This is a genomic window from Sorangiineae bacterium MSr11367, assembly GCA_037157805.1.
Classification (GTDB): Bacteria; Myxococcota_A; Polyangia; order Polyangiales; family Polyangiaceae; genus Pendulispora; species Pendulispora rubella.
Genome location: CP089983.1, coordinates 4,092,634 through 4,323,319, shown reverse-complemented (window position 1 = coordinate 4,323,319; position 230,686 = coordinate 4,092,634). Strand labels below are relative to the sequence as shown.

Annotated in this window: 182 protein-coding genes, 3 tRNA genes and 2 pseudogenes (2 of these 187 running past the window's edge); 103 read left to right on the top strand and 84 right to left on the bottom strand. The window is 64.7% G+C overall.

What is annotated here, in order from left to right; all coding sequences use genetic code 11:
• On the bottom strand, window positions 1-474 hold the 5' portion of the coding sequence (locus tag LVJ94_17415; protein ID WXB08999.1) for a hypothetical protein. 264 nt of this gene lie to the left of the window's left edge; 474 of the gene's 738 nt are visible here — the first part of the coding sequence; it begins with the start codon at window positions 472-474; the stop codon falls past the left edge of the window.
• 59 nt (window positions 475-533) lie between these two features.
• On the opposite strand from LVJ94_17415, the gene LVJ94_17410 reads away from it, so the two are divergent.
• The 3 genes from LVJ94_17410 to LVJ94_17400 all read left to right on the top strand — a co-directional run bounded on the left by LVJ94_17410 (window position 534) and on the right by LVJ94_17400 (window position 6,337).
• On the top strand, window positions 534-3,233 hold the full coding sequence (locus LVJ94_17410; GenBank protein WXB08998.1) for an ATP-binding cassette domain-containing protein: 2,700 nt from the start codon (window positions 534-536) through the stop codon (window positions 3,231-3,233).
• Complete coding sequence (locus LVJ94_17405; protein WXB08997.1) at window positions 3,230-5,344, top strand: ABC transporter ATP-binding protein/permease; 2,115 nt, start codon at window positions 3,230-3,232, stop codon at window positions 5,342-5,344. Before LVJ94_17410 ends, LVJ94_17405 begins: the two co-directional genes overlap by 4 nt.
• A 240-nt stretch (window positions 5,345-5,584) precedes the next feature.
• A complete protein-coding gene (locus LVJ94_17400) occupies window positions 5,585-6,337 on the top strand; it encodes a hypothetical protein (GenBank protein ID WXB08996.1) in 753 nt (250 codons plus the stop codon).
• 244 nt (window positions 6,338-6,581) lie between these two features.
• Here the strand turns inward: LVJ94_17400 and LVJ94_17395 are convergent, their stop codons facing one another.
• From LVJ94_17395 to LVJ94_17380, 4 genes are all read right to left on the bottom strand, one after another.
• Complete coding sequence (locus LVJ94_17395; protein WXB08995.1) at window positions 6,582-6,962, bottom strand: hypothetical protein; 381 nt, start codon at window positions 6,960-6,962, stop codon at window positions 6,582-6,584.
• A gap of 11 nt (window positions 6,963-6,973) precedes the next feature.
• Entirely contained in the window at window positions 6,974-7,642 is a 669-nt protein-coding gene (locus LVJ94_17390) for an IS3 family transposase (protein ID WXB08994.1), read from the bottom strand.
• Complete coding sequence (locus LVJ94_17385) at window positions 7,639-7,938, bottom strand: transposase (GenBank protein WXB08993.1); 300 nt, start codon at window positions 7,936-7,938, stop codon at window positions 7,639-7,641. Before LVJ94_17385 ends, LVJ94_17390 begins: the two co-directional genes overlap by 4 nt.
• A gap of 1,504 nt (window positions 7,939-9,442) precedes the next feature.
• The gene (locus LVJ94_17380) at window positions 9,443-10,351 is read right to left on the bottom strand and encodes an AraC family transcriptional regulator (protein ID WXB08992.1); all 909 of its coding nucleotides are present in this window, start codon (window positions 10,349-10,351) and stop codon (window positions 9,443-9,445) included.
• Between the two features lie 256 nt (window positions 10,352-10,607).
• On the opposite strand from LVJ94_17380, the gene LVJ94_17375 reads away from it, so the two are divergent.
• From LVJ94_17375 to LVJ94_17365, 3 genes are all read left to right on the top strand, one after another.
• A complete protein-coding gene (locus LVJ94_17375; GenBank protein WXB08991.1) occupies window positions 10,608-12,026 on the top strand; it encodes a nuclear transport factor 2 family protein in 1,419 nt (472 codons plus the stop codon).
• An 829-nt stretch (window positions 12,027-12,855) separates the two neighbouring features.
• Window positions 12,856-13,326, top strand: coding sequence for a hypothetical protein (locus LVJ94_17370; protein WXB08990.1), 471 nt, complete (start codon window positions 12,856-12,858; stop codon window positions 13,324-13,326).
• Window positions 13,327-13,467: 141 nt separating this feature from the next.
• Window positions 13,468-14,580 carry a hypothetical protein gene (locus LVJ94_17365; GenBank protein ID WXB08989.1) on the top strand — a complete coding sequence of 371 codons (1,113 nt, stop codon included), beginning with the start codon at window positions 13,468-13,470 and terminating at the stop codon, window positions 14,578-14,580.
• 161 nt (window positions 14,581-14,741) lie between these two features.
• Here the strand turns inward: LVJ94_17365 and LVJ94_17360 are convergent, their stop codons facing one another.
• Together LVJ94_17360 and LVJ94_17355 are read right to left on the bottom strand one after the other, a co-directional pair.
• Window positions 14,742-15,074: a hypothetical protein gene (locus LVJ94_17360; GenBank protein WXB08988.1), complete on the bottom strand. Its 333-nt coding sequence runs from the start codon at window positions 15,072-15,074 to the stop codon at window positions 14,742-14,744.
• 534 nt (window positions 15,075-15,608) lie between these two features.
• Window positions 15,609-17,447, bottom strand: coding sequence for an alpha/beta fold hydrolase (locus tag LVJ94_17355; protein WXB08987.1), 1,839 nt, complete (start codon window positions 17,445-17,447; stop codon window positions 15,609-15,611).
• A gap of 662 nt (window positions 17,448-18,109) precedes the next feature.
• On the opposite strand from LVJ94_17355, the gene LVJ94_17350 reads away from it, so the two are divergent.
• The 7 genes from LVJ94_17350 to LVJ94_17320 all read left to right on the top strand — a co-directional run bounded on the left by LVJ94_17350 (window position 18,110) and on the right by LVJ94_17320 (window position 27,451).
• Window positions 18,110-18,892 (top strand): hypothetical protein, encoded by a 783-nt coding sequence (locus tag LVJ94_17350; protein WXB08986.1) that lies wholly within the window; start codon window positions 18,110-18,112, stop codon window positions 18,890-18,892.
• A 396-nt stretch (window positions 18,893-19,288) separates the two neighbouring features.
• Window positions 19,289-21,640 carry a chitobiase/beta-hexosaminidase C-terminal domain-containing protein gene (locus LVJ94_17345; GenBank protein ID WXB08985.1) on the top strand — a complete coding sequence of 784 codons (2,352 nt, stop codon included), beginning with the start codon at window positions 19,289-19,291 and terminating at the stop codon, window positions 21,638-21,640.
• Between the two features lie 513 nt (window positions 21,641-22,153).
• On the top strand, window positions 22,154-23,266 hold the full coding sequence (locus LVJ94_17340; GenBank protein ID WXB08984.1) for an AraC family transcriptional regulator: 1,113 nt from the start codon (window positions 22,154-22,156) through the stop codon (window positions 23,264-23,266).
• An 803-nt stretch (window positions 23,267-24,069) separates the two neighbouring features.
• Window positions 24,070-24,816: a hypothetical protein gene (locus tag LVJ94_17335; GenBank protein WXB10730.1), complete on the top strand. Its 747-nt coding sequence runs from the start codon at window positions 24,070-24,072 to the stop codon at window positions 24,814-24,816.
• 499 nt (window positions 24,817-25,315) lie between these two features.
• Window positions 25,316-25,669, top strand: coding sequence for an IS66 family insertion sequence element accessory protein TnpB (tnpB, locus tag LVJ94_17330; protein ID WXB08983.1), 354 nt, complete (start codon window positions 25,316-25,318; stop codon window positions 25,667-25,669).
• Window positions 25,670-25,757: 88 nt separating this feature from the next.
• The gene (locus LVJ94_17325) at window positions 25,758-26,297 is read left to right on the top strand and encodes a hypothetical protein (GenBank protein ID WXB08982.1); all 540 of its coding nucleotides are present in this window, start codon (window positions 25,758-25,760) and stop codon (window positions 26,295-26,297) included.
• A gap of 176 nt (window positions 26,298-26,473) precedes the next feature.
• Entirely contained in the window at window positions 26,474-27,451 is a 978-nt protein-coding gene (locus tag LVJ94_17320; protein WXB08981.1) for an IS66 family transposase, read from the top strand.
• 696 nt (window positions 27,452-28,147) lie between these two features.
• Here LVJ94_17320 and LVJ94_17315 read toward each other — a convergent pair.
• Together LVJ94_17315 and LVJ94_17310 are read right to left on the bottom strand one after the other, a co-directional pair.
• Window positions 28,148-28,498: a hypothetical protein gene (locus tag LVJ94_17315; protein WXB08980.1), complete on the bottom strand. Its 351-nt coding sequence runs from the start codon at window positions 28,496-28,498 to the stop codon at window positions 28,148-28,150.
• Window positions 28,499-29,651: 1,153 nt separating this feature from the next.
• Entirely contained in the window at window positions 29,652-30,533 is an 882-nt protein-coding gene (locus tag LVJ94_17310; protein ID WXB08979.1) for a LysR family transcriptional regulator, read from the bottom strand.
• Window positions 30,534-30,607: 74 nt separating this feature from the next.
• Here LVJ94_17310 and LVJ94_17305 point away from each other — a divergent pair, with 74 nt between their 5' ends.
• The gene (locus LVJ94_17305) at window positions 30,608-31,861 is read left to right on the top strand and encodes an MFS transporter (protein ID WXB08978.1); all 1,254 of its coding nucleotides are present in this window, start codon (window positions 30,608-30,610) and stop codon (window positions 31,859-31,861) included.
• Window positions 31,862-32,156: 295 nt separating this feature from the next.
• Here LVJ94_17305 and LVJ94_17300 read toward each other — a convergent pair whose 3' ends face one another.
• Complete coding sequence (locus tag LVJ94_17300; GenBank protein WXB10729.1) at window positions 32,157-32,390, bottom strand: helix-turn-helix transcriptional regulator; 234 nt, start codon at window positions 32,388-32,390, stop codon at window positions 32,157-32,159.
• Between the two features lie 192 nt (window positions 32,391-32,582).
• Window positions 32,583-33,090 (bottom strand): annotated as a pseudogene (locus tag LVJ94_17295) (cupin domain-containing protein).
• Between the two features lie 357 nt (window positions 33,091-33,447).
• On the opposite strand from LVJ94_17295, the gene LVJ94_17290 reads away from it, so the two are divergent.
• Window positions 33,448-34,035 (top strand): hypothetical protein, encoded by a 588-nt coding sequence (locus LVJ94_17290; protein WXB08977.1) that lies wholly within the window; start codon window positions 33,448-33,450, stop codon window positions 34,033-34,035.
• 1,070 nt (window positions 34,036-35,105) lie between these two features.
• Here LVJ94_17290 and LVJ94_17285 read toward each other — a convergent pair.
• Both LVJ94_17285 and LVJ94_17280 read right to left on the bottom strand, forming a co-directional pair.
• The gene (locus LVJ94_17285) at window positions 35,106-36,005 is read right to left on the bottom strand and encodes a LysR family transcriptional regulator (GenBank protein WXB08976.1); all 900 of its coding nucleotides are present in this window, start codon (window positions 36,003-36,005) and stop codon (window positions 35,106-35,108) included.
• A gap of 95 nt (window positions 36,006-36,100) precedes the next feature.
• Complete coding sequence (locus LVJ94_17280) at window positions 36,101-37,060, bottom strand: IS630 family transposase (protein ID WXB08975.1); 960 nt, start codon at window positions 37,058-37,060, stop codon at window positions 36,101-36,103.
• Here LVJ94_17280 and LVJ94_17275 point away from each other — a divergent pair.
• Window positions 37,041-37,451 (top strand): hypothetical protein, encoded by a 411-nt coding sequence (locus LVJ94_17275; protein WXB08974.1) that lies wholly within the window; start codon window positions 37,041-37,043, stop codon window positions 37,449-37,451. The two genes, LVJ94_17280 and LVJ94_17275, sit on opposite strands and share 20 nt — an antisense overlap.
• 204 nt (window positions 37,452-37,655) lie before the next feature.
• Here LVJ94_17275 and LVJ94_17270 read toward each other — a convergent pair whose 3' ends face one another.
• Window positions 37,656-37,850 carry a transposase domain-containing protein gene (locus tag LVJ94_17270; protein ID WXB08973.1) on the bottom strand — a complete coding sequence of 65 codons (195 nt, stop codon included), beginning with the start codon at window positions 37,848-37,850 and terminating at the stop codon, window positions 37,656-37,658.
• Window positions 37,847-38,488, bottom strand: a complete 642-nt coding sequence (locus LVJ94_17265; GenBank protein ID WXB08972.1) for an IS66 family transposase — start codon at window positions 38,486-38,488, stop codon at window positions 37,847-37,849. Before LVJ94_17265 ends, LVJ94_17270 begins: the two co-directional genes overlap by 4 nt.
• Before the next feature lie 1,869 nt (window positions 38,489-40,357).
• Here LVJ94_17265 and LVJ94_17260 point away from each other — a divergent pair.
• Window positions 40,358-40,915 (top strand): hypothetical protein, encoded by a 558-nt coding sequence (locus LVJ94_17260; GenBank protein ID WXB08971.1) that lies wholly within the window; start codon window positions 40,358-40,360, stop codon window positions 40,913-40,915.
• A 332-nt stretch (window positions 40,916-41,247) separates the two neighbouring features.
• Here the strand turns inward: LVJ94_17260 and LVJ94_17255 are convergent, their stop codons facing one another.
• Together LVJ94_17255 and LVJ94_17250 are read right to left on the bottom strand one after the other, a co-directional pair.
• Window positions 41,248-41,619: a DUF1428 domain-containing protein gene (locus LVJ94_17255; GenBank protein WXB08970.1), complete on the bottom strand. Its 372-nt coding sequence runs from the start codon at window positions 41,617-41,619 to the stop codon at window positions 41,248-41,250.
• A gap of 360 nt (window positions 41,620-41,979) precedes the next feature.
• Window positions 41,980-42,399 carry a hypothetical protein gene (locus LVJ94_17250; protein WXB08969.1) on the bottom strand — a complete coding sequence of 140 codons (420 nt, stop codon included), beginning with the start codon at window positions 42,397-42,399 and terminating at the stop codon, window positions 41,980-41,982.
• Window positions 42,400-42,691: 292 nt separating this feature from the next.
• On the opposite strand from LVJ94_17250, the gene LVJ94_17245 reads away from it, so the two are divergent.
• From LVJ94_17245 to LVJ94_17235, 3 genes are all read left to right on the top strand, one after another.
• The gene (locus tag LVJ94_17245; protein WXB08968.1) at window positions 42,692-43,405 is read left to right on the top strand and encodes a response regulator transcription factor; all 714 of its coding nucleotides are present in this window, start codon (window positions 42,692-42,694) and stop codon (window positions 43,403-43,405) included.
• A gap of 6 nt (window positions 43,406-43,411) precedes the next feature.
• Entirely contained in the window at window positions 43,412-44,386 is a 975-nt protein-coding gene (gene istA / locus LVJ94_17240) for an IS21 family transposase (GenBank protein ID WXB08967.1), read from the top strand.
• Window positions 44,387-44,673: 287 nt separating this feature from the next.
• Window positions 44,674-45,477, top strand: coding sequence for an ATP-binding protein (locus LVJ94_17235; protein ID WXB08966.1), 804 nt, complete (start codon window positions 44,674-44,676; stop codon window positions 45,475-45,477).
• Between the two features lie 226 nt (window positions 45,478-45,703).
• Here the strand turns inward: LVJ94_17235 and LVJ94_17230 are convergent, their stop codons facing one another.
• The gene (locus LVJ94_17230) at window positions 45,704-46,051 is read right to left on the bottom strand and encodes a hypothetical protein (GenBank protein ID WXB08965.1); all 348 of its coding nucleotides are present in this window, start codon (window positions 46,049-46,051) and stop codon (window positions 45,704-45,706) included.
• A gap of 550 nt (window positions 46,052-46,601) precedes the next feature.
• On the opposite strand from LVJ94_17230, the gene LVJ94_17225 reads away from it, so the two are divergent.
• The 3 genes from LVJ94_17225 (at window position 46,602) to LVJ94_17215 (ending at window position 49,066) form a co-directional block, all read left to right on the top strand.
• Window positions 46,602-46,850: a hypothetical protein gene (locus LVJ94_17225; GenBank protein ID WXB08964.1), complete on the top strand. Its 249-nt coding sequence runs from the start codon at window positions 46,602-46,604 to the stop codon at window positions 46,848-46,850.
• A gap of 356 nt (window positions 46,851-47,206) precedes the next feature.
• Window positions 47,207-47,950, top strand: a complete 744-nt coding sequence (locus LVJ94_17220) for a hypothetical protein (GenBank protein WXB08963.1) — start codon at window positions 47,207-47,209, stop codon at window positions 47,948-47,950.
• A 519-nt stretch (window positions 47,951-48,469) separates the two neighbouring features.
• Entirely contained in the window at window positions 48,470-49,066 is a 597-nt protein-coding gene (locus LVJ94_17215) for a hypothetical protein (GenBank protein ID WXB08962.1), read from the top strand.
• Between the two features lie 211 nt (window positions 49,067-49,277).
• On the opposite strand, the gene LVJ94_17210 is transcribed toward LVJ94_17215, so the two are convergent.
• Window positions 49,278-49,454, bottom strand: coding sequence for a hypothetical protein (locus LVJ94_17210; GenBank protein ID WXB08961.1), 177 nt, complete (start codon window positions 49,452-49,454; stop codon window positions 49,278-49,280).
• A gap of 1,818 nt (window positions 49,455-51,272) precedes the next feature.
• Here LVJ94_17210 and LVJ94_17205 point away from each other — a divergent pair.
• Entirely contained in the window at window positions 51,273-52,157 is an 885-nt protein-coding gene (locus LVJ94_17205) for a hypothetical protein (GenBank protein ID WXB08960.1), read from the top strand.
• Between the two features lie 73 nt (window positions 52,158-52,230).
• Here the strand turns inward: LVJ94_17205 and LVJ94_17200 are convergent, their stop codons facing one another.
• On the bottom strand, window positions 52,231-52,911 hold the full coding sequence (locus LVJ94_17200) for a hypothetical protein (GenBank protein WXB08959.1): 681 nt from the start codon (window positions 52,909-52,911) through the stop codon (window positions 52,231-52,233).
• Window positions 52,912-53,352: 441 nt separating this feature from the next.
• On the opposite strand from LVJ94_17200, the gene LVJ94_17195 reads away from it, so the two are divergent.
• The 5 genes from LVJ94_17195 (at window position 53,353) to LVJ94_17175 (ending at window position 58,425) form a co-directional block, all read left to right on the top strand.
• Complete coding sequence (locus tag LVJ94_17195) at window positions 53,353-53,877, top strand: hypothetical protein (protein WXB08958.1); 525 nt, start codon at window positions 53,353-53,355, stop codon at window positions 53,875-53,877.
• 36 nt (window positions 53,878-53,913) lie between these two features.
• The gene (locus LVJ94_17190) at window positions 53,914-54,726 is read left to right on the top strand and encodes a TetR/AcrR family transcriptional regulator (GenBank protein ID WXB08957.1); all 813 of its coding nucleotides are present in this window, start codon (window positions 53,914-53,916) and stop codon (window positions 54,724-54,726) included.
• A 199-nt stretch (window positions 54,727-54,925) separates the two neighbouring features.
• Entirely contained in the window at window positions 54,926-55,486 is a 561-nt protein-coding gene (locus tag LVJ94_17185; protein WXB08956.1) for a hypothetical protein, read from the top strand.
• Between the two features lie 63 nt (window positions 55,487-55,549).
• Entirely contained in the window at window positions 55,550-55,936 is a 387-nt protein-coding gene (locus LVJ94_17180) for a hypothetical protein (protein ID WXB08955.1), read from the top strand.
• Between the two features lie 1,061 nt (window positions 55,937-56,997).
• Window positions 56,998-58,425, top strand: a complete 1,428-nt coding sequence (locus tag LVJ94_17175) for a zinc-ribbon domain-containing protein (protein ID WXB08954.1) — start codon at window positions 56,998-57,000, stop codon at window positions 58,423-58,425.
• Window positions 58,426-58,522: 97 nt separating this feature from the next.
• Here the strand turns inward: LVJ94_17175 and LVJ94_17170 are convergent, their stop codons facing one another.
• From LVJ94_17170 to LVJ94_17150, 5 genes are all read right to left on the bottom strand, one after another.
• Window positions 58,523-58,921 (bottom strand): single-stranded DNA-binding protein, encoded by a 399-nt coding sequence (locus LVJ94_17170; GenBank protein ID WXB08953.1) that lies wholly within the window; start codon window positions 58,919-58,921, stop codon window positions 58,523-58,525.
• 701 nt (window positions 58,922-59,622) lie between these two features.
• Window positions 59,623-60,012: a hypothetical protein gene (locus tag LVJ94_17165; protein ID WXB08952.1), complete on the bottom strand. Its 390-nt coding sequence runs from the start codon at window positions 60,010-60,012 to the stop codon at window positions 59,623-59,625.
• Window positions 60,009-60,929, bottom strand: a complete 921-nt coding sequence (locus LVJ94_17160; protein WXB08951.1) for an ATP-binding protein — start codon at window positions 60,927-60,929, stop codon at window positions 60,009-60,011. Before LVJ94_17160 ends, LVJ94_17165 begins: the two co-directional genes overlap by 4 nt.
• A 112-nt stretch (window positions 60,930-61,041) precedes the next feature.
• Window positions 61,042-61,584, bottom strand: coding sequence for a hypothetical protein (locus LVJ94_17155; GenBank protein WXB08950.1), 543 nt, complete (start codon window positions 61,582-61,584; stop codon window positions 61,042-61,044).
• Entirely contained in the window at window positions 61,581-61,832 is a 252-nt protein-coding gene (locus tag LVJ94_17150) for a hypothetical protein (protein ID WXB08949.1), read from the bottom strand. The genes LVJ94_17155 and LVJ94_17150 overlap by 4 nt, the downstream gene beginning before the upstream one ends.
• A 1,360-nt stretch (window positions 61,833-63,192) precedes the next feature.
• Between LVJ94_17150 and LVJ94_17145 the strand changes: the two genes are divergently transcribed.
• The 4 genes from LVJ94_17145 (at window position 63,193) to LVJ94_17130 (ending at window position 65,001) form a co-directional block, all read left to right on the top strand.
• Window positions 63,193-63,837 carry a ParB N-terminal domain-containing protein gene (locus LVJ94_17145; protein ID WXB08948.1) on the top strand — a complete coding sequence of 215 codons (645 nt, stop codon included), beginning with the start codon at window positions 63,193-63,195 and terminating at the stop codon, window positions 63,835-63,837.
• Window positions 63,827-64,204: a hypothetical protein gene (locus LVJ94_17140; GenBank protein WXB08947.1), complete on the top strand. Its 378-nt coding sequence runs from the start codon at window positions 63,827-63,829 to the stop codon at window positions 64,202-64,204. The genes LVJ94_17145 and LVJ94_17140 overlap by 11 nt, the downstream gene beginning before the upstream one ends.
• On the top strand, window positions 64,204-64,428 hold the full coding sequence (locus LVJ94_17135) for a hypothetical protein (GenBank protein WXB08946.1): 225 nt from the start codon (window positions 64,204-64,206) through the stop codon (window positions 64,426-64,428). The genes LVJ94_17140 and LVJ94_17135 overlap by 1 nt, the downstream gene beginning before the upstream one ends.
• A 186-nt stretch (window positions 64,429-64,614) precedes the next feature.
• Entirely contained in the window at window positions 64,615-65,001 is a 387-nt protein-coding gene (locus LVJ94_17130) for a helix-turn-helix domain-containing protein (protein ID WXB08945.1), read from the top strand.
• Window positions 65,002-66,288: 1,287 nt separating this feature from the next.
• Here LVJ94_17130 and LVJ94_17125 read toward each other — a convergent pair.
• Both LVJ94_17125 and LVJ94_17120 read right to left on the bottom strand, forming a co-directional pair.
• Window positions 66,289-66,362: transfer RNA gene (locus tag LVJ94_17125), tRNA-Asp, on the bottom strand.
• A 153-nt stretch (window positions 66,363-66,515) separates the two neighbouring features.
• A tRNA-Val gene (locus tag LVJ94_17120) sits at window positions 66,516-66,587 on the bottom strand.
• 183 nt (window positions 66,588-66,770) lie between these two features.
• Here LVJ94_17120 and LVJ94_17115 point away from each other — a divergent pair.
• A complete protein-coding gene (locus LVJ94_17115) occupies window positions 66,771-67,811 on the top strand; it encodes a YCF48-related protein (GenBank protein WXB08944.1) in 1,041 nt (346 codons plus the stop codon).
• On the opposite strand, the gene LVJ94_17110 is transcribed toward LVJ94_17115, so the two are convergent.
• A complete protein-coding gene (locus LVJ94_17110; GenBank protein ID WXB08943.1) occupies window positions 67,790-69,883 on the bottom strand; it encodes a M28 family peptidase in 2,094 nt (697 codons plus the stop codon). The genes LVJ94_17115 and LVJ94_17110 overlap by 22 nt on opposite strands.
• 378 nt (window positions 69,884-70,261) lie before the next feature.
• On the opposite strand from LVJ94_17110, the gene LVJ94_17105 reads away from it, so the two are divergent.
• From LVJ94_17105 to LVJ94_17055, 11 genes are read left to right on the top strand one after another with little or no spacing between them, the layout of a single operon-like run.
• Window positions 70,262-76,585 carry an amino acid adenylation domain-containing protein gene (locus tag LVJ94_17105; protein ID WXB08942.1) on the top strand — a complete coding sequence of 2,108 codons (6,324 nt, stop codon included), beginning with the start codon at window positions 70,262-70,264 and terminating at the stop codon, window positions 76,583-76,585.
• 8 nt (window positions 76,586-76,593) lie between these two features.
• A complete protein-coding gene (locus tag LVJ94_17100) occupies window positions 76,594-87,921 on the top strand; it encodes an amino acid adenylation domain-containing protein (protein ID WXB08941.1) in 11,328 nt (3,775 codons plus the stop codon).
• A 15-nt stretch (window positions 87,922-87,936) separates the two neighbouring features.
• A complete protein-coding gene (locus tag LVJ94_17095; GenBank protein ID WXB08940.1) occupies window positions 87,937-88,992 on the top strand; it encodes a cysteine synthase family protein in 1,056 nt (351 codons plus the stop codon).
• Window positions 88,989-90,218, top strand: a complete 1,230-nt coding sequence (locus tag LVJ94_17090) for an ATP-grasp domain-containing protein (protein WXB08939.1) — start codon at window positions 88,989-88,991, stop codon at window positions 90,216-90,218. Before LVJ94_17095 ends, LVJ94_17090 begins: the two co-directional genes overlap by 4 nt.
• 1 nt (window position 90,219) lies before the next feature.
• A complete protein-coding gene (argH, locus tag LVJ94_17085; GenBank protein WXB08938.1) occupies window positions 90,220-91,680 on the top strand; it encodes an argininosuccinate lyase in 1,461 nt (486 codons plus the stop codon).
• Window positions 91,681-91,690: 10 nt separating this feature from the next.
• Window positions 91,691-92,590 carry a hypothetical protein gene (locus tag LVJ94_17080; protein ID WXB08937.1) on the top strand — a complete coding sequence of 300 codons (900 nt, stop codon included), beginning with the start codon at window positions 91,691-91,693 and terminating at the stop codon, window positions 92,588-92,590.
• Window positions 92,587-93,804: an argininosuccinate synthase gene (locus tag LVJ94_17075; GenBank protein ID WXB08936.1), complete on the top strand. Its 1,218-nt coding sequence runs from the start codon at window positions 92,587-92,589 to the stop codon at window positions 93,802-93,804. The genes LVJ94_17080 and LVJ94_17075 overlap by 4 nt, the downstream gene beginning before the upstream one ends.
• Window positions 93,801-95,225, top strand: coding sequence for an argininosuccinate lyase (gene argH / locus LVJ94_17070; GenBank protein WXB08935.1), 1,425 nt, complete (start codon window positions 93,801-93,803; stop codon window positions 95,223-95,225). Before LVJ94_17075 ends, argH (LVJ94_17070) begins: the two co-directional genes overlap by 4 nt.
• On the top strand, window positions 95,222-95,434 hold the full coding sequence (locus LVJ94_17065; GenBank protein ID WXB08934.1) for an MbtH family NRPS accessory protein: 213 nt from the start codon (window positions 95,222-95,224) through the stop codon (window positions 95,432-95,434). Before argH (LVJ94_17070) ends, LVJ94_17065 begins: the two co-directional genes overlap by 4 nt.
• Entirely contained in the window at window positions 95,431-96,651 is a 1,221-nt protein-coding gene (locus LVJ94_17060; protein WXB08933.1) for an MFS transporter, read from the top strand. Before LVJ94_17065 ends, LVJ94_17060 begins: the two co-directional genes overlap by 4 nt.
• 44 nt (window positions 96,652-96,695) lie before the next feature.
• A complete protein-coding gene (locus LVJ94_17055) occupies window positions 96,696-97,337 on the top strand; it encodes a hypothetical protein (GenBank protein ID WXB08932.1) in 642 nt (213 codons plus the stop codon).
• 2 nt (window positions 97,338-97,339) lie between these two features.
• On the opposite strand, the gene LVJ94_17050 is transcribed toward LVJ94_17055, so the two are convergent.
• Window positions 97,340-97,894, bottom strand: coding sequence for a TetR/AcrR family transcriptional regulator (locus LVJ94_17050; protein WXB08931.1), 555 nt, complete (start codon window positions 97,892-97,894; stop codon window positions 97,340-97,342).
• A gap of 110 nt (window positions 97,895-98,004) precedes the next feature.
• Between LVJ94_17050 and LVJ94_17045 the strand changes: the two genes are divergently transcribed.
• Window positions 98,005-98,808, top strand: coding sequence for an SDR family oxidoreductase (locus LVJ94_17045; protein ID WXB08930.1), 804 nt, complete (start codon window positions 98,005-98,007; stop codon window positions 98,806-98,808).
• Here LVJ94_17045 and LVJ94_17040 read toward each other — a convergent pair.
• Entirely contained in the window at window positions 98,793-98,984 is a 192-nt protein-coding gene (locus tag LVJ94_17040; GenBank protein WXB08929.1) for a hypothetical protein, read from the bottom strand. The genes LVJ94_17045 and LVJ94_17040 overlap by 16 nt on opposite strands.
• Between LVJ94_17040 and LVJ94_17035 the strand changes: the two genes are divergently transcribed.
• The 4 genes from LVJ94_17035 to LVJ94_17020 are packed head-to-tail and all read left to right on the top strand — an operon-like array spanning window position 98,983 to window position 112,624.
• Window positions 98,983-106,902 (top strand): amino acid adenylation domain-containing protein, encoded by a 7,920-nt coding sequence (locus LVJ94_17035; GenBank protein WXB08928.1) that lies wholly within the window; start codon window positions 98,983-98,985, stop codon window positions 106,900-106,902. The genes LVJ94_17040 and LVJ94_17035 overlap by 2 nt on opposite strands.
• Window positions 106,899-107,672: an alpha/beta fold hydrolase gene (locus LVJ94_17030; protein WXB08927.1), complete on the top strand. Its 774-nt coding sequence runs from the start codon at window positions 106,899-106,901 to the stop codon at window positions 107,670-107,672. Before LVJ94_17035 ends, LVJ94_17030 begins: the two co-directional genes overlap by 4 nt.
• Window positions 107,669-111,694 carry an amino acid adenylation domain-containing protein gene (locus LVJ94_17025; GenBank protein WXB08926.1) on the top strand — a complete coding sequence of 1,342 codons (4,026 nt, stop codon included), beginning with the start codon at window positions 107,669-107,671 and terminating at the stop codon, window positions 111,692-111,694. The genes LVJ94_17030 and LVJ94_17025 overlap by 4 nt, the downstream gene beginning before the upstream one ends.
• A 57-nt stretch (window positions 111,695-111,751) precedes the next feature.
• A complete protein-coding gene (locus LVJ94_17020; GenBank protein ID WXB08925.1) occupies window positions 111,752-112,624 on the top strand; it encodes a GNAT family N-acetyltransferase in 873 nt (290 codons plus the stop codon).
• Here the strand turns inward: LVJ94_17020 and LVJ94_17015 are convergent.
• From LVJ94_17015 to LVJ94_17000, 4 genes are all read right to left on the bottom strand, one after another.
• Window positions 112,605-113,114, bottom strand: coding sequence for a DUF3291 domain-containing protein (locus LVJ94_17015; GenBank protein WXB08924.1), 510 nt, complete (start codon window positions 113,112-113,114; stop codon window positions 112,605-112,607). The two genes, LVJ94_17020 and LVJ94_17015, sit on opposite strands and share 20 nt — an antisense overlap.
• A 31-nt stretch (window positions 113,115-113,145) precedes the next feature.
• Complete coding sequence (locus tag LVJ94_17010; protein WXB08923.1) at window positions 113,146-113,817, bottom strand: hypothetical protein; 672 nt, start codon at window positions 113,815-113,817, stop codon at window positions 113,146-113,148.
• Between the two features lie 75 nt (window positions 113,818-113,892).
• Entirely contained in the window at window positions 113,893-114,384 is a 492-nt protein-coding gene (locus LVJ94_17005; GenBank protein WXB08922.1) for a hypothetical protein, read from the bottom strand.
• A 17-nt stretch (window positions 114,385-114,401) separates the two neighbouring features.
• The gene (locus tag LVJ94_17000) at window positions 114,402-115,331 is read right to left on the bottom strand and encodes a LysR family transcriptional regulator (GenBank protein ID WXB08921.1); all 930 of its coding nucleotides are present in this window, start codon (window positions 115,329-115,331) and stop codon (window positions 114,402-114,404) included.
• 100 nt (window positions 115,332-115,431) lie between these two features.
• On the opposite strand from LVJ94_17000, the gene LVJ94_16995 reads away from it, so the two are divergent.
• The 4 genes from LVJ94_16995 (at window position 115,432) to LVJ94_16980 (ending at window position 118,712) form a co-directional block, all read left to right on the top strand.
• Complete coding sequence (locus tag LVJ94_16995) at window positions 115,432-115,902, top strand: hypothetical protein (protein WXB08920.1); 471 nt, start codon at window positions 115,432-115,434, stop codon at window positions 115,900-115,902.
• Window positions 115,903-116,056: 154 nt separating this feature from the next.
• Complete coding sequence (locus LVJ94_16990) at window positions 116,057-116,509, top strand: hypothetical protein (GenBank protein ID WXB08919.1); 453 nt, start codon at window positions 116,057-116,059, stop codon at window positions 116,507-116,509.
• 348 nt (window positions 116,510-116,857) lie between these two features.
• Window positions 116,858-117,709, top strand: a complete 852-nt coding sequence (locus tag LVJ94_16985; GenBank protein WXB08918.1) for a hypothetical protein — start codon at window positions 116,858-116,860, stop codon at window positions 117,707-117,709.
• Window positions 117,710-117,848: 139 nt separating this feature from the next.
• Window positions 117,849-118,712 (top strand): DUF4299 domain-containing protein, encoded by an 864-nt coding sequence (locus LVJ94_16980; GenBank protein ID WXB08917.1) that lies wholly within the window; start codon window positions 117,849-117,851, stop codon window positions 118,710-118,712.
• Window positions 118,713-118,761: 49 nt separating this feature from the next.
• Here the strand turns inward: LVJ94_16980 and LVJ94_16975 are convergent, their stop codons facing one another.
• The 4 genes from LVJ94_16975 to LVJ94_16960 all read right to left on the bottom strand — a co-directional run bounded on the left by LVJ94_16975 (window position 118,762) and on the right by LVJ94_16960 (window position 123,977).
• Entirely contained in the window at window positions 118,762-120,666 is a 1,905-nt protein-coding gene (locus LVJ94_16975) for a M20/M25/M40 family metallo-hydrolase (GenBank protein WXB08916.1), read from the bottom strand.
• Between the two features lie 147 nt (window positions 120,667-120,813).
• Window positions 120,814-122,040, bottom strand: coding sequence for a glycosyltransferase (locus tag LVJ94_16970; GenBank protein WXB08915.1), 1,227 nt, complete (start codon window positions 122,038-122,040; stop codon window positions 120,814-120,816).
• Between the two features lie 63 nt (window positions 122,041-122,103).
• The gene (locus tag LVJ94_16965; GenBank protein WXB08914.1) at window positions 122,104-122,460 is read right to left on the bottom strand and encodes a DUF2752 domain-containing protein; all 357 of its coding nucleotides are present in this window, start codon (window positions 122,458-122,460) and stop codon (window positions 122,104-122,106) included.
• 26 nt (window positions 122,461-122,486) lie between these two features.
• Window positions 122,487-123,977 (bottom strand): DUF4234 domain-containing protein, encoded by a 1,491-nt coding sequence (locus LVJ94_16960; protein WXB08913.1) that lies wholly within the window; start codon window positions 123,975-123,977, stop codon window positions 122,487-122,489.
• A 318-nt stretch (window positions 123,978-124,295) separates the two neighbouring features.
• Between LVJ94_16960 and nuoE the strand changes: the two genes are divergently transcribed.
• From nuoE to LVJ94_16920, 8 genes are read left to right on the top strand one after another with little or no spacing between them, the layout of a single operon-like run.
• Entirely contained in the window at window positions 124,296-124,787 is a 492-nt protein-coding gene (gene nuoE / locus LVJ94_16955; protein WXB08912.1) for an NADH-quinone oxidoreductase subunit NuoE, read from the top strand.
• 6 nt (window positions 124,788-124,793) lie between these two features.
• Entirely contained in the window at window positions 124,794-126,152 is a 1,359-nt protein-coding gene (gene nuoF, locus LVJ94_16950) for an NADH-quinone oxidoreductase subunit NuoF (GenBank protein ID WXB08911.1), read from the top strand.
• Complete coding sequence (locus tag LVJ94_16945; protein WXB08910.1) at window positions 126,149-126,730, top strand: NADH-quinone oxidoreductase subunit J; 582 nt, start codon at window positions 126,149-126,151, stop codon at window positions 126,728-126,730. Before nuoF ends, LVJ94_16945 begins: the two co-directional genes overlap by 4 nt.
• Entirely contained in the window at window positions 126,730-127,032 is a 303-nt protein-coding gene (gene nuoK, locus LVJ94_16940; GenBank protein ID WXB10728.1) for an NADH-quinone oxidoreductase subunit NuoK, read from the top strand. The genes LVJ94_16945 and nuoK overlap by 1 nt, the downstream gene beginning before the upstream one ends.
• 6 nt (window positions 127,033-127,038) lie before the next feature.
• A complete protein-coding gene (gene nuoL / locus LVJ94_16935; GenBank protein WXB08909.1) occupies window positions 127,039-129,618 on the top strand; it encodes an NADH-quinone oxidoreductase subunit L in 2,580 nt (859 codons plus the stop codon).
• Window positions 129,619-129,630: 12 nt separating this feature from the next.
• On the top strand, window positions 129,631-131,466 hold the full coding sequence (locus LVJ94_16930; protein ID WXB08908.1) for an NADH-quinone oxidoreductase subunit M: 1,836 nt from the start codon (window positions 129,631-129,633) through the stop codon (window positions 131,464-131,466).
• Window positions 131,467-131,496: 30 nt separating this feature from the next.
• Window positions 131,497-132,987 (top strand): NADH-quinone oxidoreductase subunit N, encoded by a 1,491-nt coding sequence (locus tag LVJ94_16925; protein ID WXB08907.1) that lies wholly within the window; start codon window positions 131,497-131,499, stop codon window positions 132,985-132,987.
• Window positions 132,987-133,970, top strand: a complete 984-nt coding sequence (locus tag LVJ94_16920; protein ID WXB08906.1) for a hypothetical protein — start codon at window positions 132,987-132,989, stop codon at window positions 133,968-133,970. Before LVJ94_16925 ends, LVJ94_16920 begins: the two co-directional genes overlap by 1 nt.
• 203 nt (window positions 133,971-134,173) lie before the next feature.
• Here LVJ94_16920 and LVJ94_16915 read toward each other — a convergent pair whose 3' ends face one another.
• From LVJ94_16915 to LVJ94_16905, 3 genes are read right to left on the bottom strand one after another with little or no spacing between them, the layout of a single operon-like run.
• Window positions 134,174-134,407 carry a type II toxin-antitoxin system prevent-host-death family antitoxin gene (locus LVJ94_16915; GenBank protein WXB08905.1) on the bottom strand — a complete coding sequence of 78 codons (234 nt, stop codon included), beginning with the start codon at window positions 134,405-134,407 and terminating at the stop codon, window positions 134,174-134,176.
• 49 nt (window positions 134,408-134,456) lie between these two features.
• Entirely contained in the window at window positions 134,457-136,136 is a 1,680-nt protein-coding gene (locus tag LVJ94_16910; GenBank protein ID WXB08904.1) for a tetratricopeptide repeat protein, read from the bottom strand.
• Window positions 136,133-138,850 (bottom strand): AAA family ATPase, encoded by a 2,718-nt coding sequence (locus tag LVJ94_16905; GenBank protein ID WXB08903.1) that lies wholly within the window; start codon window positions 138,848-138,850, stop codon window positions 136,133-136,135. The genes LVJ94_16910 and LVJ94_16905 overlap by 4 nt, the downstream gene beginning before the upstream one ends.
• A gap of 90 nt (window positions 138,851-138,940) precedes the next feature.
• Between LVJ94_16905 and LVJ94_16900 the strand changes: the two genes are divergently transcribed.
• The 5 genes from LVJ94_16900 (at window position 138,941) to LVJ94_16880 (ending at window position 145,839) form a co-directional block, all read left to right on the top strand.
• A complete protein-coding gene (locus LVJ94_16900) occupies window positions 138,941-140,995 on the top strand; it encodes an FHA domain-containing protein (GenBank protein WXB08902.1) in 2,055 nt (684 codons plus the stop codon).
• Window positions 140,996-141,005: 10 nt separating this feature from the next.
• Window positions 141,006-141,959, top strand: coding sequence for an acetyl-CoA carboxylase carboxyltransferase subunit alpha (locus tag LVJ94_16895; GenBank protein WXB08901.1), 954 nt, complete (start codon window positions 141,006-141,008; stop codon window positions 141,957-141,959).
• A 163-nt stretch (window positions 141,960-142,122) separates the two neighbouring features.
• Entirely contained in the window at window positions 142,123-142,881 is a 759-nt protein-coding gene (locus LVJ94_16890; protein ID WXB08900.1) for a glucose 1-dehydrogenase, read from the top strand.
• 42 nt (window positions 142,882-142,923) lie between these two features.
• Window positions 142,924-144,477, top strand: a complete 1,554-nt coding sequence (locus tag LVJ94_16885) for a protein kinase (GenBank protein WXB08899.1) — start codon at window positions 142,924-142,926, stop codon at window positions 144,475-144,477.
• Between the two features lie 27 nt (window positions 144,478-144,504).
• Complete coding sequence (locus LVJ94_16880; protein WXB08898.1) at window positions 144,505-145,839, top strand: cation:proton antiporter; 1,335 nt, start codon at window positions 144,505-144,507, stop codon at window positions 145,837-145,839.
• Here LVJ94_16880 and LVJ94_16875 read toward each other — a convergent pair.
• Together LVJ94_16875 and LVJ94_16870 are read right to left on the bottom strand one after the other, a co-directional pair.
• The gene (locus tag LVJ94_16875; GenBank protein ID WXB10727.1) at window positions 145,802-147,355 is read right to left on the bottom strand and encodes an ABC transporter permease subunit; all 1,554 of its coding nucleotides are present in this window, start codon (window positions 147,353-147,355) and stop codon (window positions 145,802-145,804) included. The two genes, LVJ94_16880 and LVJ94_16875, sit on opposite strands and share 38 nt — an antisense overlap.
• Window positions 147,355-148,101 (bottom strand): ATP-binding cassette domain-containing protein, encoded by a 747-nt coding sequence (locus tag LVJ94_16870; protein WXB08897.1) that lies wholly within the window; start codon window positions 148,099-148,101, stop codon window positions 147,355-147,357. Before LVJ94_16870 ends, LVJ94_16875 begins: the two co-directional genes overlap by 1 nt.
• Window positions 148,102-148,232: 131 nt before the next feature.
• Here LVJ94_16870 and LVJ94_16865 point away from each other — a divergent pair, with 131 nt between their 5' ends.
• Window positions 148,233-149,381: a hypothetical protein gene (locus LVJ94_16865; GenBank protein WXB08896.1), complete on the top strand. Its 1,149-nt coding sequence runs from the start codon at window positions 148,233-148,235 to the stop codon at window positions 149,379-149,381.
• On the opposite strand, the gene LVJ94_16860 is transcribed toward LVJ94_16865, so the two are convergent.
• The 9 genes from LVJ94_16860 to aceB form a co-directional block, all read right to left on the bottom strand.
• The gene (locus LVJ94_16860; GenBank protein WXB08895.1) at window positions 149,378-150,736 is read right to left on the bottom strand and encodes a ferritin-like domain-containing protein; all 1,359 of its coding nucleotides are present in this window, start codon (window positions 150,734-150,736) and stop codon (window positions 149,378-149,380) included. The two genes, LVJ94_16865 and LVJ94_16860, sit on opposite strands and share 4 nt — an antisense overlap.
• Window positions 150,737-150,815: 79 nt before the next feature.
• Window positions 150,816-152,054: a ferritin-like domain-containing protein gene (locus LVJ94_16855; GenBank protein WXB08894.1), complete on the bottom strand. Its 1,239-nt coding sequence runs from the start codon at window positions 152,052-152,054 to the stop codon at window positions 150,816-150,818.
• A 233-nt stretch (window positions 152,055-152,287) separates the two neighbouring features.
• Window positions 152,288-153,067, bottom strand: coding sequence for an NUDIX hydrolase (locus LVJ94_16850; GenBank protein ID WXB08893.1), 780 nt, complete (start codon window positions 153,065-153,067; stop codon window positions 152,288-152,290).
• Window positions 153,068-153,183: 116 nt separating this feature from the next.
• Window positions 153,184-154,767 carry a caspase family protein gene (locus LVJ94_16845; GenBank protein ID WXB08892.1) on the bottom strand — a complete coding sequence of 528 codons (1,584 nt, stop codon included), beginning with the start codon at window positions 154,765-154,767 and terminating at the stop codon, window positions 153,184-153,186.
• Window positions 154,757-155,467, bottom strand: coding sequence for a hypothetical protein (locus LVJ94_16840; GenBank protein ID WXB08891.1), 711 nt, complete (start codon window positions 155,465-155,467; stop codon window positions 154,757-154,759). Before LVJ94_16840 ends, LVJ94_16845 begins: the two co-directional genes overlap by 11 nt.
• Window positions 155,464-155,976 carry an RNA polymerase sigma factor gene (locus LVJ94_16835; protein ID WXB08890.1) on the bottom strand — a complete coding sequence of 171 codons (513 nt, stop codon included), beginning with the start codon at window positions 155,974-155,976 and terminating at the stop codon, window positions 155,464-155,466. The genes LVJ94_16840 and LVJ94_16835 overlap by 4 nt, the downstream gene beginning before the upstream one ends.
• Before the next feature lie 33 nt (window positions 155,977-156,009).
• Window positions 156,010-156,939, bottom strand: a complete 930-nt coding sequence (locus tag LVJ94_16830; GenBank protein WXB08889.1) for a hypothetical protein — start codon at window positions 156,937-156,939, stop codon at window positions 156,010-156,012.
• Between the two features lie 144 nt (window positions 156,940-157,083).
• Window positions 157,084-158,379, bottom strand: a complete 1,296-nt coding sequence (aceA, locus tag LVJ94_16825; GenBank protein ID WXB08888.1) for an isocitrate lyase — start codon at window positions 158,377-158,379, stop codon at window positions 157,084-157,086.
• A 166-nt stretch (window positions 158,380-158,545) separates the two neighbouring features.
• The gene (gene aceB / locus LVJ94_16820) at window positions 158,546-160,129 is read right to left on the bottom strand and encodes a malate synthase A (GenBank protein ID WXB10726.1); all 1,584 of its coding nucleotides are present in this window, start codon (window positions 160,127-160,129) and stop codon (window positions 158,546-158,548) included.
• 196 nt (window positions 160,130-160,325) lie between these two features.
• Between aceB and LVJ94_16815 the strand changes: the two genes are divergently transcribed.
• Both LVJ94_16815 and LVJ94_16810 read left to right on the top strand, forming a co-directional pair.
• On the top strand, window positions 160,326-161,810 hold the full coding sequence (locus LVJ94_16815; GenBank protein WXB08887.1) for a short-chain fatty acyl-CoA regulator family protein: 1,485 nt from the start codon (window positions 160,326-160,328) through the stop codon (window positions 161,808-161,810).
• Between the two features lie 86 nt (window positions 161,811-161,896).
• Complete coding sequence (locus LVJ94_16810) at window positions 161,897-163,627, top strand: von Willebrand factor type A domain-containing protein (GenBank protein ID WXB08886.1); 1,731 nt, start codon at window positions 161,897-161,899, stop codon at window positions 163,625-163,627.
• A gap of 3 nt (window positions 163,628-163,630) precedes the next feature.
• On the opposite strand, the gene LVJ94_16805 is transcribed toward LVJ94_16810, so the two are convergent.
• The gene (locus tag LVJ94_16805) at window positions 163,631-164,008 is read right to left on the bottom strand and encodes an SgcJ/EcaC family oxidoreductase (protein ID WXB08885.1); all 378 of its coding nucleotides are present in this window, start codon (window positions 164,006-164,008) and stop codon (window positions 163,631-163,633) included.
• A 103-nt stretch (window positions 164,009-164,111) separates the two neighbouring features.
• Here LVJ94_16805 and LVJ94_16800 point away from each other — a divergent pair, with 103 nt between their 5' ends.
• Window positions 164,112-164,402, top strand: coding sequence for a helix-turn-helix transcriptional regulator (locus LVJ94_16800; protein ID WXB08884.1), 291 nt, complete (start codon window positions 164,112-164,114; stop codon window positions 164,400-164,402).
• Between the two features lie 16 nt (window positions 164,403-164,418).
• Here the strand turns inward: LVJ94_16800 and LVJ94_16795 are convergent, their stop codons facing one another.
• Window positions 164,419-165,588, bottom strand: coding sequence for a hypothetical protein (locus tag LVJ94_16795; protein ID WXB08883.1), 1,170 nt, complete (start codon window positions 165,586-165,588; stop codon window positions 164,419-164,421).
• Between the two features lie 237 nt (window positions 165,589-165,825).
• Here LVJ94_16795 and LVJ94_16790 point away from each other — a divergent pair.
• Window positions 165,826-165,897 (top strand) — tRNA-Thr (locus LVJ94_16790).
• Between the two features lie 180 nt (window positions 165,898-166,077).
• On the opposite strand, the gene LVJ94_16785 is transcribed toward LVJ94_16790, so the two are convergent.
• From LVJ94_16785 to LVJ94_16775, 3 genes are read right to left on the bottom strand one after another with little or no spacing between them, the layout of a single operon-like run.
• Entirely contained in the window at window positions 166,078-167,709 is a 1,632-nt protein-coding gene (locus tag LVJ94_16785) for a GMC family oxidoreductase N-terminal domain-containing protein (GenBank protein ID WXB08882.1), read from the bottom strand.
• Complete coding sequence (locus tag LVJ94_16780) at window positions 167,690-168,211, bottom strand: hypothetical protein (protein WXB08881.1); 522 nt, start codon at window positions 168,209-168,211, stop codon at window positions 167,690-167,692. Before LVJ94_16780 ends, LVJ94_16785 begins: the two co-directional genes overlap by 20 nt.
• Entirely contained in the window at window positions 168,208-169,092 is an 885-nt protein-coding gene (locus LVJ94_16775; protein ID WXB08880.1) for a GntR family transcriptional regulator, read from the bottom strand. The genes LVJ94_16780 and LVJ94_16775 overlap by 4 nt, the downstream gene beginning before the upstream one ends.
• Before the next feature lie 161 nt (window positions 169,093-169,253).
• On the opposite strand from LVJ94_16775, the gene LVJ94_16770 reads away from it, so the two are divergent.
• Both LVJ94_16770 and LVJ94_16765 read left to right on the top strand, forming a co-directional pair.
• Entirely contained in the window at window positions 169,254-170,300 is a 1,047-nt protein-coding gene (locus LVJ94_16770; protein ID WXB08879.1) for a beta-eliminating lyase-related protein, read from the top strand.
• Complete coding sequence (locus LVJ94_16765) at window positions 170,297-171,406, top strand: tetratricopeptide repeat protein (protein ID WXB08878.1); 1,110 nt, start codon at window positions 170,297-170,299, stop codon at window positions 171,404-171,406. Before LVJ94_16770 ends, LVJ94_16765 begins: the two co-directional genes overlap by 4 nt.
• 3 nt (window positions 171,407-171,409) lie before the next feature.
• Here LVJ94_16765 and LVJ94_16760 read toward each other — a convergent pair whose 3' ends face one another.
• Complete coding sequence (locus LVJ94_16760; GenBank protein ID WXB08877.1) at window positions 171,410-171,829, bottom strand: hypothetical protein; 420 nt, start codon at window positions 171,827-171,829, stop codon at window positions 171,410-171,412.
• A 91-nt stretch (window positions 171,830-171,920) separates the two neighbouring features.
• Between LVJ94_16760 and LVJ94_16755 the strand changes: the two genes are divergently transcribed.
• Window positions 171,921-172,634 (top strand): hypothetical protein, encoded by a 714-nt coding sequence (locus LVJ94_16755; protein WXB08876.1) that lies wholly within the window; start codon window positions 171,921-171,923, stop codon window positions 172,632-172,634.
• Between the two features lie 327 nt (window positions 172,635-172,961).
• Here LVJ94_16755 and LVJ94_16750 read toward each other — a convergent pair whose 3' ends face one another.
• Entirely contained in the window at window positions 172,962-173,702 is a 741-nt protein-coding gene (locus LVJ94_16750; protein WXB08875.1) for a hypothetical protein, read from the bottom strand.
• Here LVJ94_16750 and LVJ94_16745 point away from each other — a divergent pair.
• From LVJ94_16745 to LVJ94_16735, 3 genes are all read left to right on the top strand, one after another.
• Entirely contained in the window at window positions 173,680-174,432 is a 753-nt protein-coding gene (locus LVJ94_16745; GenBank protein ID WXB08874.1) for an FHA domain-containing protein, read from the top strand. The genes LVJ94_16750 and LVJ94_16745 overlap by 23 nt on opposite strands.
• Window positions 174,429-175,643, top strand: coding sequence for a Stp1/IreP family PP2C-type Ser/Thr phosphatase (locus LVJ94_16740; GenBank protein WXB08873.1), 1,215 nt, complete (start codon window positions 174,429-174,431; stop codon window positions 175,641-175,643). Before LVJ94_16745 ends, LVJ94_16740 begins: the two co-directional genes overlap by 4 nt.
• Before the next feature lie 84 nt (window positions 175,644-175,727).
• Window positions 175,728-175,994 (top strand): hypothetical protein, encoded by a 267-nt coding sequence (locus tag LVJ94_16735; GenBank protein WXB08872.1) that lies wholly within the window; start codon window positions 175,728-175,730, stop codon window positions 175,992-175,994.
• 16 nt (window positions 175,995-176,010) lie between these two features.
• Here LVJ94_16735 and LVJ94_16730 read toward each other — a convergent pair whose 3' ends face one another.
• Entirely contained in the window at window positions 176,011-177,576 is a 1,566-nt protein-coding gene (locus tag LVJ94_16730) for a protein kinase (GenBank protein WXB08871.1), read from the bottom strand.
• Window positions 177,577-177,619: 43 nt separating this feature from the next.
• Between LVJ94_16730 and LVJ94_16725 the strand changes: the two genes are divergently transcribed.
• From LVJ94_16725 to LVJ94_16690, 8 genes and pseudogenes are all read left to right on the top strand, one after another.
• Window positions 177,620-178,135 carry an ATP-dependent Clp protease adaptor ClpS gene (locus LVJ94_16725; GenBank protein ID WXB08870.1) on the top strand — a complete coding sequence of 172 codons (516 nt, stop codon included), beginning with the start codon at window positions 177,620-177,622 and terminating at the stop codon, window positions 178,133-178,135.
• 2 nt (window positions 178,136-178,137) lie between these two features.
• The gene (gene clpA / locus LVJ94_16720) at window positions 178,138-180,519 is read left to right on the top strand and encodes an ATP-dependent Clp protease ATP-binding subunit ClpA (GenBank protein WXB08869.1); all 2,382 of its coding nucleotides are present in this window, start codon (window positions 178,138-178,140) and stop codon (window positions 180,517-180,519) included.
• Window positions 180,520-180,564: 45 nt separating this feature from the next.
• A complete protein-coding gene (locus LVJ94_16715) occupies window positions 180,565-181,050 on the top strand; it encodes a universal stress protein (GenBank protein ID WXB08868.1) in 486 nt (161 codons plus the stop codon).
• A gap of 86 nt (window positions 181,051-181,136) precedes the next feature.
• Window positions 181,137-181,685, top strand: a complete 549-nt coding sequence (locus LVJ94_16710; protein ID WXB08867.1) for a universal stress protein — start codon at window positions 181,137-181,139, stop codon at window positions 181,683-181,685.
• Window positions 181,686-181,736: 51 nt separating this feature from the next.
• A pseudogene (locus LVJ94_16705) lies at window positions 181,737-181,940 on the top strand (radical SAM protein).
• A gap of 930 nt (window positions 181,941-182,870) precedes the next feature.
• Entirely contained in the window at window positions 182,871-183,764 is an 894-nt protein-coding gene (locus tag LVJ94_16700) for a radical SAM protein (GenBank protein ID WXB10725.1), read from the top strand.
• Between the two features lie 26 nt (window positions 183,765-183,790).
• A complete protein-coding gene (locus LVJ94_16695; GenBank protein WXB08866.1) occupies window positions 183,791-185,803 on the top strand; it encodes a M1 family metallopeptidase in 2,013 nt (670 codons plus the stop codon).
• A 5-nt stretch (window positions 185,804-185,808) separates the two neighbouring features.
• A complete protein-coding gene (locus LVJ94_16690; protein ID WXB08865.1) occupies window positions 185,809-186,825 on the top strand; it encodes a hypothetical protein in 1,017 nt (338 codons plus the stop codon).
• Here LVJ94_16690 and glgA read toward each other — a convergent pair.
• A complete protein-coding gene (gene glgA / locus LVJ94_16685) occupies window positions 186,731-188,191 on the bottom strand; it encodes a glycogen synthase GlgA (GenBank protein WXB08864.1) in 1,461 nt (486 codons plus the stop codon). The genes LVJ94_16690 and glgA overlap by 95 nt on opposite strands.
• 51 nt (window positions 188,192-188,242) lie before the next feature.
• Between glgA and LVJ94_16680 the strand changes: the two genes are divergently transcribed.
• Window positions 188,243-189,295 carry an RluA family pseudouridine synthase gene (locus tag LVJ94_16680; protein WXB08863.1) on the top strand — a complete coding sequence of 351 codons (1,053 nt, stop codon included), beginning with the start codon at window positions 188,243-188,245 and terminating at the stop codon, window positions 189,293-189,295.
• Between the two features lie 14 nt (window positions 189,296-189,309).
• On the opposite strand, the gene LVJ94_16675 is transcribed toward LVJ94_16680, so the two are convergent.
• From LVJ94_16675 to queG, 3 genes are all read right to left on the bottom strand, one after another.
• Complete coding sequence (locus tag LVJ94_16675; protein WXB08862.1) at window positions 189,310-191,481, bottom strand: S46 family peptidase; 2,172 nt, start codon at window positions 191,479-191,481, stop codon at window positions 189,310-189,312.
• A 34-nt stretch (window positions 191,482-191,515) separates the two neighbouring features.
• The gene (locus tag LVJ94_16670; protein ID WXB08861.1) at window positions 191,516-193,264 is read right to left on the bottom strand and encodes a hypothetical protein; all 1,749 of its coding nucleotides are present in this window, start codon (window positions 193,262-193,264) and stop codon (window positions 191,516-191,518) included.
• A gap of 116 nt (window positions 193,265-193,380) precedes the next feature.
• On the bottom strand, window positions 193,381-194,496 hold the full coding sequence (gene queG, locus LVJ94_16665) for a tRNA epoxyqueuosine(34) reductase QueG (protein WXB08860.1): 1,116 nt from the start codon (window positions 194,494-194,496) through the stop codon (window positions 193,381-193,383).
• A 14-nt stretch (window positions 194,497-194,510) separates the two neighbouring features.
• Between queG and LVJ94_16660 the strand changes: the two genes are divergently transcribed.
• Window positions 194,511-195,185, top strand: a complete 675-nt coding sequence (locus LVJ94_16660) for a methyltransferase (GenBank protein ID WXB08859.1) — start codon at window positions 194,511-194,513, stop codon at window positions 195,183-195,185.
• A 23-nt stretch (window positions 195,186-195,208) separates the two neighbouring features.
• Window positions 195,209-196,015 (top strand): isocitrate lyase/phosphoenolpyruvate mutase family protein, encoded by an 807-nt coding sequence (locus LVJ94_16655; protein ID WXB08858.1) that lies wholly within the window; start codon window positions 195,209-195,211, stop codon window positions 196,013-196,015.
• On the opposite strand, the gene LVJ94_16650 is transcribed toward LVJ94_16655, so the two are convergent.
• The 6 genes from LVJ94_16650 to LVJ94_16625 all read right to left on the bottom strand — a co-directional run bounded on the left by LVJ94_16650 (window position 196,012) and on the right by LVJ94_16625 (window position 199,108).
• Window positions 196,012-196,566 carry an RNA methyltransferase gene (locus LVJ94_16650; protein ID WXB08857.1) on the bottom strand — a complete coding sequence of 185 codons (555 nt, stop codon included), beginning with the start codon at window positions 196,564-196,566 and terminating at the stop codon, window positions 196,012-196,014. The two genes, LVJ94_16655 and LVJ94_16650, sit on opposite strands and share 4 nt — an antisense overlap.
• 3 nt (window positions 196,567-196,569) lie before the next feature.
• A complete protein-coding gene (gene trmD, locus LVJ94_16645) occupies window positions 196,570-197,301 on the bottom strand; it encodes a tRNA (guanosine(37)-N1)-methyltransferase TrmD (protein WXB08856.1) in 732 nt (243 codons plus the stop codon).
• Window position 197,302: 1 nt separating this feature from the next.
• Entirely contained in the window at window positions 197,303-197,842 is a 540-nt protein-coding gene (gene rimM, locus LVJ94_16640; GenBank protein ID WXB08855.1) for a ribosome maturation factor RimM, read from the bottom strand.
• A gap of 17 nt (window positions 197,843-197,859) precedes the next feature.
• On the bottom strand, window positions 197,860-198,096 hold the full coding sequence (locus LVJ94_16635; protein WXB08854.1) for a KH domain-containing protein: 237 nt from the start codon (window positions 198,094-198,096) through the stop codon (window positions 197,860-197,862).
• Window positions 198,097-198,193: 97 nt separating this feature from the next.
• Window positions 198,194-198,457: a 30S ribosomal protein S16 gene (gene rpsP / locus LVJ94_16630; GenBank protein WXB08853.1), complete on the bottom strand. Its 264-nt coding sequence runs from the start codon at window positions 198,455-198,457 to the stop codon at window positions 198,194-198,196.
• 204 nt (window positions 198,458-198,661) lie between these two features.
• Complete coding sequence (locus LVJ94_16625; GenBank protein ID WXB08852.1) at window positions 198,662-199,108, bottom strand: SCP2 sterol-binding domain-containing protein; 447 nt, start codon at window positions 199,106-199,108, stop codon at window positions 198,662-198,664.
• A 75-nt stretch (window positions 199,109-199,183) separates the two neighbouring features.
• Here LVJ94_16625 and LVJ94_16620 point away from each other — a divergent pair, with 75 nt between their 5' ends.
• The 7 genes from LVJ94_16620 (at window position 199,184) to LVJ94_16590 (ending at window position 205,296) form a co-directional block, all read left to right on the top strand.
• The gene (locus LVJ94_16620; protein WXB08851.1) at window positions 199,184-199,867 is read left to right on the top strand and encodes an RNA polymerase sigma factor; all 684 of its coding nucleotides are present in this window, start codon (window positions 199,184-199,186) and stop codon (window positions 199,865-199,867) included.
• The gene (locus LVJ94_16615) at window positions 199,864-200,349 is read left to right on the top strand and encodes a hypothetical protein (GenBank protein WXB08850.1); all 486 of its coding nucleotides are present in this window, start codon (window positions 199,864-199,866) and stop codon (window positions 200,347-200,349) included. Before LVJ94_16620 ends, LVJ94_16615 begins: the two co-directional genes overlap by 4 nt.
• Complete coding sequence (locus LVJ94_16610) at window positions 200,346-200,888, top strand: hypothetical protein (protein ID WXB08849.1); 543 nt, start codon at window positions 200,346-200,348, stop codon at window positions 200,886-200,888. Before LVJ94_16615 ends, LVJ94_16610 begins: the two co-directional genes overlap by 4 nt.
• Window positions 200,885-201,823 (top strand): lysophospholipid acyltransferase family protein, encoded by a 939-nt coding sequence (locus LVJ94_16605; GenBank protein ID WXB08848.1) that lies wholly within the window; start codon window positions 200,885-200,887, stop codon window positions 201,821-201,823. Before LVJ94_16610 ends, LVJ94_16605 begins: the two co-directional genes overlap by 4 nt.
• 30 nt (window positions 201,824-201,853) lie before the next feature.
• Window positions 201,854-202,456: a hypothetical protein gene (locus LVJ94_16600; GenBank protein ID WXB08847.1), complete on the top strand. Its 603-nt coding sequence runs from the start codon at window positions 201,854-201,856 to the stop codon at window positions 202,454-202,456.
• A 191-nt stretch (window positions 202,457-202,647) separates the two neighbouring features.
• Window positions 202,648-203,673, top strand: coding sequence for a hypothetical protein (locus LVJ94_16595; protein WXB08846.1), 1,026 nt, complete (start codon window positions 202,648-202,650; stop codon window positions 203,671-203,673).
• A gap of 150 nt (window positions 203,674-203,823) precedes the next feature.
• Window positions 203,824-205,296 (top strand): TolC family protein, encoded by a 1,473-nt coding sequence (locus LVJ94_16590; protein WXB08845.1) that lies wholly within the window; start codon window positions 203,824-203,826, stop codon window positions 205,294-205,296.
• Between the two features lie 10 nt (window positions 205,297-205,306).
• On the opposite strand, the gene LVJ94_16585 is transcribed toward LVJ94_16590, so the two are convergent.
• From LVJ94_16585 to mutY, 3 genes are read right to left on the bottom strand one after another with little or no spacing between them, the layout of a single operon-like run.
• Window positions 205,307-206,776, bottom strand: a complete 1,470-nt coding sequence (locus LVJ94_16585; GenBank protein WXB08844.1) for a TolC family protein — start codon at window positions 206,774-206,776, stop codon at window positions 205,307-205,309.
• 57 nt (window positions 206,777-206,833) lie between these two features.
• The gene (locus tag LVJ94_16580) at window positions 206,834-208,318 is read right to left on the bottom strand and encodes a sigma-54 dependent transcriptional regulator (protein ID WXB08843.1); all 1,485 of its coding nucleotides are present in this window, start codon (window positions 208,316-208,318) and stop codon (window positions 206,834-206,836) included.
• Window positions 208,315-209,499, bottom strand: coding sequence for an A/G-specific adenine glycosylase (mutY, locus tag LVJ94_16575; protein ID WXB08842.1), 1,185 nt, complete (start codon window positions 209,497-209,499; stop codon window positions 208,315-208,317). Before mutY ends, LVJ94_16580 begins: the two co-directional genes overlap by 4 nt.
• On the opposite strand from mutY, the gene LVJ94_16570 reads away from it, so the two are divergent.
• Complete coding sequence (locus LVJ94_16570; GenBank protein WXB08841.1) at window positions 209,482-209,697, top strand: hypothetical protein; 216 nt, start codon at window positions 209,482-209,484, stop codon at window positions 209,695-209,697. The genes mutY and LVJ94_16570 overlap by 18 nt on opposite strands.
• A 79-nt stretch (window positions 209,698-209,776) precedes the next feature.
• Here the strand turns inward: LVJ94_16570 and LVJ94_16565 are convergent, their stop codons facing one another.
• The 8 genes from LVJ94_16565 to LVJ94_16530 form a co-directional block, all read right to left on the bottom strand.
• Entirely contained in the window at window positions 209,777-211,795 is a 2,019-nt protein-coding gene (locus tag LVJ94_16565) for a hypothetical protein (GenBank protein ID WXB08840.1), read from the bottom strand.
• A 133-nt stretch (window positions 211,796-211,928) separates the two neighbouring features.
• A complete protein-coding gene (locus LVJ94_16560; protein ID WXB08839.1) occupies window positions 211,929-213,311 on the bottom strand; it encodes a 2-oxo acid dehydrogenase subunit E2 in 1,383 nt (460 codons plus the stop codon).
• A gap of 11 nt (window positions 213,312-213,322) precedes the next feature.
• Window positions 213,323-214,297 carry an alpha-ketoacid dehydrogenase subunit beta gene (locus LVJ94_16555; GenBank protein WXB08838.1) on the bottom strand — a complete coding sequence of 325 codons (975 nt, stop codon included), beginning with the start codon at window positions 214,295-214,297 and terminating at the stop codon, window positions 213,323-213,325.
• Window positions 214,298-214,306: 9 nt separating this feature from the next.
• A complete protein-coding gene (locus tag LVJ94_16550; GenBank protein ID WXB08837.1) occupies window positions 214,307-215,158 on the bottom strand; it encodes a hypothetical protein in 852 nt (283 codons plus the stop codon).
• Between the two features lie 42 nt (window positions 215,159-215,200).
• Entirely contained in the window at window positions 215,201-215,779 is a 579-nt protein-coding gene (locus LVJ94_16545) for a Uma2 family endonuclease (protein ID WXB08836.1), read from the bottom strand.
• A 27-nt stretch (window positions 215,780-215,806) separates the two neighbouring features.
• On the bottom strand, window positions 215,807-217,186 hold the full coding sequence (locus tag LVJ94_16540) for an NAD(P)(+) transhydrogenase (Re/Si-specific) subunit beta (protein ID WXB08835.1): 1,380 nt from the start codon (window positions 217,184-217,186) through the stop codon (window positions 215,807-215,809).
• On the bottom strand, window positions 217,183-217,494 hold the full coding sequence (locus LVJ94_16535) for an NAD(P) transhydrogenase subunit alpha (GenBank protein ID WXB08834.1): 312 nt from the start codon (window positions 217,492-217,494) through the stop codon (window positions 217,183-217,185). Before LVJ94_16535 ends, LVJ94_16540 begins: the two co-directional genes overlap by 4 nt.
• Window positions 217,494-218,636, bottom strand: coding sequence for a Re/Si-specific NAD(P)(+) transhydrogenase subunit alpha (locus tag LVJ94_16530; protein ID WXB08833.1), 1,143 nt, complete (start codon window positions 218,634-218,636; stop codon window positions 217,494-217,496). Before LVJ94_16530 ends, LVJ94_16535 begins: the two co-directional genes overlap by 1 nt.
• A gap of 65 nt (window positions 218,637-218,701) precedes the next feature.
• Between LVJ94_16530 and LVJ94_16525 the strand changes: the two genes are divergently transcribed.
• On the top strand, window positions 218,702-218,896 hold the full coding sequence (locus tag LVJ94_16525; protein WXB08832.1) for a hypothetical protein: 195 nt from the start codon (window positions 218,702-218,704) through the stop codon (window positions 218,894-218,896).
• Between the two features lie 135 nt (window positions 218,897-219,031).
• Here LVJ94_16525 and nadB read toward each other — a convergent pair whose 3' ends face one another.
• On the bottom strand, window positions 219,032-220,648 hold the full coding sequence (gene nadB / locus LVJ94_16520) for an L-aspartate oxidase (protein WXB08831.1): 1,617 nt from the start codon (window positions 220,646-220,648) through the stop codon (window positions 219,032-219,034).
• Between the two features lie 178 nt (window positions 220,649-220,826).
• Between nadB and LVJ94_16515 the strand changes: the two genes are divergently transcribed.
• From LVJ94_16515 to recR, 5 genes are all read left to right on the top strand, one after another.
• Window positions 220,827-221,651 carry an electron transfer flavoprotein subunit beta/FixA family protein gene (locus LVJ94_16515; protein WXB08830.1) on the top strand — a complete coding sequence of 275 codons (825 nt, stop codon included), beginning with the start codon at window positions 220,827-220,829 and terminating at the stop codon, window positions 221,649-221,651.
• A 17-nt stretch (window positions 221,652-221,668) separates the two neighbouring features.
• Window positions 221,669-222,622 carry an electron transfer flavoprotein subunit alpha/FixB family protein gene (locus LVJ94_16510; GenBank protein WXB08829.1) on the top strand — a complete coding sequence of 318 codons (954 nt, stop codon included), beginning with the start codon at window positions 221,669-221,671 and terminating at the stop codon, window positions 222,620-222,622.
• A gap of 61 nt (window positions 222,623-222,683) precedes the next feature.
• Window positions 222,684-224,693 carry a DNA polymerase III subunit gamma/tau gene (dnaX, locus tag LVJ94_16505; protein WXB08828.1) on the top strand — a complete coding sequence of 670 codons (2,010 nt, stop codon included), beginning with the start codon at window positions 222,684-222,686 and terminating at the stop codon, window positions 224,691-224,693.
• Window positions 224,694-224,735: 42 nt separating this feature from the next.
• A complete protein-coding gene (locus LVJ94_16500; protein ID WXB08827.1) occupies window positions 224,736-225,056 on the top strand; it encodes a YbaB/EbfC family nucleoid-associated protein in 321 nt (106 codons plus the stop codon).
• 11 nt (window positions 225,057-225,067) lie between these two features.
• Window positions 225,068-225,679, top strand: a complete 612-nt coding sequence (recR, locus tag LVJ94_16495) for a recombination mediator RecR (protein ID WXB08826.1) — start codon at window positions 225,068-225,070, stop codon at window positions 225,677-225,679.
• Here recR and LVJ94_16490 read toward each other — a convergent pair.
• Both LVJ94_16490 and LVJ94_16485 read right to left on the bottom strand, forming a co-directional pair.
• Entirely contained in the window at window positions 225,584-226,270 is a 687-nt protein-coding gene (locus LVJ94_16490) for a DUF374 domain-containing protein (GenBank protein WXB08825.1), read from the bottom strand. The genes recR and LVJ94_16490 overlap by 96 nt on opposite strands.
• Window positions 226,267-230,686, bottom strand: partial view of a tetratricopeptide repeat protein gene (locus LVJ94_16485; GenBank protein ID WXB08824.1) — the final stretch only. It continues 7,166 nt past the right edge of the window; 4,420 of the gene's 11,586 nt are visible here — the last part of the coding sequence; its start codon lies beyond the right edge, outside the window; the stop codon is at window positions 226,267-226,269. The genes LVJ94_16490 and LVJ94_16485 overlap by 4 nt, the downstream gene beginning before the upstream one ends.

Below are 230,686 nucleotides of genomic sequence, written 5' to 3'. Positions count from 1 at the left end.
CGAATCGAAACCGAGTTGGCCCAGGTTCGCGCGCAGATCGCGTCGCTCGAGCACGAAATCGAGCGTCGGCGCATTCGAGCGCCAGCAAGCGGGCGAATTGGAGAGGTCAGCAACGTGCGTCCCGGCGCTTTCGTAGACGAAGGCGACCATCTGGGAACCATCGTCGGGCGCGGCGATCTGCGAATGATTGCCGCTTTCGTACCGGAGGCCGCGTTCGGACGCATTCGTACCGGACAAATGGCACGCGTTCGATTCGATGGGTTTCCGTGGACGGAGTTCGGGGAGACACGGACATCCGTGGCCGAGGTCGCACGCGAAGTCCGCGATGGCCAAGTGCGCGTGGAGCTGACCATCGTGACTCCGAATGAACGTATCCCGCTCCAACACGGGTTGACGGGCAGCGTAGAGGTCGAGGTCGAGCGAAGTACACCGGCGAGACTCGTCCTTCGCGCCGTTGGAACCCTGCTTCATCATCGGAAGACCGAAGCGCCTTCGCGTCCCGTCGATGATCGCCGAGAGCCCATAACGCGACAATGAAACGCCGCTTCTTGGCACCCGAAATCATTCAGACCTCGGCGATGGATTGTGGGCCGGCAGCGCTGACGTCGTTGCTTGGAGGATTTGGCATATCCGCGAGCTATGGGCGGCTTCGCGAGGTGTGTCAGACCGACGTCGATGGCACGGCGATCGAATCGCTCGAAGACCTGGCGGTACGGCTCGGACTCGAAGCTGCGCAGGTTATGGTGCCAGTCGACTATCTCTTCGTTCGTGAGATAGACGTCTTTCCTGCGATCCTCGTCACGAGGGATCCCGTCGGCGCGTTGCATTTCGTGGTCGCTTGGCGACGCGTCGGTACTCGGATTCAGATCATGGATCCCGGACGTGGACGCGTTTGGGTGAGCGAAGCTACGTTGCGCACACTGACGTTCGTTCATCGAATACCCATTCCGGCCGAGACATGGCGCCGGTGGGTCGAATCCGAGGAACCGCAAGCAGCATTCAATGGCGAATTCGCCCGGCTTGGAGCGCCCACCGAGGGAGCGCGCCTTCTCGCCGTCGCACGAGCCGACTCGACGTGGCGCTCCTATGCCGTGCTGGATGCGGCGCTGCGGATGACGCGAAATCTCGTCGCAGAAGGGGTTATCGGACGGGGCGCGGCCGCAAGTGCGCTTCTCACGCATTTGTTCGAAGAGACAGTGCCAGACGTTCGCGATATCACGCAGCTCGACGATGAGCGACTGCTGATTCCTGCTCAGTACTGGTCGGCGGCGCCTACCGGAACCGCGCCAAATGGTGTGGAGCAAGTGATGCTAGCTGGAGCCGTCCTTGTGCGTGCGTTCGGTGTACGGGCGAGTTCTCGACCTCCCGTGCTGCAAGACGCACTCGAGGCGGCGCTCCGCGCGACTCCCGAGCAGCGGCCGCTGCGTCACATTGGAGGAATGTTGCGGCAGGATGGTGTACTTGCACCTGCTGTCGTCCTGGCGTGCATCGTTGCTTCTGCGATTGGTGGGGCAATCGAGGCACTGCTTCTTCGCTCGATGATCGATGTCGGGCGACATCTTGGAATCATCGAGCAGCGACTGGCCGGAATCGGAGCTCTGGCAGCGCTGTTCGGCATACTGTTGCTGTTCGACGTCGCGTTCGCCGGCGGTGTATCGCGTATCGGCCGTCGCCTCGAAGCGCGTTTGCGAGTGGCCTTTCTAAGTAAGATTCCGCGACTGCACGACCGCTACTTCCAAAGTCGGCCCGCGTCGGACATGGCGCATCGATGCCATACCATCCATCCGGTACAGGAGCTTCCGCTGCTCGGCGGGCGCGTCCTGCGCGCCGTGATGGATCTCCTCGTCATCGGAGCCGGACTGGTGTGGATCGATTCCCGGAATTGGCTGCTCGTCCTATTGGCAATCAGCGTCTCGACCTCCCTTCCGTGGCTTGCTTACCGACGTATTGCTGAGCGCGATCTCCGCGCTCGGTCATTCGATGGCGCCCTGGCGCGGTTCTATCTCGACGGACTACTCGGACTATCGGCGGTCCGAGCGCATGCTGCGGAACGCTCCGTTCGCCAGCAGCATGCTCGCGTGACGTCCGAATGGGCGCGCGCCGCCATCGACCGGATTCGGGCTTCGACCACGGTCGACGCTCTCCAGCTAGCCATCGGGTCGAGCCTCGCGGTCCTTCTCGTGTTCGCGTATCTGGCGCACACACCGGAACCTGCTGCCGTACTCCTCGTCCTGTATTGGACGCTGACCATTCCGGCGCTCGGGCAGGACTTGGCTCGCACGGTGCTCCTCTATCCATCGATGCGTAGTCGCCTACTTAGGTTGGTGGAACCGCTTGAGGCACTGGAGGACCGCGACGAAGCCAGCTCTATTCGGCGCCAAGTGCCCAGCGACGGGCCGGAGCCCCACGTCGCCATTTGCGATGTATCCGTACATGCCGGGGGCCACACGATCTTGCGAAACGTCGACGTCGTGATTCCCAGAGGCGCTCACGTTGCCATCATCGGGCCTTCGGGCTCCGGAAAATCGAGCCTCGTCGGACTCCTCCTCGGATGGCATCGGCCCGCGTCGGGCTCAGTGGTCGTGGATGGCTTGCCATTGCGTGGAACCCACCAAACGCGCGTTCGGAACGAACTTGCGTGGGTCGATCCCTCAGTGCACGTGTGGAATCGCACGCTTCTCGCGAACCTCGAATACGGTGCGACGGAGCACGGTCGCCGTGGGTTTGGTACCGTCCTCGAAGATGCCGATTTGCTTGGTCTACTGGAGCGCCTCCCAGAGGGACTCCAAACCTCGCTTGGTGAGGGCGGTGCACTCGTGGCTGGTGGGGAGGGGCAGCGCGTACGCCTCGGGCGCGCCATGATGCGCGTACCAAAACTCGTCATCTTGGACGAGGCCTTTCGCGGTCTGGACCGCGAGAGCCGTCACACGCTGATGAACCGCGCTCGCAGGCGATGGAAGGATGTCACTTTGCTGTGTGCAACCCACGACGTGACGGAGACCCGCGAGTTCGACCACGTGCTCGTTCTGGAGAACGGCCGCGTTCGAGAGCAAGGCGCACCCGAAGACCTCCTCACACGCGTCGATTCGCGTTATCGGACCATGATCGAGGCGGAGGAGAAGCTTCACCGGACACTCTGGAGAGATCACGCGTGGCGAAGGGTCACGATACGCGATGGCCAGCTCGCAGAAAGCGAGATCACGCCTCTGGAACGAAACGAGGCTCTCACGTGAGCCCGGCCATCGAATCGTTCGCATGGCCTCTCTCTCGCGTCGGCGAAGCCCTGGAGGCGATCGCTCGCGCCACCCGAGTACAGGTGGATGCCCCGCCGCCGCCCGCTCACGCCGACCTCGAGGATGCAGCTCGCACCCTCGGACTCGAGGTAGAATCGCTTCACGTTCGGTACGCAGACATCGATGCGATGCTGGGCAGCGTCGCCCCCGCCTTGTTGCGCATATCGATGACATCACGGTCCGCCGAACAGCGCGTCGTTGCGCTCCTCGATACGCGTGGCAAGAGTGCTCGGATCATCGCGTCTGATCACGCGGTCCGTACTGTTCCACTGGCAGCGATTCACGACGCCCTTTGTGTGGATGCGGAACGCGCGCACGGCGCCCGCATCGAGTCTCTCGTCGCACGCATTCCCCTGTCCTCGGAAGAGCGCCTCCGGGCACGCGCTGCACTCTTGCGAGAACGAGTGAGCACACTTTCGCTCGACGCGGGTTGGGCCCTCCGTGTCTCACCCGCAACGTCGTTCCTTCACCAGCTGCGGAGCGCGGGCATCATTCGTATGCTCGGAGCGATGAGCGCCGCACACGCGGCGAGCTTTGCCCTGTCGTTGATTGCGTGGTGGGTCATCGGACGCGGGGCGCTTTCAGGTCACCTGGACCGAGGGTGGCTCTACGCGTGGGTGCTCCTTCTCGTCACGTTCATCCCCATTCGAGTGCTCGCGACATGGTGGCAAGGCTTCGCTAGCGTTCTCATAGGGCTCCGATTGAAGCGACGCATGCTGCTTGGCGCGCTCAATATGTCCGCTGATGCCGTCCGAGGCCAAGGCACGGGTCAACTCCTCGGCAGGGTCATCGAAGTCGATGCCGTCGAGGAGCTCACCATGCGGGGTGGCTTCGCCAGCCTCGTCGCACTCGTGGAGCTGGCGCTTGCCATCCCTGTGCTCGCGCTGGGCCCCTCCGGCGTCGCATCGGTCGCCACCTTCCTCACGTGGCTCGCGTTCGCGGCATTTCTCGTGCGCCGATTTGCGCATCGCTGGCTCGCATGGTCCAGCTCCCGCATCGCGATGACGAACGACATGGTCGAGGGGATGCTCGGCCACCGTACACGCGTGGCCCAGGAAGACCCGAGCCACTGGCACGATGCCGAGGACAGCGCCCTCGCCACGTACGCCGAAAGTACGCGTCATCTCGACCGAACCAACATGTTGATCGTCGGGCTGCTCCCGCGTGGCTGGCTTCTCCTCGGCTTCGCGAGCATCGCCCCCTCCTTCGTTGCGGGTACCTCGTCCCCGGACAGGCTCGCCGTCGGGATCGCTGGAGTGCTCCTTGCCCGAAATTCACTTGTGCGCCTCACGACGGGCATCACGTCCCTAATTGGCGCCTTCGCGGCCTGGAAGCATGCTGCGCCTCTGTTTCATGCTGCAGGACGGGCCGAGCCCGCGGCTTCGTCACGGAGACCATCGACCAACGACAGCAGCCCCGACGCCGCCGTCGGGCAAGGCACCGCTCTTCTGGACGCACACCATCTCGCCTTCCGCTACCGGGACGAAGGGAATCTCGTTCTGCGTGACGCCTCATTTCGAGTGCGCTACCGGGATCGCATTCTCGTCGAAGGGCCTTCAGGTAGCGGTAAGTCGACGCTCGGGTCCGTTCTCGTCGGGCTGCGCGATGCCAACTCCGGCCTCGTCCTCCTGAATGGTCTCGACCGGAAGTCGGTAGGCACGCAGGCCTGGCGTCATGCTATTGCGATGGCACCACAGTTTCACGAGAACCACGTCCTGTCCGAAACCCTCGCCTTCAACCTGCTCATGGGTCGAAGCTGGCCACCGCGTAGGGACGATCTCCGCGAGGCGGAAACCATCTGCCGCGAGCTGGGGCTGGGGCCCCTCCTCGAAAGAATGCCGGGGGGCCTCATGCAGCGAGTCGGCGAGACGGGCTGGCAGCTTTCACATGGGGAGAGGAGTCGCGTATACATGGCGCGTGCCCTCCTTCAGGGCGCGGAGTTGGTGATCCTCGACGAGACCTTCGCGTCGCTCGATCCAGAGACGCAAGCGCAAGCCCTTCGATGTGCCATACAGCGCGCACCCACGCTAATGGTGATTGCGCATCCATAGGTATCGAGCGCGTTGAACGCGAGTTGATATCCATACTATGGGGAATATGCAATGCCTGCCAAAGTCGAAGAAAATGCTTCGTTCATGCCCGTCTTCGCGCGGAGGACGAGACCTTGACCGAAAGCGCGGCCTAGTTCTGGAAACCGCACCAGTGCCACAGGCCGGCCTGTGGTAACATCGTCGCGAGAGAACCATCGTATGCCTCCTGCTCACACAAAGGTCCCCAAGGCCATTGCTCGCATGAATGCGCCCCTGCGCGACCGATACGAGGTGCTCCAGCGCGCACTAACCGTCCGCACCGAGGAGGTTGCGTGGACCCGCTACCGGATCGGCCGACTCATCGCCGACGTCAAAGCCACGGAGGGGCTCTACGGCCAAGGTGCCATCACGGAGCTTGCTGCCGCACTGGGATTTAGTGAGCCCACGCTCTACCGCTTCGCCTTGGTCGCGGAGACCTGGAGCGAACGACAGCTCAAGGCGCTGCTTGCTCGCAAGACACCGCACGGCGAGCCCCTATCCTTCTCGCACTTGGTGCAGCTCGCCCAAGTGGCCGACGAGACACTTCGGCGCGAGATGCTCGCTTCTGCGATGAATCACGGCACATCGGTGCGTCAGCTTTCCAAGCAGATCGCGGAACACCAGCGAGGCGGGCCATTGCGCAGAGCGGCCGGTACCAGCGAAGCAATTTTGCGCGAAGTCGCTGCGACTACGGACGCCGTCCAACGTAAAATCGAGAGCAGCGAGCGCTTACTCTCGAGGCTCGAGAAAATATCGATCTCATCGAATGTCCCACTCGAACCGCTGATTGCAGAGACCATCGCGAAGCATCGCACGATTTTGGTGGCTTCCGCGCGTTTTCTCGAAAAGCTGGAACGGGCACGCAAGCAGCTCGCCACCGGAGGGCGCGCTCGCGCGCCAAAAAGCCCCTCGGTCGCCACCATGACTCGGACCGCAACGAGGACGCGTCGTGTCTCGGCGCGCGGTGCCGCGTGATCAAGTTCTCGAAGGCGTGCGTGCCCAGTTCCGCATCATCCGGCGCCCCCTGGGAATGAGCGTGGTGCGATAACCCGTCACGCGCTGTGGGATGATGGTAACACATTAACCGCACCGGCAAGAAAGCTGTGCACAAAATGGTGTTGCTTCGCGTATCCGTGGGCACCTCGGGCAAAGGAGCTATCGACTCCGGCCGCTGGTCAATTTGAAAATCGAATCCACGAAAATCGCGTTGGCAGTTCTCCTAGAACTCGATTTCCTTGTCGCCCTCGAGGACTTCCGCGATGCTCGCCAAATTAGCAAAGGGACTGGTCGCAACGATTTTCCCAAGACCATTCAAGCCGTTCAAAATGAGACTTTCGTCATTCGACGCCATCCCGCGGGCGATGATTTCGAAGTGCTTCTCGATGAACTCTCGACGCTCGTCGAAGATACGGTCGAAAACCTGACGATACAAATCCGCCCTTGCCCTAATCTGGCTTATCGCCGTCGCTCGCGCAGCCTCGATCTTTGCGAGCTCGACCCGTGACCGCACTTCCTCTTTCCTCGCGTCCATCAGCGCCGTCAGAAATCTCAGGGCATCTGCCGTCGGAACGAGGCCCTTCACGGCACCGAGCTTCTCCATCAAATTCTTGTTCATGAGCGCACCTGAGTAACTGCATCGCTGTCGACGAAGACCTTTTGATCGAGGATCGTTGCGAAAGCATCCGCAACTCGAAAGAGTCTTCGTACGGCGGTCATCTCCGACGCCGTGTAGGACCGGCAAACGTCCCGCCGATGAAGATGAAGCGCTTGCCAGACACGCTCGAACTCGACGTCGAACGCCTCATTTGCCCTCCTTGTCACGGCGATGTCGAGGATGGCCGCGAGGTAAAGCCAACCTTCGAGTGTCCAGACGTACGTCACGTCGGTCACCCACGCGGTGTTCGGAAGCTCGACGTCGAACCGTCGTTCGAGCAAATTCGGTGCGATGGGGTGCGGATGCGTCGAGTCCGTAGTCCGGCGGAACCGACGCTTTCGCCGGGCCGCAATTCCATGTTTGCGCATCAACCGCTCGACCCGTTTCTTGCCCACCCGAACACCTCGAGCACGAAGGTCGCGATGCACACGTGGGCTTCCATACGTGCCGCGACTGCGCTCGTGCGTGGCTGCAATTTCGGCCGCAACCTTCTCATCGCTCTTGCTGCTCTCGGACTTCGGCCGCGCCTTCCAGGCGTAGTAGCCGCTGCGCGAGACGCCAAGCACGAAGCAGAGGACTTGAATCGGCCAGAACGTCTTCTCCACGTCGATGAATGCGAACTTCACGTGTTCTCCTTCGCGAAGAATGCCGCCGGTTTTTTTAATATCTCGCACTCCATTTCAAGGCGTTTCACCTTCCGACGGAGCTCCGTGAGCTCTTCACGCTCTGGACTTGTCAGCTCGTTCGGCGGCGCACTGCTGGGTCCTTCCTCGTCCGCGCGCTTGATCCAGGCACGCAATGCGGTTTCCGTTAGATCCAGGTCCTTTGCAACCTGCGCGACGCTCCGATCACCGGTCTTACAAAGGCGAACGGCATCCGCCTTGAAGCTGGGGGTGAACACTCTCCGTTTCCGTTTCGCCATGGGACACTCCTCGGGTACTTCGAGTCATGAGGACTGTCCACAGAAACGGGGGAGGTCCAAAGCCCAGCCGGATGTGTCACACGACCTTTCGAGATGCAACGCACACCACCTAGGCGCTTTCTCAAAATATCGACTGGTCCCATTGTCCCGCGGCATCGTTCTACCTCATTCATGCCAGGCTGATACTCGGGCAGCTTCAGAACGGCGAGCTGACGCGTTCGCGCCGAATGGGCAGCTAGTGCTTTCGGATCAGTATCTTGAGGCCCCCATACGCGTCTGGGAATCTCATATTCGCAACGCGGAGGAGGTTACCGACCACTTTCTCGTGGCTATTGGTACTATTCTTGTCGAGGATGGCGTTGATTCGAATTGGACTGATCGCATGCGGGATGTCGCCGCTGGCCGGACTGGCATATCGGCCCCGTGACCGTGGGCCAATGGCCTTGCCAAGGCGGTCAGGGTTTCTTCGAATTCTTTTGCATTAATCCGAACGACGGCGCGACACCTCTGCGACTCTTTGTGAAGATGTCAACGTCGCGCCCGATATTCCCTCGGGGTCAAGCCCGTCCCGCGTACAAGAGCGCGAGTGCGACTTCCGAGTAACCGAGTCGTGCATGCCTTAACTCGTTGACTGGGGAGCTTCCGCATCGGAATCACGCAAGACACGCCAATCATGAAATTTCAAGTCTACCGTCAAAGTTTGTCCTTCTTCCTTGCACTTTCTGAAGCCACAACGGGTCTCATCGGATGTTTGTCGTCCGATGAATCCCAAGATGCAACCGGCGGACTGGGTGAGCCGGAAACACCGGACTATCGTAATCTAAAGAAGCTAGGCGACCCGTGCTCCTGCCACGGAGTCTGCACGGGGGGTTATACCGCGGAGGGGTATATAGAGTGCCAGTCAACTAACGGGCCTTGCGATCCATCCCTTGCCTGCGTGGGGATCTTCGCCAGGAGCGTCTGCGCCAAGGAGTGTGGCGGCGCGAGCGATTGCAGTGATGGCTTCGCTTGCAACGAACTAGTCTATGACAGCCGCCCGATGGGTAAGTTTTGTCTCCGGCGTTGACGGGGCGCAGCGCTCTTGCCGAGCAGCCACTGACGCTCCGCCCCATTCTCATGACGTGATGGTCGGTCGCCTCTGGTCTAATTTATAATTTAGAACTCTTGGGTGTCCTGCGAGGCATTCGCTACGACGGATTGAATCTCTTCGCGGGACGACCTTACCGCCTTTTTTTTAGAATTTCGAGCAGTTCGCATTTAGAGGACGACACCGGTCGTCATCGCGCCACAATAGGGTTACCGTTAAACCAAACCAAACTAAACTAATCGCTCGCCGACATCAGGCCGCCATATCGAGCATCCCGAGATGCTCGTTTCCTACTGTTACGGAGCCATTCCGAGCGTCACTTGGCTGCCGAACGAAGGAAAAGGTCCCATTATGCAAACGGATTTCTGCAAGGACGAAGCGGGTCGTCGGACGCATCGAGATATCGTTGCCGCAACTTTAGCGGTGGCGCGTTCGGGCGCGTTGCGTTTGGACGAGCTCACCCGGTGTGGCACCGAAGTGCAACCGGAACGTCCGCGTCAAATGCGCTTGATCGGCAAAGCCGAACCGAAGCGCCACTTCGAGGACTCGTGCGCCGGGGCACTCCAATGCCGTCCTCGCTTCGGAGAGGCGCCGCTCGAGAATGTACTGGTACGGCGATAATCCGAAAGATGCTTTGAACGCTCGGGAAAAATGCGCAGGACTGAGGTCCGCGGCGTTTGCGAGATCCATGACGGTAAGCGCGGAGCCGAGGTCGGACTCGATCTTTTCGCGGACGCGATGAAGCACTTGGGGAGCGAGGCGCGGCCCGGCGCGATGCTGCGGCACCGTGGCGAACGTTTCGACCAAGCGTGCGGCCAGGGCGGTGGCCAGCGCATCGGCGAACGTGGGCCCGTGCACACCGCCGTCATTCACCTCGGCGTCGAGGGCGCGTAGAACGTATTCGAGCTGCGGGTTGGAGACGCCATAACCACGCTGCCACTTAACGCCATCGTCTCCCACCAAGCGGGCCAAACGCTCCGGTCGAAGCGTCGCAACGATGAATCTGCACGGTTGCCGCACTTGATGGGTAAAGCTCTCTTCCGCAGGGCAGAACCACAACGAGCCGGGCGGCATGACGACCTCATGGAACGTTTCGTTGCGCTTCACGGATACGTGGAGCGCGCGAACGTCGGTATTCAGCGCGACATAATGGTCGCGCACGGCGACACCTTGGACGTTCCAGTCTCGATTTTCTCCCTTTTCGACCAGAAGACCGGGCCAACCGAGATCGGCGCTCGAGAGACTCATGCGCGCGTTCTTCAGCGCATCGACCGACTCTCCCGAGGAGCTGTCGACGAACCGAATGGCGCTGCGAAGACGCGGCATGATTCTCGACTTACTGCGCCGACTGCACCGCTTCAAGCGATCGATGCCCGAGATCGGCCACTTAGACCCGTAGCAGAAATCTTCAAACGATCACCGCAGCATCGTTCAAACCGAGCGGCGTCGAACATCGCAAACTCGTCACGACGTTATGCCGATACGGACCATGCCCACGAGATCCTTTCTACTCACCCTGGGAGCGCTCATGCTCTCGGCTTCGCTCGGTTGCGGCCCAACGCAACCATCACAGGCAGGAGATATGTCGAACGATCAACGCCACGCCGACCACCGTGAGATCACGCAAACCATCGAGACCATCGGACGCGGCGCCGACGCACGCCGCTGGGACGAGGTACGAAATGCCTTTGCCGCACGGGTGGTGTTCGACTACGGCACCCCGGAGCTCCTCCTCCCCGACCAGATCGTGGATAGGTGGCGGCCACTGCTTGGCGCCTTCGATAGCACGGAGCACGTCGTTTCGGACCCTGTCGTCGAGTGGGTCGACGCCGATTTGGCCCGTGTGAAATCCCATTTTCGGTCTACACATCGCTTGCTGCAAGCCGAAGGAGGTGACACGTGGGTGCTTACCGGCCGCTACGAGCATGAGCTCGTACGCACGGCTTCCGGGTGGAAGGTTTCACGCATGCGGATGGTCCCGGGAGAGTCGACGGGCAATGGACGACTCATCGATGGCGCACGCGCCCGGGCGAATCTACCGACACCGGCGCCGGCCAGTTTCCGAGTGGAACACATTCGGTTCGAAAGCCACGGTACGCAACTCGTTGGCGTGCTGCGCGTTCCGGTGCAGGCCACGCCCGCGTCGCGTCTGCCCGCCGTCGTGGTGACTGGCTCGTGGACTACCGTCAAAGAGCAAATGCCCGCGGCCTACGCGGAGCGTCTCGCCGCGGCAGGCTTTGCCGCATTCACCTTCGATTTCCGAGGCTTCGGCGAAAGTGTTCCCGCCACGGGCGACGCCAAGCCGAGCGATCTGCCCCGCTATTTCGAGTCACCGCTTCGAAAGGTCGAGGACATTCACGCGGCCGTGGATGCGCTATCCGCGAATCCGCTGGTCGATTTCCAGCGGATCGGCTTGCTCGCCGTCTGTGCGAGCACCGGTTATGCGGCATTGGAGTCGGCCGATGACGCGCGTGTGCGCTCGCTGGTCCTGGTAGCACCATGGCTCCACGATCCGGAGCTCGTTCGGGCCATCTATGGGGGTGAATCTGGGGTTCGCGAGCGCATGAATCTCGGGCTTGCCGCAGAGCGCGAATACGAGGATAGCCGGTCCATTTCGTACGTGGCGGCAGCGAGCGGCACGGATCCGTCGGCCGCGATGGGGGACTTCGAATATTATCTGAGCCCGGCGCGAGGGGGTATTCCGCAGTGGGGGAATCGATTTGCCCTCATGTCGTGGCCAGGTTGGCTCACCTTCGATCCGAGTCAGGCTGCGGCGGCACGCGTGCGAGCACCCACGCGATTCGTGCATAGTGAAACCGGAGCGGTCCCCGAAGGGGTGCGGCGCTTCACGCAACGCATGACGGCACCGCATGATGTGCAATGGCTGGACGGTCCAACGCAGTTCGACTTTTACGATGACCAACGAACCATCGACCGCGCGATCGTCCTCGCGCTCGAACACCTGGAGCGCACGCTGGTCCGAAGCGCGGCAGCAAAATGAGAATCGCCCCGCGTATCGCATTAAGCGCCGCTCGACGTACATGCCGGGGGCATCCCTTCAGCTCTCCCCGCCGGCAATAGGGGCATTCCAGTGCCGCCAGAGTGCAAGACGCGGATGCTGCAGTTAAAAGCGGCGCCAAGCGAGGAGACGCGCCCGGGCGGAGCGCGAATGGGAATCCGAGAGCGACCATCGCACCGGGCAGCGCCGCAAGGCGTACATCTCCTTTTGGAGGACGATGGGATTTCGCGCAGCAGTACATCGCGTAAGACACCGCCGCCGATGCCGCCGAGCTCGCGCGCGCACTCGATCGTGATCGAGTCGATTGCCCACCGGTCGCCGAGCGCGGCGGGACGTCCTCTCTAAGGCGGTCTGGTCGAGGCCGCGTCAGATCGGGGAGGTACGTACCTCGAACGAAACGAATGTATCGATGGTATCCATCCGCCCCGTCTTCATCCAGCACTGTCCGCTTGCGGATCGTCCTCTTGGTAGTTCAGCGCCAGCATGTAGCCCACGCCGCGCACCGAGAAGATGAGCGTCGGCCGATCTGGGTCATCTCCGACTTTGCCGCGCAGGCACGAAACACGTAAATCGATGGATCGAGGTAACCCGTCCCACTGTCGTCCGTCCGCACTCCAAGCCCCTCCACCGCGACGATCAGGCGGCGCTTCTCGGCGCGCTGACCGAGGCCCTATTGCCCGTGCTCCCTCTGTTCTCGGCACCCTTGCTTTTCGCGACTTGGCGACTGCGAACGGAGCAGCAATTTCCCGACACCTTTCCGACGTACGAGGGCAGCGATCGGGGGGTGATTGTCCGGGTCGGCTCGTCTCACGTGGCCGACTACCTCATTCTTCTCGAGCAAGGCGCGTGGGCCCGTCCGCGTCCGATCACCGTCCCCTCCGACGACGGCAGAATCCTAACGGCGGACATTGAACCGCTTGAACCCGCGGAGGTTATTCACCATGGGTGGCAGCTCGATTGCGTCGTCGATGCCGTCATCGAGGCTTTCACCATAAGCGATGTCGGGCGAGACGCTCCACCAAGAGCTGTTTGCGAAGCGCTCGAGGATGGACTGTGCGCCGACGCGCTGGCCATCTTGCTACGCGTCGCGAACCTTCCCGGGGTCAGCGCGCTACGTCGCCGCACGGAGGAACGCGAGCACCGCTTTCTCATGTCGCTGGGCTTCTCGAGTTCGGAGGTGCGAGAACGAGCGCGACCGGCGCCGTCCTTCCTCGACGTTTCGGAAGCCTTCGCAAATCTCGCCCCCGCGAATGATTTTGGCGTGTGTAGAGACGCCACATAACTGCTGCGTCATCAATGTGTGCTTGTGGCAAGCCAGACAAAGTAAGCTCTCCGATATGCCGTCTACAGGACGTTCTTCGCTGCGCCACCCGACGAGAAGCGCCCCGTCGTTTGCTTCGACGAGACATCGCGCCAGCGTGGGATGAGCTCTGCCGAGCTTATCGCGTGCTGGTCCAATGCGGACGAACGTCATCGTCGCGAAAGAACGGACCGTGTGCAGGGTTACCAGTGCGCCGCCGAGCTGAAGCGGCTCATCCTCCTGATTCCTCAAGCCAACCAGACGGCCGCCACGCTCGACCGTACAAACGGATACGCATCGGTACACGAAGTATCGGATCGAAGGGCGGGTCGGGGCCATAATAAGGAGATGGATCGTCGTGCCTTTATGCAGCTCGTTTCGTATATCACCATCCTTGGCTGCGGCGGCTCGAGCACAGACGAGCCCGACGATGGTGAGGCAACGGAGGGCAGCGTCCAAGCGCTTATCGAACAACGAATCGCCGAAAACATAGACGCCGACGCGTTTGTCTCCGTGCTCAACACCAACCCGAACATCTTGCGTCGCGCGCCGACAGTAGCCATGAGCTATCGAACTGCGCTTCGCGATTCTGCTGCGCTCGCGTACTTCAACGAGCGCCGCGTTCAAGCGCTGAAACGCTTACGCGTCGCAGACCTCGAGCCACGGCTCAAAATGTTTATGCTCGACCTCCAGCTCGAGAAGGTCGACCACTCTGTCGCGATGTGCATGGACCATTTCATAGGCGTGTACGAGCTCCTTCGCCAATGGGGTCACCCCGACGAGGTAGCTTTCGTCGGACTCTTTCACGCTATCTATGGCACGGAGTTCAACGTCATTGATCTGCTCGATTACAACGCTGCGGGCGACCGAGCGCGCGTGCAGCGCATGGTGGGGGAGAAGACCGACCGCTGGATCGTCCTATACAGCCTAATGACTGCGTGCCCATTCGCTCGCGGGACGCGCGACGCTGGAGCGCCGGTCAGGGAGGTTGAATTCTTCGAGCCTGCCCATGGGATCTCGAACGCCCTCTCGGAAGAAGACTTCTCAACGCTCGCCGAGCTCCAAGTAGCCAATGCCTACGAGCCTTACCTGGCCACGGGCAAAACCGGCGAACTGGGCATTGCCCGCAAATTGACATGGCTCCGCGAATACCTGTCGACAGGAGGCAGACGTGCCATCGATAATGTCCTGGCCGCCTTCCCTTCGGGCTCAGATGCCGAAATGGGCTGCCCATGATAAGACTGTCAAACGCTATCAATATCCAACTAACAAACAAGCGCGTCGAGGCCGATGAGGTGCGGTATTCGTAATGTCCCTCCCCAGCGAAATCCAAATAGTTCGATTCGCCGGCGATTATGCGGCAAAGGTGAGCTCCTCGCCGTAGATTGCCTCAAGATTCACGACCGCAGCGCGATGGGCTGAGATCGAAGCCGTTTTTCGCACGCCAAGATAGTGCGCACGGCGCCCTGTTTGCGTCGGAAGGGCTTCATCAGGTCGGTCTTGCGGGTGCTCCGCAGTACGCAGGCTATCATGATGTCCGCCACCGTGAAATCGGCGCGGGCAATCCATTCGACGTTTTCGAAGCGGCGCTCCGCATTACCGAGCCAGCGGCCGTCGAGCGTGCGCGCCTCCGCCTTGAGTTTGTGAGCGGACTTATCGCTGTCGAAGTTTTCGATGAAGTCGAGGCACACCAGGGGCGTCTCGACGATGCTGACCCGGCGAAACAACACTGGACGCCGCGGGCGACAAGCGTAGACGTCGCTTGGATCAGCTTGCCGGGCATTCGCGGCAAGTGGAGCACCACGGGGGGCCGACTCGGCCCCGCTGAAGGTTTTCTCGTCGATGACCGGCGCCTAGTGGAAGGGGCTGACCCGGCCGTTAGGAAAGATGCGCCCGAAGCCATAAAGCCTGATCTCGTCGTCCCCCCGATCGGCGGCTCGACCCACCGGAAAAAGCCGGATCGGTTCTAGCTTGCCGCAGATCTCTAAGGGCGAGATCTCTTTGCCGCAAACCTCGCAGTGGAAGCGGAAATTCATCAGTGATTCTCGTCCGTGCTAAACACTGCGGAGGTGGCAAGCGGACCAAGCCCCCCGGGTCACCAACGACGTAAGTGAAGGATCGATTGCCACCCGTGCAGGGTTCGCGATGGTGTGAAGAAAGCCCCCCTTTCTTTTTGCCCGCCGTGATCAGCTGGTGCTGGTACCGCGCAGCGGTTAGCGGACAAATGCGACGTGCTTACGCGTGAGCGCCGTCGGCCCGTTGGTTCAATCGTTGCCTCGGGGTTTAGACGAGAACGCGTTTCGGAAAAGGATGGGATCGAAGTACTCATGGTACTCGATTATCTCGTTGCCGCGGAATACGAAAAGGCCCGCATACGTATTGTCGTACCTGCCGCCGGCGCGAAGCTCGATTTCGCCCCGGAACGTGACGAAAAGGCGATGAGGGTCGACCATGTCGTGGATGACCAAATCGAGGAATCGCGCAGATACGAAGTTGGCCGGCATCCCGTTGTACTGATTGCGAATCGCCGTGCGACCTTCCAGCCTCCGCGGCAGAAGCTCCGTGGGAGCGTACGGCATGATCTGAACGCCATTCTCGGCAAAAAGACCGGCCGCGCCGGCAATGTCGAAGGCCTCGAGCCGCGCGAGGAATCGCTGGATCACGGCACGTTGCTCGCGCCGGGTATGCGCATCCTGTTCGGCCCCTGCCGCGCCGAGGGTTCGCTGCAAATGGTCGATTGCCAATTGCACGGAGCGATCAACGGTCAGAGGATCGTCGTAAAAGTCGAACTGTGAGGGGCCCGTGAGCCACTGAATGTCGTGCGGTGCGACCATGCGGCTGGCGAAGCGGCGCACGCCATCGGGGACCGCGCCCGCCTCGCTGTGCACGAAACGTGTCGGTGCACGGATGCGCGCCGCTGCGATCTGCGCCGCATCGAAGCCGAGCCAGCCCGGCCACGACATGACGGCGAATCGATTTCCCCATTGGGGAATGCCGGCGCGCCGCGCGCTCAGGTAATATTCGAAATTGCCCATGGCGGCCGACGTGTCGGTGGCGCTTGCGGCGGGAACGTACGCGGGCCGCTGGGTTTCGCGGTATTCGCGTTCGGCGGCGAGGCCGGCCTCCGTGCGCGTCTTCACGCCTTCTTCGCCGCCATAGATGGCGCGAACCAACTCCCCGTCGTGCAACCACGGAGCAATGAAGACCAAGGAGCGCACGCGCGCATCGTCCGCCGATTCGACGGCCGCATAGCCGGAGCTGGCGCAGACCGCCACCAGCCCGATGCGCTGGGCGTCGACCGCGTCGAGATTCGACAAGGCATCCACGGCGGCGCGAATGTCCTCGACCTTTCGCGACGGAGACTCAAAATGGGCGGGCACGTCTTCGGGGCGACGCGCTTCCGCGACCGGCACGCTTTCGCCGAAGCCGCGGAAATCGAAAGTGAGCGCGGCATAGCCAGCGGCGGCGAGACGCTCGGCGTACACGGCGGGCATTTGCTCTTTGACCGTCGTCCACGATCCGGTCACCAGCACCGCGGGCAGTTTCGTCGTGGCGTTTGCCGGAAGACGCAGCACGCCGACCAGACGCGTGCCATGGCTGTCGAACGTCAGGTGTTCCACGCGCACCTCGGCCGGCGCCGGTGGAGGCAAGCCCGCTTTCGTCCGGGCGTGCTCCAGCAACCGCGTATTGCCCGACGATTCGACGGGAATCATGCGCATGCGAGACACTTTCCAACCTCGTGCCGTCCGCACAAGTTCGTGGTCGTAGCGCCCGGTGAGTACCCAGGTATCGCCCCCCTCGGCCCCCCGCAATTGATGCGTGGCGCGAAACGTCGATTTCACGCGCGCCAGATCGGCGTCGACCCACGCGATGGACACGTTGGAAAGGGCATGCTCCGTCGCGTCGAACGCGCTCAGCAACGGCTTCCAGCGCGCCACGATGTCCTCGGGAAGCAGAAGGTCGGGACTTCCGTAATCGAGGACCACACGGGCGGCAAAGGCATTCTGCACCTCCTCCCATCGGCGTCGATCGACGTTGTGGGCGATGGATTCGATGGTCGCTGCGATGGCTCCCAGCTCTATACGATTTGGATTGTTCAACATATCTCCTGCCTCCCCTGAGGATCGTGAGGAATCACAACCACTGGAAAAAAAACCTGCCCTCAACGAAGAATCGCTCCGCGCGTCAGGAACGAACATTGTGTTCCGCATCGCTCAGGCGCTCTCGACCGAGGTGTACGCGCCACTTCCAATATTGCTTTAGCCCGTAAAGATCACGTCATGAGTTTCAATGAAAAGAACTGCAATCCGACGGCTCGTCCTGACGCCGCCTCTGGCGGCGAGCCAATGACCACCGTGGCAGACCAGCGCGGATCTATAGCTCGGCTTCGCTCCTCAACAAGGACATGGCGTGCCATTGAGCAGAGGACAACTCATGCCAAACTGAGCGGCTACATCTCTACGCGTCAGCCCCGACGCTCCGACATCTCTATCGATCGGATCGTGCGCGGCGAAGAGTGCTCGAGGTTCCGGCAAATGTTTACAAGGCACCAAATGACCCCTCGATATTGGCGTCTCTTGTCCTTGTAGCACAGCGCAGCCGTTATACATACGCGGTCGACCTTGCAGTGCGATCGCGTGGCGGGTCTGACACCTCGAGCTTGCCGATCGCGGTGTTCGATCTACCAGGTAAAGCCTTGCACATGGATCGTCGGACCAAACACAACATCCAATTTTTTGAACATCAATGATGTGGTAACTCCAAAATGGATATTAATTCGTCGCTGAGCGACTATAAAGCCAATGTCGTCGAGCACGTTTTAGCCGGCCGTGCGCGCGCCCGAATGCTCGAGGACCTGCGAGATGGCAAACCGTGGACCGCAGATCTCGAACGCGGCGAGCTACAACTCGGAAGCACGACGTTTCGCGTCGAGATTTTGGGTACCTTTTCCTTTAAGACGAAAACGTTTCTATGGGCCTGGGCCAATCCCGGGGCAATGGCGTGGAGCGCTTCTCTCGGATCAGCCAATGCCCTCCGAGCGTGGGGTAAACAGTTCGGGCAAGCCGTCTTCGCCGAGACGGAGATTCTGGCCGACCGGGTAAATCCCAATGAGCTCGCATACGTTTCGGCGGAACTCGTGGGCGGCTATCCGGTGTTTGTTGGCTCCTATGATGGGGGGGCCGCGTTCATGCTTCTCAAGGACCTTCGCCTGGAACTCGAGCAGTTGCCCTTGGCATACCTCCAAGGCATCATTCTCGACCTGCCGGCCTTCACACACGCCGACCCGAGAGAGTGCATCCGCTCTTTCTTGCGGCGACTTGGATTTGCGCTCGTTGAAACTTCATCGGCGATGAAAGTCACGCGTAGCGATGCGAATTTTGTCATTGAGTACGACGAGCAGGGGCGAATCGCGAAGATATCTGGGTCTATGGGCCAGGCGACCCCAAAGGACCGTCCACAGCCGCTCGCGCTCGGCACACTTCGTATGCTCGTGACAGGGCTACTTCAGAAATTTATTCGACAGGTGCAACACTGGGTCGGTAGATGAGGGGTTGGCGGCCCGGATATTCGAAGCGCCTCGCTTAGCATCAGAGCCACGACTATGCACGAGATACAGACTGATACAAATCGTTACCGTCGGTGACGGCGCTTCAGCTGGCAGGTGCTAGAAAGTCTGCGGGCTGTTCCGAACAAAGTACCATTCTTCGGTCGCAATTTATGGATAGCCTCGCGCGCAACTACGCGGCACCCGCGCACGAAAGTCGGATGAATCGCTCATCCACTGAGATCTCACTGCCTCTCGTTGAATACCCGGGTAGCGACGGATGGGGATCGGCGATGTGAAAGAAACAATGACGGTTACATGCTTGGTGCTGCATTTGACATGCAGAAGCAGTGGCACACGAATTGACGAACTTTCTAGTTAGAAAAAGAGTAGAAACAAATGAGTAGATTTTTGAAGTGGCGAGAATTGCTGTTCATCGTTCTGGCCTCGAGTGCGAGCGTCGCGACCACCGGATGCGGCGACGGATCGAATGAGAGCCGAGCGGATGTGGGACCGGATGCGAATTCTGCCCAACAGGCTATTGCTAGCCCAGAATTCCAGCCCGGCGGGGGGACGTTCGATGTACCGCTGAACGTTATTATCGTTACCTCGACGGCAGGGGCGGTTACTCATTACACATTGGACGGTACGCGGCCCGATGCCACTTCGCCCATTTACAGCTCGCCGCTCAATATCGCCAAAAGCGTAACGCTGAGGGCTATCGCGCGCAAAGCAGGTTCCCAGGATTCGGAGGTTCGAACGGCGACCTACGTGGTGAACACTCGACCCGGAATCGTCCAGCCAGTGCAGTTCGAGCCGAACTCCGGCGATTACTCGAACGACGTGCTCGTCACCCTTACCAGCGGTACTGCCGGCGCAACGTTTTGTTACACGCTCGATGGATCGGCGCCCGCTTGTTCGGACCAACCTCGCTGCTCGATGGGGCTTCGGAACGATGGCTCACCGATTCAAATCACCAAAACGAACACGCAGCTTCGCGCCGTCGCGTGCGCGGGGGGCATGCACGAATCTTCGGAGACACACGCCAAGTACACACTGACCGCAGATAAGCCCGCCTTCGATCCGCCGGCCTCGAACTATGACCCCGCGCACCCGGTCCCCGTGACGCTCACCACCACGACCAAGGGCGGCGTCATTCATTACACGACAGATGGGACAGCTCCCGGCTGTGAGAGTCCGCTGACCTTCAACGAGAGCGGGACGTTGCCCTCATTCACGAGAGACACGACCATCCGTGCGCTCACGTGCAAGGAGAACTATGCCACGGGGGAAGACGTATCGACGAAATACTCGGGCGAGGTCTGTATAGGTGACTTCAAGGTTACCCGTCGCGCCGAACTTGAAGCACTCACCCGCTGCAAGGAAATTTCCGGCGACCTGGACATTTCAGCCAGGGATGTCGTCGACCTGGCATCGTTAAGCCATCTCACTCGTGTGGGCGGTTCCTTGCGTGTGCACACCGACGCGGAAGTACTGCAGTCAATGCATGGCCTCGAGTCCCTCACACAAGTTGGACAGGACCTGCTTGTAATCGGTAATCCTGCTCTTACCAATGTCGATGGTCTGGCATCGCTGCGCGGTATCGCTGGATCTCTGAAGGTCAAGAACACCGACCTGGTCCAGTTTGACGGAATGCCCCGACTGAGCACGATTGGTTCAAGCGTTGTGTTTGAGGACAACCGAGCGCTGGAGAGCATCGCAGGGTTCGCCAGCCTGCGCGATTTGGGTCTCGGTTTCTATGTGCGGCGCAATCCAAAAACGAAGCGCTTCGTGGCTCCCCCCCACATCACTACGATTCGGGAACACCTCAGCATCGAAAGCATGCCAGAGCTCTCGGATATAAATCTAGAGAATCTCGAAAGGGTTGTGATGTATCTCTCGATGGACAACGTGCCGGCACTGACGTCCTTTCAGGGTTTTCGCAACCTGTCCCGCGTCGGTGGCCTGGGTCTTTCCGGCCATCTCGGCATGGCGAACATGAAGGGCTTCGAACAGTTGACGCGCATCGACGGTCCACTGGTGGTGTTGGGGACGACGGGCCTCGTCAATCTGACCGGTCTTGAAAACCTGATCACGGCAAGCGCACTCCGAGTGCATGAATCGACGCTCGAAAATTTTCACGGTCTCGACAAATTAGCGCTGCTCACCGGCGACGACCCGTATGGCGATACGTTAGAAATCATCGGAAATAAAGCGTTGACCGAGATCGATGGCTTTGGTGCGCTTACCCAAATGAACGGCGGAATCACTATTGCGTTCAACGACGTGCTAAAGAAGGTCAAAGGCCCCGCCGCAGTTGGACATGTCCAAGGGTCGCTTACCATCGAGAACAATCCCATCCTCGAATCCATCGATGGCTTTGGAGCGCTAACCACGGTTGACCTCGATGTCATAGTGACCGAAAAGTCTTTGCGTAGCCTGTCTGGGTTCCGTTCCTTGGAGGCAATCGGGGGCTCGCTGGACATCGAGAATTGCCCGGCGCTCCGAGATCTCAGCGGATTCGAGGCACTGAAGTCGATCGGCATGCATTTCATAATCATGAACAACGAAGCCCTCACACGCGTCAATGAGGTCTCGCGGCTGACGCAACTCGGTGGTAAATACTTCGTCTCGGACAATGCATCGCTGCCTATGTGCCAGCCCACCAAACTTGCCGAGCGACTTAGGTCCGGCGGCTACACGGGCGAGGTCCACATTCACGACAACGGTGGTACGGGCACTTGCAATTAACACTCGTGTCTCAAAAAAAGGCGTGCGCCCTGAAGCTTTGGTCGCGACGGCACATTGATCCTGGCGAATGGCTGGCCAATGAGGCTGGCGAAAACCCCTGGACATAGCTCCATGAGGGTGGCGATTGGCGGCACGATGCGCATGAGCAAAATTCGTAACGTACCCGCGCACTCCAATCGCTCCACCCGTGAGGTGGGTGACGTTTCGCTCGGCGCGCGCCGAATTGCTGCGTGAGGCTCACGCACTGGGCACTCGCCAGATTCTTCATGAACGTTCCTCCAGGGGGACGGGGGCACGAAGCGGCCCGATCGACATCGGGCCGTTTACCTTCTCGTTCACTGCGCTGTTTTATCGAGGCTAACCCCATGCTGCAAAAGGCCCTCGAGCGCCGCTTGGGGGTGCAGCGAATTCCCGCCGTCGGGGCCGCACGACTTTCATGTTTGCCGTCGCGTGCAATATCGGCGTGCTCAATATTCGTCCTGACGTTCGCAAAAAATAGAAGTGTATTTCGACATGGTGGCTGCACGCAAGAAGTGTACTACACCCGAGGGGGTTACTACGGCTTCATTCATTATTCCAAAGGTGCTCGCTCATGTGCGCGCCGTGGGCGGGGATTCAGAGCGGCTCGAACGAGCATTCTGTCTTCCGGTTGGCTTACATGCGAACGCGTTGCACACTGCCTCCTCCAGCGCGACTCGCAACTTCACCGAAGCAGCGGAAACCATCATTGATGATTCACTCCTGGGGTTGCATACAGCGATTCGTCAGAAACGTGGCAGCTTTGGCGTGCTGGACTTTGCTGTACGTAGCGTGCCGACTGTTAGAGACGCCATTCAGCGACTCGCGAAGTATCAACGACTGATAAGCAACCTTTCCCCTTTCGATGCGAAAGTGCGACGAGGCGAGTTGTTTGTGACCCATCGAATTAAGGGTGACCCGCTGGGCATCGGTAGGCACGGACATGAGTTCACGATGGCGGTGCTCTTAAAGATGGTCCGAGAGCTAACGGGGGAGGCAATCGTTCCCAAACGTGTCACCTTTGCACATTCGCGATCGTCCGGAACACTTGAACTGAAGAATTTTTTCGGGATCGATCGCGTCGAATTCGCTGGCGATGCGAACATGCTCATCTTTGCGGCCGAAGTATTGGACGCTCCCATCCTTACTGCTGATGCAGATCTTTTGGAATTTCTGGATAGCTTAACAGAAATTCACTTACAACCGGCCCCCGGCCGGTTAACGCCAATTCTCGACTGGCCAGACCAGGATCAGCGCGATTACAGTGCATTAGTGCGGCCTTACATAGTCGATACTTTGAAGCGTGGCAAAAATCCAAGCATAGAGCATGCGGCAGAATTCCACCGCACGAGTGTGCGAACGTTGCAGCGACGCCTCGAAATGTCAGGGACCATTTTTTACAGCATGGTCGACGATGTCCGGCGTGAGCTTTCCCTTCTTTACCTGGGCGACCCGCGCTTACGGGTCAGTGATGTCGCCCAGCGTCTTGGCTACGCTGAAGTTAGGTCATTCGCACGCGCATTTCGGCGCTGGACAGGTTATACACCGGCGCAGTATCGAAGAGCCAGGATCGCTGCTAAAGCCGTCGAATCGCTCGTGGAGCAATAGTAGTAGGCTGAACCTTTGCCCAAAAGGGTCGCGCGCTCTTGACGCTGGCATGAGCAGGTGACGCATACGATTGGACCGCGGACCGCATTATCCGTTCTAAAATCGCCGCACATGATTTTCAATGCGACGCTTTGCAGATGGAAATAGGCGGGCTCGCCTCGGGGTTTGGAAGTCGACAAACCTCAAACCGCGAGAAACCCGCATGACCCAGATACCGCGAATGAGCCGTCCGGAGCGACGGCAGTTGATCAGCTTGGATGATGAAGTGCGATCTGAGCACGGCGACGCGTTTGCACTCGGCGGCTTGCTCATACCAATTCACGGCGTCATCAAAAATCCGTTTTCACCCGGTCGCCCGGCTCGCACTGGAGCGAAACAGTTCGAAGGTGGCCGAGGAGCTCGACATCGCGCGGTCGACAGTCATACGAACCGCGGGCAGTTTTGCGAAAGAAGATGTTGCTGGACTTTTGACAAGCGACGCACACAACGGTGCAGCGGGGTAAGGGTGTGCCGAAGCTCCGGCAGGCATGTCATCCCCAGGTGCTCCGGAATTGATGGTCGCGCGCCTCCCTTGAGTAGGCGGGGAGTCAACCATCAATAGATACACAATGATACAAAATGAGAAGGGCGCCGAGTAGTGCGTTCAGTATGCTGACAACGGCTGTCGTTCCAGTCCATATTAGCAAGATTCATTCAAGCGGGCCGTGCAACCCAGGCTGAGGTCATGTCGAGCGATGCCCGCGCCGTCCCGTCCGATGACACACACAATTTCGATTCTTCCCTCCTTCGAAACCATGATGTCGATGTTACCGATTACTCCAACTATTCTCACACTAACGCCAAGGTACGTCATTTTCGCTCCCATTCCCAAGCACGACTTGCAGCGTAGCGCTCCCGGTATTGTTCGCTGCACGGCCACGTACGACACGACGAATCTTCTCCCCGTTTCAGGGGGACTCTTCGACGAGTCGATCTTCGGGGCCGTGGATTTCGCTGCCAATAGATACGATGATCCAAATGTCATCGTTCGTGGCGACCGGCTAACTCGATTCGGCAGGATTGTGCTCGCGGAGCCCACGGCTCATCCTCTCCTCGCTGGGGTGCTCCTCACGGACTTGCCCGTGCTGCCAGCAGGTTTACGTCCAGTGATCGTGCAAGACGGAGAACCGCGGATGACGGATCTCAATCGGTTATATATCGAGGTGCTTTGTCACAACAATCGAATCATACAGTACCGCAAACTCGCCATTCCGTCCGCACTTGAAGCGCTTTTGGCTGAGCAAGCGCATCTAACCAAGGCAATCTCAGCACTAATGAATAATGAAGCGCTCGAAGATCCAGTTCGCAACTCGTCAGGGGAGGTCCTTCAATCGTTAGTGGGGTCCCTTGGTTCAAGCCCTGCGGCAGTAGGCGCGTTGCTCGATGAACACGTTTCTCGCGGTGGGAATCTGCATGGACGTCTTCCCGTGCAAATTCATCGCATCGTAGCAACCCTTTGGGCTCTCGGTATCATCGTCATGCCTAAAGCACTTGATCGAGACGCGCTGTAAACGGTAAACGGATCTGTGGCCGCGTGGCCATTGCGCCTTTCAGGTGTCGCTACGATCCTGGTCGTCATTTGGAAGTTCCACTGCGGAGCGCCACGGGTCACGTTCATGCCCATTGCGTCCAGGAACTTAGCCAGGTACCCGCTGCGTGAAGCCCCGTTCTTCCGTGCGGCCATGGGAGCGCTCACCCTGGTGGTATGACCGAGACGGAGAAGAAGTGGCACGATCGGGTAGCCGCCTGGAGAGCCAGTGGTAAGAGCTGCGAGGAATTCGCGCAGGGACAGGGATATGCAGCGATAACGTTACAGCAATGGCGATTCCGACTCCGCAAGAAGGAGCGAGATGCAAAGACCGAAACGGTGGCATTGGCACGCGTGGTCCGTTCCGATGCCTCTGCCGCGCCAGCCATGGCGGTTGACTTAGGAGGTGTGCGCATCGAAATTCGACCGGGGTTTGATCGTACGCTGTTGCGCGAGCTCGTCGCGGCTCTGATGGAGGCACGATGATCCCGCACGGTATGCAGATCTTTTTGGCCGTGGCGCCCATCGATCTGCGTTGGGGATTCGATCGTTTGGCAGGCATCGCCAAGGATCGCGTGGGTTACGATCCTCGCGGCGGAGCGATGTTCATCTTCTTTGGCAAACGACGCACGACCCTGAAGGTGATTTTCTACGATGGGACGGGACTTTGCATTTTTATGAAAAGGCTTGACAAAGGGGGCTTTCGCGTTCCCGCACCTATCCAGCCGGATGCGGCGAGCATCGAGATGACGGACGCGGAGCTCGAGGCGTTGCTCGACGCGATCGACATCGATGCGTCGCCTCCGAGGCGCGAAAAGAAGCCCTCCTTGCATTGATACAAAGGTACGTCCGGCCCGCCGGGGTTGGAGGCAAGATGGGGTCGACAATCGCGATCGCCCCCACTACATAGATCTTGTGGTCGGCGTGACGGCGAGCAGCGAGGTAACCCAGGACGAGTCGCTTGCGGCGCGCGTTCGGGAGCTTGAAGCGAAGCTCGCCGGTGTGATGCGCGAGCGCGACGAAATCGACCGCGAAAGGGACAAGCTACGCAGCGCCTACCATGCCTTGGTGGCCGAGCTCGAGCGCCTCCGGCGCCGGATCTTCATCGCGAAGGCCGAGCGCGTCGATGCGCACCAACTGGAAATGGAGTTCGCGCACAAGCGAAAGGAGCTCCAAAAGCTCACGGAGCTTCTTTCGGGTGCGTCCGACATTCTCGCCCGGACGGACCAAGATGAGCTCACGCCACCGGCATCGGCGGGTGCTACCCCGAAATCGAAAGGCAGGGGAAGAGGCCGGCGAAACCTGTGCGAACTCGACATGGCCGAAGAGCGTTGCGAAGTGCATGACCCGGGACTCCAGGGCAATGCCGAGATCATTGGCCTCGACGAGAGTGTGCAAATCGGATATCGCAAGGGCACTTTCGTGCGATTCATCATTGCGCGCGAAATACAAGCGAATCGATGACGCTGGAAACGAGAGCGTTCCTGTCGTCGAGTCCCCGAAAACGCTCTTTCCCAAGAGCATGGCGGCGCCGACGTTGATGGCGCACGTGATTTGCGAAAGGGCGCTCAAGGCGGTGCCATTCTGCCGCCAAGAAGAGGCTTTTGGGCCGAGGGGGCTTTCCACTCGACCGAGGCACCATGTCACGCTGGAACGAAGACGTCGGCATGACGCTCGGGCCTATTGTGGAGGCTGCGCTGCGCGAGGCGATGAGCACGGCGTTTTGTCTGGCCACCGACGCGACGGGGATTGCCATCCAACCGGGTCGACGCAATGGCGGACCTAGAAGGCCTTGCGACAAGGGCCACTTCTTCGTCATCCTCGCCGACCGCGATCACGTCTTCTTCGAGTACCAGCGCAAGCACAACAGCGATGCCGTTGGCTCGATGTTCTACGGCTTTTCCGGGTACATCCAGGCCGATGCCCATTGCGTGTACGATGCACTTTTTCGCGGCGAATTCCGATCGAGTGACGACGACGAGCCACCGAAGGAGGTTGGGTGCGCTGCCCACGCCCGCCGCAAATTCCATGAGGCGGCGGCCGCGAAGGACCCGGTCGCGCGTGAAGCACTTTTTCGACTCCGCATGCTTTTCGAGAATGAAGAGGCGTGGCGCAGACTGCCACCGGAGAAGCGAAAGCTTCTCCGGCTCCAAAAGAGCAAACCTCTGCTGGACGACTTTTTCTCGTGGGGCGAGGAGCAATACGCGCTCGTTAAAGATCAGCGCGGCTTGTTGCGCACGGCGTTGGGCTACGCCCTTCGTCATCGGGAAGCTCTCTGCCGATTTCTCGAGGATGGTCGGCTGCGCATGGAGAACAACGCCAGTGAGCGCGCCCTCCGGACCATCGCGCTCGGAAGGGCCAATTGGCTCTTCTGCGGCAGCGACGACCATGCGCAAGCGATGGCGAACATCTTTTCCCTGCTCGCCTCCTGCAAACTGCATGGTCTCGACCCCGAGCAGTACCTCACGGACATGATCCGCGTCTTCGCCCACTGGCCCCGCGACCGCTACCTCGAACTCGCCCCCAAGTATTGGACCGCGACGCGCGGCCGCCTCAACGCCGACCAACTTGCTCGTCCCGTTGGCTTCCTCACTGTCCCGCCTCCTGCCGCGGAATAACAGCCGGCGAATCTCCCTCGCTTCCACCCGCTCAACTTCGCACACAGGCCCGAGCGCTGGAAGAACGGTGCTTCACGCAGCGGATACCGACGGAGCGCTCGACGTCACCTGGAGCGGCACCAATACTATGATGTGCTGATCAGCCCCACCCTCTGCCCCTGAGTCACGGCGCGCGGTCGGCGATAGTCCCAAACGGCCAAAAGTAGTTCGACGAGGATTGCGCTTTGAAGTGTCGGAGGTCGTGGCTATGGAGGAGCCGCATTCAGGGCGAGCGGGTCTCGCATCACGTGCTGCATGGAGATCAATTCGTTTGCGTGGCCATAGTTGCCTTGTCTTCACACCTCATCACCAATCGGCGCACCAATGCAATATTGTCACTTGCCATGACGGCACCTCCTTGGGCGTCAAGGACAGAGCGAAGAAGAGCTTCGAATCGAGAGTGTTGAGCCATCGACGTCAGCGACTCCGCGATTTGCGCGCGGGTGCACGGTCGTCGGTTTAACGTCATCGGACATGGGAATTTGCGGAACGAGCCGATTCACGACCCTTGGCGTAGTGCCCACGGATCGATGATGGCTTCGTCCCAGTGCTCGTCTGGAATCCCGACGACGGCCACCTCGGCGACGAGCCGTGCGCCGTTGCGATTACGCGCTCGACCTCGGCAACATAGACATTGAAGCCGCCGCTCTGTGGGACTCACGGAGGCATCACCCGTTGGGCAACTTTCCTCACGTACCTACTGGTCGGAATCAACGCGAAGGCCAGCGCGATGACGAAGCCCGTTACGGCGAACACGTTCACCGGCACGACGCGGAAGCGGACCCACTCGTGGCCGTAGTAGTACAACCACGAGGTGCCAGCCATCATGCCAAGTCCAAGGGCTCTCGTTCGCCAGGCCTCCCGCTGCGCTTTCCTTCGTTCGGCTCGAATGCCGGCCAAGAAGGACGCCACGATCGAGGGAACGGCAAAGAGGGCGATGGCAATGCGCGTCCAAGCTCGAGATTTGCGCACGTCGGGCTCGAAGTAGGCGAGATGGCCTTCTGTCACGTTCCACCCACGCACGACCGCCTTGCCGTGGAGATCGAACGGCGGGTCTAAAAAGATACCTTCCACGGCGGAGGAACTGGCGGGACATTCCTCAAGGTGCGCCATCGCGGCTACTTGGCCATTCCCGTCCACGAGCGCCACCGCGCGTCCAAAACGCCAGGTGAATGACTTGCTACAATCGGACGTTGCATTGGTGAGACGAGCGTAGACCTCGCCGTCTTTGGATGCCTTGACGGCTTCCGAGAGCGACATTTCGTACGGTGCACGTCGTTCGACCTGTTGAACGAGGCGGAACGCCGTCGCGGCCCACCACAAGAGTCCGACGATGGCGCAAGCACCAACTGGGCCCGAAAATCGGGGCCGAATCATGATCGTGAAAAGGTATCCCGAGAGCCTCATTTGGCGCCCTGCAGAGCGGCTGCACGTTGCCGGTTCTTGGAGAAGACTTGCAAATGCATATCGGAAGGAACCATGAGCGCAGAAATAGTCGCACAGATTTCGGCTCCGGCGATTTGTATTGAATGGCGCTGGCGTGTCGTCTCGACAGTTTCTCTGTCCTTGCCTTCGGTCACATTCCGATGCGCGCCGCAGAGGTCGCCGGAGCCCCGTCGCGCGCCCGACCAACGTACGAGGCATTCGACGATGGGCTGGAATGCGCTATTTCGAAAATACGGCCAGCACGGGCAACGCAGAATCATGGGATCATCGCCCTGGCGACGTCCTCGATCGATAGCGACTTGCCATACCGGCCTCCCCGACGACCAGAGCGAATTGACGACCTGGCTCGCCTCATCGATGCATTGTTGTCCACGCGCGCCCGTTCAACCGCACGCAGGGCCAAGAAGTAAGACCTCCTACCTATCCCGTCGAAAACTGCGTTCCCCCCTTGTCGTTGCTGTGACGGCGCGTTCGAACCACTCTTGGAAGACGTCCAAGTCATATCGTTGGTTGAGATTTCCACACGAAACGCGCCCCATCCAATGAAACGATTTGATAGAGTCCATCTCGCGTCGTGATAATTGAACGGATAGTCCTATGCAACACAGCTACTTCGTTGCCGTGGCGGAAGAACGCAGCTTCTCCCGGGGCGCTCGCCAACGCGAGTTCTCGCTCGAAAAGCACATCGGATAAGCGTCCGTAGGTCCGGGCGGCCCTAAGCGCGCGGCCGGCGCGGTAAGGCGTCGAGAAAGGCACGCACGGTAGGCCGCTTGTCGTCTGCACGCCAGACGGCCGATAGGCGCATGGCCGTGTCGAACCCGGTCAAGGGGCGGGTGACGATGCCGTCTGGCACCTGGCGGAGCACGTACGACGCGACCACGTAGAGTCCAACCCCCTCGACGACGAGATCGAGTCCGATTTGCGGCTGCGTCGTCGTATAGGCGATCCGCGGTTCAACGCCGGCGCGAACGAACTGTGCGATGAGCCAATCGTAGATGGGCGGATTGACCTGCCGATCCGAAAATACCAACGGCGCATCGCGTAACGCTTCGACGGGCACTGTATCGTGACGGCGAAGCGGGTGGCGTGCGGGCATGGCAACCAACCATTTCCCCTCCAGCAAAGGGCGCAGCGCAAGCGTAGGGTGTTCGACCGGCGACGTGGTCAAGCCGATGTCGAGCGTCCCTTCGACGAGCCCGGCGACGACTTCGCGCGAGTACAGATTGCGCGTCTCCACGATGACCTCTGGAACCGCTTCGCGTAAAGCGCGCAGTGTGGCGGCCAGGAAGGGGGGATTGACGTATTCGAGAAAGCCGATGCGCAAACGGGGGCGCACGGTCTGCCCCGCGCGCCGCGTGGCTTCCAGAGCATCGCACCACCGCGCCATCAGCGCTTCCCCGTGCTCTGCGAGAACGCGCCCGGAGTCGGTCAGCGCCACGCTCGGGGTGCGCCCGACCAAGCGCGTGCCGAGTTCGCGTTCCATCTGTCGAAGCTGCTGGCTTAGCGCCGGCTGCGTGATGCCGACGCGCCGTGCGGCGCGCCCGAAGTGCAGCTCGGCAGCAATTGCGAGAAACGAGCGCAAATGTCGAATTTCCATGCCAATAAGCACTGCTTATCACAAGCATGTGCGATTGATTGGACCATCGGACTTGGAAGCAGCACTTTGCGGACATGCAAGGTTCTCTCAGCGAAGACCTGGCCCTCAGCCAGGACGCAAAGCATTCCAACCGATCGTCGCGGCGCACGGTTCTCTTACTCGCCATCGCATGCGGCGTCGGCGCGGCGAATCTCTACTATGCGCAGCCGCTCGCGGCATCGATGGCACTCGAGTTCCACGTAGCACCGGCTCGCGTCGCAACGACGCTCTCTCTAACGCAACTCGGTTACGCCTTCGGTATGGTGTTCCTGGTGCCATTGGGCGACGGGCGTGAGCGTCGGCATCTCATCGTTCGGACTGCACTGGTCGCATCGCTCGCATTGATGTTCATCGCGGCCGCACCCACCATTCAATGGCTCACGGCCGCGAGCCTGCTCGTCGGCTTTGCGAGCTCGATCCCGCAAATGATGATTCCGTTCGCCGTCGGGTTGGTGCGTCCGCCGGAGCGGCCGGCTGCAGTGGCGGTGACGATGAGCGGGCTCCTGTCGGGCATCCTGCTGTCGCGCACCGTAAGCGGCATCGTTGGCGGATGGCTTGGATGGCGCGCGACATTCTGGGGTGCGGCCCTGGTCATGGCGGCGCTCACTGCAGTGCTGCGTTTCGCGCTCCCACGTCAGGAGCCGGAAGGGCGGCCACTTCCGTACGCCGCCTTGCTCCGTTCGATGGCGGACCTCGTGCGAACGGAGCCCGCCTTACGCACGCGCACAGCAATCGGCGCTCTAGGTTTTGCAGCATTCAGTACGTTCTGGTCTACCATCGCGTTTCACCTCGCGAGCCCCGGGCTCGGTTACGGAAGTGCGACCGCCGGACTACTCGGCGCGGTGGGGATCGTCGGCGTGATGGTGGCACCAGTGGTGGGGCGGTTCGCGTCGCGCTTGGGCCCCACACGAATCAATCGATTCGCCCTCGCCGTAGCCGTTACGGCCTTCGCCCTATTCTGCGCGGCCGCGCGATCGCTGGCAAGCATCGTCATCGGCGTGGTGTTACTCGACGCCGGCATTCAAGCGAGCCATCTCGCGAATCAAATGGTTATTTACGGGCTCCGACCCGAACAGCGAAACAGGCTGAATGCGGTCTACATGGTCGCGTACTTTGCGGGCGGCGCGCTCGGAACCGGAGTTGGCGGACTGGCCTGGTCGTTGGCCGGATGGAACGGCGTGTGCGCCGCTGGTGCGGGGTTCCTATTGATGTCCTTCCCGCTTCTGCGCGGGAACGGACATGAGACCCGCTCCAACGACGAGGCGCAACGGATCGTCGGAGGCGAATGACCAGTGAATCGTTACGGTCGTCGTGCTGAACGGCATCCATACCGGGGGAAGCGCAAGGTGAAGTCGTCCCAAGGCATCGGCCTGAAGACGCGCCGATTACTGCCGTTCGCACCGGTCACAGTCACGGTCCATGTCGAGGCAGCGGGATAGAACGCGGCATCACGACCGTGGCCGTGCCCGCACGGGCCGCCTTGGCATGGGCGATACCAAGGTTGCGCGGCCTGCACGCTCCGCGGATGGACCTCGTACGCTGGGTGTTGAAGGCGTGCGAAAGTGCTACGCCGTCGCCTCGGCCTCAACGCCGTGAACGCTCACGAAAAGCACCGGGGGCCATGCCTGCCCACGACCGAAAAGCGCGAGGGAAGGCTTCGTCGGACGCATAACCAACTGTACTGGCAATGGCCTTTATGCTTTCCTCCGTCGATTGGAGAAGTCGCGCCGCGCTTCGCATGCGCCACGCCGCCACATAAGCCAACGGCGTCTCGCCCACGACCTTGCGGAAGGTGCTCGCGAACGTCGAACGAGACATCGCCGCCTCGTCGGCCAGCAACTCGAGTGTCCACTGGCGCGCCGGATCTCGATGGACGTTCGCCATCGTCCTCGCGATGGTCGGGTGGCTGATCCCCCGAAGCCATCCGACGGATCGAACGTCGCCGCCGGCGCAGGCACGCACGGCCTGCAAAAAGAGAACCTCGGCGAGTCGAGTCAGAATGAGCGACGCACCGGGTTCCTGGTTGACGGCCTCGGATACGAGAGCTGAGAGCAGGTATCGGCTCGCTTGCGAGAGGTCTTCGTTTTTCAGGCCCACCATAGTGGGCAGCGCACTATCGAAAAGCGCACGAACCGAGGCGTCGAGCTCGAGACCCCCGCAGATTACCTTGGTGCGGGCTCCCCTGCCGTCATCAGGGGAGATGGGCGCCGGATCGGCAGCCTGCGCGCGAAAACCGCTCGAAGGACACGGAGCGCGTGTCCAACGAGTCTTTGAGCTCATGCGGGACACCCGCGCGAACGAGCGCGATGCTTCCCGCCGAGAGCGCGATACAACCACATGCTCCATTTTCGACGAGGATCGCGCTTCCTTCGAGGAGGACGTAACAACCGTAGACGCCGAGGCCTTCGGTGCTCACGCCCCACGGCGAGGTGAGCTCGGTCGCGCCGAAAATGCTCGCGCGGAGTCTCAGCGTTGAGAGGAGCGAGCTAAGCGGGTCCTCGGACGATGCATCAACCATTGCGGACCAATAGTAGCAGAACGTCTGCGAGCCTGGCATCGAGTGCAGGACTCCACGAGGTGGCGACGTTGCGAGAGGTTCAAGGAAAGGCATTTGTCTTCGTTGGCGGGACGAGCGGCATTGGCCGCGCACCTGCGCTGGAGATGGCGCGCGGCCAGGCCGATTTGCTGGTATTGGGGCGCAACTCTGCGCGAGGTGAGGCCACGGCGAAGCTGCTTCGAGAGGCCGGCGCGGGTGACGCGCAGTGGGCGCGCGCCGACCTCTCGTCAATCGCAGGCATCGACAACGCAGCCCGAAAAATCCTTCGGGTGGCGCAGCAGACTCCACGACCTGGTACACTCGGCGATGAACGTGAACGTGCGCGAACGGCGTCGCCGCACCACGGTGGACGGTTACGAGCATGCCTTCGGCCTTCAGTACCTTGCCCGACTCGGACTCAATCTAAAACTCGCCGACGCGGTCGCGTCCTCTGGGGATGGACGTATCCTTCATATCAGTGCCAAGCCACCCGCTGCGCTAGTCCCGAATCTCGATGATCTGCAGTTCGAGCGGCGTGGGTGGAGGCTCTTCGGTTCGCTCATGTCTTCGCAGGTGCTCGGATTCCTCCACGTCCAGGAAGCGGCCCGAAGGCGGCACGAGCGACCCATCCACATTGCCATCGCCTGCGTCGGCCCGACGATGACCGAAGCGATTCGCCGCGAGGCGTGGTGGGTCCGTGCTCTCTATACGGTCATTGCGACGACTCCGGAGCGCTCGGCGGCGAACGCCGTTCGGTTCCTGCTCGAGGACAATGTACGCCCCGCGAGCGGCGCGGCCTTCTTGAATCCGAGGCGCTACCAGCGGTCCCCGATTGCATACGACGCGGTCCTCGCCGCGAATGTATGGAATCTCACGGAGGACCTGCTCGGTATGGCAAAAGCGAAGAGCACTTCCGGGCTTCGGTAGGTACTCGATGCCTTGGGGAAAGCCGTTTCTTGGCGCACCAAAAGTCATTCGTCTACGGCATGTTACGCGGAGGACCTGTATGCAGAGCCATTCGTTCTTGCCCATTTCACTTGGTGCAAGTCTGTTGGCTGTTTGATTGGCGGCTCTGATACCCGCGAACGCGCGGACACGAACGCTACCACCGCGCTGGCCATCGATGAGGAAGGCGCTTCGCCCTCTGCGCGCAAACGCGGCGGGTTCTCGCGCAGATGACGCGGCCGAGAAACGCTCGTTGATCCACGGCGACGGATTCTCTGGCCAGGAGGCACGGATGGTTGGGTGGCCGGCGTACTGCGCCTGGGAATTCCGGCGACCACCTACGTCGGTGCGGGCGCGGGCGTCACGGACGTGTGCCTTCGCGACGGGTTGCGTAAATGGAATCCGATCATTCCGCCCGGCCCCGACACGGAACTTCCTGCGCCAATTGCACGTGCTGAGAGTTGGAGCAAGATCGTGGCAAGTAAAGGCGGAAAGCTGCTCGGCCGTGAGACTCGTGACAAGGGCTACCGCGGTCGAAGTTCCCCAAGTCTATCTCGGCATGCCTGGGGCTTCCTCCTCGGTACGTCAACCGCCCAAGTGGGCTGCATGGATTCGAAAGGGTCGAACTTGGAGCAGGCGAGATGCGCGCGGTGAGCATCGAACTCGACGAGAGAGCTTCTTTTCTATTGGGACGTCGAAAGGAGAGCTTGGGTCGTGGCACCTGGTCTCTACGAAGTGATGGGTGGGGGCTTCGTCGAACGGACGTGGCCCTTCGGACGCGTCTTTGGCGTGACAGTGCGCGGCTAGACACAACGTCGCTCGTCCATACGAACCGTGCTCACTGACGTGTTCGCTTCTTCGATATCCTTTCCGGGGGGCGCTCGCATGTTCAACCAGAGCGTCCACCACGGCCTGCGCTTGGGCGGAAAGACTCGGGTGGACCGGCGTCGCGAGCGACAGGGTCCACGTGATCGGTTTGGTCAAAGGGATTGTCCGAATGTCTCGATGCTTGGCCGCGCTAGCCGGAATGAGCGCAGAGGCCATGCCGTGGCTCACGAGTCCGATGGCGGTCGCGTAATCGGAAACTTCGAACGGCACACGTCGATGGACCCCGGCCATCTCAAAGGCGCGATCCGTCGATGCTCGTACCCCCAGCCGGGTGCGAAGTTCACGAAAATCTGTTCCGCGAGCTCGCGAAGCTCGACCCTCTTGCGAGAGGCGAGTGCGTGGTTCCGGTGACAGACGAAGAGCAGCGGCTCCGTGGTGAGAGCATGCAGAGTGATGGCTGCGGTAGACCCGTTTGCCTGGGGCGATGTTGAAACCAACGCCAAATCGATATCTCCAGACGCCACGGCGGCGAGATGTCCTTCCGTTCCGGTGGAGACCTGACGTAGGCAAATGACGATCTTCGGATGCGCCGCATGGACGCCCGCGAGAACCGCGGGAAGATCGAGAGGTCCCGAGGATTGCAGCGAACCGACGATGACGCTTCCCCCGAGTTCGCCGGATGCCGTCGCCACGGATTCACGTGCACGGCGGGCGGCACCAAGAGTTGCCTTTGCCTCCGGAAGAAGAGCGGCCCCAGCAGGGGTGAGGGCGACATCTCTGGTGCTACGGTCGAAAAGCTTTACCTCGAGTTCTTGCTCGAGTCGGCTCACGGCTGCGGATACCGCTGATTGAACCACGTGTTCGCGGCGCGCGCCGCGGGAGAAGCTGCGTTCTTCCGCCACGGCGATGAAGTAGGTGAGCTGTCGTAGATCCATGGTGATAATTATCGCGGATATAAATGGATTATATGAGATAGATTCATTGGAGGCGATAGGTTTGTCGTGCAAGTCCCAGTTCAACGATATGTCGCTCATAAGTGCTCCCACTTCCGTTTTGCCTGCGATGATCGAGTCAATGGCGGATACACCCAATGCGCGCCTTCGTATGGCGATGGTCGCGCTCACGCGCCATTCGCATACTATGATCCAAGAACTGAAGCTGACCGAGCGTGAATTCGAATGCGTCCTCGAATTCATCGTTGCCAAGGTCGCCATCCTTATCACCCTGCACATCTGCACTTCATGATCAGCAAACCCGGGTACAGAGTGCACATCGCGCAGTTCTTCACGGACGACGCTGCCAGATGCGCGCGTGACCCGACATTTGGCGTCACGCGCCGGCTGCCCGCTAAAATCAGGGAGCAGAATCCTCGAACAAGATCACGCTGCGATCCGGAGAGCAGCCTGAATACCAGTGGCATGTCGCCAGGCATAGTTGTTGACGTATTGTCGGGCATTGTGGAGGAGCTCCTCATGGTCTTGCAACGATGATTTCGGGTGACGTTGGCATGGAGGTCCTGCCATACGCGTTCGATTCGGTTGGCGTCGGGGCAATACGGCGGCAGGAAGTGCAGGACGATACGGCCGCCGAGCGCTTCGAGTGCGCGCTTCGTCTTGCGAGCGGAATGGATGCCGTAGTTGTCGACGATGAGGTGAATCCGGCGGACATGGCGTCCGTAGCTCCTGGCAAGGAGCCACAGGAGCACGCAGAAGAGGTCAGTATTCTTCCGTGCAGCGCCGGTGGTGTGCAGCTTGCCTGTTCGGACATCGAGCGCACCGGCGATGTAGAACTTCTCGTTCTTGCCGGGCGTCACGATACGACGTTGGTGACCGGGCAGCATCCAGTCGCGTCCGATCTTCGGATTGAGGTGAATGTCGACCTCGTCGGAATAGAGGACCGGTTCCTGGGCGCTGGCACGTCCCTCGAGCGCGCGAATCTGCTGCAAAACAGCCGCTCGCGCATCACGTGGCCATGGGCAGAGCACGACGGGCTTCGGCAACCCAAGCCGTGCGCCGAGTCGCGCGAGAGCGCGACCCATCGTGCAGACAGCCACCGTCGCCCAACCATCCCCGCGCATCTGCAGACACAACAGCTCGCGCGTCCAAGTGGGGCCGGCTCCAGCCAAAATCTTCCGGCGTGTGGCGAAGCAGCTCGGCGACGTGAGCGCGAAACGCGCCATCTACCTTTCGCCGATCGTTGTTCCGTCGCTTGTCGAACAGGCCTTCCACTCCTTCGTCGGCGAAGCGGTTCGCGGTCCGCACGACCGTCGACCGAACGACATCCAGCGCTTCGGCAACCGCCGGGCTTCGGTCACCTCGTCCGAGCCGCGCAACGATGTGAAATCGCAGCGCCGTCGCGGGATCCGCGCTCCCACGACCGGTTCGAATCAATTGTCTCCGCATGTTCCGGCTCATTCGAGGTATCTTGTCCACTCGCGGGTCCTTCCTTTTTGGGGGTGTGGCAATTCCCAAACGGGTTCAGGACCCTGCGTATTTTCATCTATTCTCGATTCTGATCGAGCTTCCCGCTCGGTGATTTTAGATGGTTTACGTGCCGAATTTTCTCGTTGAAGAACACAGGGGAGATCCTGTTTCTTCGTCATGAGCCCCCTGCGGCGATTACTCTGGACGTATCCGTTCGGCATACCGAGCCCGTCTAGGATTGCAAGCGCATGCCGGATCCCGTATCTGCGCGCGATCGTGTTCTCGGCTCACGCGCTCCTCGCGCGGGGTGCGCAGGCGGGGCCCGTTTCGTGACTCTACCGCGGCGACCGGTCAGGTCGCGTCGCTGGGCATGAGCGTGGTACGGACGGTGAAGCCACTTCCGAAGCGCTCCTTCCACCGATGTGGGAGCAGCTCGGCGACTCGGTCCTTCGGGTGCTCTTGAAGGCGAATCAGAATGTCCGCGAGGTAGACCTCCGGATTGATGTCGTGCCGTTCGCACGTTGCGATCAACGAAAAGAGCGTCATGTAGCGGCGACCGGCTTGCTCGTCGCCGAAGAAAAGTGATTTTTTTTCGAATTAGAGCGACGATTCGCAATACCGATTCGGACGCGTTGTTGTGAATGGGAATCTGGGCATCGTTGAGGAATGCCGTCAATCTGCCCCATTGATTTTTCATGTATCGAAGATGCCTCGCCCATTGGGCTCTTCGGCTCGAACAACGGCGCCATCTTTTCGCGCCATTCGCGCAGGCGTTCCATCGCCGACGCCGCTTTCGAATAACGCAACCTCAAATGCTCCTTCGTTCCCACGATATTCAATTTTTGGACTTCGCGCTCGACGAGGAACACCTCGAGTATGATATCCAATCTCTCGCGCGCTTCTGGCGCGCTCGGAAGAGCGTCGAAGAGATATCGCCGCGCGTGACTCATGCCCCCAGAGCGTTCACGCCCATCCCCGTCCGTCACGATATTGTAGCCCGTGTAGCCATCGATGGTGAGCGTGCCCCTGCTTCCCCCAAGTACCTTTTTCGGCGTGTCACCGCTGCGCGAGGAACTGAAAACGTAAACCGTGTGGAGCTTTGAAAGGAAGGTCCACACGAAGGATCGTTCGACACGGGTCTGCGTACGAAAACTCGTCTCGTCGCCTGCACGTGCGGATCGCATCGCACTTCACCGAGTGCGGCTTCCCAAAGAGGCTTGCAGACGTCCGCTGCAAGCAATACCAAATCATTCATCGTGCTTCGCGAAATTGGAATGCCACTCCGGCGCATCGATTTTTCGATTCGGTAAATCGGAATCGCTGCCGCGCACTTGTCGACGGCGAGCTTGGCCAGAAAAGCCGGCCCGTAGGTGCATCCTTCCTGGACACGTGTCGGTGCTGGGCCTTCGCACGTAGTGGAGTTTGCATGGACATCGGCCCACTTCCACGATGTGGATGCGCCGTTCGATGCGTCGAGATCGTGTCAACGGTATGGACGTTTGGCTTCCGCATCGTTGCGACCGCCCCTCTCGAAGCTCTGTTTTTTTCGTCGCGAAGATTCCAAGTCGCTGACTGAGGGCCGGCGCAGTGAACATCCCCACGGGAACGAAGACATGCGGCAATCCTGCGTGTCCAACTTGCGCATTTGCCGCGGCCGTTCTCGACGCATGCCGCAACGTCGTATTAAAAAGCGCACTCGTTTCCGGGTCGAGCGCTTCAGCGCCGTGCAAGTCTTTCGCGATTCCAAGTTCCTTCTGAAACTCTTCGAAGATGAATGTAAAAGCAGTTTCATGATGTCGAATCGAGCACTACTCGACAATATGTCTCGTCCGCTATGTCCTCGGTGAGATGCATTCGTTATTGCGCCTGTCGTCCATATAAAGAACAAAATTCGTTTGATTGAGGCGCACTCAATGAAACGCATTAACCTACAAAGATCTTTGAACGAATGTCACGCGCCTTCCGAAGCAGGACCCAAGGTGGCGAAATCTTACTTGCCCTTGTCCCGACCATGTGTAGCGCAGGCTCTTCATTGCACAAGCACGGGGCCGCCAGTTCGTAGGGGCATCTCGTGCCAGGATTTGGAAAGCCACTGCAGGCGCCATTCTATATGGGTGAAGAAATACTTCGCTGGTCTGCAGGAGACGCGCGGATTGCTAACGAGCGCTTTCGGCTACGACCGTTCGTCAGGAAGGTGCGCTCCGACGATTTCTCAACGACGGACGACTGCGTCTTGAGCGCAATGCGGGCGGAGCGGGCCCTCCAACCATTGCGACGGGGAGGTGCTCGGGGGTGTTTTTCAGGTCCGATGCTCACGCTCACGCCCGCGGCAACGTGTTCTCACTCGTGCCTTCCTACCCGTTGCACGGCCTCGATTCCGAGACGTGCCTGACGGAGATCATGCGCATCCTGCCGCACGGGCCGCGCAAGCGGTACGGTTGCTTGCGCCTTGCGCCTAAGTACTGGCTTCGCTGCCGCTCGCGAGTCTCGGACGAGGAGCCGCAGGCCCGGCGTTCCAGCTGTTCGAGGCACATGGCATAAACTGTCCTATATTCTTTGGCATCCCGTGTCCTTGTAGAGTGGACACGTTGAGCTATAGTTTGTCATCGAAGGTCCACGGCGCGCAGAGGCGCGACACGGAGGCTGTCGTAAACACGAACAAAATTACGTTCCGCGATGGGCAACGAATCGTGCGTTCGCCATAGTGCTACATGGCGTTTGCTTTTATAAACAGCCATCCGATTGGTATTCGGTGGCATCCTGGTGAAACGAACCGGTCGCGCGGGCGTTTGCTGGTCTGTTGCGGAGTTGATCACCGCGAGCCAAATTTTCTCTCAATGATGCTACTGATAGCGAAAGAACCCTACTGTCGAGTAGTGACATGCATTAACATAAACAAACGCTTCTCCTCGTCCATTGGAGGTGACCTCGAATGGAACCGTCGGGAAGGTCACTGATCTTAGTTTCGTAGATAGATGTCCAAGTAGGAATTTTATTTAAAGCTAGCTTGTATTCGGCACGCGTTTTTTTTGTTTTTTTTGGAGCGTACTCTCATGCATATATTCAAAAGCGTCTTGTTGATGGGTTCGATGGCTTTCGTGGGCATTTTTGGCTGTGCGAATGATCCTGCTGAGCAGCAAGCACGGGGCGAAGTCACATCGATCGATTCATCTCTGCAAGACGTTGTGGCCACATACTTCCGTTTCGACGTCCTCGGCGACAATCCGAGCGAATATGCACCACGTTCGTTCGTTGCAGCGCGCGAGTTTGCGAATGAGGATCAGTTTGGCCGTTGGCACATTGAAGCTTCAAGTCGAATGGAAGACGAGCAAGCAAATCAATATGCGACGATTTCCACCACGCGAACCATTGGGACCTTTCACTGCGATGCGAAGCATGTCGTGGCGGTCGCCGTTTGGTACGGATGGAACGGCGTGCGCCATATTTCGGCGACTAGAAATATGGATTGTGAAATCACGGTCACCGGCATCGACCCCGCTTCCGGTCTAGTCGAAGGAACTGCTCACGGCACTCTGCAATTCCAAGGGCAGTCGATGCCATTCTCGGTCGAATTTGCTGTTCACGACTTTTCCGTTCCACCCGCCGGGTAACCCGCAAACGCGCCCAGTTCGACACAAACATTTTTTACGAGCTCGAACAGAGCCCTAAAGGTGCCGTGGCGCAATGCGGGGCTGCCTCCTGCGCAGACGTGGACGAGTCGCACTGACCAAGTCTTCTTGGCTCGCGGCGCCCAGTACGCGGTGATTTCCCGCGTCGCGCCCGACGAGGGTACGAATCGCGGGGACGCCGGCCTGCCCGAGCGTCTCGACCACCCAAGTTGCGCTGTCCTCACCGAATAGGGAAACATCCAGTCCTGCTCGCAGTTCGGGCCGCAGACAAAACGTGGAAGGACTTGCGCATTTGAAGGGTGAGTTTGTTGTCGTCACTCATGGTGAACTCCCGGTTGAATGGATGCTCGACGCGCTTTCAATTCGACGATCGGGGCGAAACGCCCGAAGATTAACGGTTTGCCGTCGAATGGTATCGGTTTGTTCTCCGGAGATAGGCGCGGGTCCTGCATCACCCTGGCCATGCCGGTGTCGCGGGTAGTCTTATCGGGCCATTTGATCCACGAGAACACGACGGTCTCGTCCTCCTTGACCCGCACAGCGCGGCGTAAATCGGCGACCTTGCCGTCCGGCACGTCGTCGCCCCACTCGAGGAGTCGGGTGGCGCCGTATTCGAGGAATACCGAATCGCACTTCCGAGGCTGTTCAATGAACTTGACTTTATTGCCGGTGGGCACAGCAATCACAACCCCATCGATGTTACGACATTATGATCTCAGTTCGGTGGAAGGCATGCGGCGCTCCGAGGGCCAGGGCGCCGCGCCTTGGTTTTTGCTTTTGTGCTGGAAATTGGGCTCACCTGGTGATCGGCGCGTGCTGGCACAAAGCGCGAGAAGTGAGCCGCTGGTCCCGTGCTACAAGTGTCTCGGCCCCCAGAAGCCGCCTCAGCAAAGGCCGTGGGCACTAAGGCTCCTCACCTTGATGGAAGCCGTCACTTTCAACGTCCCGTGCGTGAACCGCCCGACATCGTGCTCGCGGGCCTGGCGCCCGCCCTGGCCGCTATTGTCCTCTGGGGCGCCAAGCCACGAACGAGTTAGGTCACGGCATTACAAGCACTTGGCGTGTACCGTGAAGTTGCGGCGCGCCCCTGCTGATTCTCTGACCTTTAGCGTGAAGTCTTTGTTGCCGCCCGCGATTGTCTGAATGAAGCCCTTGAGGTTGAGGCCCCCGCCCGCGATGGTGACGAGGTCGCTCGGTCCGTTCACAGTGAGCGTGGTTTGGCCCCGCTGGCCTTCGAGTGTCACAGCGCGACCATCGCGAGAGCACTCCGACAGGTGAAAGTTGTATCCTTTGTCGGCCACGGTTACGCGGGCCGAGCCGTTGTCGCCGAACTCTTCGACGGCTGAGTCGTCGTCGCCATCTGGTGCGATAGCTCCAGCTTCGTCTTCTTGTGCGTAGGCGATGGTGCCAAGGGCGCTCGAGAAAGAAAGAACGGAAAGCGCGATGATCGAAAATTTGAATTTCATGTAGATGCTATTTCCTATGTGTTCGGATTCGCTTTTGAATCTGCCTCGTCATCGATATAGCCGGCGGAGCTCAAAAACGCTCGTATCAACGTGTCTCCGTATGTATCCGGATTTGTATCGAAATCTGAAGTCTCGCAATATCCGCAATTTGTCCCTATTTGAGAAAATCTTCTGAGGCGTGTCCATCCGTCGCGCCCTCGTCCGACGCTCCCCAGACATGCGCTTTTCTCGTGAAATGATGATATTCGATCTTGAATCGGCTGGAATCTCTGGATCACGCCGAACGTCTGTCATGCTCGTCGACGACGATGAGAGCCCGGCTGCCCTCATTCGCTCGTACCTCGGCGAGCACGGATTCCATGTGGAGCTCGTGACACGAGGTGATCTCGCAGTCGACCGCATTCGGGAGGAAAACCCCGATGTGGTGCTCCTCGAACTCGGGCTGTCCGGCTGCGATGGCCTTTCCGTTTGTCGGGAGCTCCGATACGGCTACCGTGGCATCATCGTCATGATGACTGCACGAGTCACTGAGATCGACGAAGTGTTGGGCCTGGAAGTCGGTGCCGACGATTATGTGTCCAAACCGATTCGCCCGCGCGCGCTGGTCGCCCGCTTGCGTGCTCATCTGCGACGGACGGGCGGACGGAAGCCTCCGAGCAGCGAGCGCGAATGGATCGCGGTTGGCGACTTGTGCATCGACCCGGCGCGCCGATCGGTGATTTATCGCGGTGCGGTGATACCGGTGTCGTGCTCGGAATACGAACTGCTCGAGATTCTCGCAAAAAGGGCGGGGGAGGTCGTCCCGCGCGAAGACCTTTTGGGCGCCGTGCGAGGCATTCGCTACGATGGTTTGAATCGATCCATCGATTTGCGTATTTCGCGTCTGCGCCGCAAGTTGGGAGACGATCCGGATCGGCCGACGCTCATCGTCTCCGTGCGCGGTGTGGGCTACATGCTGGCGGCAAGCCACCGATCGGACGACGCGAAAGCGGGCGATGGTAGCTAAAATGGTATGACGGATACATATCGATACCAATTCGGGGCGGCACCGTGTCAACGCGGATATGGCGGCGCACAGGACCACTTTCGCAAGATGATGATGCGCTTCCGGCCTCGCGCGCCGGCCGAGGCGTATCTTCGTCTGCGCACGCTCCCCGGTGAAGAAGGCCAGGTCGATTGGGCTCATTTCGGCAAAGTGCAGGTAGGTGCCGCAACACGGCCGCTTTTCTGCTTCGTGATGGTGCTGTCGTGGTCGCGGCAAATCTTTCTCCGATTCTTCTTCAGCGCCCACATGGCGAGCTTCGTCCGCGGGCACGTGGAAGCTTTCAATTTTTACGGTGGTAATCCGAGAAAGTTACTTTACGATAATTTGAAAAGTGCCGTATTGGAGCGCGCGGGCGACACGATTCGCTTCCACCCGAGGCTCCTCGAGATGGCGGCGCACTATCGGTTTTTGCCACAACCCGTGGCCCCCGCCCGAGGCAACGAAAAAGGTCGCGTCGAGCGAGCCATTCGCTACGTCCGCGAAAACTTCTTCGCGGCCCGAAAGTACAAGGACATCGAGGACCTCAACCTCCAAGCACGCGATTGGATGCTGGGCATCGCCGCGGACAGACGCTGCCCGGGCGATCGCACCCGCACCGTGCGCGAGGCCTTCGCCGAAGAGAAGGCCTCGCTCATTCCGGTCGCCGAAAATCCTTTCCCCGCCGACGAGCTCATCTCCGTCGAAGTCGGGAAAACTCCGTACGTCCGCTTCGACCTTAACGACTATTCCGTGCCGCACACGCACGTCCGGCGACCGCGGATACCGTCCGCATCCTCGACGGCAACCACGTCCTGGCAACCCACGCTCGCTCTTACGATCGGGGCGCGCAGGTCGAGCGCGCCGATCACGTCGACGCCCTCGTGGCCGAGAAGCAGAAGGCCAAGAAGGGGCGCGTCGTCGATCATCTGCATCACGCCGTTCCTCACTCGCGCGCCCTGTTGACGATGGTGGCCGAGCGCGGGGGTAATCTCGGCAACACCGTCTACCATTTGGCTCGTCTGCTCGAACGGAACAATGCGGCAGATCTCGATTGGGCCATCGCGCAAGCCATCGAGCGGGAGGCGCCGTATCTCGGCACCCTCCGCGCCCTTTTTGGACGAGCGCCGCCAAGACCGAGGCGAGCCGCCGCCCATCGCGGTGCCGCTCCCGCACCATTTTCGCCATGCCCACCTCAACGTCAAACCGCATTCGCTCACCACCTACGACCAACTTGCCCAAGGACCCATCCGATGAAAAAACAGGACCGCACCAACCCGAATGATCCCCAGGAGCGTCTGCGCCGACTCGGCCTTCACGGGCTTCTCACTCGCTGGGCCGAGATTGCCAACGAACCTTGGCTGGAACGTTTGCTTGCCATCGAAGAGCAGGAACGCATGAAGCGCAGCCTGGAACGCCGTATTCGTACTGCGCGAATCGGCGCCTTCAAAAACATGGCCGACTTCGATTGGACGTGGCCGAAAACCATCGAGCGCGAGGCCGTCGAAGAGCTCTTTGGTTTCGGCTTCGCCGACGAAGGCGTCAACGCCATCTTGTTGGGTCCCAATGGCGTCGGCAAGACGATGATCCTTCGGAACCTCGCCCACCAGGCCGTGCTGCGCGGTCACACCGTTTGCTTCACCACGGCCAGCGACATGCTCGCCGACCTCGCCGACCTCGCCTCCCGCGACACGTCGCACGCGCTCAATCGTCGTTTGCGCCGCTACACCAAGCCGAAAATCTTGTGCGTGGACGAAGTGGGATATCTCTCGTACGACAATCGTTACACCGACCTTTTCTTCGAGGTCGTGTCCCGGCGCTACGATGGTCCGGTCTCCATCGTCCTCAGTACCAACAAGCCTTTCGGCGAGTGGTCCACCGTCTTTCTGCATGCCGCATGCGTCGTCACCCTCGTCGACCGCCTTCTTCATCGCGCGGAGGTCCTCTCCATCGAGGGAGACAGCTACCGGCTGAAGGAAGCCAAAGACCGCACTGCCACCGCACGTGCGCGACGCCCTCGAAAACGCGACACCTCGCCGGAGCACGCCCACCCCTGACGTGATCGGACCTCTTCCTTACCTTCCTTCACGCTTTTTCCTGCGCACGGATTCCGTCGCCGGATTTTCTGCACCCGAATTCCTTCACCCAAGTCCCATCACCCGGTTTTCTACGCACGAATTCACGCGAGATCCTTGGATCGCTAACAGGCGATAAGCTCTTCGGCGCGGCGGCGCGCAATCTCAGCCATCAACTCGAGATCTCCAAGTCGACCGCATTCACGGGTCAGTTCGGATATTTGCTTCTCGATGTCGGCAATCTTCTGGCTCGCTTCACATGCATCGTCGTCGCGACGACGGCTGCGGCAGGCACGGCAACGATGCCGCCGACGACCGCCATACCCGCGGTCATACCGAGCCCCCCAGCCGCAAGCGATCCCCCTCCAAACCACGCGAGCGTCGCGTTCATCGCCGCAGCGCCTGAGAGGGACGAGATCGCGGTCCCGGTCGATGCGCTTCCGAGCGTTGCCACCAACGACCACGCACCAAGTGCCGTCGAAGCGCCTGCGACGGTCCCTTTGGTGATGGCCATGGCTTTCTCGCCGTTACCCAACACGCGCTCGATATTGGTCACCGGAGCCTCGGGCAAGGGCTCCTCCGCCGGCGTCTCCGAGAACGACCGCTCGCGAATGCCGATGTTCCTCGAGATGTGGCGCATCTTCCCGAGCGCCTTGAGGCCCGCAAGTTTGACTCGAGTCAGGGACTCTAGCTCGTCCCTCGCGCGCACACGCTTCGCTTCCACGGTGCCGCGGAGGTTCGAGACTTCCGCGGCCTTCGTCTCATACCGAGCTGTAGCGGCCTCAATGCGGCCCGTTGCTCCAGCGGACACGATCTGCTCCCACCACTTTGCCATAGAATGCGAAGAGCCTAATCAACCCGCGAACGGTGCGCCAGGCGCCGTCGTCAATGTCTGAAACCTGTGGGCACTCGAAGCGATGGGCCTCGCCGTTTCGGGTGAGTCGCCCATCCCCAGCCATGTACCAACTGAGAGCGGTCTGCTCCTTTCAGCGCTATCGCTCGACCGCATCCGCAAAAAAGTTGTGCACAAAATACGCTGACCTGCTGAGAATCGGCGGCGGTCCACGGTTGGGCGACGATGCGCCAATCGTCCCCGGGTCATCCTGGTGAATCGCCAGCTCGCCATCGCCAATGCCTTCGAGAACCTGCTCCACACGCGGTGGCCGCGCTTTGGCCGATTCGCGCGCGCCGTGTATGACCGGTTCGGACTTCCGGTGAGCCGGCACATCCGAACGCGCTGGCTGGCCGACGCGATCTACCTCGTCATGAAGCCGGCAGAATGGGCCTTCTACGTCGCTTTGCTTCTTTTGGACTCCGACTCCCCGCCAGTGGCCTCACCCCCGAACAATTCCTAGCTTTTGAGTATGTGCGGCGCTGGCGGACCCGCTACCGAGCGCGGACCGGCAAGGTCCGAAAGAAGTAGGCGCGATGACGAAAAACTTCAGAGGCAAAGATCCGTTAGGCATCGTTCCGCGGACCCTGCAGTGAGTCCTCGCTCCGTATCCGTCACATCGCACCTGGAAACAAACAGTCAGCCCCACGCAGCGCCATCCACTCGTCGACCTGCGAAACTACGCCGACGAATACCGGAGGTCGCAGGTCGTCCACGAGGCCTCGGGCTTTTAGAAGGGGCAACGGAGGTTCGCCTTGCCTACCGCGGGCATGTCGACGAGCATTCCACGTTCGCAGCTCAGAGCATGGAGGTCTATTCATGGACGAATCAGTCGAATCCGGGCCCCTTGACAATCGCCCCCACGCCGCCGATCAAATAAACTCGCCCGCGCAGCAAGCCGACGCGGCACTGACTGTATTAGCCCTTAGACAGTTCAGAAAAATAATGTGTGCCCGCACGGGTCCTGTACTCCTCTATCGAGATGATGTGGAGCAGCTCCTGGCCATCATGCGCAGCGTATGCAAAGATGTTACCATTGAAACGGCGGAATTCGTGTTTGATACCGCGGATGCAATGGTTCGCATCGACGATGATCACATTGTTCCCTTAACGATTCGGGGCGGCAAGCCCACTGCGTTCATTGCAATCACGGAGCGTAGCGCCTACGTCGAGGTCGTGGACGAGGGCCACCCTGAGAGGTTCGTACTCGTCTCGCAGGTTCGTACAGTGTTCGGTCGGTGCCGTCGTCGGATGCCGAATAGCAGCACTTTTTGCATGGGAGGGATTCCAGTGTTTATTTATCTGGCGACCAAGTTCTCACCCCATATACCATCGAGCCATGCCACCATTGCCGCAATCTCCGCCGTCGCGACGCTATCGGGCATTTTGATCGTCCTAGCCACAGTCTCCCCACTTTCTGAAACTATGCTAAACATTGCGGCATCGCGTGTTTCCACTTCGGTGCGCGCCCAGGCACCTTCGGAGAAATGGAGAATTGCCATCGCAAGCGCCGTCATGACAGCGCTGATATCGGCAGTGGTCGGACGCATTATCGGTCGTTAGGTCAATGGGGAAGAAGATCAGATTCGCGACCGCAGTGACGCCCTTTCAGCAGTTCCACTTGAAGTGATTGCTGCTCCGTCGCGCGGCGGTTGCGTCCCACCCGAACAATGACAACGCGTTCGAGGAGCTCCCGCTCCTCCAGCCGCTCAAGCGCCAAGCCGTACCCAAGTCACAAGTCACCCGCCGCGCTTGCGAGCGTCGGCCAGTCCGAGATGGATCGTGCGCATGACCGCCGCGATGAAGACCACGGTCGGCTGGTACGGGTGGACGGCGATGTAGTGGTGGATCAGCGCCGACGCCCGCGAAGCGAGTTCCGTCGGCGCGGATCGCCGCGTGGCCCGACGGGTGCTCCGTCGTCCTCGGTCGGCCGACAGAGGTCGCAGTGATGCATTCCGCGGGTCGCGTGCGTGCGCGCGTGCTCCACGAGCAGGGCGAGGCGCGCGGGAAGTCTCGCGCGCCGGCCCTGGAGTTCCGACGTCGACCTTGACCACACGAGACCAGGCGCGGGAGGCTGAGCCAATGCGCACCCTATTCGCCATTTGTGCAATCACCATTTCAGCAAGCTGCGTGGATGAACGGTCAGAACCAGGAGATCAGGGAGGGATCGTGACCCCTCAGGAACCAACAACAACAAGCGCGACGGCCGGAGTAGGCAACAGTCACATCGTTTGGAGGGATCGTTTAGGAAATATCGTACCGGTTGTCGCGGCAGACTTTGGCGATATCGTCACCTTGCCAAAGTTCTATGTCGCCGATGCGAACGGGATCGTCTGGTACTTCGATCAGTTGCGGGGAGGCACTCCAGGGTGGGGCAAGGTAATGTCGCGTTACTACACGACACGAGATTGCTCAGGTGAGGTTTACGTAGGACCAATTCCTTCGCGCCTGGCAGTCTTCGTTGCTGGTGCGCCCGGCAATGGCAATCCTGTCTACTTCAAAGACGATGCAGCTCTTGTCGCAATCTCACCGCAATCTTATTACGCGGCCGGATCGTCCGTATGCATGGATCCCAACATGAATGTCAGCTATTTGCATAAGTTAGCTAACGCGATACCCGTACAGATACCGACGCGAGTATTGTATCAGCCTCCACTGCATCCAGAGGTAGCTTTCTAGCTCATTATTCTTTCTAGCACAGCGAGTATCAGCGGACGGCGCTCTCCTTCGCTGGCGCTTCCGTCGAATGGGCAATTGACCATGCCGACGTCGAAAAGGCCGCGTCGCCGTCCAACGCCGCGATACCGAACGCTCTAAGCCGCGCCCCCCTCGTCCGTCGTAAACCACCAATGATGCCTCGATGCGCGGCAGCGCCTTCGTCCAAACCACGTCAGGGGGTAGAGCGGAGCGTGTCGCGGAGCCGGGTGGCCTCGGTCCCGAGGTTCTGGAGTTCGATGGCGCGGGGGTCGGGTGGTGGTGGCGCGCCGAAGACCAGAAGGCTGGTGAGGCGGTCGAGTAAGATGGCGGCGCGTACGCGGTACGGCGAAGACGGGAGCTCGGTCCTCATCGCCAAGAGGAGGTGGGTGGCTTCGGCGGCCGAATCGCGTTGGCGGGGGTGTTCGGCGGCGGGGGAAGACAAGAACGGCCACGACTATGCCGGCAGCCCGCGAGAGCAATCGGAAATGCTTGGACCTCCCGTCGTTCGCCATTGCGATGCCCCGTCGAATTTTATCCTGATCGTAGTCGTCACCTTCGTTACGTCTCAGCCTGTCGATGATACCTCTCCGCATCTTCAGCGATCGCGGCGACCATGCGTTCGATGTGGTTCTAGTTCGCTTTTCGAGCCCGACAACGTTTCAAAGTCGGGGTGAAGGTGTCTTCCGCTTGACCATACGTGTATGGCGCCAGGTCTTCGTCGCGGTGCCTGTCAAAAAAGGCTTCCTTGGTGGGCCTTCACACCTTCGAAACACGAGGCCCATGTGCGGGCTCGTACGGGTCTTTCTGGACGTCTCGAGCATTCCGGCCAGCGTCTTCTGCTCCGGTCGCACGATGTCCAACGCGGCTGCCGTCCTGCTGGTCCCGTCGAGCCACGAACCGAAATGGCCGGGGCGACGATCAGGGGCGTGCGATCGTGGATCGCCGCGAGAGGACCGAGTGCGGGCAGCGAGAGAATCGTACAGCTCTCGGTTACTTCGCCGTCGGCGGCCGCAGAGCGCCGCGAGTGCAAGCACGTCACCGTTCGACGCCCTCGCCGCGAAGGGCGTCCGCTTCTTTGGATCCGTCGGCGAGACGTTGAGCCGAGGTGACGAGAGGCCGATTTGCACATCGAGCTTGTCCAGATGCGCGAAGGCCTCGCGTATCTTTTCCGGGCTGTAGTCGACTTCACTGCGTCCGCACACGTCGTCATTTTGGCATGCTGCTCACTCGGCGCAGGTGGCACGTTCCCTCGAGGAATGCTGGCCGCGTGCCACATTGCCGGGCCCGCGGCACGTGCATACGATCCCCATTGTGACGGAACATCTCGAATGCCCCCACCGCAGTGGGCGACCGCTGCATGAAGGAACGCGTGGATCGTCCACACTGCACGGGTGCGGGCCTGCGGTGGCGTGTGGGTCGGGAATGACCTTGCGAGAAGCATGTTCGAGCAGCTCGACGTCTCGTTTGAATCGTTCGCTGGAGAGCGGCGCCGACTCGTCCAGCTCGGATACGGAAGGAATGGCACCTTCGGGTTCCGCGTGCGAACGGCCCTGAGAGCAAACACGATATGTGCATATCGGCTACTCGTGGACGGATTGTGCGCCCGAGCTGCGTCGAAGTGACACCCGAAGATAACATTGAAACGGCCCGCGATCGTCATCGCGTCCCGCGGCGGCCGGCAACACTAATATGCGAATATTCGCCCTTCGTACTGCGACACATAGCTATCATTAAACCCGTAACCAATCACTCACCACCGTCGATTTCCTATTGCACGGTCTCGAAAAATGGATATGCGATTCGTATGTCAACCAACTTGAATACCGCCGTCCGTCAACTTGCCGACGTTTTCACCGTAGGGGTGCTGAAGGCACTGCGCTCCGTTACGCTCGGCCAGATTCTCACCTACCAAACGCCGCACGGGACGCCGGCGGGACGACCACGTAAGCTCGCGGGTCGTAGACCGGGTCGGCCGAAGAAATCGTCGTCAGGTTCGGACGATCGCTGAAATCCAACCGAGGGAGTCGGAGAGTCCAACCGATGCGATTTCGGCTCCCGACTTCCAACAAACGAGCGTAAGGCATTTGCTTGTAGATAGACGTGATTGCGCTGCGACACGTTGACCGAGGAGGGACGTGTCATGTTGAATTTTTGGAAAGCGATACATTCTCGATGGACTCTGCTTCGTGTGTTTGCTCCGTTCATCGCTGTGCTCGCCCCCGCCCTGCAGGCGGACGCACTCGAGATCAAGGACGGAGATTTCGCCATCGAGGTTAGCTCACGCGCGGGGACCGTGTGCCGCGCGTACCCGAGTACAACGTCGCAGCCGGAATGGATTTGCGGCGTAAATAATAGAAAGCTGAGAGAGGTCGCCGCCGACACGGCAGCCGCAAAGCTCGATCTCGTTGCCGTTGTGGTGGTCAATGAGCGAGACGGCAGTTACCTCTTGATCGTTCTTCACGACGGGCAACACGCAGGAGAGTTCGACCAGGTGACCGCTCGTGATTACGCGAACGCCGTTCGCGCCGCAGCACACGGATCGTTCACCGAGCCGACACGACTTGCTGCAGTCGATGTGCTCCAGCCCACCGAACGCCGCTGGAACGGAATCCAGGTCCTTGGCATGGAGCTTCCGCCTTCGGTTGGCGACGCGCCTCGTCCCGACTCGGCACCATCGCTCTACTTCGCAGCGGCTACGGCACGCGGGATCTATACATTGTCATTCGTCACGCTCCGTTCGTCCGTTGGCCACACGACCGGAATCCAAGATCTGGCCGATCGCACGCTCTCCACGCTGCGCGGTCCCCCAGCACCGCAGCCGACCGCTCAGAGTCTCGGGCATTGGCTCAACCATAGGAGACTTTACGTCGTCCTCGGACTCGTCGCCTTGCTCCTTCTCGTCGTCGTGCTCACGAAACGAAAGTCACTGCCCTCACGCACTCCCCCCAGTGCGCCGCCTGCGCCCCCTCCGAGATCGAACGGATCGAGAGAGAGTAGTCCTCCTGCGGAGGCCCAGGAAAAGAAGGTCAAAGGCGATATTCAATTGAACGGCAAGTCTCGTCTACGCTGGTGAGCGAATTGCGTGACCCAGTGGACGCAGGTACCGCTCCTTGGAGCGAGGACCCGCGGAAATCGTGAGGCCCCGTTTACCGGTCAGACGCCCGAAATCGCGCTCGATAGCCACCCCACGCGTATTCCAGTGGATCTTCGTCAATGCCGAATAGACGCTGCAGCGTGTGTCGCAAGGCCGATACTTGTCGCCTCGTTTTGTCGGTCGGCGGCCACGAGAGGCGGCCCCTATTTTCGCAGAGATCCATCAGCATCTCCCATTGCCGAACCGGCTCTCGATTTTTGCACGAGGCCATGCCCATGTCCTGATAACTCAGGCGCCGATGGACCGCGCCGACTCGGACGCTCACCGTATGTCCATCGATACGCTCGATATGAACCTCGGACCATCGTGTCCCGAGGGGAAGATTCACGATAGCGGCCCTCGAAAAGGTCACCGACTCGATCTCGGCCGAGCTCGGGGGCGGCGACGTTTCCCGGTCGTGGAGCGCGCCGGGCGTCGCCCGAAGCCTCGCCTGAATCGCCGTCAAGTTCTCCGCGAAGGCCACGGAAAAATCGTCCTCCCGAAGTGGCGCCGGTACGGACAGTGGCTCGTCCTCGTCCTGGTCGAAGATGGCATCGAGCGCGCCCGTCTCGGGAACCTCGATCCCGTGCTCCTCGACGCCGTTGGTATCCTCGCTCAGCGAACCGTCGATGACCACCTCGACGAATTCGACCGGCGGAGGATTCACCGTCTGGTGTGGCTGGACATTCGTCACGGAAGCAGTTTGTCGCAGTAACCTGTCCGCCAATTCCGGCGAGAGCCGGACATGCAACCAAATCCCGCTTCGCATTCGCGGTCGTGGATGCTCGCCCGCATCGTTCGTGCTCCCCTCCGGAGCACCGAGCCGTTGGCTGTCGCGCGCATCGTCCAGCTCGAATCTCGATCCCCTTTCCCCCCGGGGACCGCCGCTCACCGCACCCTCGTGCCGCGACGGGCGCTCGCCCGTGCGACATCGAGAATGCTCGAGCATACAGCCGACCCCGGGTACGACCGCGTGGTGGTGGCGGGAGGAACCAACGTGCTGCGCTTTGCTGCCATGCCGACACATGGTTCATGCAGCAAACTCATTGTCAATGAATGGCCAAATATTTTGGGAAGTTGCGTGAAAAGTGTAGGTTGTTCTTTGTCTAAGGCGACATACGTTTCCCACTATCCAATGGCGATCCCCGAACTTTCTGCCGAGCTCCGACTGGTCGCGTGGGCGGCATTGGTCGAGCTAAAGAAGACATGTGGGACCCAACAACGCCTTGCGGATGTGCTCGGTGTCTCCCCGTTCACCATTTCCAATGCATTGCGCAAGAAGTGGGCATCGCGCGATTTGTTGGACGCGATCCTGCGGCACCTCGGCGGTCTTTCGGAGGCTCAACTCGCCGAACGTTACGGCGCAGCGTTGACGACCTCCGAGGCCAGCGTCCCGAAAACGGCGATCGCGACCGAGCCGAGTCCTCTCACGATCGCGGTCTCCCGTATGACTTGGGACGCGCGATTGAGCGCGGATCAACGAGAAAATGTCGTGCGCTCGGTGGCCAAGTTGGTCGCCGGCTGGGGAACTGCGGACCCGAGCGTGCAAGTCTGGACCGATCTGCTCCGCTCGCACGAGCTCATCGCATTGTTCGGCGACGCCTCGGACCTCGCGCGTGGGCGGCAAGCGGCTCAAGACGAAGCATCTCGCCGCTCGTAGCGATGGATGTCCAAGTGGCATCCAACAAATAGAGGCATGCCGCGCAGCGAAGAACAGCGATCTCGGGAGCGAGAACGGATCCTCTCGGCGGCGCTCGGCATTTTTGCCGAGAGGCGCTTCGCGGGATCCACGACGGCGCTCATCGCCAAACGGGCGCGCGTCTCGGAGGCCACGCTCGCAAGCCACTTCGAATCGAAGGAAGCTCTCTTCGCCGCCGTGCTTGCACCGGCGGGGCTCGAAATGGTCACACCGAGCATCCTTCGACGATTCGCAGCAACGGCGAACCTGCCGTGGGACGACTCGGTGGCGCTTCTCCGCACCTTCTTCGCCCATCACGCCGCGTTCATCGGCAGGCATCCCAAGAACGTGGGCCCCATCCTCCGAGAGGCGCTCCTGCGACCGCAAACCTTTCTGCGTGCACTTGCCCGGCCGGAGGGCCTCTACCCGCGCTTCGTGGAGCTCGTCGACGATCTCCGACGACGTGGCGAACTGCGTCGCGATCTGCCGCCGATGACCGTGCTCTGTATGGTCCTATCGGTCGCCTGGGGGTACGGCTTTGCACGAGCCGTCCTACTGCCCGACGCCGAATGGGACGATGCGCGTCAAGCATGGCTCTTCTCGAGTGTCCTTGCCGAGGGCTTTCGGGGAAAAGGCGCCCCGCGCCGTGCATCTTCATCCCGAGGCGCCGCCACGAAGAGCACCACCGGGAGCAAGCGACGCGCGAGCGATCGGCCGGCGCGAGGGCGGCGAGATGCGCCAAGCCGCAAAAAGGTCCTTGCGGGCAAGGCGACGGCGGCGAAAAGCGCGTCAATCGATTCCGACCGCCGCCCTCCCCGTGCGCGTCCATGAAATTTCCGCGATCGAGCCTTACTGGAATGCGGATTTTCGAACGGCTTCACTCCTGAATATCGAAGTTCGTGCTCCGTGACACGGCCGATGCGTGTGAATTTTCACGTAGAGAGCATGTAGGTCGACGTCGACGTTCATCGACGGCAGAGATGATCGAGTCCGCTCGCAAAGACCTGCCGGCTCGGACGGAGGTCTGTCGATGGGTCTCGATCGATGCCGGGATGCGCTGTCTCCCGAATCACCCGATTCGTATATCGCAAGCCGAGTACGAGCCATTCGGCAAGGAGCCACCCGCTACGAGCCACCCATTTTCGCAACGATCCACCCGTCGGCGCGCGAATGCCTGCTCGAGGCCGCCCCGCCCACCAGCAAGGACGTTCGCCGAATCGTGTACCTCCTCGACCTCGTACCGCTTGCGGCCGTCAGGACCCCCATGTCGGGGGATCATTATCGCATGACGTCGGGCACAGCCGATGGGCTCGAGTTCCACCGTCTATTCACATTGATGGGCAAATATCGACTCGGTGTAATTGGCACGCTCAAAGTCGCGGGTAGTTCCACGGTGGTGCTCGTGTCGCCGCTCGATGCCGGCTTCGATCTCGCATTGGTGCATGCACCCGCGCGTGCCAAGAACCGGCGCTTTCCTTCGTTCCCGGAGCCTCGATTGATTCAGGTGCGCGTCGCCACCAACGTGTTGGAGCTTCTGTGCGGCCTCGATGCGGCGGGGGCCACGCAAGATCGAGCGCGCGGCTCGGGATAGCCCAGACGGCGTCTTTTCGAGCCAAACATTGCAACGAAGCTCTCGAATGAGTATCCAGTCGACATGCACCACGATTTGCGCGAAGCCATTCGCGATCTGGTCGACGACCTTGCGTCGAAGGTCATCGACGTTCTCCGGGCGGCCACGCCCTCGGAACTCCATGATGCTCGGACGAATTCGCGAAACACGAAGCCCGACGCTCGCATGCCGCGTTCCCGACACCGCCGGCGGAAACACTCGCCGAATACGGACGTGGTCGGTGCGGACACTCTGCTGGATCAAATGCTCGACGCCCTGCGGGCTAGCCCGCAGGGACTTCGGTCCGAAGACCTACGCGCTCGACTCCGCGCCGAGAAAGCCACGTTTCGCCTCGTCGCGCGAGAGGCCATCGCAGCCGACCTGATAGCGAAGACAGGTGCGAGACGGGCGACCATGTTGGCGCTGAAGTAACTCAACCAACTATGCGCGGCAGCGTTTCGATGACGCTAGCAACGTGGATAGCCATTATCCACGTTCCTTTCCTCGTTGGGTTGGCCTGGACGCGATGAGCGGCAGCCACGTGCCGGCCATGTCGACGTCATCGGAGCCGATGGGCAGTTCCCAGGGATGATGGTTGCGTTCCGACGACGGGCTCCCGCCTAAAATGCGTGAACTTCGCGGCAAACGGTCGCGTGTCGTGCTATGGGTGACAAGCGAAACGCATGAGGGTCATTGCCGACTACCCCCGGCTCCTTGCCGAATGGCATCGCGCACGCAATCTTCCCGACACGCCGGCAACCGTCGATTCCCACTCCTATCAGCCCATCTGGTGGAAATGCCCACACAATCGCAGGCACATCTACCAATCCAGCGCATGGGAGCGAGCATACGGAGGTGGCGGATGCCCGTTGTGTGGGGATCAGACTGCGGATCACGCAGCGCGGTTCGCCCAGCGATTCCCCGAACTTGCACACCTGTGGCACCCCACCAAGAATCGCGATCTCCGACTCCAGGATATCCTGGCCACATCCTCGTGCGCGGTGTGGTGGAAGTGCCCCCACGGTCCCGACCATGAATGGTCGACCACCGTCGACGATTGCACCCGACGGAAAAACGGTTGTCCCTTTTGTGCAGGCCAACGTCTCTCCGTCACCAACTCGATCGCACGGGCTGCTCCGGAGCTCGCACGACAATGGCACCCGACGAAGAACGGCGAGCTCACGCCGGACCGTGTAGCCGTTCACACCGGAACTTCCTATTGGTGGCAGTGCCCGGCGGCCACCGATCACGTTTGGTTGGCGCCGGTCAGCTATCGCGTACGTAAGAAAGTGGGATGTCCGATGTGCAGCTCGCACGCGACAGCCCGGTCCGAGAGCATCGCCGCGCTCGAACCCGAGTTTGCGCGCTATTGGCACCCTTCCAAGAATGGATCGCTAAAGCCGAGCGACGTGCTGACGACGTCATCACGCAAGGTATGGTGGAGGTGCCCGGCAGGGATCGATCACGAATGGTCCTGCAGCATCAAGGTGCGCATGCAGAGTGAACATCCCTGTCCATTTTGCAATGGCCGGAAACTCTCCGTCACCAATTGCCTCCAAGCGACGTACCCGAAAATAGCCGCGCAATGGCATCCCGCGAAGAATGCGCCCGTCACGGCGGCCGACATTTTACCCGGTGCAGCACGCAAATTCTGGTGGAGATGCACATTCGGCCACGAGTGGCGCGTCGGCGTCTACAACCGCACGGCCGTCGGGAGCGGCTGCCCCCAATGCTCCTTGTCGGCCCCCGGGAACGCGCGCCCAGCCGCTCCGAAGCGCTTCGAACCGCTCATCCGCGGTTACAACGACGGAGTGCCTCGGAATAACCCCAGCGCTCCGTCGAAGTTCGTTGCGGATTTCCCGCACCTCGTCGCCCAATGGGTCCGCGATCTCAATTTTCCCGACACCCCCGGGAGCGTCGGGGCGGGGTCGGATAAGAGGATCTGGTGGAAGTGCCCTGTCGGAAGTGATCATCTATGGCAGGCCACGCCTTGGAAGCGCGCGGCAGCGGAACAGGGTTGTCCGTATTGCTCCGGCAAGCGCGTTTCCTATACGAACTCTTTGGCCAAGAATTTTCCTGCCGTTGCCGAGCAATGGCACCCGACGAAGAATGGCGAGCTCACGCCGGACGACGTGGTGGCGACATCCTGTCGTACCGTCTGGTGGCGGTGCCCCCAGGCCCCGGACCACGTGTGGCAAACCAAGGTCGAGGATCGCACCCGCAAGAGCTACGGTTGTCCCTTTTGCTGGGGGCGTCGGCTCTGCGTGAGCAACTCGCTCGCCCGCGTCGCGCCCAAGATTGCCGCATGGTGGCATCCCACAAAAAACGGCCAGATCACGCCCAAAGGTGTCACCGCGCACTCGCAAACGAAGCGCTGGTGGAAGTGTCCCGAAGGAGTCGACCACGTGTGGCAGGCATCGGTCGCACAGCGAATCCGTCATCCGAAGTGCCCAATGTGCAAGATGATTCTTCCGTCGAAAACCACGACGCTCAAGGCGACGGCACCGACGTTTGCACGTTACTGGCACCCGACGAAAAACGCCCCGCTCAAACCGAGCGATGTTTCCGCGGCCAGCAGTAAGCGTGTTTGGTGGAAATGCCCCAAAGGCGCCGACCATGAATGGTGCTGCTCCGTAGCCGCGCGCATCAAGGCCAAGAACCATTGTCCATACTGCGCCGGGCGCAAGCTCTCGGTCACGAATTCGCTCGAGACTACCCATCCTCGCTTGGCGTCGGAATGGCACCCGAAGAAGAATGCACCGACCACACCACGGAATATCCTCCCGGGCACGGCCAGGAAATTCTGGTGGAAGTGTGCCTCGGACCACGAGTGGCCCGCGTCGCCCGCCAACCGAACCCTTCGCGGCAGCGGGTGCCCGGTCTGCGCACGCCGCACACATCCGCCGGCGCGACGGCTATGAAGCCAAATGCGCTCACCCGCCCGCCCCCGCGCACGGCCCAAAAGCTAGAGGCGCCGAGGGCGCAGCCTCTGTGCGGCTCGCCCTCCCGAGTCAGCTCTCACGGTGCGACCGTGTCCTCAACGATCTGCTCCACTTGATCATCGGCCGAGGGCCGACTCGAGCGAGGAGCACCGCGACGGCCAAGCGAGAGCTCGCGGACCACGACGCCCCAGTACTCCTTCACGCCGGCGTCACTGTCTTTCCGATCGAGCGTCAGCTCACCATCGAGAACGAAGACCGTCGTCCCTCTCGTAAGATGCTCCGCGAGTGCCCCAACGCGGTGCCCAAACATCGAGCATCGAACCCAGATGGTCTTCGTGCGCCGGACGCCCTCGGCGGTAATCCACCTCTTCGTGGTCGCGACCGGAAATGACAGCGCCGTGGAGCCGCGGGGCAAGGTGCGGATTTCCGCGTCCCGACCGAGCTTACCGGTGAAGATGCACTTGATTGCAGACATGGCCGTCCCCTTCTCCGCGCGAGGCGCGGCACTGTAACTTCGAGTCGTTACCCTCACGACCAATATCGGTAGGCACTGTGCCTGGGCGCGTGTCGAAACGCGTCAACGCGTCGATCATGTTGAGAACGCGCACCGCAGCCTCTTCGTCGAGCGATACCTCAAAGTGGACGCGTGCGTTCTCCTCTCGCCGACGCGGAACGACTTTGATCGCTTGAACACCTGCGGGACCCCCGTAAATGCGCACAGGGCTGTCGTTCGGCCGCCAGCGGGGATCGTCCTGAGGAGGTGGCTCGGCGCCGATGGTGCGCGCGACACGTTTCGCGACGACCCATGCTTCCACGGTCGCCGTATCACTCTCGCGAACCTCGTCGACGGCAAGGGGATAAAGTACGTCGTACTTGCCAAGCAGACGACGCTGGATGGCTCGTGCGAGCGCCGGTGCCGACCGACTCGTGCTGCACGTAAACTCGAGAATGGGCCACCGCAGAGCCGTGGAACCGTCTCGAAATCTTGGCCAGCGGGGACGGACCGTAACGCGGGTGCGTCTGCGGTTGCTAGCGACGATGATGCCAAGCCGAGCACCATCGCCGTCTCGGGTGAGCGAGGCCCAGTCGGGCATCGGCGTCCCGTCGTAGTCCCGTCCCTCCTCGGCACGCCAGCCGACGAGGTGCTCGCCGATCTGCTTGGCCAGCGCATACGCGTTAAGGATTGGCCGGCTTTGCATCGGGCACCTCCTTCGGGGTCCGGGCTTTCGTCGGGGCACGAGTGTCCTTCTTGGCCGGTAGGACCCTCTCGGACTCCAGGTCGAGCGCATACGCCACCTCGGCGCGGAGGTTCGATGCAATGCCGCTCCGGATTTTCGCCAAGTCGAGACGCGCGCACATTGGGTGCCATCGCAGGTCCACTCGGCATGGCGCATCCTCCGGATTCTCCCCGCGATCGAGCACGGCCGCCGCGAAGTCGTGAATCCCGACGCCTCGCGTGGCATCGATGGTCCCCTCCCGCACGCGATCGAGGATGACCTCGGAACCCGGGCATGCTTCGACGCGCTCGGCGCTGGAGGTGCCCGGGAGTCGGAGGTCGGCGTTCATGATGCAGCGACCTGCGGTTGCTGCGCGAGAGCCGCGTACCGATGGCTGTAAGCGGCATGAAACCGAGCGAGGAGGGCCTTGTCGCCTCCGAGAGCCGCCTTCGCTTCGCGCACGATGGCCATGATGTTCTCGGCCGTCGCTTGGCAAACCTGAGCGATGTATTGCTCGCAAAGTGCAAGGGCTGCAGGCTCGACTGCAGCCACCGGCCGCGGGTCATCCACCGCCGGCGGGACGCCAGCGGGAGACGCGCGCGCGAGGTCTTCGAGCCACCCGCGGATGATCTTGCCGGGCGCGACGCCATTCCTTACGAAGTGTTTTCCCGCGAGCGCGTGGCAGCGAGTCTTGCTGATCACCAGGCGATTGTTCTCGGGATGCATATCTCCGACGACGTCGAATTCGTATTCGAGACCATCGCGTTGCACCGGCTGCAACCCGATCTTTCGGACATTCGTCTTCTTCTTTCCGCCCTCGTAGTACTCCTCGACCACGTAGTCCATTTTCGAGCGCATGGTGACGACGAGGTGCAGCTTGCAGGCGACGAGTTTGTTCACCAACGCGTTGTGAAATGGTGTCACCTGCCTCCACGCGAAGAAGTTGTTCTGCGACTGACTTCGGGCACTCACCTGGTCCACCAGCTCGAGCGCGCCGCTGTTCCCCGCCCAGGCGTGACTCATCGAGTCCACAAGGAGCCCGCCGAACCGACCATCGTTCTCCGCGGCTTGGATGGCCGCGACGTACATCTCCGGGTGATGCACGGTGAGATTCACCCATTTGAAAGGAACACCGACCAGCCGCTTGTAAACGTAAGCGGATTCCCGTTCCGTATCGATGACGGCCACGAGTTGCCCGGGCTCGATGAGCTGCCCGAGGATTTCGAGCCCGGTGAAGGTTTTTCCGGATCCGGTCGGCCCAATCAAAGCAATTCGTGCTTTTCGTTCGACGCTCGGAGTGTCGGTAAAAATGAATTTAGAATTCGAGATATGCATGTGAGCTTCCTCCATGTCTTTGGCGATAGCCAGTCTCCGTTGATTACTCAGCCGCCTGGGATCGGCTGTCATCTTCTCCATTCAGAAGATTGAAATATTCGATGAGCGCCGACATGTACGCGGCGCGGGCGCGTGATGTAACGACGACGTCCCGGTCGTCACATGAGTTGTATTCGGCCCTCGCCTGCCTTACCCGCGCTTGCACGATGCCCAACACGGAATCCCTGCCTTGCGTTCGAGCGGGCGCGACGCGAGAGCGACCGATGCTGGAACACTCCGTAATGCGGATGCCACGGAACACTTTCACTTGGCCGTGCGGGCTCGCCGCCTCGACGAGCCGCCGCTTTCCCGCCGAATGCCATGAGACGAGCTCGTGGCCAAACGAGTCGATACCGAGTTCCTGGCAGACGACCAACGCTAGGAAATCGTTCGCCGTGTTGAAGTACGTCCTCATTCGCTCGAGCGCCCGGTCCCGTAGAGGCCCGTGCAGGCCTTTGGCAGACAGGGCGACCTGCGCGTCGTGCCAATCGCGCCGTGCGGTCATGGCTCTGCGAGCCGCCGCGAGGAGCTGCCGGCTAGCGTTCATGATTTCCTCAGCGCGTCGCGAAGAAGGTAAAGGGCGCGCGGAGCGTCGGGAGCGTACGTCCACACGTCGTATCGCGTTACCTGCGAATAGATAGCCCATGCCGCCACGACACGTCCGTTGGCGTGAGAACGGATGACGAGGCCGCGCTCTTCCTCCCGTGCCTCGTTGAAGGCACTGCCCAAAACGAGAATGTCGGCAAGCACATCGCCGATGGACTCAGGCACCTTCGCTTCGTCACGCGTTTGCATGGCACCTGACCGACATATTGGTGGCTTCCCCGAGTGCGGCGGCTTTGCGCCAGCGGCGATAGGGGGTGAGTCTTCGTCCGCGCGAGAGCCTCCGCAGCGGAGAGGGGATGGGTGAATCGCAATTGTGCATGACTGCGTCCCCAGCGAAGGAAACGTGCGCGTCTTCGTTCGACATGATGACTACCTCCGTCGAGACATCGAACATGCGCTTGCATACGCTCCGGCGCAAGGTCTAAAAGTATTTATAAATACACAAACGATTCCCGAAGGCGGTCGAATAAGAGAGCTTGCGAGACACCGTCTGCGTGTGAACGCGGCGACGGACCGCACGCAGACGGCCAAGGACCGGAATCATGAGCAGGAAGGCGGCTTGTTTTTTTGGGGGGGGGGAAGAAAAAAGAGTGTGGAGCCGCAGGCCGCGAGGATGAGCGGCGGCCTCCGGCCGCCGCTCATCCGTACGTTCATTCGCGTCTAACCGTTGCCTCCCTCGCAAAACACAGCGCGGCACGATGGCGACACCACCAACACTCCGCGCTCCGCGCGTGCGGCCCGCTACTTCGGAGCGGGCCCAGGCTTCTTTACGCGGCTCTGCCGACGTGTGCCGGCGGTGGGCATCGCCCCATCGGGCGCAGGCTGCCGAATCGCGTCGAGACGCGCCGCCCACCCGCCTAGGGGTACTCCCTCCTCATCCGTCGGATGCGGCGTTTGCAGCGCTTGAACGACCGTGGACAACGACCAACGTCGGGGATGCGCGGTTAGCGTTTCCGAGAGTCGTGGCGCGATCGCGAGGCGCATCAGAAATTGGTCCGCCGGCATATCGAGCGCCCTGAGCCGCGCGGGGCGAGGCAGTCCAAGGAGGGTAAACGCGTCCTCATCGGCCAATTCACAAATCTTGAGCGCGGTCGCGTAGCTCAATCCTTGCTCACCACGCCGAAATGCCAAGATGTTCGCATGCCCCAGCTGCGTTGCCTCGGCGAGACGGGACAATGAACCGCGTCCTTCGCACAGACGCTCGACGATCGGCCGAAGTATCGCAGCTTGCGCCTCCGAGAGATCACGCTTTCGAACTGTGGCCACACACCAGCCATATCACGGCAGGCTTCCACGTTCATGTGCGCATGAACACGGCTCGATCTCATGGTCCGCGCTTGACGACGCACGATGGTATGTATAAATACTTTTCATGGCTCATACACGCGCATCGGAGGCTGTCACCGCGTGGCTACGGGGCGGCTCGCCGAGGGAACCAAGAAATCAAACGATCCTCGCTCGCCGGTTGAGTCCTCGCGTCGGCCGGAACGTGCATCAATCGACCATCAGTAGCATCGCCGCTGGACGCCGGGCCCCGCGTATCGAACTGATGGGAGCTCTACACTCCGAGCTGGGGATCAAGCCCGAATGGTGGTGGGAGGCGACGACCAATACGGCCATGCCGACAGGCGGCAGCAACGATCGCTTCGCGATACCCGCGCATCCAGCAGCGAAGCTATTTCCCATGGCGACCGACGCCGAGCTTCACGAACTCGCCAGCGATATTCGGGCAAACGGTCTTCGTCAGCCGGTCGTCCTCATCAAGGAAGGAGGACAACTCGCGCTCCTCGACGGGCGCAATCGCATGCTTGCATGCGAACTCGCGGGTATCGCCCCGACCTATTTGATTTGGCAGGGGCTCGATCCGATCGCCTACGTCGTCTCCGCGAATCTCAAACGTCGACAGTTGACTCCGAATCAGCGCGCGAGCCTCGCGACCCAGATTGCCGAGCTCTATGAAGAAGCAGCGAAACGGCGAAGCGAGCCTCGCCCGGACCAAAACAACACGTCGCGCATACGAGGCCACGGCCAGATCACGCGCTTTGCCAAATCCAGCACGAATGAATTGCTCGTCGCCCCCGCGCCATCGACATCGCTCGTGCACTCGACCGCACGCGACAGCGTGAGCACTGAGCACACCGTCGCTTCGCACGGAGAGGACGCAATGCCGAGGGAGGTGTCCGATGGAACCTGAAAAGCGAACATGGCCGCCGTCATTCGGCGGCTCGCCCATCGGCAAGGATCGCGTCGTGGCCGCAGAAATCGGCGAACTCCTAGAACGAGAGCGTCTCTGCGAATCGGTCGCGGCGACCGATTCGATGATGCAAGCGCTCTATCCGAACGGGATCGCGCCCGAGCACATGGCCGACGCATTCGGGATTCTCCGGATACTCGACCAAATGGTCCGAATCGCTCAGCGAAAGAGCACGTCGGGCGAGTCCCCGTGGCGACTCGTCGCGAGCTACGCGATCCTCGCCGCCGTCCGGCACGAACCTGGGTTCGCGGTGTCGCTGGTCGACGAGTTGCAAGCCAGGCTCCGTTACAAGAGGGAGAAGGCGTGATGGCTCGTGCGAATTCGCTCGCGCCGGCGTTCGCTCCTCGTCGGACTGCCGTGGCCAGCTCCGAGCAAGACCTCACACGGGTTCTTTCCGAGTACGAGGAGACGGTCGCCGCCACCCAACGGATCTTGACCGAGATCCACGACGGGCTCCGACGATTGGCGGTCGCGATCACCCGGCGTGAGGACGCGCGCGCTGCACTCGAGCGATTGCAGGTGCGTCGATGAAGCCGAGCAATTTGGACGCCCTCGCGCGAGCCTGCCGTGACAACAAGATGTCGCTCTGCGCCATCCGACAGGTCTGCGCCGAGCTCCGCGAAAATGTACAGCGTGTGAGCCTTGCGCTCGCCCGACGGGATGAGGCCCTGGCCCGGCTTAAACTCGCCCTCGACCCGAAACAAGAGAGGTCCCGCCGTGAGCGACCAGCAACATGAGCAGGGCGACGGCCTCTCCGCGGATGCACTCGAGGTCCTTGGTCACGAGGAGATCGCTCGGGGGCATGCACGCCTCGCACAGGCGAAGCGCATTCGCGCCGATGAGTCGGCTGGTGTCAATGACACACTCATCGACAAAGATAATTGCAAAGCCCTCCGGCTCACACCGCGCTCTTTCGAGGATAACGCGCATAGGGGCGCGTTTCCTGCGTTCAAATCCGGCGGCCGGCTCGTGGCATACCGCGCGGATGTCGATCGGTGGATTCGCTCGCGAAAGGTGACGGTGCGGAGCGCCTTGCCGCTTGAGGACGACGTTGGCGAAGCTTACGAATCCACCATCGACCGCATGCGTGGCGGCGCCCGTTAGCCGTCGATTTTTTTTTGCGATAGGAACCAACGGAGGGAACGCCGATGCAAGAGAAACGAAGTGCACGCAATCGCACCGGCACGCTCGAACCGTGGAGAGACGCTCAAGGGCGCCTTCGATACCGCGCTCGAATTCGATTGGCCGACGGTTCACGTCCGCGGGTCCCCGTGCCGGAAGGCTACTCGAGAGCAAAGGCGCGCGACTTTGCCAGGGCAACGCAAGAAAGAGAAAATGCCCAGGGAAAGCTCCTCGCAGCAAAGCGGGCGCGCCTCGAACGCACATCATCGCAGACCGATGGCCAGGCAAGCGATCGCTGGTTCGACGCATGGGAGGCTGCCCGCAAGGCGAAAGGCCTTACCTCCACCCGCGACAACCGCGCGCATTTTCGGGAACACATTCGCCCCGTCCTAGGCGGCAAGCACGTGAAGGATTGGACGCCCGACGATCTGCGCGCGCTCGTGCGCTCCCTGGATGCAAAGATGCGCGAAGGCGCCATCGACTGGAAGTACGCCGCGAACATCTGGGGCACGGCCACGAAGATGTGCGCCGATGCTGTTCGTTCGAAGATCGAACCCCTTCGCGTTCGAAGCGATGACCCGTCCACCGACGTTGAGGGCCCCGACCGCGGTGCCCAGAAAGCGAAACAGTTCCTCTACCCGAGCGAGTTCCTACAATTTGTGACGTGCACGGACGTGCCCGTGAAGTGGCGTCGTGCTGTCACCTTGGCGATCTACCTCTATCCTCGCGACGGCGAGCTCCGTGTTCTCCGTTGGGAAACTGGAGACCTCGACTTGGAACACGACGCCATCCACATTCATCGGGCTTGGGATCGCCGTGCTCGCAAGGTGAAGTCGACCAAGACGGGTGTCTCGCGTCGTTTCAACCTCGAGCCAGAAATACGACCGCTGCTTCGAGCCATGCGCCAGGAGGCTGGCGGCAACGGCCCCGTGGTCGAAATGCCCAGTGAACGCGACATGGCTCGCGGCCTCCGTCGCTGGCTCCAAAAGTCAGGCATCGCCCGGCCCGAGCTCTACACGTCGACGGGCACCACCAAGGCGCTCACGTTCCATGATCTTCGCGCGACCGGCCTCACATGGATGGCCGTGCGCGGCGATGATCCGTTGAAGATCATGCACCGCGCCGGTCACACCAACTTCGGCACGACGAAGATTTATATTAGGACGGCTGAAGCCATCCGTGATGGCTTCGGCACTGTCTTTCCTGCTCTACCGACGTCGTTGGTCCAGCAAACCGGACCACCGACGTCGCAACTGCTTGATTGTACTGCGGGGCGGACGGGACTCGAACCCGCGGCCTCCGGCGTGACAGGCCGGCGTTATAACCGACTTAACTACCGCCCCAGATTGGCCTTTGCTGCAATAAGTTACTTTACTCTAGTTGGTCTGCTTTGCGTTGCTTGCTCCGTTTGGAGTTCGCGTCTTCTACATCAACCGGAGGAAACTTCGAAGAGTTTTTTCGGTTTTTTTTCCGTCCGTCCCTTGCTGCGTCTTCGGTGGGCGGGACAGGGCTTGAACCTGCGACATCCGGCTTGTAAGGCCAGCGCTCTACCGCTGAGCTACCCGCCCCGGCGGAAAGAGAGCGCTCATAAAGCAGCTTCAGAGCTCTTCGGTCAAGAAAGAAAATCGAGGGTACGGATCATTCGACACGTGGACGGCCACCTGGACGGGCAGTTGGTGCATGCGGATCCCAGGGGTGGGGGGAAATTGTCCCGTCTGGTAGCGTATTTTCCGAGTGCTAGCTTGGCCGGCATGAACAACAGCATCTCCCTTCGGTTGGCTGCTTCGTTGTCGTCGGTTGTCTTCGCCTCTGCCCTCGTGATCGCATGCGGAAGCAGCGATGACGGCCAAGGCAAGTCGAAGCTGCCCGTCGATGGCGATGGTGGAAAGAGCGACAGTGGTGGTGGCGACAAGCCGCCGCCGGGCTGGTCGTCGGTGGTCGGCGACGTCGGCACCTTCGTGCAGACGTTCGACGAAGAAAACTGGCAGGAGCGCTCGATCAGCGCCCGCAATCTGTACGGCGTCGGCTGCATGGGGAACTACATCGGGTGGGCCGTCGGCAGCGAGGGCGGCGTTTGGTACACCGTCGATGCCGGTAAGACCTGGATCGATCAGAGCTCGGGAACGACGTCCGCGCTGCGCACCGTGCGCTTCTTCGATACGAAGCACGGCGTCATCGCCGGCGACAATGGCGCGCTCTCCGTGACGGAAGACAGCGGCCAACATTGGCGCGTGGTGACGGATACGCCCAAGATCACGCTGCGTGGCGCCGCCGCCGCGAAGAGCGGTCTCTTCGTCGTGGCAGGCGATGGCGGCACGATCCTTCGCTCGCTCGACTCCGGCGCGACGTTCACCAAGAGCACCATCCCCGGCGCCGGTGACTTGCGTGGTGTCGCGGGCGACACCGATGGTGCGATCCTTCTCGCCGCGGACTCGACGGGACACATCTTCCTCAGCCGCGACAACGGCGCGACGTTCGCGCTCGAGCAGAACGTCGGAGTGCCGCTGAACCACATCACGGTCAGCAGCCACGGCGACTTCGCCATGGCCGTCGGCCCGGGCGGCAAGGCGTTCACGCGCAGCGCCGATGGCACCTGGCACGCGTCCAACACCGGAACGACGGCGGACCTGAATGCGTCCCTCATCGACTCGGGCGAGGGCTACCTCACCCGCCGCTACTGGTACGTGGCCGGTGCGAACGGGACCTTGCTCGGCAGCGAGGACCGGGGCGCAACCTGGACCAAGGTGCCGCTCAAGACCACGGCGACGCTCTACGGGTTGGAGGACCTGTAGACGACCTCGAGGACGGTCCCCATTTGGAACTCCGCCGTCCCTGGAGGCAGGGGCGGCGGGTCCGAGCAGGCGGGCTCGTCATGGCAGGCGAGAAGCTCCGCGACCACCGTGCGTGGCGCTTCTGGCCCGGTCACCGTGAAGGTCGCCGCCGAGCCACCGACCCAGGTGGCCCGCAGCGAGCCGGCTTCGGGCGACGGATCGACGGCGCGTCCGTCCATCTCGAGTGTGACGCCCCTCGGGAGCCAAAGGGAAAGCGCGAGGCGCGATGGACGCGCGCTGGCGGCGATGACGAGGCGGTCTTGCTCGACGCGGAGCACGGCGCCAGGTTCCGATGCAGCACCGACGGGCGTGCCGGTGTCCGTGTAGACGGCGAACTCCTGCCAGGGGAGCGGCGGCTCCAGGCGTGGTAGCTTCGTGGCACCGGGCGGAACGAAGGCCTCCGAGAGGGCACCGAGCATCCATGTGGCGTGGTGCGAGCGCGCGATGCGCCACACGCCGGCCGGATCGGACGCGGTGATGCGGGGCGTTCGCCAGGCGACCAGCGTGGCCACGACCAACGCGGCGGCGGGAAAAAGGGCTGCACGCGGGGTAGGCCGCCACGGTGGAAGCGACGCCACGGTCGCGAGGGCCGCGAGCATGGCGAGGGCGCACAAGCCTTCCCTTCCGAGCCCATCGTAGATGGCCAGGGCGGGTTCGCAGAGAACCAACGCCGCAACGAAACCGCCGAGCGCGGGAGCCTGCGCGGGCCCCACGAGCATGGCCACGCCGGCAACGAGCGACGGCACGATGAGGAGGAAGCTCGCGCCCGGAAGCACGAGGTGGAGCACGATGCCGAGGGCAGCGAGCATGGTCCACGTGCCGGCCCACGCATCGTTCGACGGCGTCGGCGTGGAGGCGAGAACGCCCACGAGCACGCCCAGCGAAAGTGCGGCGCATTGGAACGCGAGGGGCGCGGCGGCCCATGGCGTGGGGTGCAACAGCATCAGGGGCCACGCCGCGAGGCCCGCAAGCGGAATCGCCCCGCATGCGAGGGCCGCGTGCACGAAGGCGCGACGCGAAGGGCGGAGCCGCACCGACGCGGCGGCGCACGCGAGAAAGGCGGCCACCGCGAGGAACGCGTTGAAGCCCTCCCCCCAACGCGCAACGGCGAGGCCGAGTACATCGAAGTAGACCAGGCGGCCGTCCGGCCCCGAGGGCGGCGGGGTCGACAACAAATCGAAAATTTGTTCGCCGAGCTGCTGCACGGAGCGCGTGTCCATGTGATCGACGCGATCCGCGGTCGTGTGGTACCGCAGCGGGTGCCCGATGAATGCGAAGTTGAGCCCCGGCGCGCCATCGCGATCGAGCACGGTGAAGTCCGTGTCGTTGGGCAGCCGTTCGGCGATGGCCTGCAACAGCGAGCTCGTGTTCGGGTGCCGGCTCGCCTGCGCATACCAATGAACGGCGCGGGCCGAGTCGGGATTGCTCTGAAAGAGGAACACCGGGCCGCCCGTACCGCGCGCATCGGCGTTGAGTAGGAAGTCGAAACGGGGGACGAGCTTCTCTCGTTCTTGCCCTTGCGCGAACAACGCCGCCCCCAAAAGCCCCGCCTCTTCTCCGTCGGTGAAGAGAAACCAGGGGCGCGCGGTGACCTGCGCTCCGGCGGCGATCGCGCGTGCGAGCTCGAGCAAGGTCGCGACGCCCGCACCGTCGTCGGACGCACCGGGCCCCGCCGGCACCGAATCATAATGCGCGGCCAAGAGAATGCGCGGCTGTCGATCGTCGCCGCGCACCAAGATGTTGCGCGGCCTCCCGCAGGTGGCGTCGGCCCCACACGCCGTGCCCTCCACCACTTCCGGCGCGTAGCCACTCTCTCGAAGCTCCGCGACGATGCGCCCGGCCACCGAGGCGTTCGCATCGCTGCCCATGGGATGCGGTCGCTCGCCCGGTCCCAGGATACGTCGCAATGTGCCCACCGCCCGATCTGCGGAGAAGCTTCGCGGCGGCGCGGAGTCCGGAAGGCTTGCCGGCAACCGCAATTGCAAGGCGACATATCCCACTACGAAAAGAAGCAAGACCGCGATACGCATCATGGATCCAAATAGGCACCTTACACCATCGATTCGTCCTGGCACGACGACACGGCGGCATTTCGAAATTCGTCGAGAGCGTCATCGATGGATCGAGGCGCACATTCAGACATAAGTATCCGACCCGTCTCGACAATTCGCCGCGTGGACGCTCCCGGCCATGGCCAACGGACGCTCTCGGCCGATTCCATCGATACGGCGCAAAATCCCCTCGAAATGCGCGCTCGCGCGCTCTGGCATCGCCAATGCAGTTGCAGGAGAAGCAGGCGAAAGCAGCATCGCGCAGCGTCAAACCGTCCGGTCTAGACATCGGGCTTACTTTGAATTGCATCGCTCATTGGAAATCAATGAGGTCATGCAATCGATATCCATGGTGATGAAATGACAGATCATCGCTCGCAAGGCATGACGGACGGACAAAGGGCCCTGTGGTTTCTCGACAAGCTCGCCCCCGAGCGCCGCGCATCGACGGTGGCCCGCGCGTTTCGATTCCACGGTGAGGTCGATGAACGGGCCCTGGAACGGGCGCTGGACGAACTGCCGGCGAGGCACCCTTCCCTTCGAAGTGCCTTTCCCCTCGAGGGCGATGGCCCGGTGCGGCGCGTGTTGCCCGCCATGGGGCCGTGGCTTCGGCGCATCTCGGGCGAAGGGCTCAGCGACGAGCAGCTGCGTGCACTGCTCTCCGAGGAGGCATCGCGTCCGTTCGATCTGGAGCGAGGACCTGTGGCGCGCGCGGTGCTGGTCACGCAAGGTTCGCGCGGCGCCGTGCTGCTCTTTGCGGTGCACCATATCGTGACCGATCTGGGTTCCTTGCTCATTCTGGCGGACGATCTTGCGCAGCTTTACGGACAGATGCGCGATGGGGCGTTGCCACCGTCCGTGCCCGAAGAGGATCGGTGGCCCGCCTACGTGGAGGGCGAAGAGGCCTACCTCGAGGGCCCCGCGGGAAAGGCCGCCGCGGCGTATTGGAAAGAGCGGCTCTCCGGCGAGCTTCCGCCGCTGGATCTGCCCGCGGATCGCCCGCGCCCCGCCGCGCCGTCGTTCCGCGGAAAGCGGGCGACCTTCGCCCTTTCCGCGCAATCGAGTGCCGCCCTGGCCTCGTTTGCGCGCAAGCAGGGTGTCACGCCCTACGTCGCGCTGCTGACGGCGTTCTACGCGCTTCTCTTCCGCTACACCGGGCGATCGGATCTCGTGGTGGGCACCCCCACCGTGGGACGCGAGCGCTTCGCATTGCGGCGTACCACCGGGTATTTCGTGAATCCCATTGCGGTTCGTGCATCGGTCGAGGAACGCGATGGCTTTTTGCAGCTGCTGGAAACGGTGCGCCAGTCGGTCAAGGACGGTCTCAAGCACCGCCGCATCCCCTTTCCGCGCGTCGCCTCCAGCATTCGTGCGAACCGCGATCTGCCGCATGCCCCCGTGTTCCAATTGCTCTTTCAATGGTTGGCCGCCCCTGGAGACGATGCGCTGGGCCTGAACGCACTGGCCATCGACCAACCCGGATATGTTTGCAACCTGGGGGCCCTGCGGGTCGAGGCATTTCTGTTGGACCGACTGTCCATCGAATTCGATCTTGCGATTTCGCTGGCCGAGACGCCCGGCGGTATCGGCGCCGCCATCGAGTACAGCTTGGATCGGTTCGATCCGGAAACGATCCAAAGGCTCTGGGCGCACTACGAGCGCCTGCTCGCGTCGGCCTTGCTGGAGCCCGAGCGCCCCATCGCGTCCCTTCGCATGATCGACGAGCGCGAGCGACGAACGCTGCTCGACTGGGGTACCACCGAGTTCGTGACGCCCGCGGCGTCGGCGGCATGCCTGCACCAACTCGTCGAGGAGCAGGCGGGGCGGACGCCGGAAGCCGTGGCCTTGCGCGTCCAGGACCGCGAGCTCTCCTACCGCGTTCTCAACGCGAGGGCCAATCAGCTCGCCCGAAGGCTCCGCGCGCGGGGCGTGGGGCCGGAAACGCGCGTGGGCATTCGGATGGCGCGCTCGGAGGCCTTGGTCGTGGCCTTGCTCGCCGTGCTCAAAGCCGGCGGCGCGTACGTGCCGCTGGATCCGAGCTACCCGGAGGCGCGGGTCCGCGCCATGTTGGAGGACTCGGGGGCCAAGCTGGTGCTCACGGACGCCGACGTCCATCGAGATGCGATTGACCATGAGTCGCAAGAGAATCTGCCTTGCGAGACGAGCGCGGACTCGCTCGCGTACCTGATCTTCACCTCCGGTTCGACGGGCAGGCCCAAAGGGGTCGCCATCGAACATCGCAGCGCGGTGGCGCGCATGGCCTGGGCACGCACGCGCTTTTCGCATGACGAACTCGCGTGCGTACTGGCGTCGACCTCGATCTGCTTCGATTTATCGGTTTTCGAGCTATTTGCGCCGCTCAGCGTCGGCGGCACCGTCGTGCTCGTGGCCGATGCCCTGGCGATCTCCGAGGTGCGCGACGCCGGGATCCGCCTGATGAACACGGTGCCGTCGGCGATGGCGGCGTTGGTTCACGCCCACGCGCTGCCGCCCTCCGTGTGCACGGTGAACCTGGCGGGCGAGGCACTCCCCGGGGAGCTGGTGCGGGCCACGTACCGCGGAGGGCACGTCACGCGGCTGTACAATTTGTATGGCCCTTCGGAGGACACCACGTATTCCACCGAGGAGCTGGTCGCGCTCGATGTCCCCTTGTCAGTGCCCATCGGACGACCGCTGCCGGGAACGCGGGCCTACGTCGTTGATGCGCGCGGCGAGCTGGCGCCCATCGGCGTGCCGGGGGAGCTGTACCTCGGTGGCGTGGGGCTCTCGCGCGGATACATCGGGCGGCCGGAGCTCACGGCGGAGCGGTTCGTACCGGACGCGTTCGGCGAGGTGCCCGGGGCGCGCCTGTACCGCACGGGGGATCGCGTACGCTGGAATACGCGCGGCGTGCTGGAGTTCTTGGGACGCAACGACGAACAGGTGAAGGTGCGCGGGCACCGCATCGAGCTCGGGGAGGTCTCCGCGGCCATGATGGCGCACACGAGGGAGGCCGCCGTGGTCGTGGAACGCGACGCCGGCACGGGCGCGCGGCTCTTGGGCTATTGGGTGGCACGGTCGGAGGGTCCGCACGACGCGGAAGGCCTGCGCGCGGCGCTCGCGAAGCTTTTGCCCGGGTACATGGTTCCGAGCGTACTCGTGCGACTGGATGCCCTGCCGCGCACACCGAACGGAAAGATCGATCGCGCGGCACTTCCACCGCCCGCGGCGACGGAGGCGGTGCGGACGGCCTTCATCGCCCCGCGCGATGCGCAGGAACGGCGGGTGGCCGCGGTGTTCGAGGAGCTCTTGGGCATTGCCCGCGCGGGTGCGGAGGACGATTTTTTCGAACTCGGCGGACACTCGCTCTTGGCGACGCGTGCCGTGGCCCGTCTGCGCGATGCGACGGGGGTCGATCTCCCGCTGCGTACCCTGTTCGAGGCGCCCACGGTCGCAGCGCTGGCCCGCCGGCTCGATGGCCGCGCGGCGGCGGAGCACGCGAGCATTTCCCCCGTGGGCAGGACGCAACCGTTGCCGCTCTCCTTCTCGCAAGAGCGACTGTGGTTTCTCACGCAGCTCGACCCCGCGAGCACGGCGTACAACATGCCTGCGGCCGTGAAGCTGCGCGGTCCACTCGACCAGGGCGCCCTGGTGCGCGCGCTCGAGGCGGTGGTGGCGCGGCACGAGGTGCTGCGAACCCGCTTCGTCACCCGCGATGGCCGGCCTTTCCAGGAACCGGCGCCGAAGATCGATTTTCACGTCGAGATCGAGGCCGAAGGGCTCGAGCGCCTCGCGCTCGCCCACGCGAACCATGTCTTTCGCGCGGACGAGGGAGAACTGCTGCGCGCAACCATCGTGCGCCTCGGGCCCGAGGAACACGTGCTCTTGCTCACCTTGCACCATCTGGTGGCCGATGGCTGGTCGCTCGGTGTGTTGTTGCGGGAGGTCGCCGCGCACTACGCGTCGGCCGAGCTTCCCGCGCTCCCGATTCAATATGCCGATTATGCAACGTGGCAGCGCGATCCGTCACGCGAACGTGCGCTGGATACGCAAAAGGCCTATTTCAAATCGGTCCTCGAAGGCGCACCTTCCTCCATCGCCCTGGCCGGTGATCATCCGCGGCCGGCCGTGCAGAGCACACGCGGTGCGCGGCTCGATCGCGGCCTCGATGCGGGGATGCGGCACGCGGTGGAATCCCTGGCCCGCGAGCAGGGTGTGACTCCGTTCATGGTGCTGCTTGCCATGTTCGCCGGATGGCTGAATCGGTACACGCACCAGACTGACTTGGTCATTGGAAGCCCCGTGGCGAACCGCACGCACGCCGAAACGGAAGGGCTCATTGGCTTCTTCGTGAACCTGTTGCCTCTGCGTGCGAATGCGGCCCAGGATCCGACGTTCCTCGCGTTCGTGCATCGCATTCGAGAAAGCGCGTTGGGCGCGTACGAGAACCAGGACGTCCCCTTCGAGCAACTCGTCGAGGCCCTGCAGCCGGCGCGCGATCCGAGCTACACGCCCCTGTTCAACGTGACGTTTGCGCTTCAAAATACGCCGTTCCCTCGGCTCGAGCTCGGGGATGTGCAGCTCGAGGTGCTGCCCCACGTCACCACCACGTCGAAATTCGACCTCTCGCTGTCGATATCCGATCATGGCGCGGGCGAATGGCTCGCGAGCTTCGACTATTGCACCGATCTGTTCGAGCCCGCGACGGTGGAGCGCATGGCCGCGCACTTCGAACGCTTCGCGCGTTCGGCGCTCGCGACCCCCGAGCAACGGCTTTCGGCGCTGCCCCTGCTTTCTCAGGAGGAGCGGCGCACCTTGCTTCAGACGTGGAACGATACGGCCGTCGCGCTTCCGCGGGAGCTGTGCGTTCATCGCTGGGTCGAAGCCCGCGCGCGCCTCACCCCGGATGCCATCGCCGTGTCCGACACCGAGGAGAGCCTCACGTACGCCGAACTCGATGCGCGGGCGAACCGCCTGGCCCATTGGCTCGTCGCACAACGGATAGCGCCCGCCTCGCTCGTCGGCATTTGCCTTCGCCGTTCGGCGCGCCTCGCGGTGGCCGCGCTCGGGATCTGGAAGGCGGGGTGCGCGTACGTGCCCATGGATCCTGCTCACCCGGGCGAACGTCATGACGCGATCATCCGCGATACGGGCATGGCCGCCTTGGTGACGAGCGCCGACGTGCGCGCGGGGCTTCCGGCCACGCTCCCGCGAACGCTTCTCGTCGAAGCGGGCGATACCCGTACGGAGCCCAGCACGCCCGTCGATCGCCAAAGCACCGGGACCGATCTCGCGTACGTGATTTACACCTCGGGCTCGACGGGGCGGCCCAAAGGCGTGCCCATTGCCCACGCGGGGCTGGGCAACCTCGTCGCATGGCACCTTCGCGTGCACGCCGTGAGCGCGGCGGACAAGGCGACGCTGATTGCGGGGCCCGCGTTCGATGCCTCCGTTTGGGAGCTTTGGCCTTACCTCGCCGCGGGTGCGAGCGTGCACGTTCCGGACGACGAGACGCGCACCTCGGCCGAACGGCTCGCCTCCTGGCTGGCGGCTCGAGGCATCACCATCGCGTTCCTGCCCACGCCGCTCGCCGAAGAGGTGCTCGCGCAGGAGCTGCCGGAGAACCTCGCGCTTCGCACCGTGCTCACCGGGGGCGATCGGCTCCATCCCGTGACGCGCCCGCTGCCGTTTGCATTGTGCAATCACTATGGCCCCACGGAGGGTACCGTGGTGGCCACGTGGGCGCGGGTCGAACCCGGGGCGCATGCGCCGCCGATTGGCGCCCCGATCGACAACATGCGCGCGTACGTGCTCGATGCCCATGGGGAGCCTGTGCCGCAGGGCGTGCCCGGGGAGCTGTACCTCGGAGGCATCGGCCTCTCGCCGGGGTACGTCGGCCGGCCGGAGTTGACCGCCAAACGCTTCGTGCCCGATCCGTTCAGCGCCATCCCCGGCGCGCGATTGTACCGCACGGGCGATTGGGTGCGCTGGCGTGCGGGCGGCGTGCTGGAGTTCCTCGGCCGCGACGACGACCAGGTGAAGGTGCGCGGGCACCGCATCGAGTTGGGCGAGGTCTCGACGGCGCTGCTGGCCCATGCCCGCGAAGCCACCGTGGTCGTGGAGCGCGACGAACGGCTGGGGGCGCGCCTCCTCGGCTACTGGGTGCCCCGCCCCGGCGGTCCAGCGGACGCGGCGAGCCTGCGCTCCGCGCTGGTGAAGCAGGTGCCCGGATACATGATTCCGAGCGTCCTCACACCGCTCGATTCCCTGCCGAAAACCCCAAACGGCAAAATCGACCATGCGGCGCTGCCCCGGCCAGCCGAGTCGGCGCACGCGTACGTGGCACCGCGCGACGAAGGCGAAGCGCTGGTGGCACGCGTGTTCGAAGAGGTGCTCGGCGTGGCGCGGGTGGGCGCCGAAGACGACTTTTTCGCGCTGGGCGGGCACTCCCTGCTCGCGACCCGCGCCGTGGCCCGCTTGCGCGACGAGACGGACGTCGACCTTCCGCTCCGCGAGCTGTTCGAGTCGCCCACGGTTTCCGCCATTGCAACCTTGCTCACGCGGCGCGCCACCGAGCCGCGTGAATCCATCGTACGGACGATCTCCAAAACAGAGGACCTGCTCGCGCGGCTGGAAGATCTCTCGGAGTGCGAGCTCGACAATGCGCTGGAAGCCCTGCAGCGCGAAGAGGATGCGGCCCAATGAGTCAGGCGATGAAATCGATTTCGATTCAAGACAAACGCGCGGCGCTGCGAAAGCTTCTCGAGGGGCGGAAGCGAACGCCGAAAACCGCGCCGCTTTCCAGTGCCCAACAGCGGATTTGGTTCTGGGAGCAATTCCAGCCAGGGAGCAGCGTTTACAATCTTCCGTGTACGGTTGGAATCGAAGGTGTGCTGAATACAAACGCACTTCACGCGAGTTTGCGCGCCCTCGTCGAACGGCACGAGGTGCTGCGCACGGCCATCGTTTCCGAGCGGCAAATCATTCTGCCGGATGCCGATTTGGCCCTGCCTATCGTCGATCTCACGCACCTCGACGAGGCCGCACGCGCGGCGGAGGTCCGCCGCCTGTCCGACGAAGAAACGTCGCGCCCGTTCGACTTGACCGAAGGACGCCCGCTCCGCGTCAAGCTGCTGCGCACGGGCCCCAAAGACCACGTGCTGCTCTTTACGATGCACCACATTGCCTCCGACGGCTGGTCGATGAGCATCTTCGTGCGCGAACTGGCTGAGCTCTATCGTGCCCATACGACGGGCTCCGTGGCCGCCCTCGGTGAGCTTCCGATTCAATATGCCGATTACGCCGTCTGGCAGCGCGATTGGCTGGCCGGCGACGCCGCCCGGATGCATCTGGACTATTGGCGCGAGCATCTGGCCAACGCGCCGGCGCAGCTCGATCTGCCGACGGATCGCCCGCGACCCCACACCCGAAGCATGCGGAGCGCTCGTCATTCCGCCGTCGTGGGCGCAAACCTCACACACGACGTTAGGGCTCTGAGCAAGTGCGCCGGCGCCACGTTGTACATGACGTTGCTCGCGGCCTTCGATGTCCTCTTGTACCGCTATTCGCACCAGGATGACATCGTTGTCGGAACGCCGATTGCCAACCGCACGCGCTCGGAAATCGAGGGGCTCATTGGCTTCTTCGTCAACACGCTGGCGTTGCGCACGCACCTCGGCGGCAATCCCACGTTTCTGAACGTGCTCGATCGGGTTCGCGACGTTGCGCTCCAGGGATATGCCCATCAGGACATTCCCTTCGAGCAGGTCGTCGAGGCGGTGCGCGCCTCGCGCGAAACGGGAACGACCCCGGTGTTCCAGGTGATGTTCGCGCTGCAAAATGCGCCCGCGTCCACCTTGGAGCTTCCCGGTGTGACGTTGACGGTGACGGACTCGAATACCCACACGGGATTGTTCGATCTCACACTCACCGTGACGGAACTGCAGCCGGGCGGCGGGCTCGCGGTGGACTGGGACTACAGCCCCGACGTGTTCGACGAGGCCACCATCGCACGCATGGCGGCGCACTACGAGACGCTGCTCGGTGCCGTCGTTCGCGATCCATTGGCGACCATCGAGGGCATTTCCCTTCTCTCCGCGGCCGAGCAATCGCAAATCGTGGAAGGCTGGAATGACACGCGGACCGACCTTCCCGGTGTCGAGGCGCTCCACGAGATCTTCGAGCGGCAAGCCTGGGAAACGCCCGAGGCCGTGGCCGCGACCTACGAGGGTTTAGAGCTTCGATATGCCGAATTGGACGCACGGGCCAATCGACTTGCGCGCAGGCTGCGCCGCGCCGGGGTGCAGCCCGATGCGTGTGTGGGCGTATGCCTGGAGAACGGGCTCGAGCTGCCCGTGGCCTACTTGGCGATTCTGAAAGCCGGTGGTGCGATTGCGCCGCTCGATCCAAGCGCACCGGCGCGGCGGCTCGCAGCACACGGGGAGCTGGCCCTCGTGCTCGCGACCGAAGAAACGGCGGGCAAGCTGCAGGCGACGCCCTGGCCGGTGCTTTCGCTCGATGCGGAGGCTGCGTCGATCGCCGACGAATCCGACGAGCCGCTGCCCGCAATCGCCGCGCCCGAGCACGTGGCGTACGTGATCCACACCTCGGGCTCGACCGGCACGCCGAAGGGCATCTTGGTCACCCATCGGGCCATCTGCAATCGGATCCTGTGGGGGCAAATGGAACACCCGCTCACCACCGCCGATCGCGTCTTGCAAGTATCGTCGATTGGATTCGATGCTTCGATGTGGGAGTTCTTCGCCACCTTCGCCGGCGGCGCAAACTTCGTGCTCGTGCCCTCCGATCGGCAGAAGGACGTGGCGCACTTGGTCTCGGCCATCGAATCCGAGCGCATCACCTCGATGACCGTCGTTCCGTCGCTGCTCCAGGTGATGCTCGACGAAGCGCGCGGTGCGAAATTGCCGAGCCTGCGGCTCGTCTTTTGCGGCGGCGAGGCGCTTTCCCCTGCCCTGCGCGACGCGTTCGGCGCGTGCTCCGAGGCCAAGTTGGTCAATGTCTACGGTCCGAGCGAAGCCGCCATCGATACGACGTACCAGGATTACGACTCCGGCGAATCCAGCGCGACCATCTCCATCGGGCGCCCGATTGGGAACGTCAAAGTGCACGTGCTCGACCGCGCACAGGCCCCCGTACCCGTCGGGGTGGTGGGCGAAATGTACATCGGAGGTGCCGGCCTCGCGCGCGGCTACCTGGGCCGGCCCGATCACACGGCGGAACGCTTTCTGCCCGATCCGTTCAGCGAGGGCCCCGGCGGGAGGCTCTATCGAACCGGTGATCTGGCGCGCTACACGGCCGATGGCCGAATTTCCTTCGTTGGAAGGGTCGATCAGCAGATAAAGCTTCGAGGCATCCGCATCGAGCTCGGCGAAATCGAGACCGCGTTGCGATTGCATCCCGCCGTGCGCGAGGCCGTGGTGCTCGTGCGTAGCGAGCGCCTGGTCGCCTACCTCCTCGCCGAGGGCGAGCTCGACGCCGCGGGCCTGCGCGCCTTCCTGCGCGAGACCTTGCCCGAGGCCATGGTGCCGCCGGCGTTCGTCTTCCTGGACGCTCTCCCCTTGACCTCGAGCGGGAAGCTCGATGTGCGGGCGTTGCCCGCCCCCGACTTCAGCGGCCAGGCCACCGGGCGCGGTGGAGCCCCACGCAATCCGACCGAGGAACTATTGGCCGGCATTTGGGGCGATGTGCTGGGGAGTTCCGCCGTCGGGATTCGCGACGACTTCTTCGAGCTTGGCGGCCACTCGCTGCTCGCTGTGCAGATTGCCGCACGGGCGCGGGAGGTGTTCGGCAAGGAAGTGCCTATCCGGTGGCTCTTCGAGGCGCCCACCGTCGAGGGCCTGGCCGCCCGCATCGCCCGCGTGGATGCGGCGGCGCAAGCGGCGCCCGTCGTGCCGGTCCCGCGCGATCGCCGGCTGCCGCTCTCGCACGAGCAAGAGTCGCTCTGGGTAACCGAGCAGCTCTCGCCCGGACAGGCCACGTACAACATGCCGTGCGCCATCCGCATGCAGGGCGCCCTGGATCTTCCGGCGCTCGAGCGCGCCCTGTTCGAGCTCTGCGCGCGCCATGAGTCCCTTCGCACCACGTTTGCCATCGTCGATGGCGAGCCGTCCCAAGTGATCGCACCGCCCAGCGCGGTCGCCTTGCCGGTGGTGACGCTGTCGTCCCTACCCGATACGGACCGCGAGGCCGCGGTGCGGGCGCGCTTCGACGAGGATGCGCGCACGGGGTTCGACCTGGCCGCGGGTCCCTTGTTCCGCGCGCGCCTTCTGCGGCTGTCGGAGACGGACCACGTTCTTCTGACGTCCATGCATCACATCATCGCCGACGGCTGGTCCATGCAGCCGTTCGTGCGCGAGCTCGGGGCACTCTACGACGCGTTCGCCCAAGGGAAGGCGCCGTCGCTCCCGGCCATCACCACGCAATATGCCGACTACGCCGCATGGCAACGTGAGCGACTTCGCGGCTCGACGTTGCAAAAGCTCGTCGAATCGGCCGTGGCGTTGCTCTCCGGCGCGCCGGCGGCGCTGGATCTGCCCACGGACCATCCGCGCCCCGCCGTGCAGACGTTCACGGGTGCCACCCACACCGTGGCCATGCCGCGCCCCCTGCTCGAGGGACTGCGCACCTTGGCGCGACGCCACGGCGCGACGCTGTTCATGACGCTTCTCGCGGGCTTCGATGCGCTCTTGCATCGATATACGCACCAAGGCGATATCGTCGTAGGAACGCCCGTCGCCAACCGAGGGCGCACGGAAATCGAGAATATCATTGGCCACTTCGTCAACACGCTGGTCATCCGGACACGCCTCGACGACGATCCGACGTTCGGGATTTTGCTCGGCCGCGTGAAGGAGTCGGCGCTCGTCGCTTATGCCCACCAGGACGTCCCCTTCCCGCTGCTGCTGGAGAAATTGCAGCCGCCGCGCGATCCGAGCCGCTCGCCGGTCTTTCAAGTGATGTGCGAGCTGCAGAACATGCCCGCGAGCGATCTCGCACTCACCGGGCTATCGCTCACCACCGTCGAGGGCGAAACCAAGACGGCGAAGTTCGATTTGCTCCTCGTGTTCCGCGAAACGGCGGACGACGTGACCGCGGTCTTCGAATACAATACGGACCTGTTCGAGGCGGCGACGATCGCGCGCATGGCCACGCATCTCGAGACGCTGCTGGCGTCGGCCGTGGACGCGCCCGAGGAGCGTGTCTCCCGGCTCGAGCTCTTGCCCGCGGGCGAGCGCGCGAACCTGCTCGCGGAGCGCAATCGCACGGACACCGATTGGGACACCTCGGTGTGCTTTCACCATGTCTTCGAGGAGCACGTGCGGGCGAAGCCGGAAGCCGTGGCCATCGTATGCCATGGCACCTCGGCAACCTATGCGGAGGTCAACGCACGCGCCAATCGGCTGGCCCACGTGCTGCGCGCGCGGTTGGGCCATCGGGAGGTCATCCTCGGCGTGTTGCTCGATCGAAGCATCGAGTTCCTCGTGACCATGATCGCCGTGTTCAAGGCGGGCTACGCGTACGTGCCGCTCGATCCTGCGCTGCCACGGGCACGGCTGGAGAGCATGGTCCTCCTGGCGCGATGCCCCATCGTGGTGACCGAGGCCGCGCACGCGCCGCTCGCGGGTGAGATCGCCGGGGATCGGGCGCAGGTGCTGGACGTCGCCGAGGCGCTGAGCATGCCGGTTTCGTCGACGAACCCCGGCTTCCCCATCGACCCGAGCAGCCTCGCGTACGTGATCTTCACCTCGGGCTCCACCGGCGTGCCCAAAGGGGCCATGATCGAGCACCGCGGCATGTTGAACCACTTGCGGGCCAAGGTCGCAGACCTCGGCTTCACGGCCGCCGATTGCCTCGCACAAACGGCGACGCAAAGCTTCGACGTCTCCGTGTGGCAATTTCTCACGGCCCTCATGGTGGGCGGCCGCGTCTCGGTCTTTCGCGACGAGAGCGCGTGGGAGCCGTCGCGGCTCATGGCGCAGCTGGCGCGTGACCAGGTGACCGTCTTCGAAACGGTGCCCACGCACACGGTGCTCATCGTCGACGAGCTCGAGTCGGCACCCAAGCGTTACGATCTGTCGCGGCTGCGATGGCTCGTGGTCAATGGCGAGCCCCTCCTGCCCGATCTGTGCGCGCGCTGGTTCGCACGTTATCCCAACGTGCCCATGATCAATGCGTACGGGCCCACCGAGTGCTCCGACGACATTGCCCACTACAAAATGACGGCGGCCCCGTCCGGACCGTGGAAATACGTTCCCATCAGCGGCACCTTGCCGAACCTCCGCGTGTACGTGCTCGACGCGGAAATGCAGCCCGTCCCCGTGGGCGTCGCCGGCGAACTTTGCATCGGCGGCACCGGCGTGGGTCGCGGCTATCTGCACGCCCCGGAGCGCACCGCCACGTCGTTCGTACCCGATCCTTTCGGGGACACGCCCGGCGGGCGCCTTTACCGCACGGGCGACACGGTTCGGTACCGGCACGACGGCAACATCGAATTCGTGGGCCGGGTCGATCATCAAGTGAAGATTCGCGGCTTCCGCATCGAGATGGGGGAAATCGAAACGGCGCTGGCCGCGCATGCCGCCGTGCGCGAAGGCATCGTGGTCGCGCGAAACGATGCAGGGACCGAGGCGCGGCTCGTTGCCTACGTCGTGCCGCGCGAGCCCACGACGGGCGCCGAACTGGCCGGATTCCTGGGCGAACGTCTGGCCGCATACATGGTGCCGAGCGCGTTCGTCCTTCTGGAGTCGTTGCCGCTCTTGCCCAATGGAAAGGTGGATCGCAAGGCGCTGCCTGCCCCGCGCGATGCCGATTCGGTGCTTCAAGGCGACTTCGTGGCCCCGGAAACGGAAACCGAGGCCGCGGTCGCGGGAATCTGGGCCGAGTTGCTCGACGTGGCCCGGGTTGGCAGAACGGACGACTTTTTCCAGCTCGGCGGGCACTCACTGATTGCCATTCGCACCATCGCGCGCATTCGAAGCGCGTTTGGCATCGAGCTCAACGTGCGCACCTTGTTCGAGCGGGCCACCGTCGCGGGCGTGGCCGCGGTCATCGACGAACGCCGCGCCCATGCCCAGGTCGCACGCGCCGAACCGCTGCTCGATCTGGAGGGGATTCTGCGCGATGCCGCAGCCACCACGGCCCATCCGCCGCCGCATTACCAGTTGGCACCGTATCAATTGCCCGAGTGGTACATGCACGAGCTGGAGCCGACGAATCCGTTCTACAACGTGACCATCAGCGACGTGGTCCTCCACGGTGCCGTCGACGTGCCCGTCTTCGTCCGCGCCTGGCAGACGCTCATCGAACGGCACGACGTGTTTCGCACGCGGTTTCTCAACCGGGCCGGCGTGCCCGTGCAGGTCGTCGATCCGGCCTATCCGCTCGACGTGGCCGACGTGTACATCGACCGGCGCCACCTGGCTCCCGACGAGGTCGAGCGCGAGACGCGAACGCTGGTGGCCGATGTGGGGAGCGCGCCCTTCGACTTCGAACGCGGTCCCATCTTTCGCGTGAAGCTCGTCGAATTCCCCGATCAGCGCTTCCATCTCCTGTTTGCCATTCACCACATCGTCTGGGACGAGACCTCGACGATGAACTTCGCCCGCGAATTGGCCGAGATCTACAATGCCCACCGCGCGGGGCGCGCGCCTCGATTGCCCGAAATTTCCCTATCGTACGCGGCCTACGCGCACTCTATCCAGCGCGCCGTCGAGACAGGGCGCTTCGAGCGGCAGCGTCGATTTTGGGTCTCCAAGTTGTCACCGCCGCCGCCCGCGCTCGATCTTCCCATCGACTACCCACGCCCAGCCCTGCAGACCTTCCGCGGTTCGACGGTCTCGCAATGGCTGCCCGGCGAGCTCGCACGGGAGGTGGAGGCCTTCGTCCGGCGCGAAGGACTGACCCTGAACATTTTCTTCCTGGCCGTGTTGCAATTGCACTTGCATCGCATTTCCGGGCAATCCGACTTTGCCGTGGGCACGCCCATCGCCAACCGCGACGACGAGCGGCTCGACGCCATGCTCGGGCTGTTTGCCACCGCCATGCCCATGCGTTGCGCCATCAAGCCGGGGATGACCTTCTCCGATCTGCTGCGTGCGGCCAGGGATGGTGCCATCGAGGCGTACGATCATCACCATTACCCGAGCATCTTGGCGATTCAGGAGGTCAATCCCGAGCACGATCTGTCGCGCAATCGGCTGTTTTCCGTCATGTTCGGCGTTCAGAACAACAAAACGCGGCTGCTCCACGATTTGCGGTTCGATGGACTGAATCTCGAGTTCCTGCAGAAAGCGCAAGTTGCGGAATTCGAAACGGCGAAGTTCGATTTGACGGTGGTCGTCGACCAACTCGCCTCGGATATCGTCGCGCACTGGAACTTCAACAGCGATTTGTTCAAACCGGCCACGGCCGAGCGCATGTTGCGGCAATTTCTCTCACTGGCCGAGCAAGCGGCGCACGCGCCGTCGCAACCCATCGACGCGTTCGAGCTCGTGTCGCCCGAGGAAGCGCGCGCGCTCGCGGCCTTCAATGCCACGGACGTTCCCTGGAATCGCACCATCACGATTCACGGCTTGTTCGAAGCGCAGGCGGCGCGCACACCGGACGCGTCCGCGGTGGTCGAGGGAGCGCGGACGTGGAGCTACGGCGAGCTCGATCGCGCCGTGAACCGGCTGGCACGGCACTTGGTCGCGCTCGGGGTGCGGCCGGAGTCGCGGGTCGGCGTGCTGCTGGAGCCCTCGGCGGATATGGTCGTTGCCTTGCTCGCCATTCTGCGGGCGGGGGGAGCGTACGTCCCCATCATGCCGGGTGAGCCCGAGGAACGAAGGGACCGCATCGTTGCAGCCTCGGGCATGCGCGTGCTGGTCACCACGGGTGCCCTGGCCGAATCGGGCATCGCGTGCGAGAGCATCGTGCGGCTCGACGTCGACGATATCGGTGCGCTCGGCGACGTCGCGCATGCGAAGGTTCTGCCGCAGAACCTCGCGTACGTGATCTTCACCTCGGGCACGACCGGCGTTCCCAAAGGCATCGAGATCGGCCACGGCGGGGTGGTGAACCTGCTCCAGGCGACGCAGCGGCTGCACCCGCTCGAGGCCGGCGATCGCGTACTGTTCCTCACGCCGTACAACTTCGATGCGTCGGTGCTCGACGTTTTCTGGCCGCTGTCCGTCGGGGCGGCGGTGGTGGTTCCGCCCGCATCGGCGTCGAAACACGCGGTGCGCCTCGCGGAGACGATGGCGGAGCACAAGGTCTCGGCCTTCCAGTGCGTGCCCCTGATGTTGCAGTCGTTCATCGAGGCAGCGGAGGCCGGGGAGCTGCCCGACATCCCGTCGCTCTGGCTGGTCATCTGCGGCGGCGCCGCCTTATCGCGCAGCCTGCGCGATCGATTCGCGCGCCGATTCGAAGCCCGCTTGTCGAACCATTACGGCCCCACCGAGGTCTCCGTCGACGCGGCGGAGTTCGACGGACGCGGCGAGGTGGACGGCGACGTGGTGCCCATCGGCCGGCCGCTGGCCAACGTGCGCATGTACGTGCTCGACGCAGCGTTCCGGCAGCTGCCCATCGGCGTGGTGGGCGAGATTTACGTCAGCTCGCCCGGCCTCGCACGCGGCTACCTCGGCGAAAGCGCGCGCACGGCGGCAGCGTTTCTGCCCGACCCCTTCTCGCGGGTGCCCGGCACCCGGATGTATCGAACCGGCGACTTGGGTCGCTACCGCGACGACGGCAACGTCGAATTCATCGGGCGCGTCGACAAGCAGACCAAGGTGCGCGGCAACCGCGTCGAGCTGGAGGAAATCGACGTGCAGCTCGCGGCGCACCCCGCGGTGGGTCGTTCCGTGGTGCAAAAGCTCCAACGGGCCGACGCCGCCGATGCACTGGTCGCGCACCTCGAACTGCGCGAATCGGCCCTGAGCATTGGGCCTTCGCACCCGGGCCTGCGCCTGTTCACCCTGGCACAACGCCCCGAGCTGCGCAAAGCCGCAGAAGCCCTTCACGTGGAAGCTTGGCCAGCGTTTTTCGCGGGCGATTGCACCCTGCGAAACTATTGGACGCGCCTCGCCGACGAATTTCCCGAGTGCCAATTCGTCCTCACGGATGCGAACGATGCCGTCGTCGCCGTCGGAAATGCGATTCCGCTGGCATGGGACGGCACCACGGAGAACCTGCCGCAGGGCTGGGACGCCGGGCTCGAACGGGCCTTCGTGGATGCGGAGCGAGGAATCGTCCCCAATACGTACTTCATTCTCACCGGCGTCGCCTCGCGGGAGACCACGGGACGCGGCCTCGCCGCGGCGATCCTCCGGGCGCACAAGAACCTCGGGCATGCCTTGGGCTTCGAGCGCGTGGTCGTGGCCGTGCGCCCGAATGGCAAAATCACGGAGCCGGAAATCGATTTCGGTGTGTGGGCGCTTCGCCGCAGGGACGATGGCCAGCTCGAAGATCCCTGGCTGCGCACGCACGAGCGGATCGGCGGCAACATTCTCCGCGTGGAATATCGCTCGCAGCAGGTCCACGCAAAAATAGCCGATTGGGAAAAGTGGTCGGGCCGCACCTTCGATCGATCCGGGGATTACCTCCTTCCCGACACGCTTCAGGCCGTGCGCATCGACCTCGAATCGGGCTTTGGCAAATACGACGACCCTTGCGTGTGGGTCTCGCATCCCTTCCGCGAGGACGAGGTGTACACGTATGCGCACGTCGACGGGCGCGCACTGCGCACCTTCATGAAGCGCGCGGTACCGGATTACATGATTCCCGATCATTTCCGAATCGTGGGAACCATGCCCCTGACGTCGAGCGGCAAGGTCGACGAGGGCGCCCTTTCCCGGGTGCTTCTCGAGACATGGAACAAGCGCACGGTGCCCGCGCAAACGCGCACGCAGAAGCGCCTGGCGGACATCTGGAGCCAGGTGCTCGGCGTGCCGAGCCTGGGCATCACCGACGACTTTTTCGAACTGGGCGGCCACTCGCTCCGCGCCGTCGAAATGCTGGCCAAGGTCTCCAGCGCCTTTGGCGTGGACATCGGACTGCGGGACTTCTTCCTCGCGCGCACCGTGCGCGACTTGGAAAAGCACATTTTGGCACGCGTCCCCGAGGAGGCGCCGAGCGTCAAGCCATCCAGTCCCTACGTGGATGGCATGGGCGAAGAAGCCGTAGGTATCTCGACGGGGCACCATGGGGAGATCCTCCAAGGCGTGACCGAACGGGATGGGCGGCTGCACCGGGTACTGGTCACCCTGCCCTGCCCTTTGATGAAGTCCGAAGCGTCGTTCGTGCCGGATCGCAGCGGCGCCGTCGCCGTGGAGCCGCCCTGGAAGATCAAAGCGCAGCGCGCCGCGGAGCTCGCGCTGGCTTGGGCGCAACGCGAAAACTGGGGCGGCCGGCTCGAGCTGCGCAGCAACATCCCCATCGGGTGCGGTCTGGGCTCCTCCACCAGCGACGTCCTCGCGGCCATCCGCGCGGTGGCCACGGCCACGCGCAAGGTCATCGCGCCGGAGATCATCGCCAAGCTCGCCGTGCAGGCAGAAACAGCCTCGGACTCGCTCATGTTTCCCGATCGGGCCGTACTCTTCGCCCACCGCGAGGGACGCGTCGTCGAGGATCTCGGCGGCCCGCTTCCCCCGCTGGAGGTCCTGGGCATCAACACCGACACGGCGGGCATCGACACGATCGAGCTGACCCGCGCGCGCTACGACAGCACGGAAATCGAGGGCTTCCGAGTGGCCATCGGGCTCCTCCGGCGAGCCGTGCGCGATGGAGACCCGCGTCTGCTGGCCCGCGTGGCCACGGCCGATGCGCGCGTGAGCCAGCGCTACCTTCCCAAACCGCACTTCAAGAAGCTGGAGGAACTGGCCGAGAGCGTCGGCGCCCTGGGGCTTCAAGTGGCCCATAGCGGAACGGTGGTCGGCCTTCTCTTCGATCCCCAGGAGTCGCGCAACGGTGAACGCATTGCGCGGGCCAAAAACGCAGTCACGAAACTCGGTTTTGGAACCACCTGGCATTTCCGAACATTCGAATAACGAGGATGACCCACGATGGCGATTCGCACTTCGCAGTCCGATATCATCGAAGCCTTGGTATTACCGCGCATCGTGCGCCTGGGGCCCAATCTTTATGGTGCGGCCTTCAACCTGATGAAGCTCTTGCCCGCCCGCTTCATCCTGGACCGGGCGCGTGCGACGGGAACGCTGGAGCCGGGCGGCGTCGTGATCGAGACGAGCTCCGGCACCTTCGGACTCGCACTGGCCATGCTCTGCCGCCTGCGCGGTTACCAGCTCATTCTGGTGAGCGATCCGGCCATCGAGCCCCCGCTGCAGCGCCGGCTGGAACAACTGGGCACTCGGGTGGAAATCGTGCGCGAGCCCGCCCCCGTGGGCGGCTACCAAGGGGCGCGGCTCGCGCGTATGGCCGAATTGCAAGCGGAGTTTCCCCTGCATTTCTGGCCCTCGCAGTACGACAATCCGGACAACCCGCGCGCCTATGCGCCGTTTGCCGAATTGCTCGTGGAGACCGTGGGGCACGTCGGCGTTCTGGTCGGTGCCGTGGGCTCCGGCGGCTCGATGTGCGGAACGGCGTCGTACCTGCGGCGCGTGTTCCCCGAATTGACCGCCGTCGGCGTCGATACGCATCGAAGCACGCTGTTCGGGCAGGCCGACGGCAAACGGCTGCTGCGCGGTCTCGGCAATAGCTTGATGCCCCGCAACGTCGACCACACGATCTTCGATGAGATCCATTGGGTGGGCGCGGCCGACGGCTTCGGAGGAACCCGCGCGCTTCACGCCGAGCACGCGCTGTACATGGGGCCGACGAGCGGCGCCGGGTACCTGGTGGCCAAATGGTGGGCGGCGCGGCGACCGGAGGGGAATGTCGTGGTGACCCTGCCCGACGAAGGGTACCGATACCAGGACACCGTCTACAACGATGCATGGCTCCGTGTGAATGACGTGTACGGAGATGGCCTTCCCGATCGACCGCGCCGGGTGAATCACCCGCACGATGCAGGTCCCGATTGGTCGTACCTCTCGTGGAACCGCAAGTCGTACGCGCACGTCCTCGGGACAACGTTTTCGCAAGACGCGGTGTCGCCGTGAGTCGCCCGCGCATTGCGTTCGTCGAGAGCAACACCAGCGGCACCGGGCGCCTGTTCCTCGCGGCGGCGCGCGAGCTCGGGTTTCAGCCGATCATGCTGACGTCCGCGCCCGAGCGGTATCCATTCCTCTCCGCGGAAGACTGCGACGTGGTGACCCTCGACACGGGCGATACGGCGGCCCTCGTCGAAGTCTCCCGCGAGCTATCCCGAAAAGGCCTCGCGGGGGTGACGTCGAGCTCCGAGTACTTCGTGGTCGCTGCGGCACGGGTGGCCTGGCAGCTCGGTCTGCCCGGCCCCGATCCGGTGGCGCTGGCCAGCTGCCGCGACAAGCATCTGCAGCGGCAGCGGCTCCGTGCGGCGGGCGTGGCCATCCCGGACTTCCGTGCGGCGGAGACGCCGGAGGACGCCGTGCGTGCGGCGGAGGCCTTTGGATTCCCCGTCATCGTGAAGCCGGTCAGTGGCTCCGGCAGCGTGGGCGTGGCCGCATGTTCGTCGCCCGAGGGCGTGCATGCGCATGCCGCGGCGCTGCTCGGGCAAGCCGTGAACGAGCGCGGTCAGCCGGTCCCGCGCATGGTTCTCGTCGAGACCATCGCGCAGGGGCCCGAGTACTCCGTGGAGACGTTCGATCGCACCGTCGTGGGCGTCACCGCGAAGCACCTCGGAAGCCCTCCCTACTTCATCGAGGTCGGGCACGATCATCCCGCGCCACTGCACACCGTGGAGCGCGACGCCCTCGCCAGGATCACGCGTGCCGCACTCGATGCGCTCGGCCTGGGATTCGGCCCGGCCCACACGGAAATTCGATATACCGAGTCGGGGCCGGCGATCATCGAGGTCAATCCGCGCCTGGCGGGCGGATTCATTCCCGAGCTCGTTCGCCTGGCCACCGGCGTGGACTTGGTGCGAAACACCGTCGCGCGCATCGCGCGGCAACCGGCTCCGTGCGAGCCGTTGCATCGGCGGCATGCGTCCCTGCGCTTTCTTCTCCCGCCGGCCGAAGGCTCCCTGGCACGCATCGACGGCCTCGAAGCGGCGGGGCGCCTGCGCGGTGTCGCGGAAGCGCGCATGTACGGCGCCGTGGGGTCCCAGCTCGCGTGCCGCCACGATTTTCGCGACCGCATCGGGCACGTGATCGCCACCGGTGCGACCCCGGAAGACGCCATGGCCACCGCCGATCGGGCGCGCGAGCAGGTGCGGCTCACCGTCACGCCGGCGCGGGGAGCGTGACATGGAAAACACCGGGCGCATTACCCGCACCATCCGCCGAACCGCGCGCGATATCCTGTTTGGCGCGACGGCCGATGCGGCCATCGATGCCGAGCTACCCTTTATCGCGCAGGTGGACCGCGCGCACGTGGTCATGCTCGCCGAGAGCGCGCTCATCGACCGAAATACCGCAGCGTCCCTCCTGGCCGCCATCGACGAGCTCCGCCAGCGTCGATTCGAGCCACTGCGTGGCCGTGCCGCACTGCGCGGAGTGTACCTCCTTTACGAAGATTACCTTATTGGCAAAACCGGTATGTCCGTGGGCGGCATGCTTCAATTGGGGCGTTCGCGCAACGACCTCAATGCCACCGCCCAAAAGCTCCGCCTCCGTGCACCCTGGCTGCGGCTCGTGCGCGAGTCCTTGCGCCTGCAAGCGATCTTGCTCCGCCGTTCGCACCGGTACGCCGGCGTGGTCATGCCCGCCTATACCCACTTCCAGGCGGCCGTGCCCATCACGTATGGGCATTACCTGGCGGGCATCGGCTCCTCGCTCGATCGCGATCTCGATGCGTTGCTGGCCACCGGATCCCTCTTCGATGTATCCCCGCTCGGGGCCGGTGCTGTCGGTGGAACTGCGCTTCCCATTCGAGCCGAGCGCACCGCGGAGTTGCTCGGTTTCGTGCGACCGACGCCCCACTCCATCGATGCCGTGGCCTCGCGCGACGGTGTGCTCCGCGTGCTCGCGGCGGCGTCGATCCTCGGGGTGACCCTCAGCCGCGTGGCCACCGATTTTCTTCTCTGGAGCACGTCGGAATTCGACTTTCTCTCGTTTCCCGATCACCTCGTCGGGTCGAGCTCGATGATGCCGCAGAAGCGCAACGTGTACTTCCTCGAGCACGTGCAAGGCCGCGCCGCATCGGCCCTCGGGGCCTTCACCCACGCCGTCCAGGCGTGCCATGCCAAGCCGTTCACCAACTCCATTGCCGTGGGCACCGAGGCCGTCTCCGCGGCCTGGGACGCCCTGCGCAAGACCACGGAGGCGGTGATCCTGCTGCGTCTCATCGCCGCCGAGGCCGAGCCACGGCGTTCCAGCATGGAGGCGCGTGCGCGCGACGGACACACGTCGGCCACCGAGCTGGCCAATCGCCTCGTGGGCCAAGGCGGCGTTCCCTTTCGAACGGCGCACCACACCGTGGGCTCGTTCGTCCGCGCGGCACTCGAGAACGACCAGCCCCTGGAAGACGTGGCCCGCCACGGCTTGCGCGAAGCCGGGTCCAACGTTTCCACCGAGGGACTCGATGCCGCCTCCGTGGCCACGGCATCGCAGTACGGCGGGGGCCCCGGTTCGACGAAGCTCGCGGTGAAGGAGCTCACGTCCCATTGGAGCGCGCATTGCGCACGTCTTCGGGTGAGGACCCAATCTTGGAGAGCGGCCGACGACGCGCTCGATCGTGCAGCAGCTCACATCTTTTCCAACGCATAAGGAGCCCAGTATGAAAACGGACGAGAAACGCCGCGTGGTTGCGTGCGTCGACAATCGGGTCGGATACGAAGCGTTGCGCATTCTTCTCTCGAACGACGTGACGGAGTTGTGCGCCGTCATCGTCCATCCGGAGAAGACCATCACGTTCGGCAAGGAAATTCGCGCCCTCTGCGAGAGGCATGACGTCCCCGTGTTCGACATCGATGAAGCGCGACTCGAGTTCGACACGCTCGTCGCGCACCTGGAACCGGATTTCCTGCTCAGCATCTATTACGATTACATCCTCGACGATCGGTTCCTGAGCCTTCCAAAAATCGACGCCATCAATCTTCATCCTGGCTATTTACCTTACAACAAAGGATTCTATTATTATGTTTGGTCGGTGCTGGATGGGACGCCCGCCGGGGTCAGCCTGCACCGCATGGTGGCGGAGGTGGACAATGGCGACGTGATTGCCCAGGCCCGCGTGATGGTCGCGCCCGAGGATACGGGCGAAACGCTGTATCGCAAACACGAGGACGAGGCGATCCAACTCTTTCGAAATACGTGGCCCGCCATCGCACGCAAAGAATACAAGCTTTATCCGCAAGCCCACCCCGGAACGCATCACAAGCTGCGCGAAATGCGCGCCCTTCTCAACCTCGATCCGCACGCGACGACCACGGCGCGTGAGCTCATCGACATGCTGCGCGTATGCACCTTTCCGGGGCGCGCAGGGTGCACGATTGCCCTCGACGGGCGCACCTACCAGATCAATTTGAGCCTCCGCGAAGTGCGCGACACCACCGCGTCACTTCCAGGGAAGCGTGCCGCCAAGTCCTCCGATGCGGCGGAGCGCTCGACGTCCACCAACCTCACGGTGTCGCCCAGCGTCGCCGTATCTCGCAACATGGCAGGAGCGAATTCATGAACCCCAATCACATCGTACTTGCATATTCCGGCGGCCTCGACACTTCTGCGGCGCTTCGCTTCCTCAAGGAACGCTTTGGGTGCAAGGTCACCGCGTACTGCGCCAACCTGGGCCAGCGCGAAGATTGGAAGAAGCTCGAGCAGCGCGCCAAGGCTGCCGGCGCCGACGTCTTCTACGTCGACGACGTACGCGGCCACTTCATCGAGAACTTCGTATTTCCGGCGCTCAAGGCGAATGCCGTTTACGAGAGCCACTACCTCATGGGAACACCCCTCGCGCGCCCGGTCATCGTCGAAGGCATGATTGCCTATGCACGGCGCGAGGGCGGCGATGCGCTGGCCCACGGTTGCACGCCGAAGGGTAATGACCAGGTTCGCTTCGAGCTATCGGCCATCCTGCTGGACAAGTCTCTGCCCACGATTGCCCCGTGGCGCCTCTGGGATCTCGCATCGCGCGAGGATTTGCTTCAATATTGCGCCAAGCACGACATTCCCATTCAGCACAGCAAGGAAGACCTCTTCTCGCACGACGAGAACCTGGTCCACCTGACCACCGAGGGCGAATACCTCGAGGAGATCGAAAACGCCTTCCAGTGGCAGCACGCGAGCTGGATCACCCCGCCCACCAAGGCACCGGACCACGTCGAGCGGGTGACCATCGATTTTCGCGAGGGCGTACCGATTGCCATCAACGGCGAATCGCTTTCGCCGGTCGACATCGTGGTGAAGCTCAATGCGCTCGGCGCGCGCAACGGCGTGGGGCTGCAAGACATCATCGAGAACCGCATCAACGGCATGAAGGTGCGTGGCGTCTTCGAGAATCCGGCCTTGGTCGTCCTGCACAAAGCCCACCGCGGTTTGGAGTGCGCCACCCTGAGCGGCGAGGTTGCCCGCGTGCGCGACCTGGTGGTGAACGAGTACAGCCAAATCGTCTACAAGGGACTGTGGTTCGCGCCGGAGCGCAAGGCCATCCAGGCCATGGTGGACTACAGCCAGCGCCACGTCAGCGGGGAGGTCTCCATCGACCTCTACAAGGGCTCGTGCACCGTCGCCGCCGTGCGCAGTGAGCATTCGCTCTATTCGCGCGACTTGGTCACCTTGCACCGCGGCGTCGAGTTCAGCGGTGACGATGCCACCGGCTTTCTGCGCACCATGGCCCTTCGCTACCAAATCGAAGGCGACCGCGAGCTGCGCATGGCGCGGGGCCGTCGATGAAAGCGCCCTCGAATCCGTGGGCGGGGCGCTTTCGCGAGGGCATGTCCGACAGGCTGGTGCGATTCAACACGAGCCTGCCCATCGAGACCCGCCTGTTCGAGGCCGACGTGCGCGCATCCATGGCCCACGTGTCCATGCTGAGCGCGACCGGCCTGCTCACCGCCGAAGAAGGCGCCGCCTTGGAGCGAGGACTCGGCGCGATCCGCGAGGACTGGCTGGCGGGCCGCATCGAGCTCGATCCCGAGCTCGAGGACATCCACATGAACCTCGAGATGCTGCTCACCGAGCGTCTCGGCGAGGTCGGAAAGAAGGTCCATACGGCGCGCAGCCGCAACGATCAACAGGCCGCGGCGCAGCGGATCTTCTTCAAGGAGTCCACGTTGCAGCTGGCCGAGCGCGTGAAGCTCCTCGAGCGCACCTTGCTCGAGCATTGCAAGCAACATGGCAATCTAGTCATGCCCTCGTATACACACTTGCAACGCGCGGAGTTCACCAGCTACGCGCACTGGGCGAGCACTTACGTGGTCATGCTGGATCGCGACCGCACGCGTCTGCTCGACTGCGTGCGGCGCGCGGACGAGTGCCCACTCGGCGGTTGCGCTTCGACGGGGAGCTCGCTGGGCATCGACCGCTGGAAGACCGCCACGCAGCTCGGTTTCCGGCGCCCCACGATGCACAGCATCGACTCGGTCTCGGACCGCGACTACCTCGTGGAATTCACCGGGCACGCGGCACTGCTCATGGTCCACCTCTCGCGGTTCGCCGAAGAGATCATCGTCTTCACGTCCCAGGAATTCGGCTTTTTGCGCCTCGCCGATGCTTATTGCACCGGTAGCTCCATCATGCCGCAAAAGAAGAACCCCGACGTGCTCGAGCTGGTGCGCGGAAAGGCCGCCACGGCGATGGGCGACGCCATGAGCCTGCTCGCCTTGGTGAAGAATTTGACCCTCGGGTACAACAAGGACGTCCAGGAGGACAAGACGTCGTGGTTTTCGGCCTTGGACGCGTGCATGTCCAGCGTCGACATCATGAGCGACATCGTGCGAACGATGGAACCGGTGGCCCACCGGATGCGCGAGGCTACGCGCAGCGGTCACATTCTCGCCACGGAATATGCCAATTACCTGGTGCGCCGCGGACTCCCCTTCCGCGAAGCCCACCACGTCGTCGGCGAATTGGTGCGCAAAGCCGAAGACCGCGGCGTCGATGTCTCCGAGCTCGACGTGTCCGAGCTCCGCGCCGCCTACCCTCACTTTGCGGACGACGTGCGCGAGCTGACCATCGAGGGCGTCATCCGTGGCAAAAATTCGGCCGGTTCGTGCGGCGCGGAAGCCATGGCCCGACTCTACGACGAACTGGAAACTTTACTCCAATCCCCTACTCAAACCAGAGGAGACCGAACCAAGGAACTAAACACATGAGCACAGATGACGACAAATCGATCTACAAAGTCGTAGTCAATCACGAAGAACAATATTCCATTTGGCCGAGTGCGCGGGACAATGCTCTAGGGTGGAACGACGCTGGAAAGGTCGGCACCAAAGACGAATGCCTCGCGTACATCAAGGAGGTGTGGACAGACATGCGACCCTTGAGTTTGCGCACGGCGCAGAATGCGAGCGCCGTATGAAAGAGGACGACCTGCCCGTGCCCAGCGACGGAAACATTTGGCAGAATCGGAGTTTCCTGCTGCTCTTTGCCGGAGAAGGCATTTCGGCACTCGGCGACGCGGTGACCATGACGGCCATTCCGTTGATGGTCATCCAGGAGACGGGGTCGGGCACGCAGGTCGGCATCGTAGCCCTTTTGCAATTCATTCCGCAGGTAGCATTCTGTCTGCTGGCGGGGGCATTGGCCGATCGATGGAATCGGCACCGCATGATGCTCGCATCCAACGTGGGGCGTGCCCTGCTCACCATGTTGGTTCCCCTCGCCAGCATCCTCGGGCGGCCCGTGGTACCGCTGCTTTACCTGATAGCGGTACCGCTCGGCCTTCTCGGTGCCATGTTTGCAGCTGGATACCAGGCCGCGCTTCCGAGCCTCGTTCGCAAAGAGCAGCTCGGGACGGCCGCCGGGTATGTCAACGCCTCGGTCACGCTCGGCTACATCATGGGGCCAGCCATCGCCGGGGCGCTCGCCCACACGCTGGGTGCGGGCACCACCATGGCCATCGACGCGGCGACGTTTCTCGTGTCGGTGACTTTGCTCACGTTTCTAAGGGTCCCTGCGCATCCAGGTCATTCCAAACCGGGCATCATTGGCGACTTGTGGGAGGGCGTCGCCTTCACCTTTCGTCAGCCGTCGATGCGCGTGCTCACGTCGCTCGTTCTGCTCGAGTCCGTGGCGAGTGCGCCGCTGGTCACGGCCATCACGGTGCACGTCGTCCGCCATGGAATGTCCTCCGCGGTGCTGGGGACGATCCTCTCGGCGGGCGGCCTGGGCGCCGCCAGCGGATACGCGCTCGGCGGAAAGCTCGCCCACGGGCGCGCCAAAGCCGTGCTCCTCGGCAGCTTGGCCGGTGCAGGCATTGTCAATCTGTTCATCGGTCATTTCACCTCGCCGCTCCCGCTCATCGCGGGCGTATTTCTCTCGAGTGCGCTGAATGCATCGTTTCTCAGCGTCAACCTCGCCCTGCGGCTGCCGCTCATCCCCGACGAGCTGCAAGGCCGCGCCGGCAGCACGATGCAAACCTTCGCCATGGCCGCCATGGGCATTGGAACACTCGTCGGCGGTGCCCTCATCGATTGGACGAGCGGAGCCTCCGCCATTCGCGCATCCGGCGCCGCGTGCCTTCTCGTGGGCTGCGTCTTCGTGAGGGCGAAGCCTTACCCGGAGGTTCCCGCATGATCCGATCGCAGAACGAGAAATCCATAACTGATGAGCCCTCCCTCATGGCCCGGGCCCGCAATTGGCTTTACCGCAAAGGTCCCGAGCCCGCGCCCGGCCAATGGGCACGCCTGCACGCGTACCTGCGCGATCTGCACGAATACGAACCACGCATTCTACCGGCGCTTCGAAGCCTCCGCGGCATGCCGGACAGCTTTGCGTTGCTCGAGTTTCACCATCCGACATTGCGCATCTACAGCGGGCGCGAAATCATCCTGTTCGACGATTGCCGCTACCTCTATTACCGACTTCCGGGAGCGCTCCCCAATGGCGGGGGCTTCGTCGAACCTGGCCGTTACCGACTCCGCTGCCGCGCCCCGCGCGATGCGCACGACCGGATTCTCGAATTGGAAAAGACGGGAGACACGTCGTTCCAATGGATTTCCCAAAGGGCGCGCGTGCCGGACGAGCCCACACCGCCCAAGGCTGGGGAGCTCGATTATTCGTGGATCGTGGGGGAGCTGGAAGACCTTGTGGTGCGCTGGCTGCAATGGCACACGGCCGCATTGGCCATGGCGAGCCTTTGCCTTTCGCCCAATGCCAACCGCACCCTGTTGCACCTCGCCCGACGTGCCCCGCGCGACAACGCCCGCCTGGGCAACGAGGCCGACACCCTCGCCCGCGCCATCCTGACGCCGCGCAAGTGAACTCACCCGAGGTGGCGGCGCACCTCGTTCAAGATTTCCTCGGAGAGCTCGTCATCGGTCACCCCGCGCGCAAGAACGATGGCGCCCACCATGGCGGCGACGTCGTGGATCGCCTGGCTGCGCGCGCGGCGCTTGCTCTTCCACGGGAAGTGGCCCGCAAACTTCGAGATCAGGTTGCGAACGTGCGCCGTCAAGGCGCGGCGCAACCCAGCCTCGCGGCTGCATTCGGGACCTAGCGACGCGATGATGCAACCCGCACCGGGTGCGTCGCGATGCATCGTGGAGAGGTACGTCGCGATGTACTCCGCTTTGCCGCGCTCGGAAGGCGGCGTGGCCTCCAACTCGGTGAGGAACTTCGACGAGGCGTGCTCAATGCTCGCCTCCATGAGCTCCTGCTTCGAGGCAAAGTGGTTGTAGAACGGTCCATGCGTCAGGCCGGTGGCCTCCATGAGCTCGCTCACGCTGACTCCGGCAAAGCCACGCTCGCGAAACAGCTTCGCAGCCTCGTCCAAGATGCGTTGGTGCTTCTCTGCCGTTTCGGCTGCCGGGTATCGCATGCGGTCACTCCTACTACTGCGTCGAAGAAGCTTGACGCCAAACATGATCATCATCATGAATGCTGCCGTCAAACATGATGACCATCATGCTTGCACGACAAGGAGACCTCATGTCCGAGTTCCGCTCGAAGAACGTCGCGGTCATCACCGGAGCATCGTCGGGAATCGGCGCCGTCTACGCCGAACGGCTCGCGGCGCGGGGCTACGATCTCGTCGTCGTCGCCCGCCGGGTCGATCGGCTGCGCGCACTCGCCGACAAGATCTCGACCGCCAACCCCGGGATCCAGGTGGAGGTCGTCGAAGCCGACCTGACGACGGAGTCAGGGCTGGCACGCGTGGAGAAAATCCTCGCGACCCAACCCAACGTGCACATCTTCGTGAACAATGCAGGCCTCGCACGCGTCTCGCCGCTCGCGAAGTCCGCGACCTCGGACTCGACGACGCAGATCGCATTGAACATCGTCGCCTTCACCCGACTCACGCGCGCAATTCTTCCCGTGTTCCTCTCGCGCAATGCGGGCGTCATCGTCAACCTCGCCTCCGCCCTCGCCGTGCACTCACTGCCGGTCAGCTCCGTGTACAGCGGCACCAAGGCCTACGTGTTGAACTTCAGTCGCGGCCTCCAGCAAGAGGTGGCCGGCACGGGCGTGAAGGTTCAAATCGTGCTCCCTGCCACCACCGCCACCGAAATATGGGATGGTGCCGGCGTCTCGCCCGGCGCCGTGCCGCCGGACACCGTCATGACGACCGAGAACATGGTCGACGCGGCACTCGCAGGCCTCGACCAAGGTGAGACCATCACCTGGCCGTCGCTCGCCGACGCGAGCCTTTGGGAGAAGTACGACGCTGCCCGGACCGAGCTATTCGTCGCGACCCAAACCAGCAAACCGGCCCCGCGCTACAAGGTGGAGTGATCCGGCACTTCGCGCCGCGCACCGCGCGACACGTCCACGCCGGTGGGTGCCATATTGACACCGAAGAAATCGCGTTTCAGTTGAGGCCACCCTTTTTCAATATCTATCGAACGACCGGTAAAATCTTTGCTGTCGGCCGCTTGACTTGCCTTCCCAAGCTGGGATGGGTAGCCCATGCGGGGAGAAGACTTCCGAACGTTTGGTGGCGTACTTTGTCGGCGCGCGGAGAGCCATCCAGACGGTTTGGCCTACAGCTTCCTCGGGGATGGAGAGACCGAGACAGAACGGCTGAGCTTTTCTGAACTGGACGCGCGCGCACGCGCCATCGCCGCACGCCTCACCCAGGAGGGGGCCTTCGGTCGACCGGTTCTGCTGCTGTACCCACCGGGGTTGGACTACGTGGCCGGCTTCTTCGGCTGCCTCTACGCCGGCGCCATCGCGGTCCCGCTCTATCCGCCGGATCCGCGCCGCGTGTCCCGCACCCTTCCCCGCCTTCTCGCGGTGGTGGCCGACGCCGGCGCGCAGTTGGCGCTCACCACGGACGACATCCGCACGGTGCTCGAAGGTTACGTGGAGCAGGCACCGGCACTGCGCACGTTGCGATGCATCGCCACGGACCGCAGCCTCGCCCCGGAGCCACACTTCGACCCGCGCGAGGAACCCGAGGGGCTCGCCTATTTGCAATACACGTCGGGGTCGACCGGGAATCCGAAGGGCGTGATGGTCACCCACGCCAATCTGCTCGAGAACTGCGCCGATATGAGCGAAGTCTGGCGGCTCGATGAACGGAGCCGCATGGTCTCGTGGCTGCCGTTGTTCCACGACATGGGTCTCATCGCGGGCATGCTCTTGCCGCTGTACCTTGGCAACCCCACGCAGCTCATGTCGCCGCTGTCCTTCGTGGCGAATCCCGTGCGCTGGTTGCGCGCCATCGACCGATTCGGCGGCACGATCAGCGGCGCGCCCAATTTCGCGTACGATCTTTGCGTCGCGAAGGTCCGCGAGGCGGATCGCGATACGTTGGATTTGAGCCGATGGCGAACGGCCTTCAACGCGGCCGAGCCGGTTCGTGCGAGCACCATCCGCAAGTTCACGGAGACGTTCGCCTGGTCGGGATTTCGCCGCGACACCTTCTATCCGAGCTATGGCCTCGCCGAGGCGACGTTGATCGTCACCGCCGGCAAGCCGGGGCGGGTCAGTCGGACGCTCTGGGTCGACGCCGAGGCGCTCGGCCAAGGCCGGCTCGCGGTCACCGATCCCGCAGCGCCGGGCGCGAAGGAGCTCGCGAGCTGCGGCACCGTGGTGCCCAGCCAAGAGTTGGCCATCGTGGATCCCGATACGCGAACGCCATGCGCCGATGGCTCGATCGGAGAAGTATGGGTGCGCGGACGCGCCGTGACCCGCGGCTACCGCCAGCGGCCGGAGGAGAACGAGCGCACGTTCCTCGCACGCACCGATGCCGGCGAAGGCCCTTACCTGCGCACCGGCGATCTGGGCTTCCGCTACGAGGGCGAGCTGTACTTGGCATCGCGCCACAAGGACCTCATCATCGTCCGCGGGCGCAATCACTATCCGCAAGATCTCGAACGGGCCTCCGAAAACAGCGATCCGATGCTGCGGCTAGGCTGCGCGGCGGCCTTCGCCACCGAGGACGATGCGCGCGTGATCGTCCTGCAGGAGGTGCGCGAGGAGGGCACCGAGGCAGACTACGCACGGGCGATGCGCGCCATCCGCATGGCCATCGCCGAGGAGTGTGACGTGCGGCTCGCGGAGGTGGCCCTGGTGGCGCGCGGCGAGTTGTTCAAGACGTCCAGCGGGAAGATTCAGCGCCGTTTGTGCCGCAGTCGCTATGGGGAAGGTGGGCTGCGGGTGCTCGCGGTGCAGTCGCTGGACGCGGCGGAGTCGACGGACGACGAGCCGGTTGCACCGCCCGAGCCGCCCGCCTCGATCGAAGTGCGTGTGCGCCGTGTCCTCGGCCGAGCGCTGCGCACGGAGACGTCGGGGCTCGACACCGAGACGCCCCTCGTCGCATTGGGCCTGGATTCGCTGACGTCGATCGAGGTGTGCAACGCGCTGGCGGCGGATTTCGGCGTGCGCCTCGAGCAGGTGGACCTGCTGGATCGCATGACGTTGGCGGGGTTGATCGCGCGCATCACATCGGGAGCGTGCGCGCCCGCCGCCCCCGTGACCGAGGTGGAGCCGGCGGCGGAGACGGACCTATCCCCCGGGCAGAGCGCGCTTTGGTTCCTGCACCAGCTCGAGCCGGAGAGCCCCTCGTACAACCAGATCTTCGCGGCCACCGTCCGGTCCGAACTCGACGTGCGCGCGCTTCGCGTGGCGTTGGATCGGCTCGTCTCGAGGCACGCGGTGCTGCGCACCACCTACGGGGAACGCGAGGGCAAGCCCTTCCAACGTGTGCGAGAGCAGCTGCCGGTGGCGTTCACCCATGTCGATGGGCGCACCTGGGACGAGGCGCGGGTCGAGGCCAAGCTGGCCGAGGAGACACATCGTCCGTTCGATTTGATCGACGGCCCCATGCTGCGTGTCTGTGTGATCGAGCGCGGCGAACGCGAATGGGCGTTGCTCGTGGCCGTGCACCACATCGCCATGGACTTCTGGTCGCTCGGAATCCTCGTGGACGAATGGGGCACTTGTTACCGGGCCGCCGTCGAGGGATGCGAACCCGAGCTGGGCCCCATCCCGGCGAGCTACCCGGCGTATGTGCACGCGGCGCAGGCGGCGCTGGAGGGGCCCGCGGGCGAAACGCACTTGGCGTATTGGCGCGACGTCCTCGCGAACCGCCCGCCGGTGCTCGATCTGCCCGCGGCCGCGCGGCGTCCCCCGGTATGGACCAACCGGGGCGCGGCGCACACCTTCCATGTGCCGGCGGCACTCGCCGACCAGCTCCGCGCCTTGGCGAGCGCCGAAGGTGTCACCCTCTACACCGCGCTCCTGGCGGCGTTTCAAACGCTCCTGCACCGCCATGGCGCCGCCGAAGATCTGGTGATCGGCTCGCCCACCGCGGGGCGACGCGATCCCGCGTTCGCCGATACGCTCGGCTACTTCGTCAACCTCGTGCCACTGCGCGCCGACCTCTCCGGCCGGCCGAGTTTCCGCGAGCTTCTCGCGCGTACGAAGGGCACGGTGCTGGGCGCCCTCGCCCACCAAGACTACCCGCTGTCCGAGCTCGTCGATCGGCTCGGCGTCGAACGCGATGCCAGCCGCTCGCCCTTGTTCGACGTGGTGTTCCTGGTGCAGAAGCCCTACCGCATGCCCGACAGCCAGATGGTGCGCTTTGCGCTGGGCGAGCCGGGAGCGCGGCTCGACGTGGGCGGCCTCATGCTGGAATCCCGCCGGGTCGCGCAAAATCTGGCACGCTTCGACTTGGAGCTGTGGATCGTCGAAGAGGCCGATGGATTGCTCGGATCCATCCGGTACGGCACCGATCTGTTCGATGCGGCCACCATCGCGCGCATGTCTCAGCATCTGGTGCGTCTGCTGGAGGCGGCCGTGCGCGAGCCCGAGCGCCCCGTGGCCGCGTTGCCGATGCTCACCGCGTCCGAGCATGCGCAGATGGTGACGGCGTGGAACGAGACCGCGCACCCCTATCCCGAAGATCGCTGCCTTCACGAGTTGTTCGAAGCGGCGGCGGCCGCCACGCCCGAGGCGACGGCGGTGCTCTTCGAAAAGGAGCGCCTCGACTACCGCGAGCTCGACGCGTGGGCCAACCGCATCGCGCACCACCTCGTGGCGCAGGGCATCGGCCGCGGAAGCCACGTGGCCGTCGTGCTCGAGCGCGGTCTCGAGATGGTGCCCGCCCTTCTCGGCATCCTCAAGGCGGGCGGCACGTACGTGCCCATCGAGCCGTCGTACCCCGACGTGCGCATCGCCGACACGTGCCGCGCGCTGGACGTTGCCTACGTGCTCACCCAACGCGAGCATGGCGCCCGCCTGGAGGCCTTGCTCGGGCCACGCGGCATCCTTCGGCTCGACGACCGCGCCGCGCTGGCCGGGTGCCCCACGACAAACCCGGGTCGTCCGGTCCATCCCGAAGACCGCGCGTACGTGATCCTCACCTCCGGCTCCACGGGCACGCCCAAAGGCGTGGTTCTGCAACACCGCCCGGTGGTCAACACCATCGATTGGGTCAATCGGCGCTACGGCATCGGCGCGCACGATCGCGTCCTCTTTCTCACGTCGCTCTGTTTCGACCTTTCCGTCTACGACGTCTTCGGTTTGCTCGCGGCAGGAGGCTCGATCCGGATCGCGTCGGCGCGCGACGTCGCCGATCCGATGCGTTTGCTCGACTGGCTCTGCTCCGGTGAAATCACGTTCTGGGACTCGGCCCCGGCGGCCCTGCGCCAGCTGGTGCCCTTTCTCGAGGACGGAAATTCCGACGCACGTGCGTGGGCCGAAAGCCGTTTGCGCCTCGTGTTCCTTTCCGGCGATTGGATCCCCATCACGTTGCCCGGACAAGTGGCCGCACGATTTCCGCAGGCCCGCGTGGTCGGCCTCGGCGGCGCGACGGAAGCGGCCATTTGGTCGAATTTCCACGACATCGAGCGCGTCGATCCTTCGTGGCCGAGCATCCCGTATGGACGCCCGATCCAGAATGCGCGCTATTACGTACTCGACGCGGATCGCCAGCCGTGTCCCGTCGGCGTCCCCGGCGAGCTGTTCATCGGCGGTGAATGCCTGGCGATGGGCTACGCCGGCGATCCCGATTTGAGCGCGGCGAAGTTCGTGCCCGATCCGTACGGCCGGCGACCCGATGCGATCATGTACCGCACCGGCGATCGCGCGCGCTTTTGGGCCGATGGGACCATCGAGTTCCTCGGCCGCGTCGACGCCATGGTGAAGGTGCGCGGCTACCGCGTGGAACCGGGCGAAATCGAGACGCTGCTCCATCAGCACCCGCGCGTGCGCGAGGCGGCGGTCATGGCCCGGGGCGAACGCACCGACACCAAGTTGGTGGCCTACGTCACGCCCGCGAGCGCGACGACGGATGCGTCCGAGCCTGCCACCGCGCGGGTGGGCGAGTGGACGAAGGTCTTCGACGACGTCTATGGGAGCGCGTCCAATGCCGACGATCCATCGTTCAATCTCGCTGGATGGGTGGACGGGCACACCGGCCTGCCTTTTCCCGCCGACGAGATGCGCGAATGGGTGGACACGACCGTCGCGCGGATTCTCGAGCTCTCGCCGCAACGCGTGCTGGAGATCGGCTGCGGCACGGGCCTGTTGCTCGCGCGAATTGCCCCGCACTGTCGTCACTACCTGGGTACGGACGTGTCCGCGACCGCCCTCGACCATGTCCGGGAGCGCATTCTGGGCGCCCAGCCCGAGCTGGCCGCCCGGGTCGAACTGCAACGCATCGGCGCCGATGACATCGCCCGATTGAATGCGCTCGGTGACCGCACCTTCGACCTGATCGTGATCAACTCGGTGGCGCAGTACTTCCCGAGCCTCGATTACCTCGTCGGCGTTCTGCGCGCGGCCGTGGCCATGTTGGCCCCCGGCGGCGCCATATTCCTGGGCGACATCCGCAACCTCGCTCTGTCCGAGCCCCTTCGACTCTCCGTGCAACTTCATCGCGCGGACGACGCGATGCCCGTCGAATCCCTTCTTCGGCATGCGGCGGCGGCCGAAGAACGCGAACGCGAGCTGCTCCTGCACCCGAGCTTGTTCTCCGAGCTCGCCGTGCGCCTCGCGGGGCTTGGCTCGGCCAGGGTGTTGCTCAAACGCGGGACGAGCCGCAACGAACTGACGCGCTTCCGGGTGGACGCGATTCTGTCGACGCGTGAAGCCACGCAGCCGATTCGCTGGGCCTGGCGCGGGGAGGCCCTGAGCGACGTGGCCGCCCGAATCGCTTCGGAACGGCCGGCCAAGGTCCGCATCACCGATCTGCCCGACGATCGCCTGGCCACGTTGAACCATGCGCGGCACGTTCTCCAAGGGGAGCGGCCCCCCACCGTCGGGACGTTGCGTGCGGCGATGGCCGGCGCAGCGGGCATCGATCCCGAGATGGCCTGTCGACTGGCGGAGCAGTTGCCCGGCGGTGCGGAAGCGTGGTCCGCCGAGGCGCATTGGCCGGAGTCGGGTGTCGCCGGTCACTTCGACCTCGTGGTGACGGCCCGACGCGCAGCAGCTGGCGCGCCCGTGGAGAAGAGAGTCGGCTCCGACTTGGATTGGTACGCCCTCGCGAACGTGCCCGCGCACCGCCAGACGGACAAGCTCGTCGCTGCGCTGCGCGAGTACCTGCGCGAGCGACTGCCCGAGTACATGGTCCCTTCCGCGTTCTTGGTGCTCCCCGACGGCCTCCCGGTCACGCGCAATGGCAAGCTGGATCGACAAGCGCTGCCCGAGCCCGACGACGCACGCGCGACCGTCGATACCGAGTTCGTTCAGGCCACGAACCCCACGCAGACCTTGCTCGCCAAGATCTGGAGCGAGGTGCTCGGCGTCGCCCAGGTGGGGGTGCACGACCGATTCTTCGAGCTGGGCGGCGACTCCATCCTCGGGATCCAGGTGGTGGCCAAGGCGGCCCGGCATGGGCTCCGCTTGGTTCCGCGGGATCTCTTTCAGCACCAAACCATCGCGGAGCTCGCGGCCGCCGCCGATCGCGCGCGGCCGCACGGCGAAGCCCACGAGATGGATGCCGAGGAAGGCGAGCTGCCGCTCACCCCCGTGCAGCACTGGTTCTTCGGGCTCGAGCTGGCGCAGCCGGGGCACTTCAATCAGTCCTTCGTCGTCGAGGCGGCGGAGGACATCCCCGTCGATCGCCTCGAACGCGCCATCCACCATGTCTTCGACCAGCACGATGCGCTGCGCATGCGCTACTGGCGGGATCACCGAGGGTGGCACACGCGCTACGACGCGCACGCGCGGCCCGTCATCGTCGATCGCGCCGTCGAGCCAGCGGACGTGCGGGCCGCGGCCGCCGAGTACAACTCGAAGCTCGATGTGAGCGACGGGCCTCTTGCCCGGGTGGTGCTCTTTCACTCGGCCTCGGGATCGTGCCGCCGGCTGCTCATCGTGGTGCACCACCTGGCCATCGACGGAGTCTCGTGGTGGGTGCTGCTCGATCAACTGAGCGCGGCCGTGCGCGGCGCCGAGGACGCGGCGCCACCGGCATCCTTCCGCCGCTGGGCGAAGGCCTTGGCACGGGCTGCGGTGTTGCCCGAAATGGCGCCCCAGGTCTCCAAGTGGGCGCGGCTGCTCTCGGGGCCGGTGGATCCATTGCCTGGGCAACATCATCGAAAAACTGGCACCGAAGCCTTGGCCCGCACGGAGCGACGTGCCCTGGGGGAGGCGGAGACCGAGAGCCTCCTCACCCGCGCGAACACCGCCTACCGCACGCACACCGACGAGGTTCTCCTCACCGCGTTGCTCGCCGCGGTCCATCGCTGGGCCGGCATCCGTCGCGTGCGCGTCGATCTGGAGGGTCACGGGCGTGAGATGGCCGCATCGGGCATGCCCGACGCATCGCGCACCGTCGGCTGGTTCACCACCATCACGCCGCTGCGATTCGACCTGCACGACATCGATCCATCGGCGGAGCCCGGACGCGCCCTCACCGCATTGAAAGAACAACGTCGCGCCGTGCCGGGCGGGCCCGCCGACTTCGGGCTTCTGCGCTACCTCGACGACGCGAGCACGCGCGCGCTGGGCGAGCTCCCGGCGGCGGACATCGGGTTCAACTACCTCGGCCAGCTCGATCGCGTCGGCGGTGCGACCTTCCGCCTCGCCACCGAGTGGGCCGGCCCCTGGCGGGGTCCCGCCAACCATCGCCCCTACCCTCTGGAGATCAATGGCCACGTGTCCCACGGCCGCTTCGAAATCGCCATCACGCATGATCCCGACCGCCACGATCCGTCGAGCGTCTCCGCATTGGCCGATGCCTACGTCGGAGCCCTGCGTGCCCTGATTGCGCACTGTACGAGCGAAGGCGCCGGCGCCTTCTCGCCGTCGGACTTCCCCGTGGCCGGGCTGGATCAACGCCGGCTCGATGCGGTACTCGGTTCATTCCGTCGCGCGCGGCAGGACAAGGCCCCGAAGCAACCGGTTCCGAGCAACCCGACGGGGGAACCATGAGCGCCGTGCAAAGTTCGCCGTGGATCCCTGCAGGGTTGCCTCGGGCGAAGGACGCGCGCCCGCGCTTGCTCTGTGTGCACTACTCCGGCAAGGGCGCCAGCATGTTCCGCGATTGGCCGGCACGCCTGGGCGACGCAGCGGAGGTCGCGGCGATTCAATTGCCCGGACGCGAGGACCGTTTGCGCGACAAGCCCATCGCCGACATCGACACGCTGCTTGCCGAGTTGGTCCCCGCGGTCAAACCCTGGGTCGATGCGCCGTTCGTCCTGTTCGGGCACTGCATGGGCGCGCTGCTCGCCGCGGAGTTGGCGGTGGCGTTGCGCCGCCACTGCGGCGTCCAGCCGCATGCTTTGGTGCTCTCCTCGGTCATCCCCTCCTGGCAGGAGAAAGGCTCGTACGATCTGAGCCACCTCGGCGACGCGGCCCTGATCCGCGAACTCCGGCAGCGAGGATCGCTCACGCCGAAGATGCTCGCCGAGCCGGCGCTGCTCACCTTCATTCTGCCGTCCACCCGCGCCGACTCGGCGCTGTGTGAGTCCATCCGCGCCAAGGGACGGCCGGAGAGCCCCGCCCTCGATTGTCCCCTCGCCCTGTACGCCGGGCGCACCGACAGCCGCTTCGAGCCGGAGGCGCTGCGCGCATGGGAGGCCATGAGCACCGGGCCCGCGCGGCTCACCGTCTTCGAGGGTGACCACGGCTTCCTGGACGCGAACCCCGACGCCGTCATCGATGCCGTGCGCGCGGAGCTACCCGGCGGAGGTTGCCCGTGAGCGCCGACGTCGAGGACATCTACCCGCTTTCCCCGCTGCAACAGGGCCTGCTGTTCCACGTGCTCTACGAGCCGGACACCGGCGTCTACCTGGAACAACTCTGGATGACCCTGACCGGATCACTCGACGAGGGCCGATTGCGCGCCGCATGGGACCGCGTGATCGAGCGCCACCCCGCCCTGCGCACGGGCTTCGTTTGGGATGGCCTGGACGAACCCATGCAGATCGTCGTACCCGCCGGCAGCGCACGCGCAGCCTGGCAGCAAGGCGACTGGCGCGGGCTGGATACCGCAGAACGAGACGCACGCCTCCAACGCTTCCTCGCAGAGGATCGCACCGAGGCGTTTCCCCTCGCCGAACCACCGCTCATGCGCCTCGCGCTTTTTCGCACCGGCGAACGCGAGCACCTCCTCGTGTGGACCATCCATCATTTGGTGGTCGATGGATGGAGCCTCCCGCTCATCCTGCGCGAGGTCGGGGCGTACTACGAGCACCGTGGGGCGACCTTGGCGCTCTCGCGCCCGTACCGCGATTACATCGCCTGGCAGCGCGCCGCGGACGCGACCGAGGGGGAAGCGTTCTGGCGGATGGAGCTCGCCGGCTTCACGCGACCGACGCGCATCGGCTACCAACGCGAGACACCCGGCCAGGCTGCCCCCGAGGGCATCTACGCCGATTTGCGGGCGGAACTCGACGAAGAAGCGTCCGCCGCCCTGCGCAGGATGGCGCGCGCCGAACAACTCACGTTGAACAGCGTCGTGCAGGGTGCGTGGGCGTACCTCTTGTCCGTCCATAGCGGCAAGACCGACGTCGTCTTCGGTGCCACCGTCTCCGGCCGTCCCACCGACCTGGCCGGCGCCGACGAGATGGTGGGCGCGTTCATCAACTCGTTGCCGGTGCGCGCATCGCTGCAGCCGGACCAAATCGTTGCCGATTGGCTGCGCGACTTGCAAGCGCGGCAAGCGAAGGCGCGGCAGTTCGAGCACCTGCCGCTGGTGCGCATCCAAGCGTGTGCCGAGTTGCCCCCGGGCACGCCGTTGTTCGACACGCTGCTCGGCTTCGAGAATTACCCGCTGCGCGAGAATCTCTTTCACGGCACCGCGGGCGGCCCCGCCCTGCGCCTGCTCGGCGGGTGCTTTCACGCGCACTATCCGCTCACCTTGCTGTTCATCCCCGACGACCGACTCGGCATTCATGCCCTTTACGACACGCGACGGTTGGATCCCGATGCCGTGCAGCACGTCTTGAATCAACTGAGCACCCTGTTGCGGAGCATCGCACAGCGCCCCCATCGCCCGCTGCGCGAGCTCTCCCTGCTCTCCGATGGCGAGCGCACCTCGCTCACCCGGCGCCACCCCGCCGACCTGCCCGTCCCCGACGTGACCCTGCTCGACATGGTCGAGGCCCAAGTCCGCGAGCACCCCGATGCCGTGGCGGTGGTGGCCGGCACCGCGCAACTCCGCTATGCAGAATTGGACGCGCGCGCCAGCGAGCTTGCCCAGCGCCTGCGCGGCGCCGGTTGCACGCGCCAGACGCTCGTCGCCGTCTGCGTGCCGCGCGGCCTCGACCTCGTCGTCGCCTTGCTTGCCGTGTTCAAGGCCGGCGGTGCGTACCTTCCCTTGGATCCCGACAACCCGCGCGAGCGACTTGCCTTCCTCCTTCACGACTCCGCCGCCCCCATCGCCCTCGTCCATTCCGAGACCGCCGCGAGCCTCCCGAGCTTCGCAGGCACGACGTTGCTCGTCGATGGCCCATCCCCTGCGGAGGAAGGCCTCGGACGAGGGAGACTCCCCACCCCCGACGATCTCGCCTACGTCATCTACACGTCGGGCTCCACCGGTACGCCCAAGGGCGTGCGCGTTCGTCATCGAAACGTCGTCGCCCTGTTCGCCGCCACGGCCGCATGGACCTCGTTCGATCACTGCGACACGTGGACGCTCTTCCACTCGCCGGCCTTCGATTTCTCGGTCTGGGAAATCTGGGGTGCCCTCGCCCATGGCGCGAAGCTCGTCATCGTCCCCTTCGAGGTGAGCCGAACCCCGGAACGTTTCGCCGAGCTCCTCCTCGAACACCGGGTCACCGTGCTCAATCAAACGCCATCGGCGTTTCGTCATCTCGTGCGCGCCATCGAGAAGGTCCCGAACGACTACCCCCACCGACTGCGCCTCGTCATCTTCGGCGGCGAAGCCTTGGCCCCCGCCGACGTCGCGCCTTGGTTCGCGCGCTTCGGCCACGAGAGACCGCGTCTCGTCAACATGTATGGCATCACCGAGACCACGGTGCATGTCACGCATCACACGCTCACCGACGATGGCGACACACCCCTCGGGCAGCCCCTCACCGGCACGCGGGTCCATCTGCTCGACCCGTACGGCAACCCCGTTCCAAACGGTATCGTCGGCGAAATCCACGTCAGCGGCCCCGGAGTCTCCGCGGGCTATTTGCATCGCCCCGAGCTCACCGCCGAACGATTCCGGCCCGATCCGTTCGCCGAACGCCGGGACACGCGCATGTACCGCTCCGGGGACCTCGCCCGCTACCGCGCCGACGGCACCTTGGAATTCCACGGTCGCCTGGACGAGCAGGTCCAGATCCGCGGCTTCCGCGTCGAGCTCGGCGAGATTGAAGCGACCTTGACCCAGCACCCCGCCGTGGGCGAGGCCGCCGTGCTCGCGCACACCGTCGACGGCGAGCCGCACTTGCTCGCCTTCCTCGTCCCCGCCGAGCCGGAGGCGGCCCCCGTGCGGCGACTCCGAGCGCTCACCGAGGGGACCGAACACGAGCGAACGACCGTGGACCTACCCGACGGCACCACCGTCTTCGCCGTCAACCGCTCCGAAACGGAGTTCATGGCCCGCGAAATCTTCACCGACGCGGTCTACCTCCAAGGCGGTATCACCCTGCCCGAGGATGCCTGCGTGATCGACGTCGGCGCCAACATCGGCCTCTTCGACCTGTTCGTGGCAAAGCATTGCGCATCGCCACGACTTTTTGCCTGCGAGCCCATGCCGCCGCTGCGCGAGGTGCTCGAACGAAACCTCGCGGTGCACGGCATCCCCGCCACCGTTTTGCCTTACGGCCTCGGCGCCACCGAGGACACGGTCACCTTCGGTTACTACCCGTATGCCACGGTTCTCTCGGGCCAATTCGCCGATCCCGCCCACGAACGCGACGTGGTCCGCGCCTTCCTCGTGCAGCAACTCGAATCACAAGGCGTGCACCTCGACGACGACGTCCTCGACGAGCTGCTCGCGGAGCGCCTCACCACCGAGTCGCACCGCTGCCGCATCCGCCCCCTCAGCGACGTCATCGCCGAGCATGCACTCACGCGCATCGATCTGCTGAAAATCGACGTCGAGAAAAGCGAACTCGATGTGCTCGCCGGCATCCGCGACGAGGACTACCCGAAGATCGCCCAAATGGTCATCGAGGTCCACGACACGAATGGGCGCCTCGCCCGCGTCACCGAGCTGCTTCACCGCCACGGCTACCGCACCACGGTCCTTCGCGATCCGCAGCTCACTACCACGGGCCTCTACAACGTGTACGCGCGCCGCCCCGATGCGCCGGAGACCGCATCCGTCGCACCGCCTCCGCGCTGGCGCGGTGCGACCCGCCTGCTCGCCGACGTGCGCACGTTCGCCGCCGAGCGACTCCCCTATTACATGCTTCCCACGCGCTGGACCTTGGTCGATCGCATTCCATTGACCCGCAATGGCAAGCGCGACGTGGTAGCCCTCTCCGAGCTCGCCGGGCAGCGCCCGAGCGCCCACGCCGAGTATGCTCCGCCGATCGGCAAAACGGAAACCGCCCTCGCGGAAATCTGGACCGAGATCCTCGGTGTAGACCGGGTCGGGCGTGCCGACAATTTCTTTGCGTTGGGAGGCCACTCGCTGCTGGCCACCCAAGTCGTCGGCCGCATCCGGGAGACGTGCCAGGTCTCCCTTCCCCTGCACCAAATCTTCTCCAACCCCACCTTGAGCGAGCTGGCGCAGGCCATCGAGCGATTGCCCATCGGGTAAGCACCGGGGGCTCGCGGCCGTTGCCAAGCCCCCGGGCCCATCCTTTATCCTCATGGCATGCGCGTCCGCGTCCATGCCGATTTGACGGAATTCTGGGCATTGGCCAAGCCGCTCTACGCGGCGGATCCGGTGCGTCACACGGTGGCACTCACCGTGATTGGCAACTTGGTGGCGCTGCCGGATCCCAACGAGCCCGCGCCCCTGTTGGTCACCCTGTGGGAAGGCGACACGCTGGGCGGGGCTGCGTTCCGCACCAACGGACGGCCGCTCTCGGCCGGTGCGATCCCGGAGGGCGCGGTGGAAAATGTGGCCTCCGCGCTCGCCGTGATCGACCCGGACATGATCGGCGTGAATGGCCCGCGCCCGGTGGCGGAGCCCTTTGCGCGCGCATGGGCGGCGCGCCAGGGTGTTGCGTTTCGCGAGACGCTGCTTTCCCGGCTCTATCGATTGGACACGCTCGCGCCGCCTGCAACGGCAGGCCATGCGCGGTTGGCCACGGACGACGACGTGCCTCGGCTCGCCGCGTGGTATCGCGCCTTCGCCATCGAGGCCTTGGGTAGCCAGCGCGATCCCGGCGACGACGAGGCCTTCGTCCGCCGCATGCTCGCCCTCGGCAATGGCATGATGATCTGGGAGCGCGATGGCGACGCCCTCGCCTCGGCCCGCGCCAGCCCACTCGTCGATGGAATGTCACGCGTCAGTGCGGTTTACACGCCACCGGAGCATCGTTGCCATGGCTACGGGTCCGCGGTCACCGCGGCGGCCTCGCAATGGGCACTCGATGCGGGCGCCTCGCACGTCGTATTGTTCACCGACTCGAGCAACCCCATTTCAAATTCGATTTACCAACGAATCGGATACCGCCACGTCTGCGATATCACGGAGTTCACCTTCGAACCGGCGGCGACACTCACGAATTTCGCGACGTGACGACTCCCGACTCGCTCTTCGTCAGGGGCGCATTCATGAATGCCAGCGCCTCCTCGCTGCTGTACGAATCTTTGTACGTGAAGGCCATGGGGCTCGGCCCCTCGGCCTTAAGACGCTCCAGGCGCTCCATCGCCTCCGCGACGCTCGGAATGTACCCCTCGGGGATCCACCACATCACCATGGTGGGCTCGGCCATGCGCTTGAACCATTCGCGACGGCGTCGCAAAAAGTCCAGGTGGTGGGTCTTGTAGACGTAATTCCACAACGCATCGAGCGATTCCCATATCGAGAAATTGACCAGCAGGTGATCGCCGAAGTCGTGCTTGACCGTCAGCCTCGGCTGATTCGGATCTTCCTTGAGCCGCCACACGAAGCCAGGCGCGGCGTCGGCGAGGGCGTTGATCGGTTCGAGCGCGTCCACGAAATCGGCCAGCTCGGGGCTGCCGATGGGCGCGCGCATGTGCGCAATGTTCAATTCGGCCAGGTGCATATCCTTTAGTGAAGCATCCCCAGCTTCTATGTCAACGTCCATTTGTTTTAGAAACAACGACGCAGCATTCGTCGGGACGCGGGTCCATGCTGGCCTTGCTGGGCTCGTCGCCGATCCCCTCGAGCAGGCCTTGGCACAAGGCCAGGTTCATCGAACACACCAGCACCGGGTGCTCCTTGGCCAGAACGTGAAACGGGCAATTTCGCAGCCGGATGCACGGGCCTTCGACCCTAGGTTCGTAGCCGCGGTCCTCCAGCACGTCGAGCACGGCCAGCGCCTTGCGCGACTTCCCTGCCGCGTGCTTCTGCACGGCGCGTTTTCCCAGGCGCACGCCTGCGGCACGCGCTGCCTTTTCCGCCTGCTCCTCGCCCCCGAGCAAATCGACCGCATCGGCCAGCACGGAAGCGAGCGCCGCGTAATCACGCGGCGGCAGGCTCACGGTGCGTTCATTGGGCGCCCTTCGGTAAACCTTGGCCGGCCGCCCACTTCCCGGTCCCTTCTTCTCCGGGCTCTTGAAACGAGCCTCCAGAAGCCCCGCCTCCACGAGCTTGTCGAGATGAAACGCGGCCAGGGTGCGTGAAATTCCCGCGGCCTCCGCCGCCTCCCCCCGCCCAACGTCGCCACCGTGCCGCGCCACGAATTCGTACAGCGCCCTCCGTACCGGATCATGCAACTGCGTCAACGCACCGAGATCGTCGCTCACGGGCCGCAGTCTACAACCTCGACGGAGACAAAACCCGACCCCCGTCCTTGCGAGGCGGAAGTCGGGCCCAAACCGCTACTTGCAGAATTCGGCACACTTGGAGACGGACGCATAGTCGGTCGTGCACTCCGCCGTGCGCCGCGGGAATACCTTTCGGAGGCAGTCGTCGCGCTGCTGCTGGTTCCCGCCGCAATACGCGCACTCCCCCACGCGGCCTTGGATGGTGCAGCGCGCTTGCGAGCCACACTCCGCCATCCCCAACTGACAACCCGACCCGTCGCCATCGTCCTCGTGTGAGCCAAAATACGCATTCTCGAGCAGACATTGCGAACACACGCCCGTCGTCCCCGACAGTCGCGCCGCACAGTCCAATCGGCATCGCGCCGCACTCGGCTCACTGCAGACATCGTAGGCGCCGTCCACCTTCGGCTCTCGAATCGTGCACAATTGCAGACACCGCGGGTCGACATTCATCGACGCGTCGCCGTCGTCCGAACACCCGAACAGCGATGCAGCCAACCCCGCCATCGCGACCACGGCAAATAACGCTCGTACTATGTAAGTCATGGGCCTCGTCTCCTGATTCACGAGCCTTGTCGCCTCGAGCGCATTTCCGTCACGGAATCGAGTGCGGGACGCATGTCGCAAGCAAATTGCAGGAAGGCGCGAACGGCGGGACTGGAAGGAGCTTCGCTTCGCCAAGCGAAAGCAAGCTGGCCGCGTAGCCGCGGACGCACGATGGGGACGGAGCGCAACTTCGGCAGCGCACGCGCAGCCGATTCGGGAAGAATGCCGACGCCCAGACCTCGCGCCACGAGTTGCACGAGCACACCGGGATCGCTCGCCTCGAAGGCAACGTTCAACGGCGCGCCGGCGCGCGCCGAAGCCGCGTCGAGGACGGAGCGCAGTCCGGTTCCACGCGAGAACGTGAGCAGGGTTCGTTCGCGAAGCTCGGCGAAGGGAATGGCTGCAGCTGCGGCCATGGGGTGGTCCGCACGGACCACGGCGGCGAGCGGCTCGTCCACGAGCACGTGGCATGCAAGCCCCGCCGGCCGCTTGGCACCGAGCCCTATCACGGCAACGTCGAGCCGGCCCGTTTGCAGCGATTCGACGAGGGCGTCGGCGGTGCCTTCGGACAGCGTGATCCGAACGGCGGGGTGCGCACGGTGGAAGGATGCCAAGAGGTCGGCGAGATCGAACTCGGTCGTCGAATACGGAGCCACCATTCCCATGCTGAGACGCCCGCGCAACAACCCCGTCAGCTCGTCGACCGCCAACCGCGCCCCCGCGACTGCGGCCATGGCCGCGCGCGCATAAGGAAGCACGGTGGCCCCCGCCGCCGTGAGGCGTACCGTGCGCCCCGATCGATCCAGCAAGTCGTGACCGAGCTCCTGCTCCAACTGGCGGATGCGCGCACTGACACCCGGCTGCGCGACACGCAACTTGGCCGCGGCACGCGTGAAATTCGCTTCATCGGCAACCGTGAGCAGGAATTCGAGCTGACGAAGGTCCATAACGAATCATTCTAACTCGAATACGAATCATGTCTTGGACTTCTATCCACATTTCGACCAATTTCGTACCTACTGATTTCGAAACAAGGAGCCGTTCACCATGGGAAATTTCATCAGCAGCAGCATCGGGGCGACCCTTTGCATATTCGTTTTGGCGACGACGATCCATGCGGCGAGCGCACAACCCGCCAACTCGCGGGCGGAAGTGATCGATATTCGCGTCGCCAACGAGCAGTTCGAATTCGTCGATCTTGGCGCACCAGGCGTTGGCGTCGGCGACATGTACGTGTTCTCGGACCGCTTGTTTCAAAATGGGCAGCCGTTCGGGCAAGACGGTGGTTCGTGCCAAGTTGCGGGCGTATCGGGTACGACGATCGTCACGAACTGCGTCATGTCCATTCGAGCATGGGACGGGCAAATCACGGTGCAGGCACTTTGGAACCACGGCTCCAACCCCTTGGAAATGGCCATTACCGGAGGCACTGGGCGGTACGAAAACGCCCGCGGGCACTTGCGCGCCACCGACATTGGCACGCCAAACGAAGCCTATCGGCTGGAGCTTTCTTATTGAATGACCGCCATCGCCCCCCCTGGAGATTCCCAACGATGAAGAGTTCCTGTTTCACAGGTATTCCTGTTCTCGGCCTGCTTCTCGTAGGCAGCTCGCTTTCGGCCAGCGGCTGCTCGGCCCCCAATCCGGAAACGGAAACGGTGGCAGCACGCAAGTGAGCTTCGAACGATTCGAGACCACGGTCCAGCGCGAATCGGGCACGGGCATTTACATCGTCGAAGGAGACATTCCCATCGGAACGCGCGAAGCGTTGAAGGCGTATTTCGACCAATACGTCCAGCAGGGTGCTCTCATCGTCAATAAGGGCACCGATGGCCGCTGGGACGATACCCAAGAGCTCGATCTGAGCTACTGCGTGAGCACGGCCTTCGGGACGAGATACGGCACCGTGGTGGAATCGATGGCCGCCGCGGCTTCATCGTGGTCGAGCCACGTTCGCATCAAGTTTCGGCACGTCGCGGGGCAGGACGGGGCGTGCAACGATACGAACACCAATGTGCTGTTCGATGTGAGTCCCGTCACTGGCCAGCCTGACAGTCGAGGACGTTCTTTCCGGGCGATGCCCGGAAGGACCGCCGTATCTTGCTCAACACCACGGCCTTTGTAAAGTTACCCCCGGAGACATTGACGGGTATTTCGAGGCACGAGCTTGGCCACGTGCTTGGCTTTCGGCACGAGCACACGCGCCCCGAAGCGGCCGATGCCTGCTTCGAGGACAACCATTGGCGCGCCCTCACGCCTTATGACTCGGCATCCGTGATGCATTACACCCCTTATGACAAAGATTGCGGCGGCACGGCGATTACAATCTGACGGCACGGGACATCGAGGGCGCCGTTTTGCTTTATGGTAGAACCGCCTTCGACGGCAACTGAATCGCCGACGACCGGCGCCGTGGAGCGGATTGCGTGGCGGTGTAGGCGTGGCTACATCTTTTCGCACCGGAGATTCTTCAATGCCAATCATTCATGCGAAGACTGCACTTACCATCGGGCTCTCCACCACCCTCGCCGCCATTGCGCTCGCAGCCACCGCCTGCAGCAGCGACGATGATGTCGAAGCGCCACCATCGACACTCGGCGGGATCACCATTGCGAGCCGCGAACGCGCCGCTGGCCAAGATTGGTACTACGTCTCTGGATGGTTCCGAAATGGAACCCAAGACTCCGGATGCACCAGTCACCGCGAAGGCAATTGCACCATTTCCACGTGCGCGCCCTCTGCAGCCGATGCCGGAGTCGCCACATTGGATTCCGCGGGAACGCTCACGGTGAGTGGCGGCCTCTTGCCCGCACCAGGCATCACCCTCGAGCCACGCGACGACAAAAGCTACTTCCGCCAAGGGTTGAGCAAAATCTGGGAGCCGGGACAACGCATCGCGATCAAGAGTAGTGGCGCGCAAATACCAGCGTTCGAGCTTTCCGTCACCGCCCCCTCGAACTTGGTCTTGGAGGTACCTGCCGTGCCTCATGATGACGCGCCCATGGTCATCCCGCGTGGCACACCACTCGAACTGCGATGGTCGGCCGTCCCCGACAAGAAGAGCGTCGCCTTCTATTCGCCCGTCGACATCCCGCCGGGCGCCCCGTCCATTGGCGCATCCTGCGAGTTCGAGCCTTCCTCGACGACGGCCACCCTTCCGACTTCGGTTCTAGGGCTCTTTCCGAAAGGCGAAGCAATTTTCGAAGTCGTGACACGAAACGAAGCAACGACGCTCATCGCAGGCAAAACCGTCAAGTTCCACGCCCGGACCTACGCAAAAGGCACCTCGGGCACATCCGTCTCACGCAACGTCACACTCGAGTAGCCCACCGGAAGCCTGGAGGATGTTGGGGAGCCACGGTTTCGTAACCGTATGCGCGGCATGGTGCAGCGCTAGCGTGGATCGTCTCGTGTTACCCAGCGGGTAGCGGTCGCGCGGTCTTCCTGCTGCGTATACTCGAATCGTGAGTTTCTCTTTCTACCTTCCCGCCGCTGCACCGCCGCGCTTCTCGCAACTCGTCGACGCCCTGGCCGAACCAGATTGGGTTTGCGAAGGCCCCGAAGACGATCGCTTCACGAACGACTTCTTCGTTCACCCCTATCTGGCCGGCCGCGCGGCACGCGGTGTCGAGCTTGGCCTCTCCGACGGCACGCTCCAAATACGGATCATGACCTGCTCCAGTCGAGCAGACCACGAACTTGCTTTGCGCCTCGTAGACACGTTGGCGAAAATGCTGGAAAGCACAATCCGCCCCGAAGACGGCGACCCCATCTCGCGCGAGCAATTCAGCGCCCAGTACGGCGAATCGTGGGTCGAGCACATGCTCGCATCGGGCCCCGGGGTCGTCCTCGCCATGGCACGCAAAGGACAAACCTTGACGCTCATGGGCGCGAAGCGAGCCTTTTACGTCGGGCCACGCCTGGTGGCAGAATTGACGAAACAGGGCGATGCTGGGTTTGGCGAACGACTTCTAAATGCCATGGTGAGACTACAAAGTATCGATGAAGAGGAATACTACACGGCATCCGTCCTCGTCGTGAAACCGAAGGAATGGGAAGCCGACGAAGACGGAGTCAAGTTGGCGGTATGGGCCCCCAACGTGGCTTACCTCTTTCCGGACGTCGAGTACTTCGCCGTTCTTCTCCCGGACGGCGGGCACCTCATCGTCCCACGCTCTGCAGGTGCCTCCATCGCCGACGACCGCTGGACGTTTCTCGACGAGAAAAACGCCCTCGTCGAAGCCACGGCCGCCCCCGAATGGCCCGCGTTGATCGCCCGAGCGCGCCCCTTCGTCACGGAACTACAAAGAACCGCGCGCCGGTCGTAAGCCAAGATTGCGTGCAGCCGGATTCACCCGGCTGCACGCGGGTCACTTCTCAATGCAGTTCGTGATCGGCCTTGGTCCACATCGACGCGGCGCTGGTGGAGACGCCGGCCTCTTGCTTCGAGCCGTTCTTCACTTCGTCGTCGAGGAATTGGCAGATGATCTTCGCGCTCTTCGTTAGCTCGGAGACGGGGGCGCCTTCGCTCAAACCGTGGAAGTTGATCGGCGGACCGAATTTCTGACCGAATAGCGCACCGGCAGCGAGGAAGTTCGGATGGTTCTTCGCGTCGGTGCCACCACCGATGGCGATCGCGGGGCACGGTTGCCCCATGACTTCCTTGTACGCATTGCTGATGCGACTGAACGTCGGCCCGTCGGGCTTGCGCACGTCCGGCGGGACCGGCGACTCCGGACCACTGAAACGCGTCTCTTTGACCGTGAAATTGACCGGATGCTTTGGTCCGGACGCCGGTTCCGGTTCCTTCGTTTCGAACTCCTTGATCAAGTCGCCGAAGACGCCCTTGAACTTGCTGAAGCTCGGCTTGTCTTGCATCTGGTCGATGAAGCCCTCCGTTTGCCCGTTCCACTTCGCGCTGCCGTGGTGGTCTTGCGCGTAGCGGATGTCGATCTTCAGGACGAGGCTGTCCTTGTAGACGCTGTCCGTGCCCGAATCATCGAGCCGGGTCACCGCGTAGGTGGTTCCGTTGTTCGGGGCTTGGAAGACCTCATCGGAGGCCTGGAGCGAGGTGTGGCCTTCACCGAAGACCTTCGTGCCCCACGTCCACTTCATGAACTGCAGCATGCGCGAGATGTCGTTCTTGGTGAAAACCTCGGACTTGTAGGCGAGGAAGTTCGCGAGCGATACGAGAGGATTGGCACCGTCCGCGCGGTTCTCTTCGGGCTTCGAGCCGTGCTGCGCGCCGGCCACCGCCGTGACGAGCTTCAGGCTATTGCCTTCCCGCGTGACCGTGAGCTGCGCACGCCGATACCCCGCATCGTCGAACGCGTAGGCGTCGTATTCACCCTTGATCGCAGCCTGAAGAGCGTCGAGCTTCGCAGCATCCTCGGCCTTGATGATCGCCGTTGCCGTGTCTGCAATCTGATTCGCGGGTCCCGCCGGCGTCTGCAGCGAGTCGATCCAGACGCCCTTCGTCGGCTTGGCTGCATCCTTCTTGATATGGAACACCGGCCGCTCCACGCCCTTCTCGGCGCGCACGCACCAGCTCGCGTCGAAGATGACGGCGAGGTTCGGCTCCTGCGTCGGATTGAGGCGGAAGTAGTTCGGCATCGACATGGCCGTCTCTTCGGACGTGTCGAAGATCAGTTCGACGGTGACGTCGTTGAGCAGCGAGCTGCCGTCGTACTTTTTCGCGATATTCTTGATCACCTGCAAGGTGGCAACCGCCGGTCCCTTGTCATCGATCGAGCCGCGGCCGAGCCAGAACTCTTCCTGCTTGCCGTTGTACTCGACGGTCTTCTTCTGGAGCGTGAACGGCTGCCAGCCGGCATCGCCCGGCGCCACCGTATCCAAGTGCGTGGCGATGGCAACGCGGCGCGCTCCACTGCCCAGGCTGATCTTGAACACGCGCCATGTCGGCGGTTCGCCCGAAAGGGGCTTGCCGTTCTCGTCGACGCTCGCTTGATCCCAGCGCGTAAGATTGAGCTTCGACGTCTTCTGGCCGGCGTTGAACTCGTCGACCTGTTTCTTCATCTCGGCATAGATCTTCTCCATGCCCTCGGTGACCTTGTCTTCGTTCGCCCAGTTTTCGGTCCGGTACGTCTCGATGGCGACGAACTTCGCCAGCGTATCGAAGTCGTTCTTGACGTCGTTCTCGATGGTCGAGCACGCGTCGGTGCCGGGGTTGTTGGAGGGCGGGTTGTCGTCGTTCGACGAACAAGCAACACCCACCATCAAGGCGATGATGGATGCGCAGCCTAGTGTCTTCTTGGTCATCATGGGTGGCCTCTCCTCACGGTCGGAAGGAAGAAGGCCTACGTATAGGACGCCGCGTCCGGTGGGTCACCCTCGAATTGCCGTTGAGCGCGCAACGCTGCAGCGCGCAAACGCGCTCGTTATTTCTCTAACGCTGCGCGCTCCGACACTCTACGCCACATTCGCGAATGCGCGGCGCAAACGGGTCGACCATGGACCGCGATCCTTCGCGTCTTTCGCGCGCGCCTCGCGGCGCTCGGCCAATGTCACGATGCGCGAGTCTTTGCCCAATACAATCGGGTGGCCGCGCCAGCTCACGCGTTTGCTTACGCACGCGTGCATCCAGCACCAGAGGGTCACGTAACAGCGAAGCGGTTCGAGCGCCAAGATGCGCCAAGGCACGCGCCCACGCAGCGTGCGAAGTGCAACGCTGGTCCCCAGCATTTGCAAGAGCCACGTCGACACGAGCGCGGCGTACGACAGCCCACCGGGCGACAGGCCCACGAACGCAGTGGCAATCGTCAGCGGCGAACCGAGTGGCTCCAGCGCGAAGCCCGTGGGGCTGATCACACGGCGCATCTTCGCCCAGCGCGTGTGCCGCTCGAGCGTGCGCCGCACGGAACAGGACACGTTGCGGTTCTCGACGGCATCCAGCGAAAGCCGAATCTCCAGCCCTTGCTCGGCGACCTTGCGCCCGAGCAGATGATCCTCCGCGAGCACGTCGCCGATGGACCGGAAGCCACCCATCTTCGCAATGTCGCGCCGCCACATCGCCATGGACTTGCCCACGGTGAACGGGCGCGGGGCGAGAAGCGCCGATGCCGCAATCGATGGCGCAACGTAGGCGCCGATCTGCAAATTCTCCAGCGCGGCGCCCAACGATTTCTCGCCGGTGCCCACGAACAAGCTGGTCACCAGGCCGACGTTTTCGCCTTCGAGCTGCTCGATGAGCGTCTCCAAATATTTCGGCGAGACCCGCACGTTCGAGTCGGAGATGACGAACACCGAGCCGGTGGCCACCCGCTCGAGCGCAACCAGTTGCGCGACCTTCGGGTTCTTCGTCGCGTGGGGATCGGTCACCACCACGCGCACATCGACCTTCGGGTGACGCTCGACGAACGCTTTTGCGACGGGGTACGCCGCATCCGCGGTCGAGGCCACCGCCAAGAGCAGCTCGAACGACGGATAATCGAGCTTGGCGAACGACTCCAAGTTCGACTCGAGATCGTCATCGACACCGGCGAGCGGCTTGAAGACGCTCACACGCGGTGCGCGCGACGGCGGTTGCCGCTGCGCTCGGGCCCGCGCCCGCGCTAGCAGGAACGCGCCCATCATGAGCGAGTATGCGCCGCTCGACGCGGCGAGTGCAGAGAGCCCTACGGCTTGCCCCGGTCCCACGAGTCTGCATCATTCAGGACCGAAAAGACGACACGAGGGCGCGCTTGTGAACGGTTCGTGAATTCAAATCGGGCACGGCCCGCCGAACGCGCCGAAGAACCGAGCGACCCAGACGACGACCAGCAATGTCAGAAGCACGTACCCCGCGTTGCCGACGTGGCGGTGCAGCTGCGCGAGGTCCCCACGCACGAGGTAGTGCCCGAGTTGGAAGATGCCCAGGGTGCCCACGAACGGGAGCACGGCGAACCATAACGGGTGAATGTGCGTCGCCCCGGCGAAGTCGCCCCCCAAGGCCAGCCGCGCGGCACGCGTGAGGCCGCACGAAGGGCACGGCGTGTGGAGCAGCACGCGCATGGGGCACATCGCCGGAAGCGAAGTGACGAACAAAAGCACAGCGGCCAGCCCCACGAGGCTGGCCACGAGCAGAACACGAGCGAGCGGCGGTCTTACGCCGGGCCTTGCCACGCGCGATTGAGCTCCTGCTGCCACAGGATCACGTTGTAGTACGGGATGATGTACATCCAGCCGTGATTCTGCGGGTTGGGAACGCCCGCGCGGTACTGGATCTCTTGGATGAGCGGCCCCAGCGCGACGATCTGCCAATAGAGGCCGTACGCGCCGCAGGTGATGAACGAGAGGCCGGAAATCTTGAGCCAATTGGGTTCGTCACGCTGCAGGAACCGCTTCATCTCGTTCATCACGCGGATGAACCAGATCATCTGGTAGATGCCGCACGTCACGAGGCCGATGATCAACTCGGTCGTCGGATTTTTCACCTGACCCTTGGGGCCATGCTGTCCAGGCTGGGCATGCACCATGGGGCCGCCCTGCGGGAAAGCCCCCATCGGCGCGAGGGCCTGATTGGGATACTGGGCTTGGTTCGGATACGCCCCCGGAGCGCCGTAGGGCTGCTGCGGGTTGAACGCCTGGTGAACCGCGTCCGCAGCCTGGTTGAAGCCTTGCTGCATCTGGCCACCGAAGTCCTGCGGGCCACCGGGCGGTGCGCCATAGGCACCGCCGCCCGGACCCTGAGGAGGCGGACCCCCGAAGGCCCCCGGCGCACCGTATCCGCCCGGGTGACCACCCGGCGCCCCGTGTCCACCTCCAAGAGGCCCCCCAAAGCTGGGGCCGCCAGGAGGCGGGCCGTAGTTGCCGCCTCCACCACCGTGTTGCGGCGGAGGGGGTGCCCCGAAGGGGTCGCTCGGACCGCCACCACCTGGAGGAGGCCCGCCAAACACGTTGGGATCCGGCGGCGGCGCGCCCAGGGGCCCCCCCCCGAGCGGCGCACCACCCCCGAGCGGCACCCCACCGAAGGCGGGTACCGGAGGTTCGCCGGCCGGCGGCATCGGGAACGGCGGGGCCGCGTCGACGACCGTCCCGCTGAACGCGTTCACCCCCTCGGGCGAGCCAAAAGAATGCGCCGGGTGCCCGGGCGATCCGAGAGGAGGCGTGGGCGCGCCCCCGCCGGGCGGAGGAAACCCAGGAGGAGCGGCTTGCGGCGCGCCGCCGGGTGGTGGGTAGTAGGGAGCGCCCCCTTGCGGAGGCGGAAAGCCACCCGGGTCGGCGGGAAATCCTGGGGCGGGCGGGAATCCGGCCGGGGCTCCGGGCGGAAAACCAGGGGCCGGGGCCGATCCGGCGCTCATCGGTGCCACGCCCACCATCGTCCCTTTGAGGCGCTGGGGCGGTCCGCCGGGCGGGCCACCAAACGGCGCCGTGGCCGGTGTCCCCGCACCGGGCCCATCGCCAGGCGGAGGAGGAGGAGTCCCGGGCGCTCCCGGAGCCCCCGGCGCACCGGGTACCGCCGGGCGAACCTGCTGATTCATCATCAGCATGGTCCCTTTGAACTTTGGGGCCGCCGCCCCCTTGATGTTGAACCCGCATTTCGTGCACGTCTGCACGTTGTCCGGATTTTGGGTTCCACAATTCGGGCAGAACACTCGGCTACCTCCATGCGCGGCGGCCTCCGCGCTCTTGCTTTTATGCTAGCTGGCCTTGCGGCTTGTGGGCTCGACCTGAAGAAGGGGCCGCTGATCCCCGAAAAAAGAGGGCCTGAGCATAGCGCCCGGGATCCTCAATTCTCAAGCGCATATTACGCCCTCTTACCTCAGGTGAAAGGCGAGGTGGATGGCGCGCCGAAACGCGTCTTGACACCCCTCCTTGCTCAACACTAGCGTTCGCGCGCCGCCGCGTGGGAAATCGTGCTAATTGGCGCCCGCGTCCCCGCTACCAACAAACCGAAACAAAGACTTCCCCCGATGCCCCAACCGCCTGCTGGCTTTGCCCTCTCCGCCGATCGTGAGCGCGCCCTTCGCGAGATCCTCACCCGCTATCCGACGAAGATGGGTGCCTGCATTCCCCTGCTTCATCTCTGCCAGGAGCAGGAGGGCTGGATCAGCCCGGAGATCGTCGAGTACGTGTCCCACACGCTCGATCTCCCCCTCTCGCACGTCCAAGGCGTCGTCACCTTCTACACGCTGTTCAACCAGAAGCCGGTCGGCAAGCACCAAGTCTGGGTCTGCCGCACCCTTCCCTGCGCCCTCCGCGGTGCGGGCACCGTCCTTCAGCATTGCGAGAAGCGCCTCGGCATTCACGCCGGCGAAACCACCGAAGACGGCAAGGTCACCCTCCGCACGGCCGAGTGCCTCGCGAGCTGTGGCACCGCGCCGATGATCCAGGTGGACAAGGAATATTTCGAAAACCTCACCCTCGAGAAGGTCGACGAAATCCTCGACCGGCTCACGAGGTAAGGACCGATGATCAAGCGCGTCAACTACCTCAGCAAAGTCTACGGCATCAAGAACGGCTGGACGCTCGACGTGTACGAACGCGAGGTCCAGGGCTACCAGGCCGCCAAAAAGGCGCTTCGCATGACCCAGCAGCAGGTCGTCGACGAAGCCAAGAAGATGAACATCCGCGGCCGCGGCGGCGCCGGCTTCCCCATGGGCATCAAGTGGAGCTTCATGAAGCCCCACCCCACCAAGCCCGCCTACCTCGTCATCAACGCCGACGAGGGCGAGCCGGGGACGCACAAAGACCGCACCATCATGGAGCTGAATCCCCACTCCGTGATCGAGGGCTGCATCATCGGCTGCTTCGGCATCGGCGCCCACGTCGCCTACGTCTACGTGCGCGATGAACTGCACCTCTCCAAGGAGCGCCTCTGGAGCGCCATCAAAGAGGCAAAGGCCAAGGGTTACCTGGGCAAGACGCCGTTCGGCATCGACTACCCCGTCGAGGTGTACGTCCACACCGGAGCCGGCGCGTACATCTGCGGCGAAGAGACGTCGCTTCTCAACTCGCTCGAGGGCAAGCGCGGCGAGCCTCGTTTGAAGCCGCCCTTCCCCGCGCAGGCCGGCGCCTTCGGCTGCCCCACCACGGTCAACAACCTCGAGACCATTGCGATGGTCCCCGCGGCCTTCATGATGGGCGGCGACACCTACTCGCAGCTCAGCGCCCTGCACCACCTGCGCGACGGCGGCAGCCGCCTTTTCGGCGTGAACGGCCACGTCAAGAAGCCGCAGGTCATCGAGCTTTGCGTCGGCGTCACCTTGCGCGAGCTGATTTACGACATCGGCGGCGGCATCGAAGGCGATCGCGAACTGCTCGGGGTCATCCCCGGCGGCTCGTCCACGCCCATCCTGCGCGCCGACGAAAAGGTGAATGCGCCGGACGAAAAGAGCCCGCTGCATCCCTGGCACGGCAAGAGCGTCCTCGACGTGCCGCTCGGCGTCGACACCATGCGCGGCATCGGCACCATGCTCGGCACCTGCTGCGCGACGGTGCTCGCAGAGGGAACGTGCCCCGTCCTGGCGATGGAGAACTTGATGCAGTTCTACCGCCACGAATCGTGCGGCCAGTGCACCCCCTGCCGCGAAGGCGGCGCGTGGCTGTTCCGCACGGTCACGAAGATCCTCGATGGCAAAGCGACCATGGCGGAACTCGATAACTTGCACGACATCGCGAACAACATCATGGGCAACACGATCTGCGCCTTCGGCGAAGGCACGGCGATGCCCGCCCTCGGCTTCCTGCAGAAGTTCCGCAAGGACTTCGAGGCCTACGTCCTCGGCGAGCGCACCCGCGAAGATGCGACGCTTCTGGTGAACCTATGATCATCGGCCAGATTTACTTCTACCTGCTCGCGGCCCTCTCGCTGCTCGGGGCGCTGGTGGTGGTGACGAACAAGAACCCCATTCGCGGTGCGATGGGGCTTTTGCTCACGGTGGTTTCGCTCGCGGGGCTCTTCCTCGCGCTGCACGCCGAGTTCATCGCGTTCATTCAGCTGATCGTGTACGCGGGCGCCATCGTCGTCCTCTTCCTCTTCGTCATCATGCTCCTCGGCCCCGACGCCGCCCCACCGCGCGATCACCACGGCCGTGTGCCGCGCGCGTTTGCGGGTGTGCTCTTCGGCTTGGCAGCGGCCGGAGCCATCTTGCTCATGGCGAAACAGGTGGAGTTCGCGCCGCTCCAACGCGTCGCCGTGGACTTCGGCACCGTCGACGCCATCGGGCGGGTGCTCTTCACCGACGGCGTGGTGCCGTTCGAACTGGCCAGCGCACTGCTCATGGTGGCCATCGTCGGAGCCGTCGCCGTCGCGCGCGGCCGCCTGGCGCACGAGATGTCGCCGGCCAAGGCCAGTCCTGCGGCCGCAGCAACCGCCCGCAACGTAGAAGCGGAGAAGCACCCATGATTCCCGTAACGCATTACTTGGTGCTGAGTTCCTTGCTGTTCACCATCGGCGGGGTCGGCTTTTTGGTCCGCCGCAACGTCCTGGTCACCCTGATGAGCATCGAGTTGATGCTCAACGCGGTGAACTTGACCCTGATCGCTTTCAACGCCGCTCACCCCGAGTCGCACACGGGGCAGATGTTCGCGTTCTTCCTCATCGCCGCCGAAGCCGCCGAGGTTGCGGTCGGATTGGCCATCGTTCTGGCGCTCTTCCGCATTCGGCGGACGGTGCGCTCCGACGAGGCGGACCTCCTCAAGAACTGACGGGCCATGAAGCTGCTCGAATCGCTCTTTCCCAGCAACGACTTCTCCCTCATTGCGGTCATCCTCGGGATGCCGCTCCTCGGCGCGTTCGTCAACGGCATCTGGGGCCGCCGTCTCGGCAAGCCCGCCGTGAAGATGATGACCCTCACCGCCGTCGGCGTGAGCTTCATCGCCTCGCTGATCGCGTTCCTCCTTCTCGATCACGCCGGTCACGGCGGCGAACATGCGCACACGCGCCTGTACTTCACCGCGTGGGAGTGGATGCACACGAACGGCGGGCGCGCCGGGTCGACCGTCAACATCGACCTGCGATTCAGCATCGACGCGCTCAACGGCGTGATGATGCTCATCGTCACCGGCGTCGGCTTCCTGATTCACCTGTACGCGACGTCGTACATGGAGAACGACCCCGGCTATCACAGGTTCTTCGCGTATCTGAACCTGTTCATCTTCTCGATGCTCATCCTCATCCTCGGGGACAACCTGCCCGTGCTGTTCGTCGGGTGGGAGGGCGTCGGTCTCTGCTCGTACCTCCTCATCGGCTTCTGGTACGAGCAAATGCCCAACGCAGCTGCCGGCAAGAAGGCGTTCATCGCGAACCGCATCGGCGACTTCGGCCTGATCTGCGCGATGTTCCTCTTGGTGCACTACACCGGCGCGCTCGATTGGACGGGCATCCAGAACAATGCGTCGGTCCTCGCGGACAACCCCGCGGACGCGTACCAGATTCACCTGTGGCCGCTCGGCGGCGGGCAGTACCAGGGCTTCTTCAAGTTCCTGCAACCGACCACGCCGATCACCATCAGTGCGGCGACGGCGGTGGGCTTGGCGCTGCTCCTCGGCTGCGCCGGTAAGAGCGCGCAGATTCCGCTCTACGTGTGGCTGCCGGACGCGATGGCGGGTCCAACCCCGGTCTCCGCGCTCATCCACGCGGCCACGATGGTCACGGCGGGCATCTACCTCGTTTGCCGTCTGTCGTTCGTCTTCGTGCTCTCGCCCTTCGTCATGACCACGGTCCTCTGCGTGGGTGCGGCGACGGCGCTGCTCGCGGCGACGATTGCGCTGGTGCAAAACGATATCAAGAAGGTGCTCGCCTATTCGACCGTGAGCCAGCTCGGCTTCATGTTCATGGGCGTCGGCGCCGGCGCCTTCACGGCGGGCTTCTTCCACGTCCTCACACACGCCTTCTTCAAGGCCTGCTTGTTCCTCGGGGCCGGCAGCGTCATCCACGCGATGCACGCGCGCATCCACGACGACGTGAAGTCGCAGGACATGCGGCACATGGGCGGCTTGAAGAAGTACATGCCGTACACGTACTGGACGTTCCTCGTCTCCACGCTGGCCATCGCGGGCTGCCCGCTGCTCAGCGGCTTCTTCTCGAAGGACGAGATTCTGTTCCGCGCCTACGTGAACCACTCGATCAGCCCCGTCGCCGCGAAGATGACCGCGCGCCACATCGCGATTTGGCAGCAGCCGGAGTGGATCGGCAAGGCCGTGTACGCGGTGGGCATCATCACCGCGGCCATGACGGCGTTCTACATGTTCCGCTGCTTGTTCCTCACCTTCCACGGCAGCTTCCGCGGTTGGGCGATCGGGCGCGGGTCGGGCCTCACCCCGGCGCACGGCGTGAAGGTCGCGGCAAAGGAAGACGTGGCCCACGCGCACGATGACCACGGTCACGACGACGAGCACCATGACGACGATCATGGTCACCACCACGAGGAAGACCTGACGGTCCCCGGCCCGGCGCCGCACGAGTCGCCGCTGCCGATGACCGCACCGCTGGTCATCCTGGCTGCGTTCGCGGCCTTCGCGGGCGCGCTCAATCCGGCGCCGCTCACCAAGATGCTGCCCCTCGAGCATTGGCTCGAGCCGGTCTTCGAGGAAGCGCAGAAAGCCGGCGTGCACGTCGCGGAGACGGCGGAACACTTGGAGCTTCCGCTCATGGTGCCGGGCGTTCTCGCCTTCATCATCGGTCTGGGCCTCGCCTACGCGGTGTACATCAAGGCCGAAGGCAAGCCCGCAAAGCGCTGGGCCGAGGCTGCACCGCGGCTGCATCGCGCGGCGTACAACAAGTGGTACGTCGACGAGTTCTACGAGGCGACCATCCTCTCGGCGGTGGACGCACTCGCGGAGACGGCGGCGGCGTTCGATCAGTGGTTCGTCGACGGCATCATCGCGAAGCTGTCGTCGCTGGTGGTCGCGGCCCTCGGTACGGTGCTGCGCACCTTCCAGACCGGCGTCGTGCACGTGTACGCGGCGGCGATGGTCATCGGCATCGCGGTCATCTCCTGGTTCTTCGTCGCACCGCACGCGCAGGTGTCGACGGCGCCCTCGCCCAACGGTGACTACGTCGTCACCGCTGCACCGGGCATGGGCTACTCGTACCGGTGGGATGCCGACGGCAATGGTGAGCCGGACAAGCCGGATTTCACCGACCAAACCTCCGTGAAAGTGCACCTCGATCCCGGCAAAGAGCTGAAGGTCAAGCTCGAGGTGACCAACGCATTCGGACGGCACGCGACGGTGGAGGTCCCCCTCAACCGCCCGGCGGCGCAGAACCCGATGGAACTGGGATCGAACTAGGACGAATCTGACATGCCTACCGCATTGATCGCTGCCCTCGGCGGCCTCATTCCCATCCTGGTCCCCTCGTTCGTCGCGTACCTCGTGCCGAAAGGGCGCGGGTCGAAGCTTCGCTTGCCGCTGGCGCTCATCACGGCGCTCATCGTCATCTTCGTCATGCGCATGTGGTGGACGAACCCCGCAGCGGAAGAAGAAGCCGTCGCCGAGTCGACCTCGCTCCTCGCGTGGATCGTCGGCCTGCCGCTCTTCGGCTCCGTCGCGGTGCTCTTCTTCCCGCGCAACTCACCGCGCGTCCTTCAGTGGGCCACGCTCGGCTTCATGTTCGCGGCGCTCGCGGTCAGCCTTCCGCTGCTGCGCGTCGACATGGGTCGCACGTTCCACTTCAACCAGGACATCGTCTGGCTGGCGAAGTTCGGCATCCACTGGCACGTGGCCGTCGACGGCATCTCGCTCTGGCTGATCATCCTGACGAACTTCACGGTGCCCATCGCGGCCTACGCGTCGTTCGGGTCTATCCACGCGCGCATGAAGGAGTGGTGCTTCTCGCTGCTGCTTCTGCAGGCGGGCATGCTCGGGTCGTTCGTCGCGCTCGACCTGTTCCTCTTCTACGTCTTCTGGGAGCTGATGCTCGTCCCCATGTACGTCATGATCGGCGTGTGGGGCGGTACGAACCGCATCAAAGCGGCCATCAAGTTCTTCCTCTACACGATGTTCGGCTCGGTGCTGATGCTGGCCGCCATCCTGTACCTCGCTTACACGTATGCGAAGTTGAACGGCGGTACGCCCTCGTTCGACTACTTCGAGTTGCAGCGTGTTCTGCTCCCGCGGCACATCCAGCTCTGGCTGTTCGGCGCGTTCACCTTGTCGTTCGTCATCAAGGTGCCGATGTTCCCGGTGCACACGTGGCTGCCCGATGCGCACACGGAGGCGCCCACGGGAGGCAGCGTGATCCTGGCCGCCGTCATGCTGAAGCTCGGTACGTACGGCTACCTGCGCTTCTGCATCGGTCTGTTCCCCGAGGCTTCCACCGAGCTCGCGGCGAACCTGGCCGGCGTGGCGGTGCTCGGCGGCATCATCTACGGCGCGCTCTGCGCCTACAAGCAGGACGACGTGAAGCGCTTGGTCGCGTACTCGTCGGTCGCGCACTTGGGTTACGTCATGCTGGGCCTCTTCGCGGCCACGCCGGCGTCGGTCGAGGGCGCGGTGCTGCAGATGATCAACCACGGCATCTCCACCGGCGCGCTGTTCCTCTTGGTCGGCGTCATCTACGACCGCCGGCACACGCGTCAGGTCGACGAGTTCGGCGGCCTCACCAAGGTGATGCCGATCTACGCGGTGCTCTTCATCATCGCGACGATGGCCAGCGTCGGGCTCCCCGGCACGAACGGCTTCGTCGGTGAGTTCATGGTCATCACGGGCACGTTCGTGAGCACGCGGCTCGGGCACTTCAACGGCATCCAGGCCGTGGGTGCGGCCATCGGCGTCATCCTCGGTGCGCTCTACATGCTCAACGTGGTGCAGAAAATGTTCTTCGGGCCGATCACCAAGCCGGAGAACAAGAAGCTGCACGACGTGAACAACCGCGAGATCATCGCGCTGGCGCCGCTGGTCATCGCCATCTTCGCCATCGGGTTGTTCCCGAACATCTTCCTCTCCCGCATGCGCGGCGCGACCGACCGCGTGCTGGGCGATCTGCAGGCGCGCGTCGAACAGAGCCCCGCACCGCGCTTCTACCAGGGTCCGATTCGTCTGCTTGCGCGGCGGCCCGAAGCTCCCCAAACGGCGGAGGCAGCAGCCGCCGAAGCGAGCCCTTCCCCCTCCCCTCCCCCGAGCGGTCTCGCTCAGTAGTAGCGGGCTTTCCCCGAAAGAGTTCTCGTCATGCAGCTCGCATTCGCACTCTCACCGCTCATCGTTCTCGGCTTCGGCGCCATGCTGCTGATGGTCGCCGAGGCATTCGCACGGCACGGCGCCGGCAAACGCCCCACGGGGCTCGCCATGGGCACCACCGTGGTGTTCCTCGCGGCCGGCGCTTTCTCCGCCGCCGTGTGGCTGCACGGCCCCGAGTCGCTCGACGTTTCGCCCGTCGCTCCATGGCTGCTCATCGACCGGTTCTCGCTGTTTTTCAACGTGCTCCTCTGCCTGGGCGGCGCCCTCGCGTCGCTTCTCGCGGGCGGGTATCTGCCCGAGCACAACTTGGATCGCGGTGAGTTCTACTCGCTGCTCCTGTTCTCCACCTTCGGCGGGATGATGCTCGCCGCGGCGGGCGACCTGTTGACGCTGTTCTTGGGCCTGGAGACGATGTCGCTCGGCGCCTACGCGCTCACGGCGTTCCGCCGGACGTCCGCGCGTTCGGCCGAAGGCGGGTTGAAATACTTCCTGCTCGGCTCCTTCGCCGCGGCGATCATGCTCTACGGGTTCGCGCTGCTCTACGGCGCGACGGCCCACACGGACATCGTCGGCATCGGTGCAGCGCTCGCGGGCGGTGCGACCAAGAGCCCGATGGTGATCTTGGCCCTGGTGTTCATCCTCATCGGCCTCGTCTTCAAGGTGAGCGCGGTGCCGTTCCACATGTGGACGCCCGACGCGTACGAGGGTGCGCCGACGCCGGCGACGACGTTCATGGCCGCCGTGGTCAAGAGCGGCGCGTTCGCGATGATGCTTCGCGTGCTGCTGACGATGTTCGGCGATCCGGCATCGATGTCGTGGGCCAGCGGTTGGCCTCCGGTGCTCGCGTGGATTGCGGTGCTGTCGATGACCGTGGCGAACTTGATCGCGGGCCGTCAAGAGTCGGTGAAGCGCATGCTCGCGTACTCCAGCGTGGCGCACGCCGGGTACCTCTTGGTCGCGGTGGTTGCGACGGCGCGCTCGCCGCAGCAGGGCACCGCGAGCGTGCTGTTCTACCTTCTGACGTACACCGTTTCGACGGTGGGTGCGTTCGGCGCGCTGATCTACTGCGGCCGTCGCGGCGCAGAGGCGGTGAGCTACGAGGACCTCGCCGGCATCGGCAAGCGTCACCCAGCAGCGGCACTGGCGTTCTCGTTCTTCTTGCTGTCGCTCGCGGGCATTCCGCCGCTCGCGGGCTTCTTCGGCAAGTGGTACGTGTTCCGCGCGGCGATGGACGGTGGCTTCTACGTGCTCGCCATCGTGGGGTTCCTCAACAGCGTGCTCGGCGCGTACTACTACTTGCGCGTGATGGTCTACATGTACATGCGTGAGCCGGCGGCGGGCGCTCCGATTGCGACGCCGATGCGTTCGGGTTACGTGGCGGCAGCACTGGTGGTGAGCGCGTTCCTGGTGTTGGCACTGGGCATTCTGCCGACGCGTTCGTTGGACGTGGCCGAAGCCGCTGCCCTGACGCTCCGCGAATAATGACGAAGCGCGCGCGACTTGCGCTGTACGCGCTGCTGCTTTCGGCCACGGGGTGCCGGGGCTGCAGCGAGGAAAAGGGAACGGCCGCCGAGGCAGATGCCAGCGACGGCGCCGTTCCCGTGATTGCGATGGGGCCGAACGAGCCGGCCAACGCGATGCCCGTTCCCTCGGCGAGCGTGCACGCGGTGGTGAATCCGAAGAATTTCCCCGTGTACGACGGGCCGACGGGAAGCGTCGAAGGCACGCTCACCGTGACGGGCGATCCCGCGGCGGCGGTGCAGGGCGTGGATTTTTCGCGCTGCCCGGAGGCGGAGGCGGTTTACGGCAAGGCGTTCCGCGAGGGGCCGCCGCGTGCAGACGGCTCACGTCCGCTGGCCGATGCGCTGGTGGTGATCACCGGCTACAGCGGCTACATCGTGGCCGAACGGCGCGCGAAGAAGGCCATCACGATCGAGCACTGCGCCTATTCGACGCGCACCCTCGATCTGACGTTCGGGCAGGTGCTGCAGGTCTACAACCGCGATCCGAAGATGCACGCGCCGCAAATCGCCGACAACGCGCTGCCCGCGTTGATGGTGGCCTCACCCGGAGGCGATCCGGTGGAGGTCTATCCGGGCAAGCCGGGCTTCTCGGTTCTCGTCGACAAGATGAGCGGTCCCTGGATGGCCGCCGACGTCTACACCTTCCCGCAGCCGCTCCACGCGGTCACCGATCGCGAAGGCCACTTCCGCATCGACGGCGTCCCCAGCGAGAGCGCCGACCACCACCCCATGGACGCCCTCGAAATCGAGGTTTTCCACCGCTCCGTGAGCAACGGCGTCAAAAAGCCCCTCCCCGCCGTCACCGGCAACACGGTCGCCCGCATGGACCTCCAAGTGGAAAACCACGCGCGCCCCGACGCGGGCACCGCAGGTCCCGACGCAAGCACCACGAGCCCCGACTCAGGAAAAAAGCCGAGCTCCGACAAGTCACCGGTTCACTAGCTCCAGAGAACGGGCGCGAGATAGCGCCCGAACTCGCGGTCGTGAGTGACGATGGTCAATCCTTCGTCGACCGCCTGTGCGATGAGCAAACGGTCGAAGGGATCGCGATGATGCGGCGGCAGCCCGCGCAGGCGAATCGCATGGGAAAAGACAACCGGTAGCTCCGTGAACGCCGTATCACGAACGGCTATCGAGAAGAATTCTCACTTCCTCTCGAATGCATCGAGGACATCATCTGGTAGAGGGGCGTCGAAGTCCTTTCGAATTCGGATGCGCCCTTTCAGTCGGCCGAGCACCCGACGCTTCGTGGGGGCGTTCGCCGGAACGAGCTTGGCGACGGGACGGCCATTCCGCGTGATGACGATCTCCTCTCCTTCCGCAGCCTTATCGAGAAGGCTGGAGAGTTGCGTCTTCGCGGCGTAGACGTTGATGTTCATAGCTCTGGTCTAGTCTAGTCCATCTGGACCCGACTTCAACTCGAGCTCGCTAGCGCGCTTGGTGCGGGGTGGTGGCGATGGCGGAGAGGCGGGCGCCGATGGAGAGGGCGGCGGCCGTGTCGCCGTGCTTTCGTGCGAGCTCCAAGGCGGTCGTCGCGACCAGGGGATCGGCGGGGGCCACTTCGGCGATGCGCGTGGGCGTCGTGGCGTCGACTTCGACGGCGCCCGCGACGGCCATGCGGCCCATGGCGACGGCGACCAAGGGATCGCGAACCCAGGAGGCGCCCATGTGGCGCAGCAGCGCGCGGGCTTCGTTCGAAGTGGGGCGCGTCGAGGCGAGCATCAGCAAACGGTGACGCGCGTCCAGGGCGTCGAGCGAACCGGTGACGCTTTCGCCGCGGCGGACGGCGAGTTCGAGCCGGCCGTCGGCGGAAAGGGCGTCGGGGGCCAACGCGCCGGAGTCGGCCAGGGCCACCGAAAGAGGCACCACCAACGCGTCGCCCGCAACAATCGTCTCGCAGGGCAGCGCGGTGGCCACACGGCGCGCGATCTCGGGGCCCATCGCGCGAGACACCACGCGCAAGAACGGCAGAATGGCCTCGGCCACCACCGGCACATCGCCGCCCGACTTCGCGCCCTTGCCGCCGCCCGCATCGGCGAATGCACGCGTCAGCCCGGCCTTGTCGTCGGCTTCGTACGCGAGAATCGCCAGCACCAAGCGCGCCCCCGACGCCCGCGGATCGGCTTGCACCAGCGGCTCCGCAAACTCGCGCGCCATGTCGGGGCGCCCCAGAAGAAGCGCGCGCCCCGCCACCACGTCCAGCGCGAGATGACTCGACACCGCGCGACGCCGCACCCGCTCCCGATCGCCCATCGAGACGGCATCGTCCACCGCCAGGCGCGCCACCAGCCGATTGCCCGGCACCCCCGCTTCTGCGTTGAAAGTCGGCCGCGCAAAGCCGCGGACCTCCGGCCCTGCGCCGGTCGAACGCCGCGCATCCACCAACGCGCCCGCGAGCGATCGCGCCGCCACCAACTCACCGGCGCCCGCGAGCTCCAGCACCACCGACGCCACCTCGGCGTGCGCCACCGGCGAAATCTTCGCCACCTCCCCGTACGCGCGCGCGGCCAGCGCCGGATCCCGATGGCTCTTCGCCCAGGCACCGAGCGCCCGCCATGCCGCCGTGCTCGAACGCTGCTTCAACGTCAGCGCCAAAAGCCGATTCCGCGCCGCATCGGCCGAAGGCGACTGCATCGCCAGCGCGGTCGCGAGGATCACCTGCGGCTCCGTGGCCTGCGGATCGAACTCCACGGCCCGCTCCGCCTCGCGCTGCATGCCCGCGCGATCCTGCCCGCGCAGCAAATCGCACTTCGCCCGGGCCGACCACGCCGCGGCGTACTCCCTGTCCAAATCGATGGCGCGCCCGAACGCCGTACGCGCCCGCTCGTCGCGCGGATCTTTCTGGCAGCGCACGGCCCCAATCCGCGTCCAGATCTCCGGATCCGTCGGGTCCATCTCCGAGGCCGCCTCGTAGGCATGGAGCGCGGCCGAGAGATCCCCTTGTTCCTCGGCCATCGCCCCGCGCAGAAACGTCGCGTACTGCTCCGGCAGCACGATGCCGCCTTCCACCACGTGCCCCTCGTACACCCGCGTCACCGTAGGTCGGGCCAAGCACCCCAGCCCCCCGAGGCAGGATGCAGCCAAGAGGAGCCCCAGAAGGGCCCTCATCCGCGCGACCTTCGAAAGTCGGCGCCGTCGCCGAGATCGGCCCCGGGGTGCTCTTCCAAGGTCTCGTGACCATCGTGGTGGCCGTGCCCCTCGGCCTCGCGCAGCCGCTCGGCGATCTCGATCAAACGCCGCTCCACGCGCCCGAACACACTGGCCGCCGGGAAGCGGCCCGAGATGTCGCGCTCGCCGGCTTCGAGCCCGGTGAGAATCTCGATCCCCTCTTCCACGGAGCGCACCGCATAAAGATGGAATTTCCCCTCGACGATCGCCAGCGCTACGTCGTCACGAAGAACGAGATGCGCCAAATTCGAACGTGGGATGAGCACCCCCTGCGTGCCCGTCAGCCCCCGGGCGGCGCACAAATCGAAAAACCCCTCGATCTTGGCCCCTACCCCGCCAATCGCCTGAATCTCCCCGAGCTGATTGACGCTGCCGGTCACGGCGACGCCCTGATCGATGCCCACGTCGGCTAGCGCACTGAGCACCGTAAAGAGCTCGCTCGACGACGCACTGTCCCCATCGATCTCGCCGTAGCTTTGTTCGAAGGCGATCTGCGCGCGCAGACTCAACGGACGCTCCTGACCGAACAAGCGCCCGAGGTATCCACGCAGGATCGCGACACCCTTCGTGTGGATCGCCCCTCCGAGCTGCGCCTCTCGTTCCACGTCGATGATCCCCTCGCGACCGAGCGCCACCACGGCGGTGATCCGCATCGGCTGCCCAAATTCGACATCGCCCGCGCTGAACACGCTCAGCCCGTTGACGACTCCGATGCGCGAGCCCGATGTTTCGAGTGCAACTTCGCCCTTCAATGTGATTTCGCGGATGTGCCGCTCGGCCGACCCGGCGCGGTCTCTCCGTTCGCGCCACGCCTCGTCCACGTCTTTCGCCGTCACTGCGATGGCGGACGGAGGTGTCGCTGCCAGATTCACCAGCGGCAGCACCGACTCGCGTCCGGGCTCCCCATCGCTGGACAGCGCGCCATTCGTTCCATCGTCCACCGCACGCGCCACCGCCAACGCACTCGCGAACGCCGCCGTCTCCTCCAGCGGCGACAAGAAGAGCGACAGCTTGTCCTGCTGCCCCGCGAGCCGCGTGGCCAGGTCGAGCAACTTCGCCCGCGCGCCGCGGTCGAAGTTCCCCCAGCGGTCCTTGCCCATGTGCATCAGGTACGCATCGAGCAGCACGAGACTCTGGTTCGTGCGCGCAATCGTCGACTCGATCTCGACCTTCACCCGGAACAGCGCCGCAAAGTCGGCGTCGGCCTCCAGGAGCGCTGCATACAGATGCGGAGGCCCCACGAGGACCACGCGCACCTCGATGGGCACCGGCACGGGCCGCAGCGAGGTCGCGTACAAGCCCAAAGGCCCGAGCGGGTCTTCCGCGCCAATCTGCCGCTCGCGCAGCACGCGCTTCATGCGCTCCCAGATGATCGGGTCCGCGAGGAGGTCGGCCGCGCGCACCACCAACACGCCGCCCGAGGCCTTGTGCAGCGAGCCTGCACGCACCCGTGTGAAATCGGTCAGCAACGCACCAAAGCGCGCGCGCCGCTCCAAGTAGCCGAACAGGTTCGGGTACGTCGGGTTCGTGTCGTAGAGCACCGGCGCCGGCGACGCCGGATCGTTGGTCACCAGCAGATTCACGTTGAAGCGATTGAGCCGCGTCGCGTGCTCGGGATCGTGGTCCCGGCCCGAACCGCCCGACTCGTCGTCTTCGCCCTCCCCACCGTCGTCGATGACCAGGTCCTCCCAGTCCTCGACGAGCGCACGCTCGACCCGCTCGAAGTACGGGCCCAGCACCGGCATATGCTCGGCAAAGCCCTCGCGCACCGCTTGCACGCCGGCCCGAATCAGCTCCTCGGCCGCGCGGGAAAAGGCTTCGTCGCGCGCTTGCTGATGCCGCGCACTGTCGTCGCGCACCAGCGCGGCAGCTTTTTCCACCTCGGTGGTCAGCCGCTCCTCGGCCTCGTTCAACGCCCGCTTGGTCGAGTCATCCAACGCCGAGAACTGCTCGGCGCTCAATGGCTTGCCATGAAGGATGGGGAAGGTCTGCACCCCACCTTGTACGGCACGGATGCCGAAGCCCAGGGTCTTTGCGGTGCTCTCCAACTGCGTCAGCACCGCCTTGTTGCGTGCCTCGAGCTCGCGCCCCAGGTGCGCCTGCGCCTCGCGCACCATGTCGCTGTGGGCAATGTTGGGGATCTCTTCCTGCAGCTTGTCGACCAGCGCATCCATGGCCGCCACCAGGGTCGGCCCCACGCCGGCGGGGAGAAGAAGAGGGCGCGGCGCCTCCGGCCGGTCGAAATCGTGGACGTACACGATGTCCGGGGGCGGAGGTCGCACCCGGGCGAATCGCTCGGCGTAGCGGACGATGTCGTCCTCGATCATCACCTCGGGCTCGGCCGCCACGAACACGTGGAAACTCGGCTCTCGGGCCAAAAGGCCCAGCTCGAGCGCCCGCCGCGCGATGGGGGAAACGAGCTCGAGCAGCCCGCGGCTTCCGCGCGGTTGCTCGGGTAAGATGGTCGGATCCGCCGCAACCGTGACCTGCCGGGGGGGGACACGGTGCTCATCGCGTGCGCTTTCCGATGTCGGAAGCGACGCATCGCTCCAGGCAGGGGGCGGTACGCCGGTGACCTGGTCGGCGCCGTCGCCGAGCTCCAGCGCCAAATCCTCATTGTCCAACGACGGTGACGCTGGCCCGCGATCTTGCATGCAAGCCTTGTCTTACCAGACTTTGAACAGTCTCGAAGTGCGCCCTTCTCCCTCTGAAAAAAGCGGAGTACATTCGCCTTTGAAAAGCCTATGCCACGCCTCATTTTGGCGACGGCCGAAGGGCAGCAGGCCATTGAGCTTCGCCCGATCAACAGCCTCGGCCGCCACCCCAACAACTCGATTCAGCTCCTCGACAAGATCGTTTCCAAGGAGCATTGCATCATCGAGTTGCGCGATGGGCAGTTCATCCTGCGCGATCTCGGCAGCCTAAACGGCACCTACATCAACAACGAGCGCGTCCGCGGCGAGCAGTTCCTCAAGCACGGTGACGAGCTCGCGTTGGGCTCTACGCGCGCCCGCTTCGACGATGGCTCGGGCCTCGCGAACTTCGCGCCGCCGGCCATCAGCCCCGGTGCCATTCAGCAGCCGGCCGGTGCCAGCCAAGCCGTCCAGCCGCCTTGGGCCGCCCAGCAGCTGCCGCATTCGCCGCACTCACCGCGGTCGCCGTATGGCGCCCCGGGCCATGCGACCGCGCCGGCCTCGTCGCTGCCGCAACCGGGATTTGGCCCGCCCCCCGAGTATCCCGGCACCCCGCGCCCGCAAGCCTTCACGGGCCATCCCCCTTCGGGCATGACACCGTCCGCCGGCTATGTCCCTCCGACAGCACCGAGCGGTGCGTACGGCATTTCGGGCGGCACCACCCCGATGGGGAACCTTCCGCACGGGCTCCCGCACGCCAACGCCCCGCACATCCCCACCGGGACGGGGCACATCGGAGGGCCGCGCATCAACAACGCCGCCACCGGTCCTGGCGTCCGGCCCTTCCCTCCGGCCCACCGTCCACCGAGTTTCGGCGGCACCCGGGTCGACGTGCTCGATTCGGCGCGTGCCATCGGCGCGCAGATCGCGGCCACCACCAAGGGCTTCGCGCCGTACGAGCAGATCGCGCACGACCCGCAGCAGCTGCGGCTCGATTACGAGCGACTGCGCATCACCTGGGAGCTCTCGCGCGACATCGGCCTCGAGCGCGACCTCGACAAGCTGCTCGAGAAGATCCTCACCGCCCTCTTCAAGTTCGTGAACGCCGATCGCGGCGTCATCCTCCTCAAAGAGGCCGACGGCTCGTTGCATCCTCGCGCCGCACGCCGCCGGGACGGAACCGACGCGCCCATTCAGGTCTCATCGACGATCCTGAACCACGTCATCAACGAGCAAAAGAGCGTCATCACCCACGATGCGAGCATGGATTTCGCGGCCTCCAAGGGCAAGTCGATGATCCTGAACCGCATCTCCAGCGCCATCGTCGTGCCCCTCTTGCACGAAAAAGAGGTGCTCGGCGCGCTCTGGTTGGACAGCGAATCGCTCGCCCAGTTCCAGCAGAAGGACCTGGAGATCATCACCGCGGTGGGCAACCAGGCGGCGATGTTCATCGAGAACACGCTGCTCGCGAAGAAGATCGAGCAGGAGATCGTCACGCGCGAGCGCTTCTCGCGCCTGCTCTCGCCCAACGTGGCCGAGCAAGTCATCAGCGGCAAACTCGAGGTGAAGAAGGGCGGCCAGCTCGTGGCCGAGTGCACCGTCTTCAATAGCGACATCCGCGGCTTCACCCGCATGAGCGAGGGCACCACCGCCGAGGTGATGGTCGAGCTCTTGAACGAGTACTTCGAAGAGATGGTGGCCACCATCTTCAAGTACGAGGGCACGCTCGACAAATTCATGGGCGACGGCATCATGGCCCTCTGGGGGGCGCCCGCCGCCCACCCGGACGACCCCATCCGGGCCGTGCAGAGCGCGCTCGATCAGATGGAGGCCCTGGCCGAGTTCAATCGCCGCTTGCTCGAGGCCGATCAGTCGCCGCTGGCCATCGGCATCGGCATCCACACCGGCTCGGTCGTGGCCGGCTACGTCGGCAGCTCCAAAGCACTGAGCTACACGGTCATCGGCGACACTGCGAACACCAGTGCGCGGATCTGTGGCATCGCCACCGCCGGCCAAATCCTCGTCAGCGAGAGCACTTTGGTGCGGTTGAACAACCGGTTCGAGTTCGAGGAGCTCGCCCCCGCCCAACTCAAAGGGAAAGAAAAAGCGCTGCGTATCTTCAACATCAAGCGCGAAAAACCGTCCGCCGCCGCGCGCGTAGGCTAAAAACATCGCCGTGGCTGCGTTCGTACTTCCCTTCGAGAAACCGATTGTCGACCTCGTCTCGCGCGTGCGTGAGTTGCGGTTGCTGGCCGAGAGCGATCCCAAATTCGAGCACGAGCTGCGCCGGCTCGAGGAAAAGACCGGCCGCCTGGCGCGAGAGGTCTTCGCCACCCTGACGCCATGGCAGAAGGTCCAGCTTTCGCGCCACCCGAATCGCCCCTACACGCTCGACTACGTCGGCCAGCTGTTCGAGGATTTCCAAGAGCTCCACGGCGACCGTCGCTATGGTGACGATGCCGCCATCGTCGGGGGCCTCGCGCGCTACCGAGGGCGCAGCGTCGTGGTCATCGGCCACCAAAAGGGCCGCACCACCAAAGAAAAGGTGGCGCGAAACTTCGGCCAGGCCCACCCCGAAGGAAACCGCAAAGCGTGCCGCCTCTACGAGCTGGCCGATCGCTTCGGGCTCCCCATTTTCACCTTCATCGACACGCCGGGCGCCTACCCGGGCATCGGCGCCGAAGAACGCGGCCAGAGCGAAGCGATTGGCGCATGCCTCTTCGCCATGTCGAAGGCGCAGGTGCCGATCATCGCGACCATCATCGGCGAGGGAGGCAGCGGCGGTGCGCTGGCCTTGGGCGTCGCCAACCGCGTGCATGTCCTGGAGTACGGGACGTACAGCGTCATCTCACCCGAGGGGTGCGCGAGCATCCTCTGGAAGGATGGCGCCAAAAGCAATATCGCGGCGGCTGCCATGCGCATGACGGCGCCTGATCTTCTGCAGTTCAAAATCGTCGACTCCATCATCGAGGAGCCGCCCGGTGCCGCGCACCAGGATCCCTTGGCCGCTGCCCGCAACATCGATGTAGTTCTACAGGCGAGCTTGCGCGAGCTTCTGGCCATGACGCCCGAGGAGCTAGCCGACGATCGCTACAAGCGATTCCGCTCACTTGGCGCGTACGTCGCGTAGACGAGACCCGCCCCCACGCGGGCCGGGGGCCTAGGCAGGACGTAAGCGGGACAGGTCCGCTGGTGGGAACGTTGTTTTCTCCCCGTGTCTGAACGACCTGGCAGGTCGATCTGGCGCGTCATCCGGACAAGTGGTCTCGAAATGGTGCTAAGAATTGGTCGCCATGACGGTATCCACCAGCCTCGAAGGAAAGGTCGCCATCGTAACCGGCGCGAGCCGGGGCATCGGCGAAGCCATTGCACGCACCTTTGCGCAGCACGGGGCGAAAGTGGTCGTCGCCTCCCGCAAAATCGATGGTGTGCGCGCGGTCGCTGAATCGATCGGCAAAAGCGCACATGCCATCGCCGCCCACACGGGCAAGGAAGAAGACTGCCAGAACCTCGTAAAAGAGGCAGTGGCCACCTTCGGCAAGGTCGACATCCTCGTGAACAACGCGGCGACCAACCCGTATTTCGGGCCATTTCTGAACATCGACGCCGGCGCCTGGGACAAGACCTTCGAGGTCAACGTCAAAGGATACTTCTTCACCGCGCGGGAAGTCGCACGCCACCTCATCGATCGCGGCGCGCCAGGCAGCATCATCAACGTCGCGAGCATCGCCGGCATCATGGGCACGCCGCTCCAGGGCGTTTACGCCATGACCAAGGCCGCGATCATCAGCATGACGAAGACGCTGGCCATCGAGCTGGCGCCGTCCAAGGTTCGCATCAACGCCATCGCGCCCGGCTTCGTGAAGACGAAGTTCGCCAGCGCCCTGGTCGACAACCCGGATTTGAACTCCAACATCGTCGGCCGCACGCCGATGGCCCGCGTGGGCGTTCCGGACGAGATTGCGGGCGGCGCCCTGTACCTGGCCAGCGACGCGGCAAGCTTCCTCACGGGGCACACGCTCGTGATCGACGGAGGGCTGACTGCCAGCTAGAAGATCGTGAAGCGCAGCGCACGAGGAAGGGCCGAGCACGCGATGCAACCAGGTCGCGTGGTGGCGGGAAAATACCGCTTGAACCAAATGCTCGGCATGGGGGGCATGGCGACGGTGTGGTCCGCGACGAACGTGTTCACGGATCGTGCGTTCGCCATGAAGTTCCTCCTCCCGTCGATGGGCCAAGATGCCGGGCGGCGCCTGCTCATGGAGGCCAAGGCCTCCGCGCGCATCAACCACCCGAACATCATCGAGATCATCGACGTCGGCCAGGCTGAGGACGGTTCGTTCTTCCTCGTGATGGAGCTGCTCCAGGGACTGTCGCTCGAGGCGGTCATCATGCGGCAGGAACCGCGCATGCGGCTCTACGACTTTTGCACCATCATGCTCGACGTCGCGCGGGCCATGTCGGCAGCGCACCAGAACGGTGTCATCCACCGCGATCTCAAGCCGACGAACATCTTCCTCCACCAGGACCGCCACGGCGTCGTCACCAAGCTGCTCGATTTCGGGATCAGCAAGTTCCTCCTGAACGACGAAGCCGCGGTGGAGTCGCTCACCTTGACGGGGACGATCCTCGGCTCGCCGATGTACATGAGCCCGGAGCAGGCGCAGGGCATGCGCGGCATCGACGGGCGCACGGACATCTTTGCCTTCGGCACCATCTTGTTCGAGGCGCTGTGCGGCTACCGCTGTTTCGAGGCGCCCAACTTCAACGCGCTGCTCCTCACGGTGGCCACGAAGACGCCGCGCAGCATCGACGCGTGCGCCCCTCACCTGGCGGAACCCATGCGCGAGTTGGTGCGGGGCTGTCTCGTGGTGGATCGCAAGCGGCGCATCGCGAACTTCGACGAGGTGGTGGCACGGCTCGAGCAGATCCTCCCCCCTCTGGAGCGCGATCCGACGTGCATCGCGGCGCCCCTGCTTCCCGCGAGCGAGGAGGGCGCGCCGCGTTCGGGCGTGACGCCGACGCCGCGCCCGCGTGGGGCCACCACACGTGCCGCCCGCCGCATGGGCAACTACGTCGTGGGCCTGTGCGCGATGGTCGTGATGCTCCTGTGCGTGCTGGCCTACGCCGCGTGGAAGCATCCGCCGAGACCAAAGGCCGCGTCGGGGCCCGTTCCACCGAGCGCCGCGAACGACAACGTTGCCAGCGTGGTGACCCCGAGCCCGCGCAATGAGGCGAGCACCACGCCCGTGCCGTCACAACTCCCGCCGGTGGATCGGTTCGGCATGAGCCCGCCGGTGGTCAACGTGGATTCCCTTCCCTCGTCCGAGCGCAGCTCCACACGCGCCCCCCGTCGAAGTTCGTCCCGCGGCAAAGATGCAAAGGATGGCAAGGACGCGAAGGATGCCAAGGACACGAAGGACCCGCAGTCCGAGAAAAAGGCCGTGGGGCAGCTGCAGATCACCGCGATGAATCAGACGTGCAGCATCTTCGTGGACGATGCACCTCGCGGCACGACACCGTTGTCCGTGGACCTCACGCCGGGATCGCATCGCTTGAGATGCGAGTCCGATATCGGCGAAGCCAAAACGGCCGACGTGAACGTCAACGAAGGCAGCACGACGATTTATACGTTCCGCAACGATTAGCCCGATCCGTACTGCTATAAGCCGAATGTGCGCTCGGCGTTTCGGTTCATCGCGCTCGCCGCCGTCATCCTGGTGCTCGGCGTGCCGGGCGTGGCGTTGGCGTCCTCGTCGGAGGGCGGTCACGGCGTTTCCCCGATGATTTGGTTCGTCGTGGCGGCGATGCTCGTCGCGGCGAAACTCGGTGGGCAGCTGGCGGTTTGGGTCGGGCAGCCACCGGTGCTGGGAGAGCTCTTTGCCGGCATCGTGCTCGGCAATTTGGACATGCTCGGCATCCACGTCTTCGAGCAAGCGGCCACCACGGAGACGGTGAGTTTCCTCGCGGAGCTCGGGGTCGTGCTGCTCTTGTTCGAGGTCGGCCTCGAGTCGACCGTGGCCGACATGCGCGAGGTCATCCCCTCTTCCGGCGCCGTCGCCGTGGTGGGCGTGGTCGCCCCCATGGTGCTCGGCTACGGCGCGAGCATGCTCGCCGCGCCGCACGCGACGCACGTGCTGCACCTGTTCATCGGTGCCACCTTGGCGGCCACCAGCGTGGGCATCACCGCGCGGGTGCTGCGCGATTTGGGCGCGCTCGGGCGGCCGGAAACGCGGGTCATTCTCGGAGCCGCCGTCATCGACGACGTGCTCGGCCTCATCGTTTTGTCGGTGGTGACGGCCATTGCGGCGGAAGGCACCGTCCCCAGCCCGCTGCACGCGTTGAAGCTCCTCGGCCTGGCCGCGGCGTTCTTGATCGGCGCACTCGTGGTCGGGCGCTACGTCACGCCCGGCGTGTTTCGCGTCGGTGCGCGCCTTCGGACCGAGGGCGTGCTCAGCGCGCTGGCCATCGCACTTTGCCTCTCGTTCGCGGGGCTCAGCGCCCTCTCGGGGTTGGCCGCGATCGTCGGCGCCTTCGCGGCGGGCCTGGTGCTCGACGAGATGCACGTGCGCCCCTTCGGATCGAACACGAAGCACGACATCGCGGAGCTGATTCGCCCCATCGCCGCCACCCTCGCCCCCATCTTCTTCGTGCGCACGGGCCTCTCCGTCGATCTGCGCGGCGCCACGCTGCACGTGCTCCTCCTGGCCGCATTGCTCGGCGCCGCCGCCGTGGCCGGAAAGCTCATCTCGGGCATCGGCATGCGCACGCGCGGCGCAGACCGGCTCTTGGTCGGCATCGGCATGCTCCCCCGCGGCGAGGTCGGCCTCATCTTCGCCGACGCCGGCGCGCGCATCCGCATCGATGGTCAGCCGCTCATCGAGCCGTCCATCTACATGGCCATCATCTTGGTCATCATGGGAACGACCGTCGCCGCGCCACCATGGCTCGCCCTCAGGTTGAAGCGCACGCTCACGCCTCCTCCGAAACTCGAAGCGGCCGAGGAATGATCCAGCGCTCCACCAGGCCGAAAAAGGCCTCGAAGAGCAGCGCCATGCCCGCCGCGGGAACGGCGCCCGCGAGGAGCAAATCGTTGTCGCTCAGCGCGAGCCCCGAGGCGATGCGCTCTCCGTAGCCGCCCGCACCGATGAACGCCGCGATGGTCGCCGTGCCCACGCTGATCACGGCCGACGTCTTCACCCCGGCGAGGATCGCGCGCGATGCGAGCGGCAGCTCCACGAGCCGCAACCGGGCCCCACGCGGTAGGCCCAGCGCCAGCGCCGACTCCTTCAACGACGGCGCGATGTCCGAGAGCCCCGTGTACGTGTTGCGCACGATGGGCAGCAGCGAATACAGGAACAGCGCCACCAACGCCGGCACGAACCCGATCTGGTGCAGCAGCGGGATCAAGAACGCCAGGAGCGCCAACGAAGGAATCGTCTGCAGCACGCCGACAGCGCCCAGGATCGGCTGCGTGGCGCGGCGCCGGTAGGCGGCCCACACGCCGAGCGGCACGCCGACCACCGTGCCGAGAAGCACCGCAATGGCCACCAAGGTGAGGTGCTCGCGCGTCAGCTTCAGGAAATCGCTCCCGAAGAGCAAGGTGAAGAACGTGCGGCGCGACGTCGCTTTTTCGGCGTTGGAGCCGGGAGCGGCCAGGAAATTGCGCGCAATCGCGTCGAAGGTGAGCTTGCGCACCTCCGCGTCCGCGTTCATGCGCGTCATCGTCTTCTCGTCGACGGCGCCTTTCAGCCGCTGAAGCGCCGCCCACGTGCGCGGAGCGCGCTCCGGCAGGTCACTGCGGTAAAGCAGCACCGCGTCGTACCGCGGAAAGAGCTGCTTGTCGTCTTGCAGCACCGTGAGATGCTCCTCCTCGATCTTCGGATCGGTGGAGTACACGTCGACGACGTCGATGTCGCCGTTCACCAGGGCCTTGTAGGCCAGGGCATGCTCGATGGCACGCGGCCGCGGCGCCTTGATGCCGTAGGTCGACACCAACGCGGGCCACCCATCGGCCCGCTCGAGGAACTCCTGCGAAAAGCCAAACCGAAGCTCCGCGTGCGGCGCCACCTCGCTGATGCTGCGCAGGTTGCGCTGGCTCGCCACCTCGGAGCGCATGGCCAGCGCATAGGTGTCGTTGAACCCCAGCGGAACGCCGGCCTGCAGGCCGAGCGGCGCCAACTCGCGGTTCAACGAGGCGAGATCGTCGGACACCACGTCGGTCTTGTGCCCGAGGAGCTCGCGCGTGATCGTTCCCGTGTATTCTGCATAGATATCGATACTGCCGCTCTTGAGGGCCGCGAACACGATGCCGGTGTTGCCCAGCCCTTGGTGGTGCACGGCCTGCACCTCGCCGGCGTCCTCGGCGACCTTGCGCACGATTTCGGCGAGCACGTACGACTCGGTGAACCGCTTGGACCCGACGTGAATCGTCTTCTCGTCGGCGCGGGCAGGCGTGGTCAAGAGCGAGAGTACGGCGACGAGCACCGCGTAAAATGCGTAAAACGCGACGGGCGATCGGCGCATCAAGCGGCGTCCTCCTCGAGCGGGGAGCGCTGGGCGCGCAGAAACTCGGACACGAACGGCTCCGCGGGCTGCTCGGCCAGCTCGCGGGCGGTGCCTTCTTGCACGACCCGGCCGGCGCGCATCAAAAGAACGCGGTCCCCCAGGTAGGCCGCCTCGCCCATGTCGTGTGTGACGAGGATCACGGTCTTGTTCAAGCGCGCGAAGATGCTGCGCAGCTCCGTCTGCAGGCCACGGCGCGTGATGGGATCGAGCGCACCCAGCGGCTCGTCGAGGAGAACCCAGCTCGGGTCGAGGAAAAGTGCGCGCATCATGCTGACGCGCTGGCGCTCGCCGCCCGAGAGATCGCGCGGGTGGTTCACCAGGCGCGCCTCGGGAAGACGCACCAACGCGGCCAGCTCCTTCACGCGCTCGCGCCGCGAGGCGTCGGTGCCGCGGCCGATCACCTCCGCGACCAACGTGACGTTGCGTTGCGCCGTCAGATGCGGAAAGAGCCCGCCATCTTGCAGCACGAAGCCCGTGCGAAGGCGCAGTCCGTTGACGTTGTCGGTGCTCAGCACCTCGCCGTCGTAGATGACCTTTCCGCGATCCGCCGGGATGAGGCCCGCGATGATGCGCAGCAACGTGGACTTTCCGCAGCCGCTCGGCCCGATGATCGACGTCGTCGTTCCGGCCTCGAATCGAATGGACGTTGGCGCCAGCGCAGTCGCCCGGCCGTAGGTCTTCTCCACTCCGTCGACTTCGATCATGGGTTTCCGCACGCCGATCCGACGCGCCTCCTTTTTAGTAGACACGCGTCCACTTTAGCGAAGTTTCTTGTTACCGCAACCGTCGTGTGCGCTATGGTCGCGCCGTGAACATCGTCCATCGGATCGCCTCCATGGCCTTAAGCATAGGTACTTTCTTCGCGCTCTTCCTCTTCCCTTGTGCATTTGGCGCCGAAGCGCACGCAGCCCCGACGGGCACGGCGTCGACGACGCTCACCCAGGGCGAGCCGGGACCGAGCGCGTGGCCGACGCCCATCGAAATTCCGGCGTGGACCAAGACGCTGCGGATCGGCGGCGGAACCATTCTCTATTGGTATCAGCCAATCGATCTGGGACCCAAGATCGTCGAGCTGTACGCGAGTCTTTTGCTGAACGCCGACTTTGGTCAATTCAAGATCCACATCGAGCCGCGTTTCCGCGACACGAAGCACCGCGCCTTCTTCACGTCGAACATTTGGCTGCAAGAAGCCTACGTTTCGGCGGATTTGGGGCCCGCGACGTTCAAAGTCGGCAAGGTGTACAGCCGGCTCGGGCTCTTTTGGGACAAGTCGTTCTACGGAAATATTCAGCTCTACGATGGAATGAAAACGGCGCCCGAATACGGCGTTTCCCTCGAATCCAACGAGCCGCGCGCCGATCGCGACATCTCGTTCCACTACGTGCTGCAGTATTTCATTAGCGACGGCACGACGAACAATTCACTGGTCGCACGCGACACGATTTCGCTTCCAGGCGGCCGCCGCATGAACAACTTCATCGGGCGCGCAGGGCCATTCTTCCAACTCGGACACGGCATGACCTTGGAGGCGGCGCTCTCGGCGCAATTCTTCCAGGCGGATCTCCCCGACGGGACCCACGACGTGGTGCGGGGGGCTTTCGACGCCACGTTGAAGAACGATCTTTTCGAGTTGCGCGCCGAATACCAGCACCAAGAAGGGCAGTCGGTTTGGGAATTTCCCTATCGCGCCATTCCCGCCACCCCGACGACGCCATTCGTTCCGGGCCGATTCTCCAAGAGCAACGATTACGTACTCGTGGGCGGCGATATCAACATTTGGCGCTTCACGCTTCGCTACAATGGGAGCGCGGGCTTCTACAATGACCTGAAGGTCCGAGAAGTCATCCACGCCCCCGCCCTGGCGTTTCATCCCCACGACAACGTGCTGATCCTCACGGAGTACGTGATCTGGCCAAGATATGCCCCGGAGGGCTCCTCGCTGGTGGACCGTAGTTTCAATTTATCGGTGCAGTCGCACTTCTAAGCCGCCCAGAGCTCGCCGGCGACCGCGTGCAGAAGGCGCGAGGCCTGCGCCGCGGAGGGCGCGCCGGCCACATGCACGACGTCGGGGTGCGGTTCTGCGGCAGTGTTCATCAGCGAAGCGGCGGCTCCGCGGCGCGCACGGTCAATGAGGGCGCGTTCTTCGCCGGACAACCGTGGCTCGATCCAGGAAGCCACGTTCCACGCGAGCGCGCCATGCCGCGTTTCGTCCTCGGCAATGCGCTCCATGACCTTGCGGATGCGCCGATCCTCGGCATGCCTCGCTTGGTGCGTCGCCTGCAACGCCGCGTAGGTTTCATGCACGCAGCCTTCGACTGCATTTTCGAGCGCGATTTCGAAGAGGCCGCGCACGGGCCGCTGCGGAACGTCGGGCGTCGACGGCTCCGCGCCGAATCGGCGTGCCAGAGACGTCATCATGGCCGTGTGACGAATTTCATCACGGGCAGCGCTGCGGGCGTCATCCACGAGCTGCGCTGGCGCCCCGTGATGCGCAAGCTCCTCGGCCAGGCGCACGAACGCCGGCACCGACGCGGCCTCCAGCTCCGCGGCGATTGCGAAGAAGCGCCCCAGCGGGCTTGCTTCCTCCACTGCGCCGGCGGGCTCGAAGCCTTCGGGCTTTCGGCCATACGTGCATTGTGGATCGGCGGGCTCCACGACCACGGAAGCCCGCACCGCAATTTTGCCATCCTTGTCCACGTGGAGGAGATTCTCCGTGATGTCGTGCCCCTTCCCGCATCCATCGCCCTTTCGCGCGAGGACGTCGAAGCCATCATCGGACACGCGGGCGTTGTGTTGCGTGTCCTCGCACGCAAGGTCGTATCCGTTTCGATGAACGAGAAACGCTGCCGTGTCCAAGTCGGCCACGGGACGGAGGAACGCCGAGAACTCTTCGTTCGACACGACCGCTCCGACTTCGTCACGTCTCGTGTAAACGAGGTAGGAAAGGCTTGGCCCAGGGATCCCTGGGCCGAGTTTCCCGGGCACGATAGCGGGCCGAAGGTCCGCAAGGTCCTTTAGACATTTGGCTTGATTGGCGGCGCTGGAGCATGCCGTTCCCACGGAGGAATACGTGGTGGGTTCGCCCGACGGCACCGGTCCGCCCGGCTCCGAGCGATACAATTGGGTGCGGAGCGCGAGGTAGTCGGCGGCATTGCCGGCCTTGACCTTTTCCAGTGGGCGCTCGCGCGAAACGCATGCGGTCTCCGACAGGCCGGAGCGATCGATGCCGGCAGGCTCGTCGTTGTCGGAACTGCATGCGACCATCGCAAGGACCGGAATCGGGCTCACCACCGAGAAGAACAGTTTTCTTAAGGAAGCAACGGAATGGGTCGTTCGCATGGCCGCGCTAATCGCATATCCTGCGCCAATCCATGATCGCGGTTTTTTGCTGCTCACGCTGCCCAAAGCCTGTGCCAATTCATGCCATTTGCGCCCGATTGGATCCGGGCCACAGCTCGTCGGTCACGGCATCGAGAAGGCGCAAGGCCTCTGCCGCCGACGGCGCGCCCGCGATGCGTACGATGTCGGGGTGCGGATCGGCAACGGTTTCAATCAAAGAAGTAGCAACTTCATAGCGCGCGCGGTCGATGCGTGCGCGCTCCTCGCCCGATAGCAACGGTTCAATCCATGCGGCGACGTTCCATGCGAGCGCACTGTGTTGCGTTTCGTCTTTGGCGATGCGATCCATGACCTTACGGATGCGCCGATCGTCGGCATGCCTCGCTTGGTGCGTCGCCTGCAACGCCGCGTAGGTTTCATGCACGCAGCCTTCGACGGCATTTTCGAGCGCGATTTCGAAGAGGCCGCGCACGGGCCGCTGCGGAACGTCGGGCGTCGACGGCTCCGCGCCGAATCGGCGTGCCAGAGACGTCATCATGGCCGTGTGACGAATTTCATCACGGGCAGCGCTGCGGGCGTCATCCACGAGCTGCGCCGGCGCCCCATGATGCGCAAGCTCCTCGGCCAGGCGCACGAACGCCGGCACCGACGCGGCCTCGAGCTCCGCGGCGACCGCGAAGAAGCGCCCCAATGGCGTGGCCTCGCTGGATGGGCCGGTGAGCGCGAAGCCTTCGGGCCTGCGACCGGATGCGCAATTGGGATCGCCGGCCTTGATGAGGGTCGTTTGCAGCACGGTAACCTGCGCCGAGTTGCTCACGTGAACGACGTGCTCCTTGATGTCGTTGTCCGCCCCGCAGCCATCTCCCGTGACACCGAGAATGTCGAATCCATCGCCGGACACGCGCCCATTGCGTGCCTGGGCCGAGCACGCAACGTTGTATCCATGTTGGCGAACGAGAAATGCCGCCGTCTTCACGTCGCTCACCGGACGGAGAAATGTTGCCAAGGCATCCAACGACGTCACGGAGCCAACTTCGTCACGCCGCGTGTACACGAGGTACGTCGTGCTCGACGAACACGGGCCGCACAGCTTTTCGGGAAACCCCGTCGTCTCACGAAGGCTGGCAAGGGACTGCAAACAGATTGCCTGGTTCGCGGCATTCGCGCAGGCCGTCCCCTCGGACATCATGACTTCGGGCTCCGGCTCCTTCTCGAGGCGAAGCGCGAGGTAGTCGACCGGATTGCCCGCCTTCACGCCTTCCAGCCGGCGCTCCTCCGACGTGCAGGCATTCTCCGTCATGATCGGGCGATCGATCACCGGCTCCTTTTCCGGATCCTTTCCCGGATCCGAGCCGCACGAAGCTGCCGCGAGAAGAGGAATCGGACCAACGACCGATAGGAAAAGGGCTCTCAACGAAGCCGCAGAATGTTTGGCGCGCATGACCATGCGCGATGCACCAATCGATCCTTGCTCATTCTCGCCAAAATCGCCTCGCGAGCTGGGCCAACTGGTGCCACGCAAGGGCAGCTACGCCATCCCGAGGCGTGAGGCTATCTCCGCCGGCACTCATGCTCCGTTTTCTCCGGTAGGAACCGATACACGAGCGCGGGCTTGGACGCGGTGATGCGCTTTCCCGGTGCCTGCTCGATGATGCCTTCTTCCACCATGCGCTCGAACTTGCGGCGAAAGTTGCCAGGATCCTGCGGCTTGCCTGTCAGGATCGCGTACACGTGGCGAAGCTCGGGGATGGTGAACGTCTTGGTCACGAGGCTCGAGGCGATGCTCGACGAGGAGACGCGCTCGGCCATGCGCCGCGCGGCCTGGGTGACGATGCCATGATGATCGAACGCCATATCGGCCGGCCGCAGCGCATTCACCGAGAGCCAATCCGCCGCCGCGGCATCGCCCCCGCCGCGCACGAGCGGCACCAAATCGGGCCGAATGAGCGCGTAGTACGCGACCGTGATCACGCGCATCCGTGGATCGCGCGCCGCCTTGCCGAACGCCCCCAGCTGCTCCAGGTACACATCGGAGGCCCGCAGTCCGGTCTCCTCCTCCAACTCGCGCGTCGCCGCCGCATCGAGGTCCTCCCCCTGATCGCGATGGCCATCGCCCACGCGCACGAACCCACCGGGCAGCGCCCACGCCCCTTTGAACGGGTGCCCTCCCCGCTTGACCAACAAGACGCGCAGCTCCGCATCGAGCACGCTGAACGCCGCCACATCCACCGTCACCGACGGCCGCGGAAAGTCCGCCGGCCGATAGTCACGGAGAAACGCCGCCTCCTCGGGATCGACACGCCGGGTTACCGCCTCGGTCTTCTTGCTCATCGCCGGCCAACGTGTTTTGTCGAATTTTTCAAGAAAAAGAGTCTTGCCCTAGCAAGAAACAGTGTCAACGACTCTTTCACGAAAGAGGAGACCTAATCGGGCCGTTCGAGGAACATCTAAAACAGGGCGCCGGCCGATAGCCACAGGCCGCCGAGCACGCGTCCTTCGACCCCCGAATCGGTTTTCGCGGCCAGAGCGAATGCGCGAAGGCCGGCCTCGGCGTAGAAGGATGGTGTCGGAGAAACCCGCCATGCCGCGTGAAGGCCGCCGCCGAACGCGGAGCCGGCTCGATGGGACGTGGTCTCGTATCCGAGCGAGGCAAGGCGATCGCTGTCGTTGCGGCGCACGGACTGCCAGATCCATTGCCCGCGGGCATCCGCACCGACACGGACGAGCGTCGGTGCGCCGAGCACGCCACCGAGAACGAACAGCCGATCGAGCGAGAGCTCCGCGCCGGTGAACCATTCGCGCACATCGTTGAATTCCGTCGCGCGCAGGGCGAGACCTCCAAACGGGGCGAACGCGTAGGCCCAATCCGATTGACGCCGCTCGATGCGCACCGAGAGCTCGTCGCCCACGTCGACCGCCGTGCCGCGAAATACCGTATTGCTCAGCGCAACGCTCCACGGTCGAACGACCATCGTTCCTTTTTGCGCGAGCGTTTCCATGGGGAAATGGCGAAAGTCGGAAGGTGTCAGCACGCGCGTCGTCGAGGCGGAGAGCGAAACCTCCGCCGCGGTGCCGTGCGCTCCCGTGCGTTTCTGGACGATGTAGCGCCCCCGCGGCAAGGTGATGCGGACACCGCGATCGGCCGCCCCCGAGACTTCCGCCACGACGCTCTGCGATCCCACGGCGTACACGAGGTAGAGCGAGTCGGCCTCGCGAGGGAATTCCAGCTGCGCGCGTTCGCCGGCCGTCTCCGTCAGAACGAGGGGCGCCGCTTCGCGCAAGGCCAGCGTCACCTCGGGCCGCTGAAGGACGCCGCCCGACCGCGCCGAGCGAAGAAGCGTGTGATGGTACGCGTAGGTGAACGACTCCTCGAAGGTCACCCGCCCATCGCCATTGGTGTCCGCCGCGCCTCGAAGCCCCGCCAACCAGAAATGCGTAAAGAGCGCCCCGCCGATTTCATCCGACTCTTGCGCCGCTTCCCCATCGGCCGAAGCATGAACCCACACCGATCCGGTCGCGGCGGGTTGCGCCGGAAGCTGCACGGTAAATCCCGGCTGCACGTTCATTCCTTTGGCGCGCAACACTTCCGTCGTGCGGCACGCATCGATCACGACGATGCGCAGCGCCGCAGGCACCTGCGCGATGTGCGCGGAAAGCTCCGCCTCGGGCAAGCCCTCACCGTGCACGTGCAGGGAGGCTCGGTCCCCGTGACCGCTGAAATACACGACCAGCGTCACCTCGCTCGCGGCATGCTGGCCCGCAATCGCGCGAGCACGCTCGAACGCCGCAACGAGCGCGCCCTTGGTGGCGTCGCGCAGAAGAATCGCATGATCGGCACGCACCCAGCCGAGGGACGTGAAGACGTCACGCACCGCGGTCGCATCGCTTTGCGGATGCGACAGCGGGCGGTCGTCCGAAAGACCGTGGTTCGCGCCGGCCGCAATGAGAATGCGAACCGGCGCAGCATTCGCGACGCTCAAACCGGCGAGCACCGCGATCAGGGCGAGGGCCGAGTGACCCTTACGGCGCATGGGCCCGCAGACGAATCGAGACGACGGAATCGGGAAAATCGCGGTTCTTACGGGCTTGCTCGATGGCCTCGGCCGGGCCGACGAGGATCACCCCGGTCGGCACCTCTTGATCGAACTGGATCGATTGCTCGGAGTAATGGGTCCCCGCCTTCAGAACCGTCGGCGCTTGAAGGTCGGCCCATTCACCGGCATTCGAAAGAACCCCCGCGGCCACGCGCTCATCGTGATCCAGCGCGATCTCCAATCGAATGCGATCGCCCGGCTCGAGCTCCAGAGGCCCTGGCTGCCGCGATTGGAGGCCTGCATGTTCCACGATGACCGTGACCTGCGTACCTCCCTTGAACCGTACTGGCCCCTCCGACGGTACGACGTGCCCCGGTGTGCTCAGAGGACCAAATTGAAGGAACAAGAAGGTGCCCGCCGCAAACGCAACGGCCGCGCCCATCTTCCACGCCCCCGCACGCCATCGTCGGGATCGCTCGTCGCGCGCCGCTTCCTGCTTCGCGCGCACGGCCCCCACGAACCTCGCCGCGGCGACATCGTCTTGCGCGAACGCCTGCGCATTATGCCGAATTTCGTCGACGTATCGGGCACACGAAGCACACCCTTCGACGTGCGCGCGGGTTGCGGACGTCTCATGACCTACGGCGTACGCCTCGAGTTGCACGGCGCTGGGGTGCTCGTTTCCAGCTGGGCTCATGGCACCTCTCCAAGAAGGTCGGCCGCGTGTTCGCGAATCTGGGTCAGCCTTTTCCAGATGGTGGGCCGGGACACGCCCAGGGTTGCCGCGATTTCGGTTTGGTTCATCCCATCGACATAGGCCAACACCGCCACTTCGAATTCGGGCTCACTGAGCTCGTGAAGAATCCGAAGGGCGGCATTGCGCGATTCGACATCGACACCCGGCCGAAGATGAGGCTCGTTTTCATGGTCGTCGAGCGGTTCCGTGCGGCGCAACTTCCGCCGGCGCAGCTGGTCGAAGCAGCATCGATCGACGACCCGGTACATCCATGCAACGGGGTTCTCCACGGTCGTGAGTTCGGATCGCGCGTGAATGATTTTCACGAACGCATCTTGTAGTGCGTCCTCGGCCGCGGCGGGATCTCGAAGAAGCGTGCGGCTACGTCGCTGAAGCAAGTACCCGTAGCGACGATACAGCTCGGCGAGCTCCTCGTTCGTTCCGTCGTCCTTGCGTCCGCGTACCTTCAATCTCCCTCCGGGCGAACTCCATCCTCTCACGGGTCACGGAACGGTGCATGGCCAGCCGCTCGGCGCCGGGACTCCGGGCTCGAGATGGTAGACATCCGTCACGCAGGACTCGGTGATTTCGCCGCACAAACCGGCTGAACGACTCATGCACGATTGGCGGCGGTAGACGCGTCCGCCGTCGCTGCAGGAGCTCTTCTCTCGGGGGCCGGCCGGAGAACTGCGCGGAATTTCTCCCGCGGGATGCTCTTCCGTGCGGTCAAGGCCGGTGCTTCCGCCCGGCCCCTGTTGGCACATCAGCTGTGAAAACCGCGGGGCGTTCGACAAGGCCAGGGAGATCTCTGCCTCGATGGGCTTCCAAAGGACCTTGCTCTCCGTGCATGGCCCGGAGCCGCCCGTCCCGAAGAGACAGAGGTCGACGGAAAGGAAATTGAATCCCAATCGCGGGGTGCTGCCGTCCGTTCCGCGCTGCGGTGGATCCGGCAGCGTGCCCTCGAGAAACGCGAGGATGGTTTCTTGATTGAGCGCCACGATTCGATCGACGAACGTCACCGCGGTCGGGTCGACGAGATCGAGCCGTCCGTTGCCATTGACATCTTCGTAAGCAACGAGCGTCCCATAAGCGATCTTCAAACCGGGAGTCTTTTCGATGGGCTGCACCGCCTCACGAGGGGGCGGAACCCTCAAATCCAGGGTAAAACCCGTCGGGAATGCCGGATTGACGGCAACGTCCTGGGACACGTGCAACTCGGGTGCGTTGACTCCACCGCCACCTTGCGGCTTCGGGAAGACACTCCAAACGACCGCCACGCGGAGTTCCCCGGGCCCCCGTGCGATGGACTCGGGGTTGCGAATCGTTCCGTGAAGCGTCGCGAGCACCGACGGGTCGTCGGTATCGTCCGAGACGGATCCGCACGCGGCAGCAAGCAGCGGCAACAAGCAAAGCATCAATCGAGACATGGTCATGAGATGGCTCCGACGTGATGGTGTCGCGATAGCGCGGCATCCACCCCTCCAGACGCGGGACCCTCTCGAAGTGATAACTCGACCCGTGTTTTTTTTGCACCGAGCTCGGCGCATGGCCGTGCTCGGTGCAAAAAAGCTGCCCGCCTAGAACTGCGCCGCCTCGGTCGATTCCTCCAGGGCCAACGTGGAAGACTCGCCGCCGGTGATCACGTCGGTGACCTGATCGAAATACCCGGTACCGACTTCGCGCTGGTGGCGCGTGGCGGAGTAGCCATTCTTCTCGGCGGCGAATTCCGCCTGCTGCATCTCGGAGTACGCCGCCATGCCGCGATCGCGGTAGCCGCGCGCCAATTCGAACATCGAGAAGTTCAGCGAGTGGAAGCCGGCCAAGGTCACGAATTGGAACTTGTAACCCATCGAGCCCAGTTCCTGCTGGAACTTGGCAATGTCGGCGTCGCTCAGGTTCTTCTTCCAGTTGAACGACGGCGAGCAGTTGTAGGCCAAAAGCTTGTTCGGGAACTTCTCGTGCACCGCCTCCGCGAACTCGCGAGCCTCGCCCATGTCCGGCGTGGACGTCTCGCACCAAATGACGTCCGCGTACGGCGCGTAGGCGAGCGCGCGCGCAATGGCGCACTCGAGGCCGCCCTTGAGACGGAAGAAGCCCTCGCGCGTGCGGCCGCTGCCATCGATGAACGGAACATCGCGCTCGTCGACGTCGCTGGTCAAAAGCTTGGCGCTATGCGCGTCCGTGCGGGCGATGAGCACCGTCGGCACGTCCATCACGTCGGCCGCGAGGCGCGCCGCGTTCAAGGTGCGAATGAACTGCCCCGAGGGCACGAGCACCTTGCCGCCCAAGTGGCCGCACTTCTTCTCCGCCGCCAATTGGTCCTCGAAGTGAACGCCGGCCGCTCCGGCCTTGATCATCGACTTCATCAACTCGAAGGCGTTGAGCGGACCGCCAAAGCCTGCCTCGGCATCGGCGACGAGCGGAGCATACCAATACCGATCCTTTTTGCCCTCGGCGTGCTCGATCTGGTCGGCGCGCATGAGTGCGGAGTTGATGCGCTCCACCAACGTGGGCACGCTGTCCACGGGATACAGGCTCTGATCGGGATACATCTGGCCGGACGTGTTGGCGTCCGCGGCGACTTGCCAGCCGCTCACGTAAATCGCTTTCAATCCAGCGCGCACCATCTGCACGGCTTGATTGCCGGACAGCGCCCCCAGCGCGTGTACGTAATCGTCGTGCGTGAGCATGTTCCACAGCCGTTCCGCCCCAAGACTGGCCAGTGTGTGCTCGATTCGAATGGAACCCCGAAGGCGGTTGACGTCGGCTACCGAATAATTGCGGTGAATACCTTCGAACCGCTTGGCAGCAGCTTCGGAAACATAACCTTGGCGTCCAGCAATCTCGGCAACGGCGGCAAGAGACATTGTCATTTCTCCTATCCCGCCCCGCATGGGGTGGGAGTTTTTCGATGGACTCCGCCCGTCGGTACCGCGCATGAACCGCACGCGGTACCGTCGAACGAAAGCTCTTTTTGGGGTTTGGGGTGCAAAGCCCCAAAAAACGGACAGTGAAAACTTCGGGTGAAACCTCGGGTGACTAAAGCTTTGCGTAAGCAGGAATCGTCAGAAACTCCTCGAACGACTCTGCAGTCGAAAGACTCTCGAACAACGCTCGCGCTTCGGCATACTTGCCATTTGCGTGCCGCTTCTCGCCGACCTCGCGACGAATGCGGTCCATCTCTTCCTCGACGAAGCGGGCGAACCGCTCGCGGTCGATGACGGTGCCGTCCTCGAGCGGGGCGCGGTGGTGCAGCCACTGCCACACTTGCGCGCGCGAAATCTCGGCGGTCGCGGCATCTTCCATCAAATTGTAGAGAGGGACGCATCCGGAGCCCCGCAACCACGATTCGATGTACTGAATCCCCACACGGATGTTGTGCCGGGCGCCCGCCTCCGTCCGAGGCCCCACGGGCACCTCGAGCAGCTCTTCACGGGAGACCTGCACGTCCTCGCGCAGGACATTGAGCTGGTTCGGCCCCGGCATGTTGGCGTCGAACACCTCGCGCGCAATGGGCACGAGGCCCGGGTGGGCGACCCAGGTGCCATCGTGGCCGTCCTTCACCTCGCGCAGCTTGTCCGCGCGCACGCGGGCCAGCGCGGCATCGTTTTCGGCCGGGTTGTCCTTGATGGGGATCTGGGCAGCCATGCCCCCCATCGCGTGCACACCACGGCGGTGACACGTCTTGATGACCAGCTTCGCGTAAGCGCGCAAGAAGCCCTTGTCCATGGTCACCAGGCTGCGGTCCGGCAGCACGGCGTTGGCGTCGTTGCGGCGCTTCTTGATGAAGCTGAAGATGTAGTCCCAGCGGCCGCAGTTGAGGCCCGCCGAGTGCTCGCGCAGCTCGTAGAGAATCTCATCCATCTCGAAGGCCGCCGGCAGCGTCTCGATGAGCACCGTCGCCTTGATGGTGCCCTGCGGGACGCCCAGCGCCGTTTGCGCAAACACGAACACGTCGTTCCAGATGCGCGCCTCGAGGTGGCTCTCGAGCTTCGGCAGGTAGAAATACGGGCCCGTGCCGCGCTCGCGCAGGGCCTTGGCGTTGTGGAAGAAGTACAGCCCGAAGTCGAGCAGCGCGCCCGGGATGGGCTTGCCCTCGAAACGGACGTGACGTTCCGGAAGGTGCAGGCCGCGCGGACGCACCAGCAGCACCGCCGTCTTCTCCTTCAGCGCATACGTCTTGCCTGTCTCCGCGGCGGAGAACGCGATGGTGCGGCGAATGGCGTCGTACAGGTTCTTCTGACCGTGCACGATGTTGCTCCAAGTCGGCGCGTTGGCATCCTCGAAGTCGGCCATGAAGACGTTCGCGCCCGAGTTGAGGGCATTGATGACCATCTTGCGGTCGACGGGGCCGGTGATCTCGACCCGGCGGTCGAGCAAATCCGGCGGCAACGGCGACACGCGCCAGTTGCCTGCGCGCACGTCCGCCGTCTCGATCAAAAAGTCCGGCAGCTTGCCTTTGTCGAACCGCGCCTGCGTCTCGCGGCGCGCGGCCAGGCGTTCCTCGATGCGAGGGGCGAAGCGTTTGACCAACTCCTCCACGAAGGCCAGGGCCTCCGGTCGCAGGATCTCAGCGAGCGTGATGGACCCGCCGTCGTTGGGGGACTGCTGCTCTTCTGTCACAGGATCGATTTGAAGTGCCATGGTTGTGAGTTCCGTTGCGCGACGCGTTGAAAATGATGTTGAACGACCGAGAAATCAACATTCTTCGAAGAAATTACGGTTGAAGGAAGTCAATGACAGGCTGTAAACTTGTTACATCTGTCAATTTGCAGCACCACATCCGTGGCGTTTGTGCGTGCAGATGTGTAGGTGAGGCATGGAAAAAGCGAGAGAAACGGGTGGTCCGCGGCTTGGGGCAAAAGTGCGAGCGTTGCGAAGACGCGAGAACCTGAACCAAGTGCAACTCGCCGAGAAGCTCGGCGTCTCCGCCAGCTATCTGAACCTCATCGAGAGCAACAAGCGCCCTCTGCCTGCGGCGCTGCTCATTCGCCTCGCCCAGCTCTTCAACGTCGACCTGCACTCGTTCGCCACCGACGAGGATGCGCGGCTCGTCGCCGACTTGCTCGAGGTGTTCTCCGATCCGCTGTTCGAGGGAAGCGGCCTCACGTCGACGGAGGTGCGGGAGGTGGCCACGGCCAGCCCGAATGCGGGGCGCGCGGTGCTTTCTCTTTACCGTGCGTACCAGAGCATGCGCGAGTCGGCCGATTCGCTGTCGTCGCGTCTCAACGAGGGCGAGCAAGATCTCACCGCGGGCGTGGAGCGCTCGAACATTCCCTCCGAGGAAGTGAGCGATTTGCTCCAATTCCACATGAACCATTTCCCCGAACTGGAAACCGGAGCGGAAGAACTCTGGGCGAAGGGAAAGTGGGCCGTCGACGATCTGTACGGCGGATTGGTGCGCTACCTGGAGAAGCAGCTCGGTGTGCAGGTGCGCATTGCGCGGGGCGAGGCGGAGCGCGGCACGCTGCGCCGATACGATTCGGCGCGCAAGGTGCTGACCTTGTCCGAGTTGCTTCCAACCCGTAGCCGTCAGTTCCAGCTCGCGCATCAAATTGGCCTCCTCACGCAGAAGAACCGTCTGGATACGATAGCCGCCGATCCGCGGCTGACAACAGATGAATCGCGCGCACTGGCTCGGGTGGCACTGGCAAATTACTTCGCGGGCGCCGTACTGATGCCTTACGTTCCGTTTCTGGAGGCGGCCCGCGAGGAACGTTACGACATCGACGTGATTGGACGCCGCTTTCGAGTTGGCTTCGAGCAAGTGTCGCATCGCCTCACGACCATGCGGCGGCCTGGTGCGGAAGGCGTGCCCTTCCACATGATTCGCATCGATGTCGCGGGAAATATCTCGAAGCGCTTCAGCGCGTCGGGGATTCGCTTTGCCAGATTCAGCGGCGTATGCCCCCGATGGAACATCTTCGCGGCGTTCTTAACGCCGGGTATGATCCGTATTCAACTTTCGCGCATGACCGACGGCGTGGCTTATTTTTGCCTCGCTCGCACGATTCACAAAGATAGCGGCGGCTACCATGCGCAGCATCCCGTGCAGGCCATCGGGCTGGGCTGCCAGGCGCAATATGCGAAAGAGCTCGTCTATTCCGATGGTGTGGATCTCGACCATTTGGACATGGCCACGCCCGTCGGGGTGACCTGCCGGTTGTGCGATCGGCAAGACTGCGAACAGCGCGCACTACCCTCGATCTTTCACCCCTTGCAGGTGAACGAGAATGTGCGCGGGCTCACGCTGTACAACGTGTCGAGCAGCCACGGAGGGGTGGTGGGTGGCGTGGGGCGCTGAAATAAGGAAACAGCGTTCACTTTTCTTTTCTCTGTAAGGTCGGACCGGGCTCCGCGTTTCTTAGGTAATTCCGAGGAGAGATTGCCATGCGAGCTAGCCGAATCCGTTCGATTGTTCCGTTGTTGTTGTCCGTGGGGATGGCCGGTTGCGGCGCAGGCAACCGTGAGGCGAAAACGGCCGATCTGCCGGCGGGTGCCGCGGTCGCGCAAGCCGACGAAGCGCGCGCGGAGGAGTCCGCGCCCTCGCCGATGGCGACGAAGAGCGAACCCCCGAGGGCCCAGACAGCGTCGGCCCCTGCGGCCGCGCCGCCTCCCATGGCTCCGATGGCGAAGGGCGCCGGCGCAGCGCCCTCGCGTTCACCCTCCGCGGTGGGGGGAATGCCTGTGATGCCGGTGGCGCCGCCGCCCGAGCCGCAGTCGAACACGGAGGACTACCGCGACTACGGCGTGAATGGCGCGACCGACCCCGCGCGCGACCGGCTCTCCACCTTTGCCATCGACGTCGACACGGCGTCGTATTCGATCAGCCGGCGCAAACTCCTCGAGGGTGGACTTCCCCCGGTGAGTGCGGTGCGCGCCGAGGAATATTTGAATTACTTCGACTACGGATACGAATACAAAAATAGCCCCCTGCCCTACACGATTCATCTCGCCGGAGCGCCATCGCCGTATGCGCCGGGTCGTCATGTTCTTCGGATTGCGATTCAGGCAAAGCGCCTATCCCAGGCGGAGCGGCGGCCAGTGCATTTGACGTATTTGGTCGACACCAGCGGCTCGATGCAGTCGCAGGACAAGATCGAATTGGCGAAGAAGAGTCTGAAGATCCTCACCTCGTCGCTCCAGTCGGGCGATACCATTGCACTCTGCACGTATGCGGGAAGCGTCCGGGAGGTGCTGGGACCGACGCCGGCCGTGGCGCAAAAAGACCGGGTGATGAGCGCGATCGACGATCTGACGACCGGCGGCTCGACCGCCATGGCCAGCGGCATCGATCTGGCCTATCGCCTGGCCGAGCGCGGGCGCGTTCCGGGGCACGTCAACCACGTGGTGATCTTGTCCGACGGCGATGCGAACGTCGGGCCCACGTCGCACGACGTCATTCTGAATCAGATTGCCCATTACAAAGAGCGAGGCATTACGCTTTCCACCGTCGGATTCGGCACCGGCAATTACAAAGATACGATGATGGAGCAATTGGCCGACAAGGGAGATGGCAATTACTCGTACATCGATAGTGTCGAACAGGCACGTCGCGTCTTTTCCGATCAAGTCAGTGGCACCTTGGAGGTGGTAGCCCGCGACATGAAAGTGCAAGTCGACTTTTCGCCGGAGGTGGTCAAGGAATATCGACTCATCGGGTACGAGAACCGTGATGTCGCCGACAAAGATTTTCGCAATGACCACGTCGACGGCGGCGAGGTCGGGGCCGGGCACGCGGTGACGGCGCTTTATGACGTCGTCTTGAAGCGGCAAGATCGCTCGCCCATCACGGTGCGCGTGCGCCACAAGCCCCCCGCGCCGAAGCCGGGCGCGCCGGACGTCGCCAGCGAGCACGCCGAGGCCATGCAGCCGGGCCAGATCGCGCGCTCGTTCGACGAAGCGCCGCGCGATCTGCGGTTCGCCGCCGCCGTCGCCGGATTCGCCGAGATTTTGCGGCAGAGCCCCTACGCGGCCCGCACGCGCATGGCCGACGTTCTGCGCATCGCACGCGCCTCCAACGGCGGCAAGCCGGAGCAGGCGGAGTTCATCGGTCTCGTGGAGCGCGCGGGCAAGCTTTCGCCCGACAGCGACCGGCGCATCGGCGCCATCGCCAAGTAGCGTTCACGTTGCGGCCGACGGATGGTCGAGGACGTACAGCCACCGACCATCGGGCTGGCGCCGCACGACCTCGGCGGTGCGCCCTCCGACGACGAGGGGCGCGCCGTCGGGTGTGGTGGTCTCGAGCTTCCAATCCGCACTGAGGAGCGCGGTGTCCCCGAGTGTCACGGCGAAACGGTTTTTTGCCTCGATTTTGCCGCCGAGCGCCAACAGCGCCGTAAGCTCCTCGCGGATCGCGGCAAGGCCGCGGCGCTCGGAACCGTCCTGGCCGATCAGGACGGCGTCGGGCTCGTAGAGGGCCAGCAGCGCATCGATGCTTCCGGAGTTGACGGCCTGGGCGAAGGCCTCGTTCATGTCGCGAGGGTGGCGCACATCGTTCATCGTGCCGGGATGATGAGGTTGGGCAACGGGCGCAACAAGAAGTTACATCGTTGGAACTACCGCCAGGCGGAGTTACATCATGGGTACTAGGCGGAACCAAGCGATGCCCAAAGGCGAAGACGGAGTCTGCACGGTCGAGAAACAATTGACCCTTCTCGGGGGCCGCCACCGCGCCGAGATCCTCAAGAACCTCAAGGACGGCGAAGTGCATTTCAACGAGTTGAAGCGCCTCACGGGGGCCTCGGCGCACACGCTGACCCGCACGCTGCGGGCGCTTCAGGAGCGCGGATTGCTCTCGTCGCACCGCGAGGCCACGTGGGGGCGCAAGTTCTACCGCCTGACGGAAAAGGGCCACGAGGCCGTCGCGGTGCTGGATCAACTCGCGCTTCTCTAGCCTTCTCCTACCTACCCTACCCTGCCCGCGCGCGGGGCTTCTCCTCGAAGACGTCGAGCGCACGGGCCAACTCGTCTTCATCCGAAGCATCGGCCACAGCCTCGAGTGCGACGCGCACGCGGGGCGAGGCCGTCGCACGGGCCGCGGCCCGGAGACGCGCCTTGACGTCGTCGAGTGCACCGTCTTCGTGTGCGCGCAACGCCACCGCCGCACCTGCCCGCGCCGTCTCCTCGGCACCGGGGTCCTCGGCGACGCGCCAGAGGTCCTCCGCGGGAATCGCCGGCGCGGCGGCCACGCGGTAGTGGGCGGCGGCGCGTCCCGTGATGGCGGCGTGCCAGTCGGGAATGGCGCGCCCGCCGCGGGCCATGACGATGCCCGCGCCCTCGGAGGTGGCCCGACGGCGAAAGTCGTAGAGCGCTTGCTCGATGCGCGCCGCCACGATGTCGCGCATGGGGCCCGGCGGATGCTTGAATGGGTCTTTCGTCCAGGGGGCCGGTGCCTCGATGGTCCGCGTGGAACCGTCGGTCAGGCGCAGGAGGATGGCGTGAGGCGTCGTCTCCACCCGCTCAATCCAGCCGTATGGTACGAAGGAATCCAGACCGATGCCGCGCTTCAACACGCCGTCGGCCCCCACGGTCACGCGGGAATATCCAAACCTGAGCACGACGCCGACCACGAGCAGCGCGATCAGGGTGGAGAGCAACTTCACATCGCCATCGACGGTGGTCCACGTGCCGAGGAGGATCGCGCCCGGCAAGAGGCCCACGAAGGGCGCCACCACGAGGAGTGCGTTCGGTACGCGAAAGGTCGTGCTCTTGTGTCCCGCATCGAGCCCGAGCGCGCGCAGCAGCGTTCGCCCGTGCGCTTCGCTTTCGAGGCGCACGTTGAACCGGGTCACCCCAAAGCGATCGACCAGCCGCAACCGCGGCGGGTCCCCGAACTTGCGCACCACGAAGCCGTCGGAGAGCACGTGCGCCGGCACGAGCCTCTTGCCATCGACGAAGAGCCCCTCGGCGTTGGCCCGCAACCGCACGCGCCGATCGTCCACGCTCCGCCCCGCGAGCACCGCCGCCACCACGATGGCGACCAGCGCCCCCACGTCCACGTGGGCATTCGCCAAGATGACGGCCGCAGCGAGCGCGACCCCAACCGCCGCGAGGTGCCAAGGCCGGAACCACCGGGCCATGACGACCCCCTCGTACGCCGTCGGACCTGGTGGTGCGCTCACGACGGCACCGTAAGAATCCAGGACCGGCCCTGCAACATGGAGAGGACGAGGCCGCCGCGCTCCCGCCGCGCGGAATCGCTTCGAGAGGAGCCTCGTTTTTCCCGGAGATTTCTCAAAGTCGGGAACAAAAATCACGGGCATGCGCGGAAGGCTTGCCTATGGAGCGCCAAGACGATAGAGGAAGCACGGCCGAACGCCGCCTTAGCTCAGTGGTAGAGCAACGGTTTCGTAAACCGTAGGTCTCGAGTTCAAGTCTCGAAGGCGGCTCCGAGTTTCTCTGGTGAAGTGTGAAACGCCTCGTGTCATCGACACGAAGGGGCGACACGAGAGCCACAGAGGACGTAGCGCGTCCAGCCGCCGCGAGGTCCGCGCGTGCAAACGCACCGGCGGGCCTCGAGGAACGCGCTGACCGCGCAAGGCCTCCGAACCCGTGCGCGGAAGCAGCGCTTAGGCAGCGATTTCCGAGGCGGCCTTTTCGGCGATGCGTGTCGCGGCGAGGCGTGCGATGGCCATGATGGAGTGCTGCGGATTGACGCCGAGGTTCGTGGGAAAAATGCTGGAATCGATCACGTAGAGCGCCTCGGTGCCGTGGACCGCGAAGTTCAGTCCGACGGTGCTGCTGCGCGCATCGGGCCCCATGCGCGCAGCCCCGAAGAGGTGCGTGGCGATGTAGGAGTAGGCGCGCGGATCGAGCGGACCTTCGGCGATGCGGGCCACGTCGTCCGGAGACGTGAGGATCGACGGAACGCCGTGGATGCCTGGCCATACTTCGCGTGCCCCCGCGTCGAACAGCATGCGCGCCAAGGTGGCGCACGCGCTGCGCGTGGCGACGACGTCGGCCTCGGTCAGCGTGAGGCGCACCCGCGCGCCACCGCCCCACGCCGGACTCACGGTGCCTTCGGCGTAAGCGCGCACTTGGGCCGCCCAAACGGCGAGGTGGCCGTAGTCGGCGAGGCGCTGCGTGAGCTCGTGCCCCGCGCCGGGAATGCGCGCCGCCACGAGCTCCGGCGGCAGCGAGATGGTCTCCAGCTTGAAGCGGTGCGTTCGGCGGAAGTGCGTGCTCTCGGCGCCCTGGGTGGCCCCGAAATTCATGCGAACGGGCCTGTCGAACTTTCCCGCGAGCGCCAGGCCCGGATGGATCTGAAAGTGCTCGCCAAGGGCCGCAGCCCGAACGCCGCTGCGTCGAAGGATGACCGGGGTCTGGATGGTGCTCGCCGCCAGCAGCACGCCCTTGCGCGCATGGAGCAGGACGCGGCACTTGGTGGCTCGCCACGGATCGCTGCTGGTCGATCGTGCCACGATCCCCGTCGCCCGGCCGCGCGCACGCAGCACTTGGTCCACGCGGCACGACGTGAAGATGCGCGCGCCCGCCGCAAGGGCCATGGGAACGTAGGTGACGCTCATGCCGCGCTTGGCGGCGGTGGGGCAGCCGCTCAAACAGCGCCCCGAGCCGCGGCATCCGGCGTCGTAGCGGCGCATCTTTCCGGCGTGGTAGCCGTCGTTTTTCGCCTGCTCCAAAAAGAGACCGTTGTTCTGGCCCACGACGTCGTCGGCAACGGGGCGGACGCTCAGATCGCGCTCGAGAATGGTGAAGTGGGGCTCGAGAACGCGCATGCTCAACGTGTCGCCGAGGCCGAAGCGCTCGGACCAGTCGTCGAGTACGTCGTCCGGTGTGCGCCACGCGATGGCCGAGTTGACCACCGTGCTTCCTCCCACGCACCGGCCCTGCAGGAGCGGAAGAAAGCTGCGGCCCTCCACGGCTTGCATGGCACTGTCTCGGATCAAGCGCTGAAAAGCGCTATGCACATCGGCGCCAAATTCGCGCGTCTTGACCCACGGGCCCTCTTCGACGATGGCCACCGAGTGGCCCGCGGCGGCGAGCACGTGCGCGGCGACGGCGCCGGCTGCCCCCGAGCCGACGACGATGAAGTCGAAGCTGTCTTCGATGTCGCGAGAAAGGGTCTCGCCATCGACGACGGAGTCCTCGGGAACGTCGTCGTCGGGATACCGGAGGTTCGCCGCTTGCGGCGACCGACTTTCCACGCCGGGTTGTTCGCCCTCAGGCGACGGACTGCTCATCGTGCTGATCCTCGTCGGCTTCCTGATCCTCGTGGTCGTCGTGCTCGTCGTGCTCGGAGCCGGGCTTCCGGCCGATGCCGATGAGCCGCGTGCCCGATTGATTCAACTCGGGGTGGGAGGTCGCCAAGATGGCCTGGTTCACCGACGGGGTGCCCGCGTAGAGGACGGCGCCGACGGCCTTGAGCAGCATGACCAGCTGGCGCACGACGTACACGGGGCTCGCGAGCATCTTCTTCAAGAGGGTCTCGCGCGAGGCCGTATCCAGCGACATGATGGTGCACGCGCGGTAGAGCACGAACATGGGCGCGAGTGCGATGACCCAGATGGCCACGCGCAATCCGAGGGCGCTGCGGTACGGGGCCCGGCTGCGGATCTGCGTGAGGTAGGTCTCCAGGTCCAGATCGCAGATGCCGAGCGGAAGGCGCTCGCTCGCCCCGGAGGGAAAAATAGCGCCGAAGACGGCGTACGCCCAGCGCATCTCCATGCGCGTCAGAGTCCTCATGCTTTGCTCCCTGCCTTTGCTGCCCGGGTACCCGATGTGGATTTGGATGCCGGCTTGGCCGTGCCCGCTCCGCGCGGCGTGTCGGCATGGCGGGCCTGCCACTCGGCGTCCAACGCTTCCAACGCCTGCCGCAAGGTGTCGCGCGCCATCACGGGGTCGCCCGTGCGGATGAGGCCTATGACGTAGGGGTAGAAGGCCAGGGCCTCCTCGGGCCGATCGTAGAGCTCCGCCACGAGCTCGGGTTGCTCGTCGGGAAAGCGGGCGAACGTGTTGAGCAGAAGCTCGAGCCCCACGTTGCGGGTGGCGCGGATGAGCGCGCGCTCGAAGGCAATGTCGCCCCGCGCGAAGGCCACGCGATCGTGGATGCGCCCCTCTTGCTCGTGCGCGCGCTGTTCGAGCGCCTCCAAGTCGGCCGCGGTGTGACGCTTTGCTGCGAGACCGATGGCCTCCGACGCCACGATGCGTCGCACCTCCAGCATGGACGTGAGCAACTCGCGCCCCTGCCCTTTGATGAATCCGTCCTTCGTCCACGTCGAGCCGATGAGCGCCGCCAGGGCATCGAGCCCGGCACGCTCACGCCATGACGCGACGAGGGTGCCCGCACCGTGACGGGTGACGATCATGCCGAGGGCCTCGAGCCGGGCCAACGCGGCGCGCAACGTGAGGCGGTTCACACCGAGCGCGAGCGAGAACTCGCGCTCCGAGGGCAAGCGGGTGCCGGCGGCCAGTCGGCCGGAGAGAATCTCGGCCTGCAAGCGATCCGCCACGGCGTCGACCACGCTGGAGCGGGCGATGGGGCCGATGGCTGCCAGCGCCTCCAACGGGTTTGCGGCAGAAGCGGCCTCTTGGGGGGCGTTCGACGGGCGCGGCGGTCGGGGCATGTTGAGTCCTTAACTGGTTCAACCAGTTAACCATGCAAGGACCCATCGCGCAAACGGGCCCCCGAGCCCTCGACCGTTTTCGAAACGCACCGAGGCTCCGAGCGCGATCACCGCGCGTCGACCGTCAGCCCCGAAGAAGCTTTCTGATACAAATTGGTTCGATGATCGATCTTCGCAGCGACACGGTGACCCGACCCACCCCCGGCATGCGCCAGGCCATCGCCAGCGCGGAGGTAGGCGATGACGTCTATGGAGACGATCCGACGACCCGCGCGCTCGAAGAAGAAGTCGCAGACCTCCTCGGAAAAGAGGCGGCGATCTTCACGACGACCGGCGTCATGGCCAACCAACTGGCCATCGCCGTCCAAACGCGCCACGGCGACGACGTCATCGTCGGCGAGGGAGCGCACATCATGTGGAACGAGGCCGGTGCGGGCGCCGCGCTCTCCGGCGTGCAATTCGCCGTCGCGGGCCAAGACGGCTTTCTCACCGCCGACGACGTGGAAGGCGCCATCAAACCACCGGCCAAGTGGCTGCCGCGCACCTCGCTCGTCTGCATCGAGAACACGTTGAACCGCGCCGGCGGGCGGGTGTTCCCCCAGGCCAACGTGCTCGCCATCGCCGAGCGCATCGCGCCCCACGGCTTCGGCTTCCACCTCGACGGCGCACGCCTCTGGAACGCGAGCGCGGCTACCGGGATCTCCGTCAAGGAGCTTGCCGCCCCCTTCCACACGACCAGCGTGTGCTTCTCCAAAGGGCTCGGCGCCCCCGTGGGCAGCGCCCTCACCGGGCCCGCAGCCCTCATCCAAGAGGCACGCCGCCTGCGGCAACGTTGGGGCGGCGGTATGCGCCAATCGGGCATCCTCACCGCGGCCGCCCGCTACGCCCTCGCGCACCACCGCACGCGCCTCGTCGAGGATCATGCGAACGCGCGGCACCTCGCCGAGCTTCTCTCCGGCCCCGCGCCGCGCGCCGCGGGCATCTTCGTCGACGCGCACAAGGTGGAGACCAACATCGTCAACGTCGATCTCGACGTCGCCGCGGCCCCCGTCGCCGAGGCCGCACGCGGACTCGGCCTTCTCATCACCGCCACCGCGGCACGGCGTCTGCGTGCGGTCACCCACCTCGACGTCTCCCGCGCCCAGATCGACGAAGCCGCCATCATCCTCCGTCGCGCCGCCGAAGCCTGCCGGGCAGGACACGCATGAGAACCGCCGCCCGCCTCGCATCGATCGCGTTCTTCGCCCTCACCCTCGCGGCATGCCGTGGCGGCAAAGATCCCAACTTCGTGCGCGCCTTCCACGAGGCCGAGCGCGCCCAAACCGCAGGACGCTACGCCGAAGCCGCTGCCCGCTTCGACGAAGCCGCCGCCAAGGCCCCCGACCCACGCGAGAAAGGCCACGCCGCCTACCTCGCCGCCAAAATGCTCGAGCGCTCCGGCGACAACGCGGGTGCGAGCGCCCGCCTCGAAAGCATCGCCCGGCAAGAGCCGCCCACCGAACACACGGCCCGAGCGCTCTACGATCTCGCCGACCTTCGCATCGCTCACGGCGAGCCCGACAAGGGCTACGCGGATCTCGGCACCCTCATCGAAAAGCATCCCTCGAGCGGCATCTCGACCCACGCCCTCGTTCGCCTCGCCGCACACCGCGACGAAACCTCGGGACAGAAGGACACGGTCGTGTGGCTCGACGGCTTGGGCGAGCGTCTCGGAAAATCGGAGCTCGGCGAAACCATCGCCTACCAAGCCGCGCTACGCACGCAGGCCACCGGCGATCTGCCGGGCGCGCACGCACGCTTTCTCGCCATCGTCGACCGATGGCCCTACCCGTACGGCAACACCTTCGACGACTCGCTCTACCGCGCGAGCGAGATCGACGAGACCCTCGGACGGAACGAGGAGGCCATCGCACACTTGAATCGCATGCTCGCCGAACGCGAGACCGCGCACTTGCTCGGCACGTACCAGAGGCCGCGCTACACGCAGGCCGCTCTTCGCATCGCCACGCTCTACCGCGACCGGTTGAACGACCGCGCCAAGGCGCGCGAGGCGTTTCACCGCATCTACACGGACTTCACCACGTCGGTGTACCGTGACGATGCCCTCTGGCAAGAGGCCGAGCTCTATCGCCTCGATGGCGATGCGAACACGGCCTGCTCCCGCGCCTCCACGCTCGTGCGTGAGTTCCCCAACTCACGCTACGTGCCATGCGCGGAGGCCAAATGCCCGAACGTCGCCCGCCCCTCCAAGAGCGACGCTCCAAAGAAGTGTCACGACTACTTGGTCCGCGCGCGAGAGCCGAGCGCGAACTGACGGTCAGTCTTCGTCGTCCTCTTCTTCTTCCTCTTTTTCCTCATCGTCGTCGTCGTCGTCATCTTCGTCGAGGTCTTCGTCCTCTTCGTCGAAGTCGACGTCTTCGTCGTCTTTCTCCTCTTCTTCCTCTTCCTCGGACGAACCCTTCTTGTCGAACTTCACGTCGATGCCGACGTCGCCAAGCTGGGTGTCGAGAAGCTCGAAGAGCTCGTCGATGTCATCTCCTGACCACTCATCGAGCATGTCGGTCAGGAATTCGAAAAAGTCGCCGTTGTCGAGCCTGCGCTCGATCTCTTCTACTTGTTCTTCGGTGAACGCTTCGAGGAGGTCCTCGCGCAACGTCTCCGTGTCGCCTTCTTCGATGGCATCGGCAGCCGATACCCGAATTTGTTTAACAGCACGTTTATCGAGGTAGATCTCCATGGCGCCCCTGAACGGTGGGATGAATGGGCGAATACTGGAAGGCGTTGGGCGCTGTCAATAACGTCCCAAAGAGTTATCCTCAAAAACGGGCATGCGATACGTCACCTGCTTTACCTGCTTGGGGAGCTTTGCGGCGGCGATCGCCTTCGCATCCCCGTCCGTTGCCGTCGCCCAAGAGGGAAACCCCAAGAAAACCGAAGCGGCAAGCGAGGCGCCCATAGGCGGGCACGAGCTTAGCATCTCCGAGCTGACCGCCCAGGCCCCCGCGCCACCTCCACTTCACGTTCCATACCTGCAGTACGGTGTGTCGCTGGCCGGTGAGTTCGTCCTTGCGCCCGGGCCCATCTGCGGCACCACCGCCGAAACGGCATGCGTGCTCGGCACCGGAGGCGGTGTCGCCGTGCGGGTGGGCGTCCGCACGGCCGGGCGCGTGTACATCGGGGGGGCCTACGAGTTCTCCAAGCAGGACTCCGACAGCCTGTACCGCCTGGCCATCTTGCAGCAGGTCCGGGGCGAATTCCGCTACTACCTCGACACGGGCCACGACATCGAGCCGATGGTCCTCGCCGGCGCTGGGGTCGCCGGCTACGGCAACGAATGGGGCACGGACACCGGCGGCCCGCTCGGGTTCCTCGGGGTGGGGGTCGAGCTCCAGATCACCCGGCGAACCGTGGTCGGGCTCGCGCTCTCCTATCGCGGCATCTACCTGGGGCCCTTTACCGACTCGAGCCAAACCCGGCGCGAGGGAGGGGTCGCCTCGTTCCTGGGGTTGGACCTCATCCTCGAGGCCCGCGATCCACTTTGACGGGACAACTGCCACTTGACGGCAAAAGCGTAGGAGGGGTCGTTTGCCCCGCCGTAGCGGCCAGGCCATGGAGTCTCTTGACGGATCCGCTTCCGGGGTGGTCCCATCGGCCAACTTGAACTGCGGAACGTGCGGGCGGGAAAATCCAAGCCATCTGACGTTCTGTCAGGACTGTGGGGCTCGTCTTGCGCCGCGGATCGTTCCACCGACTCCGCCCGTGGGGCTCACCCGCATCGGCCTGACAGGGGACGCTCCGGATCCATCTCCGTCGGGATCCACGCTTACAGGTGCCGGCGCACCCAGTGGCTCCGGTGCCGCCGCCGCGCTCTACGATCTTCCGAAGCGCAGGCCCTCGGTGCCCGAGTTCCAATTCGGCCCGCCGCGTGAGCCCTCCTCGGGTTCCACTGGTTCCGCAGCGCCCGCCGACGACGCGTGCCCCAGCTGCGGTGCGCAAAATCGACCGGGCTCCCGCTTTTGCATCACGTGTGGCCACGTGCTTGGGCAGGTGCTCGGGGAGGCCTCATCGACACCGTCGACGCCATCCGTACCGTCGGCGCCGGCCATCGCGCCCATGCCGATGCTCGCCATCGGCACGGCGCCCAAGGCTGAAGATCCGCCGCCACCGCCCGTTGCAGATGCTGCGGCCAAACCACCGGCGAGCGGAAAGTCGCCCGCCTCGGGCTCGGTGGCCTGCCCCCGTTGCCGTGCGGCGTGCGACGTCTCCGCGTCGTTCTGCAAGTACTGTGGCGCCTCGTTGCTCACGCCCCAGGAGACGGCGGGTGCGAACGCCTCCTCGGCCGCCGACCCGAAGCCGTCCGGAACGGCCCCGACCCAGATCCCGCCCACCTCCCCGCGCGTGAGCAAGCCCGCGCAACCGGCCGCCGTGCCGGCGCCCACCAATCCCGTGACGGCGCCGATGCCGAGGCCCGTCGTCGCCCCGGCCCCCGGTTTGATGAGCGCCGCCCCCACGGCGCCGCCCCCCGCCCCGGACGCACCGGCGCCCGTCGTCGTCCCTCCGAGCCCCGCGAGCCCGAGCAAACCTACGGTGATCGCCGCCCCCGCGGCCAAGAAGAAAGAGCGGGATCCGCGCGGCCGCTTGGTCATCATCGCCAAGGACGGGGGCGAGGGGCAGAGCTTCCCCATCTTCGATAACTTGGACGTCGGCCGCAGCGAAGGTGACGTCGTTCTCGGGGACGATCGCTACCTGTCGCCGCGCCACGCGCGCCTGTTCTGGCAGCGCGATGAGCTTGTTTTGCGCGATTTGGGAAGCACCAACGGCGTCTTCCTCCGCATCTCCAAGAGCCAAAATCCCCATATGGCGCAGCCACTTCAGGACCAAGATTTGATCCTGATAGGACAACAGGTGATAAGGTTTGAAATCGTGAAGGATGCAGAGGAAGGCCTCGGCCCGGCCATGCAGCACGGCACGCTGCTGTTCGGAACCCCGGCGGCACCCCGCCATGCACGCTTGTGCCAGCGCACCGTCGAAGGGGTGACGAGGGACGTCTTCCACGTCCGCAAAGCCGAAACCGTGCTCGGCCGAGAATCGGGGGACATCGTCTTTACCGAGGACCCGTTCCTCTCCCGACGGCACGCGATCATCAAACTGGATCCGGTGCGGAAGACCTTCACCATCGGAGATCTGGGGTCGTCCAACGGCACGTTCCTCCAGATCCGCGGCGACGCGACCCTCAAATCGGGGGACGAGTTCCGAATTGGCCAGCAACTCTTCCGCGTCAACCTCAGCCAAGAGACTCGCTCACCGAGCCTCGAAGGCGCGCCCAAGTCCGTGTCGTGACCCAATCCGAGACACCCATTCCCGCAAACCCGACGGAACAGGGGGGTGGAGCGTCCGAGGAGGCCACCAGCCGGGGGCCCGTCCATGTTCGCGTCTTCGCCCGCACCGACGTGGGGCAAGTGCGTGAGCACAACGAAGACAACTTCCTCGTCGCCGACCTCACGAAGCGTTCTCGCGGCCTGCTGGAGGCCAACCGCGACTGCGATGTCGGCATCCACGGAAGCCTCTTCGCGGTCTGCGACGGGATGGGCGGCGCGGCGGCCGGCGAAATCGCTAGCCAGCTCGCCGTCGACATCATCTACGAAAAGATGCTCGAAGGGCTCGACCCCGCCGTGGTCATCGAGCGCGACGAGCTCGCGCGCCGCCTCGTGCGCGCCGTCGAAGCGGCAGGCCTTCGCATCTTCCAAGAGGCCAAGGTCGACCGCACCCGCCGCGGCATGGGCACCACCGTCACGGCGGCCTCGCTGGTGGACGATCACATGTTCCTCGCGCAGGTCGGCGACTCGCGCGGCTACATCTTGCGGGGCGATCAGCTCATTCAGGTCACACGCGACCAGTCCTTGGTCAACCAGCTCATCGAGGCGGGGCAACTCACCGAAGAGGAAGCGGAGACCTTCGAGCACAACAACATCATCCTGCAGGCGCTCGGCACGGCCGACTCCGTGCAGGTCGATCTGACCTACGTCGAACTGCGCCAAGGTGACGTGCTTCTCCTCTGCTCGGACGGCCTCTCCGGCATGATCCGTTTCGAGGAGATCCGCGAGGTGCTTCGCTCGTGCCCCGAACCCATCGATGCGTGCAAGGCCCTCACCGAGCGCGCAAACCAGGCCGGTGGGCACGACAACATCACGGTCATCATCGCCCACTTCGACGGCGAAGGGCTGAAACCGGGCGACGCCGAGGGAGAGACCCTCCGTTACCGCAAGTACGCGGTGCCCGAAGATCCGAACGACGCGACCACCCCGGGCCGCCGCTCCACGGATCCGGGACGCGATCCCAGCGCCCCTCCTCCCGATGGCGTCCTTTCGATCCCGCCGGCCGCGGGCGACAAGATGGCGGGCTGGCACGAGCAGGGGCCGCATGCAAACCTCGAAAATGGCGAGGAACGCATCGAGATCCCGGGGACGCACATCCCGACGTGGCTGGTGGTCACGTTGATCGTGAGCGTCATCGCCATGCTGGCCGGCGCGGCCATCGTGCTGCTGCGTTGATCGGGCGTTGATCCGCCCTGAATCACGTCGAAACCGAGCAGGGTAACCTGCGCACCGGCTTCCATGCTATAGATTCGCCCGGCGATGGCTGACGGGGAACTTCAGACGGCGACGCACGCGATCCTCTTCGAGGAAGTGGCCGCCGAGAGCACCCGCTGCGACGTGTGCGACAGGCAGGTGGAGCAGGTCGAAGGCGATCCCGATGGGTACGCCGTCGGCGGGAGCGGGCTCTATGTGTGGACCCGCGGCGAAGAAGTTCGCTACGAGGAGCCGCCGCTTTGCGGTCGCTGCGGCACCGCCATCGGCGTGATGGCCCTCGCGCAGTGGGACCTCGAAGAAGACGAAGGCTAGCGCTCCACCGCCGCAGCTACTTTTTGGGCACCGGTTTTCCCGAGGCCGTGGACGCGTCGACCGTAGGCGTCGGCGGCGGTTGAATCGGCACCGGGCCCGTCGAAAGAATGACCGACGGCGAACTTCGCCGCGGCAGATCGTCGGTGCGATGCACGCTCGGCGGCCGCCCGATGACGGGATCCTTGGACGCGTAGGCGACGATGACCACGATGCCCAGCACCACGGCGATCACCGTGAGCAGGATGCCGATGATCTTCGTGGCGAGCATCCCCTTGTCGCGTGGCTCGCGTGGCCCGTTCGCGGCGGTGGGTATGGCGGGCGCGGTGGTCGGCGCCGTCGTGTTCTGCTGCAGGTTCTGTTGGGGGTACGCCTGCCCCGCCGCGTACGGCTGTCCGTACGGCTGCTGCCCCCCCTGGTAAGGAGGAGGGCCGTACGTCCCCCCCGCGGCCGCAGGCATCGGGCCATAGCCGGACATGGAGCCCGCCATCGGCCCTGCGATTTGGCCCCCCATCGACGCGGACAGGTGGCCCCCCATCGAAGGCTCCGTCGGACGCGGCCCCGTCATGTTTGGGCCGGGCATGTTCGGCGCGCCGGCATGCACGATCATCGACGGCGTCTGCTGCACCGCCGCGAGCGGCTGCGTGCCCGCGCGCGCCTGCCCGCCGTGCCCGCCGTGTCCTGTATGCATCGTCGGCACCCGCGGCATCTCGCTGGCGGGCATCACCGCGGTTCCACCTTTCGCGGGCCGCCGCTCCGGAAACAACGCGGGCTGCGATTCCGCGGGCTCGGGCACCCTGCTCAAGGCATTCAAGCCAAGAGCCATCGACAAGCCGTCGGTCAGCTCCCTCGCACTCTGAAAGCGCAACGTCGGATCGCGCGCCACGCCGCGGACCCACCAGTCGTCGAACGCACGCGGCAAATCCGGCGCCGCCTGCGACGGGATCGGGATGTCGTCCTTGAGGATCTGCACCAAAATTTCGCCGAGGCCTTTTCCGGCGAATGGGAAGCGCCCCGTGAGGCAACGAAAGATAATCACCGCGAGCGACCAAAGATCGCTCCGATGGTCGACGTCCTTGCTTCCCTGCGCCTGCTCCGGGCTCATGTAGTGGGGGGTGCCGAGCAAGGCGCCCACCCGGGTGAGTCCTTCGCGCGATTCGTCGACGCTTTTGGCGATGCCAAAATCGAGCACCTTGACGATTTCGCGGTCGTCGTCACGAACGAGGAAGATGTTGTCCGGCTTCAGATCGCGATGCACGATACCGGCCGCGTGGGCTTTCGCGAGCGCACGGCTCACTTGTTCGACGATCGGAACCACCTCGGATGGCGACAGACGACCGCGAGCCTTCAGTCTTTTTCCAAGGTCTTCTCCGACGAGAAGCTCCATCGCAATGTACGGCCGCCCCTGGCACACCCCGTGGTCCAGCACCTGCACCACGTGCGGGCTCCGCAATTGCGCGGCCGCCTTCGCCTCGCGCTCGAATCTCGCCTGCGTCTCCGCGTGCCCTACGAACTCGCTATCGATGAACTTGACCGCGCACGGAATGTCCAGGCTGAGAAGCGTCGCCTCCCAAACCGAACCCATCCCACCCCTACCAAGAAGTCGATTAAGTCGGAACCGTCCCCCTATGACTTCATTTTCTGCGAGCGGTCGCATCGAGCCTTTCGATTATCCGAGCAATTTACAGAAGCCACAAGTGGCTGGCCTTGATCCAGGCAGGCTGTCGGCGGGGGTTGCGCATCGTTCCAGGAGAACCGAAGTTGGGGGCGCCATGTGGGTGGTCGCGTCCGAACCCAAAAAACCGCAGAACCCGGGTCCGCCGCAAGGTCCGGGAGATCCAGGCGAATCTGGAGAATCCGACGTCGATGTGGACGAGAGGACTTTGCCGACGACCGTTCGTCGCTACAAAGTTGTCTTTCACAACGACGACTACACAACGATGGAATTCGTGGTCGACTGCCTCATGACCTTCTTCCACAAGAGCGAAACGGAAGCGACGCACGTCATGTTGACCGTGCACCGAAAAGGGAGCGCCGTTGCAGGAATTTATCCGCGCGAAGTCGCAGAGACGAAGGTTGAGCAAGTGATGGATCACGCACGCAAGCACGGGATGCCGCTGCTTCTCACCGCGGAGCCCGAGTGACCATGCGCATCAGTCCGGAAGTCGAAATTGCCCTGACCCTGGCCGCCAACGAAGCGGCCCGCCGCCGTCATGAATACGTGACGCTCGAGCACCTGCTCTACGCCCTGCTTTTCGACGACGCGACCGCCTTGGTCGTGCGCCACGCCGGGGGCGACGTTTCGCGCTTGAAAAAGCAGCTCGAACGCTACCTCGACGACAAACTCGAGCCGCTGCCCGAAGGCGCCTCGTCCACGCCCACGCCGGCCCTCGGCGTGCAGCGTGTCATCCGCCGTGCGCTGCAGCACGTGCAATCGTCGGGCAAAGAAGAGGTCAAAGGCGCGAACGTCCTGGTCGCCGTCTTCGCCGAGCGCGAGTCGTTTGCTGCGAGCTTGCTCGAACAATCGGGCGTCACCCGGCTGGACGTGGTGGCGTACCTTTCCCACGGCGTCTCCAAGCTCGACGAGCCGGACGACGCACGCGAGGCCGGCGGCGACGCCGGGGATGGCGATGCCCCGGAAGCCTCTCCCGGCGAACCGGGGGGTGCGCGTCCGTCGCGGGATCCGCTCAAGGCGTACTGCATCAATTTGAACGAGCAGGCGCGCGAAAACCGCATCGATCCGCTCATCGGTCGCCAGCGCGAGGTGGAGCGCATGGTGCAGATCCTCTCGCGGCGCAAGAAGAACAACCCGCTGCTGGTCGGCGACGCCGGCGTGGGCAAGACGGCCATCGCCGAAGGCCTCGCGCTGAAAATCGAGCGCAAAGAAGTGCCTCCGGCGCTTCAAGACGCCAAAGTCTTCCAGCTCGACATGGGCGCGCTGGTCGCGGGCACCCGCTTCCGGGGCGACTTCGAGGAGCGCATCAAGGCCGTGGTGAAGGCGCTCGGCAAGGTGGAGGGCGCAGTCCTCTTCATCGACGAGATCCACACCATCGTGGGCGCCGGCGCGACGAGTGGCGGCAGCATGGACGCGTCGAACCTGCTCAAGCCGGCGCTCGCCTCGGGCCGTTTGCGCTGCATCGGCTCGACCACGTTCGAGGAATTCCGCCAGCATTTCGAGCGCGATCGGGCACTCGCTCGGCGCTTTCAAAAGGTGGAAGTGCTCGAGCCCAGCGTCGAGGACACCGTGAAGATCCTCATCGGCCTGCGCACGCAGTACGAAGACTTCCACGGCGTGCGCTATGCGGATCCGGCCATCGAGGCGGCCGCGCAGCTCGCAGCGAAGCACCTGCACGACAAAAAGCTGCCCGACAAGGCCATCGATCTCATCGACGAATCGGGCGCCAGCGTGAAGCTTGCGCACACGACGACGTCCATGTTCTCCAGTGATTCGCCCGCCACACCGGCGAAGGACAAGGAATCGCCGGCGGAGCGCCCGATCGTGAATGTGAGCGACGTCGAAACCGTGCTCGCCCGCATGGCGCAGATCCCGCCGCGGGAAGTGTCCACCAGCGACAAAGATCGGTTGAAGAACCTCGAGCACGAGCTCAAGGGGGTCATCTTCGGGCAGGATTTGGCCATCGATCAGCTCACCAGCGCCATCAAGCTGTCGCGCGCGGGGCTGCGCAGTCCGGAGAAGCCGATCGGATCGTTCCTGTTTACGGGACCGACGGGTGTCGGCAAGACCGAAGTGGCCAAGCAGCTCGCGAAGATCCTGGGCATCTCGTTCATCCGCTTCGACATGAGCGAGTACATGGAGCGCCACACCGTCTCGCGGTTGATCGGCGCACCGCCGGGTTACGTCGGCTTCGATCAGGGCGGTCTTTTGACGGACGCCATCGCCAAGACGCCGCATGCGGTGCTCCTGCTCGACGAAATCGAGAAGGCACACGGCGACGTTTTCAACGTGCTCCTGCAGGTGATGGACCACGGCAAGCTGACCGACAACAATGGCAAATCCAGCGATTTCCGTCATGTCATCCTGCTCATGACGAGCAACGTGGGCGCGCGCGATCTGGCGCGACGCCAAGTCGGATTCCACGGCGGTCGCGACGTGGGCGAGGCCGATCGCGAGTTCAAGCGGATGTTCAGCCCCGAGTTCCGCAACCGGCTCGATGCACGCATCCCGTTCGATTCGCTTTCGCCCGCCATCATGGGCCAGGTGGTCGACAAGTTCGTGACCGAGCTGAACGCGCAGCTGGCCGAGCGAAGCGTCACGTTGTCCATCACGGGCGCGGCGCGCGATTGGCTCGCCGAGAAGGGCTACGATCCCGAGAACGGCGCGCGTCCCCTCGCCCGGGTCATCCAGGACGAGGTGAAGCGCCCGCTCAGCGAAGAGCTGCTCTTCGGCAAGCTCGAACACGGTGGCAAGGTTCAGGTCGACGCCGAAGACGGCAAGCTGGTCCTTCGCTACGAGGCCGCGGTGCCCGAAGCTCCCAAAGCCGAGGCGGTTCCCGAAGCCCTGAACTAGCCCGGACGCAGCCCATGCTGGCGTAGCCCATGCAACAGCGTGGTTATGCTCGCCCTCCGCAGGATTCTCGTTCCGGTCGATTTCACCGAAAGCTCGGATCGTGCGCTCGACTACGCGATCGAGCTTGCGGCACCGTTCGATGCGTCCGTCTTCGTGATGCACGCCTACGAGGTGCCGGTGTACGGCTTTCCCGACGGCGCGTTCATCGCCAACGGCGACGTGGCCGCACGCATCAGCACCGCCGCGCAGAAGGCGTTGGATGCGCTCGTCGATTCGCGCAAAGAGAAAGGCGTCCCACTCAAGGCGATTCTCCGCACCGGCGTCGCCTGGGAGGAGACCAACCACGTGGCCGACGAGCTTGCGGCCGACCTCATCGTGATCAGCACCCACGGCCGGCGCGGCCTTGCACGGGCCCTCCTGGGAAGCGTGGCCGAGAACATCATCCGCACGACCCCGCGTCCCGTGCTCGTCATTCACGGGCACCGCGACTCGTCGGCGTGGCAGGCAGCGGAGCGCGTTTCGCGTCCTTGATCCTGCTTCGGCTCGCGCTCGAGCCGGGGCAATTTTCCTCACTGTGGCACGTGCCAGCACGTCGATTCCGACACGAGGTGGCCGTCATGCACAACATCGAGAGCACCCCAGCGTCGCCCGCTTCCACACGCAGGCTCGCCGAAGACGAATTGACGACCATCGTCGTCGGCCTCGACTTTTCGCTCCATGGCGAGGACGCCCTCTGGTTCGCCGAGAACCTGTCCCGCGCCAACCCGAAGGCCACCCTTCATCTCGTCCACGTGGTCGCCCCACCGATGGGCGTGGTCGGTGTCCTCGGCGCCCCCATCGACGCCTCGGCCCCCGTCACCGGCATGCTCGAGCGCGCCCGCAGCGAACTGGAACGGGTGTGCTCCAGCGTTCCGGTGTGGCTCGAGGGGCGCGTCGTCGGCCACGTCCGCACCGGCGACTCGGCACGCGAGATCACCGCGCTCGCCCGTGAGCTCGACGCGGACCTCATCGTCATCGGCACCCACGCCCGCACCGGCCTAGGCCGCGTCTTCTTGGGATCTCTGGCCGAGAGCATCAGCCGCCACGCCCCATGCTCGGTCCTGATCGCCCACGAACTGCGCCCCCGCACGAGCGCGCCGCCAACGAGCAGCCCCGCCTACAGGTAACTTCGAGAGCGGCGCTGGACACTGTACGCATGTACAGTTACATTCTCCGCGATGCGCCCCCTTCCCATCGCGAACCCGCCGAATCCCTGGGCGTCCACCGAGGTTCGCTACATGGAGGGCGAAGCGCCCCATGCGGACCTGCAGGTCTTCGAGGACCACACCCGCCAGATCCTCTCCAAGAACGACAGCCCCGACGTCGGCTTCACCTGGAGCGTGAACCCTTACCGCGGATGCTTCCACGCCTGCGCGTACTGCCTCGACGGCGACACCCCCATCCTTCTCGGCGACGCCACCACCCGCTCCCTCCGTGCGCTCAAGGTGGGCGACACCGTCTACGGCACCGCCCTCGACGGGAAATACCGCCGCTACGTGCGCACCCAGGTGCTGGCCCACTGGCAAACGATCAAACCCGCCTACCGCATCCGCCTCGCCGACGGGACGGAGCTCATCGCCAGTGGAGACCATCGCTTCCTCACGAACCGCGGCTGGAAGTACGTGACCGGCCGGACGCAGGGCCGCCTTCGACGGCCCCATCTCACAACCGGCAACGAGCTTCTCGGGCTCGGGCGGTTCGCGTCCACACCGATGCCCTCGAATGACTATCGACGGGGCTACCTCACGGGCATGGTTCGAGTCCACGGCGGCCAGCACCCGTTCCGCTTGGCGCTGGTCGATCTCGAGGCACTGCGGCGAACGCGTGCCTACCTCGAGGAAATCGATGTGTCGCTTGGGGAGGAGTACGTCGTTCGCCAGGCCACGGCGCTCAGAAAGCCGGTTTTCGCCGTTCGCCCCCAGGCATACGCCACCGTGGACAAGATTCGAGAAGCCGTCCAGTGGCCGACGGATCCCTCGACGGAGTGGTCCCGAGGATTTCTCGCGGGCATCTTCGACGCCGAGGGAAGCTTCAGCTGCCGCGTCTTGCGGATCTCCAGCACCGATCCGGTCATCCTCGAGCAAACGATGAATGGCCTTCGCGTCTGGGGATTCGACGCTGTCCTCGAGCCCCCACACGCCGGTCACGCCGCCAGCAACGTGCGCCTTCGGGGCGGCCTGCGCGACCACCTCCGCTTCTTTCACACGGTCGACCCAGCCATCACGCGCAAACGGAACATCGAAACACTTGCCATCAAGAACGCCGCGGCCCTGGGCGTGACTGCGATCGAGCCCCTCGGCTGCGACATTCCCATGTACGACATCACCACCGGCACGGGTGACTTCATCGCCAACGGGGTGGTCAGCCACAACTGCTACGCGCGGCCGGGGCACGAGTATTTGAGCTTTGGCGCCGGCACCGATTTCGAGCGGAAGATCGTGGTCAAGCCGCAAGCGCCCGAGCTGTTGCGCGAAGCGTTCGACAAGCCTGCCTGGAAGGGCGACATGCTGGCGTTCAGCGGGGTGACCGATTGTTACCAGCCGCTCGAAGCCTCGTATCGGCTCACGCGCGGGTGCCTCGAGGTGTGTGCAGAGTACAAGAACCCGGTGGGGATCATCACCAAGTCGCCCCTCATCGAGCGGGACATCGACGTGCTCGCGCGGCTGACGGAGGTCGCCCACGTCAGCGTGGGGGTGAGCATCCCGTTTTGGGATCCGGAGAAGGCGCGCGCCATGGAGCCATACGTGGCCACGCCGCAGCGGCGGATGCGCATCGTCGAAAAGCTGGCCTCGCACGGCATCCGGGTGGGCGTGAGTGTGGCGCCCATCATCCCGGGACTCGGGGACGAGGAGATTGGCGACGTCCTCAAGGCCGCCAAAGACGCGGGCGCCACCTCGGCGGGCTGGGTCCTGCTGCGCCTTCCCGGACCGGTGGCGCCGGTGTTCGAGGAGCGGCTGCGCGCCGCCCTCCCGTTGCGCGCCGAAAAGGTGCTGCGGCGCATCCGTGAGACCCGAGGCGGCAAGCTCTATCAGTCGGAATTCCATAAGCGCGGAAGCGGCGAAGGAAACTATGCCCAGATGATTGGCGCGCTTTTCGAGCGGACCGCCCAGCGTCTCGGCCTCGACCCGGTTCCTTGGTCCAATCTGAAATTTTCGGACACCTTCCAGCGACCCGTACGAAAGGGGGCGCAACTGACGCTCTTCTAACGCTCGAAATTGGATAACCTCGCACCGTGACCGTTTCTCGTTCGCTCGCGTTCGTCCTTTGTCTCGGTGCGTGTGCTCCTGGATCGTGGCCCGTCTCCGAATCGGCTGCGCCCGCGGAAAATGCGGCGACGGCGGGCAGCCCGGTGGCGGAGCCCTTTGCGGCCGACGTGCCCGTGCCCGAGCACGCGGAAGACGTCGTCGACTACACGTTGGAGGCGAAGCTCGATCCCGTGGCGCACACGCTCCACGGCACGGGGACCATCACGTGGCGCAACACGAGCGACACGCCCCAGTCGGAACTTTGGCTTCACCTCTATTTGAACGCCTTCAAGAACGAGAAGAGCGTCTTTCTCCGCGAGCCGGTTGGCTCCGGGGCCCGCGGCGGCACCCTGCCCGACGAGTGGGGATACATCGACGTGCGCCGCCTGGCCTTGCGGGGCGACACGCCGGAAGGCGCCGTGGACCTGTGGCCCCAGGCGGAACTGCACCGCCCCGACGACGAAGACGAAACCGATGCGCGCGTGCCGCTACCCCACCCCGTGGCGCCCGGCGAAGCCATCACCTTGGAGGTCACGTTCGACGACAAGCTGCCCACCGTCGTCGAGCGAACCGGCTACTACGGCTCGTTCCACATGGTGGCGCAGTGGTTTCCCAAGATCGCGCGCCTCGAGAAAGACGGCCGCTGGGCCCACTTTCCGTTTCACCACCTCGCCGAGTTCTACGCCGACTACGGCACCTACGACGTGACCTTGAACGTCCCGGAGGCCTTCATCCTCGGCGCCACGGGCACGGCCACCGAATCGCGCATCGAGGGCGGGCGCCGCATCGAACGGCACGTCCAGGCCGACGTGCACGACTTCGCGTGGACCGCGTGGGACCGGTTCCAGACGATGCGCGAGACCATCGACGGCGTCGCGATCACCATGCTGTATCCGCCCGGGTTCGAGTACAGCGCCTCGCGCCAGATGGCCGGCCTTCGCTTTACCATTCCGTACTTCGGTCAGCGCTACGGGCGCTACCCGTACCCCATTTTGACGGTGGTCCACCCACCACGCCGCGCCCAGGAAGCCGGCGGCATGGAATACCCGACGCTCATCACCACCGGAGCGGCCTGGTACGGCCCCCCGGGCGTCTACACGACCGAGAGCATCGCGATCCACGAGTATGGCCACGAGTACTTCTACGGGCTCCTTGGCTCGAACGAGGTCAAGTGGCCCTTCCTCGACGAAGGGCTCAATTCCTTCGCGCAGCAAGACGTCATGGACGCGTACCTGGGTGCGGGCTCCTTGGCCGACGTGTTCGGCCTCAAGGTCAGCGACGTCACCCCGCAGGCCGTCGGCGGAAATTACCTTGCGCACGAAGAACCGGTGGCGCAACCCGCGTACGCGTTCTCCACGGGATGGAACTATGGGGGGCTGGTCTACGCACGCACCGCGGCCATCGTGGAGACCATTCGGCGTGTCTACGGGGACGACATCGTGCGAAAGGCCATGGGCCTCTACGCGCGCAGATGGCGCTTTCGGCACCCGACACCGGAAGACTTCCTCGCGTGCTTCACCGAGGTGGTCGGCCAGGGCGCCTCGGAGAATCTGCGCGCGGCGCTCTTCGACAAAGGATGGATCGACTACGAAGTCACCGATCTGTCGAGCCGCCGCAAGAAGACCGCGACGGGCATCTACGATCGCGACGGCCGCCGCGAAACGGTCGCCACCAGCGCCCCCGCCAACGACCGCTTCGACGGCTGGGCACTCATCACGCGGCGCGGGACGTTGACCTTGCCCGTCGACATCGATCTGGTGCTCGAAGATGGCTCGCGAAAGCGCGTGCATTGGGATGGCCAGGGCGACGACTTCCGCGTTCCCTACGACGGCAACGTCCCGCTCGAGGCCGCCGTGGTCGACCCCGAAAATCGCGTTCTGCTCGACGAAGATCGCACGAACAACCACCGCGGCACCTTGGGATCCGCGCACATGCCCGCCCGCACGTTGGAACGAACCACCTATTGGGCCGAGCTGCTCCTGCAGCTCGTCACGCCTTGACCACCATGGATCGCACCACGGAATCACACGATTTGGTCCTGCTCGCGAACGACGCCATGCGCGCGCGCCATCGCCCCTGGATGATCGCGCTCGTGTGGGCTTGGGAGGTCGTCTGGGCCTTCGCCATCGCATGGCCCGTCGGCCGCATGGCCGCACGGGCCTATGGCACGCACCCCGACGGCGACGGCGTGTTCTTTCGCGCGGGCGCCCTCGAATTGGCCGACTTCGTCGTGCACGGGCTGCGCGCGCTGCCGGCCGTGGTCGGCCACATGACCGTGCTCGTGCCGGCGGCGCTGCTCCTCGGCCTGCTGCCACTGGCCGCGCTCATGGCGTCCATGACGCACGCCACGCGCGATCGGCGTGCGCCCCGACTCCGCCAGCTCTGGCCCTATGTCCTGGGCAGCTTCACGCCGATGGCGGGCCTGCTCATCCTCGCGAGCATCGCCATGGTGACCTCGGGCGCCGCCGTCATCGCCCTCGGCACGGCCGTCGCGGGGATCTACGCGGAGGGCAACCACGTCGGTGGCGAGCCGCGCGCCGATTGGCTCGGCCTCAGCGTCGCGGCAGCCGGCCTCCTGGTCCCGTGCTTCGTCGGGATCCTGCACGACATGGCGCGCGCGGCGGTGGTTCGCTTTCGCGTGAAATCCGTGCGCGCCATCGTCCTCGCGTGGAGGGCCCTGGTCCTCCACCCGGCGGGCGATTGTTGGTCCTACGTGTGGCGCGCCCTCGTCTCGTGGGGGCTCGTGGCCCTCGGGGCGCTCGTGGCCTCGCGCCTCGGAGGCCGCCCCGGCGTGGCCCTGGTCGCGCTCTTCGTCGTGCACCAGGCCATCGTCGTCTCGCGCGTGGCGCTGCGGGCATCGTGGCTCGCCAGGGCGCTGCGATCCCTCGACAGCGCGCACAGCGTCCCGGCGCGCCGCGAGGCGCCGGTCACGTGGCCCCCGCCGCCCCCGCCGGAGAAAGAGCCCGATATACCTGTTCATAACGACGAGCCGGCCGTTCCCATCCTCGATCAAGGCGCATGATCCGCCGCACCAGGCGAGGCCACTCTTCCATTTCCCGCGCCGCCAGCGCGCGCTCGATGGCCCCGAGCAGCGCCTCGCCGGTGGGCTCCTCGAAGACGAACCCGGTCCCCGTCTCCAGGGCCGCATCGCAATCGACCACCGTGTCGACGAGGCCGCCCGTCGCACGCACCACCGGCACCGCGCCGTAGCGCTGCGCATAGAGCTGCACCAGCCCGCACGGCTCGTAGCGACTCGGCACGGTGACGATGTCCGCACCGGCGAAAATGCGGTGCACCAGCGGCTCACTCGCCGCGCGCACGAACACCACGCGCCCGTGCGAGCGCTCCGCCTGCTGCGTGATGCGCGCCGCCGTCGCATCGTCGCCGTCGCCGGCGATGACCACGACCGCCTCCGTCGCGCGAAGCAGCCGCGGAATCGCCTCCAGCAGCAGATCGACGCCCTTCTGCGGAACCAGCCGGCCCACGAAGGCCACGATGCCGCCCGTCGTGTCCACGGAGAACCCGAGCTCGTGCAGCAGCGCCCCACGGCAGCGCGCCCGGTTCGAGGCATCTTCCGCATCGTAGCGCGCAGCAATCGCGGTGTCCGTCGCCGGGTTCCACACGGCGTAGTCGACGCCGTTGACGATGCCGGTGATGGGGGCACGCGAACGAATCACGCCTTCGAGCTGGTAGCCCTGCCCCTCGGTGACCAACTCCTGCGCATACGTCGCGCTCACCGTGGTCACCACGTCGGCCGAAAGGATCGCCTGCTTCAACAGGTTGGCCTTGCCGTAAAACTCCAGCCCATCGACGGTGAAGCGCCCCCAATCGAAGCCGAGCTGCGGGACCGTCTCTTTGGGGAACACGCCCTGGTGCGCCACGTTGTGGATCGTGAACACCGAGCGCGTCTTCGCGCCCTCGGGGAGCAACTCCGGCAGGTACGCGGAGACGAGGCCCGTCGCCCAATCGTGCGCGTGCACGATGTCGAACGGCACCCCCGAGCGCGCCCGCTGGGCGGCAATCTCGGCCGCGGCGCGCGACAGCACCGCGAAGCGCAGCGCATTGTCGGCGTAGTCCTCGCCGCGCTCGCCATACACACCAGGCCGATCGTAGAGGCCGGGCACGTCGACCAGCACGATGTCGATCTGCGAAGGCAGCCGCCCGTCGAACACGGTCACCTCGAAGGTGCGATCGCCCAGCGAAAACGTGAGCGGCGTCAGCCGTCGCGCGAACATGAGCCCCTGCTCGAACGCCGGAAAGCGCGGCAGCAGGATGGTGACGCGATGCCCGAGCGCACGCAGCGCCTTGGGCAGCGCCGCCACCACGTCGGCAAGACCGCCGACCTTGACGAACGGGGCCAGTTCCGTCGACAAAAAGAGGATTTCCATCGGGGCAAGCTTCTACCACGACCTCTGTGGTAGAGATCACTCGATTCAAGCTTGACCCGCCTCCAGAACGCCGCCGATTTCTATTCGCGCCCCGAAGGGGTGCCTGAAGGCTCCGTGGTGAGCGCCTTCCGCGTTCCCCCGGAGGCCGCCGGCGCGCGGTTGGACCTGTTCGTCCAGAGCCAGCTCCGGCGCACCAGCCGCACGCGCACCCAGCAGATCATCAAGCTGTCGGCCTACGACGAGACCGGCCGCCGCCTCTGGCCCAACGACCGCGTGCGTGCGCACCAGACGATCCTTCTCTGGCGCCCTCCGTGGGACGAGGCCGAGGTCCCCGTCGATCTTCCGATTCTCTACGAAGACGACCACCTGCTCGCCATCGACAAGCCGCCGATGCTGCCGGTGCATCCGACGGCGCGCTACTACAAGAACACGCTCATCAAGCTTCTGCAGTCGGCGCGGCCCAAGGAGTTCGTCACGCTCGCGCACCGGCTCGACCGCGAAACCAGCGGCATCATCCTGGTGGCCAAGACGCGCGAATGCGATCGCGCGGTCAAGCGGCTCTTCGAGGAGCGGGACGAGGTCGACAAATCGTACCTCGCCATCACGTGGGGTGTCCCCTCCCCGGACGCGCCGGCAGGAGCGACCCCGCAAGCGGTGCCTGGGGCCTTCCGCTGCGAGCTCCCGCTCGAGCTGGACCTGGAGAACCGCTACAAGGTGAAGATGCGCATTGGCCGCACGGACGACGCGCAATCGGCCGCCACCGGCTTCGAGGTCCTCGGCGTGCGCGAACGCGCCCGTCGCACCTACGCCCTGGTTCGCTGCGATCTGGAAACGGGGCGCCAGCACCAGATCCGCGTTCACTTGCAGAGCTACGGCACGCCCATCGTCGGCGACAAACTGTACGGCCCCGACGAGTCGTACTTCGCGCTCGCCGCCGATGGAGAGCTCACCGACGAGCACCGCGTGCAGCTCGAACTGCCGCGCCATGCTTTGCACGCCGCGCGCATTGCCCTGCCGCATCCCATCACCGGAGCGGACCTGGCCATCGAGTCCCCACTTCCCGCCGATTTGGCGGAGTTTTGGGAATCGCTGGCCAGGGCCTGAGGGCTGCGCGCAGACTACTGCTTGATCTCGGCCAAAATGCGGCTCGCGCCGTAAACCTTGTCGAGCCCTTCCAAGAGCGCCGCGCTGTGCAACGACACGGAGCGGTTGTTCTTGGGATCGTAGCCGTAGGAGCCGCCCAGGGAGTGGATGTTCCCGTCGAAGACGATCCCCACGATCTCGCCTTCCTTGTCGATCACCGGCGAGCCCGAATTGCCGCCGATGATGTCGTGCGTCGAGCTGAAGTTGAACGGCGTGGACGCATTGAGCTTGCCCTTCGCATCCAGCCAGCGCTTCGGCAGGGCGAAAGGTTCCTTGCCCGTGTGCCGCTCGTACATGCCGCCGAAGTTCGTGATGGGATTGACCGGCTTTCCGCGCTCGTCCCAGCCTTTGACCTCGCCGAAGGCCACGCGCAACGTCGCCGTGGCATCCGGGTACGTGGTCTGGCCGTACGCCGCGAAGTGCGCACGTCCGACGAGCTCCCCGTTCTTCTTCACCACGCCCTCGACCTTCTCCTCGTAGATCTTACGCACCGCGCGCGCATCCGCGTCGGTCCGCCGCACGTACTGGATCAGCGGATCGGTCGACTTCTCGATGGCGGCCTTTCCACCTTCGAGCAGCGCCTTGCGCACCTTCACGTCCTTGAGCTTGGTGCCCCGCACGAGCGCCGCGGCCAACTGCTCCGGCGCATCTTTGCCCAGCGCGTGCTGCACCGCCGGATCGTCGGGCCCGAGCGCGCCACGCATCCAGAGGAGCTTCTGCTCGATGAGCCGCGCCTCGAGCTCGTCGTAGATCGGCGCCGTCGAGAACAGCTCCTCCTTCAGGGCCGGAAGCTTTGCCTCCGAGTACTCGCGCAGCCGCTCGGCATTGGGCTTCGACGTCTCCTCGGCCGCGCGCACCAAGTGGCGCGCCAGCTGCAGCAAGGTCGAGTGGTTCGGCGTCGCCTCGAGCATTTTGTAGGCGACGAAGATGTTGCGCAGCTCGACCTGGGAGCGCGCAATCGCCTCCCACGGATCGCCGACGGTCTTCTGCAGATCCGGGTGCGAGGCCACGTAATTGCGAAGCGCCTGCTCGTCCTTCACCTTCTTGGCGAAGAACTCCTTGTCGGACAAAGCCTGGAACTTGCCGGCGTACACCTTGATGGCGTTCTCGATGTCGAAGAGCAAAATCTCGGCGATGCGCTTCGCCTCCGCGTTCTTCTTGCCGTACTCGAGGAGCATGGCACGAACCTCTGCGGCCTGACGCTGGGACTCCGGAAGCTCGACGTCCCGCGCGAACTCGAGCCGCGAGACCGTGAACAGGCGCTGCGTCGTGTAGGGATGCCCGGTGATGAAAATGGGCTCGCCCTGCTTCGGCCCCGTGGCCGAAAAGCGGAAACGTTCGTCGGTCTTCACCGGCTTGTTGCCGTCGTAGAGCCGCACGAACGAAACGTCGAAGTCGTAGCGCGGGAAGTTGAAGTTGTCCGGATCGCCGCCGAAAAAGGCCGCCGCGCGCTCGGGCGCGAGCACCAGGCGCACGTCGGTGAAGCGCCGGTACTTGTACAGCTGGTACTGCCCGCCGTTGTACAGGGTGATGACGTCGCAGCGCACGCCCTCGCCGGTGGTGCACTCCTTCTCGATGGCCCCCATCGCGGCGCGCTGCTTGGCGACGAACTCGGACTCGGCGGCGCCTTTGGTGGCGGCTTCGATGCGCGAGGTCACGTCGGTCACCGAGGCGAGCTGATCGATCTCGTAGTCGGGGCACTTCAGCTCCTCGCCTTCGGTCTTCGCGTAGAAGCCCTGCGCCAGGTAGTCGCGGCCCTTCTTGGAGAGCTGGCCGACGCAGTCGGCGACACAGTGGTGGTTGGTCATCACCAGGCCGCTCGACGAGACGATGCTGCCCGAGCACCCGAGGGCGATTTTCACCGCACGCGGGCGGATGCGATCGAGCCACTCCTTCGTGGGTCCCCAGCCGTGAAGCTTGGCCACACGCTCCGTGGGGAAACGATCGAGCGTCCACATGCCCTCGTCGCTCTCGGCGAGCTGCAGTTGGGCTTCCTCTTTCTTGGGAGCACTCGGTGCAGGAGCCGGGGCCGATGCGGCGGTGGCCGTGGCGGGCGGAGGTTCGGGGGGCACGTTCGCCGCCTCGCCACCGCATGCGGCGGCGACGATGGCGGTCACGAAGAGAGATGTACGGCGGGGAAAGCGCATGGCGCCTTCTAACACGGCCGCTGACGCGGAAATCCTACTTCGAAGTGGGAGTCCCCATGACGACGCGCGTCACGCGGCCGCCCGCCCGCGCCTCATCGCACGTGGCGAACGAGAAGCGGACATTTCCGTCGGAAACGGCGCATTCATCCTTGCCGAACAGCGCCGCCACCGGGAAGGGCGACTTCGGTCCAAGCTTCGCGGTGATATCGGCCAGCGAACTTCCCACGCCAAGCCCCTGGCGCGTGGTGACGCGCGGCGACTCGATGACGATGAGTTTCACCTTGGCGCCCGCGCGCGCGGCGACGACGGCCGCCTTCGAGATGGCCGGCGGCGCCGGCCCCGGACCGAACTTGCGATCCCACTCGGCGTACGGACCGTCCGCCACGATGGCCCACACCTCGGGCGCCACCGTGGCCCCGCCCCCCGTGGCCGCAAGGCGGAAGCCTTCCGCCGGCTGGGCGTCGAAGTAATAGCGCGCCACGTAGCGACGCTCCAAATCGGGCAGCGCGAGCACCGTCGCTGGAAGCGGCTGATCCAGCTCGATGTTGGCCACCCCGTTCTTGGCCAGGATGGCGCGGCCATCGAAGCCGCCGCTGGCCTCGTCCATGGTGCCCAACTCCCAGAGGGCCCCCGCCTTGCGCGTCTGGGCGTCGCAGCCTTCGGTGACGACCGCGCCGGCGGACAATGTGCGGACGCAGAGCACGGGCGAGGCATCGGTGCGCTCGCTCACGTATTTGACGTGCACCGCAAACCGGCCCGCCGGCTCCTTGTGGAGGCGCATCACGGTGGATGCCGCGTGGGTCTGCACCTCGCACCAACCCGGGCGATCCACCCCGCCGGTCACCACGGAACAATCATGGCGGGCCGGAGGCGCGCCCGGGACGTCGGTGGCGTGAAGTTCCACTTTGGGGAACTTGGAGGCGTCGCTGGACAGCTCGAAATTCGACCAAGCCATCTCGACGAAGGTGCCCTCGCCGACCGCGGCATCGACCACGGTCTGCGCGATGCCCCGCTTGCTGTCCTCGTCGGTCACCTCGACGCGCACGCGGTAGCGCCCGAAGACGTCCGTCGGAAAGCGCACCGAGGCGCCGCCATCCTGGAACTGCAGCTTCGTCACCGAGCCTTTGGGCGCCTCGGTGAGCAGCCAGGTGCGATCCACCACGAGCCGCCCGCCGGCTTGAATCGACGCCTTGCACTCGACGACGTCCCCCACCTTCGCCGCAAAGTTGCCACCGACCCACTTGGGGTCCGAATTGAGGTGGCAGGCCACGGTCGCGCCCACCGACGCCCCGCAGGCCGCCCCGCGCACCGAGTCCACGTGCACGTGCACCGTTTTTTTCGCCTTGGGCAACGTGATGAGCTCATAGGCCTTCCCCCCGGTGTGCGGCTTGCAGCCATCGCCCGGGAAGGTCTCGCGCATGTACACGTGGAAGGCGGAGCCGTTGTCGATAACCTGCGTCGTCTCGAGCTGCGAGGCATCCGGCTCGGCGACGTACGACGCCAGGACCACGACCTTTTTGAAGTCGACGGAGCGCGACTGGGCGTGCTGCGGATGGTCCGCGAAGAAGAGATCCCAGTCTTCCTGGTTGCTGAGCAGCGCAAAATCCGACTTCGGATGCCCCGCCTGATCGGGCCGGGTAATGTTTCCGAAGGTGACCGGCTGCCCCATCTCGGGCTGCGATGCTTGCCCAATTCGTGCAGTGTGTACGAAAAGTGCCGGTCCGGGTGCACACGAAAGCACCAGTGCGCAGGCAACGAAGGCCGTCGTTCTACCCACCGACATGGTGATCCTCATCATAGTCCTTATGGCCGGTCGCCGAGATTTGAGGGTTTAGGGGTGAGGGTTTAGGGGTGAGGGTTAGATGATCCTACCGCCTCTTCTTATCTGATCCCTAAACCCTAAACCCTAACCCCTTCTATCCGCCGAACGGCCCAACCTGCGCTGTCGCGCACCATGGCGGAGGGGTGGGCCGTCGCCACACGCCGCAACACCGGCAGCGCCTCGGCATCCTCGCGGTTGCCGAGCACCAAGGCGGCATTGCGGGCGAGTCCCTCGACGGTCGCTCGCCGCACCGGGCTTCCGGCAAGGCGCGCCCAGACGGCCTGCGTGGCCTCGTCCTCCTCGGAGCGAAGCTCGAGAAGCGTCGTCAAATCGAGGGTGCTCCACGCCTCCAGCGGCTCGAACGGCCCATTCGCCGGGGCGCGCTGCTTGTTCGAGGCATTGAAGGGGCACACCGTCTGGCAGTCGTCGCAGCCGAAGAGGTGCTCCCCGATGGGGGCACGAAACGCCTCGTCGATGCCCGAACGGTGCTCGATGGTCAGGTACGCGATGCACCGGCGCGCATCGAGCACGAAGGGGCGCACGAACGCCTGCGTCGGGCAGACGTCGAGGCACCGCGTGCAGCTTCCGCAGCGCTCCGCCATGGGCACCCCCGGGGTGAGGGGCAAGGTGGTGAGCACTTCGCCGAGCAGCACCATGGATCCCTGGCCGGGCACGATGAGCAGCCCATTTTTGCCGATGAAGCCGAGCCCCGCGCGGGCCGCCCAGGCACGCTCCAAGATGGGCGCGTCGTCGCAGAGCGGCCGCGCGAACACCGGCGCCTCCTCCGTGCCGAGCCGCCGGACGAAGGCGGCCAGCTTGCGAAGTTTCCGCCGCAGGTGATTGTGGTAGTCGCTCCCGCGCGCATACCGCGCCACGGTGCGGGCGAGCGGCGCATCGCGCTCCTCGTCCTCGCGCGAACGCTGGTAGCGGCGTGCCAGGCAGATGACGCTGCGGGCCCCCGCGAGCATGCCCTCGCCCGTCGCGCTGGCCCGAACCTCGGCGTTTTCGGCGAGCCAGGACATCTCGCCGTGCATGCCCTGGTCGATGAATTCGCGGTAGCGCGCGTAGTCGGCCTCCAGAGGGAGGTCCGCGCGCGCAAAGCCGACCGCGTCGAAGCCCATCTCGCGCGCCCGCGCCACGATGGCCTCCTCGGGCCGAGTGGCTTGCGTCTTGGGCGGCTGCAGATGCACCATGCGGAAGAGATAGCGTGAAACTCGAGGGTTTGCTCGTTCACCAACCGGCGCGCGGGGCTGGATACCGGGCCAATGTCGATGCTTTTCACCTGGCGCGCTTCGCAGCCGCGCCCACGGAGGGCCGTACGAACACCCGCGCGGTCGCGTTCGATCTGGGCGCAGGTGCCGGTGCGGTGGGGCTTTCGCTCCTGGCACTCCATGCCGTGCACCGCGTGGTCTTCGTGGAGATCGACCGCGAGGCCGCCGCCCATGCCGAGCGCAACGTGGCGGAGCACGGATGGACCGCCCGCGCGGACGTACTTCGCGCCGACGTCGCGGACGCGGCGGAGGAGCATGCCGGGAGGGCGCACCTGGTGGTGGCCAACCCGCCCTACGTCGAAGTCGGACGAGGTCGCGCACCGGCCGAGGCACGGCGGGCGCGGGCGCGCATGGGATCGCTCGAGGCGTTCGTCGTGGCCGCCCGCAAGCTGGCCGGGCGCAGGGCACGCGTCTGCTTCGTGTACCCGGCACGTGAGCTCGCAACGTTGTTCGAGACGTTGCGCGGATCGGGCCTGGAGCCGAAGCGCCTGCGCACGGTGCACGCCAAGGGCAACGCACCCGCGCGCATCGTGCTGGTGGAAGCGCAGCCAGCAAAAGCCGGCGGCCTCGTCATCGAACCGCCGCTGGTGGAACTCGCCCCCACGCGGTAGCCGCGATAGTGTGCCGCTCCACCATGAACAATGCGGCCACGTTTCGTTCGTTGCATGCCCCCGGTGAAATGCTCGTGCTTCCCAATGCATGGGACTGCGCCAGCGCTGCCCTGTTCGAAGCAAGCGGCGCACGCGCCACAGCCACCACCAGCTCCGCGATGGCCTGGTCCCTCGGCTACCCCGACGGCGAGCACGTGCCCGTCGCGCTGCTCGCCGATGTCGTGCGGCGCATGGTCCGCACCGTGTCGATCCCCGTGTCCGTGGACCTCGAGCGCGGCTTCGGCGCCACACCGCGCGACGTCGCCGAAAGCGTCACGCGGATCCTCGACGCGGGCGCGGTCGGATTCAACTTGGAAGACGGCAGCGGGGACCCCAAGGCCTTCGCCGAACGCCTTCACGCGGCACGAGAGGCCGCGCAGCGCGCGGGGGTCGACGCCTTCATCAACGCGCGCACGGACGTCGTTCTCCATGGCAAGCTTCCGCCCGAGAAGCACGTGGAGGAGTGCCTCGCACGGGCCGAGGTCTACGCCGCCGCGGGCGCCGACGGCTTTTTCGTACCCCGATTGAGCACGCCCCCGCACATCGAGGCCGTCGCCAAGGGCACCTCCTTGCCGCTCAACGTGCTGTCCGGCCCCGGCTTGGCCAACGTCGCCACCCTGCGCCAGCTCGGCGTGCGAAGGCTGAGCATCGGAGGCAACCTCGCCGAAGTCGCCTACGAGGCCGCACGCCGCGCCTGTACGGAGCTCGTCCAGTCGGGCACGTACTCGTCGTTCTTCCCGGCCGAAATCACCTACCCCAAGATGAACGCGTTCTTCGCCGGCAAGAACTAGCCGCGAAGGCGATCCAGCGTGATCGCGCACGCCGCGCGCACGCTGAGGTGGTTGTACGTCGAGTCGACGCTTCCTCGAATGGGCTCCAAGGTCGCGTCGGCCGATTCCACGACCGATCCCGCGAGCCCCCATCCCGTTCCAAAGAGCACCACCACCGGGCGTCCCTCGCCTTCGAGGGCCGCCCGCGCATCCTTCATCGACATGGGCGGCGCGACCTTGCGCGCCGCCGTGATCCACACCTCGACCGCGTCGCGGCCGCCGAAGCGCGCGTAGACGTCTTCCAGCGAGGGCACCACACGCACCAATTCGAGTGCCACCTTGCGGTCCGGAATGCGCTTTCCGCTCGAGCCGTTCGTCCAATGGTCGCAGATGCGCTCCACCAGATCGCGTTGTGCCGTGATGGGGTGCACGATGAAGTAATCGCTGCAGCCGTAGGTCCGCGCGCTCCGCGACAGATCGTGCACGTCGAGGTTCGTCACCGCCGTGGTGACCGTTTGCCCTTCTCGATCGAGCACGGGGTGGTGCACCAGCGCAATGGCCAGCCTTCGCATCGTCTACTTCGCCTTTCCGCCGCCCGGCGGGAGGCTCTTCACGTACCGCTCGTACAACTCGGGGCGGCGCTCGCGCGTGCGCGCGATGGCCTGCTCACGGCGCCACGCCGCAATCTGCGCGTGATGCCCGCCCGAAAGCACCGCGGGCACGCCCACCCCGCGAAACTCCGCCGGGCGCGTGTACTGCGGGTACTCGAGCAGCCCTTCGTTTTCCGGGCTGTGCGACTCTTCGCGCACGGAGTCCTCGTTGCCCAGCACCCCGGGCAAAAGGCGCACGCAGGACTCGATGATGGCCATCGCAGCCACCTCGCCGCCGGTCATCACGAAGTCGCCCAGCGAAATCTCTTCGTCGACGTACCCGCGCACGCGCTCGTCGAACCCTTCGTAGCGGCCGCACACGAGCATCACCGCCGGACGCGCCGCCAGTGCGCGCACCCGCGCTTGATCGAGCGGCGCCCCCTGCGGCGTAAGCAGCACGCGGTGGGCCTTCGCCCCATCGGGCGCGTCCGCATCCAGCGAATCGAAGCATGCGGTGAGCACGTCCACGCGCATCACCATGCCGCTTCCGCCCCCGTAGGGCGTATCGTCCACGCTCTTGTGTTTCCCCAGCCCGAACTCGCGCGGGGAGCGAAAGCGCACGCTCATCTGCCCCGACTCGATGCCGCGCGCGACGAAGGTCGTCGCGAGGAAGCTTTCGAAAGCCTCGGGGAACAGCGTCACGACATCGACGCGCATCTCACCGCTCCAAATCGTCGAGCGTGTGCAACGTCACCACGCCGGCATCCACGTCGACGCCCGCGACGTACCCTTCGACGAGCGGGATCTCCCAGTCTTTGCCGCCGTCGGCCGCATGCACGACCAACACGTCCACGCTCGGATACGACGTGAGGCTGCGCACCGACCCGATCTCACGGACGCCGTCGCCTTCGCGCACCACGACCTTCGCCCCCTCGATGTCGCACGCGTAGAACGCGCCCTCCTCGGCCGGGGGAAACTGAGAACGCCGCAGCCCGATGATCGCCCCGCGCAACTCCTCCGCGCGGTCGCGATCGTCCACCGAGTGAAGCTTGAGCAAGATGGCCGCGTCGGCGCGTCGCGCCTTGTCCACGGACACCTCATGCTCGGCGCCGTCCTTTTCGCGGACGAACACCTCTGCCTGGTCGAGCAGCAGATCACTCTCGGCGTTGAACACCTTGAGGCGCAGCTCTCCGCGTACGCCGTGCGGCCGCATGACTTCCGCCAGCGGCACGAATCGGTCGTCCTTGGCCTTGGACATAGGTGGCTTGTGCGCCCTTAGTCGACGATGTCGAGGTGGGCGCGGCGACCGAGCTTCGTCGACACAGCAGCCAGGATGGTGCGCATCGACTGAGCGGTGCGCCCCTCCTTCCCTATCACCTTGCCAACGTCTTCTTTCGCGACGCGCAGCTCGATGAGGCTGTTGTGTTCGCTAGCGATTTCCGTCACCACAACTTGGTCCGGATGGTCGACCAGCTCCATGGCGATGGTGCGGATCAGCTCTTTCAACGGCATGCGCTAACTGCCGGCACGACGCCGGCGCTCCAATGAAACGTGCAGAAGGCGAGGAAAACAGAACGGGAGCGGGGAAAGCAAAAGAGCAAAAGAGGAACTACTTCGCGTCGCTCGCCGCGGAGACCTTCTTGAGGCGCTTGAGAAGGCGCGTGACCGTTTCCGAGGGCTGTGCGCCACGGCCGGTCCAGAAGTCGAGACGATCCTGCTTCACGGAGAGAAGGGCTTCCTTCTTCGTGGGATCGAAGGTGCCGATGTTCTCCAGAAAGCGACCCCCACGGGGGCTGCGGTGATCGGTCACCACCAAGCGGTAAAAGGGACGCTTCTTTGCACCGGCGCGAGCCAGACGAATGTGAACGGCCATGAGGCTTTTATCCTGGAACTAGAGGGAGACGAGCAGCTCCGAAATTGCTCTTGGTCTCGCGATTAAGCCTAGCATCGGCTTTTTCCGGTGCCATGCGAGAACGGGGAACAAGAAACGGAGCCAGTGGGGGGCGCACGGTATTTCACCGTACGTGCCAGGTCAAGGGATGCTTATGCAAAAAGTGTCGAAAGCGTGAGCGGGCGTTCAGCCGTTGACCGACATTACCCGAGTTAGCCTCATCAGCATGGGAAAGTGAAAGGCCATCCCATAAATGTGGACCCGGCCGGCACGCAGGTCCGAAACCACCGAGCGCATCACCTCGACCTCGTTCTTGTCCCGGGGATTCGGAATGGGAAGACCGAGCGGGCGGGTCAGCGGTAGGTTCGACAGCGCCAGGATGGTGTCCGAGCCCCCGCGAATGGTCACGTCCGGGATGCCCACGATGCCGTCGTGGATGGTGAGCTTGCCCTTGGCGAAGCGCATGGTGAGCGCCACCTCCGCGTCCTCCGCCACGATGGAGAAGGAGCCGGCGAGGGCCGCAAAGTCACGCTTTTTGTGCGGTTTTGCCTCGAGGTTCTGCCGGACGAGATCCGCCAGCATCACCGCCAAGCCGTTGTCCTCCGCACCGTGGGCCAAGGAGACGTCGTTCACGGCCCTCGTCTTATCATCTCGCACGGGCGCCTGTAAGCTTCGCCGCGCAAATCGCGTTGCTCATGCGTGACGAGCGTGACCGCCGCAGCGACGGCCCAGATCTTCTTGCCAGCGTTGAACGTCCGCACGGCTATGCTCGCCGGCGTGCGCGTGCGGCCCGAGGAAAACGAGCTCGAGCTCGAACGGCAGCTCGTCGTGCGCGCCCAGGCCAAGGACCGCGAAGCATTGGGCCAGTTGCTCGGACGTTACGGGCCGGCGTTGTACCGGAGCGTGCTTCTGCCGCGGCTCGGATCGGAGGCCGCGGCCAAGGATGCGCTGGGTGAGACCTACGCCAAGGTCGTGGAAAGGATCGACCGCTTCACCTGGCAAAATGTCGGATTTTACCCGTGGCTGCGCACGTTGGCGCTTCACGTGGCCATCGACCAGCTGCGCGCGCGCAAGCGCATGGTGCTCTGGGACGCCGACGACGTCGAGCGCACGCTCGATGCGAAGAGCGAGAGCGACGGCAGCGCGCTCGACCAGTCGCTGAGCGAGCAGCAGGATCGCGCGGTTGCGCGCGCCAAGGTGGCGCGTGCCCTGGAGGCGATCCATCCGCGTTATGCGCGGGCCATCCAGCTCCGTATCCTGGAGGAGAGGCCGCGCGAGGAGGTGGCCGCGATGTTCGAGGTCACGCCCGCCACGTTCGACGTGCTTCTGCACAGGGCCATCGCTGCGCTGAAGAAGTCGCTGGGAGATGCTAAGGAACCCGAGGAGCCATGACGACGCCCCGCAAACCGCCGATCATGGACGACCCCGATGCACCGCCGTCGGAGGAGGAGCTGCGCGCCGCCGAGGCACTGCGTGTCGCCCTGGAAGATCCCGCGCTCGCGCACGACGATGCCGAGTTCGCGCGCGCGCTGGCCCTCGCGCATGCCCCCCGCGAGCTCGCACCCGACGAACACCAGGCCCTGCTCGAGCGAGCCCTCGCGCCGGCGGGTCCCCGAAAGCGCGGCGGCATTGTCGTGCGCGTGGCCTTCGGCGCCGCGGCGACGGCCGTCTCGCTGGCGGCCGCGTTCACGCTTCTCGTGCGAGCCCCCGAGCTGGGCGAGCCTGTCGCTCTCACCCGCCCGCACTCGACCCAATCGCTCTTCCGCGAACCTTTCTCCCCCCAGGGTGGTACGAGCGCCCGCATCGATCGCATCGCCACGGCCCGCGCCTCGGATTTGCGGGACAACCAATTCGCGCGCTGGGGGGTGCGATGAGCCGCCTGCGCACGCTCCTCGGGTGGATCGCGTTGGTGCTTCTGATGCTCGCTGCGGGCTGCTCGAAGAAGGACGACGCCGGCCCGGCCGTCGATCCGCCGCTGCTCGCCTTCTTGTCCCAAGCGCGTGCCCTCCACCACGAGGCCAATGTGCACGAGGCCGCGGGCGAGCCTGCGCGGGCTGTCGCGGCCCTCGAACGGCTGGTCTCCGGCCCGAAGCCGCACCCCGAGAGGACCGTCCCCGAGGTCGAGGAAGTGCTCTCCGACACGTACGCCCGCCTCGGCGAGCTGCGTTTGCAGTCGGGGAGCCTCGACGCCGCGGCCGCGGCCATCCAAGAGGGGCTGTCCCACGCCAAGGAGCCCACGTACTTCCGCGGACACCTGTTCGAGGTCTCCGGCATCATCGAGGAGGCACGTGCCACCTCGCTCGCCGATGCGGGTCGCGCCGACGACGCCAAACGCGCCCGCGAGCGTGCCCTCACGTTGCTTCACGAGGCCGTGGAGATCCAAAACAAGGTGATCACGGACAAGGCCCCGTGACGGCCGCGGACGTTCGGGCGGGCGGACGCTGGGGGTATGCGCAGGCGACGAAGAACGCGCTCCTCTATGGGCTCGTGCGCGCAGCGCTGGCTGTCGCGGCGTGCGTGCCACCGTCGCTGCTGCACCGGCTAGGGCGCGGGCTGGGTGCCCTTGCGCACGCGATTTTGCCCGATACGCGGCGCTTGGCGCTGGCCAACGTGCGCCGAGCGCTGCCGCAATGGGACGAGGCGCGGCGGCGCGGGCTGGTTCGGGCCGCGTATGGAAACCTCGGGGGCCATTTGGGCGATGCGGTCGCATCGTTGCGCGGCAAGACCGCCACCGTGCTCCCCTTCCCCGAGGCCGAACGCCAGGTGCTCGCCGAGGCGCTCCGCGAAGGCCGCGGCGTCCTCTTCGTCTCCGCGCACCTCGGCCCATGGGAGCGGGTCGCGCAGACCCTCGTGGCCTCGGGCTTTCCCCTCACCACCGTCGCCCGCGAGAGCTACGACCCACGGCTGACCGCGCTCTACGATCGACTGCGCGGCTCGAAAGGCGTCGCGTCCATCTACCGCGGCGCGCCCGGGGCGCCGGTGCGCATGCTGCGAACGCTGCGTTCGGGCGGGCTGCTCGGCATGCCCATGGATCTTCGTTCCCGCGTCCCCAGCATCGACGTGCCCTTCCTTGGCACACCTGCTGCCACACCCGTGGGTCCGGCCCGCATGGCCTGCCGCACGGGCGCGGTGATCGTGGTGGGCACGGCCGCACCGTTCACGGGGGCCGCATCGGACCCGTCGAATGCCTCGGGCGGCCTGCAGTTGACGGTCACACGACTGACCATCGATGACCCTGCATCCGAGGCCGCGGTCACTGCACGTATCAACGACGAGCTTTCCCAGCGCATCTTGGCGATGCCCGAACAATGGGTGTGGATGCACCCGCGTTGGTCCGAGGATGAATAGGTCTTCGCGATCGCCTAGACTCTAGGCATCGTGAGCGAGAATGACGAACAAGACGCCCAAGAGCCGAAGGACTCGGGCCGCGTACGCCCGTTGGCCCTGAGCGAGCGTCCCACCCCCAGCAGCGCCAGCGTTCTTTCGCTCGCCAACGCCCACGTGCCCGACGTCGCCGCCGTGAGCACGCCCGCCCCGCAGGCCCCGCCGCCGGTGCGCCCTCGGAGTGTGCCCCCTCCCGCTCGGCAAGATGCCCCCGCCCCCCGGCCCGCCGATACCGTCGCGGAGATGCGCGATCGTTTTTCGCTCGGCGACTACACCGGCGCACTGGCCGCGGCCGAGTCTCTCCTCTCCGAGTTTCCGGATCATGTCGAGGCCAAACGTTGCGCCGACAATTGCCGCTCGGTCCTCGAACAAATGTATGCAGCTCGCATCGGGCCGCTCGATAGGGTCCCGCACGTGGCCGTTCCGCGCGAAAAGCTTCAATGGTTATCGATCGATCATCGCGCCGGTTTCGTCCTGTCGCATGTCGACGGAGTGTCCAGCGTGCAAATGATCATGGCAGCCTGCGGCATGCCCGCACTCGACGTCTTGCGCATCGTGCACGAACTCGTTCATAGTCGCGTCATCGCGTTTCGTTGATCGCGTACGCGCGGCCCGAGACGCTCGCGACCCGCTAGATCATGGCGAGCCATCGTGCAAGGTCAATTGTGATTCTCATCTTCAGCCCCTCGAAATCCGACTCTCCGTCGTTGCACGGCCTCACCGTGGCAGCTACACCCTAAAACCGTATGGACGCGCACGAAAACGAAGCCAAACGTCTGAGGCAAGACGTGGAATGGGCTCTCCAGAGCGCGCTCGACCCGGGGGAAGTACTTCCGCTTCTTCATCGGCTCACGCGTACGGCGGCGCCGGCAAGTGAGGAAAGCGTCTATGCGCATCGGCAACTTGCCGAGCTCCTCGTAGAGCGGCATCCCTGGCGGGCTGCGCTCCACGCGCGCAAGGTCCTGCTCTGGGTGAAGGACGACGATCGCGCTTGGGCCGTGTTGGGCCTTTGCCAGACGTTGCTGGGGAACTACAAGTATGCCGCTTCATCGTATTTCCGAGCCCTGTGCGCCTCGCCGAAGAACCCCTGGTACGCGCACAACCTGGGTCACCTGGTCGACGTAGCCCTCGGCCGAGCGGATGACGCGGTCGTTTGGTTGCAAACCGCCTACGAAGGCGCGATGGGGAACCGCGAGATCGCAGCGTCCTTCGCCCATGCCCTGGCGCGCGCAGGCAAGCTCGATGAAGCCAAGCGCGTGCTCTCCCGGGCCATGAAGCGCGGCGTGTCGCGCGAGGAAGCGGCTCTCTGGCGATGGCTCGAGGCAGGCGCCCCGCCGGACGGTGACGAGTCGCAGGGCATGTCGTCGTCATCGTCATCCCGCGCATTGCGACATCCGATTGCCGTCGCCCACGCGACGCCGGCCCGGCCTCCCGCTTTGCTCGAATCGGTCGATCGGGCGCCCAACACGCGCCGCAAGAAGGCGCGCAAGAGCGCCGAGGAGACTGCTGCGGAGCTCGACTCCGCCCTCGTCCGCGGCCTTTCGAACCTCCCGCTCGATCCACGCCAGCGCGCCCGCGCCCTCGTCGTCGCGCGCGAGCCTTTGGTGCGCAAAATGGCGGAGGACGGCCATAACGTGCAAGGCCTGGCCGCTGCGCTCGCATACACCATCGTGTACCTGGATCACGTGCCGCTTACGCAGGCCGAGGTCGCGGCGTCGTTTCGTGTCAGCGCCGCCAGCTTGCGCGGTCGATTCAGCGCCCTCCGCACCGCCCTGCACCTTGCGCCGGGCAATGCGCATTATCAGCGTCATTAGGCGTCGAATAGGCGCTGCGAAACAACTCCACTAACGCAACCACGTTAGAGCGTAGTCGATGAAATAGGGCCGGTTTTTCCGGTTTCAAGGCCGTATTTTCTTCACAAAGGTTTAGGTGCGTGCGGCAAAGCTTCGGCTACAGTGCGCCGCATGCGACCGTCCGTCGGCACCACGCTCAGTCTTATCGTTATCGCGGCAACGTTTTCGCAATCCGTCTTTGCGCAGGCTCCGTCGCGGCGCCCGAAGAATCCCCCGCTCCCCACGCAGCCTGCGGGGCCGAGCTCCATGGCGCCGATCAATCAGCCCGTGGATATCCCGCCGCCGCCCACGGTCAACGATCCGATGCTCGCCCCCGTGCCGACCGCGAAGAACAACGTCGGAAGCTGGGAGCAAGCACTGGAAATGGTGCGCGCCCGCTCCACGGATTTGAGAAGTGCGTACGCCCAGGTGAAGGCCGCGGAGGCACAATCGCGCGTCTCTCTCTCGGGTGCGTTGCCCACGCTCACCGGCCAGGGGGCCGTGACGTACAATTTTCTGACGAAGGACGTCCCGACGGTCACCGGCATCAACCCGGCCACCGGCCAGCTCACCACGTCGAACTTCACCAGCCCGACGCAGGGTCCGTTCCTCACCGGCAGCCTCACCGCCGCCGTGCCCCTCATCGCTCCCCGCACGTGGTACAGCGTCGGCACCGCGCACCGTGCGGAGGACGTCGCGCGATTGTCGGTCGAGGACATCAAGCGCCAGATTGCCCTCAATGTGGCGTCGACGCTCATCGCGGTGGTGACGCAGGAGCGCGTGGCGGAGATCAACCGAATCGGCTTCCGCAGCGCGCTGGAGCGCCTCGAGCTCACGCAGCGCAAGAAGGCGCTCGGTGCGGCGACGGGGCTGGACGTGGTGCGCGCGCAGCAGGACGTGGAAGTGTCCCGCGCCACCTTGGTCACCGGCGATGAAGACCTGCGCAAGTCGCGTGAGTCGCTCGGCCTCGCGCTGGGTGTCGCCGAGCCCGTGGGTGTGCAGCAGTCGATCAGCCTCAATGGCATCGAAAAGAGCGCCCAGCAGGCGTGCCACCCGGCCAACGGCATCGAGGAACGCGCCGACATCGCCGCCGCCCGCGCCCGCGTCATCCAAACGGAACGCGGCATCACGGACGCAAACTGGGGCTACTCGCCGACGCTCACGGCACAATCCACCCTGGCGGCGACCAGCGTCGACACGAACCAGCAAAATCCGACCTGGAACATCCAAGCGGTCCTCACCGTGCCCTTTTACGACGGCGGCACACGCGATGGTCAGCGCCGTCTGGCCTACGCGCAAACCGACCAAGCGGAGCAATCGCTCATCAACGCACGGCGCAACGCGGAGATCGAGGTCGTCCAGGCCCGCCGTGCCGTGACCGTCGCCAACGATTCGCGCAAGGTCGCCGCCGACGCCCGCCAATTGGCCGCCGAGAACGATCGCCTGACGCGTGCACAATACATCGAAGGGGAAGGCACCAGCCTCGAGCTCGTCGTCGCCGCCTCGGCCCTCCGCAACGCCGACGTCACCTTGGCGCTGCGCGACTTCGATCTCGTGCGAGCCCGCGTCGTTTCGCTGCTCGCCCTGGCGAACTGCCCGTTCTAAGGAATCGACGTTACTTCTGGGGCGCCGCGGCGTCCCAGCCGGAGACCCGAGCGAGCTCCGAAAGCGCAATGTAGTACTCGACCAGCGCCTGAATGTGATTCAGGCGCGAATCGACGTAGCTGCGCAGCGGCTCCATGATGGCGCCCTCGTCCTTGGTGCCCAGATCGATGGCATCTTGGATGGTGGCAATCCAGCCTTTGGCTTTCTTCTCGGCACGCGCCCACATTTCTTCGCGCTTGCGCGTCTCCAGCATGGCCGCATACGCGCTTTCCACCTCGACCCCGACGTTGCCGACGGTCAGGCGCTCCCAGGCGCGTGCCTCCTCGAGCTGCGATTCCGCGCCGTTCACACGCGCTTGGCCGGGCATGATGTCGAGGTTCCAGCGCGCGGTCAGCGACCCGTTGTACGTGAATCGATTGAAGTAATCGACGACCCACGCATTGTTCTGCGTAACCACCATCGGCGCGGTGGAGTACGACGCGCGCAAGTCGATGCCGATATCCGGGAAAAGGCGCGCACGCATCAATTCCAGATTGGCATTGCGCTGGGCGATGCCCGCCCGCGCCGAGCCCACTTCCGCGCGGAACAGACGGGCGGCGGATAGGTAGCTCACCACCGGTGCCACGTTCACCTCGGGGCGCGCGAGCGGTTCGTCGGGGACATCGAAGTTCACTTGCACGCCGGTCATGAACCGCAAGGCGGCCATGCCGTTCGTTTCGAGCATGTCCGGCGTTCCGCCGCGGGCGAGCAGCTGATCGCGGTACACCTCGAGGCGAATGCGGTCCGTCTCGTCGACGCCGGCCTCGCCCCGATCCAGCTTGCCCTGAACGCCCTCGATGGCCTTTTCGAGCCTGCTCTTGACCTCGTTCAGGAGATAGCGCCCATCGCGGGCGCCCATGATCACGTAGAAGGCCTTTCGAACGTCCCGCCGCACCTCTTGGCGAAACCGCTCGAGATCCCACTCGCCGACGCGCACCTGCGCCTCACCGGCACGGCGCGCCCAATCGATTTTGCCGAAGTGAAAGAGCGGGACGTAGCCGTTGATGGAAAATTGGAGAAACGGATTGAGCCCGTCGGTGAACTTCGTGCTCAAAAGGTTCGCCGGGGCGGCCGTGTAGAACGGCGTGCCCGTGATCTTGGGGATGACGCCCAAGGTGGCGCTGGTGCTCCACTGAAAGAACGGCGCCCAGCGCGCTTCGTCGAGCTGCGCGTGGTACGTCGCAAGCCTCGCGCGCCCGACCCACAGGTTCGGGTGGTTGCGTTCGGAGAGCGAGAGGCACTCGGCGAGCGTGTACGCCTTGCGCTTGGTGAGGACCAAGGGGTCCTTGGCGGGCGCGGCCTCTATCTTCTCGTCGTCCTTCTTTTCTTGCTTCTTCTTGTCGTCGTCGTCCTCGAGATCGAACGGGCCCGCATACGCGGAACGCGCCTGCGCCGTCGCACAAAGAAGGACTGAAAGAAAAAGATACCGGATACGACCCATCCGACTCGCGGGCGGACAGTAGTACGCCGCGGCCGACCTGCCTACCCGTTTGAAGAGCTATTCCGCCGTCTTGCGGCGTTTCACGATGCGACGGAAGTTCGAGCGATCGAGACCCGCATGGCGGGCCGCCGCCGAAAGATTGCCCCCGGATCGACTCAGCACCTCGCGCACGTACCCATCGTCGAACGCCTTCATGGCCCGCCGTTTGGCCTCCGCATACGGCAAGGCAAACAGATCGAACCGCACGTGCGGCGCCTGCGGCTCCATCGAACCTGCGAGCGCCGCAAGCCCTGGGAGCCCCGCGCGCGGCACCTCCGCGACATCCGTGTCACGCCCATCCCGCGAGCTCGACGGAGCCTGCTGCGCCATTTGCGGAAGATCGCCGAGCTCGATGCGCTCGCCCGTGGCGAGCACGAACGCGTGCTCCACAGCGTGTTCCAGCTCGCGCACGTTGCCGGGCCACGCGTACGCCCGGAGCGCCTCCATCGCCTCCGCGCTGACCCGCTTCGGCGCACGTCCCATGCGCCGGGCCAGCTTTTGGAGCACGTGGTGCGTGAGGAGGACGATGTCGTCGTCCCGCTCACGCAGCGGCGGCACGTGGATCGGGATGACGTTGAGCCGGTAGTACAGATCGCGCCGGAAGGTGCCGTCGGCGATGCGCTGCTGCAGGTCGACGTTGGTCGCGGCCAGCACGCGCACGTCGACGAAACGCGTCTCGTCCGAGCCCACGCGCTTGATCTCTCCGTCTTGCAGCGCGCGCAGCAACTTCACCTGCGCGGCCAGCGGAAGGTCGCCCACCTCGTCGAGGAACAGGGTGCCCGAATTGCCCGCTTCGAAGAGCCCGGTGCGCGCACTCTGCGCGCCCGTGAACGCCCCGCGCACGTGGCCGAAGAGCTCACTTTCGACGAGCTCCTTGGGGATCGCCGCGCAATTCACGGGCACGAAGGGACGATCCGCGCGCGCCGAGTGCTGGTGAATCGCACGCGCCACGAGCTCCTTGCCCGTGCCGCTCTCCCCGAGAATGAGCACCGTCGACGTCGCGCTCGCCACGCCTTCGATGAGCCGATACACCGCCTGCATCTTGCCCGACGTGCCGACCAATTCGCCGAAGCGCTCGTGCGCCACGAGCCGCTCTTCGAGCCGCGCCGCGCGCTCGACGAGGCGCTTGTGATCGGCCGCCTTGCTGACCGCGAGGGCCACCGCGTCGTTCGAGGCGAACGGCTTCGTGAGAAAGTCGTACGCGCCGGACTTCACCGCGGCCACCGCCGAGTCCACGTCGGCGTGCGCCGTCATCATCACGACCTCGACGCGCGGGTGGGTGCGCTTCGTGTGCTCGAGCACTTCGAAGCCGCCCATCTTCGGCATCATCAGATCGCAGAGAATCACTTCGGGCTCGTTTTGCTCGAGGAGCTCGATGGCACGGTCGCCGTCTTCGGCCATTTCCACGGAGAAGCCGCGCGCGGCAAGAATGCGCGCCAAGCTTCGACGTAGCCCTGCCTCGTCATCCACGATGAGCACACGCACCATCGCATCATCCGTCACTTGGTCGCCTCCCCCTCCGATCTCCCCATGTTCACCTCGATTCCACCGGCACGCAGCACTTTTCGCGCGAGCGTGCTCATTCCGCGCCTCATCGCGGAGGTGCGTGGGACGACCTCGATGGCGTCGTACTCGCCGTGCCCATTTTCGTCCTGGGCGGCATGCTGCTCCAACGTTGCGTGCGCGCTACGGAGCTCTGCACGGTAGACCTCGACGGTCATTTTTCGGTGCGACAGCACGTGCGTGATTTCGCCGGTGCGCACGGGCACTTTGGCCTTCACACCGGCCAGCGCGAGAAGACGTGCTGCGTCCGGATTCGACGCAGCGTTGCCGGCATCGAGTGTGGGCGGTTCCCAGAGGCCGCCAAAGAGGAGGTCACGCTTGCGCCGCGCGAGGAGCACGCCATCGGTCCCGAGCGTGGCCACCAGCGCTGCACGCTTCCACGGACGCGGTTTGGCCTTTGGGGCCATGTTCGGAAGGCGCTCTGGTTCGCCACTCGAAAAGGCCACGCACATGCCGCGTACGGGGCACGGTCCACATCGCGGCGACGTCGGCGAACACACGGTTGCGCCGAGCTCCATGAGCGCTTGATTGAAATCGCCTGCGCGCGTTTCCGGCAGGATCGATTCGGCGATCTGCCAGATGCGTGCGCGTCCAGGTCCACCGCGCACGTCTTCCTCGACACCGAAGATGCGCGACAGCACACGTGCCACGTTGCCATCGACGAGTGGCGCTCGCTCGTCGAAGGCGATGCTGGCCACCGCGCCCGCCGTGTACGGGCCGATGCCCGTGATGCTGCGCAGGTTCTCCACGCCGCGGGGAAGCGCCCCACCGAAGTCGCGCACGATCTGCTGTGCGCCCGCGTGAAGCATGCGCGCGCGCCGGTAGTAACCGAGGCCACTCCAATCGCCGAGCACGCGCTCGAGCGGTGCCTCGGCCAGCGCGAACACCGTCGGATACGTCTCCATGAAGCGCTGGTAATAGGGACGCACCGTATCGACGCGCGTCTGCTGCAGCATCACTTCGCTCAGCCAGATGGCGTACGGATCTTTCGTTCCACGCCACGGAAGATCGCGCTTCTCCACGTCGTACCAGCGGAGCAGCGCGCGCTGCAGTTTGGCGGGCGGTGGTTGCGCGGCGGTGGTTCCATGCGCATCTTTCGTTACGTGAGCTCGAATCGTCATCTCAATCCCGGTCTCGCCGCCGTTCTTTCGTTCTTCTTCCCCGGCGTCGGCCAGATCTACAACGGCAAGTTCCTCCGCGGGATCTTTTGGCTCATCATCACGCCCGGCGCATGGTTCGCTTCATGGGGCACACTCGGGTGGATCTGCCACCTCATCGCCGCGTACACGGCGTACTCCTACGCGAAAGAGCACGGGTAATTCTCGGCTCCCCCCGTGCCCATGCCCGTCCTCCGAGCGGGCACGTCGCAACGGGCACGGGCAGGGGCACGTTTACGGGTTAGCGGGTTTTTGGCGCCGCCGAAAACACATACTCCAGGGCATAGGCACCCTGGTTCCCGCGCCCCTGGCCGTCGATCACCGCAAAATAGGTGCCCGCGTCCAGCGTCGTGTCGATGTGCGCCCGGTTGGAGCTTGCGTCCGCGTTGCACGCCACCTCGGGTGCGCCGCCCGTGCCATCGAGGCACGATCGACGCAGCGCCAGGACCGGGCTGAAGCCCGTGCCCGTCACATTGAGACGGACGCGACCGCGGCTGGGCACCACGATGCGGTACACCGCATCCGGGGAGGCCTGGCCGTCGTAGCTTCCGGCACACGAGGCCACGAATTTGTCGCTGCCGCCCGCCGTGGTGCCCTTCGCCGTCTGCCCATTGGCGAGAAGCTTTGGCGCGCGGCACGCGTTCTCCTGGCCCGCCACCTCGCGCATGCGGAAGGCAAAGGAGAATCGCCCGAGGCCGAAGGTCGGATCGCCGTCGACGATGAGGTAGTACACGCCCGGCTCGACGGTCCGGTCGATCGAGGCGCTGCAGGCGAACTCGGTGCTCACATCGGCGCAACTCTTCCGAAGCGCGAGCACGTGGCTCCCCTCTTGATGATCGAGCTGCGCGACGATGCGCGATCGCTTGGCCACCTCGAGCCGGTACACGACGTCGGGTGTGCCGGTGCCTCCGCAGCGCACGGAGAGATCGTCGCGCGCGAGGAAGGTGTCCCCGGCGGCGCTCGCATCGAGGTTGCCGAGCGGCGAGGCGTCCGCGCAAGTGTCCCCGGGCGTGCCGGCCTGTCCATTCTCCGGGCCGACCTCGGCGAAGAGTGAATAGCTGCCGTCGGCCTCGCGATCCGTTGCGTCGGCGACGACCGTGTAGCTCCCCGGCTCGAGCATGCCCGCGAAGGTGGCCTCGCCATCGTGAAAGCCGGCGTCGGCGCAGGCGATCTCGCTCTTCGCATCGGTGCAGCGCCGGCGAACGTAGAGCACCGTCGAGAAATCGCTGGAGCGCTCCACGATGCGCACACGCGAACGCCGCGCGAGGTCGAATCGGTACGGGGTGTCGGGACCTTTCGCGGTGTCGCCGCATCCGCTCGAGCGCACGTGATCGTAGAGCCCTCGGGTGGAGCCCGACGTGACGAGCCCCGTCGAGAGAACGCGCGCGCTCTGGCAGACCTCTTCGAGCGTGGGCACGTCGTTCATGACCACGTTCAATTTGAAGGTACCCGACTCGCTGGAATACCCGTCGACGAAGAGGAAATAGACGCCCGGCTCGAGCTCTTCGTCGAGGTGCGAGTCGTGCTCGTGGGGCGCGTCGTCGTTGCAGGCGATCTCGGTGTCCGGATCCGTGCAGTCGTCCTTGCGCAGGTAGATGACGCTGTCGAAGTGTGGGTTCACGTCGATGGTGACGCGTTTGCGCGCGGTCAGCTCGAAGCGGTACACGACTTCGCGCGAGGTCGAGCTGCTGCACGAGCCTTCGTGTTCGCTCTCACCGCGCGAGGTGGAGCCCGTGAAGCTTCCCGGCGAGAGCGCGATGGGCGAATCACACGTGCCGGTGCCCGAAAGCGTGGCAAGCGCGGAGGACGCGCCGCCGGTGCGGGGCCCGGCGCTCGGGCCGCCGGTCCACGAGGCGGTCATGAATTCGCCGGCGCCCGAGGCCATCTTCACGTGCAGGGTGTACGTGCCCGGTGCATCGACGCACGCGCGCAGCACGGCCTGTGGATCCTTGGTGGCATCCCGGGCGACGACCGCGCCGCCGGCATCGAGCAAGGTCGCATCGAGATCGCGCACCCCCTGCCCGCCGAAGAGGGCAATGGTGGTGCAATCGGCGGTGAGCTCCACGGGGAAGCGCATCTCGCGTCCCTCGGCGAGGGAGCCGCGCTGCAGCGGGCCCACCTGCGCCAGCCCCATTGCCGCAAAGGCGTTGTGCAGGGCCACGTAACGCGGTTCCAGCTCCGCCCCCCGCGTCGTCGCGCACGCCGCAATGGCCAACGCCACGGCGAAGAGGCACAAGACGTGAAGTGAGGCGCGTCGCATGGACCGAGCGCCTCACATCGTAGTACCTGAAGGGGTTGGGGGTTAGGGGTTAGGGGTTAGGGGAAAAAAACCTCGGGATTTCCGAGGTCGGTCTTTCTCCCTAAACCCTAACCCCTCCCCCCTAAACCCTCATCTAAGCCATTTCCAGGAACAGCCGGTCGGGATTCTCCAAAAATCCGATGACGTCGTAGGCGAACGCGGCACCCACGTGCCCGTCGACGATGCGATGGTCGAAGGACAGGGAGAGGAGCATCACCTCGCCAATGACGATTTGGCCGTCGCGAACGACCGGCTTCTGCTTGATCTGGTGCACCCCGAGGATGCCCACCTCGGGGAAGTTGATGATCGGCGTGGCGAAAAGGCCGCCCTGGGCGCCCAGCGACGTGATGGTGAAGGTGGAACCGCTCAGATCTTCCACCTTGGATTTGCCTTCCTTCGCCTCGTTCGCGAGCCGATCGATGTCGCGCGCGATCTCGAGGATGCTCTTTCGGTCGGCGTTCTTGACGACGGGGACGATGAGGCCCGCGTCGGTCGAGGCGGCGATGCCGATATGGAAGTACTTACGGTAGACGAGCTCGTTGGTGCTCTCGTCGAGGGCCGAATTGAGAATGGGGTGCTTGCGCAGCGACGCAATGACCGCCTTCACGATGAACGGGAGGAAGCTCAGTTTGACGCCCTGGGCATCGGCCTGCGGCTTGAGGCGCGCACGCAGCGCCTTGAGGGCGGAGACGTCGCACTCCTCGACGAAGGTGAAGTGCGCTGCGGTGTTCTTGGACTGCGACATCTTGGTCGCGATGCGGCGGCGCATGCCGGCAAAGGGCACGCGCTCTTCGAGGGCGCCCGACGATCCCGCGGGCGGCGAGATCTTCACCGGCTCGCGTGCCGGCGCGTGCGCCGGCTGCGGAGCCGGGGCCGGAGCAGGCGCGTCGTGCGCTTGCGCAGGTTTGGCCACGGCCACCGTGGGTCCTTGTTGCGCGAAGGATTGTACGTCCTCGCGGGTGACGCGGCCTTGCGGACCGGTCGGCGGCACGCGCTTCAAATCGATGCCGAGCTCCCGCGCCGTCTTGCGCGTGGCCGGGGTGGCGAGCGGCTTCTCGTTGAAGTAGGCCGACTCGAGGCCTGCTCCCCCTGCAGCTGCCGCGGGAGGGGCCTTTGGTGCCATCCCCGGGAGCGTCTCCCGAATGTCCCCCACCGCGGTGGCGGCCGGGCCATCCGTCGCATTCGCGTGGCCATTGCCGGAGCCGTTCGCTGCATGCGCGGTGGCAGGCGGGGCGCCGCCCACATCGAACACCACCAAGGTCGAGTGCACGGCGACGATGTCGCCCACCTTTCCACGCAGCTCGAGCACCGTCCCCGCGCGGGGCACGGCGATGGTGACCGTCGCCTTGTCGGTCATGACTTCGACCATGGGCTGGTCTTCCTTCACCGTTTCACCCGGTGAAATGAGCCAATTGACGATTTCGCCCTCGGTCACGCCTTCCCCGATGTCGGGCAGCTTGAATTCCCAGCGAGCCATGAATCTCTCCGTTAAAATCGGGCCGTTTCCAGAACGGCCGGCAAAATCCGGTGGGCCAAAGGCAAATACTCGTTTTCGAGCGTATAGGGAAACGGCGTATCGAATCCCGTGACGCGAACGGGCGGCGCCTCGAGGTGAAGGAAGGCTTTCTCGTTGACGAGCGCGACGAGTTCCGCGCCGAAGCCGCACGTCTTGGGCGCCTCGTGCACGATGATCACGCGCCCGGTTTTCTGGACGCTGGCAACGATGGCGTCGATGTCGACGGGCCAGAGCGTGCGCAAATCGAGAATCTCGCACGAGACTCCCTGCTTTTCGGCTTCGTCGGCGGCCGCGATCGCCTCGTATACCATCGCGCCCCACGCGATGACCGTCACGTGCTTGCCCTCGCGCACGGTGCGCGCCTTGCCAATTTCGACGAGGTGCTCGCCCTCGGGAACGTCGCCCTTGGCCGCGCGGTAGATGCGCTTCGGTTCGAAGAAGAGAACCGGATCCGGATCGCGGATGCTGGCCAAGAGGAGCCCTTTGGCATCCTCGGGGGTCGAGGGGCAAACGACTTTGAGGCCGGCCACGTGGATGAACAGCGCCTCGGGCGACTGGGAGTGGTAGAGACCGCCGCGGATGCCTCCGCCGACGGGGGTGCGGATCACGACCTTGGCCGCGTACTCGCCGCCGGAGCGAAAGCGCATCTTCGCGAGCTCGCTGACGATTTGGTCGTACGCGGGAAAGATGAAGTCCGAAAATTGAATCTCGGGAACCGGCACCAAGCCGTAGAGGGCCATGCCGATGGCGCAACCGATGATGCCGCCCTCGGAGAGGGGGGTGTCGATGACCCGGTCATCGCCGAACTCATCGTACAGACCCGCCGTCACACGAAAGACACCGCCGACCTTGCCGACGTCTTCGCCCAGGACGACCACCCGAGGATCGCGTCGCATCTCGTGACGCAGTCCGTCGTTGATGGCTTGCACCATGTTCTGAGTCGCCATGGTGCAGTCCTACTCCGTACGCCGTCCCGTTGGAACGAAATCGGACAGTGCGCGATCGATCTCCGAATGGGCCTCGGCCAAGAGGCTCGCCTCCTGTTCGGCGTTGAAAAGACCGCGCGCCTCGAGGTGGCGGCGCAGGGGCGTCATCCCGCGCGCGTCCTCGATGCGGGCTTCGACGAAGGTGGGGCCGAGGCCTGCGAGCGCCCGCTTCCGCGCGTCCGCCACGGCGCGGGCGACGGAGGAGAAGTCCGCCGCTTGGCAGACGGTGCTCGCGATGCCGTAGGCCGGCGCCACATCGATGAGCGCTGTTTGGCTGGTGCAGAGGAAGACGACGGGCGCCTTGAAGACACCGGCGAAGTTGACGCCGTTGTGAAATTCTCCGGTCGTCACGATGTCGTCGGTGAACGTGACGAGCACGGCGAGCGCACGCCGTTCGATCTTCGCGCCCCACGCGATGCCCGCCGCTTGGGTAATGTGTGCGCCGTTGCGCAAATCCGATGAAACGGTGCGTCGCTCGCGCACGTTCCACGGGTTGCGCCCGCGCCCGAACGCGTGCGCCACGAAGTCCGCCAAGGTGGCGCCACGCGCAAGGGCGAGCGCCGTCTCGGTCCCCTCCCCGACGAGCCAGTCGTCCGCCCCCAGCGAAAACGTCGCGCCCGCAAAGGCATCCTCCGGCACGAACGCGGCGCGACGCGGCAAAGCCCCGCCCTTCTGCTCGAGCTCGTCCCGGCGCGCTTCGAGCGCCCGGGCCCGCACCACCGCGCGGTAAACCTCGAGCAACTCCGGCAACCGTGCATCCGCGACATCATCCTCGAGCGGCGCAACCGGCGAATCCAAGTGAGGTACGTGCGAGCCAACCATCGCGAGGGACCTTACCCCGATCCCCTCGCGCGGCCAAAGAGCTCAATACTTCTGGGGTGGATACAAATTCGCGTACACGGAATCGACGGAAATCTTCTCGCCATGCAGCGTCAGAGATTCGCCGGCCTGCGCGACCTCGTGAAACCAACGCCCGTACTCGGGCCGTCGGAAGACCTCGATCCGACGTTCGTGTTGTGACACGAGAACGTATTCTCGCACCGATGGCATTCGCATGTAGTGAGCGAACTTCTCACCGCGATCGTATTGCTCGGTCGAGTCCGACAACACTTCCACGAGCACGGACGGATTCGTCAACGCATCGCCAAGTTTCGCCACGCGGAACGTCTCCGCGGGACCCCAAACGACGTTCGCATCCGCATAGGTGCAGAACCGCGTTTCGGCGATGTACAGCATGACCTCCGGGCCATAGACCGTGCACTTCCCCTTTAGCGCGTTGCCCAATTCGATGGTGATCGCCGCCGTAAGCCGGCCATGCTCGATGCTGCCGCGGGACATGTCGTAGACGATCCCGTCGAGCCATTCGTGGCGCGTCTCACTCGTCTCTTCGGCGGCCCAAAAGTCCTCCAGTGAGACATACGGCTGGGACGGAACGTTCGCCATGACAGGGAATATAGCCCGGAGCGATGCTCAATGCCCTTCTTTGAGCGCGGCGATGAAGCCGAGCAGGGTCTTCTTCGCGTCGCCCAGGACCATCATCGTGTTCGGCAGAAAGAAGAGCTCATTTTCGACGCCGGAGAAGCCCGGGTTCATGCTGCGCTTGAGCACGATGATGGACCGGGATTGCTCGACGTTGAAGACGGGCATGCCGTAGATCGGGCTCCCCGGATCCTTTTTGGCGGCGGGGTTCACGACGTCGTTGGCGCCCACGACGATGACCGCGTCGGTGCGGGGGAAGTCGTCGTTGATGTTGTCCAGATCGTAAAGCTCGTCGTAGGGCACGTTGGCCTCGGCGAGCAGCACGTTCATGTGCCCCGGCATGCGCCCGGCGACGGGGTGGATGGCGTATTTCACCTCCACGCCGCGCTTTTGCAGCGAGGCCGCGAGATCCCGCACGGCGTGCTGCGCTTGCGATACGGCCATGCCGTACCCCGGAACGACGATGACGTTTTGCGCGGCGCGAAGAACGCCGGCGGCATCGTCGATGGTGGCCTCGTTGAAGGCCACCGCACCGCCGGCCGGGGCGGCCGACGGCTCGATGGCCGTGCCGAAGGCGCCGAAGAGCACATTGGTGAAGCTGCGGTTCATGGCCTTGCTCATCAAGATGGAGAGCAAGAGACCCGACGAACCATCGAGCGCACCCGAGATGATGAGGATGTTGCTCCCGATGGCAAAGCCGGTGGCCGACGCCGCGAGGCCCGCGTACGAGTTGAGCAGCGAGATGACCACGGGCATGTCCGCGCCGCCGATGGGCAGCACGGCCATCACGCCCAGCGCGAAGCCGATGGCGCCGGTCGTGTAGAACAGGTTCGGCTGCGCGGGCTCGATGACTTGGTACACGAGCATCGCCAGCGAGACGAAAAAGAGCCCGATGTTGACGAAGTTCTGGCCCTTGTAGGTGACCGGTGCGCCGGTGATGAGGCCCTGCAGCTTCCCGAAGGCCATGATGCTTCCGGTGAAGGTGAGAAAGCCGAAGAACGTCTCGAAGCCGAGCGCGCCCGTGGTCAACCGCGACACGTGGCCGCCGGTGTGGATGTACTCCGAGACACCGACCAGCGCCGTGGCCAAGCCGCCGAAACAGTGGGAGAGCGCGATTCGCTCGGGCATCTTGGTCATCGGAATGCGCAGCGAAATCGCCGTGCCGATGGCCGAGCCGAGGCAGATGCCCGCGATGATCCACGTGTAGCTGATGATCTCACTGTGCAGGAGCGTCGCCACCACGGCGATGAACATGCCCAGCTCGCCCATCACGATGCCGCGGCGCGCCGACTCGGGGGAGCTCAGGCCGCGCAGGCACAGGATGAAGAGAACCGACGCGACCAGGTACGCGAGGCTGAGAAGCGGGGTCACGGCTTCTCTCCTGCCTTCTCCGCAGGGCCGCGCCGCTTGAACATGCGCAGCATGCGGTCGGTGATCATGAAGCCGCCGACCACGTTGATGCTCGCCGCGGTCACCGCGATGAAGCCCAAAATCGTGCTGACCTGATTGTGCTCCGCCCCCGCGGCCACCAAAGACCCCACCAGCGAGATGCCGCTGATGGCGTTGGTCCCGGACATCAGCGGCGTGTGGAGCAGCGGCGGCACCCGCGAGATGACTTGGTATCCCACGAAGGTCGCCAAGACGAAGATGTAGAGACCGAAAATGAGTTCGCTCGACATCAGAGTCGCTCCTTCACCTTGGGGTGGACGACGTCTCCCGCATGCGTGATGAGGCACCCGCGCGTAATTTCGTTTTCCGGATCGAGGTGCAGGGCGCTGTCTTTGCCGTCTGACTTGCACAGGTGCAGGAGCAGCTTCTCCATGTTGCGCGCGTACATCTGGCTCGCGTGGATGGCCACCTTGCTCGGCAGATCCAGCTCGCCGAGGATGTTCACGCCGTGCACGACGATGCTTTTGCCCGGCTCGGTGAGCGCACAGTTGCCTTGCTGCTCGGCGGCGAGATCCACGATAACCGAGCCAGGGCGCATCGATTTGACCATGTCCTCGGTCACCAGGATGGGCGCGCGCTGGCCGGGAATGAGCGCGGTCGAGATGACCACGTCCGCCTTTTGCACGTGGCGTGCGATGGCCTCGGCTTGCTTGGCCTTGTAGGCCTCCGAGGTCTCCTTGGCGTAGCCGCCCGCGGTTTGCGCGTCCTCGTCGGAGTCGACCTCGACGAAGCGCGCGCCGAGGCTCTCCACTTGCTCTTTGACGACCCGGCGCACGTCGAAGGCTTCCACCACGGCACCGAGCCGGCGCGCCGTGCCGATGGCCTGAAGCCCCGCGACCCCCGCGCCGAGGATCAGCACACGCGACGGGGCGATCGTCCCGGCGGCGGTCATCAGCATGGGAAAGAACTTGGGCAGCGCCGCCGCGGCCATGAGCACGGCGTAGTAGCCCGCGATGGTGGCCTGGGAGCTCAAGACGTCCATCATTTGCGCCACCGTGGTGCGCGGGATCATGTCCACGGCGATGGTCGTCACCTTGCGCTCCGCGAGCGCGCGCACGAGCGGCGCATTCTGCGCCTGCAGGGGAAAGAGCGGCGAGACGAGCGCGCTGCCCTCGCGCAGGCGTGCGATCGATTCTACCGTGGGCAGGCGCAGACGCACGACGACGTCGGAGGACGCGTAGAGCGCATCGCCCGAGTCCTCGACGGTCGCGCCCCCTGCCCGAAACTCGTCGTCGGAGACGCACGAGCCCGTCCCTGCCCCGCGTTCGATCGAGACATCGATCTTCTTCGGAGCGAGACGCTTCACCGAGTCCGCCATGAGCGGCACCCGCTTTTCCCCCGGAGTGACCTCCCTCGGTACCCCCACTCTCATCTACGAGGTCGTATCACGTCGCCACTTTCTTGCCCATCTTCCGAAAACTCCGTTAGCCCCGAGGCATGCGCAAGACGGTCCCCTCGCACGTACTCGCCGAGCTCACGTCCAACCTCGAAAGCGCCAAGGCCAAGCCGTCGCGACGCAAACGAGCGGTCAAGTCGAAGCTCGCCTCCTCTCCGACGTTCGACAGCGCGTTCGATCGCCTCGCCCGAGCTCTGCAGCCCGCCCTCGACGAAATCGACGCGGCCTGGGCCTGAGAGAGATTTGAACAGGAAGACGGGAAGACGAGAAGGATCAGAGAGAAGTTTTTGGGGTTTCCGTTGGCTCAATTGGCCGATTGAAAACCCAAAAACCTTCCCGTCTTCCCGTCTTCCTGTGAATTCTCTTCGCCGTTACCGACCGCGCAGGTGGGCTGGCACGCCGCGTTTTACGACGGTGTCGCGGGCGCCGCGGGGGTCGAGTTCGGGGTAGTCGATGTTGTAGTGGAGGCCGCGGCTCTCGCGGCGTGCAGAGGCGCACTCCACGATGAGTTGCGCCACGGTGGCGATGTTGCGAAGTTCGAGCAAGTCGCGCGTGACGAAGTAGTTCCAATAGTACTCGCCGATTTCCTCTTGGAGGACGCTGATGCGGCGGGCGGCGCGGCGCAGGCGCTTTTGCGAGCGCACGATGCCGACGTAGTTCCACATGAAGCGACGCAGCTCGTCCCAGTTCTGCGTGATGACGACGGCTTCGTCGCTCGTGCCCGCCTCGCCCACGTCCCACTCGGGCACGTCGGGCCATGGTGCGCTGCGATCCACGGATTTGAGCGCGGCCGCCGCGCGGTGGGCGAAGACCAGGCCCTCCAAAAGCGAATTCGACGCCAAGCGGTTCGCGCCATGCAGACCGGTATGCGCCACTTCGCCGATGGCCCATAGCCCCGGAATCGTGGTGCGCCCGTCGAAGTCGGTCGACACGCCACCGCATTGGTAGTGCGCCGCCGGCACCACGGGAATGGGCTGCACGGTGATGTCGATGCCGTAGCGCAGGCACTCGGCGTAGATGCCGGGGAAGTGCTCTTTGACGAAGCTCGGCTTCTTGTCGGTGATGTCCAAGAGCACGTGCTCGGCGCCGGTGCGCTTCATCTCGTGGTCGATGGCACGCGCGACGATGTCACGCGGCGCCAGATCGGCCAGCGGGTGGTGCTCCCTCATGAACGGCGTACCGTCGAGCCGCCGCAGCACGGCGCCCTCACCGCGCATCGCCTCCGTGATGAGGAAATTCTTGCTCTGCGGGTTGAACAGGCACGTCGGGTGGAATTGGTAAAACTCCATGTTGGCGATTTCCGCCCCCGCGCGGTACGCCATGCCCAATCCGTCACCCGTCGCCACGTCCGGGTTCGACGTGTACAGGTACACCTTCCCCGCCCCACCCGACGCGAGGATCGTGTGCCGTGCGAGGACCGTCACGACCTTGCCCGCGCTCACGTCGAGCACGTACGCGCCCGCGCAGACCTCGGGGCCGCCGTACTTGGCCAACGTGATCAAGTCCACGCCCATGTGCTCTTCGAGGATGCGGATGCGCGGTTGGGCGGCGACCGCCTCGAGCAAGGCGCGCTCCACTTCGCGCCCGGTCATGTCCTCGGCGTGCACGATGCGGCGGGCGCTGTGGCCGCCCTCGAGGTGAAGATCGAGATCCGCGTTGCGATCCGGCGGCGCGCCCGAAGCGCGGTCGAAGCGGGCACCGATGGCCCGAAGCTGTGCGATGCGCTCGGGGCCCTCCTTCACGCAAATCTCGACGGCCTTGGGATGGTTCAACCCCGCGCCCGCTACGACGGTATCCTTGATGTGCGCCTCGAAGCTGTCGTCGGCATCGAGCACCGCGGCGATGCCGCCCTGGGCGTATTTCGTGTTCGATTCGTCGCGCGATCGCTTGGTGATGAGCACCACGTCGCCGTAGGCGGCTGCTTCGAGCGCGAACGTCAGGCCCGCCACACCGCTTCCAATGACGAGAAAGTCGCAGGTCGTCTGCATGGTGTCGCGTATTGTGGGGTCTTTTGGCTCAAGCAGATAGTCTCAATCCAGCTCCCCTGGCGCGAGTGGTGCCGGCTTGATGCGAGTTGATGCGAGTTGACAGGGTCGCGTCTTCCTCTTAAGTACGACGCAGTAACTGAATCGCCATTCATTCACTCCAACTAAGGAGAGCCCGGTCGTGAAAGTTCTCGTCCCCCTCAAGCGCGTCAGCGATCCGGACAACGCCAACAAGATCAAGATCGCCGGCGGCAAGATCGATACGACCGGCCTCGAGTGGAAGCCGAATCCGTTCGACGAGTATGCCGTGGAAACGGCGCTCCGCCTCACGGAAAACGGCACCAGCCCGAAGCAGCGCCTCGGTGAAGTCGTCGTCGTCACCTTCGGACCGAAGGAAACCGAGATGACCCTTCGCGCCGCGCTCGCTACGGGCGCCGACCGAGCCATTCGCATCGACGCGAAGGACGAAGACCTCGACGGAGATCTCATCGCCCGCGCGCTCAAGGCCCTCGTCGAAAAAGAGAAGCCGGACCTCGTCCTGGCGGGCAAGCAGGCCGTCGACGGCGACTCGAACCAGGTCGGACAACTCTTGGCGGAGTACCTGGGTTGGCCCCAGGCCACCTTCGCGGGCACCATCAAGAGCGAGGACGACAAGTCCCTCGTCGTGGGCCGCGAGGTCGACGGCGGCACCGTCAACGTGCGCGTCACCCTCCCCGCCGTGGTCAGCGTGGACCTGCGCATCGTGGCGCCGAAGAGCGTCACGTCGAAGCACACGCCCCCCACGCACAACTACGCCGACGGCGTGCGCTTCGCGGCGCTCATGGCCATCATGGCGGCGAAGAAGAAGCCGCTCGTCGAGGTCAAGCTGGCCGATTTGACGACCGATACGGCGCTCAAGATCAAGTACAGCGCCTTCGAGCCGCCCGCCGCGCGCAAAGCCGGCGTCAAGGTCAAGACGGTGGCCGAGTTGGTTGGAAAACTGAAGACCGAAGCCAAGGTCCTTTGAGCGAAAGAGATCTCCAGATGAACATTCTCGTCATCGCCGAACTCCACGAAGACTCGCTCCGAAAGAGCACCCACAGCGCGGTCACGTTCGCCAAGAACGTCGGTGCGCCGTTCTCCATCCTCGTCCTTGGCTCCGGTGCCGACAAGGCCGCGCAAGAAGCGGCGACGTTCGGCGCGCAGAAGGTCCTCGTCGCCGACGACGCCTCGCTCAAGGATCCCTTGGCCGAGCGTTACGCGCCGGTCATCGCCCAAGTCGCCAAGGCCGGCAACTTCGACGTGGTCGTGGTCACGGCCAGCTCGTACGGCAAGGACATCGCCCCGCGCGTCGCCGCCAAGTTGGGCGCGGGCTACGCGACGGATATCAGCGGCGTGAAGAACGACGGCGGCAAGCTGACGTTCAAGCGCCCCGTCTACGCCGGCAACGCGTTCGGCTACTGCGAAATCCAGACGCCCGTAAAGGTCGTGAGCGTGCGTCAGAGCGAGTTCGCCGCCGCGGAACCGAGCGGTGGCGCCTCGCCGGTGGAAAAGATCGCCGTTGCGGCGGCGGATCCGGCGGCGGCACGCGTCGAATTCGTCTCGCTGGAGGCCGCGAAGAGCGAGCGTCCGGACCTGGGCGAGGCCAAGGTCATCGTCTCCGGCGGGCGCGCCCTCAAGGAGCGCTTCGCCGAGGTACTCGATCCGTTGGCCAACCTGCTCGGCGCCGCCGTCGGTGCGAGCCGCGCGGCATGCGACGCGGGGTATGCGCCGCCGGAGTTGCAGGTCGGACAGACCGGCCGCGTCGTCGCCCCGCAGCTTTACTTCGCGATCGGCATTTCTGGCGCGATTCAGCACTTGGCGGGCATGAAAGGCTCGAAAAACATCGTCGCCATCAACAAGGATCCCGAGGCGCCGATCTTCCAGGTGGCCGACTACGGCCTGGTGCAGGACCTTTTCACGGCAGTCCCCGAGCTGATCACCGAGTTGAAGAAGTAGTTGTTCCCGGGATCGCGCTGGCCGCTCCAGCGCGATCCCGTTTCGTGGTAACTCCATCGGCGTGAGTTATCTCGTCCTCGCACGGAAGTACCGGCCCCAGTCCTTCGAGGACCTGGTGGGCCAGGAGCACGTCGCGCGCACGCTGGCCAACGCCATTGAGAGCGGGCGCGTGGCGCACGCGTTTCTCTTCACCGGCGTTCGCGGCGTGGGGAAAACCACGAGCGCACGGCTTTTGGCCAAGTGCCTCAATTGCCTTGGTGCGCCCGGAGATCCGCCGCTTGCGGCGGGCGACTTTCAACGCGGCTCCGCGAAAGGGCCGACGGCGAAGCCCTGCCAGGTGTGTGCAGCCTGCAAGGAAATTGCGGCGGGCAACGACATCGACGTCCAGGAGATCGACGCGGCCAGTTACAACGGCGTCGACGAGGTGCGGCGTCTGCAAGAGGGGCTCGCCTTCCGGCCGGCGCGCGACCGCTTCAAGATTTACATCGTGGACGAGGTCCACATGCTCTCCAACGCGGCATGGAACGCGTTTTTGAAGACGTTGGAAGAGCCGCCGCCGCACGTGAAGTTCATCTTCGCGACCACCGAAGTGCACAAGGTGCCGGTCACGATTTTGAGCCGCTGCCAGCGGTACGATTTCAAGCTGATCTCGACGCAGCTCATTGCGAAACGGCTCGAGGAAGTCCTCGGGCTGGAGAAGATCGAGGCCGATGCCGCCGCCATCGCGGTGATCGCGCGCGAGGCCGCAGGGTCGATGCGCGATGCAATGAGCCTGCTCGACCAGGTCATTGCCTTCAGCGGGGAAAAGCTGACGTCGGAGGACGTGTCGCGCGTGCTCGGCGTGGCCGATCGGCGCGTGCTGCACGAGTTGGGAAGCGCGCTGGTTTCCGGCGACGCGACGGCGGCGTTGCGCGTGATCGATAGCCTGGCGCAGCAGGGATTCGATTTGCCGCACCTCGCGCGGGACGTGCTGCAGCACCTGCGCAACTTGGTGGTGGCCAAGGTGTCCGGCGAGGACGGGCGTGATCTGCTGGACTTGGCCGACGAGGAAGTCGCCGACGTGATGTCGCTCGCCCAAAAGACGGACGGCGACGACTTGATGCGGCTTTATCAGGGATTTTCGAAGTCGTTCGACGACGTCGTGCGCAGTGGCCAGCCACGTGCCGCGTTGGAAATGCTGCTCGTGCGCCTTGCGCGTCGCCCCGCGCTGCTGCCACTCGACGAGCTTCTTTCGCGGCTGGGCGATTTGGAGCGGCGCCTCGGCGGTGCTCCTCCGGCGCCGCCCACGGCCCCGCGCGGTGGAGGGCCAGCGGGAGGTGGCGGCGGTGGCAGGCCTGCGCCGCCCCCGCGCGCCCGTGCCAGCGAGCAAGAGGCGCCGGCCTCCGCGTCGTTCACCGCGCCCGTCGCGCCGCCCATACCGCCGCCGCCGCCACCGCCGCCCCCCGCCGCGCACGCGAACGGGCATACGGCGCTCCCCGCGCCCCCTGCCTTCGTCCCGCCGCCGCCTCCCCCACCTCCTGCAGCGGCTCCCCCGCGACCTGTTTTTGCAGCGCCGCCCCCACCGCCACCGCCTCCTCCCCCGCCGGTCGTCGCCGCACCAGCTCCCCCGCCCCCGCCGGCACCGGTGGCGGCCCCGCCGCCGGCCTTCTCTCCCCCCACCGGCGGTGGCGAGAACCTCGCGTCCTGGCGTCGCGTCGTGGAGCGGGTGCGCGCCACGCGACCTCCGCTCGCCTCGGTGCTCGAGCACGCGATCCCCGTGGAAATCGGCTCCGAGCGCGTTCGCATTGCGCTGGACGAGTTTCTCGCGTTTCAAGTCCGCGAGGCCGAGGCGCTGTCCCTCGTTACGCAGGAATTGCGTGCCCTCTTCGGCGAGGTCTCGTTTCAGGTCGACGACAAAACGGCGCAACAGGCCACCGTCGCCACCCTCGCGTCCATGGCCATCGCGAAAAAGCGGGAAGAGCTCTCGGCCGCGCGCAACGCGGTCGCCGAGCACCCTTTGGTCCGGCACGCCATCGCCCTCTTCAACGCGGATCTCCGGGAAGTGCGCCTTCCGGCCGGATCCGAGGATTAAAGGAATCGTCGATCGGGAAGCGTTGAACTAGGATTCCGCCCCATGCAATTCCGTGGCGGCATGAACGAGCTGATGCGCCAAGCGGCGCGGATGCAGCGCAAGATCGAGCAGACGAAAGAGCAGCTCAAAGACACCGAGGTGGCGGCCTCCGCCGTTGGGGACAAGGTCAAGGCCACGGTCACGTACGGTCGCAAAGTCGTACGCATCGAAATCGACCCCGAGTTCCTCAAGAGTGAAGGCACCGAGCTCGCGCTCGATGGCGCCTGTGCCGCCATCAACAGCGCCCTCGAGCAGGCCGAAAAGGCGATGCAGGCCGAAATCGAGAAGCTGACCGGTGGTGTGAAACTGCCGGGCGTCGTTTAGATTTCGTTCGCGTGATCACCTCGCGGTCGAAGCGCACCATCAGCCTTTTCGCGCGCCTCCCCGGCGTTGGGGAGAAGACTGCGCAGCGTTACCTGCTGTACTTGCTCACCGCGGAAGACGAGCTGGCCGCGGAGCTCGGACGCGAACTCGTCGAGCTCCGGCAGCACCTGCAGCCGTGTTCCCTCTGCGGCAACATCGCCGAGATCGAGACGCCGACCAGCACGGCCATCTGCGCCATCTGCAGCGACGTGAAACGCGACCCGTCGCTGCTCTGCGTGGTCGCGCGCGTGCACGACCTTCTCGCCATCGAGCGCGCCGGCAGCATGCGGGGACGTTACTTCGTGTTGGGCAAGCTTCTCAGCCCTCTCGAGGGCGTGGGCCCCGACGATCTGCCCATCGAGCGGCTCCTGGCGCGCATTCAGAAGGAGAATGTGCAGGAGGTCATCTGCGCGACCCCGCCCAGTGTGGACGGTGAGGCCACGGCGTTGCTCTTGAAGCGGGAGCTGGCTCCGCTCGGCGTGACGTTGTCACGGATCGCCAGCGGCGTTCCGCACGGCGGGGACTTGGAGTTCGCGGACCCCATCACCATGGGGCGTGCATTCGCCGGGCGGCAGCGGCTTTAGCAGCGTACGGGCCGTTTCATTGGCGGCCGAAATGGCGGCTTCGAGCTCCTCGGGCGACGGGGCATGCAGCGGTGCGCCGAGCACGACGTGCACCCGTGAGAATGGGAGCGGCAGTGTGAACTTGTCCCACGCGCGCGATGCGATCCATGCGCGTGCGCTCGCACTGCCCATGGGCACGAGCACACCGCCGGTGGCTCGCGCGGCGAGCAGCGCGCCCTCTTTCACCTTGCCGTAGGGCCCACGCGGGCCGTCCACTGCGAACGCGGCGTCGGCGCGGTCACGCTTCATGGCGCGAATCAACGCCGCGAGACCGCGCACCCCACCGCGCGAGCTCGAGCCACGCACGATCGTGAAGCCCAGGAGGCCCAGTGCCTTCGCTTGCATCGCACCATCTTGCGAATGGCTCACCATCACCACGGTGCGTCGCCGGCGCTTCCACGCGAGCAGCGGAAACTGCGTCCCGTGGAAGAACGACAGCACCCAGGCACCGTCTGCCGCATGAAGGCGCGGATCCACCAGGATCCGCACCCGCAGCGTCTTCAACCAGAGCGCCGCCACGAGCCCCAACAGCAGGCCCAGCGCCGCTCTCACCCTTTGAGCTCCTCCAACTTGGCCTTCGCCCGATCCAAGCTGGGCTCGTTCTCGATGGCGCGCTCGAGCATCTGCACCGCCTTGGCCTTGTCCCCCTGCTTGGCGCTGATCTCGCCCAAGTAATAGAAGACCTCGCCCTTGGAGATGCCCGTGCTTCCGTCGAGCCGCTGGAGCAGCAGCGCACGGAAGGTCTTTTGCGCGCGGTCGAGATCGTTCGTCTCGAACGCGAGCACACCCAGATCGCGCAGCACGTTGACCGACCCGGGGTCGATCTTGAACGCCATGTCGAACTGCACCAGCGCCACGTCCTTGTCGCCCAGCGAGGCCAGTGCCTTGCCCAAGCGGTGGTGGTAGACGCTGAGCTCTTTGCTTCGCTTGGCGCCGTAGGAGTGAATCACCTTCTCCAGCACCTGCGTCGCATCGCGCTCGCGCCCCGCCGCCGTGTACGCATCGCACAGGAGCAACAGAAGCTCGCGATCCGTCGGCGCGCTCTTGGCGAGCTGCTCGAGCAGAGGCACCGCGTCCGTCGACGAGCCCCGCTCCTGGATGTGAATCTCCGCGGCACGCCGCAAGTGCCGCACGTAATCCGCACGCGGACCCGAAAGCGACGGCGGCACCTGGCTCGGCGGCGACGACAGAGGCCCGGGCCGCCCCGTGGGACGGATCGAACCCGGCGGCTGCGTGACCCGGGCCCCGGACGTATTGCCCGAGACGTCCGCCGGCGGCGAAAGCACCTCGGGGTAGTCCTTGGCCACGAGCTCCGCATCGCCCACGAGCAACACGGCCAGATCGTTCCACTTGCCCTGGCGCTCGTACAGCGCGCGCAGTTGCTGCCGCACCTCTTCGTTGGACGGCTGAATCTCCAGCGCGCGGCGCAGCGCCGCCGGAGCGCCTTCTTCGTCGCCCAGCTTCGTGCGCGCGGTGGCCAAGCGCACGGCGAACCGCACGCCCGCCTCGTCCGGCGCGATGCGCGTCAATGTCGAGAGCGCCGTCGATGCGCGCTCCCACTCGTTGCGGCTCTCCGCCAACCGCGCGACCGCCTCGAGCGCCGCGCGATGCTCCGGCTCGCGCTCGAGCACCGCTTCGAACGTCGCGATGGCCCGCGGCGTGTCCTTCAGACGCGTCTCGAAGACCTCTCCCAGACGCACCTTGAGGGCAAGCTCCTTCGTCGCATCCTGATCGCGCTCCGCGCGTTCGATCTGCGTATTCAGAAGGTCCGCGAGCTCCTCGTCTTGGCCGGTACGCTCGAACAACGTCGAGAGCGCCAGCACCGCCTCACCGTGCGACGGGACCTCGTCCAAGATCGCACGCAGCGTGTCGATGGCCTCGGTCGTGCGATCGAGCTCCATCTCGAGCTTCGCGAGATCGAGCCGCAACAGCGTCCGCTGCTCGGGGCCCTCTGCCGAATCGATGAGGTCCTGGAGCAACCGCGCCAGATCCCCGTGACGCCCCGCCTGCGCGTACAGCTCGCGCAACTTGGTTTGCGCCGGTGCGTCCGCCGGATCGTCCTCGCGCAGCTCCTCGTACAGCTTGATCGCGCTGGGAACGTCGCCCGCCTTCTCGGTCATCACCTGCGCCGCGCGATGCTTCAGGCCCGCGATCTTCGGACCGTCCGCCTCGATGCCCGCACGCCGCAGAAGCAGCTCGATGACCTCTTTGTGATCCCCCGCCCCCTCGCGAAGCTTGGTCAGCTCCTCGAGCGCCCAGAGATTCTGCTCGTCCTCCGCGAGCCAAGCGCGCAGAACGCTCTCGGCCAGCGCCGCGTCGCCCAGCTTGTGCTCGGCGATCTCCTTGGACTCGCGCAAAAGCTCGCCCAACGTGTGCACGTCGTGCTCGAGCCGTGCGCGCGTGCGCAACGTCTCCACGAGATCGCGCTCCCGTCCTGGCGCGCGCCGCAGGTTCTCGAGCGCGCGCAGCACGTCCACGTTCTCCGGCTCGAGGGCCAGCGCCTGGACGAAGGCTTCCTCCGAAGCGCCCTCGTTCTTCAACTCGTCGCGCCGCCACGTGGCCAGACGGACCCAGAGCTCCGCCATCGTGTGCGGCGGCACGTCCTTCGCCGCACCGAGGGCCTGCGCCAAGGCATCGGACAACGACGCGAAACCGTTGCCGCCGCTGCTGCCGGCAAGGCGCTCGACCTCGCTCAGCACGTCGGCGTCGGTCAGATCGTCGACCAGCGCCGCCTCGAGCACCCGCTGCGCACCCAGTGCATCGTGCGCGTCCACCTCGAGCACGCGTGCCAGATCCAGCCGTGCACGTGCCCTCTCGCGCACGCCCGGGGCGCGCGACACCTTGCGCTCGTACAGCTTCGCGAGATCGTCGGTCCGCCCCAGCGAGCGGTACACCGATTCGAGCGCCTCGAACGCCTCCTCGAACAGCGCATCGCGCTCGAGAAGTTGCTCCATCGCGCCGCGGCTCGCCGCGTGCTCCGGCACCTGTTCGACGGCCAGCCGCAGGGTCGCAAGACCCTTCGACGGCTCCTCGAACTCGTGAATCTGCAACGTCGCCAGGCGGTGGTACAGATCCGCCTGTGCGTCGGGCGCGGCCTCCACGGCAATGCGCCGTTCGAGCACGTCGGCCAGCGCCCGCGCATCGCCGAGCCGGCCGAAGAGCCGATCGAGCGCCGCCAGCACCGTCTCGTTGTCGCCCGATTGCTCCGCCGCCGACACGAACGCCCGCGCGGCGCGCGCATCGTCGACCAGCTTTTCCTCGGCCACCTTGCCGAGCCGCATGAACAAGTCGGTCGCGATGGCGGGGTCGAACAGCGAGCCCGCGCGCTCCGCGAGCGCGTCGGCATACCGCTGCCACGATTCACCCTTGTTGCTCGCCCGTCCTGCCGCACGCTCGCAGAGCCGCTCGATCTCGGTGTGCAGCTCGGCGTCTTCCGGCGCCTCGGACAGCGCACGAAGCAGCGCCGCCTCGGCCCGATCCAGATCTTCGAGCTTTTGCTCCGCCACCTCCGCGATTGCGCGGAGCGTCTTGGTGCGCTCGGACGGCTCCGTCTCCGCGCGGAGACGCATCTCCAGCACGAAGGCCAGATCCTCGTGCCGCCCCGCCGTCCGCAGCACCGGCTCGAGCGCCGCCGCGGCCTCACCCCGCAGCTCGTCGCGGCTCTCGCCCAGTTCGCGGATGGCCTTGGCAGCCTCCTCGTCGAACGCCCCGCTCTCGAGCACCTCGCGGTACGCGCCGAGGGCCTGCGGTGCATCGTCGAGCTCGTGCGCAAGCAGTGCGCCGATGCGCTTGCGCAAGGTGCGCCCTTCCACGTCGTCCTGAGTCTGCGCCACCTGCAGGCGCAGGTTCTCGAGCAGCTCCGGCCACATCTTTTCGGCCGTGTACAGCTTGTCGAGCCGCCGCACCACGTCCACCTCGCCGGGACGCACCTCGAGGGCTTGGTTGAGCAGCTCGATCGCCTCGCGGCGATCGGACAGCCCGAACTCGTACCGATTCGCGGCGTCGAGGTAGAGCTGGAACTTGAGATCCGCCTCGTCGTCCGAGCAGAGCTCGACCCGGCGCCGATACAGGTTGATCAGCCGCGCCGGATCGTTCTTCGCCTCGTACAGCTCGATGAGCCGATCCATCGTGAACGCGCTGTCCGGCTCCAACTCGAGCGCACGCTCGAAGGCGTCGATCGAGCCGTTGCCGTCCTCCAGCATGTCGCGACGCACCTCACCGATGCGCCGCCAGGTGCTCGCACGCTGCTCGTCGTCGGTGGTGAGCTCGGCGCGCTTGCCGAGCACCCGCTCGAGCATCGTCCAGTCGGCGAGCAAGGTCGCCAACTCGTCCATCTGCTCCAGCGGCTCGATGTCCGTCTCGTCCGCGCGGAAGAGCCGATCGTACGCGTCCAGCGCCGCACGTGGATCGTCGCGCTTGTCGTTGTGCAGGCGCGCCAGTGCGCCCAGGAGCTCCTTCTCGGCGACCCCCGACGTGCGCTCGATGCCGCGTTGGTACGCATCCGCCAGATGATCCCAGCGGCCCGTCACGCCGGCCAGTCGATCGAGCTCCGCCCGCGTGTCCCCGTCGTCCGGATCGAGCACGAAGGCATCGCGAACCGCCTCGAAGGCCTTGTTCGCATCCTGGCCGCGCGTCTCCCAGAGGCGCGCGGTCTCGCGGAAGATGGCGACCTTCTCCGAATCGTCGTCGGCGATACCGAGACGCTCGTCGTTGACCGACACGAGGTGCCGCCAATCGTCGGCGCGCTCGTAGATCGGCCGCAGAATGTCGACCACGTGGGCTTTGTGCTCCGGATCCGCGATGAGCGCTTCCAGCGCGGCAATCGCCTCCCGCGCCGCCGCCGAATCGGGCCCGAGCTCGACCACGCTCTCGTACTCGTCGATGGCCGCCGCCGTGTCGTTCAGCTTCTGCTGGAGCAGCTTGCCCAGAACGATGCGGAACTTCGCCTCGTCATCGGGCAGCGCACTG

What these genes read in the sequence shown, in the direction of transcription:
- LVJ94_17155 (WXB08950.1), bottom strand. Translation starts at nt 61,584, where the DNA reads ATGAACGCTAGCCGGCAGCTCCTCGCGGCGGCTCGCAGAGCCATGACC.
- LVJ94_17385 (WXB08993.1), bottom strand. Translation starts at nt 7,938, where the DNA reads ATGGCGAAACGGAAACGGAGAGTGTTCACCCCCAGCTTCAAGGCGGAT.
- LVJ94_16860 (WXB08895.1), bottom strand. Translation starts at nt 150,736, where the DNA reads ATGCGAACGACCCATTCCGTTGCTTCCTTAAGAAAACTGTTCTTCTCG.
- LVJ94_16610 (WXB08849.1), top strand. Translation starts at nt 200,346, where the DNA reads ATGAGCCGCCTGCGCACGCTCCTCGGGTGGATCGCGTTGGTGCTTCTG.
- LVJ94_17000 (WXB08921.1), bottom strand. Translation starts at nt 115,331, where the DNA reads ATGGACCTTCGTCAGCTCGAATTCCTGCTCACGGTTGCCGATGAAGCG.
- LVJ94_17270 (WXB08973.1), bottom strand. Translation starts at nt 37,850, where the DNA reads ATGACGCTCTTTTCGTTGATCGCAACGTGCGAACGGCACGACATCAAT.
- LVJ94_17410 (WXB08998.1), top strand. Translation starts at nt 534, where the DNA reads ATGAAACGCCGCTTCTTGGCACCCGAAATCATTCAGACCTCGGCGATG.
- clpA (WXB08869.1), top strand. Translation starts at nt 178,138, where the DNA reads ATGCGCATCAGTCCGGAAGTCGAAATTGCCCTGACCCTGGCCGCCAAC.
- LVJ94_17175 (WXB08954.1), top strand. Translation starts at nt 56,998, where the DNA reads ATGCAGAGTGAACATCCCTGTCCATTTTGCAATGGCCGGAAACTCTCC.
- tnpB (WXB08983.1), top strand. Translation starts at nt 25,316, where the DNA reads ATGATCCCGCACGGTATGCAGATCTTTTTGGCCGTGGCGCCCATCGAT.
- LVJ94_17215 (WXB08962.1), top strand. Translation starts at nt 48,470, where the DNA reads ATGCGCACCCTATTCGCCATTTGTGCAATCACCATTTCAGCAAGCTGC.
- LVJ94_16510 (WXB08829.1), top strand. Translation starts at nt 221,669, where the DNA reads ATGAACATTCTCGTCATCGCCGAACTCCACGAAGACTCGCTCCGAAAG.
- LVJ94_17080 (WXB08937.1), top strand. Translation starts at nt 91,691, where the DNA reads ATGAAAACGGACGAGAAACGCCGCGTGGTTGCGTGCGTCGACAATCGG.
- rpsP (WXB08853.1), bottom strand. Translation starts at nt 198,457, where the DNA reads ATGGCCGTTCACATTCGTCTGGCTCGCGCCGGTGCAAAGAAGCGTCCC.
- LVJ94_16775 (WXB08880.1), bottom strand. Translation starts at nt 169,092, where the DNA reads ATGCCCCGACCGCCGCGCCCGTCGAACGCCCCCCAAGAGGCCGCTTCT.
- LVJ94_16560 (WXB08839.1), bottom strand. Translation starts at nt 213,311, where the DNA reads ATGGCTCGCTGGGAATTCAAGCTGCCCGACATCGGGGAAGGCGTGACC.
- LVJ94_17260 (WXB08971.1), top strand. Translation starts at nt 40,358, where the DNA reads ATGCATATATTCAAAAGCGTCTTGTTGATGGGTTCGATGGCTTTCGTG.
- LVJ94_17005 (WXB08922.1), bottom strand. Translation starts at nt 114,384, where the DNA reads ATGACTTACATAGTACGAGCGTTATTTGCCGTGGTCGCGATGGCGGGG.
- LVJ94_16845 (WXB08892.1), bottom strand. Translation starts at nt 154,767, where the DNA reads ATGCGCCGTAAGGGTCACTCGGCCCTCGCCCTGATCGCGGTGCTCGCC.
- LVJ94_16785 (WXB08882.1), bottom strand. Translation starts at nt 167,709, where the DNA reads ATGAGCAGTCCGTCGCCTGAGGGCGAACAACCCGGCGTGGAAAGTCGG.
- LVJ94_17340 (WXB08984.1), top strand. Translation starts at nt 22,154, where the DNA reads ATGGTGGCTGCACGCAAGAAGTGTACTACACCCGAGGGGGTTACTACG.
- LVJ94_17320 (WXB08981.1), top strand. Translation starts at nt 26,474, where the DNA reads ATGTCACGCTGGAACGAAGACGTCGGCATGACGCTCGGGCCTATTGTG.
- nadB (WXB08831.1), bottom strand. Translation starts at nt 220,648, where the DNA reads ATGCAGACGACCTGCGACTTTCTCGTCATTGGAAGCGGTGTGGCGGGC.
- LVJ94_16525 (WXB08832.1), top strand. Translation starts at nt 218,702, where the DNA reads ATGCGCAAGACGGTCCCCTCGCACGTACTCGCCGAGCTCACGTCCAAC.
- LVJ94_16875 (WXB10727.1), bottom strand. Translation starts at nt 147,355, where the DNA reads ATGCGCCGATCGCCCGTCGCGTTTTACGCATTTTACGCGGTGCTCGTC.
- LVJ94_16905 (WXB08903.1), bottom strand. Translation starts at nt 138,850, where the DNA reads ATGCAAGATCGCGGGCCAGCGTCACCGTCGTTGGACAATGAGGATTTG.
- LVJ94_17250 (WXB08969.1), bottom strand. Translation starts at nt 42,399, where the DNA reads ATGAAATTCAAATTTTCGATCATCGCGCTTTCCGTTCTTTCTTTCTCG.
- LVJ94_16735 (WXB08872.1), top strand. Translation starts at nt 175,728, where the DNA reads ATGGCTGACGGGGAACTTCAGACGGCGACGCACGCGATCCTCTTCGAG.
- LVJ94_17375 (WXB08991.1), top strand. Translation starts at nt 10,608, where the DNA reads ATGTCGAACGATCAACGCCACGCCGACCACCGTGAGATCACGCAAACC.
- LVJ94_17395 (WXB08995.1), bottom strand. Translation starts at nt 6,962, where the DNA reads ATGGAGAAGCTCGGTGCCGTGAAGGGCCTCGTTCCGACGGCAGATGCC.
- LVJ94_17220 (WXB08963.1), top strand. Translation starts at nt 47,207, where the DNA reads ATGGACGAATCAGTCGAATCCGGGCCCCTTGACAATCGCCCCCACGCC.
- LVJ94_16890 (WXB08900.1), top strand. Translation starts at nt 142,123, where the DNA reads ATGACGGTATCCACCAGCCTCGAAGGAAAGGTCGCCATCGTAACCGGC.
- LVJ94_16725 (WXB08870.1), top strand. Translation starts at nt 177,620, where the DNA reads ATGACTTCATTTTCTGCGAGCGGTCGCATCGAGCCTTTCGATTATCCG.
- LVJ94_17150 (WXB08949.1), bottom strand. Translation starts at nt 61,832, where the DNA reads ATGCAAACGCGTGACGAAGCGAAGGTGCCTGAGTCCATCGGCGATGTG.
- LVJ94_16995 (WXB08920.1), top strand. Translation starts at nt 115,432, where the DNA reads ATGGGAAATTTCATCAGCAGCAGCATCGGGGCGACCCTTTGCATATTC.
- LVJ94_16555 (WXB08838.1), bottom strand. Translation starts at nt 214,297, where the DNA reads ATGGCGACTCAGAACATGGTGCAAGCCATCAACGACGGACTGCGTCAC.
- LVJ94_17190 (WXB08957.1), top strand. Translation starts at nt 53,914, where the DNA reads ATGCCGCGCAGCGAAGAACAGCGATCTCGGGAGCGAGAACGGATCCTC.
- LVJ94_16925 (WXB08907.1), top strand. Translation starts at nt 131,497, where the DNA reads ATGCAGCTCGCATTCGCACTCTCACCGCTCATCGTTCTCGGCTTCGGC.
- LVJ94_17365 (WXB08989.1), top strand. Translation starts at nt 13,468, where the DNA reads ATGAGCTCTGCCGAGCTTATCGCGTGCTGGTCCAATGCGGACGAACGT.
- LVJ94_17105 (WXB08942.1), top strand. Translation starts at nt 70,262, where the DNA reads ATGACAGATCATCGCTCGCAAGGCATGACGGACGGACAAAGGGCCCTG.
- LVJ94_17310 (WXB08979.1), bottom strand. Translation starts at nt 30,533, where the DNA reads ATGGAAATTCGACATTTGCGCTCGTTTCTCGCAATTGCTGCCGAGCTG.
- LVJ94_17235 (WXB08966.1), top strand. Translation starts at nt 44,674, where the DNA reads ATGAAAAAACAGGACCGCACCAACCCGAATGATCCCCAGGAGCGTCTG.
- LVJ94_16700 (WXB10725.1), top strand. Translation starts at nt 182,871, where the DNA reads ATGTACGACATCACCACCGGCACGGGTGACTTCATCGCCAACGGGGTG.
- LVJ94_16920 (WXB08906.1), top strand. Translation starts at nt 132,987, where the DNA reads ATGACGAAGCGCGCGCGACTTGCGCTGTACGCGCTGCTGCTTTCGGCC.
- istA (WXB08967.1), top strand. Translation starts at nt 43,412, where the DNA reads ATGACGGATACATATCGATACCAATTCGGGGCGGCACCGTGTCAACGC.
- LVJ94_17305 (WXB08978.1), top strand. Translation starts at nt 30,608, where the DNA reads ATGCAAGGTTCTCTCAGCGAAGACCTGGCCCTCAGCCAGGACGCAAAG.
- LVJ94_16815 (WXB08887.1), top strand. Translation starts at nt 160,326, where the DNA reads ATGGAAAAAGCGAGAGAAACGGGTGGTCCGCGGCTTGGGGCAAAAGTG.
- LVJ94_16885 (WXB08899.1), top strand. Translation starts at nt 142,924, where the DNA reads ATGCAACCAGGTCGCGTGGTGGCGGGAAAATACCGCTTGAACCAAATG.
- LVJ94_16545 (WXB08836.1), bottom strand. Translation starts at nt 215,779, where the DNA reads ATGGCGAACGTTCCGTCCCAGCCGTATGTCTCACTGGAGGACTTTTGG.
- LVJ94_16500 (WXB08827.1), top strand. Translation starts at nt 224,736, where the DNA reads ATGCAATTCCGTGGCGGCATGAACGAGCTGATGCGCCAAGCGGCGCGG.
- LVJ94_16915 (WXB08905.1), bottom strand. Translation starts at nt 134,407, where the DNA reads ATGAACATCAACGTCTACGCCGCGAAGACGCAACTCTCCAGCCTTCTC.
- LVJ94_17245 (WXB08968.1), top strand. Translation starts at nt 42,692, where the DNA reads ATGCTCGTCGACGACGATGAGAGCCCGGCTGCCCTCATTCGCTCGTAC.
- LVJ94_17075 (WXB08936.1), top strand. Translation starts at nt 92,587, where the DNA reads ATGAACCCCAATCACATCGTACTTGCATATTCCGGCGGCCTCGACACT.
- LVJ94_17110 (WXB08943.1), bottom strand. Translation starts at nt 69,883, where the DNA reads ATGATGCGTATCGCGGTCTTGCTTCTTTTCGTAGTGGGATATGTCGCC.
- LVJ94_16530 (WXB08833.1), bottom strand. Translation starts at nt 218,636, where the DNA reads ATGAGAGTGGGGGTACCGAGGGAGGTCACTCCGGGGGAAAAGCGGGTG.
- LVJ94_17060 (WXB08933.1), top strand. Translation starts at nt 95,431, where the DNA reads ATGAAAGAGGACGACCTGCCCGTGCCCAGCGACGGAAACATTTGGCAG.
- LVJ94_16615 (WXB08850.1), top strand. Translation starts at nt 199,864, where the DNA reads ATGACGACGCCCCGCAAACCGCCGATCATGGACGACCCCGATGCACCG.
- LVJ94_16755 (WXB08876.1), top strand. Translation starts at nt 171,921, where the DNA reads ATGCGATACGTCACCTGCTTTACCTGCTTGGGGAGCTTTGCGGCGGCG.
- nuoF (WXB08911.1), top strand. Translation starts at nt 124,794, where the DNA reads ATGATCAAGCGCGTCAACTACCTCAGCAAAGTCTACGGCATCAAGAAC.
- LVJ94_16805 (WXB08885.1), bottom strand. Translation starts at nt 164,008, where the DNA reads ATGAACGATGTGCGCCACCCTCGCGACATGAACGAGGCCTTCGCCCAG.
- LVJ94_17380 (WXB08992.1), bottom strand. Translation starts at nt 10,351, where the DNA reads ATGCCGCGTCTTCGCAGCGCCATTCGGTTCGTCGACAGCTCCTCGGGA.
- LVJ94_17135 (WXB08946.1), top strand. Translation starts at nt 64,204, where the DNA reads ATGGCTCGTGCGAATTCGCTCGCGCCGGCGTTCGCTCCTCGTCGGACT.
- trmD (WXB08856.1), bottom strand. Translation starts at nt 197,301, where the DNA reads ATGCGCGTCGATGTCGTGACGCTGTTCCCCGAGGCTTTCGAAAGCTTC.
- LVJ94_17015 (WXB08924.1), bottom strand. Translation starts at nt 113,114, where the DNA reads ATGCACCTGGCCGAATTGAACATTGCGCACATGCGCGCGCCCATCGGC.
- LVJ94_16900 (WXB08902.1), top strand. Translation starts at nt 138,941, where the DNA reads ATGCCACGCCTCATTTTGGCGACGGCCGAAGGGCAGCAGGCCATTGAG.
- LVJ94_16870 (WXB08897.1), bottom strand. Translation starts at nt 148,101, where the DNA reads ATGATCGAAGTCGACGGAGTGGAGAAGACCTACGGCCGGGCGACTGCG.
- LVJ94_16710 (WXB08867.1), top strand. Translation starts at nt 181,137, where the DNA reads ATGCACAACATCGAGAGCACCCCAGCGTCGCCCGCTTCCACACGCAGG.
- LVJ94_16730 (WXB08871.1), bottom strand. Translation starts at nt 177,576, where the DNA reads ATGGGTTCGGTTTGGGAGGCGACGCTTCTCAGCCTGGACATTCCGTGC.
- aceA (WXB08888.1), bottom strand. Translation starts at nt 158,379, where the DNA reads ATGACAATGTCTCTTGCCGCCGTTGCCGAGATTGCTGGACGCCAAGGT.
- LVJ94_16810 (WXB08886.1), top strand. Translation starts at nt 161,897, where the DNA reads ATGCGAGCTAGCCGAATCCGTTCGATTGTTCCGTTGTTGTTGTCCGTG.
- LVJ94_16865 (WXB08896.1), top strand. Translation starts at nt 148,233, where the DNA reads ATGGCCTTAAGCATAGGTACTTTCTTCGCGCTCTTCCTCTTCCCTTGT.
- argH (WXB08935.1), top strand. Translation starts at nt 93,801, where the DNA reads ATGAAAGCGCCCTCGAATCCGTGGGCGGGGCGCTTTCGCGAGGGCATG.
- LVJ94_16585 (WXB08844.1), bottom strand. Translation starts at nt 206,776, where the DNA reads ATGGGTCGTATCCGGTATCTTTTTCTTTCAGTCCTTCTTTGTGCGACG.
- LVJ94_17350 (WXB08986.1), top strand. Translation starts at nt 18,110, where the DNA reads ATGGATATTAATTCGTCGCTGAGCGACTATAAAGCCAATGTCGTCGAG.
- queG (WXB08860.1), bottom strand. Translation starts at nt 194,496, where the DNA reads ATGGTGCATCTGCAGCCGCCCAAGACGCAAGCCACTCGGCCCGAGGAG.
- LVJ94_16780 (WXB08881.1), bottom strand. Translation starts at nt 168,211, where the DNA reads ATGAGGACTCTGACGCGCATGGAGATGCGCTGGGCGTACGCCGTCTTC.
- LVJ94_17030 (WXB08927.1), top strand. Translation starts at nt 106,899, where the DNA reads ATGAGCGCCGTGCAAAGTTCGCCGTGGATCCCTGCAGGGTTGCCTCGG.
- mutY (WXB08842.1), bottom strand. Translation starts at nt 209,499, where the DNA reads ATGACGATTCGAGCTCACGTAACGAAAGATGCGCATGGAACCACCGCC.
- LVJ94_16910 (WXB08904.1), bottom strand. Translation starts at nt 136,136, where the DNA reads ATGAGGGCCCTTCTGGGGCTCCTCTTGGCTGCATCCTGCCTCGGGGGG.
- LVJ94_16840 (WXB08891.1), bottom strand. Translation starts at nt 155,467, where the DNA reads ATGAGCCCAGCTGGAAACGAGCACCCCAGCGCCGTGCAACTCGAGGCG.
- nuoL (WXB08909.1), top strand. Translation starts at nt 127,039, where the DNA reads ATGAAGCTGCTCGAATCGCTCTTTCCCAGCAACGACTTCTCCCTCATT.
- argH (WXB08938.1), top strand. Translation starts at nt 90,220, where the DNA reads ATGGAAAACACCGGGCGCATTACCCGCACCATCCGCCGAACCGCGCGC.
- rimM (WXB08855.1), bottom strand. Translation starts at nt 197,842, where the DNA reads ATGTCCAAGGCCAAGGACGACCGATTCGTGCCGCTGGCGGAAGTCATG.
- LVJ94_16635 (WXB08854.1), bottom strand. Translation starts at nt 198,096, where the DNA reads ATGCCGTTGAAAGAGCTGATCCGCACCATCGCCATGGAGCTGGTCGAC.
- LVJ94_16830 (WXB08889.1), bottom strand. Translation starts at nt 156,939, where the DNA reads ATGACCATGTCTCGATTGATGCTTTGCTTGTTGCCGCTGCTTGCTGCC.
- LVJ94_17095 (WXB08940.1), top strand. Translation starts at nt 87,937, where the DNA reads ATGGCGATTCGCACTTCGCAGTCCGATATCATCGAAGCCTTGGTATTA.
- LVJ94_16975 (WXB08916.1), bottom strand. Translation starts at nt 120,666, where the DNA reads ATGATGACCAAGAAGACACTAGGCTGCGCATCCATCATCGCCTTGATG.
- LVJ94_16760 (WXB08877.1), bottom strand. Translation starts at nt 171,829, where the DNA reads ATGGAGATCTACCTCGATAAACGTGCTGTTAAACAAATTCGGGTATCG.
- LVJ94_17280 (WXB08975.1), bottom strand. Translation starts at nt 37,060, where the DNA reads ATGGCGCGTTTCGCGCTCACGTCGCCGAGCTGCTTCGCCACACGCCGG.
- LVJ94_16550 (WXB08837.1), bottom strand. Translation starts at nt 215,158, where the DNA reads ATGGTTGGCTCGCACGTACCTCACTTGGATTCGCCGGTTGCGCCGCTC.
- LVJ94_17400 (WXB08996.1), top strand. Translation starts at nt 5,585, where the DNA reads ATGAATGCGCCCCTGCGCGACCGATACGAGGTGCTCCAGCGCGCACTA.
- LVJ94_16715 (WXB08868.1), top strand. Translation starts at nt 180,565, where the DNA reads ATGCTCGCCCTCCGCAGGATTCTCGTTCCGGTCGATTTCACCGAAAGC.
- LVJ94_16670 (WXB08861.1), bottom strand. Translation starts at nt 193,264, where the DNA reads ATGTCGGTGGGTAGAACGACGGCCTTCGTTGCCTGCGCACTGGTGCTT.
- LVJ94_16795 (WXB08883.1), bottom strand. Translation starts at nt 165,588, where the DNA reads ATGGCCCGGTGGTTCCGGCCTTGGCACCTCGCGGCGGTTGGGGTCGCG.
- LVJ94_17115 (WXB08944.1), top strand. Translation starts at nt 66,771, where the DNA reads ATGAACAACAGCATCTCCCTTCGGTTGGCTGCTTCGTTGTCGTCGGTT.
- LVJ94_16565 (WXB08840.1), bottom strand. Translation starts at nt 211,795, where the DNA reads ATGCGACGCGCCTCACTTCACGTCTTGTGCCTCTTCGCCGTGGCGTTG.
- LVJ94_17040 (WXB08929.1), bottom strand. Translation starts at nt 98,984, where the DNA reads ATGGGCTACCCATCCCAGCTTGGGAAGGCAAGTCAAGCGGCCGACAGC.
- LVJ94_17345 (WXB08985.1), top strand. Translation starts at nt 19,289, where the DNA reads ATGAGTAGATTTTTGAAGTGGCGAGAATTGCTGTTCATCGTTCTGGCC.
- LVJ94_17045 (WXB08930.1), top strand. Translation starts at nt 98,005, where the DNA reads ATGTCCGAGTTCCGCTCGAAGAACGTCGCGGTCATCACCGGAGCATCG.
- LVJ94_17035 (WXB08928.1), top strand. Translation starts at nt 98,983, where the DNA reads ATGCGGGGAGAAGACTTCCGAACGTTTGGTGGCGTACTTTGTCGGCGC.
- LVJ94_17185 (WXB08956.1), top strand. Translation starts at nt 54,926, where the DNA reads ATGGGTCTCGATCGATGCCGGGATGCGCTGTCTCCCGAATCACCCGAT.
- LVJ94_17180 (WXB08955.1), top strand. Translation starts at nt 55,550, where the DNA reads ATGCACCACGATTTGCGCGAAGCCATTCGCGATCTGGTCGACGACCTT.
- LVJ94_16650 (WXB08857.1), bottom strand. Translation starts at nt 196,566, where the DNA reads ATGCGAAGGCTGGCCATTGCGCTGGTGCACCACCCCGTGCTCGATCGA.
- LVJ94_17265 (WXB08972.1), bottom strand. Translation starts at nt 38,488, where the DNA reads ATGCGATCCGCACGTGCAGGCGACGAGACGAGTTTTCGTACGCAGACC.
- LVJ94_16985 (WXB08918.1), top strand. Translation starts at nt 116,858, where the DNA reads ATGCCAATCATTCATGCGAAGACTGCACTTACCATCGGGCTCTCCACC.
- nuoE (WXB08912.1), top strand. Translation starts at nt 124,296, where the DNA reads ATGCCCCAACCGCCTGCTGGCTTTGCCCTCTCCGCCGATCGTGAGCGC.
- LVJ94_17100 (WXB08941.1), top strand. Translation starts at nt 76,594, where the DNA reads ATGAAATCGATTTCGATTCAAGACAAACGCGCGGCGCTGCGAAAGCTT.
- LVJ94_16535 (WXB08834.1), bottom strand. Translation starts at nt 217,494, where the DNA reads ATGTCGAGCGAACTCATTTTCGGTCTCTACATCTTCGTCTTGGCGACC.
- LVJ94_16850 (WXB08893.1), bottom strand. Translation starts at nt 153,067, where the DNA reads ATGAGCAAGAAGACCGAGGCGGTAACCCGGCGTGTCGATCCCGAGGAG.
- LVJ94_16945 (WXB08910.1), top strand. Translation starts at nt 126,149, where the DNA reads ATGATCATCGGCCAGATTTACTTCTACCTGCTCGCGGCCCTCTCGCTG.
- LVJ94_17140 (WXB08947.1), top strand. Translation starts at nt 63,827, where the DNA reads ATGGAACCTGAAAAGCGAACATGGCCGCCGTCATTCGGCGGCTCGCCC.
- LVJ94_17020 (WXB08925.1), top strand. Translation starts at nt 111,752, where the DNA reads ATGCGCGTCCGCGTCCATGCCGATTTGACGGAATTCTGGGCATTGGCC.
- LVJ94_16675 (WXB08862.1), bottom strand. Translation starts at nt 191,481, where the DNA reads ATGCGCTTTCCCCGCCGTACATCTCTCTTCGTGACCGCCATCGTCGCC.
- LVJ94_17165 (WXB08952.1), bottom strand. Translation starts at nt 60,012, where the DNA reads ATGAACGCCGACCTCCGACTCCCGGGCACCTCCAGCGCCGAGCGCGTC.
- LVJ94_16770 (WXB08879.1), top strand. Translation starts at nt 169,254, where the DNA reads ATGATCGATCTTCGCAGCGACACGGTGACCCGACCCACCCCCGGCATG.
- LVJ94_16930 (WXB08908.1), top strand. Translation starts at nt 129,631, where the DNA reads ATGCCTACCGCATTGATCGCTGCCCTCGGCGGCCTCATTCCCATCCTG.
- LVJ94_17065 (WXB08934.1), top strand. Translation starts at nt 95,222, where the DNA reads ATGAGCACAGATGACGACAAATCGATCTACAAAGTCGTAGTCAATCAC.
- LVJ94_17355 (WXB08987.1), bottom strand. Translation starts at nt 17,447, where the DNA reads ATGTTGAACAATCCAAATCGTATAGAGCTGGGAGCCATCGCAGCGACC.
- LVJ94_17210 (WXB08961.1), bottom strand. Translation starts at nt 49,454, where the DNA reads ATGAGGACCGAGCTCCCGTCTTCGCCGTACCGCGTACGCGCCGCCATC.
- LVJ94_17055 (WXB08932.1), top strand. Translation starts at nt 96,696, where the DNA reads ATGGCCCGGGCCCGCAATTGGCTTTACCGCAAAGGTCCCGAGCCCGCG.
- LVJ94_17195 (WXB08958.1), top strand. Translation starts at nt 53,353, where the DNA reads ATGGCGATCCCCGAACTTTCTGCCGAGCTCCGACTGGTCGCGTGGGCG.
- LVJ94_16590 (WXB08845.1), top strand. Translation starts at nt 203,824, where the DNA reads ATGCGACCGTCCGTCGGCACCACGCTCAGTCTTATCGTTATCGCGGCA.
- LVJ94_17145 (WXB08948.1), top strand. Translation starts at nt 63,193, where the DNA reads ATGGGAGCTCTACACTCCGAGCTGGGGATCAAGCCCGAATGGTGGTGG.
- glgA (WXB08864.1), bottom strand. Translation starts at nt 188,191, where the DNA reads ATGGAAATCCTCTTTTTGTCGACGGAACTGGCCCCGTTCGTCAAGGTC.
- LVJ94_17335 (WXB10730.1), top strand. Translation starts at nt 24,070, where the DNA reads ATGTTACCGATTACTCCAACTATTCTCACACTAACGCCAAGGTACGTC.
- LVJ94_17170 (WXB08953.1), bottom strand. Translation starts at nt 58,921, where the DNA reads ATGTCTGCAATCAAGTGCATCTTCACCGGTAAGCTCGGTCGGGACGCG.
- LVJ94_17050 (WXB08931.1), bottom strand. Translation starts at nt 97,894, where the DNA reads ATGCGATACCCGGCAGCCGAAACGGCAGAGAAGCACCAACGCATCTTG.
- LVJ94_17300 (WXB10729.1), bottom strand. Translation starts at nt 32,390, where the DNA reads ATGTCTCGTTCGACGTTCGCGAGCACCTTCCGCAAGGTCGTGGGCGAG.
- LVJ94_16690 (WXB08865.1), top strand. Translation starts at nt 185,809, where the DNA reads ATGGATCGCACCACGGAATCACACGATTTGGTCCTGCTCGCGAACGAC.
- LVJ94_16800 (WXB08884.1), top strand. Translation starts at nt 164,112, where the DNA reads ATGCCCAAAGGCGAAGACGGAGTCTGCACGGTCGAGAAACAATTGACC.
- LVJ94_16765 (WXB08878.1), top strand. Translation starts at nt 170,297, where the DNA reads ATGAGAACCGCCGCCCGCCTCGCATCGATCGCGTTCTTCGCCCTCACC.
- LVJ94_16655 (WXB08858.1), top strand. Translation starts at nt 195,209, where the DNA reads ATGAACAATGCGGCCACGTTTCGTTCGTTGCATGCCCCCGGTGAAATG.